Origin of the sequence: Streptomyces sp. CS113 (genome assembly GCF_002188365.1) — a bacterium.
In the GTDB taxonomy this organism is placed as follows: Bacteria; Actinomycetota; Actinomycetes; order Streptomycetales; family Streptomycetaceae; genus Streptomyces; species Streptomyces tendae.
Genome location: NZ_KZ195574.1, coordinates 2227732 through 2432485, shown reverse-complemented (window position 1 = coordinate 2432485; position 204754 = coordinate 2227732). Strand labels below are relative to the sequence as shown.

Genomic DNA, 204754 nt, shown 5'->3' with positions numbered 1-204754 from the left:
AAATATTAGAAAGGGCTGGTCCCGGAACTTCGGTTCCGCGACCAGCCCTTTTTTGCTTTCTGTTACTTCGAGTTCACGTTGCGCCCCGACCATCCCACTTATGGGTACTGCAGCAATGCTCAGGGCCGCCGGCGTGGGTGTCGGTGACGAGGTCGTCGTACCTGCCTTCGGGAACGTGGAAGTCGCCGAGGCCGTGGCCCTGGCGGGCGCGTCGCCGGTGTTCGCCGACATAGATCCGGCGACGTACTGCCTGGACGCCTCTTCGGTGGAGGCGGCGCTGACGTCCAGGACCGCGGCCATCGTCGTCGTGCACCGGTTCGGGCGGCCGGCGGACATGGGCTCCCTGCACCGGATCGGTGAGCGGCACGGACTGCTCGTGCTGGAGCGAGAGGAGTCCGAGGCGCCCTACGACGAGATAGCGCGACGCAGGCAGCGGGCGGCCTACCTCGACGGGAAGTTGAGGGGCGTGCGGACCCCCGACGGGGGTGACGGGCACACCTATCAGCAGTACGTGGTGCGGGTGCCGGGGAACGGGCGGCCGGACCGCGACGCGTTCGCGCGTGCCGTGCGGGGGAGGGGTGTCGAGTGCCGGGTGCCGGTGAAGACGCCCGTGCACCGGATGCCCGGCTTCCGGCGGTGTGTGTCGCTGCCGGAGACGGAGCGGGCCGTCGAGGAGACGCTCGCGCTTCCCGTCGAAGCCGCGTTGACCAAGCGGGACATGCAGCGGATCGTGTCCGCCTGCAACGCGCTCGGTGGGCTGTTGCAGCCCGCGTACTGAGTCTAAGTCCGTGGTTGGGAGCACCGGCTTGTTCGGGGTATGATCTATTCCGTTGCCGCGAGGGAAACCTCGAAAGCGACAGGCCCCTATAGCTCAGTCGGTAGAGCGTCTCCATGGTAAGGAGAAGGTCAACGGTTCGATTCCGTTTGGGGGCTCCAGCACAAAGGCCCCGCCCAATTGGGCGGGGCCTTTCGCATGCTCGCGCATGCCCTGGTCAGTCCGCGGTCAGTCCGCGTGGGGCTCCGGGACGCGCATCGCGAGGATCGCCATGTCGTCGGACGGGGCGTCGGACGCGAAGCGCTCCACCGCGCGCATGATGCGGGCGGCCACCGCGCCAGCCGTCAGACCCGTGCAGGTCGTCAGGACGTCGGCGAGGCCGTCGTCGCCCAGCATGCGTGTGCCCTCGCGGCGTTCGGTGACGCCGTCCGTGACGCAGAGCAGCACGTCGCCCGGGTCGAGGGTGACCGTCTGCTCGTACAGCTCCAGGTCCTCGATGACGCCGAGGAGGGGCTGCGGTTCGGCGGCCGGTTCCACCGTGCCGTCCTGGCGGAGGCGGAGCGGGAGCGGGTGGCCGGCGCAGACCACCTTCAGCTCCGCGCCGCCGTCCTCCTGCGGGCGCATCTCGCCGTACAGCAGGGTGAGGAAGCGGCTGCGGGCGCCCTCGTCGAGGATGGCGGAGTTCAGGCGCTGGAGGACCTCCGGGCCGCTGAGGCCCTCGCGGGCCAGCAGGCGCAGGGCGTGCCGGGCGAGGCCCGTGACGGCCGCCGCGTTGGGGCCCGTACCGCAGACGTCGCCGATGGCGAAGCCGTAGGCGTCGTCGCTGATGGGGAAGAGGTCGTAGAAGTCGCCGCCGACCTCGTTGCCCTCGCCCGCGGCGCGGTAGATGACGTCGACCTCCACGCCGTCCACGACGGGGAGTTCCGGGGGCAGGAGGCTGCGCTGGAGGGACTGGCTGATGGCCGTGCGCTCCGAGTACAGGCGGGCGTTGTCCAGGGCCAGGGCGGCCCTGCGGGACAGGTCCTCGGCGAGTTCGAGGATCTCCTGGCGGAAGTGGTCGTCGGTGGGCTTGCCGAGGGTGAGCATGCCGATGACGCGGTTGCGGGCGACCAGCGGCAGGACGACGGTCTCGCCGCCGACCGCGGAGGCCGTGGCGAGGGTCGGACCGATGCCGGTGCTCAGCGGCTGGGGTGCGCCGCCGCTGAGGCCGAGGTCGCGCATGGAGGTGCGCAGGGCCGCCTGGTGGGCCATCTCCGCCGGGGCCGTCCAGACGCGGGCGCCCGGGGTGGGCACCGGGTCGGGCGGGGCGATCTTCGACAGCAGGGACTTGATGCCGTCGATGAGCTCTTCGTCCTCGTGCAGGACGTACGAGAGGTAGGGGTCCGAGGCCTGGTCGGCGATCGTGTAGACGGCGCACCAGGTGGCCAGCGTGGGGACCGTCATCTGGGCCATCAGGGCCAGTGTCTGGTCGCGGTCGAGGGTGCCGGCGAGGAGGTCGGAGGCCTCGACGAGGAAGCTGAGCGAGCCGCGGCGCAGCCGCTCCAGCTCGCCGAGGCGCGCCGACTCGACGGCGAGCGCGATGCGGTCGGCGGCGAACTGGAGGCGCAGCGCCTCCTCGTTGGAGTACCGGCCGGCGGCCTCGGCGGCGACGCCGAGGGAGCCGGTGAGGCGGCCCTCGACCTTGAGCGGGACGGTGACGACCGAGCGCATGCCCGTGCTGTTGAGCAGCGGGATCGCGCCGGGGACGGACTCGAGGTCGTCGTGGACGGCGGGCATGCGCGCCGAGCCGTAGCGGCCGGGTCCGGCCTCGACGGGGACGCGGGCGAAACGCTGGCGGGCGGAGGGCAGGCCGGTGGAGGCGCGGACCTCCAACTCCGTTTCGTCGTCGGTCGCCAGAAGCAGGAAGGCGGCGTCGGCGTCGAGCATGTCGCGGGCGCGTTCGACCGTGCGCTGGAGCAGGCCGTCGAGGTCGTCCGGGGCGGGGGAGCCGATGAACACCTCGAAGGGGTCGGTGCTCTGGCCCTCGGAGGACGGGGAGTCGGAGGCCGGTACCCGCAACGGGGTCTGAAGCACCGCGCGTTCGTGGTCGCGCACGAGGAGGCAGACGGTGGAGGGCTCGCCGTCGGCGTCGCGGACGCGCAGGTGGGAGGCGTAGACCGGGGTGACGCGGCCGTTGGCGCCCCGCATGCCGTAGCTGCCCTCCCAGCGGGAGAGCCGGAGCGCCTCGGCGATGCCGGTGCTGGTGCCGGGGGTGTGCGGCCAGGCGGCGAGGTCGGTCAGCGGCTTTCCGGTGACCTGGTCGGCGGTGTAGCCGAAGAGCTCTTCCGCGTCCTCGTTCCACGACGTGACCGCGCCGGTGCGGTCGATCTGGACGACGGCGACGCGGACCCGGCCGTCGGCGAGCGGCAGCAGGGCCGCCGGGAGGGAGGGGCCGGCGGCGCGGGTGCCGACCGGACGCTCCGGCAGATGGAGGTGGAACCAGACGTTCTTCAGGGTGGGTGTGTACTCCACGCCCCAGCGGTCGGCCAGGGCCGCGCACAGCTGGAGGCCGCGGCCGCCCTCGCGGTCGAGGTTGCCCATGTCGGCGGGGGAGCCCTGGAGGGGGACCTCGCGCTCGGGGTAGTGGTCGGCCACCTCGATCCGTACGCCGTCGTCGCTGCGCAGGCACAGGACGTCGGCGGTGGTGCCGGCGTGGACCACGGCATTGGTCACCAGTTCGCTGGTGAGCACCACGGCGTCGTCGACGATGTCGGCATGGCCCCAGCCCTGGAGCGTGTCGCGCACGAAGGACCGGGCGCTCGCCACGGATCGTCCGACGGGCTCGAAGCTGGCGGCCGCGCGCGCGGTGATCACAGAACTCCTCGACCCTCTCTCCCCGGGCACGGCCTCATGGCCGACCGGCTCGCGCCGCTGCTGCGGCAGTCCACCCGTCGGCCCGGGATCCGGGGGCTGCTCCCCCGGGATCAGTCCGGTGGTCATTCCGGCCGCCCCTCCGATGCCCGCTCGTCTCCGTGCCACCGCCCAGACCGGACGGGACCGGTTCGGCTGGACAGCCGTATGCAAGGTTACTTACCTTCGCCGTCCATCCGGATGCCGGTCTGCAGTGTTTCCGCCCAGAGGGTGTGCGGACGATGTGCGAAGCTGCCGAACTGTTATGGCCTGGTTCGGCCGGGGTGAAACACTGGGCAAGCTGCTTATGAAGGTCCGGGCAGGTGAATGCGCGCCGAGTCGGGTGGGCAGCAGCCCCTGGAAGCGGTCCGGCGTGCCGGACCGGATCGCCCGGCAGTACGGGAATCAAGCGGCAGCAACCGGTCCGCCGTGCGTTGGAGGATCGGGCACAGCGGTATCGGTCGACCCCTGCGGGAGGGACACAGTGGAGTCTGGCGCAGCGACGCGGGCCACGAAGACGCGCGCGAAAGGCGGACAGTCCCTGAGTAACCAGGGCACATCGCGGGGTGGCGGCGCGCGGAGCGGCAGTACGACGGTGGACACGGCCGCGCTGAACCGGCTGCTCGCGGCGCTGGTGTCCATGCGCGAGGGGAATTTCCGCAGGCGGCTCACGGTGTCCGGCGACGGCGTGATGTCGGAGATCGCGGCGGTCTTCAACGAGGTGGCCGACCGCAATCTGCACCTCACGGGTGAGCTGGCGCGGGTGCGGCGCGTGGTCGGACGTGAGGGAAAACTCACGGAGCGGCTGGAGACCGGGGCCTGCGAGGGGTCCTGGGCGGCCGCGATCGACCACTCGAACGCGCTGGTGGACGATCTGGTGCGGCCGGTCTCCGAGGTCAGCCGGGTGCTGTCGGCGGTCGCGGACGGCGATCTGTCGCCGCGCATGGAGCTGCGCACGCAGAACGACGAGGGCACCGGGCAGCCGCTGCGCGGTGAGTTCCTGAAGGTCGGCCGGACCGTGAACAACCTGGTCGACCAGTTGTCGACGTTCACGGACGAGGTCACACGGGTGGCCAGCGAGGTCGGCACCGAGGGCAAGCTGGGCGGTCAGGCCCGGGTGCGGGGCATGTCCGGGTCGTGGAAGGACCTGACGGACTCCGTCAACACGATGGCGTACCGGCTCACCGCGCAGGTGCGGGACATCGCGCTGGTGACGACGGCGGTGGCCAAGGGCGACCTGTCCCGCAAGGTCACGGTGCACGTGGCCGGCGAGATGCTGGAGCTGAAGAACACCGTCAACACGATGGTGGACCAGCTCTCCGCGTTCTCGTCCGAGGTGACGCGCGTCGCCCGCGAGGTGGGCACCGAGGGCGCCCTGGGCGGGCAGGCGCAGGTGCCGGGGGTGGCCGGGGTGTGGAAGGAGCTGACGGACTCCGTCAACACCATGGCCGGGAACCTGACGGCCCAGGTGCGGGAGATCTCGCACGTGACGACGGCGGTCGCCAACGGCGACCTGTCGAAGAAGGTGACGGTGCCGGCCCGCGGCGAGGTCGCGCAGCTCGCCGAGACGATCAACCAGATGACCGAGACGCTGCGGATCTTCGCGGACGAGGTCACACGCGTGGCGAACGAGACCGGCGGGGAGGGGCAGCTCGGCGGCCAGGCGAACGTGCCGGGCGCGGCCGGTATCTGGAAGGACCTGACGGACTCCGTCAACACGGTCTTCCGGAACCTGACCACGCAGGTGCGGGACATCGCCGCGGTGACGACGGCCGTGGCCAGCGGTGACCTGTCGCAGAAGGTCACGGTGGACGTGGCCGGCGAGATGCTGGAGCTGAAGAACACCGTCAACACGATGGTGGACCAGCTCTCCAGCTTCGGTGCCGAGGTGACCCGGGTGGCCCGCGAGGTCGGGGTCGAGGGCGAGCTGGGCGGTCAGGCGCAGGTGCCGGGGGCGGCGGGCACGTGGAAGGACCTCACCGACTCCGTCAACACCGCGTTCCGCAACCTCACCGGTCAGGTGAGGAACATCGCCCAGGTGACGACGGCGGTGGCCAACGGCGACCTGTCGCAGAAGGTCACCGTGGACGTCTCCGGCGAGATGCTCCAGCTGAAGAACACCGTGAACACGATGGTGGACCAGCTCTCCAGCTTCGCCGACCAGGTGACGCGGATGGCTCGGGACGTGGGCACGGAGGGCCGCCTGGGCGGTCAGGCCCGGGTCGACGGCGTGTCGGGGACCTGGAAGGAGCTGACGGACTCCGTCAACTCCATGGCCGGCAATCTGACCTCCCAGGTGCGCAACATCGCGCAGGTGACGACGGCGGTGGCGCGCGGTGACCTGTCCCAGAAGATCGACGTGGACGCGCGCGGCGAGATCCTGGAGCTGAAGAACACCATCAACACGATGGTCGACCAGCTGTCGTCCTTCGCGGAGCAGGTCACGCGGGTGGCCCGGGAGGTGGGCACGGAGGGCCGTCTCGGCGGTCAGGCGCAGGTGCCCGGGGTCGCCGGTGTGTGGCGTGACCTGACGGACTCGGTGAACGGCATGGCCGGCAACCTCACCGCCCAGGTCCGCAACATCGCGCAGGTCGCCACGGCGGTCGCGCGCGGTGACCTGTCCCAGAAGATCACCGTGGACGCGCGCGGGGAGATCCTGGAGCTGAAGAACACCCTGAACACGATGGTGGACCAGCTGTCGTCGTTCGCCCAGGAGGTCACGCGCGTCGCGCGCGAGGTGGGCACCGAGGGCATCCTCGGCGGCCAGGCGGAGGTGCAGGGCGTCTCCGGTACCTGGAAGGACCTCACGCAGTCCGTGAACGGCATGGCCAACAACCTGACCATGCAGGTGCGCAACATCGCCGAGGTGACGACGGCGGTCGCCAAGGGCGACCTGTCGAAGAAGATCACCGTCGACGCCAAGGGCGAGATCCTCGAGCTGGTCACCACCGTCAACACGATGGTCGACCAGCTGTCGTCGTTCGCCGAGCAGGTCACGCGGGTGGCCCGCGAGGTGGGTACGGAGGGCATCCTCGGCGGCCAGGCGAGCGTGCCCGGCGTCGTGGGCATCTGGAAGGACCTCAACGACAACGTCAACCTGATGGCCAAGAACCTCACGGTCCAGGTGCGGAACATCTCCCAGGTGGCCGCGGCCGTCGCCAACGGCGACCTGACGCGGACGGTGACGATCGAGGCGCGCGGCGAGGTCGCGCAGCTCGCCGACACCTTCAACACCATGGTGCGGACGCTGCGGTCCTTCGCCGACCAGGTGACCAAGGTGGCCCGCGAGGTGGGCACCGACGGCATCCTGGGCGGCCAGGCACAGGTGCCGGGTGTGTCGGGGACCTGGAAGGACCTCACCGAGTCGGTGAACCAGATGGCGTCCAACCTGACCGGTCAGGTGCGCAACATCGCCATGGTCACCACGGCGATCGCGAAGGGCGACCTGACCAAGAAGATCGACATCGACGCGCGCGGCGAGATCCTGGAGCTGAAGACGACCATCAACACGATGGTCGACCAGCTCTCCTCCTTCGCCGAGGAGGTCACCCGCGTCGCTCGCGAGGTGGGCACGGAGGGGCAGCTCGGCGGTCAGGCACGGGTGCGGGACGTCGACGGCACCTGGCGCGACCTGACGGAGTCGGTGAACGAGATGGCCGGAAACCTCACCCGGCAGGTGCGGGCCATCGCGCGCGTGGCGACCGCGGTGACCCGCGGCGACCTGAACCTGAAGATCGACGTGGACGCCTCGGGCGAGATCTCGGAGCTTCAGGACTACATCAACAAGATGATCGCCAACCTGCGCGACACCACGATCGCCAACAAGGAGCAGGACTGGCTCAAGGGCAATCTGGCCCGGATCTCCGGCCTGATGCAGGGCCGCCGCGACCTCCAGGACGTGGCCTCGCTGATCATGAGCGAGCTGACGCCGGTGGTCTCCGCCCAGCACGGGGCGTTCTTCCTCGCGATGCCCCTGGTCGACGGGCAGGAGCAGGCGGGCGCCGAGGGCGACGCGTACGAGCTGCGCATGCTGGGGTCGTACGGCTACTCGATGGGGTCCATGCCCACCTCGTTCCGGCCGGGGGAGGCGCTGGTCGGCACCGCCGCCCAGGAGAAGCGCACGATCCTCGTGGAGAACGCGCCGAGCGGCTACCTGAAGATCTCCTCCGGGCTCGGCGAGGCCCCGCCCGCGCAGGTGATCGTGCTGCCGGTGCTGTTCGAGGGGCAGGTGCTCGGCGTCATCGAGCTGGCGTCGTTCACGCCGTTCACGCACATCCAGAAGGACTTCCTGAACCAGATCGCCGAGATGATCGCGACGAGCGTCAACACCATCTCCGTGAATACCAAGACGGAGGTCCTGCTGAGCCAGTCGCAGGAGCTGACCGAGCAACTGCGGGAGCGGTCGGAGGAGTTGGAGCAGCGGCAGAAGGCGCTCCAGTCGTCCAACGCCGAACTGGAGGAGAAGGCCGAGCTGCTGGCGCAGCAGAACCGCGACATCGAGGTGAAGAACACCGAGATCGAGGAGGCCCGGCAGGTCCTGGAGGAGCGTGCCGAGCAGCTCGCGGTCTCGATGCGCTACAAGAGCGAGTTCCTGGCCAACATGTCGCACGAGCTGCGTACGCCGCTCAACTCGCTGCTGATCCTGGCCAAGTTGCTCGCCGACAACGCCGACGCGAACCTGACCCCGAAGCAGGTCGAGTTCGCCGAGACGATCCACGGCGCCGGCTCCGACCTGCTCCAGCTCATCAACGACATCCTCGACCTGTCGAAGGTCGACGCGGGCAAGATGGACGTCTCGCCGACGCGCATCGCCCTCGTGCAGCTCGTGGACTACGTGGAGGCCACCTTCCGGCCGCTGAGCGCGGAGAAGGGCCTGGACCTGTCGGTGCGGGTGTCGCCGGGGCTGCCCGCCACCATGCACACCGACGAGCAGCGGCTGCTCCAGGTGCTGCGCAACCTGCTGTCCAACGCGGTGAAGTTCACCGACTCGGGCTCCGTGGAGCTGGTCATCCGCCCGGCCCGGGACGAGGTTCCGCAGGCCATCCGGGAGCAGTTGCTGGAGGCCGGTTCGGTGAACGACCCGGACGCCGAGCTGATCGCGTTCTCCGTGAGCGACACCGGCATCGGGATCGCGGCCAGCAAGATGCAGGTGATCTTCGAGGCGTTCAAGCAGGCCGACGGCACCACCAGCCGCAAGTACGGCGGTACGGGTCTCGGGCTGTCCATCTCGCGGGAGATCGCGCAGCTGCTCGGCGGTGAGATCCACGCGCAGAGCGAGCCGGGCCGCGGGTCGACGTTCACGCTCTACCTGCCGCTGCACCCGAGCGAGCTGCCCCCGCACGGCTACCAGCAGCCGATGCCCTCCGTGGAGGCCGGTCAGCTGCCGGCGTCCCCGGGCGGCGCCGACGAGCTGCCGGAGACGCCGTTCACGGCGCCGGGCGAGGTGATGTCGTACCAGGACGCGCCGAACGGTGCCGCGGCGCTCTTCCGGCGCCGGCGCAAGTCGGCCGCGGACACCGAGGACCGGCCCGAGCCGCAGGAGCGGCAGCAGGGCGCCGGGCAGGAGTCGGCATCGCCGGGGCACCGGGGGATCCGGTTCGGCGGGCAGAAGGTGCTGATCGTCGACGACGACATCCGCAACGTCTTCGCCCTCACCAGCGTCCTGGAGCAGCACGGCCTGTCCGTGCTGTACGCGGAGAACGGGCGCGAGGGCATCGAGGTGCTGGAGCAGCACGAGGACGTGGCCGTCGTCCTGATGGACATCATGATGCCGGAGATGGACGGGTACGCGACGACCACGGCGATCCGCCGGATGCCGCAGTTCGCCGGTCTGCCGATCATCGCGCTGACCGCCAAGGCGATGAAGGGCGACCGGGAGAAGGCGATCGAGTCGGGCGCGTCCGACTACGTGACGAAGCCGGTCGACCCCGACCACCTGCTGACGGTGATGCAGCAGTGGATGCGCGAGGAGTAGGCGCAGGGCGGACGGTGGCGGCGGCCCGCGGGGGAGCCGGTGGCGGCGGCCGGGGTCCGGGCGGGAAGTGATCGGTACGCTCGGACCCCGGGCCCGTAGTACGTTCGGGCACGGAGTCCTCGTACGTACGGGCACCTTCCGTGCGGTCCGCTCGGGCGGTGTGCGAACGTGGGGTGTGTGTCAACGGCGGGAACCTTCGGAGTCCGCGCGGAGTCGCTGACTCAGCGTGCCCGAAGCCGTGTAGGAGTACGGGATTCGGGGAACCTTCTGGTCTCCCGCCGCGTTTCTGCTACGAGCACAGTGACATCACGGTGACAGGGTGTGGCGACAGGCGGGGTGCGGCTACGATGACCGGCACAAGGACGGACGGCGCAAGGGAGCCGTCCCCAGGGGCGGCACCCGCCGGTGCCGTGCCAGGTCCTGTGGACAGGGGAGGCCCCACGCCGGGGCGAGGAGGGCGGGCCATGGTGCAGAAGGCCAAGATCCTCCTGGTCGATGACCGGCCGGAGAATCTGCTTGCGCTGGAGGCGATCCTCTCGGCGCTCGATCAGACGCTGGTGCGGGCATCGTCCGGGGAGGAAGCGCTCAAAGCACTGCTCACGGACGACTTCGCGGTCATTCTGCTGGACGTCCAGATGCCGGGCATGGACGGTTTCGAGACCGCCGCGCACATCAAGCGACGGGAGCGGACCCGGGACATCCCGATCATCTTCCTCACGGCGATCAACCACGGCCCGCACCACACCTTCCGCGGGTACGCGGCGGGCGCGGTGGACTACATCTCCAAGCCGTTCGACCCCTGGGTGCTGCGGGCCAAGGTCTCGGTCTTCGTCGAGCTGTACATGAAGAACTGCCAGCTGCGTGAGCAGGCGGCGCTGCTGCGGCTCCAGTTGGAGGGCAACGGCAAGGCCGAGGCCGGCGAGGCCAAGGAGCCGGCCGGGCTGCTCGCCGAGCTGTCGGCGCGGCTGGCGGCCGTGGAGGAGCAGGCGGAGGCGCTGTCCAAGCAGCTCGGCGACGAGTCGACGGACGCGGCCGCGGTGGCGACGGCCGCCCACCTGGAGCGCAAGCTCACCGGACTCCGGCGGGCGCTGGACGCCCTGGAGCCGGGCGCCTCCGGAGGCCAGGCCGCCGTCAACTGACGCCGCGCGTGCCCCTGGTGCCCGCGTGCCGTGCCCGCGTACCCCGCCGCGCCGGTCGGCGTGGACGTCCGTGACGCGGTGCGGTCGGACGGCCCGTGAGAGCTTGTCAGGAGCAGTAGCGGAAGCGTCAGTTCCGCCCCCGCGCAGGGGCGACACGAACGGGTGAAGCGGTAGGCACACGTGTCGACCGCCGTCTCCCCCGGTAACCTCACACCCATGGCCTCACGTCCCTCCGCAGCCAAGAAGCAGACCGCGAAGAAGGCGGCCGCTCCCGCGAAGGGTCCCGCCAAGAAGGCCGCGGCGAAGAAGGCACCCGCGAAAAAGGCGCCCGCCAAGAAGGCCGCGGCGAAGAAGCCCGCGCCCAAACCGGCTCCGAACCCCACCGGAGGCGTCTACCGGCTGGTGCGCGCGCTCTGGCTGGGCCTCGCGCACGGAGTGGGCGCCGTCTTCCGCGGCATAGGGCAGGGCGCCAAGAACCTCGACCCGGCCCACCGCAAGGACGGCGTCGCCCTGCTGCTGCTCGGCGTCGCGCTGATCGTCGCCGCGGGCACCTGGGCCGACCTCAAGGGCCCCGTCGGCGACCTCGTCGAGATCCTCGTGACCGGCGCCTTCGGCCGCCTCGACCTGCTCGTGCCGATCCTGCTCGGCGCCATCGCCGTACGCCTGATCCGGCACCCCGAGAAGCCCGAGGCCAACGGGCGGATCGTGATCGGCCTGTCCGCGCTCGTCGTCGGCGTGCTCGGCCAGGTGCACATCGCCTGCGGCTCGCCGGCCCGCAGCGAGGGCATGCAGGCCATAAGGGACGCCGGCGGCCTCATCGGCTGGGGCGCTGCGACCCCGCTGTCGTACACGATGACCGACGTGCTGGCCGTGCCGCTGCTCGTGCTGCTCACGGTCTTCGGGCTGCTCGTCGTCACGGCCACCCCGGTCAACGCGATCCCGCAGCGGCTGCGGCAGCTCGGGGTGCGGCTGGGCGTGGTGCACGACCCGGTGGCGGACGAGTTCTCCGAGGACGACGAGCGCTACGACGAGCAGTGGCGCGAGGCGCTGCCCGCCCGGCCCCGCAAGCGCGGCGCACCCGCCGCCGAGCCGTACGACCCCGACGCGGCCGAGCAGGAGGCCCTCGGCCGGCGCCGCGGCCGGCCCCGGCGGTCCGCCGTGCCGCAGCCCGAGATGAACCGTCCGATGGACGCCGTGGACGTCGCCGCGGCGGCCGCCGCCGCGCTCGACGGAGCCGTACTGCACGGGATGCCGCCCTCGCCGCTGGTCGCCGACCTCACCCAGGGCGTGAGCACGGGGGAGCGCGAGTCCACCACGCCGACGCCCACGCCCGTGCCGGCCGCGCGGCCGCAGCCGGGCAAGCTCAAGAAGGACCCCGCCAAGGCCCCAGGACCGGACGCGGCGGGCGGTGCGGTCCCCGACCTCACCAAGACGCCGCTGCCCAAGGAGCGGGACCTGCCGCCGCGCGCCGAGCAGCTCCAGCTCTCCGGCGACATCACGTACTCCCTGCCGTCCCTGGACTCCCTCACGCGCGGGGGGCCCGGCAAGGCGCGCAGCGCCGCCAACGACGCCATAGTGGACTCGCTGACCACCGTCTTCACCGAGTTCAAGGTCGACGCCCGGGTCACCGGCTTCACCCGCGGACCGACGGTCACGCGCTACGAGGTCGAGCTGGGCCCCGCCGTGAAGGTCGAGCGGATCACCGCGCTGACCAAGAACATCGCGTACGCCGTCGCCAGCCCCGACGTGCGGATCATCAGCCCGATCCCCGGCAAGTCCGCGGTCGGCATCGAGATCCCCAACACCGACCGGGAGATGGTCAACCTCGGCGACGTGCTGCGCCTCGCGGAGTCCGCCGAGGACGACGACCCGATGCTGGTCGCCTTCGGCAAGGACGTCGAGGGCGGCTACGTCATGCACTCGCTGGCGAAGATGCCGCACATGCTGGTGGCCGGCGCCACCGGCTCCGGCAAGTCGTCCTGCATCAACTGCCTGATCACCTCGATCATGATGCGGGCGACCCCGGAGGACGTCCGGATGATCCTGGTCGACCCCAAGCGGGTCGAGCTGACGGCCTACGAGGGCATCCCGCACCTGATCACGCCGATCATCACCAACCCGAAGCGGGCCGCCGAGGCGCTCCAGTGGGTCGTGCGCGAGATGGACCTGCGCTACGACGACCTCGCCGCCTACGGTTACCGGCACATCGACGACTTCAACCGCGCGGTGCGCGAGGGCAAGGTCAAGCCGCCCGAGGGCAGCGAGCGCGAACTCCAGCCGTATCCGTACCTGCTGGTGATCGTCGACGAGCTGGCCGACCTGATGATGGTCGCGCCGCGCGACGTCGAGGACGCGATCGTGCGGATCACCCAGCTCGCGCGCGCGGCCGGCATCCACCTGGTGCTGGCCACCCAGCGGCCGTCCGTCGACGTCGTCACCGGTCTGATCAAGGCCAACGTGCCCTCCCGGCTCGCCTTCGCCACCTCCTCGCTCGCCGACTCCCGGGTCATCCTCGACCAGCCCGGCGCCGAGAAGCTCATCGGCAAGGGCGACGGCCTCTTCCTGCCGATGGGCGCGAACAAGCCGACCCGTATGCAGGGCGCGTTCGTGACCGAGGAGGAGGTCGCGGTCGTCGTCCAGCACTGCAAGGACCAGATGGCGCCGGTCTTCCGGGACGACGTCACCGTCGGCACCAAGCAGAAGAAGGAGATCGACGAGGACATCGGCGACGACCTCGACCTGCTGTGCCAGGCGGCCGAGCTGGTCGTCTCCACGCAGTTCGGGTCCACCTCGATGCTCCAGCGCAAGCTGCGCGTCGGCTTCGCCAAGGCCGGGCGGCTGATGGACCTGATGGAGTCGCGGAGCATCGTCGGGCCGAGCGAAGGCTCAAAGGCTCGTGACGTTCTTGTGAAGCCTGACGAGCTGGACGGCGTGCTCGCGGTGATCCGGGGGGAGTCTGAAGGGTAGGCAACGGCGTGCGAGGGGTTCCGTCGACGGAGGGTCAGGACGGCCGGGCGGCCGATCGTGACTCACCCGTTAGGGATCATTGAGCAACCGTTTCCCCATGCCCTACGTCAAGTTGAGGGAAGTGACAAACAGGTAGTCCACCATCGGGGTGCCGGGCCATTCCGATGGCGTAAAGGTCGTACCGCCCGGTTGCCCCACCCGTTTGCACCCCCCCTAGACTGAACGCCCAGCACAGGCGGCCACACGCTCGAAAGGCGCCCCCGTGTCCAACGGAAACTCCCCCGAAGACGAGCGTCCGATCGAAGACGTGTCCCGAGACGTCCCTGCCGACGTCTCCGAGGATGCCCGCCCCTCCGTTGGCCGCGCCCTGAAGCAGGCCCGGATCGCCGCCGGGCTCACCGTCGACGACATCACCACCGCCACCCGGGTCCGCATCGCCATCGTGCACGCCATCGAGGCGGACGACTTCGCGCCCTGCGGCGGTGACGTCTACGCACGCGGTCACATCCGCACCCTCGCCAAGGCCGTCGGGCTCGACCCGGCCGAGCTGCTCGCGCGGTTCGACGCCGAGCACGGCGGGCGACCGGCGCCGACCCCCGCCGCGCCCCTGTTCGAGGCGGAACGCATCCGTCCCGAGCGGCGCGGACCCAACTGGACCGCCGCCATGGTCGCCGCGATCGTCGCGGTGATCGGTTTCGTGGGCTTCACCTTCGTCAAGGGCGGCGACGACGGCGGCAACGAGGCGAGCGTCGCCGAGGGCGCCCAGCCCTCGTCCGGCGAGTCCGCCTCGTCGAGCGCCAAGCCCGAGAAGCCCGCCGACCCCAAGCCGGAACCGAGCGACAGCGCCATCGCCGCCGCGCCCGCGGACAAGGTGACCGTCAAGGTCAGCGCCACCGAGGGTCGCAGCTGGATCTCCGCCCAGGACCACAACGGCCGGCTGCTCTTCGACGGACTGCTCAAGCAGGGCGACTCCAAGACCTTCCAGGACAACGAGAAGGTCAAGCTCGTCCTCGGCGACGCCGGAGCCATCCAGCTCTACGTCAACGGCAAGAAGATCGAGGACGACTTCCAGCCCGGCTCCGTCGAGCGCCTGACGTACACCAAGGGCGACCCGCAGGTCGGATAGCGAGCCCCGGGGGACGAGCCGGGACGGGGTCGGCCGGGATCAGCCGGGATCGGCCAACCCCGTCGACATGGGCCGTCGGCGGGACGAAGTAGTCTTGAGCCCATGCCTGAAAGCCGTACCGTCGCACTCGTCACCCTTGGCTGCGCCCGTAACGAGGTGGACTCGGAGGAGCTCGCAGGCCGTCTGGAGGCGGACGGCTGGAAGCTCGTCGACGACGCCGAGGAAGCGGACGTCGCCGTCGTGAACACGTGCGGCTTCGTCGAGGCCGCCAAGAAGGACTCCGTGGACGCCCTCCTGGAGGCCAACGACCTCAAGGGCCACGGAAGAACGCAGGCCGTCGTTGCGGTGGGCTGCATGGCCGAGCGGTACGGCAAGGAGCTGGCCGACGCCCTCCCGGAGGCCGACGGCGTCCTCGGCTTCGACGACTACGCCGACATCTCCGACCGCCTGCAGACCATCCTGAACGGCGGCATCCACGCCGCCCACACCCCGCGCGACCGGCGCAAGCTGCTGCCGATCAGCCCCGCCGAGCGGCAGGAGGCCGGCGCCTCGGTCGCCCTGCCCGGGCACGGCCCGACCGACCTCCCCGAGGGCGTCGCCCCCGCCTCCGGGCCCCGCGCGCCCCTGCGCCGCCGCCTGGACGGCTCCCCGGTCGCCTCGGTGAAGCTGGCCTCCGGCTGCGACCGGCGCTGCTCCTTCTGCGCCATCCCGTCCTTCCGCGGCTCCTTCATCTCGCGCCGCCCCAGCGACGTCCTGAACGAGACGCGGTGGCTGGCCGAGCAGGGCGTCAAGGAGATCATGCTGGTCTCCGAGAACAACACCTCCTACGGCAAGGACCTCGGCGACATCCGCCTGCTGGAGTCCCTGCTGCCGAACCTGGCCGAGGTCGACGGCATCGAGCGGGTGCGCGTCAGCTACCTCCAGCCGGCCGAGATGCGCCCCGGTCTGATCGACGTGCTGACCTCCACCGAGAAGGTCGTGCCCTACTTCGACCTCTCCTTCCAGCACTCCGCTCCCAATGTGCTGCGCGCGATGCGCCGCTTCGGCGACACCGACCGCTTCCTGGAGCTGCTCGACACCATCCGGAGCAAGGCGCCCGAGGCCGGTGTGCGCTCCAACTTCATCGTCGGCTTCCCCGGCGAGTCCGAGGCCGACCTCGCCGAGCTGGAGCGGTTCCTGAACCACGCCCGCCTCGACGCCATCGGCGTCTTCGGATACTCCGACGAGGAGGGCACCGAGGCGGCGACCTACGGCGACAAGCTGGACGAGGACGTCGTCGCCGCACGGCTGGCCCGCGTCTCCCGCCTGGCCGAGGAACTGGTCTCGCAGCGGGCCGACGAGCGCGTCGGCGCGACCGTGCGGGTGCTCGTCGAGTCCGTGGACCCGGCCGGCGAAGGGGACGGTGTCCGCGGCCGCGCGGAGCACCAGGCGCCGGAGACGGACGGCCAGGTGCTGCTCACGAGCGGCGAGGGCCTGAGTGTCGGTCGTATGGTCGACGCGAAGGTGGTCGGTACGGAGGGCGTCGACCTGGTGGCCGAACCGCTGCCGGGCGCGCCCGAGTGGAGTGAGGAGGCCGGCAGATGACCGGAGTCCCGGCGTCCGCGGCGGGCGGCTCCTCCAGTGCGCGCAGGACCGGCCCGCGCGGGACCTCGGGCGCGGCCCAGGAACCGGCCGAGCGTACGGGCCCGGGGAGCGCCGCCGACCGGGGCGCGGCGGAACGTGGGGTGACGGATCGGGGCACCACGGACCGAGGGACTACGGATCGGGGCGCGGCGGAACGGGGCCCGGCGGAACGGGGCTCGACCGAGGGCGGTGCGGCCGGGCGCGGTGGCAAGATCGCGGCCGCGGCCGTCAACCAGGCGAGCGTCTGGAACGTCGCCAATCTGCTGACGATGCTCCGGCTGCTCCTCGTGCCGGCCTTCGTCGCGCTGATGCTCGGCAACGGCGGGTACGACCCGGCCTGGCGCTCCTTCGCCTGGGCCGCCTTCGCCATCGCCATGATCACCGACCTCTTCGACGGACATCTTGCCCGCACGTACAACCTCGTCACCGACTTCGGGAAGATCGCCGACCCCATCGCCGACAAGGCGATCATGGGCGCGGCGCTCATCTGCCTGTCCGCGCTGGGTGACCTGCCGTGGTGGGTGACGGCCGTCATCCTCGGCCGGGAACTCGGGATCACCGTCCTGCGTTTCGTGGTCATCCGGTACGGCGTCATCCCCGCCAGCCGGGGCGGCAAGCTCAAGACGCTCACCCAGGGCATCGCCGTCGGCATGTACGTCTTGGCGCTGACGGGGCCCCTGGCCACCCTGAGGTTCTGGGTGATGGCCGCGGCGGTCGTCCTGACCGTGGCGACCGGACTGGACTATGTGAAGCAGGCCATTGTGCTGCGCCGCCGGGGAATCGCCGAACGCAGAGCGGCGTTGAAGGAGACGGAAGCTTGAGTTCCACGGCCGCCGACGTGGTGCGACTACTCACGGTCAGGGGCGAGACCCTCGCGGTCGCCGAGTCACTGACCGGCGGAATGGTCGCTGCCGCGCTCACGGCGGTCCCCGGAGCGTCCAAGGCCTTCCGGGGCTCCGTCACCGCGTACGCGACGGAACTGAAGCGGGAGCTGCTCGGCGTCGACGGCGAGCTGCTCGCGGCCCGCGGAGCGGTGGATCCGCAGGTCGCCGCCCGGATGGCGGCAGGCGTACGCACGGCGCTGGGCGCCGACTGGGGCATCGCGACGACGGGTGTCGCCGGTCCGGACCCGCAGGACGGGCAGCCCGTGGGCACCGTTTTCGTGGCCGTGGCAGGGCCTCACGGGGCCGGGCAGGGTTGCGCCGATGGCGGAAAAGTGGAGGCGCTGCGGTTGAACGGCGACCGCGCGGAAATTCGTATGGAGAGTGTACGGAGCGTACTCGCACTTCTTTTGAGGGAGCTTGCGAGCGAACAGACCGGGAATGAGCGGGCACAGGATACGGAACGGAACGGGGGGTTTTGATGTTTGCAGCCCTGAGTGAACACGACATCGCTCCCCGCACGGCCGCGGCGCGAGGCGGTACGGTGGGGCGTGAAGGATGCGGTTACACGGTCCGAGGAGGGAGCCACCGATGATTCTGCTCCGTCGCCTGCTGGGTGACGTGCTGCGTCGGCAGCGCCAGCGCCAGGGCCGTACTCTGCGCGAAGTCTCCTCGTCCGCCCGAGTCTCACTCGGCTATCTCTCCGAGGTGGAGCGGGGGCAGAAGGAGGCTTCTTCCGAGCTGCTCTCCGCCATCTGCGACGCGCTGGACGTACGGATGTCCGAGCTCATGCGGGAAGTGAGCGACGAACTCGCCCTCGCCGAGCTGGCCCGGTCCGCTGCGGCGACACCCAGCGAGACCGTACCGGCACCGGTGCGCCCGATGCTGGGTTCCGTCTCGGTGACCGGCGTGCCACCGGAACGGGTGACCATCAAGGCGCCCGCCGAGGCAGTGGACGTCGTCGCCGCCTGAGCGGTCGAGAACGTGTGCGTGTGAGGCCCCGGCCGGGGTCGCTCCGGGAGACCGGAGGGACGCGGTCGGGGCCTTCGCATGCCCAGGTGCGTTCCGTGCGTTCCGTGCGACCCGTGCGTCCCGTGCGCGCGGGCGTGAGCGCCGCCGGCGGTGCGGCCGCCCGGTTTGTGCCGGTCCGTTTGCCGGTCCGTGGGGGTGCGGTCATCGTGGAGGGAGATGGCCGGGGGGCGTACCGACGGAGGCGTGGATGTACGTCGTGAAGAGCCCGTTGTCCGACGCGGACCTGAAGACCGTCTCCGAGGCGTTGCAGGGCGCCCTCGTGGACCTGGTCGACCTGTCCCTGGTGGCGAAGCAGATCCACTGGAACGTGGTCGGCCCGCGCTTCCGCTCCGTCCATCTCCAGCTGGACGAACTCGTCGGCACCGCCCGCACGCACTCGGACACCGTGGCGGAACGTGCCTCGGCGCTCGGTGTCTCCCCGGACGGCCGGGCCGCGACGGTCGCCGTGGGCAGCGGCATCGACGTGACCCCCGAGGGCTGGGTCGACGACACCACCGCCGTACAGACCGTCGTGGACGCGCTCGGCGCGGTGATCGGGCGGATGCGCGAGCGGATCGCGGCGAGCGGTGACCCCGATCCGGTGAGCCAGGACATCTTCATCCAGATCACGGCCGATCTCGAGAAGCAGCACTGGATGTTCCAGGCCGAAAACGGCTGACGCGGGATGGTCTCGGCGCGGACGGCTCGCCGGGCGGCCGCGCTGGTCCTCGGCGCGCTGTGGTGGTGGGCCGTGCTGCGCCTGGCGCTGGAACCGGGCGCCGGGGTGCTCGAAGGGGCGGTCGCGGTCGGCGGCTGGGGGCTGAGCGTGCTGCCGGTGCACTGTGTGCCGAGGCGCCGGGCGGCGGGGGCGCTGGGAGCGGGGCGGTGGCGACGGGCCCTGCGCGGGGCGGAGCGGAGCCCGGCCCCGACCCGCCCGGAGGGGCCCTGACCCCAGTGGCGGAGGGAGTCCACGGCTCCGCGGCTCCACGGCTCCACGGCTTTACGGCGGAGGTCGGGGAGAGTAACGTACAACCAAATGGTTGTAGATGGACTGGCCGAAGAAACGGAAGCGGGCACGGACCGCCTCTTCCAGGCCCTGGCCGACCTGACCCGCCGCGACATCCTGCGCCGCTGCGCACGGGACGCGCTGTCGGTGTCGCGGCTGGCCGAGGCCTACCCGATGAGCTTCGCCGCGGTGCAGAAGCACGTCGCGGTACTGGAGCGGGCCGGCCTCGTGGTCAAGGAGCGCCGCGGACGGGAGCAGCTCGTGCGGACCGATCCCGACGCCCTGGGCCGGGCCCGCCGTGCCCTGGACGAACTCGAGGCCGCCTGGCGCGGGCGGGTGGAGCGGATGTCCGACCTGCTCGCCGAGGCGCCGGAAGCCGAATCCGAGACGCACCGACCGACGGAAGGACAGAGCCCATGAGTGTCACCAGCCTGGACAAGGACCTCGACAACCTGACCCTCACCCTGGTCGCCGACTTCGCCGCCCCCGTGGAGCGGGTGTGGCAGCTGTGGTCCGACCCCCGGCAGCTGGAGCGCTGGTGGGGACCGCCGACCTACCCGGCGACGGTGGAGGAGCACGACCTGACCCCCGGCGGGGACGTCACGTACTTCATGACCGGCCCGGAAGGCGAGAAGTTCCGCGGCTGGTGGCGGGTGGCCACGGTCGACGCCCCGAGGTCGCTGGAGTTCACCGACGGGTTCGCCGACGAGGACGGGGTGCCGAACGCCGCGATGCCGACCACCACGAACCGGGTCACGCTCACCGGGCGCGACGGCGGCACCCGCATGGAGATGCGGGCCGTCTTTGACACCAGGGAGCAGATGGAGCAGCTCATGACGATGGGCATGGAGGAAGGCCTGCGCGAGGCGGCCGGTCAGATGGACGCCCTGCTCACCACCGGCTGAGCCGCACCGCGGCATTCCCGGCGGCTTCCTCAGCGCCGCGTCCGGGCACCCGCCAGGCCGCCCGGACGCGGCGCGGGCCCGCTCTGGCAGGTCGGACACCAGTACGTGGGGCGCTCGCGGGAGCCGTCGCCCTGGTCGGCCACCCGGACCGACGTGCCGCAGCGCAGGCAGGGGCGGGGCGCCCGGCCGTACACGAACAGGTCCTGGCCGCGCAGGCCCGTGGTACGGCGGACGGGACGGTCGCGGTTGGCCTCCAGGAGCCTCTTCGCGAACGTGGGCAGCAGCTCGGCCCGGTCGGCCGGCAGCTCGCCGACCGGCAGCCACGGCGTGACGCCGAGCAGGAAGCACAGCTCGCTCTTGTAGACGTTGCCGATGCCGGCGAGATTGCGCTGGTCCAGCAGGGCCTCGCCGAGCGGGCGGGCCGGGTCCGCGCGCAGGTTGTCCAGCGCCCGCGCCGGGTCCCAGTCGGGACCGAGCAGGTCGGGACCCAGATGACCGACGGCGCGCTGCTCGTCACCGGTGCGCAGGATGTCCAGCACCGGGAGGCGGTAGCCGACGGCCGTGCGGTCGGCGGTGCCCAGGATCACCCTGATCTGGTGTGCGGGGCCGCCGCTCCAGCGCTGACCGGGGGCGAAGACCTTCCAGGAACCGTCCATCCGCAGGTGCGAGTGCACCGTCAGGCCGCCCTCGACCCGGGTGAGCAGGTGCTTGCCGCGCGGGGTGACGTCCAGGACGGTGCGGCCGGTGAGGTCGACCGTGGCGTACCGGGGGACACGGAAGTCGCTGCGGGTCAGCACCTTGCCCGCGAGGGCGTCGTGCAGCCGTCGCGCCGCCTGCCAGACCGTGTCTCCTTCGGGCATGGGTCAAGGGTGACAGGGTCAGGCCCTGATCCGCAGACCGCGCGGGGTGGCGATGAACCCCGCTCCCTCCAGGAGCGGGCCGAAGGGGGACGTCAGGGCCGCCGTGCCGTTGACGCGCTCCACCGTGACCGTGCCGAGGGAACCGGCGCGGGCCGCCTCCGCGAGCGCCTGCGCGGCGGCCCGCAGACGCGGGTCCTCGGTGGGCAGCCGGTCGGGGTCGGAGGGCCACAGCAGGAGCGTCTTGCCGCCGCGCTCCATGTAGAGCGCCGGTTCGCCCTCCACGAGCACCACCAGGGAGCCCGCCTTGCGGCCCGGCTTGTGGGTGGCACCGGCCGGTGGCTCGGGCCAGCCGAGGGCCGCACCGTACGCGTTCGCCGGGTCGGCGGCGGCCAGGACGACGGCCCGGGGTCCGCCGGCGGCGCGGTCGCGGCGGCCGGGCTGTCCGGCGCCGTACGGGTCGCGCGGGCCCTGGAAGCCCCCGCGCGCGCCACCGCCGGGCGCGCCGCCCCCGCGCGGGCCACCGCCGCGCGGGCCGCCCGCGCCCGGCTCGGCATAGTCGCGAGGTGAGATGTAGTCGCCCCGGGAGGGCGAACGGCCCAGGCCGTCGGGATCGGCGAAGACGTCGTCGGCGGGCCCCGGGCCCCCGGAGCCGCCACGGCTGTCGGAGGCGAAGTCGGCGAAGGGGTCCGGGGCGTCGCCGGAGGGATCCGGGAGGTCGAGCGGGCCGAGCGGGCCCGGTGGGCCGAAGGCGGAGTCGTCGGCCGGTCCGGGGGAGTCGTGCGGAGGCCCGGCGAGGCCGCCGGGTCCGGGCCGGGTCGCGGAGCCGCGGGCGAAGTCCTCCGGTCCGGGCGGGCCGTCGCCGCGCTCGCGGGCGTTCGCCACCGCGCGCAACCGGTCCACGGCGCCCTCCATGGCGAACTGCGCCGCCCCGAGCCCCTCCACCACGTACCCGCGCCGGGCCTGACCGCTCTCCTCGAACGCGGCCAGGATCCGGTACACCGCCGAGAAGCCGCCCTCGACGCCCTCCGCGGCGACGGCGCCGCGGGTCACCACGCCGTGCCGGTCGAGGAGGGTGCGGGCCAGCGCGTGGGCCCGCACCGTGCCGTCGGCCTCACGGGCCGGGAGCAGCGACCAGCGGCCCGCGACCGTCGGCGGGCCGGTGCGGGACGCCGGGCGGGCGGCGGCCGTCAGCGAGCCGTACCGTCCGCGCGGCACCGTGCGCTTGGCCCGGTGGGCCGTGGAGCCCGCGGTGCGCCCGGAGCCCAGCAGGGAACGCAGGGGCGCGAGCGTGTCGTTCGTCAGCCGTCCGGACCAGGCCAGGTCCCACAGGGCGTCGGCCAGCTGCGGATCGGTGGCCTCCGGGTGGGTGGTGGCGCGGACCTGGTCGGCGATCTGGCGGAAGAACAAGCCGTACCCACCCGCGAGCACGCTCAGGACGGACTCGTGCAGGGCGGTCGTCTCCAGGGGATGCGGGGGCGGCAGGAGCAGCGGGGCCGCGTCCGCCAGGTAGAGGGAGACCCAGCCGTCCTTGCCGGGCAGCGAACCCGCTCCGGCCCACACCACCTCGCCCGCGGCCGTCAGCTCGTCCAGCATCGCCGGGTTGTAGTGCGCCACGCGGGAGGGGAGGACCAGCTTCTCCAGGGCGGAGGCGGGCACCGAGGCGCCCTGCAACTGCTCGACGGCGCGGACCAGCCCGTCCACGCCGCGCAGCGTGTGCCCCTTGCCGATGTGCTGCCACTGGGGGAGGAACTGGCCGAGCGCGGCCGGTGCCACCGGCTCCAGCTCGTGCCGGAGCGCGGCCAGGGAACGGCGGCGCAGCCTGCGCAGCACGGTCGCGTCGCACCACTCCTGGCCGATGCCGGCCGGATGGAACTCGCCCTGCACGACCCGTCCCGACCCCGCGAGCCGCTGGAGGGCGCCCTCGGTGACCGCCACGCCCAGACCGAAGCGGGCCGCCGCGGTGACCGAGGTGAAGGGGCCGTGGGTGCGGGCATGGCGGGCCAGGAGGTCGCCGAGCGGGTCCTTGACCGGCTCCGTGAACGCCTCCGGCACCCCGACGGGCAGCGCCGTGCCCAGCGCGTCGCGCAGCCGGCCCGCGTCCTCGATCGCCGCCCAGTGGTCGGCGCCGGCGATCCGCACCCTGATCGCGCGGCGGGCCGCTGCCAGCTCGGGCGCCCACTGCGGCTCGGCGCCCCGCTCGGCCAGCTCCGCGTCCGTCAGCGGGCCGAGCATCCGGAGCAGGTCGGCGACGCCCTCGGAGTCCTTGATGCGGCGGTCCTCGGTGAGCCACTGAAGCTCGCGCTCCAGCTCGGTCAGCACCTCCGCGTCGAGCAGCTCGCGCAGCTCCGCCTGCCCGAGCAGCTCGGCCAGCAGCCGCGAGTCCAGGGACAGGGCGGCGGCCCGGCGCTCGGCGAGCGGCGAGTCGCCCTCGTACAGGAACTGGGCGACGTAGCCGAAGAGCAGGGAGCGGGCGAACGGGGACGGCTCCGGCGTGGTGACCTCGACCAGGCGGACCTTGCGGGACTCCACGTCGCCCATCAGCTCGACCAGGCCGGGGACGTCGAACACGTCCTGGAGGCACTCGCGGACCGCCTCCAGGACGATCGGGAACGAGCCGTACTCGCTCGCCACCTCCAGCAGCTGCGCGGCGCGCTGGCGCTGCTGCCACAGCGGGGTGCGCCTGCCCGGGCTGCGGCGCGGCAGCAGCAGCGCGCGGGCGGCGCACTCGCGGAACCGGGACGCGAACAGCGCCGAGCCGCCCACCTGGTCGGTGACGACCCGGTCGACCTCGCCCTTGTCGAAGACGACATCGGCCGCGCCCACCGGCGCCTGCTCGGCGTCGTACTCGAGGCCCGGCTTCGAAGGGTCCTGGTCGAGGAAGTCCAGGCCCATCAGGTCGGCGTCCGGCAGCCGCAGCACGATGCCGTCGTCGGCGTGCATCACCTGCGCGTCCATCCCGTACCGCTCGGACAGCCGGGCGCCCAGGGCGAGGGCCCAGGGGGCGTGGACCTGGGCGCCGAACGGGGAGTGCACCACCACCCGCCAGTCGCCCAGCTCGTCGCGGAACCGCTCGACGACGATGGTGCGGTCGTCGGGGACGTGGCCGCAGGCCTCGCGCTGCTCGTCGAGGTACGACAGCACATTGTCCGCGGCCCAGGCGTCCAGGCCCGCGGTGACCAGACGCAGCCGGGCGTCCTCCGTGGACAGCGAGCCGACCTCGCGCAGGAACGCGCCCAGCGCACGGCCCAGCTCCAGGGGGCGGCCCAGCTGGTCGCCCTTCCAGAACGGCAGCCTGCCCGGCACGCCCGGCGCCGGGGAGACCAGGACCCGGTCGCGGGTGATGTCCTCGATCCGCCAGGAACTGGTGCCGAGCGTGAAGACGTCGCCCACGCGGGACTCGTACACCATCTCCTCGTCCAGCTCGCCGACCCGGCCGCCGCCCTTCTTCGGGTCGGCACCGGCGAGGAACACCCCGAAGAGCCCGCGGTCGGGGATCGTGCCCCCGGACGTCACGGCGAGCCGCTGCGCCCCCGGGCGGCCGGTGACCGTGCCGGCGATGCGGTCCCACACCACGCGCGGGCGCAGCTCGGCGAAGGCGTCGGAGGGATAGCGGCCGGCGAGCATGTCCAGGACGGCCGTGAAGGCCGACTCCGGCAGCGAGGCGAAGGGCGCGGCGCGGCGGACGGTGGCGAGGAGGTCGTCGACCTGCCAGGTGTCCAGCGCGGTCATCGCCACCAGCTGCTGGGCCAGCACGTCCAGCGGGTTGGCGGGAACCCGCAGGGCCTCGATGGCGCCGCTGCGCATCCGCTCGGTGACCACGGCCGACTGGACCAGGTCGCCGCGGTACTTCGGGAAGACCACGCCCGTGGAGACCGCACCGACCTGGTGCCCCGCGCGGCCGACGCGCTGGAGGCCGGAGGCGACGGAGGGCGGTGACTCGACCTGGACGACCAGGTCGACGGCGCCCATGTCGATGCCCAGCTCCAGACTGGAGGTGGCGACCACGGCGGGCAGGCGGCCCGCCTTCAAGTCCTCCTCGACCAAGGCGCGCTGCTCCTTGGAGACCGAGCCGTGGTGCGCGCGGGCGATCACGGGCGGGGCGCCCTGGGCGGCGCCCGAGCCGCCCATCAGCTCGGCGGGCGAGTGGTGCTCGTCCAGGGGCTCGCCCGTGGCCCGCTCGTACGCGATCTCGTTGAGCCGGTTGCACAGGCGCTCGGCCAGCCGCCGGGAGTTGGCGAAGACGATCGTGGAGCGGTGCGACTGGACCAGGTCGGTGATCCGCTCCTCGACGTGCGGCCAGATGGACGGGCGCTCCGCCCCCTCGTTGCCGTCCGCGACCGGGGAGCCGCCCAGCTCGCCGAGGTCCTCGACGGGGACGACGACCGACAGGTCGAACTCCTTGCCCGACTCCGGCTGGACGATCTCGACCCGGCCGCGCGGGGCGAGGAACCGGGCCACCTCGTCCACCGGGCGGACCGTCGCCGACAGGCCGATGCGCCGGGCCGGCTTCGGCAGCAGCTCGTCCAGCCGCTCCAGGGTGAGCGCGAGATGGGCGCCCCGCTTGGTGCCCGCGACCGCGTGCACCTCGTCCAGGATCACCGTCTCGATGCCGGTCAGCGCCTCGCGCGTGGCCGACGTCAGCATCAGGAACAGGGACTCCGGGGTGGTGATCAGGATGTCCGGCGGCCGGGTGGACAGGGCGCGGCGCTCGGCGGCCGGGGTGTCGCCGGAGCGGATGCCGACCTTGACCTCGGGCTCGGGCAGGCCGAGGCGCACGGACTCCTGGCGGATGCCGGTCAGCGGGCTGCGGAGGTTGCGCTCGACGTCGACGGCCAGGGCCTTCAGCGGGGAGACGTACAGGACACGGCAGCGCTTCTTGGGATCGGCGGGCGGAGGCGTCGAGGTCAGCTGGTCCAGCGCGGCGAGGAAGGCGGCCAGCGTCTTGCCCGAACCGGTGGGGGCGACCACCAGCACGTCCGAGCCCTGCGAGATGGCCTGCCACGCGCCCGCCTGGGCGGAGGTGGGCGCGGAGAAGGCCCCCGTGAACCAGCCGCGGGTCGCGGGGGAGAAGCCGTCCAGGGCTCGGTGTGCGGAGCTGACCATGGCTCCATCGTGCACCCGGCCACTGACAACCGCCCCGATCCGGGCGTACGGCCCGTTCGCCGTCGGCCCGGTTCGGCCCGGCCCGGCTCGTCCGTCGGTCGTCGACGCCCTGCGGGCCGCCCGCCGGGGCCGGCCGCAGGTGACGGAGAATGGGGCCATGGCGGGATCGGGCGAGCGGGCGCGGCACTGGCGGTACGCGGAACTGCCCGACGTCGACCTGCTCCGCGCCCAGTACATACGGAAGACCTTCGTGCGCCACACGCACGAGCACTTCGTCATCGCCGCCATCGCCGACGGCGTGGAGGTCTTCCACCACGGCGGAAGCGATCAGTACGCCGGGGCCGGCTCGCTCGCCCTGGTCAACCCGGACACCCCGCACACGGGGCGGGCCGGGGTGCCGGAGGGATGGCGGTACGGGGCCGTCTACCCGGCGCCCGAGCTGGTGGCCGGGATCGCGGCGGAGACGACGACGCTGCGCGGGACGCCGGGATTCGTCCGGCCGGTGCTCGACGACCCGTACACCGTCGAGCTGGTGCACCGCGTGCTGCGGGCCGCCGACGACGGCAACGCGCTCGCCGCCGACACCCTGCTGCGCGTGGCCGTGACCAGGCTCCTGCGGTTGAACGGCGGTCCGCTGCCCCGGCGCCGGGTGCGTACGGCCGGGGCCAGGACGGCGGCACGCGCGCGTGCCGTGCTGGAGGAGCGGATGGCCGACCCGCCGAGCCTGGAACGGCTCGCCGGGGAGCTGGGGAGCAGCCCGTTCGCGCTGCTGCGGGCCTTCCGGGACGCCTACGGGATGCCGCCCCACACCTGGCTGACGGACGCCCGGGTGCGTCGGGCGCGGCGGCTCCTGGACACCGGGACCTCCCCGGCCGAGGCCGCCGTCGCCGTCGGGTTCACCGACCAGCCGCACCTGAACCGGCACTTCGCGCGGATCGTCGGCGTGCCGCCCGGTGCCTACCAGCGGGAGCGCAAGAACGTACAAGACGCGCCGCGAGCGCTGCTCCTACCGTTCGAGGCGTGACAGAACAGACAGCCCTTCCCGACGCCCCCGACACCGGAGGCGCCGGCGCCAAGCCGGACGCCGCCGTCGTACGGGACGCCCTCGGGGTCGGAGTCGCCGTCGGACTGTCCGGGTTCGCCTTCGGGGTGACCTCGGCCGGCAGCGGACTCACCCTGGCCCAGACCTGCGCCCTGAGCCTCCTGGTGTTCACCGGGGCGTCCCAGTTCGCGCTCGTCGGCGCCCTCGCGGCCGGCGGCAACCCGCTCACCGCGGCGGCGGGGGCGTTCTTCCTGGGCGTGCGCAACGCCTTCTACGGGCTGCGCCTGTCGCAGTTGCTCGCCCTCCCGCGCGCGGTGCGGCCGTTCGCCGCACAGTGGGTCATCGACGAGACGACGGCCGTGGCTCTCGCCCAGCCCACGCGGCGCGCCGTCCGGATCGGGTTCACCGTCACCGGACTCACCCTGTACGTCCTGTGGAACCTCACCACCCTGCTCGGCGCGCTGGGCGCGGAGGCCATCGGGGACACCGACGCCTGGGGGCTCGACGCGGCCGGTCCGGCGGTCTTCCTCGCGCTGCTCGCGCCGATGCTGAAGGACACCACCGAGCGCGCGGTCGCCGCCCTGGCCGTCCTGCTGGGGCTCGGTCTGCTGCCCGTGCTGCCCGCGGGCGTACCCGTCCTGGTGGCCGCGCTGGCGGCGCCGCTCGTCCTGTGGGCGCGCGGACGCCGCGCGGCCGGTGCCGAGGACGACGGTGCGGTCCGTGGGGCCGCCGAGGGGGAGGACGGGCGATGAGCGTGTGGATCGCGATCGGCGTGACCGCGGTGGGCTGCTACGCGGTCAAGCTCCTCGGGCTGCTGGTCCCCGCGGGCGCCCTGGAACGACCCCTGGTCCGGCGGCTCGCCGCGCTGCTGCCCGTCGCCCTCCTCGCGGCGCTCACCGCCCAGCAGACCTTCGCGGACGGCCAGGACCTCGTGCTGGACGCGCGGGCCGCCGGAGTCGCCGCGGCCGCCGTCGCACTGCTGCTGCGCGCGCCGTTCCTGCTCGTCGTCGCGGCGGCCGTGGTGGTCACCGCGGGCGTACGGGCCATGGGCGGCTGAACCGCCGCCGGGCGGGCACCGGCTGGCCCGGTCCACCGGCGGGCCGGTCGGCCCCCTGTCGCCCCCGGTCGACGGCCCGGTCAGCCGAGGGGACGGCCGTACGCCCTCAGGGTGCACAGGGCGTCGAGTGTCACCCGGCCCCGGGTCTCGAGCGCCGGGACGGGCGCCCACCGGTGGCGGCGCACCGGCCAGCCGCCGTCTCCCTCCTGACCGGCCGCGAGGAGGTCGAGGGAGCGGGCCATCTCGTCGTCCGTGAACCACGCGCGCGCGAGCGAACGCGGATCCCTCGCGTAGTCGTGCGGGAAGAGCGGATCCCTCCCGCAGTCGTGCGGGAGGGGGTGGCCGCTCGGGGCCTGGCCGGGAGGGACTGCACCCGCGTCGGGACCGTCCGGGTCCAGCACGGCCAGACCCTGTTCGCGCACCAGGCGCCCCAGCCGGTCGGCCGCGGCCTGCGCACGGGGACGGTCCGGAGCGGCGTCCAGGAAGGCCACCGCGGCCTCCACCTCGTACGGGTGCGGGGACACCAGCGACTCGGCCGCCTGCCAGCAGAAGTCCGTGGCCCGGAACAGCCAGGCGTGCCAGACCTCGTTGCGGTGCAGCAGGCCCACCACCGGCCCGGTGACCAGCAGCTCACCGGGAGGGTCGGCCACGACCGGCACGTAGGGCGCGGCCGGATACCCGCTCCGGCTCGCACGGGTCACCGGCAGGGCACCGTCGGGCGTGGACACGGAGGTCAGGTAGCGGCAGACGCGCTCGGCCCGCTGCCCGCCGCACCGGCCGACGGCGTCCAGGACGCGCAGGGCACACGCGGTGTGCAGCGGCTGGCTGACCGGCCCGCGCAGATCGGGCTCCAACGCGTGCCCGTACCCGCCGTCCTCGTTGCGGTAGGCCTCCAGCGCGGTCTCCACCGGGTCGGGGTCCCCACCGCGGAAGTGGTGGGCGAACAGCCGCTGCTCCAGTACGCGCGCGGTGAGCCAGACGAAGTGCTCCGCGCGCGCGAGCGGTGAACGCGAGTCCGGGGTGCCGGGGGTGCCCGGGGTGCCGGGGCTGCCCGGAGTGCCCGGGTTGCCCGGGTTGCCCGGGGTGCGGACGGTCGCGGGCGGGGGGATCGCGGGGAGTGGGGACGCTCCGGTTTCGGCCATGGGACAGACCGTAGGCCGAGAAGCGGTTCCGGCAGGTGGTCCCGGCTCAGGGCCCACTCTCAGGGGCGGGATACTGGGGGCATGCGGTTGACGGTCTTCTGGGAGCGGATGACGGATCACTTCGGTCCGGGGTACGCCGACACCTTCGCGCGCGATCACGTGATGGCGGAGCTGGGCGGGCGTACGGTGCACGAGGCGCTGGACGCCGGCTGGGACGCCAAGGACGTGTGGCGGGTGGTGTGCACCGTCATGAACGTTCCGCGGGAACAGCGGTGACGGTCCACGAAGATCGCCGGACGGGGTTCCTGAGCCGGTGGCGTGGGCGAGACTTGCTCCGTGGCCTCCACTGACGAGACCGGGCAGACCACCCGGCACACTTCCCCGGCCGGCACCACGCCGCCCACCGGCCCACCGGCCGACGGCGCTGTCGCCGGGCCGGGCGCCCGCATGCCGCGCTGGCTGCCGCGCGCCATGGTGCTGGCCCTCGCGCTCATCGCCGCCTTCCAGCTGGGCAGCTGGGCCTTCCACCAGCTCACCGGGCTGCTGATCAACGTCCTCATCGCGTTCTTCCTGGCCCTGGCCATCGAACCCGCGGTGAGCTGGATGGCCGGGCGCGGCATGCGCCGGGGGTTCGCCACCTTCCTCGTCTTCCTCGCCGTGCTGATCGCCGCCGCCGGGTTCGTCACGCTGCTCGGCTCCATGCTCGCCGGGCAGATCGTCAAGATGGTCGAGGACTTCCCGGAGTACCTCGACTCCGTCATCAACTGGGTCAACGGCCACTTCCACACCGAACTGCGGCGGGTCGACATCCAGGAGGGCCTGCTCCGCTCCGACTGGCTGCGCAACTACGTGCAGAACAGCGCGACGGGCGTCCTGGACGTGTCGGCCCAGGTCCTGGGCGGCCTGTTCCAGCTGCTGACGATCCTGCTGTTCTCGTTCTACTTCGCGGCCGACGGCCCCCGGCTGCGGCGCGGACTCTGCTCCGTCCTGCCGCCCGCCCGCCAGGCCGAGGTCCTGCGCGCGTGGGAGATCGCCGTGGACAAGACCGGCGGCTACCTGTACTCACGCGGACTGATGGCGCTGATCTCCGGCGTGGCGCACTACATCCTGCTGGAGATCCTCGAGGTCCCCTACGCGCCCGCGCTCGCCGTGTGGGTGGGCCTGGTGTCGCAGTTCATCCCGACCATCGGCACCTACCTCGCGGGCGCCCTGCCCATGCTGATCGCGTTCACGGTGAACCCCTGGTACGCGCTGTGGGTGCTGATCTTCGTGGTGATCTACCAGCAGTTCGAGAACTACGTGTTGCAGCCCAAGCTGACGTCCAAGACCGTGGACATCCACCCCGCGGTCGCCTTCGGCTCCGTCATCGCGGGCACCGCCCTGCTCGGCGCCGTCGGCGCGCTGATCGCCATTCCGGCGGTCGCCACGCTGCAAGCGTTCCTCGGGGCGTACGTCAAGCGCTACGACGTCACGGACGACCCGCGCGTCCACGGGCGCCGGTACCGCCGGGCGGTGTCCGGAACGTCCACGCGTCTGCGCAAACTGTGGATGCGGCGCCCGGAGCAGGAACGCCCGGAGCAGGAACGCCCGGAGCAGGAAGGTCCGGAGCAGGAAGGCCCGAAGCAGGGACGCCCGGGGCCGGAGGGCACAGGGGGCGCCGGGGACACCGGGGGCGGCGGCTCCTCCTGAGGGACCGCCGAGGTGCGGGGTCAGCCCTGCGGCTCCTGCGGCCTCGCGTCGGTCTCCCGCAGGCTGCGGTCCTTGAACTCGGTGCGGGTCTCCGTGCGGTGTCCGCGGGCGATGTAGTCCCGCACCACCGCCTCGACGGCGTCCTGGGGCGAGCCGACACCGGCCAGCACCATCACTTCCACCACCAGTTCGGCGTCGAGACTGATGTTGACCTTGGCCACGGTGTCCCCTCTCGTCCCCGCTCCCGGCGTCGCCCCCGCATCCAACCACCTGGCTCGCCGGCCCGGGGACGTACGCTCGGAAGTGCCGCGTGGTGCGCTTGACACGAAAATCGAACATCCATTCTTATGGAAGCTCCGGCGGGGCTCGTGGCGGGTGATTCGAGTGGGTTCGGGTGGAGATGCACCCGAGTTATCCACAGGCCGGACCCGCATCGGGGCCCATTGTCAGTGGCAGGCATTAGCGTCTTTGACGTGAAGCGATCGAATCAAGCAAACCGGGTGGAACCCATGGCAGGAACCGACCGCGAGAAGGCCCTGGACGCCGCGCTCGCACAGATTGAACGGCAGTTCGGCAAGGGCGCGGTCATGCGCATGGGCGAGCGGCCGAACGAGCCCATCGAGGTCATCCCGACCGGGTCGACCGCGCTCGACGTGGCCCTCGGCGTCGGCGGCCTCCCGCGCGGCCGTGTCGTGGAGGTCTACGGCCCCGAGTCCTCCGGCAAGACGACCCTGACCCTGCACGCCGTGGCGAACGCCCAGAAGGCCGGCGGCCAGGTCGCGTTCGTGGACGCCGAGCACGCCCTCGACCCCGAGTACGCCAAGAAGCTCGGCGTCGACATCGACAACCTGATCCTCTCCCAGCCGGACAACGGCGAGCAGGCCCTGGAGATCGTGGACATGCTGGTCCGCTCCGGCGCCCTCGACCTCATCGTCATCGACTCCGTCGCCGCGCTCGTCCCGCGCGCGGAGATCGAGGGCGAGATGGGCGACAGCCACGTCGGTCTTCAGGCCCGGCTGATGAGCCAGGCCCTGCGGAAGATCACCAGCGCGCTCAACCAGTCCAAGACCACCGCGATCTTCATCAACCAGCTCCGCGAGAAGATCGGCGTGATGTTCGGCTCCCCGGAGACCACGACCGGTGGCCGGGCGCTGAAGTTCTACGCCTCCGTGCGCATCGACATCCGCCGCATCGAGACGCTGAAGGACGGCACCGACGCGGTCGGCAACCGCACCCGCGTCAAGGTGGTCAAGAACAAGGTCGCGCCGCCCTTCAAGCAGGCCGAGTTCGACATCCTCTACGGCCAGGGCATCAGCCGCGAGGGCGGCCTGATCGACATGGGCGTGGAGCACGGCTTCGTCCGCAAGGCCGGCGCCTGGTACACGTACGAGGGCGACCAGCTCGGCCAGGGCAAGGAGAACGCGCGCAACTTCCTGAAGGACAACCCCGACCTGGCCAACGAGATCGAGAAGAAGATCAAGGAGAAGCTGGGCGTCGGCGTGCGCCCCGAGGAGCCGGCCACCGAGCCCGGCGCGGACGCCGCCTCCGCCGCCACGGCCGACGCCGCACCGGCGGTGCCCGCACCCACGACCGCCAAGGCCACCAAGTCCAAGGCCGCGGCAGCCAAGAGCTGACCCGTGACCCGACGAACCGACTGGGCCGAGTACACGAGCGGCTCCGCCGGACCGGGCGACGACGCGTACGGGGCGGCTGCGGCCCCGTACGAGACGGACCCCTCCGCCGTGGGGCCCCCCGAGGACGGCGCGGCGCGCCACGGTGACGGCGGGGCGCGCCACGGCGGCGGACGGGGCCGCGGAGCGGGCGGCGGGCGCGGGCGCCGGAGGCGCGACCGTGCGGAGGCGTCCGCGGAGGACGGAGGTGCCACTTCCTCGTCGAGGGCCGAGAAGGGGGAGCCTCCGCGGGACCCGGTCGAGCAGGCACGGGCGATCTGCCTGCGCCTGCTCACCGGGACCCCGCGCACCCGCAGGCAGCTGGCCGACGCGCTGCGCAAGCGGGAGATCCCGGACGAGGCCGCGGAAGAGGTGCTGTCCAGGTTCGAGGAGGTCGGCCTGATCAACGACGGCGCCTTCGCCCAGGCCTGGGTGGAGTCCCGGCACCACGGCCGCGGGCTGGCCCGGCGCGCCCTCGCGAGAGAGCTGCGCACCAAGGGGGTCGACGCCACGGTCATCGACACGGCGGTGTCCCAACTGGACACCGAGCAGGAGGAGGAGACCGCGCGCGACCTGGTCGCCCGCAAGCTGCGCGCCACCCGGGGCCTCGACCGCGACAAGAGGCTGCGCCGCCTCGCGGGCATGCTGGCCCGCAAGGGCTACCCCGAGGGCATGGCCCTGCGGGTGGTCCGCCAGGCGCTGGAGGAGGAGGGCGAGGACACGGAACACCTCGGCGACGAGGGGTTCTGAGCCGGTGTCCGGCTGGGGCTGCCCGGGGGCGGTGGGCAGGCACGGGCCCACTCCGATCCGAACGCGGACCCGGGCCCGGCACCCGTACCGCCCCGCCGACTACCGAGACCGGGCGGTGGCCACCGGCAGGCCCGCCGCGCGCCAGGCCTGGAAGCCGCCGACCAGATCGGTGGCCCGGTGCAGGCCCAGCCGGTGCAGGGACTCCGCCGCCAGACTCGATGCGTAGCCCTCGTCGCACACCACGACCACCCGCACGTCGTGATCCGTCGCCTCCGGGAGGCGGTGGCTGCCCTGCGGATCCAGTCGCCACTCCAACTCGTTGCGCTCGACCACCAGGGCGCCCGGAATCACACCGTCCCGCTCACGCAGCGCGGCGTACCGGATGTCGACCAGCAACGCCGTGCCCGCCTCGGCGGCGTCGTAGGCCTCCTGCGGCGCGATCCGCCGGTAACCGGCGCGTACCCGCTCCAGCAGGGCGTCGATGCCGGTCGGCCGGGGCCCGCTCACTGCCAGTCCTGCGGGCGCTCGACCTGCTCCAGGCGCAGGGTCTGTCCGCTGCGGCTGTAGCGGCGGATCTGCGGCAGGGGCGGGTAGTAGGCGTGCACGGACACCGCGTGGCGGTCGGCCGACTCGTTGAGGACCTCGTGCACGTGGTGCCGGCCGAAGGCGCGTCCCCTGCCGACGGTCAGCCGGCGTTCCCGGTCCACACCGTCGTCGAGTTCGAGGGTCTTCCAGCCGTCGGTGGGCAGGCGGGCGGCGAGCGCGTTCTCCCTGAGCTCGCCCGCGGCCGTGACGAAGGCGCCCACGGAGTCGGCGTGGTCGTGCCAGCCGGTGCCCGTGCCGGGCGGCCAGCCGATCAGCCAGGCCTCGCTGTCGCCCGGCCCGGCCAGCCGCACCCAGGTACGGCCCTCGGGATCGAGGGGCAGGGAGGCGATCAGTGCGGCGTCGGCCGCGGCACGTCGTACGAAGTCGAGGAGTTCGGCCTGCGTCGGGGCGGCCGCGGAAGCAGCTGCGGCAGCGGAGGCGGAGGCCAAGGCAGGAGAAGGGGTGGGGAGGGACACGGGTACCGTCCTGGGAGTTCGCGAGGGAGCGCGCGACGGCACGTCCGGGCGGCGGCGCGCGCGAAGAAGGGGGAAGGCGAATTCAGCAGGACGGACGACACACGCAGCCCGCATAGCGGACGAGGTCCATATGGACCCTCCGCCACAGGCGCACACAGGTGTCGGTCACGATCCGGAGTAGACCACGCGGGTGCGGACCGGTCAACTCAGCGTCACCATACGGACAGTGCCCGCACGCCCTCGTCGCGACCCGCACCCTCAACTCGCGACCTGCACCCTCCACGCGACCGCTCGCCCTCGACGCGACGGCCGCCCTCCGTGCGACCCGCTCTCCCTCAACGCGACCCGGCCGTCGCCCCCGCCCCCTCCTCGGCCCCGGTTGCCGACTCGGTCGTCGCCCCGCCCAGCGCGCTCTCCGCGGCCGCGTAGAGGTCGGCGGGTCGCACCCCGTTCAGCGCCGTGACCAGGTGGCCGTCGGGCCGCACCAGCAGCACCGTGTGCGCCGCGGCACCGGGATAGCTCTCGGTGACCAGCAACTCGGCGCGGTGCGGCAGCGCCGTCACCGCCGCCGCCAGCCGGGGCATGATCCCGGCCGTCACCCAGTGCTTGCGGTCCCACACCCCGGTACCCGGCGCGATCAGCACCACCAGCAGCGCCCCGCGCCCCAGCCGGTCGCGCAGCCGTACGAAGGTGCCGTCCTCCGCCGTGACCCGCACATCGGTGACGGGCGTCCCGGGCGGTGTGCCCACGGACACCTCGCCGGCCAGGTTCTCGGGCGCGAGGGGCGAGTCGGCGTACGTCCCCGGCGCGCCCAGGGTCCCGCGCCCGAGGTGACCGTCCGTCAGCAGCGCGTCGTTGCCGCGGGCGGCGCCGGGGACGTAGGAGCGCAGTCCGCCGCCGCCGCGCAGCAGGGGCAGCACCTGGTCGGCGGCGCGCAGCCGGGCGGAGATCGCCGCCCGCCGCTCCTCCTGGTAGCTGTCGAGCAGTGCCTCGCGCGGCCCGTGGTGCCAGGCCAGGGCCAGTTTCCAGGCGAGGTTGTCGGCGTCGAGCAGCCCCTCCTCCAGGCCCTGCGTGCCCAGCGCGCCCAGCAGGTGCGCCGCGTCCCCGGCCAGCAGCACGCGGCCCACCCGCCAGCGGCGGGCGAGGCGGTGGTGGACGGTGTGGACGCCGGTGTCGAGCAGTTCGTACGCCGGTGTCGGACCGTCGGCCCATCCCGCGAGGGTCTCGCGGATCCGGTTCACCAGGAGTTCGGGCGTGACCAGGTCCTTGCCGGGCGGCAGCAGCCAGTCCAGGCGCCACACGCCGTCCGGCAGCGGGCGGCCGACCACCTCACCGGCCGACGGCCCGGTCGTCCGCCACGGCGGCAGGCGGTGCAGCAGCGCCTCGTCGGTCCAGGGCAGTTCGGTGCGCAGCGCGGCGACGGCGTATCGTTCCACCGCCGTACGGCCGGGGAAGCGGATGTCCTGGAGCTTGCGGACGGTGGAGCGGGGGCCGTCGCAGCCGACCAGGTAACTGCCCCGCCACCAGGTGCCGGCCGGGCCGCGGGTGTGGGCGGTGACGCCGGACCTCTCCTGCTCGATGCCGTCCAGCCGGCTGTCCACGGCGATCCTGACGAGCCGCTCGCGGTGGAGCGCCGTGCGCAGGACCCCGGTCAGCTCGTGCTGGGCGATGTGCAGGGGCGCCGGTTCCGCGTCGCCGAACACGACTTCGCGTGTCACCTGCTTGCGCCGCATCGACCGCCATCCGGCCCAACGCGAACCCAGCCCCGTCAGCGGTGTGCCGGTCAGCCGCTCGACGAGCGCGACGGCCTCCTCGCGCAGGACGACGGTGCGCGCGGGGCGGGGCTCGTCCTTGCCCGGCCCCTCGTCGAGGACGACACAGGGCACCTCCTGCCGCGCCAGCGCCAGGGCGAGCGTGAGCCCGACGGGCCCCGCTCCGGTGACGATCACCGGGTCCACGGTGCGGCGCCCCCTGCCCGTGGCGGTGTCCCGGGGGACGTGGGTGAACAGGACATTGGAGCAGGGTGCACGGTCACAGAACGTATGCAACCTATTGCCGCTGCTTGCGTCAAGCGACGGAGGCCGTGGCGATCATGCCACGGCCTCCGTCGATGGTCATACGAGATGACCGAGGGTCAGAAGTGCTAGATCTTGCCGACCGTTCCGGCGTCGGCGGTCTCCACGTCGTCCGCACTCAGTACCGCACCGGTCGACTTCTTCGCCCGCCGCAGCCGGCGCTCCAGCCAGCTCGCGAAGCTGGTGAGGGCGAAGTTGAGCGCGATGTAGATCACGGCCACCACGGTGTAGCTGGCGATCACGTTGGCGCCGTAGTAGCCGCTCATGGTGTTGGCCGAGGCGAGCAGCTCGGGGAACGTGAGGATCGCGCCGCCGAGCGCGGTGTCCTTGAGGATCACGACGAGCTGGCTGACGATGGCCGGCAGCATCGCCGTGACCGCCTGCGGGAGCAGGATCAGGCGCATGACCTGACCCTTGCGCAGCCCGATCGCCATCGCGCCCTCGGCCTGGCCCTTGGGCAGGGCGAGGATGCCGGACCGGACGATCTCGGCGAGGACCGAGGCGTTGTAGAGCACCAGGCCGGTGACGACGGCGTACAGCGGGCGGTCGTCCGAGCTGACGTTCGTGTACTCCGCGAACAGCGCGAGACCGAAGATCATCAGGACCAGCACGGGGATGGACCGGAAGAACTCGACCACGATTGCGGCCGGTACCCGGACCCACTTGTGGTCGGAGAGCCGGGCGATGCCCAGTACCGCGCCGAGCGGCAGGGCGATGACCACCGCGAGCACCGCGGCCTTCAGGGTGTTCTGCAGACCCGGCCAGATGTACGTCGACCACGCCTCGGTGCCGGTGAAGAACGGCTTCCACAGGGCCCACTCCAGCTGGCCCTTGTCGTTGAGGGTGCCGAACACCCACCACAGCAGGGCGGCGAAGGCGACCAGGAAGACGACCGTCAAGAGGACGTTGCGACGCTTGGCCCGGGGGCCCTGGGCGTCGTAGAGGACCGAGCTCATCGCTTCACCGCCACCTTCTTGCCCACCCAGCCGAGGATCAGGCCGGTCGGCAGCGTCAACACCACGAACATGAGCGCGATGACCGCGGAGATGAGCAGCAGCTGGGCCTCGTTCTCGATCATCTCCTTCATCAGGAGCGCCGTCTCCGCCACACCGATGGCGGCGGCGACCGTGGTGTTCTTGATCAGCGCGATCAGCACGTTCGCCAGCGGGACGACGGACGAGCGGAACGCCTGCGGCAGCACCACCAGCCGGAGCACCTGGCCGAAGCTCAGACCGAGCGCCCGGGCCGCCTCCGCCTGGCCGACGGGCACCGTGTTGATGCCGGAGCGCAGCGCCTCGCACACGAACGACGACGTGTAGAGGATCAGGCCCAGGACGGCGAGCCGGAAGTTGATCGTCTCGAAGTCATTCCCTCCGCCGAGGGTGACCCCCAGCGTCTGGCTCAGTCCCAGCGACGCGAACAGGATGATCACCGTCAGCGGGATGTTCCGGACGATGTTCACGTACGCGGTTCCGAAACCGCGCATCAACGGCACCGGGCCGACCCGCATGGCGGCCAGTATGGTGCCCCAGATCAGGGAGCCGACGGCCGAGAGCACAGCGAGCTGCACCGTCGTCCAGAAGGCTCCCAACAGGTCGTACTTGTCGAGAAAGTCGAACACGATCTCCCGCGCTTCCGCGTGTAGGGACGCCCGGCCCGGTGCGCCGCCCCTGCCGTAGGGCGGCGCACCGGGTCGGGCCCGGCCTCAGCTCTTGATGTCGCCGATCTTCGGCGCCGGCTCGTTCTTGTAGTTGGCCGGGCCGAAGTTGTCCTTGACGGCCTTGTCCCAGGCACCGTCGGCGACCATGGCCTCGAGCGCGTCGTTGATCTTGTTCTTGAGGTCGCTGCCCTTCTTGACACCGATCCCGTAGTTCTCGTTCGTCAGCTTGAAGCCGCCGAGCTTGAACTTGCCCTTGAACTGCGCCTGGGAGGCGTAACCGGCGAGGATCGAGTCGTCCGTGGTCAGCGCGTCGACGGCGCCGTTCTGCAGACCCGGCAGGCAAGCCGAGTACGTCGGGTACGGCTGGAGCTGGGCCTTGGGGGCCAGCTTCTTCTTGATGTTCTGGGCCGAGGTCGAACCGGTGACGGAGCAGAGCTTCGCGTTGTTCAGGTCCTCCGGCGACTTGATCTTGTCGTCGTCGGCGCGGAGCAGCACGTCCTGGTGGGCCAGCAGGTAGGGGCCGGCGAAGTCGACCTTCTCCGAACGCTCGGGGGTGATCGAGTACGTGGCGGCGATGAAGTCGACGTCACCGCGCTGAAGCATGGTCTCGCGGTCGGCGCTCTTCGACTCCTTCCACTCGATCTGGTCCTCGGTGTAGCCGAGCTTCTTGGCGACGTACGTGGCGACGTCCACGTCGAAGCCCGCGTAGCCGTCCGGGGTCTTCTGGCCGAGGCCGGGCTGGTCGAACTTGATACCGATGGTGATCTTCTTGCCGTCACCACCGCCGGAGGAGCCGCTGTCCTTGTCGTCGCCGCCGCACGCGGTGGCGGTCAGGGCGAGGGCGAGCACGGCGGCCGAGGCGGCGGAGACCTTGCGAAGCTTCATGGTGGACATCCTTTGGCTGTGATCGAGCTGCGATCGGACGATCAGAGGATCAGGCGATCAGGTGCGGCCGTCGGGAGCGGGCCGCCGGTGCGGTCGGCGTGGGGCGCCGGAGCCGCTCCGAAGTCTCAGTGGTGCAGGATCTTCGACAGGAAGTCCTTGGCACGGTCGCTGCGCGGATTGCTGAAGAACTGGTCCGGCGTGGCCTCTTCGACGATGCGGCCGTCCGCCATGAACACGACCCGGTTGGCCGCCGAGCGGGCGAAGCCCATCTCGTGCGTGACCACGATCATGGTCATCCCGTCCTCGGCGAGCTGCTTCATGACCTCGAGGACCTCGTTGATCATCTCTGGGTCGAGGGCCGACGTCGGCTCGTCGAAGAGCATGACCTTGGGGTCCATGGCCAGCGCCCGCGCGATGGCGACGCGCTGCTGCTGACCACCGGAGAGCTGTGCGGGGTACTTGTCCGCCTGGGCCCCGACGCCGACCCGGTCGAGCAGGGCGCGGGCCTTCTCCTCGGCCTTCTTGGCCTCGACCTTGCGGACCTTGACCTGGCCCAGCGTCACGTTCTCCAGCACCGTCTTGTGCGCGAAGAGGTTGAACGACTGGAAGACCATGCCGACGTCGGCCCGCAGCCTGGCCAGCTCCTTGCCCTCGGCGGGCAGCGGCTTGCCGTCGATGGTGATCGAACCGTCGTCGATGGTCTCCAGACGGTTGATGGTGCGGCACAGGGTGGACTTGCCGGACCCGGAGGGTCCGATGACCACGACGACCTCGCCGCGCTCAATCGTCAGGTCGATGTCCTGGAGCACGTGCAACGCGCCGAAGTGCTTGTTGACACTCTTCAGGACGACCAGTTCGCCGGTCGCAGCCTTGTCTTCCTTGGCCACCGATACTTCGGTCATCGCTCTCGGGCTCCGTCCTCCTGGGTTTCGCAGGACAGTAGTGACCCGGGCCACGTCACGTCTCTACATCTGAGCGAGATCTGAGCATCACGATCCGATAGCAATCGGACACGAGTCGTAGCACTTGTGAGCTGGGCGCATATCGGCCGGATAACTTCGAGCAGCCGCGACCGGAGACCTCTTGACGCCGTCCCCCTCCATCGGCGTCACTGCACAGGACGCACGCGCGCGTGCCCGTCCGTCAGCACGCCCCGATTTCTACCCGCCCCGAGCGTACGGCCGATGAACCGAAGGGAGCCCGGATGAGACTGCTGCTCGTCGAGGACGACAACCACGTGGCCGCCGCCCTGTCCGCGATCCTGGCACGGCACGGCTTCGACGTCACCCACGCGCGCAGCGGCGAGGAGGCACTCCAGGCACTGGTCCCCGAGGTCGACGGCTTCGGCGTCGTCCTGCTCGACCTGGGCCTGCCCGACCAGGACGGCTACGAGGTCTGCGGCAAGATCCGCAAGCGCACCAGCACCCCGGTCATCATGGTCACCGCGCGCTCCGACGTGCGCTCCCGCATCCACGGCCTCAACCTCGGCGCCGACGACTACGTGGTCAAGCCGTACGACACCGGGGAGCTCCTCGCCCGGATCCACGCCGTCAGTCGGCGCACCGTGCACGAGGAGGCCACCGGGAGCACCGAGACCGTGGTCCGTCTCGGGGCGGTCCGTATCGAGCTGCCGACACGCCAGGTGAGCGTGGACGGTTCGGTTGTCCAACTCACGCGCAAGGAGTTCGATCTGCTCGCCCTGCTCGCCCAGCGGCCCGGAGTGGTCTTCCGCCGCGAGCAGATCATCAGCGAGGTCTGGCGCACCAGCTGGGAGGGGACCGGGCGCACGCTGGAGGTGCACGTCGCCTCCCTGCGCTCCAAGCTGCACATGCCCGCGCTGATCGAGACCGTCCGCGGCGTCGGCTACCGCCTCGTCGCGCCCACCGCCTAGCGGGGCCGGGTGAGCACACGCCTGCTCCCGCTGCTCATCGTCCTGATGGCGGCCGTACTGCTCGCGCTCGGCGTGCCCCTCGGCGTCAGCGTCGCCCGCGCGGAGCAGCAGAAGGTCGTCATCGACCGCATAGACGACACGGCGCGCTTCGCCGCACTCGCCCAGTTCGTCACCGAGGACGGGACGGCCGGCTCGCGCCGAACCGACACGGACGAGCGCCTGGACACCCTGCAAACCGAGCTGATCAGCTACTACGAGGTCTACGGCATCAAGGCGGGAGTCTTCTACCGCAACCACATCCCGATGGCCAACGCGCCCACCACCTGGTTCCTGCCGCAGACCGGCGAGGTCCGCGACTCCTTCGACGAGGCGCTGCTCAGCCGCCGCAGCCACGACCCCGAGCAGGTCTGGCCGTGGCAGGACGGCAGGCTCGTGGTGGCCTCCCCGGTCATCCGGGACGGCGACGTGGTCGCGGTCGTGGTCACCGAGTCGCCGACCGACTCGATGCGGTCGAGCACCCTGCGCGGCTGGCTGGTCATCGGCGCCGGGGAGTTCGCCGCGATGCTGCTCGCCGTCGGGGCGGCACTGCGGCTGACCGGCTGGGTGCTCAAGCCGGTGCGGGTGCTCGACGCCACCACCCACGACATCGCCACCGGGCGGCTCAAGTCCCGGGTCGCGCCGTCCGGGGGACCGCCGGAACTCAGACGCCTGGCCGGGTCGTTCAACGAGATGGCCGACCACGTGGAGGACGTGCTGGAACAGCAGCGCGCCTTCGTCGCCGACGCCTCGCACCAGCTGCGCAACCCGCTCGCCGCGCTCCTGCTGCGCATCGAGCTGCTCGCCCTGGAACTGCCCGAGGGCAACGAGGAGATCGCCTCCGTCCAGACCGAGGGCAAACGCCTGGCCCGGGTCCTGGACGACCTCCTCGACCTGGCACTCGCCGAGCACAGCCAGGCCGACCTCAAGGTCACCGACATCGGCGCGCTGACCGCCGAGCGGGTGGCCGCCTGGGCGCCGACGGCCGAGGCCAAGGGCGTACGGCTGATCGGCGACTGCCCGCCGACGACGGGCTGGGCCGACCCGGTGACGCTGTCCAGCGCCCTGGACGCGGTCATCGACAACGCGGTGAAGTTCACGCCGCGCGAGGAGACCGTACGGGTCGCGGTGGCCTCCACCGGGGACGCCGCCACCGTCGTCGTCACCGACAACGGTCCCGGACTCACCGACGAGGAGCTCACGCGCGTGGGCGACCGTTTCTGGCGCAGTGGCCGCCACCAGAACATCAACGGCTCCGGCCTCGGCCTGTCGATCTGCCGGGCCCTGCTCGCGGCGGGCGACGGCACGATCTCCTTCGGCCCCCACGATCCGCACGGGCTGGAGGTCACGGTCACGGTGCCCAGGACCGGCACGGCACCCACCGAGCCCGGCAGCCGCGTCCCTAGGGCTTGACCGACCGGTAGTAGCGCCGGGCGCCCTCGTGCAGCTCCAGCGGGTCGGTGTAGATCGCGGTGCGCAGGTCCACCAGCTGCGCGGAGTGCACGTGCGCCCCGATGCCGTCGCGGCTGTCGAGCACGGTCCGGGTCAGCCACTCGGTGAGCCGCGGATCGACGTCCGCGCGGGTCACCAGCAGGTTGGACACCGCCATCGTCGGCACCACCGCGCCGTTCTGGACCGTGGGGTAGGCCGACTCCGGCATGTTGGTGGTGCGGTAGTAGCGGGTCGCGCCGCCCGACGCGTGCAGTCTGGTGACCAGGTCGGCGCCGATCGGCACGAACCGGAACGCGGAGCTCTCCGCTATCTCCTTGAGGCCGTCCGTCGGCACCCCGCCCGACCAGAAGAACGCGTCCAGCTCGTCGCCGAGGCGGCCGGGGCCGGTGTCGATCCCGTCCGCCCGGGGTGTGATGTCCGTCTCGGGGTCGATGCCCACGGCCTTGAGCAGCCGGGTGGCGATCAGCCTGACCCCCGAGTTCGGCAGCCCGATGGCCACCCGCTTGCCCCGCAGGTCGGTCACCGACTGGATGTCCGAGTCGCTCGGCACGACGAGCTGCACGTAGTCGTCGTAGAGCCGGGTGACCCCGCGCAGCTCCTCGGCACCGCGGTTGCCGGCCAGTTTGTACGTCTCGACCGCGTCGGCCGCGGCGATGGTGAAGTCGGCCTCCCCGGACGCCACCCGCTCGACGTTCTCCTGCGAGCCGGCGCTGGTCATCAGGCGCACGTCCAGGTCCGGCATGTCCTTGCGCAGCTCGGTGCGCAGCAGCTCGCCGTACTTCTGGTAGACGCCAGCGCGGGTGCCCGTACTGAACGTGATCGTCCCGCTCGGCGGCTTCTCGCCCAGCGGCAGCAGCCACCACAGCAGCAGCCCGAGCACGACGGCACCGGCGACCGCGCCCTGGGCGGCCCGGCGCCTGCCGATACGGGAGAGCAGCGTGGACATGGGGGCGATCCTGCCAGCAGGCACCCGCACTGACCAGGGCCGGGCTCACACGGGGGCACCACGGCACCGGGTACCGGGCACCACACGGCACCGGGCACCGGGCACCACACCGCCGCGGCCGGGACCGGGATCAGTCCCCGACCGACGCCTCCGCCCCCGCCGCCCGGGGCGCCGCCTCGGCGGGGCCGGCGGGACGGTCGGGGTTGCCGCCGCGCCGGAAGAGACGCATCGCCAGCGGTTCGGTGAAGCGCGCGGTGAGCGGGCCGAGGACGACCAGGATGAGGACGTAGGCCGTGGCCAGCGGACCCAGGGACGGCTCGATGCCCGCCGACACCGCGAGGCCCGCGATGACGATGGAGAACTCGCCGCGCGCCACCAGCGCGCCGCCCGTCCGCCAGCGGCCCTTGACGGAGATCCCGGCCCGCCGCGCCGCCCAGTACCCGGTGGCGATCTTCGTCACGGCGGTCAGCAGCGCCAGCGCCAGCGCGGGCAGCAGGACCGGCGGAATGCTGGCCGGGTCGGTGTGCAGCCCGAAGAAGACGAAGAAGACCGCCGCGAACAGGTCCCGCAGCGGGCTCAGCAGCGTGTGCGCGCCCTCCGCGACCTCCCCGGAAAGCGCGATGCCCACCAGGAAGGCGCCCACCGCGGCCGAGACCTGGAGTTGCTGCGCGACACCGGCGACGAGGATCGTCAGGCCGAGCACCACCAAGAGCAGCTTCTCCGGGTCGTCGCTGGAGACGAAACGGGAGATGAGGCGGCCGTAGCGCACCGCCACGAACAGCACCAGACCCGCCGCGGCCAGCGCGACCGCCAGAGTGATGCTCCCGGTCATCAGACCGGCACCGGCGACCAGGGCCGTGACGATCGGCAGGTACACCGCCATCGCCAGGTCCTCCAGGACCAGCACGCTCAGGATCACCGGCGTCTCGCGGTTGCCGACCCGGCCCAGGTCGCCGAGGACCTTCGCGATCACACCGGACGACGAGATCCACGTCACGCCGGCCAGGACCACGGCGGCCACCGGTCCCCAGCCCATCAGCAGCGCGGCCACCGCGCCCGGCACGGCGTTGAGCGCGCAGTCGACGAGACCGGCCGGATAGTGGGACTTGAGGTTGGTGACCAGGTCGCTGGCCGTGTACTCCAGGCCCAGCATGAGCAGCAGGAGGATGACACCGATCTCGGCGCCGGTCGCGACGAACTCCTCGCTCGCGCCGAGCGGGAGCAGACCGCCCTCGCCGAAGGCCAGACCGGCCAGCAGGTACAGCGGGATGGGGGAGAGGCGGTACCGGCCGGCGAACCGGCCGAGCAGCCCGAGCCCCAGGATGATGGAACCGAACTCGATCAGCAGAACCGCGGAGTGCACCGGCTCACTCCTGCCCGAGTATCGCCGCGGCGGCGTCGACGCCCTCACGGGTGCCGATGACGATCAAGGTGTCACCACCCACGAGCCGGAAGTCCGGCGCCGGCGAGGGAATCGCCTCGGCCCGCCGGAGCACCGCCACGATCGAGGCACCCGTGTCCGTCCGCATCCGGGTGTCGCCCAGCAGCCGTCCGTTCCAGCGCGAGGTGGCGGCCACCTCGACCCGCTCGGCGACCAGCCCCAGATCGGTGGTGTAGAGCAGGCTCGCGCTGTGGTGGGAGGGCTTCAGCGCGTCGATCAGCGCGCCCGCCTCGGGCCCCGTCATCCGCAGCGAGTGGGCGCAGGAATCGGGGTCGTCGGACCGGTACACGTTCACCGTGCGGGCACCGTCGCGGTGGGCCACCACCGACAGGTGGCGGTGCTCGCGGGTCACCAGGTCGTACTGGACCCCGATACCCGGGAGCGGCGTCGCCCTCAGGCGTGGAGCTGACACGTGCTTTCCCCTCATTCGTCCTGCGTGGCCTGCCGCGGCTCTTGCTGCGCTTTCCGCACGTGGATGACGTGCTCGCGACCTCGCCATGCTGCCATCCGCACGTACGGTGGCGATATGGGTGTCGTGACGGATATACGCAACCGGTCGCGGTCGGCGAAGCTGCGTGCGGGGGCGTCGTGCGAGCAGGCCGGGAGGAGCGGGAAGAGGAACGTGTCGCTGTTCTGGCGGATCTTCTCGCTCAACGCCGCCGGCCTGGTCGTCGCCACCGCACTGCTGCTGGGACCGGTCACCGTGTCGACCCCCGTGCTGGCCGGGGAGGCCCTCGTCCTGCTGGTGGGCCTCGCGGCGCTGCTGGCCGGCAACGCGGTCGTCCTGCGCATCGGGCTCACCCCGCTGCACCGGCTGGGGCGGGCCATGTCCACCGCCGACCTGCTGGTGCCCGGGACCCGGCCCGAGGTCTCCGGACCGGCCGAGGCGGCGCAGCTGATCGCGACGTACAACACGATGCTGGACCGGCTCCAGGCCGAACGTGCCGCCGGCGCGGGCCGGGCGCTACAGGCCCAGGAACGCGAACGCCACCGCATCGCGCGCGAACTCCACGACGAGGTGGGCCAGACCCTCACCGCCGTCCTCCTCCAGCTCAAGCGCGTCGCGGACCGGGTCCCCGGGGAACTGCGCGAGGAGGTCACCCTGGCGCAGGAGGCCACCCGGGCCGGGCTCGACGAGATCCGGCGCATCGCCCGCCGGCTGCGCCCCGGCGTCCTGGAGGAACTCGGCCTGGCCAGCGCCCTGCGCTCGCTCGCCGCCGAGTTCACGCACCACGGACTGAGCGTCCAGCACCAGATCCCCGGCGATCTGCCCCCGCTCGCCCCGGAGGCCGAACTCGTCCTCTACCGGGTCGCCCAGGAGGGGCTGACCAACACCGCCCGCCACTCCGCCGCGGACCGCGCGGCACTCACCCTGCGCCCGCTGCCGCCGTCCGAGGGCGGCGGTGTCGAACTGCTCGTCCGCGACAACGGCACCGGCCTCGGCACGGCCGCCGAGGGCGCCGGCATCCGCGGGATGCGGGAGCGGGCCCTGCTGATAGGAGCCGACATCCACTTCCAGCCCGCCCCCGACGGGGGCACCGACGTACGCCTGCGCGTCCCCGCGCCGCCGGGGGACCGTCTCGCAGACCGAACCGGAGACAGCCCCTGATGTCCGCACGGCCCCCGATCCGCGTCCTGCTCGCCGACGACCACACCCTCGTACGCCGCGGGGTCCGCCTCATCCTGGACGGCGAACCCGACCTGACGGTGGTCGCCGAGGCCGGTGACGGTGCCGAAGCGGTCGCGGCCGCGCGGGCCACCGAGGTCGACCTGGCCGTCCTGGACGTCGCCATGCCCCGCATGACCGGCCTCCAGGCGGCCCGCGAACTCTCCCGCCGCCTGCCCGAGCTGCGCATCCTGATCCTGACCATGTACGACAACGAGCAGTACTTCTTCGAGGCCCTCAAGGCGGGCGCCTGCGGATACGTCCTCAAGTCCGTCGCCGACCGCGACCTGGTCGAGGCGTGCCGGGCCGCCGTGCGCGACGAGCCCTTCATCTACCCGGGCGCCGAGCGGGCCCTCGTCCGCTCCTACCTGGACCGCGTGCAGGGCGGTGGCGGTCTGCCCGAGCGGCCGATCACCGAGCGCGAGGAGGAGATCCTCAAGCTCGTCGCCGAGGGCCACACCTCCAAGGAGATCGGCGAGCTGCTCTTCATCAGCGCCAAGACCGTCGAACGCCACCGCGCGAACCTGCTCCAGAAGCTGGGCGTGCGCGACCGCCTGGAACTCACCCGGTACGCGATCCGGGCCGGGCTCATCGAGCCCTGACCGGCCCCGGCCCGCCGGGCCCCCGGTTGTCCACAGGCGGCTCCGGCCACTCTCGCGGACCGCCTACCCTTAGTGCCATGAGCAGCATCGACCGGAGCCAGTCAGCGGGCGGCACGCGCACCTACGAAGTACGCACCTACGGGTGCCAGATGAACGTCCACGACTCCGAGCGATTGTCCGGTCTGCTGGAGGACGCGGGCTACGTCCGCGCCCCCGAGAGCGCCGACGGCGACGCCGACGTCGTCGTCTTCAACACCTGCGCCGTGCGGGAGAACGCCGACAACAAGCTGTACGGCAACCTCGGCCACCTCGCCCCGAAGAAGGCGAGCCGCCCCGGCATGCAGATCGCGGTCGGCGGCTGCCTGGCGCAGAAGGACCGCGACACCATCGTGAAGCGGGCCCCCTGGGTGGACGTCGTCTTCGGCACCCACAACATCGGCAAGCTCCCCGTGCTGCTGGAGCGCGCCCGCGTGCAGGAGGAGGCGCAGGTCGAGATCGCCGAGTCCCTGGAGGCGTTCCCGTCCACGCTGCCCACCCGGCGCGAGAGCGCGTACGCGGCCTGGGTCTCCATCTCCGTCGGCTGCAACAACACCTGCACCTTCTGCATCGTCCCGGCGCTGCGCGGCAAGGAGAAGGACCGCCGGCCCGGCGACATCCTCGCCGAGGTCGAGGCCCTGGTCGCCGAGGGCGTCAGCGAGATCACTCTCCTCGGGCAGAACGTCAACGCCTACGGCTCGGACATGGGCGACCGCGAGGCGTTCAGCAAGCTGCTGCGCGCCTGCGGGCAGATCGAGGGCCTGGAGCGCGTCCGCTTCACCTCGCCGCACCCGCGCGACTTCACCGACGACGTCATCGCCGCCATGGCCGAGACGCCGAACGTGATGCCGCAGCTGCACATGCCGCTCCAGTCCGGCTCCGACCCGGTGCTGAAGGCGATGCGCCGCTCCTACCGGCAGGAGCGCTACCTCGGCATCATCGAGAAGGTGCGGGCCGCCATCCCGCACGCGGCGATCACCACCGACATCATCGTGGGCTTCCCCGGCGAGACCGAGGAGGACTTCCAGCAGACCCTGCACGTGGTGCGCGAGGCCCGCTTCGCGCAGGCCTTCACCTTCCAGTACTCCAAGCGGCCCGGGACCCCGGCCGCCGAGATGGACGGCCAGATCCCCAAGGCGGTCGTCCAGGAGCGCTACGAGCGCCTGGTCGCCCTCCAGGAGGAGATCTCCTGGGAGGAGAACAAGAAGCAGGTCGGCCGCACCCTGGAGCTCATGGTCGCCGAGGGCGAGGGCCGCAAGGACGGCACCACCCACCGCCTCTCCGGTCGCGCCCCCGACAACCGCCTGGTCCACTTCACCAAGCCCGACCAGGAGGTCCGCCCCGGCGACGTGGTGACCGTGGAGATCACCTACGCCGCCCCGCACCACCTCCTCGCCGAGGGCGCGGTGCTCGACGTGCGCCGCACGCGCGCGGGCGACGCCTGGGAGAAGCGCAACACGGCCGAGCAGGCCAAGCCGGCCGGTGTGCTGCTGGGCCTGCCGAAGATCGGCGTCCCCGAGCCCCAGCCGGCCGTGGTGAGCGGCTGCGGCTGCGACTGACCGCCGGGGGTGCCGCGGCCGGCGACGGCACGGCGATACCCTGCCGATCATGCTTGTCGCCGCCGCCGTCTGCCCCTGCCCGCCGCTCCTCGTCCCGGAGGTCGCCGCGGGCGCCGCACCCGAGCTGGACGCCGCACGCGCCGCGTGCACGGACGCGCTGGGGGTGCTCGCCGCCTCCCGGCCCGACCGGCTCGTGCTGGTCGGGCCCGCGGACTCCGCCGGACCCGAGGTCTACCCGCGGGGCGCGCGGGGCTCCTTCCGGGGCTTCGGCGTGGACCTGGACGTGTACCTGGGCGCGGGCAGCGGTGAGGCGGACGGGACCCAGCTGCCCTACGGGCCGGCCGTGGGCGCCTGGCTGCTCGGGCGCACCGACGGCTGGACCGACGTCCCCGTCGACGGCGTCGGTGTGGGGGACGCGCTGTCCGCCGAGCGCTGCGCCGCCCTCGGCCGGGACATCGCCGCGCGGGCCGGACGGACGGCTCTGCTGGTGCTGGGCGACGCCAGCGCGTGCCGCACGCTGAAGGCCCCCGGCTACCTCGACGAGCGGGCGGCGCCCTTCGACGCGGAGGTGGGACGCGCCCTGGGCGCGGCGGACCATGCCGCGCTCGCCGCGCTGGACGTCGTACTGGCCCGTGAGCTGAAGGTGTCCGGACGAGCGCCCTGGCAGGTCCTCGCGGGTGCGGCCGAGGGTGCGGACCTCGCGGGCGCGCTGCTGTACGAGGACGCGCCGTACGGGGTCGGGTACGTCGTGGCCGCCTGGTCGTAACGGCCAGGCGGCCACGAGACGTACGCGGGTCGGGATCAGGACGCCGGGGGCGGTCCGGGCGGAGGGGTGCCGCCGGGTGTTCCACCGGGTGCGTCGCCGCCTTGGCCGGTGCCCTGGTCGTCCTTGTGCGCGAGACGGTCCATGGCGCCCTTGGCCTTGCCCGTGCCCGTCTGGATGCGGTCGCTGTACTTGCCCTTGGTCCGCTCGTCGACGGTCCGCGCCATCTTGTCGAGACCGCGGTCGATCTTGTCGCCGTGCTGCTGCGCGAGGTCGGAGACCTTGCCCTTCGCCGGTTCGAGTCTGGCCTTCAAGTTGTCCAGGAGACCCATGGTTCGCCTTCCCTCACGGGGCAGTCAGGTGCGGGCGCCCTTGTCGGCCTCGTTGTCGACGGCCTCCCCGGCGGACTGCTGCTTGGGGATGCCGACGCCGTCCGAGTCACCGGCCTCGGTGGCGGCCCCGCCGGCTTCGTCGGCCTCCGCCGTGTTCCGGGAACCGGCGTCCGCCGTGTTCCGGGGACCGGCGTCCGCCGACTCCGCGGCCTCGGCCTCCGCCGCGCGCCCGGTGTCCGGGGTTTCGGTCCGCGTCTCCGCGCCCGACGCCTCCTCGGTGTTCTTCGACCTCCGAAAAAGCCGTGCAAAAACGCCCATATCAACTCCATACGTTACTCGTGCGGGCGAAATCCCGCGGCATCCGGTGCGTCCGTTTGCGTGGCCGGGGCCATGACCCGGTGGTCCGGGGAGCGGGAACCTCGCAACGGGCAACGACGCCGGACGCGGACCGTCACGTAACTCGTTCGAGGGCGAGGTGAGAGGTTTGCGAGACTGGTGCGGTGAGCAGCGCACCCCCCGCCCCCCGCGTCATCGCCGTAGTCGGACCCACCGCGGCCGGAAAGTCCGATCTGGGCGTCTTCCTGGCCGAACGACTCGGCGGCGAGGTCGTCAACGCCGACTCCATGCAGCTCTACCGTGGGATGGACATCGGCACCGCCAAGCTGACGCCCGAGGAACGCGGTGGCGTCCCACACCATCTGCTGGACATCTGGGACGTCACGGTCACCGCGTCCGTCGCCGAGTACCAGCGCCTCGCGCGGGAGCGGATCGACGCGCTCCTCGGCGAAGGGCGCTGGCCGGTCCTGGTCGGCGGTTCCGGCCTCTACGTCCGCGGGGCCGTCGACAACCTGGAGTTCCCCGGCACCGACCCCGACGTCCGGGCCCGCCTGGAGGAGGAGCTCGAACTGAGCGGCTCGGGAGCGCTGCACGCCCGCCTGGCCGCCGCCGACCCGGAGGCGGCGCGGGCCATCCTGCCCAGCAACGGGCGCCGGATCGTGCGTGCCCTCGAGGTGATCGAGATCACCGGCAGGCCCTTCACCGCCAACCTCCCCGGTCACGACTCCGTCTACGACACCGTGCAGATCGGCGTCGACGTCGCGCGCCCCGAACTGCACGAGCGCATCGCCCTGCGCGTCGACCGGATGTGGGAGGCCGGTCTGGTCGACGAGGTCCGGGCGCTGGAGGCGCACGGGCTGCGCGAGGGGCGTACGGCGTCGCGCGCGCTCGGCTACCAGCAGGTCCTCGCGGCGCTCGCCGGCGAGTGCACGCTCGACGAGGCGCGCGCCGAGACCGTCCGTGCCACCAAGCGCTTCGCGCGCCGTCAGGATGCGTGGTTCAGGCGCGACCCGCGGGTGCATTGGCTCAGTGGGGGTGTGGCGGATCGCACGGAACTTCCGCGGCTCGCGCTGTCGTTGGTCGAACGACCGGTTACAGCCTGATCACGTGATGGCATCGGGACGCCCCGGCCGTCATCCGGGCCTTCGGCGGCGTGCCATCATCGAGCTTCGATCGACCGAGTGAGTCCTAGTTGGGAGGGCGCGTGGCGATGGAGGCCGGCCCTCGCGACACCGCACCGAGCACCGAGCACGGCACCGCCGCCCCCGGCGGACCGGAGCCCGACGGCGGCGCCCTGAGCCCCGACGGCCCCGACGAGACGCCGCAGGGCGTCGCAGCCGACGGCCCCGAGCCCGACGAGATGTACGGGGACGAGGTCGAGGTCGAGCTGCGTCCCCAGCGCCGGCTGCGGATCTGGCAGCTCGCCCCCATCGTGTGCCTGGCCGCGCTCGGCTCCCTGATGTTCGCCTTCCCGCTCGCCTTCGACTTCGGCGACAGCGGCGCGGTGATCGCGATGCTGGGCCTGCTGATCTGCTCCTGCGCGGCCGGCTGGGGCATGATGGCCGCCCGTCGGGTCGGATACACCTGGCCGGGGCTGCCCCAGCGCGGGTCCGGACGCCGTGCGGACTGGCGGACCATCCTCCTGTACGCCCTGGCGGTCGCCGCGGTCGTCGTCCTGGCCGTGTGGCGGGTCGCCCGCCTGCGGAGCTGACGGCGCCCTGCGCCCGGGGGTGTCCTCCGCCCCTCGTCGTCGTGCCGCACCCACCCCGTACGATCGAGGAATGAGCACGCGGATCGCCTTCCTCAAGGGTCACGGCACCGAGAACGACTTCGTGATCGTTCCCGACCCGGAGAACGCCGTCGACCTGCCTCCCGCCGCCGTCGCCGCCCTGTGCGACCGCCGCGCGGGCCTCGGCGGGGACGGGCTGCTGCACGTGGTGCGGTCCGCGGCGCACCCCGAGGCCCGGGACATGGCCGCCGAGGCGGAGTGGTTCATGGACTACCGCAACGGCGACGGCTCGGTCGCCGAGATGTGTGGCAACGGCGTGCGGGTCTTCGCGCGCTACCTCCAGCGCGCCGGGCACGCCACCGAGGGCGACCTCGCCATCGCGACGCGCGGGGGAGTCAAGCGCGTGCACCTCGCCAAGGCGGCCTCCGACGGCGGCCCGGCCGCGGGCGACATCACCGTCGGCATGGGCCGCGCGCTGCTGCCCGAGGGAGACGTCGAGGTGAGCGTCGGCGGGCGCAGCTGGCCCGCGCGGAACGTGAACATGGGCAACCCGCACGCGGTCGCCTTCGTCGCCGACCTCGACCACGCCGGCGACCTGTACGCCCCGCCGTCCCACGCGCCGGCCGGCGCCTATCCGGACGGGGTCAACGTCGAGTTCGTGGTCGACCGGGGCCCCGGCCACGTCGCGATGCGCGTCCACGAGCGCGGCTCCGGCGAGACCCGCTCCTGCGGCACCGGCGCCTGCGCCGTCGCCGTCGCCGCCGCCCGCCGGGACGGCGCCGACCCGGCGGTCACCGGCACCCCGGCGACGTACACCGTCGACGTACCCGGCGGCACCCTGGTGATCACCGAGCGGCCGGACGGCGAGATCGAGATGACCGGGCCCGCCGTGATCGTCGCGGAGGGCGAGTTCGACTCCGCCTGGCTGGAGGGGGTACGCGCCTGAACGAGGACCCGGTGACCATGGCCGAGGTGAACCACAGCCCGGTTCATGACACTCAGTGCGAAAACGTAAACCCTCGGACCATCGCTCGAATGGGTGATCCGTTTCACGCTCGGCGAGAGGCGGTCGGCCGCACGTGATGGGCTCGATAGCATCAAGCACCGGCCCGGACGGGGGACCGACAACATCCCCTGAGCCGTGTCCGCCCTGGGATCACCCGTCCGCCGGTCCGCGCAGCCGGAGGTGCCCATGAACGCGGAGGCCGTGAATCCAGCGAGCCCGGGCCCCGTGCCGCCCGCGGCCACCGGCGCCGTCACGCCGGCCCCCCGCAGGAAGGCCCGCCCCCGGATCGACCTGCGCCGCCTCGGCCGCGCCGCGCTGCTCGGCTCCGCCACCCGCAGCCGGGGCCTGCCCGACGCCATCGGCCACGTCGTCGAGGCGCACCGCGCCCACCACCCCGACGCCGACCTCGACCCACTGCGCCGCGCCTACGTCCTGGCCGAGTCCTCGCACCGCGGCCAGATGCGCAAGAGCGGCGAGCCGTACATCACCCACCCCCTCGCCGTGACCCTGATCCTCGCCGAACTCGGCGCCGAGACCACCACCCTGACCGCCTCCCTCCTCCACGACACCGTCGAGGACACCGAGGTGACGCTCGACCAGGTGGGCGAGGAGTTCGGCGCCGAGGTCCGCTACCTCGTCGACGGCGTCACCAAGCTGGAGAAGGTCGACTACGGCGCCGCCGCCGAACCCGAGACCTTCCGCAAGATGCTCCTCGCCACCGGCAACGACGTCCGCGTGATGTCGATCAAACTCGCCGACCGGCTGCACAACATGCGCACCCTCGGCGTCATGCGCCGCGAGAAGCAGGAACGCATCGCCAAGGTCACCCGCGACGTCCTCATCCCGCTCGCCGAACGGCTCGGCGTCCAGGCCCTCAAGTCCGAGCTGGAGGACCTCGTCTTCGCGGTCATGCACCCCGAGGAGTACGCCCACACGCGCGAGCTGGTCCAGGAGAACGCCGCCCGCGCGGACGACCCGCTCGCCGCGGTCGCCGACGAGGTGCGAGGGGTGCTGCGCGAGGCCGACATCCAGGCCGAAGTCCTCATCCGCCCGCGCCACTTCGTCTCCGTGCACCGCGTCTCCCGCAAACGCGGCACGCTCCGCGGCGCGGACTTCGGCCGCCTCCTGGTGCTCGTCCAGGAGGACGCCGACTGCTACGCCGTCCTCGGTGAACTGCACACCTGTATGACGCCCGTCGTCTCGGAGTTCAAGGACTTCATCGCCGTCCCCAAGTTCAACCTCTACCAGTCGCTGCACACGGCGGTCGCCCGCGCGGAGGACGGCCAGGTCGTCGAGGTCCTCATCCGCACCCACCAGATGCACAAGGTCGCCGAGGCCGGTGTGGTCGCGCTCGGCAACCCGTACGCGCCGCCGTCGGAGGAGCAGAGCGCGGGCGACGGCGAGCGCGCCGACCCCACCCGGCCCGGCTGGCTGTCCCGGCTGCTCGACTGGCAGCGCGGCGCCCCCGACCCCGACACCTTCTGGTCCACCCTCCGCGAGGACCTCGCCCAGGACCGCGAGATCACCGTCTTCCGCCCCGACGGCGGCACCCTCGGCCTCCCCGAGGGCGCCACCTGCGTCGACGCCGCCTACGCCCAGTACGGCGAGGACGCGCACGCGACCATCGGCGCCCGGGTCAACGGCCGGCTGGCGACCATGAGCACGGTGCTGCGGGACGGCGACACCGTGCAGCTCCTGATGGGGCAGGACCCCGCCTCCGAGCCGTCCAGGGACTGGCTGGAGCACGCGCACACCCCCGCCGCGCGGATCGCCATCCAGCGCAGGCTCGCGGCCCACCCGGAGCCGGCGCCCGAGACCGAGGAGCCGGCCCGCGACCCCGCCGCGCCCGACACCCACGCCCACCCCGGCGCCCCGCGTCCGGCCGCGGGCGCCGCACCCGTCCGCCCCGCCTCCGCCGACGTCCTCGTCGACCCGCCGGGCGCCACCGTGCGGCTGGCGGGCTGCTGCACCCCCGTACCGCCGGACGAGATCACCGGCTTCGCCGTGCGCGGGGGAGTGGTGACCGTGCACCGCGCCCAGTGCGCGGTGGTGGCGCGCATGAAGGACGCCGGGCGGCCCGAGGTCGGGGTGCGCTGGGGCGAGAGCACCGGCTGCCGGGTGACCCTGCTCGCCGAATCGTTCGGCCGCCCGCACCTCCTGGCCGACCTCACCGAGGCCATGGCCCTCGAAGGCGCCGAAATCGTCTCCGCGACCGTCGAGCCGCCCGACCGCCAGCGGGTCCGGCACAGCTACACCGTGGTGCTCCCGGACGCCGCCCGGCTGCCCGCCCTCATGCGGGCCATGCGCGACGTGGCCGGCGTGTACGACGTCAGCCGGGCCCAGCCGCAGCCGACCGGCGCCTGACCGGCAGGCCGCGCGGAAGCGTTCGGCTGCCCCGGGCGCGCCGCTGCCGCACGGCCCGCGGCGCGCCGGTACGGAAGCCGGTCGGGCGCTCCGGTCCGGTGGGCCGGTCGGGCGCTCCGGTCGGGCGCGTCACCGCACCTGCCCCGCACCGTCCGCACGGAACCGGGCGCCGTCACCGCACGGCGTGCGCGCCCGCGGGACCCGTTCGGGTGTTCCGGGCGCGCGCCGTCGCCGCGGGGCAGGCGCGCGCTGATAGCCGTGAGGGATGCTGCACACCCCTCACCCCCCGACTCCGCGACCCAGCGCACGCGCCCGGCGCCGGCTCAGGGCCGCGGCGCTGCTCGCCTCCGCCGTCTCCGTCTGCCTGGTCGCCGCGAGCGCCCCGCCCACCCCGCTGGGCGTCGGCGACCGCCTCTTCCCGCAGCTGGGCAACCCCGGTTACGACGTGACGGCGTACGACCTCTCGTTCACCTACTCCGGCAGCAACAGCGAACCGCTGCGGGCCGTCACCGTCATCGACGCCCGGACCACCGCCGACCTGGACCGGCTCAACCTCGACTTCGCCCACGGGAAGGTCGACTCCGTCGAGGTCGACGGCGAGCCCGCCGCCTTCGCCACCGCCGGTGAGGACCTCGTCGTGACGCCCGAGGACGCGCTCGACGAGGGCGACCGGACGCGGATCACCGTCCGGCACAGCAGCGATCCCGTGTATCCCGAGGACCGCCAGGGCGGCTGGGTGCGCACCGCCGACGGCCTCGCCATGGCCAACCAGGCGGACGTCGCCCACCTGGTGTTCCCCTGCAACGACCACCCCTCGGACAAGGCGCGGTTCACGTTCCACATCACCGCGCCCGACGGGCTCACGGCCGTGGCCAACGGCCTGCCGGCCCGCGTGGACCGGGCCGGGGGGTCGACCACCTGGACCTACCGGACCGGACACCCCATGGCCACCGAGCTGGCCCAGGTGTCGATCGGCCGCTCCACCGTGCTGCACCGCACCGGCCCGCACGGGCTGCCCGTCCGGGACGTCGTGCCGACGAAGCACCGCGCGGCGCTCGAACCGTGGCTGGAGAAGACCCCCGGCCAGATCGCGTGGATGGAGGAGAAGGTCGGGCGCTACCCCTTCGAGACCTACGGCCTGCTCATGGCCGACGCCACCACCGGCTTCGAACTCGAGACCCAGACGCTCTCCCTCTTCGAGCGGGAGCTGTTCACCGAGCCCGGCTACCCCAAGTGGTACGTCGAGTCGATCATGGTCCACGAGCTGGCCCACCAGTGGTTCGGCAACAGCGTCAGCCCCGCCACCTGGTCCGACCTGTGGCTGAACGAGGGACACGCCACCTGGTACGAGGCGCTGTACGCGGAGGAGACCGCGGACAAGCCCATGGCGGCGCGCATGAAGGCCGCCTACGGGGCCTCCGACCGCTGGCGCACCGCGGGAGGGCCGCCCGCGGCCCCCAAGCCGCCCAAGAACGGCAGCAAGACCGGGATCTTCCGCTCCAACGTGTACGACGGCGCCGCGCTCGTGCTCTACGCCCTGCGCCAGGAGGTCGGCGGCGCCGTCTTCGACCGCGTCGAGCGCGCGTGGGTCGCCCGGAACCAGGACGGCACGGCGACGACCGCCGACTTCGTCCGGCTCGCCTCCGAGACCGCAGGCCGCGACCTGGGCGACTTCTTCCAGGCCTGGCTGTACGGCGAGAAGACCCCGCCGATGCCCGGCCACCCGGACTGGAAGCAGACCCCCGCCGCGAAGGCCCCCGCCAAGGCGGCACACCGGGCACACGGCGAATAAGCCGGTGACGAGACGGCCCGTGCCGTGCGACCATCTTCGGGACGGCGCGGTACGGGCCCCGGGAATCTCCCCGGCGGCTCGCACGTTGTACAGAATGTCGCGGAGCATGTGCCGCGCCCACCGATTCCCAGCTACGTAAGGATCCAATGACCTCCTCTTCTTCCCCCTCCCAGGACACCAAGCGTCTCGCGCAGACCTATCCCGAGGGCCTCCGGGCCGATGCCCTGATGGAAGAGGACGTCGCCTGGAACCGCGCAAACGACTCGCAGTGGGACGGCGAGCAGTTCGACCGCTCCGACCGCGCGGCCCTGCGCCGGGTGGCGGGCCTGTCCACCGAGCTCGAGGACGTCACCGAGGTCGAGTACCGCCAGCTCCGGCTGGAGCGGGTCGTCCTCGTCGGCGTCTGGACCTCGGGCACCGTGCAGGACGCGGAGAACTCGCTGGCCGAGCTGGCCGCCCTCGCGGAGACGGCGGGCGCGCTCGTGCTCGACGGCGTGATCCAGCGCCGCGACAAGCCCGACGCCGCCACCTACATCGGCTCCGGCAAGGCCGAGGAGCTGCGGGACGTCGTCCTCGACACGGGCGCGGACACCGTCATCTGCGACGGTGAGCTGAGCCCGGGCCAGCTGATCCACCTCGAGGACGTCGTCAAGGTCAAGGTCATCGACCGCACCGCCCTGATCCTGGACATCTTCGCCCAGCACGCCAAGTCCCGGGAGGGCAAGGCACAGGTCGCGCTCGCGCAGATGCAGTACATGCTGCCGAGGCTGCGCGGCTGGGGCCAGTCGCTGTCCCGGCAGATGGGCGGCGGCAAGGGCGGCGGCCTCGCCACCCGCGGCCCCGGTGAGACCAAGATCGAGACGGACCGGCGCCGGATCCGCGAGAAGATGGCGAAGATGCGCCGGGAGATCGCGGAGATGAAGACCGGCCGCGAGATCAAGCGCCAGGAGCGCAAGCGCCACAAGGTGCCCTCCGTCGCCATCGCGGGCTACACCAACGCCGGCAAGTCCTCGCTGCTCAACCGCCTCACGGGCGCGGGCGTCCTGGTCGAGAACGCCCTGTTCGCGACCCTCGACCCGACCGTGCGCCGGGCCGAGACCCCCAGCGGGCGGCTGTACACGCTGGCCGACACCGTCGGCTTCGTCCGGCACCTGCCGCACCACCTGGTCGAGGCGTTCCGCTCCACGATGGAGGAGGTCGGCGACTCCGACCTGATCCTGCACGTGGTCGACGGTTCGCACCCCGTCCCGGAGGAGCAGCTGGCCGCCGTGCGCGAGGTGATCAGGGACGTCGGCGCCACCGACGTACCGGAGATCGTCGTGGTCAACAAGGCCGACATGGCCGACCCGGTGGTGCTCCAGCGGCTGCTGCGGGTCGAGAAGCGGGCCATCGCCGTCTCGGCGCGCACCGGCCAGAACATCGACCAGCTGCTCGCCCTGATCGACAACGAGCTGCCGCGTCCCTCGGTCGAGATCGAGGCGCTCGTGCCGTACACCCACGGCAAGCTGGTGGCCCGCGCCCACGACGAGGGCGAGGTGATCTCCGAGGAGCACACCCCGGAGGGCACCCTGCTCAAGGTCCGGGTGCACGAGGAGCTGGCGGCGGAGTTCACGCCGTACGTTCCCGCGCCGCTCGCCTGAGACCCGTACGGCCCGGCAGCGGGCCGGACGACCGAGGGCCCGTCCCCTGCCTCGGCAGGGGACGGGCCCTCGGTCGTGGACGGCTTCCCGTGCCGGTCACCGGCCGCCGTACGTCTTGCTCATGTTCTGGTACAGGGCCTCGGCCGCCCGGCCCAGCTGCGGGCCCGCCAGCCAGGTGTTCTCCAGCGGGCCGATCGAGGTGTTGGAGACCAGCTTGGTCTCCCCGTCCACCACCCGGAACCAGCCGCCGCCCGACGAACCGCCGGTCATGGTGCAGCCGATGCGGTACATCGTCGGCAGCGACGGGCTCAGCGACAGCCGGCCCGGCCGGTCGACGCACTTGAACATCTCCAGGCCGTTGTACGGCGCCGCCGCCGGGTAGCCCCAGGCGCCCATGCTGGACACCTCCGTCGCCGACGGGGCGGAGAAGTCCACCTCGAGAGCGGCGCCGACGGTCTCCTCCAGCGACTTGCCGCCCTGCTCCGGCTTCACGTGCAGCACCGAGTAGTCGTACGCGGCCCCGTCACCGCCGCTCTCCGAACCGCCCTGGATCCACTGGTCGGAGGTCGCCGCCCAGTCCGCCCACCAGGTGCCGTACGGCGCCATCTCGGTGGCCGTCGCGTTCGCCAGCTCGGCCTCGGACTTGCCGTAGTCGTTGTACGACGGGACGAAGGCGATGTTGCGGTACCAGCCGCCGCTGCCGCCCGCGTGCACGCAGTGGCCCGCCGTCCACACCAGGTTGGACTTGCCCGGGTGGTTCACGTCCTTGATCACCGTGCCGGAGCAGACCATCGACCCCTCGGGGGAGTCGAAGAAGACCTTGCCGACCGGGGCCGCGTTCTCGTGGTACGGCTTCTTCTCGGCCACGGCCTCCACGGGCGCGGGTTCCGGGTCGGTGGCACCCTGGTCGGCGGCCGCGTCCTTGGTCGTGACGGTCTTGTCGGCCTCCTTCGCGGACTTCATCCGGTCCGGCTGCCACAGGCCCTCGATCACCGGGTTGACGAAGTCCTTGGCTTCACTGAGCCACTTGTCCTCGTCCCAGTTCTTCCAGCCGCCGTCCTTCCACTTGTCGACGTCGATGCCGTGCTCCTCGAGCCGGTCCGCGAGACCGGCCGCCAGACCGCCCCCGCCGCCGGCGGCGTCGCCCGCGTCGGCGGCCTGGGAGGTGCCGCCGCCGGGCTTGGCCTCGGCCTCGTCCTGCTCCGATCCGCCACAGGCGGTCGCGGTGAGCGTGAGCGCGGCGACCAGTCCGGCCGCGGCGAGTGCGGTGCGCCGTCCGCGCCGCGGCGCGGCGGACACAGGTGTGGAACGCATGGTGCGACGACCCCCGTTGAAACGTGTGAATGCGTGCATGTCTGTCAAGGAACGCGCGGCGGGGCGCCGGGCTCGGGCCCGGCGCACCCCACCGTCCTCACTGGCCGGCGAACTTGCCGCTCACCGCGTCGAACACGCCCTTGGCCTCCTCGCCCAGGCGCGGACCGGCCAGCCAGCCGGCCGTCACCGGGCCGATGGAGGTGTTGGAGACCAGCGCGGGCTTGCCGTCGGAACCGGCGGCGACCCAGCCGCCGCCGGACGAACCGCCGGTCATGGTGCAGCCGATGCGGTACATCGTCGGGTCGGAGGCGTTGAGCGACAGCCGTCCGGGCTTGTCCTGGCACGCGTACAGCTTCTGGCCGTCGTACGGCGGCGCGGCCGGGTAGCCGATCGCCTTCATGCTCTCGATCTCCGGCACGGCCGGCGCGTCGAAGTCCACCGGCAGCGCGGCGCCGACCGTCTCCTCCAGCGACTTGCCGCCGCTGCCCTTCTCCGGCGTCACATGGATCACGGCGAAGTCGTACGAGGCGCCGTCACCGCCGGTCGCACCGCCCTGCTCGATCCACTGGTCCGAGGTCTGCGCCCAGTCGCCCCACCAGACACCGTAGGGAGCGATCTCCTCCTTGGTGGCCTTCTGCAGTTCCTCGGCCGACATGTCCGCGTCGTTGTACGACGGGACGAAGGCGATGTTGCGGTACCAGCCGCCGCTCTTGCCGGCGTGCACGCAGTGACCGGCCGTCCACACCATGTTGGACTTGCCGGGGTTGGCCGGGTCCTTCACGACCGTCGCCGAGCACACCATCGAACCCTTGGGGGAGTCGAAGAGGAGCTTGCCGGCCGTGGCGGCGTTGTCGTGGTACTTGGCCGGCACGGCCGCCGCCTCCACGGGGGCGGGCTCCGGGTCGGTGACGCCCTGGTCCCCGGAGATGTCGTTCTCGTCGACCTCCTGGTCCGGCTCCTCGGCGTCCCGCATCCGGTCGGGGTCCCACAGGCCCTCGATGATCGGGTTGACGAAGTCCTGCGCCTCGCGCAGCCAGTCGTCCTTGTTCCAGTTCTTCCAGGCGCCGTTCTTCCAGTCGTCGACGTCGATCCCGTGTTCCTTGAGCTTGTCCTTGATGTGGTCCGGGATGCGGATGCCGCCCTTGCCGTCGTCGACGGCGGAGGCGGAGGCCGAGGCGTCGCCGCCCGCCTCGGGGTCGCCGTCCTCGCACGCCGTGGCGGTGAGCGCGAGCGCCGAGACGAGCGCCACGGCGGCGGCCGCGGAGGAGGTTCCGCGCCGTCCGCGCCTGCCTGTGCGCGTGCTGAACGACGGCCGTATGGATCGCATGGTGTTGACTCCCCCTGCTGTGAACGAACATGGTGCTGCGGCCGAGCCGATCCGCGGACCCGGCCCGGTCTCCCGGGGCCCGGTTCCGCGGATCGACTGCGACCTGGAACGGCACCACACACTATGCGCCCGCCGTGGGGGACTTCCGACGGAACGGCAACGGTTCGGACACAGCCGCCGTGACCGGCGCTACTCGGCGGCGATCCCCGCGTGGTCGGCCAGCTGTACAGAGCCGCTGTTGGCGATGGGCACCGCGTCCAGATACTCGGCGGGCAGATCGAAGGCGTCGACCAGCGACGTCATGTGCGGGGCGAGGCTGCCGGTCACCGAGTCGAGCACGGCGGGCAGCGCGCGTACCTGCTCGTTGCTCATGCAGCCGTGCGCCAGCAGGTCGCCGGTGCGCCGCTCCACCTGGTGCAGCAGGAACAGCAGGCAGAGCCGTTCGAGCAGGTCCCGGGCCTGCGGCTGGTCCGCCGATCGCACCGCGTCCAGGAAGGCGTCGGCCGCGTTCAGCGAGGCGTGGTCCGAGACCATCTCCAGGGCCGCCGAGGACGTGGTGTTCCAGCGGGCCACCGGATCCTTCGCGGGTCCCTGACGCAGCGCCGCGCGCGCCCGGGCCTGCCAGAGGGCCTCGGAACGAGCGAGCAGGTGCCGCAGGTAACGGGGGTCGCCGAGCTCCTCGGCGCCGGTGGGCGGCGCCACCGGTCCGGCCTGCTCCGCCTCCTGGTGGAAGACCAGTTCGGCGGCCGCCTTGGACCAGATCAGGAGGTTGTCGCCCTCGGCGGTCACCGTTCCCTCGATGTACTCGGGGAACCCGGACAGGCCGTTGACCGCGAACAGCCCCTGGGCGCCGCACCGTTCGCGGCACTCGACCGTGATGCCGCGGGCCTGCCAGGTGATCCAGCCCTTGGCGACGGCCACCAGACGCCCGACGTCCTCCTGCTCCGCCTCGGTGCGGCCCTCCCAGCGGGAGACCACCGAGCGGTGCAGGAAGGTCATGGCGTACGCCGTGGACAGTGCCTGGAGAAGCCGGCTGTGGTGTGTGCGGTAGGCGTCGACCGGGATGCGCTCGCCGGCCCTGGGCCCGCTGACGTGGCGGTGGCGGCCGTACCGGACGGCGATGGCGAGGGCGGCGCGGGAGGCCCCGATCGCGGCGCCGCTCATGCACAGCTTCCCTTCGGTGACCCGCCTGATGGAGCGCAGGAAACGCTTGCGACGGTTGCCGAGGGTGCTGTTGAGCGTGCCGTCACCGCCGAGTCGGCCGTGCTCCGCCTCCAGCAGTGCCTCCCGGGGCAGCCGCACCCGGTCGAAGGCGGTGAGGCAGTGGTCGACGGGTGCTCCGGGGCGGAACGGCAGTCGGCGCACGCGGACGCCCGGCAGGTGTCCGGCCTCGTCGCTGAGCGGGGTGAGGAACAGGAAGACGCCCTGGTCCCGGCCCTCGACCAGAAGGCGGGCGGCGACCACGGCGGTCTTGGGGCCGCCGGTCGTGCTGGTGTTGGGCATGAACTTCTGGGCGCCCGGGCTCGGCGTGTGCAGGATGAAGCCGCCGGTGGCCGGGTCGAGTTCGGCGGTGGTCTCCAGCGCGAAGCTGTCGTTGCCGTGATCCAACTCGGTGCACAGGAAGGTGCCGACGCGCCGCATGGACGTGAACGCGGACAGGTCGCGCCGGGTGCCGCCCTCGTGGTCCAGGAGGCTGCCCAGGAAGAGGTTGTAGTGGATGCTCGCCACCGTGCACAGGCCCCCGCCGCCGTCCACGATCGCCGCCCACTCGTGCAGGCCGGCCAGCCGGCCCGCGTCCTGGGCGAGGCTCTCGGGCCGGGACACGCTCGCGTTGAGCATGCGGAGCCACTCGTAGGACCGGGCGGCCTGCTCCACGGGTGACAGGCCCGGGCGGTGCCGGAAGGCCTCGTCGGCTATGAGTCGCTGCCACGGTCGGTGGACGCGGTCCCGCTCGCCCTCACGGTCGAAGAGCAGACGGGTGAGTTCGCTGGTGCTCGCCGTGCTCGCCGTGCTCGTAGTGCTCGCCGTGCTCGTAGTGCTCGCCGTGCTCGTCGTGCCTGTGGCGTCTGTGGTGCCTGTGGTGCTCGTGGTGCTGGTAACGCCGGTGGCGTCGGTGTCCTTGGTGCCGCGTCGGCCGGAGTGGCCGAACGTCAGGCTCTCGATCGCGCGCAGATCGTCCGTCAGGGACTGATCCGGAGTGGTGATCGCGTCGCTCGCTGTGCTGGGGCGTTGCTCGTTCCTCGACGTCAGAAGGGCCATGGCCCTCTCCCCCCGCTAGTGCAGATCCGGATGGTTGGACGTGCAGTGAGCCAGAAGATACGGACCTACCGGTTTTCTTATCAAGTCAAGAATTGGCAAAGCAGAGCCTGATGGGAACCCTTCGCACAGCTCGGCCCCGGTGTGCCGATCTAGTGGAATCACCGCTTCAACTTGGGGTTTCAGGCATATGCCCACGCATGAGATGCCGTGGCGCCGCTCCTGGAAAACCGGCGCGCGAGTCTGTTAGTGTGCTCCCGGGTGCAGGGAATACGAACCTGTCGGTTTTCTTTACTGGGCCTCATAAGTGGGGCGGCGCGGAGGTGTGGGGCGTGGCACTTCAGGAGCGGGCGATCAGGACGCGCCATTCCATTCTGGTCGCGGCCGCGTCGGTCTTCGCCGACGTCGGCTACGAGGCGGCGACGATCTCGGAGATCCTCCACCGGGCCAGCGTGACCAAGGGCGCGCTGTACTTCCACTTCTCCTCCAAGGAGGAGCTGGCGCAGGCGGTGCTGTCCGACCAGGTGGGCGCGGTGCCCGAGCCGGCTCCGCAGGAGCTGGTCCTCCAGGAGGGCCTGGACTCGACCTTCCTCCTCGCTTACCTGCTGAGCACCGGGGACGCGATGGTCCGCGGCAGTATCAGGCTCACCGTGGAGCAGGGGGTCACGCAGGACGGGCTGAACCGGCAGACGCCGATGGCCGGCTGGATCGAGCACAACGCCTCGGTCCTGGCCCGCGCCAAGGCGAACGGGGAACTGCTGCCCCAGGTCGATGTCGAGGACGCCGCGCGGATGTTCGTCGCGGCCTTCACCGGGGCCCAGATCCTGTCGAAGATCATGACCGGGTACGGCGACCTCATGGAGCGGGTGGCCGACATCGAACGGCACCTGATGTCGAGTGTCGCGGTCCCCGCCGTGCTCGTCCGGCTGGACATGAGCGCCGACCGCGGGGCCCGCGTCCACGAACAGGCGATGGAGCTGCGCCGGCAGTCCGCGGCGGCGGTCGGCTGACCGCCGTGGTGCTGTGACCGGGGCGCGAGGACGCGTGCGCCGCGGAGGGGGCGTTCCGCACGGCAAGTGACGCATGTGTTGGGCAAGACCAACTGGGGGAGTGTCAATGGGAACGACAGTCTGTCCTTACGCGCTGGACGTGACGGGGCAAGACCTGGTCGGGGAGGCCGCGCGGCTGCGGGCCCGGGGCCCCGCCGTCCAGGTGGAGCTGCCGGGAGGCGTGATCGCCTGGGCGGTCGTCCGGCAGGAGTACGTCGAGAGGTTGCTGACGGACCCTCGTGTGTCCAGGGACGCCCGCCGGCACTGGCCCGCCTTCGCCGCCGGAGAGATCACCGAGGAATGGCCCCTGTATCCGTGGGTGGCCAACGAGAACATGCTCTTCGCCTACGGGAGCGACCACGCCCGGCTGCGCAGGCTGATCGCCGGCGCCTTCACCGCGCGCCGGTCCGAGTCCCAGCGGCCCAAGGTGGAGCGGATCGCGCGGGACCTCCTCGACGAGCTGGGCAAGTCCCCGGCGGGGACGCCGGTCGACCTGAAGACCGCCTACGCCGACCTGCTGCCCCTGCGCGTCATCTGCGAGCTGTACGGCGTGCCCCCGGGCGACGCGACGGACCAGCTCAGTGCCGCGCTGCACACCGTCTTTTGCAGCACCGTCAGCGGTGCGGAGATGGACGCCGCGCGTGTGCGCGCCTACGGCCTGCTCGCCGAACTGGTGCGCGACAAGCGGGAGCGGCCCGGTAACGACCTGACCACGTCACTGATCCAGGCGCGCGACCAGGAGGACCGGCTGAGCGAGGACGAACTCCTCGGCACCCTCTTCATGATGATCGCTGCGGGCCAGGACACCACCGCCATGCTGATCACCAACGCGGTCGCCGCACTCCTCACCCACCCGGACCAGCTGGACCACGTGCGCGCCGGTCGCGCCGACTGGAGCGACGTGGTCGCCGAGACCCTGCGCGTGCACACGCCGCCCGCGTTCGCCCCGATGCGGTTCGCCGTCGAGGACGTCGACCTCGACGGGGTGCTCATCAAGCAGGGGGATCCGATCATCGTCGCGTTCCACGCGGCCGGCCTGGAGGAGGGGCGCCACGGGCCGACCGCCGACCGGTTCGACCTGCTGCGGGAGAAGCGCGACCATCTCGGCTTCGGGCACGGTACGCACCGGTGCATGGGGGCCCCGCTCGCGGAGATCGAGGCGGGGGTCGCCTTCGCGCAGCTCTTCGAGCGGTACCCGAAGCTGGAGCTCGCCTGTGCACCGGACGAACTCGGGCCCATACCCACCTTCATGCTCCACGGGTACGGTGCGCTCCCCGTGCTGCTCGGCCCGGCGTCGGCCTGACGCTCGGCTCCGCCGCCGGAACCGCGCCGCCGGAACCGCGCCGCCGGAACCGCGCCGCCGGAACCGCGCCGCCGGAACCGCGCCGCCGGAACCGCGCCACCGGAACCCCGCCGCCCCGGCCCGACGGGCGGTGGGGCTCCGGCGGCCCGCGGACGTCTCTTCACCGCGGTGCTCCGAAAGGTCAAAAATACCACGCATGCGGTTTGCTAGACTCGTCGCGCTGGGCGCGAGGAGGCGTGATGGTCAAGCAGGCGCGGGCAATGCGTACACGCGAATCCCTGATCAGGGCGGCCGCGGAGGTTTTCGCCGCGGACGGGTACGCGATGGCCTCGCTGCCCGGGATCAGCAAGCGGGCCGGAGTGAGCGCCGGCGCCCTGCACTTCCACTTCGCGAGCAAGGAAGAGCTGGCCGAGCGGGTCGAGAGAGCGGCGGAGGACGCCGTGGCCGAACTGGTCGAGCGCTGCCGTGTCTCGTCGGGTGGTCCGCTCCAGGCGCTGGCCGAGGTGACGGGAGGCCTGCTGCGGGTCGCCGCCGCGGACTCCGTGGTCCGGGCGGGTTTCAGACTGAGCGCGGACCCGTCCCGCAAGAACGCCCAGGGGCTGCCGCACCGGCTGCACAAGGGCCTGCGCGGCCTCGTCCTCGAGGCGCGCGACGCGGGGCAGATCGCCGGGGAGGTGCCGGTGGACGCCGTGACGACCGCGATCGTGGCTGCCACGGTCGGGTTCGAGGTGCTCGGCGCGGGTGACCACACCCTCCCCCCGGCCGAACGTCTCGCGCAGTGGTGGACGTTCCTCCTCCCCAGGCTGACCGGGGCGCCGGACGGGACGCCCCGTGCGGCGGCGCCGAGTGTGCCGTGCGAGCCCTGACGGACTCGACGGCCGGTGGTGCCCGGCGAGGGACACTCAGCGGAAGTCGGTCGGTTCGGCGGACCGCTGCCGTATGAGTACGGGGGCCGGATCGCCGATCAGGGCGTCCGTCCCCGCGGGCCGCAGCGTCGCGTGCGCCGCGGTCAGGGCGGGCAGGAGCAATTGCCAGTAGCGCGTGAGTGAGCGGCGTGAGAGCCACTCGTCGTTCTCGCGGCTCAGCACCTCGAATCCGGTGGTCGCCGCGACCAGGGACATCACGAGATCCCGCTGGGGGAGCCCGCCGCGGAGCGAACCGTCGGCGGCCGCCCGCGCCAGCAACTGCTGCACGCAGCCCTGCCATTCCTGGCGCAGGCTGGACCCGGTGCGCACCGGGTCGTCGCAGTTCAGCCGGAAACCCGCGCGCACCACCACGTCCTGACGCAGCAGGTGCGCCAGGACGTGCGAGACGTCGACGAGGATCTGGATCGGGTGCGGCTGGTTCTCGTACGCCTTGCGTGCGGCCCGGCGGAGAGTGCGGCCGGCGTCGTGCTCGACGGCGTCGGCGATGGCGGTCTTGTTGGGGAAGTGGAAGTGGAGTGCCCCGGAACTCACCCCGGCGCCGGAACTGATCTCCGACAGCCGCGCCTGGGTGTATCCGCGTTGCTCGAACAACTCGGCCGCGGAACGGATCAGGGCGTGACGGGTGCGGATGGCCCGGTCCTGTTTCTTCACCGAATGGCTCCGTTGCGGAGTGTGCCTGGTGTGGCGGGGACGACAGGGGGAGTGACACCCGGCGCGACATGATCGACGACGCGAGGGTGACGCATGCACGTCAGTATAAAACCAACCTTGCGGTTTTGTAAGCGGGGGATCTCGTCCTGATTTCCCCGACGCGGACGCCCTGGCGCGCTCCGTGTGGGTGCAGGTAGCGACTGTATGGGGGATTTGCGCTGTCTTGGTCGGTACGGTTCAGCGCGGACGTGGTGGCGGCGGCTGGTCCTCGGTCCAGATGTTGCAGCCGATTGACAAACCGGGCTCGCGGTTTTTAAAGTTCGGCTGAACGGTCTACTTGTAACGCGCCTATCGCGCGGACGTGGGGAGTTACAGATGAACCGCCAGAGCACAGACGTTCTGGAGCCCCGTACGGCACGACGTCACGGATCCCTCCATCAGACCCCGTCCATATCCGGCTCCTCGCTGGCCGAGGCGCTCGCGCCCCCGCGGCAGGGAGCCCTGCGGCTGCTCGTCGTGGAGAACGAGGCACGCGCCGCCGACCTCCTGGTGCAGGGCCTGCGGCGGCACGGGTACGCGGCGGAGAGCGTGTCCACCGGTGCCGAAGCCCTGCGGACGTACCAGGGTTCGGATCTCGTCCTGCTCGACGTCGATCTGCCGGACCTGGACGGACTGGAGGTGTGCCGCAGTCTGCGGGCCACGAGTGAGATGCCGATCATCGCCGTCACCGCACGCGACAGCGAACTGGACCGGGTCCTCGGGCTCCAGGCGGGCGCGGACGACTACATGTCCAAGCCGTACGGCTTCCGTGAACTACTCGCCCGCATCGAGGCGGTCATGCGACGGGTGCGCCCGCAGCAGCCGGCCGAGCAGGTCCTGACGCACGGCCCGTTGCGCATCGACGCGCGGCTCCGGGAGATCTGGCTGGACGGGCGGAGTGTGGGGGTGACCCGAAAGGAGTTCGACCTGCTGTACCTGCTCGCCGCCCAGCCGGGGAAGGTCGTCTCCCGCAGGCAGCTGATGACGCAGGTCTGGGAGGACAGTTGGTCGCGTCCGGGCCGTACGATCGACACTCACGTCAGCAGCCTGCGCAGCAAGCTGGGGTCGAGCACCTGGATCATCACCGTCCGGGGGGTGGGCTTCCGCCTCGGGCATCCGTAGCGCACCGGCCGGGTGCGGCCCCGTCCGTTCGCCCCCACCGGGCCGCGGCCCGGTGGGGGCGAACGCGCGTCCGGGGGTACTCGGTACCTGCTCCTGATGACTCCTCACCAAGGTTTGTCCTGATCCGGGTTGAGCTGTGAAGTGGAGTCCGGCGAGCCTGGCGGGACTATCCGAACGCTCAGGAAGGTGAGCCGTCGTGCGCAAGGTGCTCATCGCCAATCGTGGCGAAATCGCTGTCCGCGTGGCCCGGGCCTGCCGGGACGCCGGGATCGCGAGCGTGGCCGTCTATGCGGACCCGGACCGGGACGCTTTGCATGTCCGCGCCGCTGATGAGGCGTTCGCCCTGGGTGGTGACACCCCCGCGACCAGCTATCTGGACATCGCCAAGGTCCTCAAAGCCGCGCGTGAGTCGGGCGCGGACGCCGTTCACCCCGGGTACGGGTTCCTCTCCGAGAACGCGGAGTTCGCGCAGGCGGTCCTGGACGCGGGCCTGATCTGGATCGGTCCGCCCCCGCACGCCATCCGCGACCTGGGCGACAAGGTCGCCGCCCGGCACATCGCCCAGCGGGCCGGCGCCCCCCTGGTCGCCGGCACCCCCGACCCGGTCTCGGGTGCGGACGAGGTGGTGGCCTTCGCGAAGGAGCACGGCCTGCCGATCGCGATCAAGGCCGCGTTCGGCGGCGGCGGCCGCGGCCTCAAGGTCGCCCGCACCCTCGAAGAGGTGCCGGAGCTGTACGACTCGGCGGTGCGTGAGGCGGTGGCGGCGTTCGGCCGGGGTGAGTGCTTCGTGGAGCGCTACCTCGACAAGCCCCGCCACGTGGAGACCCAGTGCCTGGCCGACACCCACGGCAACGTGGTCGTGGTCTCCACCCGTGACTGCTCGCTCCAGCGCCGCCACCAGAAGCTGGTCGAGGAGGCCCCCGCGCCCTTCCTGTCCCAGGCGCAGCTGGAGGAGCTGTACGCGTCGTCCAAGGCGATCCTGAAGGAGGCCGGCTACGTCGGCGCCGGGACGGTGGAGTTCCTGGTCGGCATGGACGGCACGATCTCCTTCCTGGAGGTCAACACCCGCCTTCAGGTCGAGCACCCGGTCACCGAGGAAGTCGCCGGTATCGACCTGGTCCGGGAGATGTTCCGTATCGCCGACGGTGAGGAACTGGGCTACGACGACCCGCCGCTGCGCGGGCACTCCTTCGAGTTCCGGATCAACGGCGAGGACCCCGGCCGTGGTTTCCTGCCCGCTCCCGGCACCGTCACCCGTTTCGAGGGCCCGACGGGGCCCGGGGTGCGGCTGGACGCGGGGGTCGAGTCCGGGTCGGTGATCGGCCCGGCCTGGGACTCCCTGCTGGCGAAGCTGATCGTGACCGGCCGCACCCGCCGGGAAGCCCTCCAGCGCGCGGCCCGCGCCCTGGACGAGTTCCAGGTCGAGGGCATGGCCACCGCGATCCCCTTCCACCGCACCGTCGTCCGCGACCCGGCCTTCGCCCCGGAACTGACCGGCTCCAGCGGCCCGTTCACGGTCCACACGCGCTGGATCGAGACGGAGTTCGTCAACGAGATCAAGCCCTTCACCGCGCCCGCGGACGGTGAGGCGGACGAGGACAGCGGGCGGGAGACCGTCGTCGTCGAGGTCGGCGGCAAGCGCCTGGAGGTGTCCCTGCCCTCGAGTCTGGGGATGTCGCTGGCCCGCACCGGCCTGGCGGCCGGGGCCCGTCCCAAGCGCCGCGCGGCGAAGAAGTCCGGCCCCGCGGTCTCCGGTGACACCCTCGCCTCCCCGATGCAGGGCACGATCGTGAAGATCGCCGTCGAAGAAGGCCAGGACGTCGCCGAGGGCGACCTGATCGTCGTCCTTGAGGCGATGAAGATGGAACAGCCGATCAACGCCCACAAGTCCGGCACCGTCAAGGGCCTGGGCGCCGAGGTCGGCGCGTCCATCACCTCCGGCGCCGCGATCTGCGAGATCAAGGACTGAGCACCACCCGCACCACACGACAGGGGCGCCCGGCGGACCACCTCACACGGTCCGCCGGACGCCCCTCGCCGATGCCGGGCGTCCGGGTGGGCTCAGCGGCCGGCCGCCGCCGCGGTCACCCCGTCGAGCGTCTCGTAGACGTCGATCCCGTGGTAGTACGTCCGGCCCGAAGCGCTGCGGCGCCGCCACTTACGCGTACTCGCGTGCCGGTAGACGCTGCCCGTCGGGATGCCCCAGAGGCTGGAGATGTCCGCCGCGGTCACCCAGCGCACCTCCTGCTCGCCGTCCGCCGGAACGGGCTGCCGGGTCTCCGGCGGTGCCACCGAGGCCTGCTGGGCCGTTCCCGACCCGGAGGACGACGGCGCCGGCCGTGCCCCCGAGGCGCCGATGCGGCGGCTCAGCTGGAGCCACTCGTGCCCGAACCAGGAGTGGGAGGTCTGCGCGTCACACGTGATCTCGGCAGGCACCTGCGGCCGCTCCGGCCGCACGAACGCCGTGAGGGCGCCGGAGCACCCCGGCTCCACGCAGTCGCCGATGTGCACGCGGCGGCCGGGCACCGGGTCGATCACCCCACGCGCGCGGCGCACGAGCCGCGCCACCTCCGCGGACACCTCGCCCGCCGCGCCGTGCGCCGCGAGCCAGTCGCCGTGCCGGGCGAGGAACTGGGCCAGCGGGCCGACGGACCGCCGGGGTCCGGCCAGGCCGCGCTCCTCCACCACCAGGGTCGCCCAGGAGGCGAGCACCCCCAGGATCGAGGTGCGTGCGTCGGCCGCCCGGGCGTTGAAGGGCATCCCGGGCAGCGGGCCGCCGGAGGTCTTCTCCCGGCACGGGCCGCTTTCGCCGCCCAGCCGCAGTCCGCACTCCTCGTACAGCCCCGGCAGCCGCATCAGCTCGTGCAGCAGCCGCCGGTGGCAGGACGCGCACAACCGCGAACCCGCCACGGCGGGGCGCCCGGCCCGGCCCGCGGCCTCGTCCCGCGTGCAGCCGACGCCGACGCAGACCGACGTCCCGGTATTTCCGCGGACGGTTTCCTCGATCACTGTGACTCCCCCTGGTTTTCCGTCAATGGCGCGGCAACGCTATTCGCGGAAATGCCGGGCGGACAAGACCCGCACGTTCCTTCTGTGCAATCCATGACAGGGTCTGGGGCAATGCGCATTGTTCTGACGGGTCCGTGACGTGAATTCACGTCGATCTGGAGAAGGCTGGTCCGTCCGGATGAAATGACGCAGTCGTCACCCGGATTGACCGGAATCTGACACGAAGCGCATTGACCGGCCCGGACGGCAGCGAAGAAGCTTTGATGCAGAGTCCCCAGCAGTGCGCCAACCGAAGGACGAGATGTCTTCCTTCCTCGCCGGTGCGTTCCAGTCCCTGACCATTCGCAATTTCCGGCTGTTCGCGGCGGGACAGCTCGTTTCCGTCGCCGGCACCTGGATGATGGTGGTCGCCCAGGACTGGCTCGTCCTCGACCTCACCGGTGACTCGGGCACCGCCCTCGGCGTGGTGACCGCCCTCCAGTTCGCGCCCCTGCTGCTGTTCACCCTCCACGCGGGCGGCCTCGCCGACCGGCACGACAAGCGCCGGCTGCTGATCGGGGCGAACATCGCCTCCGGCGTCCTGGCGCTGCTCCTCGGCGTGCTGGCACTGACCGGCGAGGCCAGGCTCTGGCACGTCTACCTCTTCGCCCTCGGGCTCGGCACCGTCAACGCCGTCGAGACCCCCGCCCGCATGTCCTTCGTCACCGAACTCGTCGGTCCCGACCTGCTGCCCAACGCCTCGGCACTCAGCGCCGCGTACTTCAACTGCGCCCGGGTGGCGGGTCCGGCGCTGGCGGGGCTGCTGATCAGCTGGTTCGGCACGGCGACCGTGATGCTCCTCAACGCGGTGAGCTACCTCGCCACCGTCGTCGCCGTGCGGCGGATGCGCGCCGACGAGCTGCACCGCCCCGAGCGGCGCCCCCGCCGGGCCGCGGTACTGGACGGCGTACGGCACATGCTGGGGCGGCGCGATCTGCTGCTGCCGATGATCCTGGTCGCCGTCGTCGGCATGCTGGGCTTCAACTTCCAGCTGACCCTGCCGCTGCTGGCCAAGACGGTCTTCCACACGGACGCCGCCGCGTTCGGGCTGCTGACCACCGCGTTCGCGGCGGGATCCCTGCTCGCCGCGTTCACCACCACCCTGCGCCGCGGCCGGCCCGCGCTCGGTCTGGTGATCGCGGCGGCGGCCGGGTTCGGTCTCCTGGAGACGCTGGCCGGACTGGCACCGACGTACCCGCTGGCGGCCCTGCTGCTCCTGGGCACCGGCTTCGGCTCGATCTACTTCGCACAGGCCGCGAACCACCGCATCCAACTGGGCACCGACCCCGCCTACCGGGGGCGGGTCATGGCCCTCTACACCCTGGTCTTCCAGGGCACCACACCGCTGGGCGCGCTGCTGGTCGGCGTCCTCAGCGAGCGTCTCGGGGCGCGTTCCGGCCTCCTGGTGGGCGGCGCGGCATCGGCCCTCGCGGCCGGCGCCGTGCTCCTGGTCCACCTGCGCGGCGACAGGCCCGCGCTCCCGCGGACGGACGCCACGACCGGTGACGCCACCCATGACGCGGTCACCCCACACATCAGACACCAACGGGAGGAACACCCATGACCACGCAGGCAACCACGGCGCACGTCCAGGCCGGGCCCGCGGAGCAGCGCCAGGCGATCGTCCGGGCGGCCCGCACCGTCTTCGCACGCGAGGGCTGGACGCACACCGGCGTCAAGGACGTCGCCGCGCAGAGCGGTCTCGAAGAGGGCACGGTCGTCCACTACTTCCGGGACAAGGAGCAGCTGCTGCTCTCCGTCCTCCTGGAGGGCGCGGCCGCGGTGTCCGCCGCGCTGACCGTGATCGCCGAGGACCACCTCGCCGAGATCACCGACCTGGAGACGGACCTGGCCGCCCTGGGCCGGGCCTGGCTGACACCCCTGTCGACCTTCCCGGAGCACTTCGCCATCGTCCGCCACCTCGGTGCCGAGATCGCCACCCGGCCGGCCGGGGTGCTGGAGATGTGGCAGACCGCGGGGCCCCAGCAGGCCAACCGCGAACTGGCCCGGCGTCTGCGGAAGGTCGCCGACCAGGGGCTGCTCGCCTTCACCGACGCCGAGCACGCCGCCGAGCGCTTCATCCAGCTGGTCGCGGGCGGTGTCGTCCAGCGCTCGTTCCACGGCGCGCTGCCGCTGGCCGAGTTCGAGACCGAGGCACTGGTCACCGCCGGCGTCGCGGACTTCGTCCGCCTCTACCGGCCCGCCGCCGACCGCTGACCGGAGCAGTCCAACGACCACGGAGGGTGGGGAACACCATGGCCACGGCGCACGAGTCGATCCATGCCCGGATCGACGAGCTGACCGAGATCAAGGAGACCGCGCGGCTCGGCCCCGATCCGGCGGCCACCGAACGCCAGCACGGCAAGGGCAAGCTGACCGCTCAGGAGCGCATCGCCCTGCTCCTGGACAAGGGCTCGTTCAACGAGGTGGAGACCCTGCGCCGGCACCGGGCCACCGGGTTCGGCCTCGAGGACAGGAAGCCGTACACCGACGGCGTGGTGACCGGCTGGGGCACCGTGCACGGCCGTACCGTCTTCGTCTACGCGCACGACTTCCGGATCTTCGGCGGTGCGCTCGGCGAGGCGCACGCCCAGAAGATCCACAAGATCATGGACCTGGCCGAGGCGGCCGGCGCGCCGCTGGTCTCGCTCAACGACGGGGCCGGCGCCCGGATCCAGGAGGGCGTCACCGCGCTGGCCGGCTACGGCGGGATCTTCCAGCGCAACACGCGCTCCTCGGGTGTCATCCCGCAGATCTCCGTGATGCTCGGCCCGTGCGCGGGCGGCGCCGCCTACTCGCCCGCCCTGACCGACTTCGTCTTCATGGTGCGCGACACCAGCCAGATGTTCATCACCGGCCCGGACGTCGTGCGGACCGTCACCGGTGAGGAGATCACCCAGAACGGCCTGGGCGGCGCCGACGTGCACGCCGCCACCTCGGGCGTCTCGCACTTCGCCTACGACGACGAGGCGGAGTGCATCGAGGACGTCCGCTACCTGCTCTCGCTGCTGCCGGCCAACAACCGCGAGCTCTCGCCCGTCGAGCGCTCCGGCGACCCCGTCGACCGGCTCAACGACGCGCTGCTCGACCTGGTTCCGGCCGGTGCCGGGCAGGCGTACGACATCCGCAAGGTGATCGAGGAGGTCGTCGACGACGGCGAGTTCTTCGAGGTGCATCCGCTGTGGGCGACCAACATCGTGTGCGCCCTGACCCGGCTCGACGGGCACGTCGTGGGCGTCGTCGCCAACCAGCCCGCGTCCATGGCCGGAGTGCTGGACATCGACGCCTCCGAGAAGGGCGCCCGCTTCGTCCAGTTCTGCGACGCCTTCAACATCCCCCTGGTCACCCTGGTCGACGTGCCGGGCTTCCTGCCCGGGGTGGACCAGGAGCACAACGGCATCATCCGGCGCGGCGCCAAGCTGCTGTACGCCTACTGCAACGCCACCGTGCCGCGGATCTCGCTCGTGCTGCGCAAGGCGTACGGCGGCGCCTACATCGTGATGGACTCCCGCTCCATCGGCGCCGACCTCGCGCTGGCCTGGCCCACCAACGAGATCGCCGTGATGGGGGCCGAGGGCGCGGCGAACGTCATCTTCCGCCGGGAGATCAACGCCGCCGACGACCCCGACGAGGTCCGCGAGCGGCGGATCGCGGAGTACAAGAACGAGCTGATGCACCCCTATTACGCGGCCGAGCGCGGACTGATCGACGACGTGATCGACCCGCGGGAGACCCGGTCGGTGCTGATCCGCTCCCTCGACATGCTGCGCGCCAAGCACGCCGACCTGCCCGCGCGCAAACACGGCAACCCGCCGCAGTGACCGCTCCCGCGCACCGGTGCACGCCCTTTTGTAGTACACCGGTGATTCGTCTGTGGAACCGGACTTGGATTTGCGCCGACAGCCCTTGATAACGGGGCCCGTTCCGAAGAACATTGATGTCAGAGTCCGGCGCTTTGTCGCTGCGCCCCGAAAGCGGTCGACCGCTCGGGTGCCCACTCTTCCTTTCCGGCTCGGTCCGGTTCCGGCCCGGCGTTCTTCGCCCGGCTTCGCATTCCCCTCCTCGGGAGGCCGTGAGTTCTCGGCGCCCTCGGCTCCGCACCAACGACTGGACAACTTGGAGAAGAATCGCATGCACAGCAACCTGATCGTGGCCAGGATGGATCTCGAGTCGGGCGGCCAAGTGGCCGATCTCTTCCGGGAATTCGACGCCACCGAGATGCCGCACCGGATGGGCACGCGCCGGCGCCAGCTCTTCGGCTACCGCGGGCTCTACTTCCACTTGCAGGACTTCGACGGCGAGAACGGCTCGGAGAACATCGAGCAGGCCAAGACGGACCCGCGCTTCATCCGGATCAGCGACGACCTCAAGCCGTTCATCGAGGCGTACGACCCCGCCACCTGGCGCTCGCCGGCCGACGCCATGGCGACCCGCTTCTACCACTGGGAGGCGAAGGCGTGAGCGGGCGGCGCGTAGTCATCACGGGCCTGGAGGTGCTCGCCCCCGGCGGGGTGGGCACCGACGCGTTCTGGTCCCTGCTCAGCGAGGGCCGCACGGCGACCCGCGGCATCACGTTCTTCGACCCCTCGCCGTTCCGCTCCCGGGTGGCGGCCGAGATCGACTTCGACCCGGAGGCCCACGGGCTCGGCCCGCAGGAGATCCGGCGGATGGACCGGGCCGGCCAGTTCGCCGTGGTCGCCGCCCGCGGCGCCCTCGCCGACAGCGGCCTCGACCTGGCCGGCACCCCCGCCCACCGCACCGGCGTCACCGTCGGAACGGCCGTCGGCGCCACCATGGGCCTCGACCAGGAGTACCGGGTCGTCAGCGACGGCGGCCGGCTGAACCTGGTCGACCACACCTACGCGGTGCCGCATCTGTACAACTACCTCGTGCCCAGCTCCTTCGCCGCCGAAGTGGCCTGGGCGGTGGGCGCCGAGGGTGCCAACGCGGTGGTCTCCACCGGCTGCACCTCGGGCATCGACGCCATCGGCTACGCCATCGAGCTGATCCGCGAGGGCTCGGTGGACACCATGATCGCGGGCGCCACCGACGCGCCGATCTCACCGATCACGATGGCGTGCTTCGACGCGATCCGGGCCACCACCCCGCGCCACGACGAGCCGGAGCGGGCCTCGCGTCCCTTCGACAGCACGCGCAACGGCTTCGTCCTCGGCGAGGGATCGGCCTTCTTCGTCCTGGAGGAGCTGGAGAACGCGCGCCGCCGCGGCGCCCGCATCTACGCGGAGATCGCCGGCTACGCGACGCGCAGCAACGCGTACCACATGACGGGTCTGCGTCCCGACGGCGCGGAGATGGCCGAGGCCATCCGGGTCGCCCTGGACGAGGCGCGGATGAACCCCGAGCAGATCGACTACATCAACGCACACGGCTCGGGCACCAAGCAGAACGACCGGCACGAAACCGCCGCGTTCAAGAAGAGCCTGGGCGAGCACGCGTACGCCACCCCCGTCAGCTCCATCAAGTCGATGGTCGGCCACTCCCTCGGTGCCATCGGTGCCATCGAGATCGCGGCCTCGACCCTCGCCATGACCCACCACGTCGTGCCGCCCACGGCCAACCTGCACGAGCCCGACCCCGAATGCGACCTCGACTACGTGCCGGTCACCGCGCGCGAGCACACGACGGACGCCGTCCTGACCGTGGGCAGCGGCTTCGGCGGCTTCCAGAGCGCGATGGTGCTGGCCCGGCCGGAAAGGACCGCCGCATGAGTGCCTCAGTAGTGGTGACCGGGCTGGGGGTCGTGGCGCCCAACGGCCTGGGAGCGCAGGGCTACTGGTCGGCGACCCGGGTCGGCAAGAGCGGCATCGGACGGTTGTCCCGCTTCGACCCCGCCCAGTACCCGAGCAAGCTGGCCGGCGAGATCCACGGCTTCACCGCCGAGGACCACCTGCCGAACCGGCTGATGCCGCAGACCGACCGCATGACCCGGCTGGCACTCGTCGCCGCCGACTGGGCCCTCGAGGACGCCGGCGTGCGCCCCGCGGAACGGCCCGCGTTCGAGATGGGCGTCGTCACCTCCAGCGCGTCCGGCGGGTTCGAGTTCGGCCAGCGCGAACTGGAGCGGCTGTGGGGGCAGGGCAGCGAGTACGTCAGCGCCTACCAGTCCTTCGCCTGGTTCTACGCCGTCAACAGCGGCCAGATCTCCATCCGCCACGGTATGAAGGGCCCCAGCGGCGTCGTCGTCAGCGACCAGGCGGGCGGCCTCGACTCCGTGGCCCAGGCTCGCCGCCAGGTCCGCAAGGGCACGCCGCTGATCGTGACCGGCGCCGTGGACGCCTCCCTGTGCCCCTGGGGCTGGGTGGCGCAGCAGACCAGCGGCCGGCTGAGCACCGGCGAGGACCCGGAGACCGCCTACCTGCCGTTCGACCGGCGGGCCGCCGGCCACGTACCGGGGGAGGGCGGCGCGCTGCTCGTCCTGGAGGGCGAGGACGCCGCCCGCGCCCGCGGGGCCAAGGTCTACGGGGAGATCGCGGGCTACGGTGCCACGTTCGACCCGAAGCCCGGCAGCGGGCGTCCTCCCGCCCTGCGCAAGGCCATCGAACTCGCCCTCGCCGACGCCGGAGTGGACGCCCGGGACGTGGACGCGGTCTTCGCCGACGGCGCGGCCGTCCCCGAGCTGGACCGGATCGAGGCCGAGGCCGTCAACGACGTCTTCGGCCCGGGCCGGGTGCCGGTCACCGTGCCCAAGACGATGACCGGCTCCCTGTACTCCGGGGCGGGTGCCCTCGACCTGGCGACCGCCCTCCTCGCGATGCAGGAGGGGCTGATCCCGCCCACGACGAACACGGAGCCCGACCAGGACTACGGCCTCGACCTCGTCGTCGGCCAGCTGCGCACCACCGAGGTCCGCACCGCGCTGGTGCTGGCGCGCGGCCACCGGGGCTTCAACTCCGCCCTGGTCGTCCGCAGCGCCGACCGACTCCGCTGAACGAAAGGAAACGCCATGGCTGATCAGGAATTCACCCTCGACGACCTCCGCCGCATCCTGGTGGAGGCCGCCGGTGCCGACGAGTCCGTCAACCTCGACGGGGACATCCTCGACACCGACTTCGAGTCACTGAACTACGAGTCCCTCGCTCTGCTGGAGACCGGCAGCCGGATCGAGCGCGAGTACGGCATCTCGCTCGACGAGGACGTGCTCAGCATCGCGCACACCCCGCGCTCGCTCATCGAGACGATCAACTCCCGTCTCCGCGTCGCCGCCTGACCCGCTCCTCCCCGGCGGGACGCCGATCACCGCCCGTACCGCACCGCGCCGCCCCCTCCAGCCCGAGGGGGCGGCGGCGCGTGCGGCGTCCCGCGCACCGCACCACTCACCGAGCCACATCGGACCACTGGAGACGACAGACAATGCCAGACCAGGAGAAGCGGGTCGCTCTCGTCACCGGAGCCACCAGCGGAATCGGCCTCGCGGCCGCCCGGCTCCTCGCCCAGCAGGGCCACCGCGTGTTCCTCGGCGCCCGTGACGCCGACAACGTCGCAGCGACCGTGAAGGAACTCCAGGGCGAGGGCCTGGACGTCGGCGGCACCAGCGTCGACGTCCGCTCGGCCGACGCCGTCCGGGGCTTCGTGCAGGCGGCCGTCGACGCCTTCGGCACCATCGACGTGCTGGTCAACAACGCCGGCCGCAGCGGCGGCGGAGTCACCGCCGACCTACCGGACGAGCTGTGGGCGGACGTCATCGAGACCAACCTCAACAGCGTCTTCCGGGTGACCCGCGAGGTCCTCAACACCGGCGGCATGCGGCACAAGGACCGCGGGCGGATCATCAACATCGCCTCGACGGCGGGCAAGCAGGGCGTCGTCCTCGGCGCCCCGTACTCCGCCTCCAAGCACGGAGTCGTCGGCTTCACCAAGGCGCTCGGCAACGAGCTGGCGCCCACCGGCATCACCGTCAACGCGGTCTGCCCGGGCTATGTGGAGACCCCCATGGCCCAGCGCGTGCGCCAGGGCTACGCCGCCGCCTACGACACCGACGAGGCCGCCATCCTGGAGAAGTTCCAGGCCAAGATCCCGCTCGGCCGGTACTCCACGCCCGAAGAGGTGGCCGGCCTCGTCGGCTACCTGGCCTCCGACACGGCGGCCTCCATCACCGCGCAGGCGCTCAACGTCTGCGGCGGACTCGGCAACTTCTGACGTCCCGAGGAGGGCTGACCATGACCATCCGTGAGGTCGAGCACGAGATCACCGCGGCCGCACCGGCCGAGACGGTGTACCGGCTGATCGCCGAGGTGGCGAACTGGCCGCGGATCTTCCCGCCGACCATCCACGTCGAGCACGCGGAACTCGAGCCCGGAAAGGAGCGCATCCAGATCTGGGCGACCGCCAACGGGGAGGCCAAGAACTGGACCTCGCGCCGCGTCCTGGACCCCGCGAACCTGCGGATCGACTTCCGTCAGGAGGTGTCCACCCCGCCGGTCGCGGCCATGGGCGGCGCCTGGATCATCGAACCGGTCTCCGCGGCACAGTGCCGCATCCGGCTGCTGCACGACTACCGGGCCGTGGACGACGACCCCGCGCACCTGGAGTGGATCGACGAGGCCGTCGACCGCAACTCGCGCTCGGAGCTCGCGGCCCTGCGGACCAACGTCGAGCGCGCCCACGCCGAGGACGCGCTCACCTTCTCCTTCGAGGACTCCGTGACCGTGGACGGCGCCGCCAAGGACGTCTACGACTTCATCAACGAGGCGGACCTGTGGGAGCAGCGGCTGCCCCACGTCGCCACCGTGCGCCTGACCGAGGACACCCCCGGCCTCCAGACCCTGGAGATGGACACCCGCGCCCGGGACGGCTCCGTGCACACCACCAAGTCGTACCGGGTGACGTTCCCGCACCACCGGATCGCCTACAAGCAGGTGACCCTCCCGGCGCTGATGACGCTGCACACCGGCTACTGGACCTTCACCGAGACCGACACCGGCGTCACCGCCTCCTCGCAGCACACCGTCGTACTCAACACCGCCAACATCGCCCGCGTCCTCGGCGAGGACGCCACCGTCGCCGACGCCCGCGCGTACGTGCACCAGGCGCTGAGCACGAACAGCAGAGCCACCCTCGGCCACGCCAAGGCGTACGCCGAGGGCCGGCGCTGAGGCCGGTGGCGGACGACGGCCCACGGAGCACCCGCGGTGATGCCGACGATCCCCCTGCCGCGCGACCCGCCCCGGCTCTCGCTGTGGCTGGTGCGCCCCCCGCCGCCGGACAGCCCCGCGGCGTCCCGGCTGGCGGCACGTGAACTCGACGCCGCGGAAGTACGCCGCGCGGAACTGTACCTGCGTCCCCAGGACCGGGTGCAGTACCTCGCGGCGCACATCGCGCTGCGCCGGATCCTCGCCGCCGCCACCGGCTACCCGCCCGAGCGGCTGCGGCTGGGCCGCGCACCCGGCCCGGCGTCCGCGCGCGGCACAGGCCGGCCCGTGCTGTGGGACCCGCCCGTGCCGCTGCACTTCTCCCTGTCGCACAGCCACGGACTGATCCTCATCGGGACGGCCGCAGTGGTCGTCGGCGTGGACGTGCAGCGCACGCCGACGATCGACACGGTGAGGCTGTGCGGGCCCACGCTCCACCCGGCGGAATGGCGCGAACTGGCGCGCCTGCCCGAGCGGTCGCGGCCGGCGGCCTTCGCGCAGCTGTGGACACGCAAGGAGGCCTATCTGAAGGGACTGGGCACGGGCCTGCGCCGCAGGCCGGCCCTCGACTATCTGGGCGACGGAACCGACGCCGGCGCCCCCGCCCGCCCGTCCGGCTGGATCGTGCGCGACGTACGGGTGGGGCCGCGGCACGCGGCGGCCGCCGTCCTGGCCACGGGCGCGGAGCCGCTCATCACACTGAGCTCGCTGCCGGTGGCCTGCCTGTACGACGGCCCGGCGGGAGCACCGCTGTCGGCGGCGCGACCGCTGGCTTGACGAAGGAGAGGTTCATGGACGCTTCGGTGGTCATTGTTGGAGCGGGACCCGCCGGGCTGATGCTCGCCGGGGAACTGCGGCTCGCGGGGACCGACGTCATCGTGCTGGAACGGCACCCCCACCGCACCGGGGAGTCCCGGGGCATCGGGCTGACCATCGGCACCATGGAGGTGTTCGACCAGCGCGGACTCCTCGGCCGGCTCGGTGCGTACGAGACCAGCGGCATGGGCCACTTCGGCGGCCTGCCGCTGGACATGGGCATCCTCGAAGCGGCGCACGAGGCGGCCCGCACCGTGCCGCAGTCGGTGACGGAACAGGCCCTGGAGGCCTGGGCGGTCGATCTCGGCGCCGACATACGGCGCGGGCACGAGTGCCTGGCCATCGAGGACACCGGCGACGGGGTCACCGTGACGGTGCGCCACGGGGACGTCGAGGAGACGATCGAGGCCCGCTACCTCGTCGGCTGCGACGGTGGACGCAGCACGGTGCGCAAGGCGGCCGGCTTCGACTTCCCCGGCACCGCCGCCACGACCGAGATGCTCCTCGCCGACCTGCGCGGCGTCGAGCTGGCACCCCGGATGACCGGACAGCAGGTCGGCGGCGGCTTCGTGATGGTCGCCAAGCTGGCCGGCGGAATCCACCGCGTCATCGTCGGCGAGCGGGGCATCGCCCCCCGCCGCCGCACCGCCGCCCCCGAGTTCGCCGAGGTCGCCGACCTCTGGAAGCGCCTCACCGGCATCGACATCTCGCACGCCGAGCCGGTCTGGGTCAGCGCCTTCGGCGACGCCACCCGCCAGGTCACCGAGTACCGGCGGGGCCGCGTCCTGCTGGCCGGCGACTCCGCCCACGTGCATCTGCCCGCCGGCGGCCAGGGCATGAACACCAGCATCCAGGACTCCTACAACCTGGGCTGGAAGCTGGCCTCCGTGCTGCGCGGCGACGCGCCCGAGGAACTCCTCGACACCTACCACTCCGAGCGCCACGAGGTCGGCCGGAACCTGCTCGCCAACACCCGGGCGCAGAGCCTGCTGGTCCTGGGCGGCGAGGAGGCCGAGCCGCTGCGCGGCGTCCTCGCCGAACTGATCCGCCACCCCGACGCCGCCCGCCACCTGGCGGCCAAGGTCAGCGGCCTGGACATCCGCTACGACGTCGGTGGCGGCACCAGCGCGCTGCTCGGCCGCCGGCTCCCGCACCTCCAGCTCGCCACGGCCGCCAGCCCGACGAGCAGCACCGCGCTGCTGCGGGCCGGGCGCGGGGTCCTGCTCGACCTCGACGACAACGCCGTACTGCGCCGCCGGGCCCAGGCCTGGCGGGACCGCGTCGACGTCGTGACCGCGACCGCCGACGCCGTTCGGGAGAACAGCCCGGCGGCCGGCACCACGGCCGTTCTGCTGCGGCCCGACGGCTATGTCGCCTGGGCCGCCCCCGGCAGCCACCAGCAGCTGAACTCCGCCCTCACCCGCTGGTTCGGGCCCGCCGCGGACCGACGCCGATGAGCCGGCACGACGCGGCCGCCGGCCACGCCGACGTGATCCTGGCCGGAGCCGGGCCCGTCGGACTGTTCCTCGCGGCCGAGTTGCGGGCCGGCGGCGCGGACGTCCTCGTCCTGGAGCGGCTGACCGAGCCGACGGGGGAGTCCCGGGCGTCCGTCCTGCACGCGCGGACCATGGAGATCTTCGCCGACCGCGGCCTGCTGCCAAAGCTCGGCGACCTTCCGGCCGTGGGACCCGGCCACTTCGGCGGCCTGCGGCTCGACCTCGCCGAGGCCGACCCGGACCATCCGTACGCCGGGCAGTGGGAGTGCCTCCAGTACCACCTGGAGACCGAACTGGAGCGCCACGCCCTCGACCTGGGTGCCCGGATCCGGCGCGGGCACACCGTGACCGGTCTGCGGCAGACCGCCGACCGGGTCCACGTCGACGTACGCGGGCCCGGCGGCCGCGGCCACCGGCTCACCGCCGCCTACCTGGTCGGCTGCGACGGCGAGGACAGCACCGTGCGCGGCCTCGGCGGGTTCGAGTTCGCCGGACGCGAGGCCGACCGGGTGATGCTGCGCGCGGACGTCGCCGGCCTCGACATCGACGACCGGCGGCTCAAGCGCTATCCCGCCGGGATCGCCACCGCCTACCGCCGGCCCGACGGCACCACCCGGCTCATGGTCCACCGGCACGGCGAACAGCCCACCGGCGACGTGACCTTCTCCCAGGTCGCGGCCGCCTGGTCCGCGGTGACCGGGGAGGACATCGGGCACGGGCGCGCACTCTGGCTCAACCGCTTCGGCAACGCCTCCCGCCAGGCCACCGAGTACCGGCGCGGCCGGGTGCTGCTCGCCGGTGACGCCGCGCACCGCCAGATGCCGGTGGGCGGCCAGGCGGTGAACCTCGGTCTCCAGGACGCGGCCGACCTCGGCCCCAAGCTCGCCCGGGTGGTCACCGGGCAGGCGGCGCCCCGGCTGCTCGACACCTACCACGCCGAGCGGCACCCGGCCGGGGCGCACACGCTGGCCAACATCCGGGCCCAGGCCCACCTGCTGTTCGGCCCGGACGAGGTGACCGCACTGCGCGAAGTCTTCGGCGAACTGCTGGAGTTCGCCACCGTCCGGCGCCACCTCGCCCGCACGATCAGCGGCCTCGACGCCGCCGCACCGCCCCCGCGGCCCGCACCGGACACCCGGCCGCACTCCTCGCACACCCACCTACCCGGAAGGTCAACCGTGGACAGGCTCACCGACAAGACGGCCCTCGTCACCGGCTCCAGTCGCGGCATCGGCAGGGCGACGGCGATCCGTCTCGCCCGTGAGGGCGCGCTGGTCGCCGTGCACTACGCGGCCAACGACGAGGCCGCCGACGACACCGTCCGGCTCATCGAGAAGGAGGGCGGCAGCGCCTTCAAGGTCCGGGCGGAACTCGGCGTCCCCGGCGACGTGCACGAACTCTTCCTCGGGCTGGAACGCGGCCTCAAGGAGCGCATCGGGGAGACCCGCCTCGACATCCTCGTCAACAACGCCGCCGTCACCTCCACCGGATCGGCGCCCGAGGACCTCACCCCCGAGGAGTTCGACCGGTACTTCGCGGTCAACGCCAAGGCGCCGTACTTCATCGTCCAGCGGGCCCTGGAGCAGATGCCGGCCGGCGGCCGGATCGTCAACATCACCACGGGTGTCACCCGCACCTCCGTGCCCGACCAGGTCGCCTACGCCATGACCAAGGGCGCCGTCGAGCAGCTCACCTTCCAGCTGGCCCGGACGCTCGCGCCGCGCGGCATCACGATCAACAGCGTGGCCCCGGGCATCACCGACAACGGCGGCGCCGTCTTCGACAACCCGCAGGCCGTCGAGGCGATGGCCCGGTTCTCGGCCTTCAACCGGGTCGGCGAGGCCGGCGACGTGGCCGACGTCATCACCTTCCTGACCACCGACGAGGCCCGCTGGATCACCGGCGCCTTCGTCGACGCCACCGGCGGCACCCTGCTCGGCTGACCCGCCGGCACCCGAACCGACCCAGTGTGAGAGGGAGACCATGTCCGCTCAGAGCGCGCGCATCGCCGTCGTCACCGGAGCCAACAAGGGGATCGGCCGCGAAATCGCCCGGCAGCTCGCCGAGCGCGGCCACGTCGTCTACCTGGGAGCCCGCGACGCGGAGCGCGGCCGGACCACCGAGCGCGAACTGCGCGCCGACGGCCTCGACGTACGCTTCCTGCACCTCGACGTGACGGACGAGAAGTCCGCCGAACTCGCCGCCCGGCGGCTGACGGAGGAAGCGGGTCTCCTGCACGTCCTGGTCAACAACGCCGGCGTCGGCGGCCCCATGCTGCCGCCGAGCCGGACGCCGGCCGACCAGGTGCGCACCGTCTACGAGACCAACGTCTTCGGTGTCGTCACGGTGACCAACGCCCTGCTGCCCCTGCTGCGCGAGGCACCGTCCGCCCGCATCGTCAACGTCAGCAGCGCCATCGGTTCGCTCTCGGCGGCCGCCGCCAACCTCGACCCGACCGGGGTGCACCCGCCCGGCGAGTTCCCCGTCATGCTCTCGTACGCCACCTCCAAGGCCGCCCTCAACGCCGTCACCCTGACGTACGCCAACGAACTGCGAGGCACCGGCATCCTGGTGAACGCCGCCTCCCCGGGATTCGTGGCCACGGACATCAACGGCCACCACGGCACCCTCACCACCGAGCAGGGAGCGCACATCCCGGTGCTCCTGGCCACCCTCGGCGACGACGGGCCCACCGCGACCTTCCTCGGCGAGGACGGCACCCCCCAGGGACAGGCCCTGCGGTGGTGACCGGCACCGCGGCGGGCCCGCGCACGGCGCGGCCGCACTGGGACGCCCGGCAGTGGACCCAGCTCCTCGTGCTCTCGGGCAACATGCTGCTCGACGCCATCGAGGTGTCCGTGGTGCTCATCGCGCTGCCGACGATCGCCGACGGCTTCGGGCTGACACCGTGGGGTGCCCAGTGGCTGATGAGCGGCTTCGCCCTCGGGTTCGCCGCACTGCTGCTGCTCGGCCCGTCCCTGTACGCCGGAGCGGGACGGCGGCGCGGCTACCTGGGGGCGATGCTGCTGTTCGCACTGGCCTCCGTGGCGGGCGCCTTCGCCGACGGCCTGGCCCTCCTGGTCGCGGTCCGCGTCGTCAAGGGCGGCTGCGCGGCCCTGACCGCACCGACCGGCCTGGCCATCATCAACGACCTGTTCCCCGAGGGGGCCGCCCGGCGCAGGGCCCTGTCCGTCTACTCGCTCTTCGGCGCGGCCGGATTCACCGCGGGACTGCTCCTGGGCGGGCTGTTGCTGGAGGCGAGCTGGCGGTGGGTCTTCGTCTTCCCCGCACCGATCGCCCTGGCGCTGCTGGTGGCCGGACTGTACGTCCTGCCGCGGGAACGGGGCACCCGGCGGCCTGCGCGGTCCCGGCCGGCCCCGCCCTCCCGCCGGACCCTGCTGAAGGAGCCCGCGCTGCTGCGCTCCGCGCTGGGCGCCGCGTCGCTCAACGGCACCTATCAGTGCCTTCTGGTGCTGATGGTGTTCCAGGCGCAGGACGACTTCGGCTGGCCCCCGTGGCAGACCGCGCTCGCCCTCCTGCCGGCCTGCGTCCCCCTCGCGCTGACCGTGCCCGTCGCCGGCGGGCTCATCGCCCGGTACGGAACCCGCCGGCTGGTGACCCTCGGCGCGTTCTTCCCCGTCCTCGGGTACGCCCTGTACCTGGCCCGGCCCGAGGGCAGCCCGTACGTCCTCGGCATGCTGCCGTCCCTGCTGCTCGTCGAGGCGGGCTTCTGCTGCGCCTTCGTCGCCCTGAACACCCAGGCCGCGGCGGCGTTCGAGGCGGCGGCCCGGGGCGCGGCCGTCTCGCTCTACCAGACCTGCGTGCAGCTCGGCGCCGGGGTGCTGCTGCCGCCCGCCGCGCTGCTCCTGACCCACGGCGACGGCCCGCGTCCGGCGCTGGCCCTCGTCACCGCGGCCGGGGCCCTCGGCCTCGTCGCCGCGCTCGCCGGACGCCGGGCCCGGACCCGTCCGTGACCCCCGTACGCACCACCCGTTCACCACACCAAGGAGGCCCATCCGTCATGGCCGTCGAATCGCCCGAGCACGCCGCAGTGAACCCCGGCCCGATCATGGGTCTCGTCCTCGGTTCCTGGCAGGCGCACATGCTGCTGGCCGCCGTCGAGCACAACGTCTTCACCGAGCTGTCGAAGCAGGCGGCGACCTCCCACGAGCTCGCCGAGCGCATCGGGCTGGTCCAGCTCGGCACCCACGACCTGCTCTCCGGCCTCAGCCACCTCGGCCTGCTCCAGACCCGGGACGGCAAATTCACCAACTCCGCCGTGGCCGAGCAGTTCCTGGTCCGCGGCCGCCCCGAATACCTCGGCGGCTACCTGCACTTCTGCCGGCAGGAGCTGAACCCCGCCTGGGGCGGCCTCGCCGAGTCGCTGCGCACCGGCAAGCCCCAGAACCAGGCCGCGGTGGCCGGCAACCCGTACGACAGCCTGTACGCGGACGCCGAGGCCACCGACGGCTTCCTGGACAGCATGGACCTGCTCAACACGCCCATCTCCGTCGCCCTGAGCCGCTTCGACTGGAGCGGCTACACGTCCTTCGTCGACGTCGGCGGAGCCCGCGGCAACTTCGCCCACCAGGTGGTCACGCACAACCCGCACCTGAAGGGCGCCGTCTTCGACCTGCCCCCGCTGGAGCCGGCCTTCGAGCGGCACATGGACCGGCTCGGCGGCACCCCCTCGCCGGTCACCTTCCACGGAGGCGACTTCTTCAAGGACGACCTGCCCACGGCCGACGTCCTCGTCTTCGGCCACGTCCTGCACAACTGGGGCGTCGAGGACCGCATCACGCTGCTGAAGCGGGCCTACGACGCCCTGGAGCCCGGCGGCTCCGTCTTCGTCTACGACCCGATGGCCGGCGGCGAACAGCCCGCCATGCACGGCGCGCTGGCCGGGCTCACCATGCTGGTCTGGTCCCGCGGCGGCCACGAGTACACCGCCGACGACCTGCACGGCTGGCTGCGCGAGGCCGGCTTCTGGCCGGAGACGGTGAAGGTGGCCGACCTGAACGACGACGTCCTGGTCATCGGGCGCAAGCCGTGACCGCCCCCGGTCCCGAGGAGACGACGATGCCCGGCACCTCGGACGTCCGGCCGGACATCGGCCGCCAGGACGTCACCATCGCCCTGGTCGACGAGGCCGTGGGCGGCAGCCCCGAGCGCCTGGAGTCCGCCGCGGCCGCGGTCGTCGCCCGCTGGCGCTCCACCCCGTGGCCCGAAGGCCTGGTCGCCCTGTCCCTGTTCACCGGCACCGACGGCACGTCCCTGCTGACCTACGCCCAGTGGGACACGGACGGCACGTCGCAGGAGGCCCTGCGGGAAGCGGCACGGGACCTCCGGCCCGACTGGCACGCGCTCGGCCTGAGCGCCGGCGAGCCCCGCGCCTTCGAGCTGTACCGGGTGGTGCGGCCCACCGACCTGCCCGAGCCGCTGCCGGTCGTCCAGTGCTACCCGGCCGCGTTCTTCGCCATGAACGACGGCCGGACCGCGCGCGCGTGGGTCGACGGGCTGCTCGGCAAGGAGGAGAAGACCGAGGGCGAGGACCGCGCCTACCCGGGCGCCCTCGCCGCCAACTTCCACGTCTCCGCCGACGACGACGGGATCTTCCTGCTGTCCGAGTGGGCCTCGGAGGCCGAGGCCGTGGTCCACATCAAGGAGGTGATCGAACCGCTCCTGGAGTACATGGGGCAGGCGGAGGCCGGAGCGGGCCGCCGCTACGCCTTCCGCACGACCGTCCCGGCGGCCGGCTGAGCCCCGGCCGGGCGGCAGACCCGGCGGCGCGCCCCGGCGGGTCCGCCGCACCCCTCGCACGACCTGACACGAAAGGCACGACATTGTCTGCACGGGAAGTCGTCTTCGGCTTCGGTGCGCACAGCACCATCGGCGACGCGCCGGAACTGCTCGACATGGCCCGGCTCGCCGACCGGGAGGGACTCGACCTGTTCTCCCTGTCGGACCACCCCTACGTCGGCCAGCGCCTGGACGCCTATGCCGCCCTGGGCTTCGTCATCGGACGTACGCAGCGCCTCGCGGGGTTCGCGAACGTCAGCAACCTGCCCACCCGGCCCCCCGCCATGCTGGCCCGGACCGTGACGTCGCTGGCCGCCCTGTCCGGCGGCCGGGTCGTGCTCGGCATGGGCGCCGGCGGACTGTGGGAGCGGATCGCCGACATGGGGGTGGCACGGCTCTCGCCGTCCGACGCCGTGGACGCCTTCGAGGAGGCGATCGTCCTCGTCAAGAAGTTGTCGGGCGGAGGGCCGCCGGTCACCTTCGAGGGCCGTCACTACCGGGTGAACCAGATCGAACCGGCCCCGGTGGCGCCGCCCCCGGTGTGGACCGGCTCGGTCGGCCGCAAGTCCCTGGCCGCCACAGGCCGGGTGGCGGACGGGTGGATCCCCGGTCACGCGGCGGACTGGGCCAGCGAGCGCTACCGGGCGTCGCGCCCGGTCATCGACGAGGCGGCCGCCGCCGCGGGCCGCGACCCGCGCGAGATCCGCACGGTCTTCAACTTCCCGGGCCACATCACCGACCGGCCGCTGGCCGCCACACGGGACCGCGACGGCCGGTGGGTCGGCGGATCCACCGGCCAGTGGATCGAGGAGCTGACCGCCGCCGTGCTCCAGCACGGTGCCTCCGGCTTCATGCTCTTCTCGCCCCGCGGCGGCACACCGGACCTGCCCTCGCTCGCCCGCTGGGCCGGGGAGATCGCGCCGGCGGTGCGCGAGGCCGTCGCCAAGGACGCGCCGTAGGCCGGCCTTTCACGCTCCCGGGCCTCGGCGGTCCTCAGCGGTCCGTGCGGTCCTCAGCGGTTGTCGGCAGTTGTCGGCGGTTCTCTCAGCCAGTCCTCAGTCAGTCCCAGTCCCAGTCCCAGTCCTCAGCTCCGAAGGGTTATCCATGAGCAGGCTCCAGAACAAGACAGCGCTGGTCACCGGCGCCAGTCGCGGCATCGGGCGCGGCATCGCGCTCCGGCTCGCGCAGGACGGCGCGGTCGTCGCGGTGAACTACTCGGACAACGAGGGCGCGGCGAAGGAGACCGTGGCCCTCGTCGAGGAGGCGGGCGGCCGTGCCTTCACCGTGCAGGCCCGGCTGGGCACGCCCGGTGCGGTGGAGCAGCTGCTGGAGGGGGTGGCGGCCGGACTGGTCGAGCGCACCGGCTCCAGCCGGCTGGACATCCTGGTGAACAACGCCGCCGCCACCGGGTTCACCGGTGCGGGACCGAGCGCGGTCACCGAGGACATCATCGACAACTGCTACACCGTCAACGCCAAGGCGCCGTTCTTCCTCATCCAGAAGGCGCTGGAGCTGATCCCGGACGGCGGCCGCATCGTCAACGTCTCCTCCGGCGTCACCCACTCCGCGTTCCCCATCCAGATCGCCTACGCGATGAGCAAGGGCGCCCTGGAGCAGATCACGCTGCACATGGCGCCGGTGCTCGCGCCCCGCAACATCACCATCAACACGGTGGCCCCCGGCATCACCGACAACGGCGACCCGGTCTTCCAGGACCCGGAGGCGCTCGAGCAGATGTCCGCCCTGTCGGTGTTCAACCGGGTCGGCGAGGTCTCGGAGGTGGCGGACATCGTCGCGTTCGCCGCGTCCGACGACGCCCGCTGGGTCACCGGCTCGTTCATCGACGCCACCGGCGGCACGCTACTCGGCTGAGGAGCCCTCATGCAGAACGACATACAGTCGGCCGTGGGCTTCGCCCACGCCAAACCGGAGCGGGCGGCGGAACTGGCCGCCCTGCTCGTCTCCTTCGCGGAACGCTCGCGCGGCGAGGAGGGCTGCCTGGGCAGCTGGATCAACCGGGACGCGGACGACGCGGACCTCTTCGTCTTCTACGAGACGTGGGCGACGAAGAAGGACCTGGCCCGGCACCTGGCCCAGCCGTACATGAAGGAGTTCCTGGCCGGCCGCATGGAGTACCTGGCCAAGGACCTGGAGGTGCGCCAGTTGCACCCCGTGGGCGGCACCGGACCGCACCCGGACGGGGCCGCGGGCGAGCCGGCCGGCCCGGAGGAGATGAACCAGCGGTACCTGGACGCCTACGCCGCCCGGGACATCGACGCGATCATGGCGGTGTACGCACCGGGTGCCGCGGCGGTCTGGGAGCCCGGCAAGGCGGTCAGCGGCCCCGGACACCGGGAGGCCGTCGCCGAGTTCCTGAAGCGGGAGCCGAAGCTGTCGGCCGAGGTGAGCGAGAGCTACGTCGTCGGCGACACCGCCGCGCTGGTCGTCGACTGGAGCATCGAGGTGCCCGGCGCGCCGGAGATGACCGGGACCGGCCGCGGGCTCGACGTGCTGCGCAGGAACGCCGCCGGGGAATGGCGCTACCTCATCACCAATCCGTTCGGGAGTGCGTGACATGCGGATCGAAGGCAGTGTCGCGGTGGTCACCGGTGCCGCGAGCGGCATCGGCAAGGCCCTCGCGGAGCAGCTCGCCCTGGCCGGCGCCCGCGCGGTCGTCGTCTCCGACATCGACGCGGAGGGCGCCGAGCGGGTGGCCTCCGCGATCGACGGCGACACGCTCGCCGTACGGACGGACGTGGCCGACGAGACCTCCGTGCGGGAACTCGTCGCCCGCACCCGGGAACGCTTCGGCGACGTCGACCTGTTCGTCTCCAACGCGGGACTCACCGTGACCGGCAGCTTCGACGCGTCGGACGACGACTGGAAGCGCGCCCTCGACGTCAACATGATGTCGCACGTGTACGCCGCGCGGGCGGTGCTTCCGGCCATGCTGGAGGCGGGCCGCGGCCACCTCCTCCAGACGATCGCCGCCTGCGGCGTCCTCACCGCCTTCGGCGCGGCGCCGTACTCGGTCGCCAAACAGGGGGCCGTGGCGTTCGCCGAGTACCTCGCGGTCGAGTACGGCGGCCGGGGCATCGGCGTCTCCTGTCTGCTGCCGCAGGCGGTCGACACGCCGATGCTGGCGGCCAGCGTCGCCGACAACGAGCAGCTCGCCCTGTTGAAGGAGCACTCCGAGGTACTGACGCCGCGGCAGGTCGCGCTGGCCGCGCTCGCCGGTGTGGAGGAGAACCGGATGCACATCTTCACGCACCGCGGCTCGGCCGACTCCTTCCGCCTGCGCGCCGACGACGCCGACAAGTGGGTGGCCGAGATGCGCGCCATCCGCAGCGGGCGGCCCTGACCGGCCCACGGGCCGCCGGACACGGGCGGGTGCGGTGCGTTCGGCGCGCACCGCACCCGCCGCCGTGGCACCGCCGCCGTGGCACCTCTTTCACGTTTCACGCCGAGTCCGTCCCCTTCGCCGTGCCGGGCCCCCGGGCCCCGGGCCGACAGGAAGGAAAACCATGTCCGAGCACATACTGCGGCTGGCCGTGATCATCGGTTCGTCCCGCGAGGGCCGCACCGGTCCTGCCGTTGCCCGCTGGTTCGTCGAGGAGGCCGAATCCTCGGCGATGTTCGACGTCGACGTCCTGGACCTGGCCGGCGTCGAACTGCCGCTGTCGCTGACGCACGGCGCCGGGTCGGAGTCGGCCGAGGCACTGGGCGCGGTCGGTGACCGCCTCGACTCGGCGGACGCCTTCGTGGTGATCACGCCCGAGTACAACCACAGCTTCACCGCACCGATGAAGAACCTGATCGACTGGCACCGCACGCAGTGGCAGGCCAAGCCGGTGTCGTTCGTCTCCTACGGCGGCCTCTCGGGAGGCCTGCGCGCGGTGGAGCAGCTCCGCCAGGTCTTCGCGGAACTGCACGCGGCCACCATTCGGGACACCGTCAGCTTCCACGGTGTCTGGCAGTACGTCGGCGACGACGGGGCCCTGCGCGCGCCCGACGCCACCGTGCCCGCCAAGGTCATGCTCGAAAAACTCCAGTGGTGGGCGGCCGCGCTCAAGGACGCCCGCACCCTGCGCCCGTACGCCGCCTGACGCGCCCGGACACCGTCCGAGGCGCTCGGCGCGACAGCCGGGCGACGCCCGCGATTCACGAGGGAGACGACATGAGTTCCATCCGGGTGGAGGACGGCTACTTCACGCTGTTCAACATCTTTCACACCCAAGGGCCGGAGGGCCAGCGGCGGTTGATGGACCAGTGGCGCGGCCTGCCGCCCGCGCACACCCAGCCGGGTCTGATCTCGGGCAACTTCCACCCGAGCCTCGACGGCAAGTCGGTGATCAACTACGCGCAGTGGGAGAGCAAGGAGGCCTACGACGCCTTCCGCGCGGAGTCCGGCACCCGCCGCCGCTTCGGCGAGGCACTCGCCTACTCGCGCATGGACAGCGTGCCGTGCGAGGTGATCCACACCTGGGAGCCGGTGGTCGAACTGTCCGCGGACAAGCCCCTCTTCACCGTCGCCGTGGTCGTCACGGCACCCGCGGAGCGCCAGGCCGAGGTGGTGCGCGAGATGACCGACGACGACCCGGACCTGGGCGAGACGCCCGGATACGTGAACCATGCCGTGCACCGGGGCCTGTCCGGCGAACACGTGGTCAAGTACGCGCAGTGGCGGGACGAGGAGAGCTTCAAGGCCTTCCTGAGCCGTCCGCGGCGGCCCTCTCCGCTGGATGGTTTCGCCTCGGCGGACCTGTATCTCTGCCGGCTCGAGTACGTCCGGGGCCTGGCATGAGCGGGCGAGGCGGCACCTGGCCCGGGACGGGCACGCTGCGCGCCGCGGCCGGCGCGGCGGGGCGGGGCGCGCAGGAGGCGGACGCGGCGGGGCGGCTCGCCGCGGACACCGTGGAGGCGCTGGCGGCCGCCGGTTTCGCCGCGGCCTTCGGCCCGCCGGGCGCGGAGGGCGCCGGGGCGAGCTTCGGCCAGGTGACCGAGGCCGTGGCCGCGATCGGCGAGGGGTGCACGTCCGCCGCCTGGATCGCCTCGCTGTGGGCGTACAACGGGCGCTTCAGCGCCTACCTGCCGACGGAGGGCCGGCAGGAGGTGTGGGCCAAGGGCCCGGACACCCGCCTGGTCAGCTCCATGGTCGCGGCCGGGGTGGAGGCGGAGCCGACGGACGGCGGCTGGACGCTGTCCGGAACCTGGCTCTACGTCAGCGGTGTCGAGTTCGCCGACTGGGCGCTGCTGAGCTCGGCCCTGCCGCGCGAGGGCGACCGCTCGGTCCGGGTGTTCGCCGTGCCGAAGGACTCCTTCACCCACCGCGAGACCTGGTCGACCCTCGGTATGCGGGCCACCGGCAGCCACACCCTGGCCGTGGACGGGGCGTTCGTGCCGGCCCACCGCTCCTTCCTCTGGGACGACATGCGGCAGGGCGACCTGCCCGGTCCCGCGTCCGCCGTCCACACCGCGCCGCTGTTCGCGGTGAACGGACTGACCTTCGCCGCGCCGGTCCTCGGTGCGGCCAGGGGCGCCCTCGCGCTGGTCGGGCAGCACCTGGGCCGGCCCCCGAGCGGACCCCGTGCCGCCGCCCACGAGACGAGCCGGATCGCCTACGCACGTGCGGCCGGGGAGATCGACGCGGCGGCCCTGCTGCTGTCCCGGGTCGCCGAGACCGCCGACCGGGGGCTGCTGAGCGAGGAGGGAGCGGCCCAACGCTGCCATCGCGACAGCACGCTCGCCGTGGAGATGCTCGTCGGAGCGGTGGACCGGCTCTTCCACGTGACCGGCACACGGGGCCAGGCGACGTCGCACGGGATGCAGCGCATCTGGCGTGACGCCCACGCCGCGGGCTCGCACGCGGCGCTCCAGTTCGAGCCGGCGGCGCTCGGCTACACGCGCGGCCTGCTGCCCGCCTGAGCGTCACGCGAGGGCTGCTGCCCGCCTGAGCGGACGGGGCGCGGCGGCCCGTCGGCACGGGCACGGGAACGGGAGCCCGGCGGTCGTCGCGGGCTCAGTCGCGGGTCCGGGCCGGGGCCGGGGGATCCGGTTCCACGAAGATCACGGGGACCTTGTTGTCGACCAGGATGCGGCCGAGCAGCGCGGCGAGCGCCTCGCGCTCGCCGTCGTCGAGGCCGTCGCCCAGCTCCGCGATCCGCTCGCAGGCGTCGGTGTAGAAGCGGTCGACCAGCCGTGAGCCCTGCGGGGTGAGCGCCACCCGCACCCCGCGGCTGTCCCGCGGGTCGGCCTCACGCCGCACCAGGCCGTTGTTCTCGGTGCGGTCCACCAGTCCGGACAGGCTCGACTTGGCCAGTCCCAGCATCGTGCTCAGCTCACCCATGCCGTAGGGCTGGGCCATGAGCACGCACAGCAGTTGACCCTGCTGCGGTGTCAGGCCGTGCTCCCGGCTCGCCTGGGCGTACACAGCGTTCACCAGGAATGAGGACCGCACCAGCGCGGTCACAATCCCCATCTGGCCCTCATCATGCTTACCCACGGGCCGAGACTATCACGTGATGGTGAAAAGTTCGCAAGCCGAACTGACGTCCTTCTGTCCATCACCGGTCTTCCGTGCCTCGCCCCGGGTGCGGGTATGTGCTGGTGGGGCGCCGGACGGACGGCTGAATTGCGTAACGAATTCCTGTACCTATTTAACCTTCCTCTGTACTTTTCGAGGTTGTGGTTCGGACTGCGAACCACTACTGTTCGTAGTCCGAACTCCGGGCAATTTCTCTTTGGAGCGTGAATCACATGAGTCGTACGGTCGCGGTCATCGGCGGTGGCTACGGAGGCGCCGCGGTCGCCAAGGCGCTGGAGGCCGAGGCTGACGTCGTCCTCGTCGACCCCCGGGACGCGTTCGTCAACGCGGCCGGTTCACTGCGCGCACTGACCCGGCCCGAGTGGTCGGGCAACATGTTCTTCCCCTTCAAGACCCTGCTCACGAAGGGCACGGTCGTCCGCGACCGCGCGGTCTCCGTGGACGCCACCGGCGTCACCCTGGCCTCCGGCGAGCACGTCGCGGCGGACTACGTGGTCCTGGCCACCGGTTCCGGCTACGCGTACCCGGCCAAGCCCGTCTCGGACTCCGTCGCCGAGGCGCGCGACGACCTCCGCCGTACGCACGGTGAACTGCTCAAGTCCGAGAAGGTGCTGATCCTCGGCGCCGGCCCGGTCGGCCTCGAACTGGCCGGCGAGATCAAGGAGGTCTGGCCGGACAAGCAGGTGACCATCGTGGACCCGGCCGACGAGCTGCTGCCCGGCTTCAAGCCGGAGGTCGTCGAGGATCTGCGCGGCCAGCTCGACGCACTGGGTGTCGAGGTGCGCCTGGGCACCTCCCTCGCGAAGCCGCCGAGCACGGAGGCCGGGCACGCGGGCGCCATCACCGTCGCCACCACCGGCGGCGACGAGATCACGGCCGACATCTGGTTCCGCGCGTTCGGCACGAGCACCAACAGCGACTACCTCGCCGACGGCAAGCTCACCACCCGCAACGCCCAGGGCCAGGTCCCGGTCACGGAGCACCTCAACGTCGAGGGGCACGAGAACGTCTACGCGGTCGGCGACATCACCGACGTCGCGGAGGCCAAGATGGCCGGCTACGCGATGCAGCACGCCGAGGTCGTGGCCAAGAACATCATCGCGCAGCTGAAGGGTGAGCAGCCCTCGGCCACCTACCAGCCCCTGCCGTTCCCCATGATCCTGCTCCCGCTCGGCCCCAAGGGCGGCGTGGGGCAGCTGCCCTCGCCCGACGGCCCGTTCGTGGCCCCGGCCGCGATGGTCTCCGAGTACAAGGGCGCGGATCTGTTCACCGGCCGCTTCACCGGGCAGTTCGGCCCGACCGCGGACTGATCCGCCGCACCGCGCAACCACCGCCCGAGCCCGCCGCGCGAGCCCGCCGGTCCTTTGAGAATTCCCCCGCCATTGGACCGGCGAGCTCGCGCGGCGTTCGTGTTTCCCGACTCCGAACTCCCGACTTCCCGACTTCCCGACTTCCCGACTTCGTGTTTCCCGACCCGGAACCGCGCCACTTCCCACACCACGGAGACGAGGCCATGCCACCACCACCCTTCATGGACAGTGCGGGCACCCCGGGCGACGGCCCACCCGCAACGGACACCGGTCGCGCCGCCGAACCCTTCCTGCGCGTCGAGAAGGGCAACCCCGACGAGGCCGAACTCGCCGCCCTGACCGCGGTGCTGCTGGCCCGCACCGGCGCCCTGCCCGGACCGGACGGGCAGGACCCCGACCCGGAGCCGGAGCGCCGCACGGCCTGCTGGCGCCGCCTGGAACGCCGGTCCCGCCCCGGCACTCCGCGCAGCTGGCGCGACACCGTGCCCCGGCGATGACGCTGCCGGGCACGAACGACCGCCCCATGACACCACTGCCCGAAACCGGCGGCCCCGTGGTGCGGGAGATCCTCCTCCCCGCAGGCGGGGTCCCGCTGTCGGGGCTGCTCGCCGAGGCGCGCCCGGGGCCGCCGAGGGCCGTCGTGGTCGCGGTGCACGGCGGTGGCATGCGGGCGGGCTACTTCGACAGCCGCGCCCGCCCGGGGCTCTCGCTGCTCACCCTCGGCGCCGCCCTCGGCTACACCGTCCTGGCCGTCGACCGGCCCGGCTACGGCGCCTCGGCCGCACACCTGCCCCGCGGACAGTCACTGGCCGACCAGGCCGCAACCCTGCACGACGGACTCGACGCCTTCACGGCCGCCCACGACACCGGCGCGGGGCTGTTCGTCGTAGCCCACTCCAACGGCGGCAAACTCGCCCTGGCGGCGGCCGCGGAAGCGCGCGGTGGCGCCCTGCTGGGGCTGGACATCTCCGGCCTCGGCACCCGCCTGGCGGTGAGCGCCCACCAACTGCCCGGACTCGACGGACACGGTGACTGGCGCAGGCACTGGGGCTCACTGCGGCTCTATCCGCCGGACGCCTTCCGGCAGGGGCGGCACCTGGTCTCCCCGGTGCCCGCCCTGGAGGCCCTGGAGGGACCCGAGTGGCCCGCCCTGTACCCGGGCATCGCCCGCCGGGTGCGGACACCGGTCCGCTTCACCTTCGCCGAGCAGGAGCAGTGGTGGCTCTCGGACGACGAGTCCCTGGCCGCCCTGCGCCGGCCGCTCGCCGCGCCACGGGTGCTGTTCGCCCACCAGCCGGACGCCGGACACAACCTCAGTCTGGGCTGGGCCGCCCGCACCTACCACCTCAAGGCCCTCGGCTTCCTGGAGGAATGCCTGCTCGCCCAGGACGCGGCGCCCGCCCAGCGGCGCGCCCGCGCCGCCATCCCCCTAGGAGCACCCACGTAACCGGAAAGACAGGCAGAGATGACCATCGACGTTCTGGAGCACCGCCCGGAGCCCCTGTACCAGTTCCTCGGCATCGTCGACCACCCCGGCGAGTGCCTCGCCCTCCTGGCGAGACCAGCCCTGCTGGCGGGCGAGGAGCGCGACGAGCCGGACCCGTGCATCTTCCGCGGGACCGACTAGCCACCACGCGCCGCGGCGCCGCCCGCACCGCACACCGACCCCTGCCACCCTTCACCTTCCTGGAGAGACATGTCCCGCCGCCTGTTCACCTCGGAGTCCGTGACCGAGGGCCATCCCGACAAGATCGCCGACCAGATCAGCGACACCGTCCTCGACGCACTGCTGCGCGAGGACCCGGCCTCCCGCGTCGCCGTCGAGACGCTGATCACCACCGGGCTCGTGCACGTGGCGGGCGAAGTCACGACGAAGGCGTACGCGCCGATCGCCCCGCTCGTGCGCGACAAGATCCTCGAGATCGGCTACGACTCCTCCCAGAAGGGCTTCGACGGCGCCTCCTGCGGCGTCTCGGTCTCGATCGGCGCGCAGTCGCCGGACATCGCCCAGGGCGTCGACGTGGCGTACGAGAGCCGGGTCGAGGGGGCCGGCACCGGCGGCGGCACCGACGACCTGGACCGGCAGGGCGCCGGCGACCAGGGCCTGATGTTCGGCTACGCCTGCGACGAGACCCCGGAGCTGATGCCGCTCCCGATCCACCTGGCGCACCGGCTGTCCCGCCGGCTGTCGGAAGTCCGCCGCGACGGAACCATGCCCTACCTGCGGCCCGACGGGAAGACGCAGGTCACCATCGAGTACCAGGGCAGCAAGCCGGTACGCCTGGACACCGTCGTCGTGTCCTCCCAGCACGCCGCCGGCATCGACCTGGACGAGCTGCTGACTCCGGACATCCGCCACCACGTCGTCGAGCACGTCCTGGCGCAGCTCGCGGACGACGGCATCAAGCTGGAGACGGACGACCACCGGCTGCTCGTCAACCCGACGGGCCGCTTCGAGATCGGCGGCCCCATGGGCGACGCCGGCCTGACCGGCCGCAAGATCATCATCGACACCTACGGCGGCTACGCCCGGCACGGCGGTGGCGCGTTCTCGGGCAAGGACCCCTCCAAGGTGGACCGCTCGGCGGCCTACGCGATGCGCTGGGTCGCGAAGAACGTCGTCGCCGCGGGCCTGGCGACGCGCTGCGAGGTGCAGGTGGCCTACGCCATCGGCAAGGCCGAGCCGGTCGGCCTGTTCGTCGAGACCTTCGGCACCGCCAGGGTCGCCCAGGCCAGGATCGAGCAGGCCATCACCGAGGTCTTCGACCTCCGGCCGGCCGCGATCATCCGGGACCTGGACCTGCTGCGGCCCATCTACGCGCAGACCGCCGCCTACGGGCACTTCGGGCGCGAACTGCCCGACTTCACCTGGGAGCGCACCGACCGCGCCCAGGCGCTCAAGGACGCCGCCGGGGTCTGACCGGACACCGGTCCGCAGGAAGCCGCCCGCCCGACAGAAGTTCAGGAGTTCATGTGCGTATCGCGGTGACAGGATCCATCGCCACAGACCACCTGATGGTCTTCCCCGGCCGGTTCGGGGACCAGTTGATCCCCGACCAGCTCGCCCATGTCTCGCTCTCCTTCCTGGTCGACGCGCTCGAGGTGCGCCGGGGCGGAGTGGCGGCCAACATCGCCTTCGGCCTCGGCAGTCTCGGTCTCGGCCCGCTCCTTGTCGGGGCCGTGGGCAGCGACTTCGCGGAGTACGAGGTGTGGCTCAAGGAGCACGGCGTCGACACCGGCGCCGTCCGCGTCTCGGCGGAGCGGGGCACCGCACGCTTCATGGGCATCACCGACCAGGACGCCAACCAGATCGCGTCCTTCTACGCGGGTGCCATGCAGGAGGCCCGCGACATCGACCTCGCACAGGTCGTCGCCGGACGGGACCGCCCGGACCTGGTCCTGGTCGGCCCGAACGACCCGGCGGCGATGCTCCGCCACACCCGGGAGTGCCGGGAACTCGGCCTGCCCTTCGCCGCCGACCCCTCCCAGCAACTGGCCCGCCTCGACGGCGCGGAGGTACGCGATCTGGTGGAGGGCGCCCGCTGGCTGTTCACCAACGAGTACGAGGCCGCCCTGCTCCTGGAGCGCACCGGCTGGGAACGCGAGGACGTCCTCTCCGTGGTCGGCACGTGGATCACCACCCTCGGCGGCGCCGGCGTGCGCATCGACCGCCGGGGCGTCCCGCCGCGGACGGTGCCGGCCGTCCCCGACGTCCAGGTCACCGACCCGACCGGAGTCGGCGACGCCTTCCGGGCCGGGTTCCTCGCCGCCGTCGGCCGCGAACTCCCGCTGCCGGCCGCCGCCCGCCTGGGGTGCGTACTCGCCTCGGCGGCTCTCTCGACGGTCGGCTCACAGTCCTATGTCGTCGACAGGGAGCGACTCCTGTCCACGGCCGCCCGCGCCTACGGCACCGATGCGGCCGGGGAACTCGCCCCCGCACTGGAAGGCACCCCATGACCCCGTCCCGAATCGCGGCTCTCCGAGAGGCCCTGGCCACCCGTGTGGTGGTCGCCGATGGCGCGATGGGCACCATGTTGCAGGCCCAGAACCCCACGCTGGACGATTTCCAGCAGCTGGAGGGGTGCAACGAGGTCCTGAACCTGACCCGGCCCGACATCGTGCGTTCGGTGCACGAGGAGTACTTCGCGGCCGGTGTGGACTGCGTGGAGACGAACACCTTCGGCGCCAACCACTCCGCTCTGGGCGAGTACGACATCCCCGAGCGGGTGCACGAGTTGTCCGAGGCGGGTGCGCGGGTGGCCCGTGAGGTCGCCGACGAGTTCGGTGCGCGTGACGGGCGGCAGCGCTGGGTGCTGGGCTCCATGGGCCCGGGCACCAAGCTCCCCACCCTGGGCCACGCCCCCTACACGGTTCTGCGGGACGCCTATCAGCGCAACGCCGAGGGTCTGGTCGCCGGCGGCGCCGACGCGCTGCTGGTGGAGACCACGCAGGACCTGCTCCAGACCAAGGCCTCCGTCCTCGGCGCCCGGCGCGCCCTGGAGGCCCTCGGCCTCGACCTGCCGCTCATCGTGTCCGTCACCGTCGAGACCACCGGCACCATGCTGCTCGGCTCGGAGATCGGCGCGGCGCTGACCGCGCTGGAACCGCTCGGCATCGACATGATCGGCCTGAACTGCGCGACCGGTCCGGCGGAGATGAGCGAGCACCTGCGCTACCTCGCCCGGCACTCGCGTATCCCGCTGACCTGCATGCCCAACGCCGGTCTGCCCGTCCTCGGCAAGGACGGCGCACACTACCCGCTGACCGCACCTGAGCTGGCCGACGCACACGAGACGTTCGTGCGCGAGTACGGGCTGTCCCTGATCGGCGGTTGCTGCGGCACCACGCCCGAGCACCTGCGCCAGGTGGTCGAGCGGGTCCGGGACACCATCCCCACCGTCCGCGAGCCGCGCCCCGAGCCCGGTGCCGCCTCGCTCTACCAGACCGTGCCCTTCCGCCAGGACACCTCCTACCTGGCGATCGGTGAGCGCACCAACGCCAACGGGTCCAAGAAGTTCCGCGAGGCCATGCTGGACGGCCGCTGGGACGACTGTGTGGAGATGGCCCGCGATCAGATCCGCGAGGGCGCGCACATGCTCGACCTGTGCGTGGACTACGTCGGCCGGGACGGCGTCGCCGACATGGAGGAACTGGCCGGCCGGTTCGCCACGGCCTCCACGCTGCCGGTCGTCCTCGACTCGACCGAGGTCGACGTGATCCGGGCCGGCCTGGAGAAGCTGGGCGGCCGCGCGGTGATCAACTCGGTGAACTACGAGGACGGCGCCGGCCCCAAGTCCCGGTTCGCCCGCGTCACGAAGCTGGCCCGGGAGCACGGGGCGGCGTTGATCGCGCTGACCATCGACGAGGAGGGACAGGCCCGCACCGCGGAGAAGAAGGTCGAGATCGCCGAGCGGCTGATCGAGGATCTGACCGGCAACTGGGGCATTCACGAGTCGGACATCCTCGTCGACTGCCTGACCTTCACCATCTGTACCGGTCAGGAGGAGTCCCGGGGTGACGGTGTGGCCACCATCGAGGGCATCCGGGAGCTGAAGCGGCGCCACCCGGATGTGCAGACCACGCTGGGCCTGTCGAACATCTCCTTCGGCCTGAACCCGGCCGCCCGGATCCTGCTCAACTCGGTCTTCCTGGATGAGTGTGTGAAGGCGGGCCTGGATTCGGCGATCGTGCACGCGTCGAAGATTCTGCCGATCGCGCGGTTCGACGAGGAGCAGGTCACCACGGCCCTGGACCTGATCTACGACCGGCGCCGTGAGGGCTACGACCCGTTGCAGAAGCTGATGGCGCTCTTCGAGGGGGCCACGGCCAAGTCGCTGAGGGCGTCCAAGGCGGAGGAGCTGGCCGCGCTCCCGCTGGAGGAGCGCCTCAAGCGGCGCATCATCGACGGTGAGAAGAACGGCCTGGAGCAGGACCTGGACGAGGCGCTCCAGGAGCGTCCGGCCCTGGACATCGTCAACGAGACGCTGCTGGATGGCATGAAGGTGGTCGGTGAGCTGTTCGGTTCCGGCCAGATGCAGTTGCCGTTCGTGCTCCAGTCCGCCGAGGTCATGAAGACCGCGGTGGCTCATCTGGAGCCGCACATGGAGAAGACCGACGACGATGGCAAGGGCACGATCGTGCTGGCCACCGTCCGCGGTGATGTCCACGACATCGGCAAGAATCTCGTCGACATCATCCTGTCGAACAACGGCTACAACGTCGTCAACCTCGGGATCAAGCAGCCCGTCTCGGCGATCCTGGAGGCGGCCGACGAGCACCGGGCCGACGTCATCGGCATGTCCGGCCTCCTCGTCAAGTCCACCGTGATCATGAAGGAGAACCTGGAAGAACTGAACTCCCGGGGACTCGCGAGGGGTTACCCGGTGATCCTCGGCGGCGCCGCGCTGACCCGCGCCTACGTCGAGCAGGACCTGTACGAGATCTACGACGGCGAGGTCCGCTACGCCCGTGACGCGTTCGAGGGCCTGCGCCTGATGGACGCGCTGATCGGGATCAAGCGCGGTGTGCCCGGTGCCAGGCTGCCGGAGCTGAAGCAGCGCCGGGTGCGGGCCGCCACCGTCGAGATCGACGAGCGCCCCGAGGAAGGCCACGTCCGCTCCGACGTCGCCACCGACAACCCGGTGCCCGCCCCGCCCTTCCGCGGCACCCGCGTCGTCAAGGGCATCCAGCTCAAGGAGTACGCCTCCTGGCTGGACGAGGGCGCCCTCTTCAAGGGCCAGTGGGGGCTCAAGCAGGCCCGCACCGGTGAGGGGCCCTCCTACGAGGAGCTGGTCGAGTCCGAGGGCCGGCCGCGGCTGCGGGGCCTGCTGGACCGGCTCCAGACGGACAACCTTTTGGAGGCGGCCGTGGTCTACGGCTACTTCCCCTGCGTCTCCAAGGACGACGACCTGATCGTCCTCGACGACGACGGCAACGAACGCACCCGCTTCACCTTCCCGCGCCAGCGCCGCGGCCGGCGCCTGTGCCTGGCCGACTTCTTCCGCCCGGAGGAGTCCGGCGAGACCGACGTGGTCGGCTTCCAGGTCGTCACCGTCGGCTCCCGCATCGGCGAGGAGACCGCCCGCATGTTCGAGGCCAACGCCTACCGCGACTACCTCGAACTCCACGGCCTGTCCGTCCAACTCGCCGAAGCCCTCGCCGAATACTGGCACGCCCGGGTCCGTTCCGAACTCGGCATCGCGGCGGGCGACCCGCACTCCATGGACGGCATGTTCCGCACCGAGTACCAGGGCTGCCGCTACTCCCTCGGTTACCCGGCCTGTCCGGACCTGGAGGACCGCGCCAAGATCGCCGCCCTGCTGGAGCCGGAGCGCATCGGCGTCCACCTGTCCGAGGAGTTCCAGCTCCACCCCGAGCAGTCCACCGACGCCATCGTCACCCACCACCCCGAGGCGGGCTACTTCAATGCCGGAGGAGGCCGGACCCCGTGACCACCCTTCGTGATCTTCTCGCCGCCGGCCGGCCCTCGTTCTCGTTCGAGTTCTTCCCGCCGAAGACCGAGGCCGGCGTTCGCACCCTGTGGGCCTCGATCCGCCGGATCGAGGCCTTGGCACCCGCCTTCGTGTCCGTCACGTACGGCGCGGGCGGCTCCTCGAGGGACCGCACCGTGGAGGTGACCAAGCGGATCGCGGCGGAGACGACCCTGCGCCCCGTGGCCCACCTCACCGCCGTCGGCCACTCGGTCGCCGAACTGCGGCACATCGTCGGCCAGTACGCGGACGCGGGCGTGCGCGACGTCCTCGCCCTGCGCGGTGACCCGCCCGGCGACCCCAACGGGCCCTGGACGGCGCATCCGCAGGGCTTCACACACGCCCACGAGTTGGTGAGCCTGGTCCGGGAGCTGGGTGACTTCAGCGTAGGCGTGGCGGCCTTTCCGGAGCGGCACCCGCGCTCTCCCGACTGGGAGTCCGACATCCGGCACTTCGTCGCCAAGTGCAGGGCGGGCGCCGACTATGCCATCACCCAGATGTTCTTCCGTGCCGAGGACTACCTGAGGCTGCGCGACCGGCTCGTCGCGGCGGGCTGTGACACCCCGGTCATCCCGGAGATCATGCCCGCCACCGACGTACGGCAGATCCGGCGCTTCGCCGAACTCAGCGGTGCGGCCTTCCCCGAGGACCTGGCGCACCGGCTGGAAGCCGCTCGGGACGACCCCGCCACCGGTCACCGCATAGGCGTCGACCACGCCACGGCCATGGCCGACCGGCTCCTCGCCGAGGGTGCCCCCGGCCTGCACTACATCACCCTGAACCGTTCCACGGCGACGCTCGAAATCCACGCCGACATCCACGCATCCAGGAGTTCACGTGCCCTCGCAAGCCACCACTGACGCCCCGCCTTCCACAGACTTCAAGGTCGCCGACCTCTCCCGGGCCGCGTTCGGCCGCAAGGAGATCACCCTCGCCGAGCACGAGATGCCGGGCCTGATGGCGATCCGCGAGGAGTACGCCGCGGCCCGGCCGCTCGCCGGCGCCCGCGTCACCGGCTCCCTGCACATGACCGTGCAGACCGCCGTGCTCATCGAGACCCTGGTCGCCCTGGGCGCCGAGGTCCGCTGGGCCTCCTGCAACATCTATTCCACCCAGGACCACGCCGCGGCCGCCATCGCCGCCGGCCCGAACGGCACCCCGGACAACCCGCAGGGCGTCCCGGTCTTCGCCTGGAAGGGCGAGACCCTGGAGGAGTACTGGTGGTGCACGGAGCAGGCGCTGACCTGGCCGGGGGCCGACGGGCCCAACATGATCCTGGACGACGGCGGTGACGCCACCCTCCTCGTCCACAAGGGCGTCGAGTACCGCAAGACGGGAGCACTCCCCGCCGCCGACAACGACGAACTCGCCGCGGTGCGTGCCCTGCTGGAGCGCAGCCCCCTCGACTGGACGGCGATGGCGTCCGAGATCCGCGGTGTGACCGAGGAGACCACGACCGGTGTCCACCGCCTGTACGAGATGCACCGGGACGGCACCCTGCTGTTCCCGGCGATCAACGTCAACGACGCGGTGACGAAGTCGAAGTTCGACAACAAGTACGGCTGCCGGCACTCCCTGATCGACGGCATCAACCGTGCCACCGACGTGCTGATCGGCGGCAAGACCGCCGTCGTCTGCGGCTACGGCGATGTCGGCAAGGGCTGCGCGGAGTCGCTGCGCGGGCAGGGCGCCCGGGTGATCATCACGGAGATCGACCCGATCTGCGCCCTTCAGGCGGCGATGGACGGCTTCCAGGTCACCACGCTGGACGAGGTCGTCGACAAGGCCGACATCTTCGTCACCACGACCGGCAACAAGGACATCATCATGGCCGCGGACATGGCCAGGATGAAGCACCAGGCGATCATCGGCAACATCGGCCACTTCGACAACGAGATCGACATGGCCGGCCTCGCCAAGACCCCCGGTATCGTCAAGGACGAGGTCAAGCCGCAGGTGCACACCTGGACCTACCCCGACGGCAAGGTCCTCATCGTCCTGTCCGAGGGCCGCCTGCTGAACCTGGGCAACGCCACCGGTCACCCGTCGTTCGTGATGTCGAACTCGTTCGCGGACCAGACCCTGGCCCAGATCGAGCTGTTCACCAAGCCCGATGAGTACCCGACCGACGTCTACGTGCTGCCCAAGCACCTGGACGAGAAGGTCGCCCGGCTCCACCTGGACTCCCTCGGCGTCAAGCTGACCACGCTCCGCCCGGAGCAGGCCGACTACATCGGCGTGAAGGTCGAGGGTCCCTACAAGGCGGACCACTACCGCTACTGACGGAGCGTCAGGTGGCGCGCTCCCGGTCAGTGTCCGGGGGCGCGCGGCCGGTCATGGCCCGTCATGGCCCGTCGTGGCCGGTCATGACCGGGCACGTCCGGTCCGTCGGTTTTCGGCCGCAGCCGGGCTCTTCGCTCACTTGCTTCGGGCGTGTCCGGAGGCGTTGGCTGATCACCATGGAATACACGCAGCTCGGACGCACTGGACTCAAAGTCAGCCGACTGGTGCTCGGCACCATGAACTTCGGACCGCAGACCGAGGAGGCCGACAGCCACGCCATCATGGACGCCGCGCTGGAGGCCGGCGTCAACTTCGTGGACACCGCCGACGTCTACGGCCAGAGCGCGGGCAAGGGGCGCACCGAGGAGATCCTCGGCGCCTGGTTCGCACAGGGCGGCGGACGCCGCGAGAAGACCGTGCTCGCCACCAAGGTGTACGGCGACATGCTGCCCGACGGAGCCCCCGAGTGGCCGAACTACGGCCGGCTCTCGGCCCTCAACATCCGCCGGGCGGTGGACGCCTCGTTGCGGCGGCTGCGGACGGACCACATCGACATCTACCAGTTCCACCACGTCGACCGGCTCACGCCGTTCGACGAGATCTGGCAGGCCGTCGACGTCCTCGTCCAGCAGGGCAAGATCCTTTACGCCGGTTCCTCCAACTTCCCCGGCTACAAGATCGCGCAGGCCAACGAGACCGCGGCGCGACGCGGTTCGACGTTCGGTCTCGTCAGCGAGCAGTGCCTGTACAACCTCGCCGAACGACGCGCCGAGATGGACGTCATCCCGGCCGCGCAGGAGTACGGCGTCGGCGTCATCGCCTGGTCGCCGTTGTACGGCGGCATGCTCGGGGGCGTACTCAAGAAGGAGCACAAGGGAGGGCGCAGGACCGGGGGACACGGGGCGCGCCTGCTCAACGACCCGGCCGTGCGGGGACGGGTGCAGGCCTACGAGGACCTGCTCGACAAGCACGGTATCGAGCCGGGCGAGGCGGCGCTGGCCTGGCTGCTGACCCGGCCCGGCATCACCGGCCCGATCGTCGGCCCGCGCACCCGCGAGCAGCTCGACTCCGCGCTGCGGGCCATCGACCTCGATCTGCCGGAGGAGGTGCGGGAGGGCCTCGACGAGATCTTCCCGGGCCCGGGCCCGTCGCCGGAGGCGTTCGCCTGGTGAGTCCGGCCGGCCGGCCCCCGCGAGCGTCCGGTGGGGGAGCGGCGGCCGGGCGGGCACGGCAAGGATCTTCGGGCAACCCGTAACCCGCCGCACGCGCCGCGGTTGCTAGCGGTGGGGGGTCCGCTGTCGCGCGACGCGGTCCTCCGTGCCGAGGACGGGCCCGGCACGACGCGTCGTGTCCGGACAGCGGGAGGTCGAGAAGAGCCGTGGCGGAAACCGCGTACGAGGGGTTGGCGGGCGCCCGGTCCGAGGACGGCGGGTTTGAGGACAGCGGGTTTGAGGACGGCCGGTCCGAGGACGGCGCCCGTGTCCCGGCCGGGGCGGGAGGCGCACCGAGGCGTCAGCCGGCGCGGGAGGCCGCGGCGCGTACCTACGCGCGCGCCCTCCCGGTCGTGCCCGTCCGCGCCCGGGGGCTGACCATCGAGGACGCCGCCGGCCGCCGCTACCTGGACTGCGCCTCCGGGGCGGGGACCCTCGCCCTGGGACACCATCACCCGGTCGTCCTGGAGGCGATGCGCAGGGTTCTCGACTCGGAGACCCCGTTGCAGGTCATGGGCCTCACCACCCCGGTCGAGGACGCATTCGTCACCGAACTCCTGCGCACGCTCCCGCCCCGGCTCGCCGACCACGCGCGCGTGCGCTTCTGTAGACCCGGCGGCAGCGACCCGGTCGACACCGCGGTCGCCCTGGTCCGCGCCGCCTCCGGCCGGGCCCCGATCGTCACGCCCACCGGCGCCCACTTCGGCGCGGCGGCCGAGGCCTGCTGTCCGTCCGGCGGCGGGGAACCGCCCGCCGGCGTGGTCCTGGAACCGGTGCGCAGCGCGGACGGCGTCCTGCCCGTCCCCGACGCGTGGCTGCGCGACCTGCGGCGCGTCACGGCCGAACGGTCCGTGCCGCTCATCGCCGACGAGACCGAGACCGGGGTGGGCCGGACCGGTGCCTTGTGGGCGGTCGATCACAGCGGGGTCACCCCCGACGTGCTGATCCTCTCCAAGGCGATCGGCGGCAGCCTGCCGCTGGCCGCGGTGGTCCACCACGAGGACCTCGACGGCCGTCGCACCGGCTCCGATCGGCACACCGTCGGAGCGCCCGGCGCCGGTACGTTCCGTGGCAACCAACTCGCCCTGGCCGCGGGCGCGGCCACCCTCGCCCACGTGCGCGAGCAACGTCTCGCCGAGCACGCCGCCGCCCTCGGTGGCCGGATGCTGTCCCGACTGCGCGGTCTGGCCGCGGAGTTCGCGTGTGTCGGGAACGTGCGCGGACGCGGCCTGATGATCGGCGTGGAGTTGGTGTCACCGGACGGTGCACCCGACGGCGCTCCCTCTGGCGGCCCCCGCTCCGACGGCATTCCCTCCGACGGCATTCCCTCCGACAGCACTCCCTCCGACGGCAGTCCCTCGGGCGGCATTCCCTCCGTAGGCGGCCCGCCCGGCACCGGGAGCGAACTCGCCGTCGCCGTCCAACGGGAGTGTCTGCGGCGCGGCCTGATCGTGGCTCTCACGGGCCCGGACCGGAACGTCGTGCGACTGCTGCCGCCCCTGATCATCACCGAGGAGCAGGCGTCCACGATCCTGGATCGTTTCGCCGACGCGGTGCGGACGGTGGACCGGCGCCGCGGCGGTCACGCTCCGCCCCACCGGGCGCACGCCGCGCGATGAGACCGCCGCCCCGCCCCGCTCCGCACGTCACGAGGACCGCGTTGCACATCACCCCCACACCCGAGCTAGCGCCCGCCGAGCCGCCCGGAACCCGACCGGCCGCCGCCGCATCCTCCTGCTCCTCCCCGGACCGTCCCGACCCCCACCACGCGCAGGAACCCCGCGAACCCCGAGAACCCCGAGAACCCCAAGGCGCACAACGCAGCCCGCAAGACCTTCGCACCCACGCGGAGGCGCATGCCGCGGCACAGGCCGCTGCCGTCGAGAACCTGCTCCGCTGCTGGGTCCGAGAGACCGGCGTGGGCGCGCCCGGCGACGGTGTCCTGCACCTGCGGCTCCCGGCCTGCGGCACGGCCCTGGCCGTTCCCGTGGCCTACTGGTCCCCGACCGGACGGCACCGCTTCGGCCTCCCGCGACTGATCGACGCCCCCGCCTCGGCGCCGCCCGTCGACGCCCTCACCCTCGCCGCGTTGCTCGGGCGGGAGGCCCCCGGCATCCCGGGCTCCGCCGGTACCGACCTCGTGGCGCGCGTGGCCGACTCCGTCCGCCGTACCGCCGTAATCCTGCGCGACCGCGGGGAACGCCCCGACGGCGGCACCGGTCGCCCGGCGCCGGCACCCCCCGACCTGTTCCTCGCCGCCGAACAGGCGCTCCTCCTCGGGCATCCGCTGCACCCCACCCCCAAGAGCCGTGAGGGCCTCACCGAGGCGGAGGCGCGGCGGTACTCTCCGGAACTGCGCGGCTCCTTCCCTCTGCACTGGGTGGCCGTGGCCCCGTCCGTACTCGCCACCGACTCGGCCTGGACCGAGCGCGGCCGCCCGGTCGCCGCGCCCCGGCTCACCGCCCGCCTCGCCGCGGACGATCCGGTCCCGCCGGACGGATACGCGCTCCTTCCGCTGCACCCCTGGCAGTTCCGCGCGGTCGCACACCGGCCCGGGGTCGCCGCGCTGCTGGACGCCGGACTGCTCAGGGACCTCGGACCCCGCGGCGCTCCCTGGCATCCCACCTCCTCCCTCCGCACCGTGCACCGCACCGGCGCCCCCGCCATGCTCAAGCTGTCGCTGGCGCTGCACATCACCAACTCCCGGCGCGAGAACCTCCGCAAGGAGCTCCACCGCGGCGTCGAGGTCCACCGTCTGCTGCGCCGCGGGCTCTCCCGGCAGTGGCGGGCCGCCCACCCCGCGTTCGACATCGTCCGTGATCCGGCCTGGCTGGCCGTCGACGGACCGGACGGCAGCCCCGTACGCGGGCTGGACGTCGTCGTCCGCCACAATCCCTTTCACCCCTCGGACGACGTCTCCTGCGTGGCCGGCCTCACCGCGCCGTGGCCGCACACCCGGGCGGACCGCCCCGACGCGGGCACCACCGCCGCCGTCCCCGACCCGCGCTCCCGGCTGGCCGCGGTCGTCACCCGGCTCGCCCGCCGGACCGGCCGCCCGGCCGGAGCCGTCGCCGCCGAGTGGTTCCTGCGCTACCTCCACCACGTCGTACGTCCCGTCCTGTGGCTGGACGCCCGTGCGGGCATCGCCCTCGAAGCGCACCAGCAGAACACCCTCGTGCTGCTGGACGCCGACGGCTGGCCCGCGGGCGGCCGCTACCGGGACAACCAGGGCTACTACTTCCGGGAGTCGAGGCGCACGGAACTGGACGCCCTGCTGCCCGGAATCGGAGCGCACAGCGACACCTTCGTGCCCGACGCGGTCACCGACGAGCGCTTCGCGTACTACCTCGCCGTCAACAACGTGTTCGGCCTCATCGGCGCCTTCGGCTCGCAGGGTCTCGCCGACGAACACGTGCTGCTCGCCGCCTTCCGCCGCTTCCTCGGCGAGCTCGTCTGCGGCCCGGACCCACTGGGTGGCCCCCTTCCGGCGCATCTCCTCGACTCACCCGTCCTGCGCTGCAAGGCCAACCTGCTGACCCGCCTGCACGGCCTCGACGAACTCGTCGGGCCGGTGGACACCCAGTCCGTCTACGTCACCATCGCCAACCCGCTGCGCGCCTGACCGGTCCGCCGCCCCTGCCCCCGGCCCCTTAGGCACCTCCCTCACTCCCTCCCCTCCCGAAAACCTCACTCCCGCCCCTCCCGAAAGAGCGATCCCTTGGCTTCCACCGACGCGAGCGCCGACGACACCCTGGACCTGCACCTGCCCGGGGAGTTCGTCGCGCTCTTCCGGAGCGCGGGGGACGACCGCGCCGGGACGAGGACGGCACGGGCGCGTGCGGACCTCCTCGACGGCCTCGCCGACTGGGGGCCGAGCCATACCTCCGCCGGCGTGTTCCACCTGGTGCCCGTCGACGTCGAGCGGGACGCCGCGACCGTCGCGCGCTGGATGAACGACCCCGCCGTCGCCGCCTACTGGGAGCTGACCGGACCGCAGAGCGTGACCTCCGACCACCTCCGGGCCCAGCTCGCCGGGGACGGACGCAGCGTCCCGTGCGTCGGGCTGCTGGACGGGGTGCCGGTGAGCTACTGGGAGATCTACCGGGCCGACCTCGACCCGCTGGCCCGGTACTGTCCCGTCCGGCCGCACGACACCGGCATCCACCTGCTGATCGGCGACGACGCCGACCGCGGGCGGGGCCTCGGTACCGAGCTGATCAGGACCGTCGCCGACCTCGTCCTCGCGGAGCGCCCCGCCTGCACACGCGTGCTCGCCGAACCCGACGTCCGCAACCGGTCGTCCGTCGCGGCGTTCCTCGGCGCCGGGTTCCGGCTGGCGGCCGAGGTGGAGCTGCCCGCCAAGCGCGCCGCCCTCATGATCCGCGAACGGGCGGCGCGGGAGTCGCCGTGACGCCCGGCGCCGCTGCGGCCCATCCGATCGCCCGTCCCGTTCGTCGGTCACTGCCCCAGGAGCCCGCCTTGCCGCGCCCGTCGCCGCAGTCAGCGTCACACGCGCCCCTCGTACCCGCCTTGCGGACCCGTTTGTCAGACCCGGGCCGTAGGGTGGTCGAGCTATGACGAAGCCCTCACTCCCCGAACTCCTGCACGCCGCCGTCACCGCCGTCGGCGGCACGGAGCGTCCCGGCCAGGTGGCCATGGCCGAAGCCGTCGAGGAAGCCATCGACGGCGGCTCCCACCTGCTGGTCCAGGCCGGCACCGGCACCGGAAAGTCGCTGGGGTACCTGGTGCCCGCGCTGGCGCACGGGGAGCGGGTGGTCGTCGCCACCGCGACCCTGGCCCTCCAGCGCCAGCTGGTCGAGCGGGACCTGCCCCGCACGGTCGACGCGCTCCACCCGCAGCTGCGCCGCCGCCCGGAGTTCGCGATGCTCAAGGGCCGGTCGAACTACCTGTGCCTGCACCGGCTGCACGAGGGCGTGCCGCAGGACGAGGAGGACGGCCTCTTCGACCAGTTCGAGGCCGCCGCCCCCACCAGCAAGCTGGGCCAGGACCTGCTGCGGATGCGCGACTGGGCGGACGAGACCGAGACCGGCGACCGCGACGACCTGACGCCCGGCGTCTCCGACCGTGCCTGGGCACAGGTGTCGGTGTCCTCCAGGGAATGCCTGGGCGCCACGAAGTGTGCCTACGGCGCCGAATGCTTCGCCGAGGCGGCCCGCGAGCGCGCCAAGCTCTCCGAGGTCGTCGTCACCAACCACGCGCTCCTCGCGATCGACGCCATCGAGGGCGCGCCGGTCCTGCCGCAGCACGAGGTGCTGATCGTCGACGAGGCGCACGAGCTGGTCTCCCGGGTCACCGGGGTGGCCACCGGCGAGCTGACCCCCGGCCAGGTCAACCGTGCGGTGCGGCGCGCCGCGAAGCTGGTCAACGAGAAGGCCGCCGACCAGCTCCAGACCGCCGCCGAGGGCTTCGAGCGGCTGATGGAGCTGGCGCTGCCGGGCCGCCTCGAAGAGATCCCGGAGGACCTGGGCTACGCCCTGATGGCGCTGCGGGACGCCTGCCGTACGGTCATCTCGGCCATCGGCACCACCCGCGACAAGTCCGTGCAGGACGAGGACGCGGTCCGCAAGCAGGCGCTGGCCTCCGTGGAGTCCGTGCACGACGTGGCCGAGCGGATCACGAACGGCTCGGAGTGGGACGTCGTCTGGTACGAGCGCCACGACCGGTTCGGTGCCTCGCTGCGAGTCGCTCCGATGTCCGTCTCCGGCCTGTTGCGGGAGAAGCTCTTCACCGACCGCTCGGTCGTCCTGACCTCCGCCACCCTGAAGCTGGGGGGCGACTTCAACGGGGTCGGAGCGTCCCTCGGCCTCGCCCCCGAGGGCACCGAGGGCGACGACGTGCCCCAGTGGAAGGGTGTCGACGTCGGCTCGCCCTTCGACTACCGCAAGCAGGGCATCCTCTACGTCGCCAAGCACCTGGCCCGCCCCGCCAGGGACGGCGACCGCGGCGACATGCTGGACGAGCTGACCGAGCTGATCCAGGCGGCGGGCGGCCGCACCCTGGGCCTGTTCTCCTCGATGCGCGCGGCCCAGCTGGCCGCCGAGGAGCTGCGCTCGCGAATTCCGGAGTACCCGATCCTCCTCCAGGGCGAGGAGACCCTCGGTGAGCTGATCAAGAACTTCGCGGCCGACCCGGGGACCTGCCTCTTCGGCACCCTGTCCCTGTGGCAGGGCGTCGACGTCCCCGGGCCGAGCTGCCAGCTGGTCGTCATGGACAAGATCCCGTTCCCGCGTCCGGACGACCCCCTGATGAGCGCCCGGCAGAAGGCGGTGGAGGAGGCCGGGGGCAACGGCTTCATGGCGGTCGCCGCCACCCACGCCGCGCTGCTGATGGCCCAGGGCGCCGGCAGGCTGGTCCGTGCGTCGGGCGACCGCGGGGTGGTCGCCGTACTCGACCAGCGGCTGGCGACGGCCCGGTACGGCAGCTATCTGAAGGCGTCCCTGCCCGACTTCTGGTTCACCACGGACCGCAACCAGGTCCGCAAGTCGCTCGCCGCGATCGACGCGAAGGCACGGCAGACCGAGGCCGCGGGGCAGACGGAGAGCGTCTGACAGCGCTGGGCCCCGGAACCGGCGCAGAGGTTCCGGGGCCCGGTCGGGTCGGCGGGGCGCTGTCGCGCGTACCCGCCCGCCGTGGCGCTCAGACGCGACGCAGTACGGCCACCACCTTGCCGAGGATGGTCGCGTCGTCACCGGGGATCGGCTCGTACGCCGAGTTGTGCGGGAGGAGCCAGACGTGGCCGTCCTCGCGCTTGAAGCGCTTGACGGTGGCCTCGCCGTCCAGCATGGCCGCCACGATGTCGCCGTTCTCCGCGACCGGCTGGCGGCGGACCGTGACCCAGTCGCCGTCGCAGATCGCCGCCTCGATCATCGAGTCGCCGACGACCTTCAGGACGAACAGCTCGCCGTCGCCGACCAGCTGCCGGGGGAGCGGGAAGACGTCCTCGACGGACTCCTCGGCCAGGATCGGACCACCGGCGGCGATCCGGCCGACCAGCGGGACGTACGAGGCGGCCGGCTTCCCGGCGGTGTCCGTGGGCTGCACCGAGGCGGCCTGGTCGGAGCCGCGCACCTCGTACGCGCGCGGGCGGTGCGGGTCCCGGCGCAGGAAGCCCTTGCGCTCCAGCGCCATCAGCTGGTGCGCCACCGACGACGTGCTGGAGAGGCCGACGGCCTGGCCGATCTCCCGCATCGACGGCGGGTAACCGCGTCGCTGCACGGAGTCGCGGATGACTTCGATCACCCGGCGCTGGCGGTCGGTCAGTCCCGAGCTGTCCGCCCGGATGCCGGGAGGTCGCCCCGGCAGGGAGCGCTTGTGCCCCTCGGGATTCGCGGCGTCGCTCATCGCGTGCACCGGCTCAGGACGGCCCTGGGGGCGCTCCTGGGCAGTGATGGTGGCACTGTCGGCGGTGGTGGTCACGTCGGCCCCTCTCGATGGTCTCCCTGCTGCACAACGGTAGTAGCTTTCGAAAGGTTGCGCCAAACACACGTTCGAGTGAAAAACCGCGAATCGCTCGCCCGTATTGCATGTCTGGGTGTATGGCTAACCGTGGTGCCTGGCGGACAAAAGGGCCTATTGCTGTACTCTTCACCGCCGTGGCGGCAACCCCGGGGATGTCGCCCCAGTCTGCCATCCGGCATTCCGTTCGACGGGGCGGGTCTCCCATCCGTTGCGGTAGCCCCACGTCCCCTCCCCGCGGTGCCCACCGTATCTCCGCACACCCCCGGGCGATACGGCCGCGACACGGCCCCGTGTGTCCGGTGGGACCCGGGCGGCCGCGCACGCACAGGCGCGACACGCGTGCAGGGCGTGTTTGTATGGGCCAATCCCCACATCTAGTGGTTGGATTGCATCAGCAGCCCACAAGTTGTGGTCCCCCGGGTCTTCGAGCCCGCCGCGATCGCCTATGCTGGGGGCTGCTTCGAGGGGCCTGAAGGGCCTTTCGAGGCTATTGAGTCTGCTGTGAGGAGGGTTCGGAGACCATGCACTGCCCCTTCTGCAGGCACCCCGACAGCCGTGTCGTCGACAGTCGTACGACCGACGACGGCACGTCGATCCGCAGGCGCCGCCAGTGCCCTGACTGCTCCCGTCGGTTCACGACCGTGGAGACGTGCTCGCTCATGGTGGTGAAGCGGTCCGGGGTCACCGAGCCGTTCAGCCGCACCAAGGTGATCAACGGTGTGCGCAAGGCCTGTCAGGGCCGGCCCGTCACCGAGGACGCGCTCGCGCAGCTCGGCCAGCGGGTCGAGGAGGCGGTGCGGGCCACCGGAAGCGCCGAGCTGACCACCCACGACGTGGGGCTGGCCATTCTCGGACCGTTGCAGGAGCTCGACCTCGTCGCCTATCTGCGATTCGCCTCCGTCTACCGGGCTTTCGGCTCGCTCGAGGACTTCGAGGCCGCGATCGCGGAACTGAGGGAGACGACGGGGCACCCCGGCGAGGACGACGGCCGCGCGGGGAGCCAGGAGAACGACCGCGGGCCCACGGGGGCAGGACAGGTCCCCGAGCCCGCAGGCGCCGCCGACTGATCGGCGGGCCGGATCCGGACTTCGGCGCCCGGGCCCGGCCGGACGGCGGCGAGTGACAAAGACCTGTTGCGGGCGGAGCGAGCGATGCCCGCAACACCAGACAGAACACCGTGCCCACGGGAACAATCGGGGCACTTCAGGGCGTTTTCGCCCGTACAGGGAGGCGGCATGACAGAGACGGCGAGCGGTCCGGCACGGAGTTCCCGCGCCAAGGGCACCAAGGCGGGCAAGGGACTCCGCGTCGAGCGCGTCCACACCACTCCCGGCGTCCACCCCTACGACGAGGTGGCCTGGGAGCGTCGTGACGTCGTCATGACCAACTGGCGCGACGGCTCGGTCAACTTCGAGCAGCGTGGCGTCGAGTTCCCCGAGTTCTGGTCGGTGAACGCGGTCAACATCGTCACCAGCAAGTACTTCCGGGGCGCCGTGGGCACCCCGCAGCGCGAGGTGAGCCTCAAGCAGCTCATCGACCGCATCGTGAAGACGTACCGGAAGGCCGGCGAGGACAACAAGTACTTCGCCTCGCCCGCCGACGCCGAGATCTTCGAGCACGAGCTGGCGTACGCCCTCCTGCACCAGATCTTCAGCTTCAACAGCCCGGTGTGGTTCAACGTCGGCACGCCCCAGCCGCAGCAGGTCTCCGCCTGCTTCATCCTGTCCGTCGACGACTCCATGGAGTCGATCCTCGACTGGTACAAGGAAGAGGGCATGATCTTCAAGGGCGGCTCCGGCGCCGGCCTGAACCTCTCCCGGATCCGCTCCTCCAAGGAACTGCTCTCCTCCGGCGGCAACGCCTCGGGACCGGTCTCCTTCATGCGCGGCGCCGACGCCTCCGCCGGCACCATCAAGTCCGGCGGTGCCACCCGCCGCGCGGCCAAGATGGTCATCCTCGACGTCGACCACCCCGACATCGAGGACTTCATCCAGACCAAGGTCAAGGAAGAGGAGAAGATCCGCGCCCTGCGCGACGCGGGCTTCGACATGGACCTGGGCGGCGACGACATCACGTCCGTCCAGTACCAGAACGCCAACAACTCGGTCCGCGTGAACGACACGTTCATGAAGGCCGTGCAGGACGGCGGCAAGTTCGGCCTGACGTCCCGCATGACCGGCGAGGTCATCGAGGAGGTCGACGCCAAGGCGCTCTTCCGCAAGATGGCCGAGGCCGCCTGGGCCTGCGCCGACCCGGGCATCCAGTACGACGACACCATCAACGCCTGGCACACCTGCCCGGAGTCCGGCCGTATCAACGGCTCGAACCCGTGCAGCGAGTACATGCACCTGGACAACACGTCCTGCAACCTCGCCTCGCTGAACCTGATGAAGTTCCTGAAGGACGACGGCAAGGGCAACCAGTCCTTCGACGCCGAGCGCTTCTCCAAGGTCGTCGAGCTGGTCATCACCGCGATGGACATCTCCATCTGCTTCGCGGACTTCCCGACCCAGAAGATCGGCGAGAACACCCGCGCCTTCCGCCAGCTCGGCATCGGCTACGCCAACCTCGGCGCCCTGCTGATGGCGACCGGCCACGCCTACGACTCCGACGGCGGCCGCGCCCTGGCCGGCGCCATCACCTCCCTGATGACCGGCACGTCGTACCGGCGCTCCGCCGAGCTCGCCGCGATCGTCGGCCCGTACGACGGCTACGCCCGCAACGCGCAGCCGCACCTGCGGGTCATGAAGCAGCACTCCGACGAGAACGCCAAGGCCGTCCGCATGGACGACCTCGACACGCCGATCTGGGCCGCCGCCACCGAGGCCTGGCAGGACGTGCTGCGCCTCGGCGAGAAGAACGGCTTCCGCAACTCCCAGGCGTCCGTCATCGCCCCGACCGGCACCATCGGTCTCGCGATGTCCTGCGACACCACCGGCCTCGAGCCCGACCTCGCCCTGGTCAAGTTCAAGAAGCTGGTCGGCGGCGGCTCGATGCAGATCGTCAACGGCACCGTCCCGCAGGCCCTGCGCCGCCTGGGCTACCAGGAGGAGCAGATCGAGGCGATCGTCGCCCACATCGCCGAGCACGGCAACGTGATCGACGCGCCCGGTCTCAAGCACGAGCACTACGAGGTGTTCGACTGCGCGATGGGCGAGCGCTCCATCTCCGCGATGGGCCACGTCCGCATGATGGCCGCCATCCAGCCCTGGATCTCCGGCGCCCTGTCCAAGACGGTCAACCTGCCGGAGTCGGCGACCGTCGAGGACGTCGAGGAGGTCTACTTCGAGGCGTGGAAGATGGGCGTCAAGGCGCTCGCCATCTACCGCGACAACTGCAAGGTCGGCCAGCCCCTCTCCGCCAAGACCAAGTCGGTCAAGGACGAGAAGGCGGAGATCACCGAGAAGACCGAGGCGGCCATCCGCGAGACGGTCGAGAAGGTCGTCGAGTACCGCCCGGTCCGCAAGCGCCTCCCGAAGGGACGTCCCGGCATCACCACGTCCTTCACCGTCGGCGGCGCCGAGGGCTACATGACCGCCAACTCCTACCCGGACGACGGTCTCGGCGAGGTCTTCCTCAAGATGTCCAAGCAGGGTTCGACCCTCGCGGGCATGATGGACGCCTTCTCGATCGCGGTCTCCGTCGGCCTCCAGTACGGCGTGCCGCTGGAGACGTACGTCTCGAAGTTCACCAACATGCGCTTCGAGCCGGCCGGCATGACGGACGACCCGGACGTGCGGATGGCGCAGTCGATCGTCGACTACATCTTCCGCCGCCTGGCGCTGGACTTCCTGCCCTTCGAGACGCGCTCCGCACTCGGCATCCACTCCGCCGAGGAGCGCCAGCGCCACCTGGAGACCGGTTCGTACGAGCCGTCCGACGACGAGCTGGACGTCGAGGGCCTGGCCCAGTCGGCGCCGCGCGCCCAGGAGCTGAAGGCCGTCGCCACGCCGAAGGCCGAGGCCGAGGCCGCCAAGCCCGTCCCGCAGCAGGCGCACACCAGCGCCGAGCTGGTGGAGATGCAGCTGGGCATCCAGGCCGACGCCCCGCTGTGCTTCTCCTGCGGCACGAAGATGCAGCGCGCCGGGTCCTGCTACATCTGCGAGGGCTGCGGCTCGACCAGCGGTTGCAGCTGACCCGAAGGTCGACCCGCGGGTGACGTGCGCGTGACCCGCGGGTTCGGAAGGGGACCGGCCACCGGCCGGTCCCCTTCCGTGTGTGCCGGCGGCCTGCCCCCCCACGCCCACCTCCGGCACACGGCGGACGCGCGAGCGATGACTTCGGGCGCCGGATCGGGTCTGCCCTGCGACACACCCGACCTACTACGGCTGCCGAGGCTGCGATGACAACAGTCAGCGTCCATGAGATCGCTTTGGGTATCGAGTCGTTCGGTGCCGACGACGCGCCACTCGTCCTGCTCGTGGGCGGGACGACGATGCTCTCGTGGCCCGACGCGCTCTGCGAGCGCCTGGCCGCGGGCGGGCGCCGCGTCGTGCGCTACGACCTGCGCGACAGCGGGGCGTCGACCACGGCGGACCCGCAGGCGCCCACCTACACCCTGCGTGACCTCGCCGCCGACGCGGCGGCCCTACCCGGCGTGCTCGGTGCCGGGCCCGCACACCTCGCCGGGATCGGCGTCGGAGGCATGGTCGCCCAGGTGGCCGCGCTCGACCATCCGGGCGCGTTCTCGGCGCTCACGCTCGTCGGCACCCGCGCGGTCGCGCCCGGCCCGCCCGACGACGACCTGCCCGACCACGACCGGGCGACTATGGGCCGGCTGTTCGCGCGGCCGATGCCCGACTGGACCGACCGTGAGGCGGTGGCCGAGTTCGCCGCCACCGGCGCGGAGCTCCTCGGCGACGACCCCGTCGCCGCGCGCGCGAAGGCCGCCCGCATCTGGGACCGCACGCCCGGCACCGCCGCCCCGGTCCAGATGGCCAACCAGATGGGCATGGTGTTCTCCCGGCTGGACTGCGCACCCCGCTGGCGTGAGCGGCTGCCCGGCATCGCGATCCCCACGCTCGTCGTCCACGGCCGCCGCGACCCGTTTTTCCCCGTCGGCAACGGTGAGGCGATCGCCCGCGCGATTCCCCGGGCGCGGCTGCTCGTCCTCGAGGAGGCCGCCACCGCGATCCCCGACGCGGCGGTCGGCGAGGTCGCCGAGGCGATGCTCACGCTCGGGCGCGGGACGGCCGGGGCGGCCGTCAGGGGCGGCGCGTCGCGCCCATCACACGGGTGAAGGACGCGGGGTCCCCCTCGAAGCCGTGCACGCCCGCCCGGAACTCCCACGCCCCCGTCTCGTCACGGACGAACTCCGCGACCGTGGCCGCCGTGGCGCCCGGGACGCCGCCGAAGTCGTCCGCGGCGAGGTCCGTGTAGCCCTCGCGGATGCGCAGACCCGGGTTGGTCACGTCGCCGAAGGTCCGGTCGTCGGTGTGCTGCTGTATGGCGACGCCCACCACCACGCGCGCGTACCGGGCGTCCAGCCGCTCCAGCTCCAGCGTCATGACCTCGTCGAAACCGAAGCCCTTGCCGTCCTTGCTGTCCCGGTTGAGGTAGATCGTGCCGTCCGGTGAGCGGCTGTCGAAGTGCACCACGTAGGCCGGGGTGCCGTACGGATCGTCGGCGCGATAGGTCCCGGCGACCAGGTCCAGGTCGACGGGTGGCTGTCCCGCCGGGCCCGGATCCCACCGCAGCGCGACCTCGACCTTGCCCACGCCCTTGCTGAGGCCGTTCACAGACTTCCCCTTCCCAGGTCCCCCGCCCTGCCCGGCCCTCGGAACTGCCGGGCGGTGACGGCCGGTTGTCCATCCTGCCACGCACCGGCACGCAGAGGTGGGCAAGCTGTCCGCCGGAGAACGGCCGGCGCCGTGTTCCTGGCCTTACCATGGCGCGGTGCTGGTCAAGTGGATTCGCTGCACCGTGGTGGACCGCCGCGGTTTCGAGCGGGGGCAGCGGAAGTGGGCGGGGCTCCCGGGGGAGCCGGGTTTTCGGGGGCAGGGGGGTGGCTGGAGCCGGGGGCGGCCGGACGTGGCGCACGTCTTCGCCTTCTGGGAGAGCCGTGCCTTCTACGACTCCTTCATGGCCCGCTCCCACGACCGGCTGGCCTCGGCGCAGGTGGGCACCTTCAAGGACGCCCAGGTCAGGCTCTTCGACTACCGGTTCGACGTGAAGACCGGCTTCGAGCCGCGCTTCACCGACGCCGACCTGCTGCGGGTGGCGCTGTGCCGGGTCCACGAGGAACGGGCCGAGCACTACGTCCTCATGCAGGAGAAGGTCTGGAACCCGGCGATGGCCGGCTCGCCCGGCATGATCCGCGGCCTGTTCGGCGAGTCCCCGGGCGACGGGTACAACGAGTACCTCGTGCTGTCCATGTGGCTGTCGGCCGCCGAACACGGAAAGTACCGCACCGAGCGGGTGGAACGGCTCGCCCTGCGCGCCCAGACGGAGGCCGACATCGCGGCGCTGACGGGCGACATCGTGCAGCTGGAACCCTCCTGGACCGTTTGAGATCCGGACCCACCTCGGCTCGCCCGGGTGTGGAGACCGTGTGACGTACGCCGTACGGGGCCCCTACGAGTGCCTGATTCCGCCCGGCTCGATCTAGGGTTCTGGCATGGCACGACCACGGCGCATCGTTCTTGTCCGGCACGGCGAGTCGACCGGCAACGTCGATGACACCGTGTACGAGCGCGAACCCGACCACGCCCTCGCCCTGACCGACCGGGGCCGGGCGCAGGCCGAGGAGACCGGTAAGGGCCTGCGCGAGGTGTTCGGCCGCGAGCGGATCAGCGTGTACGTCTCCCCGTACCGCCGTACCCACGAGACCCTGCGCTCCTTCCACCTCGACCCGGACCTCATACGGATACGCGAGGAGCCGCGGCTGCGCGAGCAGGACTGGGGCAACTGGCAGGACCGCGACGACGTGCGCCTGCAAAAGGCCTACCGCGACGCCTACGGCCACTTCTTCTACCGCTTCGCCCAGGGCGAGTCCGGCGCCGACGTGTACGACCGGGTCGGCGGCTTCCTGGAGAGCCTCTTCCGCAGCTTCGAGGACCCCGACCATCCGCCGAACGTGCTGCTGGTGACGCACGGGCTCGCCATGCGGCTGTTCTGCATGAGGTGGTTCCACTGGACGGTCGCGGAGTTCGAGTCGCTGTCCAACCCCGGGAACGCCGAGATGCGGATGCTCGTTCTCGGTGAGGACGGCAGGTACACCCTTGACCGGCCCTTCGAACGCTGGCGAGATCCGGAACCGTACGGGATCACCGGATAGAGTGGCAGGGCGATGACCGCTCATTCTTCTCCTGACGGGCGCCTGGACCGGGCCCTGTCCAGCCTGCGCGGACTGTCGGTGGGGGACGCGCTGGGCTCACAGTTCTTCGTTCCTGCGAACTATCCGCTGCTGGGGCGCCGCGAGCTGCCGCCCGGCACCTGGCAGTGGACGGACGACACGGAAATGGCGTGTTCCGTGGTCTGCGTCCTGGCCGCCCACCACCGCATCGACCAGGACGCGCTGGCCCTCTCCTTCGCCCACCACCACGACTTCGACCGGGGGTACGGCCCCGCGGTCAACCGGCTGCTGCGCCTGGTCAGGGAAGGCGGCGACTGGCGCGAGCTGGCCGCGGCCCTGTTCAACGGGCAGGGCTCCTGGGGCAACGGCGCCGCCATGCGCATCGCGCCGCTCGGTGCCTGGTACGCGGACGACCCGGAGCAGGCGACCCACCAGGCCGAGATCTCGGCCTACCCGACGCACCAGCACCGTGAGGCGGTGGTCGGCGCCATGGCCGTCGCGGCCGCCGCGGCGCTGGCCGCCGATCCGGCCGGCCCGCCCTCCGCGCACGCGCTCCTCGACGGCGTGATCGCGCTGGTACCGAAGAGCGCGGTGGGCGCCGGACTGCGCCGCGCCCGGGACATGCTCGACTACGGCGACGCGGCCACCGTGGCGGCGGTCCTGGGCTGTGGTCGCCGTACGACCGCGCACGACACCGTCCCCTTCGCGCTCTGGTCCGCGGCCCGCGCCCTCGGGGCGTACGAGACCGCGTTCTGGACGACCGCGCAGGTCGGTGGGGACGTGGACACGACCTGCGCCATCGTGGGCGGCGTCGTCGCGGCCGGCCAGGCGGGCGCGCCACCGGCCGAGTGGGCGGGGCGGGTGGAGGCGCTGCCCGACTGGATGACCGTTTCCGCCTGACCGGAGCCCCTGGTCAGCCCATACCCGGTCCCGCCGTGCCGGACAGTGCGTCCAGGTCGCTCTTGCGTACCCGGATCACCAGCCAGGCCGTGGCCAGAGCCAGTACGGCCATGGCGGCGGCCGGGATGAAGGCGGCCGAGATGCCCTGCGCCAGGACGTCGTGCGACCAGGGCGCGGGCAGCTGGTGGGTCTGGGCGAACTCCGCCTTCTGCTCCGGCGTACCGTTGGCGAGGAAGTCCCGCACCTGCTTCTCCCCCTCGTTCTTGCTCGCCGTGCCGAAGACCGTCGTCAGGATGGCGAGGCCGATCGAGCCCCCCACCTGCTGCATCGCGTTGAGCAGGCCCGACGCCGCGCCCGCCTCGTGCTGGGCGACCCCGGAGACCGCGGTCAGCGTCAGCGTCACGAAGTTCAGCCCCATGCCGAAGCCGAAGATCAGCATCGGTCCCAGGATCCCGCCGACATACGAGCTGTCGGAGCTGATGAGGGCCTGCCAGCCGAGTCCGAGCGCGGCGAGCGCCGAACCCACGATCATGAACGGCTTGGGGCCGAAGACGGGCAGGAAGCGCTGCGACAGTCCCGCACCGGCCGCGATCACGACCGTGACCGGCAGGAAGGCCAGACCGGCCTCGATGGGGCTGTAGCCGAGCACGTTCTGCACGAACAGCACGATGTAGAAGAACATGCCGAACATCGCCGCGGCCAGGCTCAGCATGATCACGTACGTGCCGGAGCGGTTGCGGTCGGCGAACATCTTCAGCGGCGTGATCGGCTCCCTGGCCCGCCGCTCGATGCGGACGAAGGCCAGCAGCAGGACCACGGCGGCGGCGAAGGACCCGATGGTCAGGTTGTCCCGCCAGCCCTCGTCGGCGGCCCGGATGAAGCCGTAGACGAGCAGGGCCATGCCCGCCGTCGAGGTCACCGCCCCGGCGATGTCGAAGCGGCCGGAGTGCCGTTCGGACTCGCTGATGTAGAGCGGCGCCAGCACGGCTATCAGCACACCGATCGGCACGTTGACGAAGAGCACCCAGCGCCAGTCGAGCCACTCGGTGAGCATGCCGCCCGCCAGAAGACCGATGGCGCCGCCACCGGCGGAGACGGCGGCGAAGACGCCGAAGGCCCGGTTGCGCTCCGGTCCCTCGGGGAAGGTGGTGGCGATGAGGGCCAGCGACGTGGGCGAGGCGATCGCGCCGCCCATGCCTTGCAGGACGCGCGCCGCCAGGAGCTGCCAGGGTTCCTGGGCGAAGCCGCCGAGCAGCGAGGCGAAGGTGAAGAGCAGGATGCCGGTCATGAAGACCCGGCGCCTGCCGAGGATGTCACCGGCTCGGCCGCCGAGCAGGAGCAGGCCGCCGAAGGTGAGCGTGTAGGCGCTGACGACCCAGGTGAGGTCGGTGGTGCTGAAGTCGAGCGCGTTCTGGATGTGCGGAAGCGCGATGTTCACAATCGTGGCATCGAGTACGACCATGAGTTGGCAGGCCGCGATGACGGCGAGTGCGATGCCGGGATGCCCCTCCCGGCGGGCCGCTCCCGGCTTCTGGTCTTTGATCAGAGAAGAGGTTGGCACTATGTGTCCCCCACGAGTGACTTAGTGAACGCTCACGTTCACTGTTGCTTCAACGTTAGTGACCCGGAGACAGTGAACGCAACCGTTCACTTCTCGTGTCGTTGCGCGTCCGGTCCCCGTTGCGGCCGCGCAATGTGCGCTTCATCCCCGAATACCCGTTTTCACTGCTTTCTGGAGACCTCCGACATGGTTCCTTCGCACTGGGCGGCCGCCTCCGCCCAGACGCCCTCCCGTCGGCGTGGCGCGGTCCTGGAGCGCGCGATCCTCGAGGCCGCGCTGGATCAGCTCGGCACGGTCGGCTGGAACGGCCTGACGATGGAGGGAGTGGCCGCGGGCGCGCAGACCGGCAAGGCGGCCGTCTACCGCCGCTGGCCGTCCAAGGAAGACCTCGTCGCGGACGCGCTGCGGTCCGGACTGCCGGACTTCGACACGGCTCCCGACCTCGGAAGCGTGCGCGAGGATCTGCTGGAACTCTGCCGCCGGGCGCGCGACGCGATGTACAGCCGCCCCGGATTCGCTCTGCGTTCCGTGATTCACGAATGCGACACCATGCAGGCCGAGCGCTTCCATGCGGTGATCATCAAGGGGGTGGTCGAGCCGACCCTCGAGATGCTGCGTGAGGTCATCAACCGCGGAATGGAGCGGGGAGAGGTCCGGCACGACGCGGCCAACGGATACGTCTTCGACGCCATCCCGGCGATGATGATGTACCGCTCGAAGATTTGTGCAAGTGAATGGACGGACCGCGAGCTGGAGGAAATGATCGACCAGTTGATGGTCCCGCTGCTCCGGCCCGACAGCCCCTGATCCCGGCCGGCGCGGAGGCCGGTGCCGTTAGGGCAACCGGGGTGTCGCCGGGGGATCGCAGCGGCGTACGCTAGGGGCGCCATGCCGTACGAACCACCCACTCACACCGTCGAGCGCTCCCTTCGCGCCACGACCGGAGCGAAGGTCATTGCCGGTGTCGACGAGGTGGGGCGCGGCGCGTGGGCCGGCCCGGTCACCGTCTGTGCCGCGATCACCGGACTGCGCCGACCCCCGGTCGGCCTGACCGACTCCAAGCTGCTCACCCTCAAGCGACGCACCGAACTCGAGGCGGAGTTGCGGACCTGGGTCACGTCCTACGCCCTGGGGCACGCCTCTCCGGAGGAGATCGACGCGCTGGGCATGACCGCCGCGCTGCGCCTGGCGGCGGTGCGTGCCCTGGAGACCCTGCCGGTCCGCCCCGAGGCGGTCATCCTCGACGGCAAGCACGACTACCTCGGCACTCCTTGGCGGGTCCGTACGGTGATCAAGGGCGATCAGTCCTGCGTCGCCGTCGCGGCGGCCTCGGTGCTCGCCAAGGTCCAGCGCGACAAAATGATGGCCGAACTGGGTGTCGACCATGCAGACTTCGGTTTTGCGGACAACGCCGGGTATCCGTCGCCCGTGCACAAGGCCGCACTGGAGGAGCGGGGCCCCACCCCGCACCACCGGTTGTCGTGGGCGTATCTTGATGCGCTGCCCCAGTGGCGGCACCTCAAGAAGGTCCGCAGTTGGGTGGACGGAAGCGTTCCGGAAATCGAGGGTCAGCTCGGATTCGATTTCTGACGGTTCCGCTCGCAGGCATGTGCCACCCGCCGACGCGAGCCGCACCAACGTTTGATAAATATCAGCTCATGCCTCTCATTCCCGAGGAGCCTCAGATTCACGAGAAGGCCCAGGGTCCCCGCGCCACTCCGGCCAGCGGCCGCACCGCGCCGACCCCCCGCCCCGTACCCGGCCCCCGTCCCGCGGCTCCGCCGCGCCCCGGCCCGGTGCGGCCGGCACCGCCGGCGCAACGCGCGTCGCGCGACACGGCCGCGGCCACACCCGGACCCGCGGGTCCGGCCACCCCGGCAGCCACCTCGGCCGCCCCGCAGATCCAGTTGATCCCGGCCACGCCCGACGGTGCGCTCGACGCCGCCGAAGAGGCCGTGGACCTGCTGCTGGACTCGGGTCGTACCCCTGGTGACGTGCTGGTGATCACCACCGGCGACGCCCACCCGTGGGCGGCCCACGAACTGTCCTTCGGCGATGCCGCCTACTGGGCGCAGCACGACGCGGGCGACGACGTCTTCTACGCGGACGCCGCCGTCGCGGACCGTGCCGGCTCGCGGGCCGTGGTCGTGGTCGCGCTCAACGGCGGCCCCGAGGCCGCCGCTGTCACCGCCCTGACCGTGGCCCACTCGCGGGCCGGCGCCCTGCTGATCGTCTGCGGCGACCCGCAGCGGATCAACTCGGTGCTGGGCGCGGGGGTCTGAGCCCGGTCCGCCGAGCGCGGCGGACGCCGGGGGTGACCTCCGGGGGCGCCGGTGCGGAGCCCCCGCACGGAGACGGTTCCGGCGTGCGCCCGGGCACACCGACGGCGCCCGGCGCGGTAGCGGACCGGGCCCGCCGGGCCGCACGCCGGTCGGGGCTCGGGCCGGTGCTGTCGTCGGCCGGGTCACGGGCGCGTGCTGTCGTCGGTCGGGCTACGGGAACGTACCGCGATCGGTCAGGTCACGGGCGCGTGCTGTCGTTGGTCGGGCTACGGCTACGGCTACGGCTACGGCTACGGGAACGTGCCGTCATCGGTCGGGTCGCGGGCCTGTCGTACCACCGCCGGGGCCACGGGCCGGTCGGCTCACCCCTCGGGGAGGCCGACGCGGCCGCCGGACCCGGCCTGCCGCGGTGCTCAGCGGGCCGCGGCCCGGCGCAGCACGTCCGAGGCGACTCCGCCGGTGCGCGGCGGCGGGGGTGGTGCCTCCGCCGTGGCGAAGGGCTCCGGCGCCGACGCCGCGTTGGGCCGACGCCCGCCGCGGACCTCGCCGAGGACCTGCCAGCCGTCCCGGGTCAGCGTGATGTACGCGCCGCAGCGCAATCCGTGCAGCGTGCAGGCGTCCCGCAGCCCCCACATCCACGCACCGTCCTCCTGCGTCCACCGCGCGTCGCCGTCACGGCAGTAGAGCAGCACGGCGGTACGCACCGGAGTGCGGCGCCGCAGATCGTGCGGGATGACGCGGCGCAGCTGGGAGAGCAGCGCGTTGCGGAACACCCAGCCGTCGGCGGGCGCGCGGCGGCTGGTGAACGAGGCGCTGGCGCGCAGCCGTTCGTCCGGGTCGAGTACCGCCACGACCGCCGTCGCGGGTTCGGGGCGGTGCCGCGCGTGCAGTCCGGTGACGACCTCGCGGGGATTGCGCAGCAGCGGGATCCCGGCGGCGGCCCACTCCGCCGGTTCGAGCATGCGGGTGGCGGAAGCGGCGGACGACGAAAACGAGGCCGCCGATGACGGAGCGAATCCGAAGGTCACGTTCCTCCCTTCGGCTACGCGCCCACACTGCGGGCAGGGTCGGATTCGGGGAGCGCGCACCGCAGCGAAGCCCTGCCGGGTCACGGAGGGGCCGTGCGGGGAGCGGACTTCAATTCTTCCTGTCGAACTTGGATGCGGCAACGAGCAATTGAGACCGAGGACCCATATCGGCCGATGTGCGTTCTATATCCCTACCCCGAGGGTCACCGGGCGACGCATGGGGCCCGGCACGCGCCGCGGTCCGTTCCGGATTCGCCGATTGTCAGTGCCATCGGGTTGCATGGGGGTATGGACCACGTGGAACTCCGTACCGAAGCCGACGCCGTCCTCGCCGAGCTCGTCGGCGACCGCAAGGGCTCGGCGCGGCTGCGGGAGGATCAGTGGCAGGCGGTGGCGGCCCTGGTGGAGGAGCACCGGCGGGCTCTGGTGGTGCAGCGCACCGGCTGGGGCAAATCGGCCGTGTACTTCGTCGCCACCGCCCTGCTCCGGCGGCGTGGCGCGGGGCCCACGGTGATCATCTCGCCGCTGCTGGCGCTGATGCGCAACCAGGTCGAGGCGGCCGCGCGGGCGGGGATCCGCGCCCGCACGATCAACTCGGCGAACCCGGAGGACTGGGAGACGGTCTACGGGGAGGTCGAGCGGGGTGAGACCGACGTCCTGCTGGTGAGCCCGGAGCGTCTCAACTCCGTGGACTTCCGCGATCAGGTACTGCCGAAGCTCGCGGCCACCACCGGCCTGCTCGTGGTGGACGAGGCGCACTGCATCTCCGACTGGGGCCACGACTTCCGCCCCGACTACCGCCGGCTGCGCACCATGCTGGCCGAGCTGCCGGCGGGGGTGCCGGTGCTGGCCACCACCGCGACCGCCAACGCGCGCGTCACGGCCGACGTGGCGGAGCAGTTGGGCACGGGCGGCGGGGACGCCCTGGTGCTGCGGGGGCCGCTCGACCGGGAGAGCCTGCGCCTGGGGGTGCTCGAGCTGCCCGACGCGGCGCACCGGCTGGCGTGGCTGGGGGAGCGGCTGGGTGATCTGCCCGGGTCCGGAATCATCTACACGCTGACGGTGGCGGCGGCGGAAGAGGTCGCCGCCTTCCTGCGGCAGCGCGGTCATCCGGTGGCCTCCTACACGGGCAAGACGGAGAACGCCGACCGGTTGCAGGCGGAGGAGGACCTGCTGGCGAACCGGGTGAAGGCGCTCGTGGCGACGTCGGCGCTGGGCATGGGCTTCGACAAGCCCGACCTGGGCTTCGTCGTGCACCTGGGGTCGCCCTCGTCCCCCATCGCCTACTACCAGCAGGTGGGGCGTGCCGGGCGCGGTGTGGACCACGCGGACGTCCTGCTGCTGCCGGGCCGGGAGGACGAGGCGATCTGGGCCTACTTCGCCTCGGTGGGCTTCCCGCCGGAGGAGCAGGTCCGGCGCACGCTTGCGGTGCTGGAGGAGGCCGGGCGGCCCCTGTCGCTCCCGGCGCTGGAGCCGCTGGTCGACCTCCGCCGTTCGCGGCTGGAGACGATGCTCAAGGTCCTGGACGTGGACGGCGCGGTCAAGCGCGTCAAGGGCGGCTGGACCGCCACGGGACGGCCCTGGGCCTACGACGCGGAGCGGTACGCGTGGGTGGCCCGGCAGCGCCAGGCGGAGCAGCAGGCCATGCGGGACTACGTGGCGACCACGGGGTGCCGCATGGAGTTCTTGCAGCGGCAGCTCGACGACGAGAAGGCGGCCCCCTGCGGTCGCTGCGACACCTGCGCCGGGCCCTGGCTCGACCCGGCCGTCTCCTCCGCGGCCCTGGCGGCGGCGACGGGCGAGCTGGACCGGCCGGGCGTGGAGGTCGAGCCGCGCAAGATGTGGCCGACCGGGCTCGCCGCGGTGGGGATGGACCTCAAGGGCCGCATCCCCGCTGGCCAGCAGGCCCTGACCGGGCGGGCGCTGGGGAGGCTGTCGGACATCGGCTGGGGCAACCGCCTGCGGCCGCTCCTGTCGGCGCAGGCGGCGGACGCCCCGGTCCCGGACGACGTGCTGGCCGCCGTCGTCACGGTGCTGGCCGACTGGGCGCGCTCACCGGGCGGCTGGGCCTCCGGCTCGCCCGACGCGGTGGCGCGGCCCGTGGGCGTCGTCGCCATGCCCTCCCGTACCCGCCCCCACCTGGTCGGCTCACTGGCCGAGGGAGTGGCGCGGATCGGCAGGCTCCCGCTGCTGGGCAGCCTCGCCCTCACCCCGCACGCCGACGCGTACGCCGCCCACCGCAGCAACTCCGCCCAGCGGCTGCGCGCGCTGGCCGAGTCGTTCACCGTGCCCGGCGACCTCGCCACGGCCCTGGCCGGTACTGCCGGCCCGGTTCTGCTCGTCGACGACTACAGCGACTCCGGCTGGACCCTGGCCGTGGGCGCCCGCCTCCTGCGCCAGGCCGGTGCCGGCGAGGTTCTCCCGCTCGTCCTGGCCCTGGCCGGATAGGGCTTCCGGAGAGGGTGATGCCGGGGGCGGGGAGGCGGGGAGGGCCCGCAGTGAAGTGACAGTGACGTGTCCCTGGCGGTAGTTATCCACAGGGCAAAGCGGAACTTCCCGATCCGCGAGATCGTCGAGCCATGACGAACCACAGCGAAACGCCTGGATCCTCCGAGAACGGCGACATCTCGCAGGCCGCACGGCCGGACCGGGCGCACGGAACCCCGCACGAGAGCCCCGGAGACGAACACCAGGTCACCCTGCGCACCCCGGCCGAGCTCGCCGACGCCCTGCCGTACCTGCTCGGATACCGCCCCGAGGACAGCATCGTCCTGGCCGCCCTGCGCGACAGGGAGGGGCGGGGCCGGTTCGGCGGCCGCGCCCGGCTCGGTATTCCGGCGAGCCCGGACGACTGGGCGGGCGCGGCCGGGCAGCTGGTCCACGGCCTGGTGACCGGAAGCGAGCGCCGAGGGGTGCGGCCCGAGCAGATGGTCGCCTACCTCTGCCAGGAGGCGGGCCCGGGCGAGACCGGCCGGGACGTGATGGAGCGACTGCGACCGTTGGCCCAGAGGCTGCGGGTCGAGTGCGGCGCCCTCGACATTCCGGTCGTCGAAGCACTGTGCATCTCGGACGGGCGCTTCTGGTCGTACTGCTGCGACGTGGAGGCCTGCTGCCCGGCCGAGGGCCTCCCCATGGGTCCGCCGGGCACGTCGGTGCTGGCCGCGGCGGCCACCTACGCCGGTATCCGGGTGCGCGGCTCGCTCAGTGAGCTGCGGGTCAGGATGCTCCCCAGGGAGGACGCGGTGGCGGTCGAGCAGGCGGCGGCCCTGGACGCGACCGCCGCGACGCTGGTCCCCCGGATCCTCGACGCCGACGGCCGCGCGCAGGTGGCCGAGGAGACCCTGGAGTCGGCCGAGCGGATCATGCGACGCCTGGCCGGTGCCCCGTCCGTGTCCGGTGTGCCGGCCGAGGACCTGCGTGACGACGGGCTGCTGGGGCACGACGAGGCGGCGGCGCTGATCCTCGGACTCCAGGACCGGACGACACGCGACCGCGCGGCCGCGTGGATGGAGGGCGACGAGGCGGCCCCCGCGCTGCGCCTCTGGCGGGCCCTGGCCCGCCGTTGCGTCGGGCCGTACGGCGAACACGCGGCCGCGCCCCTCACCCTCGCCGGTTGGGTCGCCTGGTCCGCCGGTGACGAACTGGAGGCGCGGGAGGCACTGGCCATGGCCCTCGGCGCCGATCCCGACTACCTCTTCGCCCGGCTCCTGCACCAGGCGTGCAACGAGGGCCTCGACCCCGAGTCGATCCGCCGCTGCCTGCGCGAGGGCAGGGAAGGAGGGGAAGCCGACACGGACACCCCCGAGGACGACGCACCCGGCGGCCCGGCCGCGGGGCCGGAACCCGTCCCGCCCTCGACTGCCTCGGCCTCCGGCGGCCGGCGCCGCACGCGGTCTCCCGCCACGCCCCGTGCCGTCCGCCGCGGCGTGCGGGCGCGGGGCCGTGAGCCCGGCACCGAGACCGGTCGTCCCCACACGCCCTCCGGGGCCGGGCGCCCCGGGACCGCACGGACGGACCGGCCCCGCCCGCAGTCCTCGGGGGCGCCGGTCACGGGCCGGAAGGGGGCCGGCCCGGAGGGGGTGGATCCGGCCGGGCACGGGAGCCAAGGGGGCGACGAGTGCGCCTGAGACGGGTGGCCGCGGCCCGGGAGCGGCGCGCCGGCCCCACGCGTCGGCCAGCTCGCCGACATCGCGCACCTGACCTGGTGCGACGCGCCCCCGCACCGGGTGCGGGGCGGGGGTGAGACGCAGGCTGCGAGGAAGCGGATCAGTACCCCCGGCGGTTGGCGAAGGGAGTGTTTATCGTCAGGCAGACGACTATGATCGCCGCATGCCCTACGACCCGTCAGCCTTTCCGCCCTTCGCCGTCACTGTGGACCTGGTCGTGCTGACCGTGCGTCGCCACTCCCTGTGCGCGCTGGCGGTGCGCAGGGGCGAGCCTCCGTTCCAGGGCCGGTGGGCCCTGCCGGGCGGGTTCGTACGGGCCGGTGAGGACCTGGCGCAGGCGGCGGCGCGGGAGCTGGCCGAGGAGACGGGGCTGTGCGTCCACGACCCCGCCGCGCCCAGCCAGGACAACGGCGCTCACCTGGAGCAGCTCGCGACCTACGGTGACCCCGAGCGCGACCCCCGGATGCGGGTGGTCAGCGTCGCCCACCTCGCGCTCGCGCCGGACCTGCCCGCACCGCGAGCGGGCGGCGACGCCAGCAACGCCCGCTGGGCCCCGGTCGAGGAACTGCTGGAACAGAGCGGCTACGGCAGGGCCGGCGAGGCGGTGGCGCCGCTCGCCTTCGACCACGCCCGGATTCTGGCGGACGGGGTGGAGCGAGCCCGCTCCAAGATCGAGTACTCGTCCCTGGCCACCGCCTTCTGCCCGCCCGAATTCACCGTGGGCGAGCTGCGCCGTGTCTACGAGGCGGTGTGGAGCGTGGCGCTCGACCCCCGCAACTTCCACCGCAAGGTGACGGGCACTCCGGGCTTCCTCGTCCCCACCGGCGGGACGACCACCCGTCAGGGCGGCCGTCCCGCCCAGCTCTTCCGTGCGGGCGGCGCGACCCTCCTGAACCCCCCGATGCTCCGTCCCGAGGTGTGACGCCGGGCCCGTGCGATGCCCGAAAAACCGGATATCGCACGCTATTCTGCTACAGGTGATCCAGGCCTTCGGACTGACCAGCAACCCCCGCAAGGAGCTTCCGCCCGCCGTCGACGACGTCTCGTTCGAGGCGCGCGCGGGCCGCGTCACCGCGCTGCTCGGAGCATCGGGCGCCGGCAAGACGACGGCACTCAGACTCATGCTCGGGCTCCAACGGGGCCGTGGTCTCACCTACTTCAGAGGCCGCCCCCTGCACCGCATCGCCCACCCCGCACGCGAGGTGGGCGTGCTACTGGGAGACGTCCCCGGCCACCCCGCCCGTACGGTGCGCGGCCATCTCCGCATGCTGTGCGCGGCCGCCGGCGTCCCCGTCCGCCGGGCGGACGAGGTCCTGGAGTCGGCCGGTATCGCGCACCTGCGCGACGAACGCCTCGGCACCCTCTCCCGCGGCATGGACCGACGCCTCGGGCTGGCCTGCGCACTGGTGCCCGACCCGCACACCCTGGTCTTCGACGATCCCGCAGGCGCACTCGCCCCCCAGGACGCCCGGCTGCTGCACGGCGCCCTGCGCGCGCACGCCGCCCAGGGCGGCACGGTCCTGTTCAGCACGGCCGACCCCAAGGAGGCCGCGCGCAGCGCCGACCACGTCGTCACGCTGGAGCGGGGCCGGGTCGTCGCCGACCAGGAGGCGGCGGAGTTCTCCCGTACCCGGCTGCGGCCCCGCGTCGCCGTACGCAGCCCGCACGCCGTCCGGCTCGCCGCCCTGGTGACGAAGGAGGCACGCACGGCACGCCGTTCCGTCGAGGTGGTCCGCGAGGGAGGCAACCGGCTCGCCGTCTACGGCAGTACGTGCGCCGACATCGGCGAGACGGCCTTCCGGCACGGCATCCTCGTCCACCAACTGGCCGACGAGGTCGGTGACATGGGACCCGGTGCCGGCGAGATCCCGGCAGCCCGGCAGCAGGAGCGACCGGATGCGGACGGCGGTCGCGCGCGGGACGCCGAGAGGGCCGGCATCGAGAGGGCCGGCCTGGCGTGCCCGGCTCCCGACGCGGCGACGGACGCGCTCGCGGACACCGCCGGTGCCGCGGACCGGCCCGCGCCCGGGACCGTCCTGCGCAGAACTCCCGGCCCCCGCCGGGCCCTCCTCACCGGCCACTACCCCCGAGACGCCGGACCCTCCGCACCCGAGGCCATCCCGCACCGCACCCCGCGCCCGGCCGGCAGCCTCGTCCCCGGCAGTCCGACGGCCCGGGAAGCGGCCGCCACGCTTCCGCCCCCCATCGCCGTCCGCTCCGCCCCCGGCCCCCTGCGTCCGCTGCGCTACGAACTCCGTCGCGTCACGGGTGTCCGTACCGGATTCGTCATCGGCGCGGTCGTACTCCTGGTGTCCGCCGTCACCGCCGTGGTCCTGGCCCGGATCGGACACACCCCGCAGCCGCGGCTCCTGGCCGCGTGGCCGCGTGAGCTCCCGCTGCCCCCCGCCGCGCTCGGCGCGGGACTGCTCGGCGCCCTCGCCTTCGGCGACGAGTTCCGCCACCCCGCCCTGGCGGCGGACCGCGGCACCGTGCCCCGCCGCCTGGGGCTGCTGACCGCCAAACTCCTCGTCTCCGCGGCGGCGGCACTACTGCTGGCCGTCCTGACGGTGGGGTGCGACGCCGAGCTGCTCCGGCTCCTCTACGGTCCGGAGCTCGCGCGGGTCCCCGCCGACTGGCCCGCACTGAGCGCGGGTTGGCTCGGACTCGTCGTCGGATGCGCCTGGTCCGGGGTGCTCGCCGCCGGCGTCTTCCGGTCCACCACCGCCGGGCTGGCGGCGGTGGTCGCCGTCCCGGTCGTCGTCGTACCGCTCGTACAGAAGGTCTGGACGGGCCCGTCCGTGCGGACGGCCGCCGGGTTCCCGATGCGGGTGCGCGAGGTCCTCCTGACCCAGTGGCCGTTCGGCGGCGAGCGCTTTGTGGCCGAGGCGCTGCGCCTGATCGTCCAACCGGTGGGCGGTGCACTGACGTTGTCGCTGACCGCCCTGCTCTGCGCCTATCTGCTCACGACCCTGCGGAGCAGGGTTTGAGACGGCGGTCTCGCCCTTCCGTTCCGACCGTGCGCGCAACTCCCCGGGGAAAGCCCATTTCTTTCCGATAAGGCGTCAATTGCGACGGGGTGAGCGATCACCCTTTCGTGTGCTTTTCACCAAAGACCTCAAGGGAGTTGGGACCGGCGCCGACAAAGGATGCGTGAGTACCCTTGCGCACACCATGATGACCGCCGCCCGTTCCGCCGACTCCGGCCTCGCGAACCCGGGCGAACTCGACCGCTACCCGTACGCGGAGACGCCCGCCGTCGACCGCGTCGGGGCGCCCGCCTGGGAAGGGGTGGAGCCCGAGCTGGGCCGCGTGGGCCGGCGCACCGCGGGCAACCGTGGCCGCGGACTGCACGGGCAACTCGTCCAGCAGCTTGGCCAGATGATCGTTTCGGGCGACCTGGGTGCCGACCGCCCGCTGGTGCCCGAGGAGATCGGGCAGCGTTTCGAGGTCTCCCGCACCGTGGTGCGTGAGTCCCTTCGCGTGCTGGAGGCCAAGGGGCTGGTCAGCGCCCGCCCCAACGTAGGCACCCGGGTGCGCCCCGTCAGTGACTGGAACCTGCTGGATCCGGACATCATCGAATGGCGTGCCTTCGGACCGCAGCGCGACGACCAGCGCCGCGAGCTGAGCGAGCTGCGCTGGACGATCGAGCCGCTCGCCGCGCGCCTGGCCGCCGGGCACGGACGCGAGGACGTCCAGCAGCGGCTCTCCGACATGGTCGGGATCATGGGCCACGCCATGGGGCAGGGCGACGCGCTCACCTTCTCGCGTGCCGATGCCGAGTTCCACTCCCTGCTCATCCAGGTCGCGGGCAACCGGATGCTGGATCACCTCTCCGGGATCGTCTCCGCCGCCCTCCATGTCTCCGGGGGCCCGGTCACCGGCTGTGACCGGCCGAACGACGTGTCGCTCGCGCAGCACGGCAGGATCGTCGACGCCCTCGCCACCGGCGACGGAGCGGCGGCCGAGGCGGCCATGCGTCAACTTCTGACCGTCCACCCCGAGGTGGAACGCGTGGTGCCCGCTCCTCGCGAGCACTGACCGCTTCCGCCGGAACGGCGCGGTCCGGTCATGCCAAACCCCTCCTGTGGCAGTGGCCGGCCGCCGCCGTCGCCGTCGGACCCCGCGGAACCGCTCATGGTTCCGCGGGGTCCGACGGTCTGATGAGAGGCCGAGTCTTCCCGGTGCGGCCGGGCCGCATGAGTTGGTGACCTTGTTCGTCCACATCTGACCGGTTTTGATCGCTTACGGGGTGTGACTCGGGCCACGCGGATTGGGCGTAACGCTCTTGGGAACAACACGATGACCTAAGAGGTGACAGCCGCGGAGGGAATACGGACGCCGTTCACGGCGCTGTGCATCTCCCCGGCCCGCCCGCACCGTCGGCCCATTCCCAAGCCGGTGGTCGGCCCCTGTCCGCCGTGGACGGGGCCGGAAGCCGTTTTTCAACGTTCCGAGAGGTTGTTCGTGTCGGCCAGCACATCCCGTACGCTCCCGCCGGAGATCGCCGAGTCCGTCTCTGTCATGGCGCTCATTGAGCGGGGAAAGGCTGAGGGGCAGATCGCCGGCGATGACGTGCGTCGGGCCTTCGAAGCTGACCAGATTCCGGCCACTCAGTGGAAGAACGTACTGCGCAGCCTCAACCAGATCCTCGAGGAAGAGGGTGTGACGCTGATGGTCAGTGCCGCAGAGCCCAAGCGCACCCGAAAGAGCGTCGCAGCGAAGAGTCCCGCCAAGCGCACCGCCACCAAGACGGTCGCGGCCAAGACGGTGACCAGCAGGAAGGCGACCGCTCCCGCCGCCCCGGCAGCGCCCGCCACCGAGCCCGCCGTCGAGGAAGAGGCACCCGTCAAGAAGGCGGCGGCCAAGAAGACGACCGCCAAGAAGGCGACGGCGAAGAAGACGACCGCCAAGAAGACGGCGGCCAAGAAGACCACGGCCAAGAAGGAAGACGGCGAGCTTCTCGAGGACGAGGCGACCGAGGAGCCGAAGTCCGCGACGGAGGAGCCCGAGGGCACCGAGAACGCGGGCTTCGTGCTGTCCGACGAGGACGAGGACGACGCTCCGGCCCAGCAGGTCGCCGCGGCCGGCGCCACGGCCGACCCGGTCAAGGACTACCTCAAGCAGATCGGCAAGGTCCCCCTGCTCAACGCCGAGCAGGAGGTCGAACTCGCCAAGCGCATCGAGGCCGGTCTGTTCGCCGAGGACAAACTGGCGAACTCCGACAAGCTCGCGCCCAAGCTCAAGCGCGAGCTGGAGATCATCGCCGAGGACGGCCGCCGCGCCAAGAACCACCTGCTGGAGGCCAACCTCCGCCTGGTGGTCTCCCTGGCCAAGCGCTACACGGGCCGCGGCATGCTCTTCCTGGACCTCATCCAGGAGGGCAACCTCGGTCTGATCCGCGCGGTGGAGAAGTTCGACTACACCAAGGGCTACAAGTTCTCCACGTACGCCACCTGGTGGATCCGTCAGGCGATCACCCGCGCGATGGCCGACCAGGCCCGCACCATCCGTATCCCGGTGCACATGGTCGAGGTCATCAACAAGCTCGCGCGCGTGCAGCGCCAGATGCTCCAGGACCTGGGCCGCGAGCCCACCCCGGAGGAGCTGGCCAAGGAGCTCGACATGACCCCGGAGAAGGTCATCGAGGTCCAGAAGTACGGCCGCGAGCCCATCTCGCTGCACACCCCGCTGGGCGAGGACGGCGACAGCGAGTTCGGTGACCTCATCGAGGACTCCGAGGCGGTCGTCCCGGCCGACGCGGTCAGCTTCACCCTGCTCCAGGAGCAGCTGCACTCCGTGCTCGACACCCTGTCCGAGCGCGAGGCGGGCGTCGTCTCCATGCGCTTCGGTCTCACCGACGGTCAGCCGAAGACCCTCGACGAGATCGGCAAGGTGTACGGCGTCACGCGTGAGCGCATCCGCCAGATCGAGTCGAAGACCATGTCGAAGCTGCGTCACCCGTCGCGCTCCCAGGTGCTGCGCGACTATCTCGACTAGGTCGCGGTAGGCAGTACGAGCGACACACGAGCGACGAGGCCCGGTCCCGCCACCTGCGGAACCGGGTCTTCGCGCTGGGCAGCGGGTGCGCGACACGGCGTACTGGATCACTCTGGGTGTCTCATGACCACCTAGGAGTGAGGAGCCCGCATGCGTCGTCTCTTTGCCCGGACACTGGCCCGGCCGCTGGTGCTGGCGGCCGCGGCGACCGCGATACCGCTGGGGTCCGCCGCCCCCGCGGCCGCCGACAGCATCGTCGTCGGAGGATTTCCGGTCGAAGTGTCCGACAGTCCGTGGACCGTCGCCCTGTCCAGCCGTGACCGGTTCGGGGGTACGCGGGCGGGGCAGTTCTGCGGGGGCGTGGCCGTCGGCCGGACCACCGTGCTCACCGCCGCCCACTGCCTGGGGGAGGAGGTGCTCGGGTCGCCGCCCGAGCAGGTGGGCGACCTGAAGGTCATCGCCGGCCGGACCGATCTGCTCTCGGACCAGGGGCAGGAGATCCCCGTCCGCTCCGTGTGGGTGAATCCGGGGCACGACGACGGCAGCAACGCCGGCGACTTCGCGGTGCTCACGCTCTCCGAAGCCCTTCCCGCCGGCTCCGTCATAGGGATGGCGGCGGAGGGCGACCCCGCGTACACGCCGGACACGGGGGCCCTCGTCTACGGCTGGGGGGACACCTCGGGCGCTGGCGACTACGCGAACGGCCTGCACGCGGCGCGGGTCCGCGTGCTTCCCGACGCGTCCTGCGAGCGGGCGTATCCGGGGAGCGACGACGGGCGGTACCTCCCGAGCACCATGCTCTGTGCCGGGGAGGACGCCGGTGGCCGCGACGCCTGTCAGGGCGACAGCGGAGGACCGCTCGTCGGCCAGGGACGGCTCATCGGCCTGGTGTCGTGGGGGAGTGGCTGCGGGCGCCCGGGCAGTCCCGGGGTGTATACACGGGTCTCCTCGATACTGCGGACACTGGGCTGGGACCGCACGGCCGACGGCCGGCGCGGGGGCCTCTGAGGGCCGCTGAGAGCCTTTCGGGCACGAGCACGGGCGGCCGCCTCCGGAATCCGGAGGCGGCCGCCCGTTCATCGGCCTGTGCCGATTCGGCTCGTCGTCGGGCGCGTCGAGTCAGCGCTCTTCCTCGGCGGAAGATGCCGGAACGGCCGTCAGCCGCTCCGTCTCGTCCTGTATCTCAGCGGCGATCTTCTTGAGTTCCGGCTCGAACTTGCGCCCGTGGTGGGCGCAGAAGAGCAGTTCTCCGCCGCTCAGCAGGACGACGCGCAGATATGCCTGGGCGCCGCAGCGGTCGCAGCGATCGGCGGCCGTCAGCGGGCTTGCGGAAGTCAGAACAGTAGTCACGTCGCCTCTTCTCTAGCTCGACGAGCTGTCGTACCAGGGTCAACATCCAACCAGCCCCAAAACGTTCCCGCTCGTGGCTTTTCCTCGAAAAAAATTTCCGAGGGGCCGGCTGTTGCCGATTGGCGGCGAATGTGCCGTATTGCGTGTCTCTGTGTCGTACGGGTTCGCGCAGTCGGTCAGGGTCGGTCCCGCCGGCTGGGTTGCCGGTTTGTTCATGAGGACGTGCCCGGAGCCTAAATGGTTCATGCCTCGAAGGGAACGTGATGTGTACTTCACCCCATCGAGGGATCGAACAGGCATGCGACCCTGGACTAGGGTGAGTGCGCGACGAGGGTGGCGTTACAACGGCTCTACCAGGCCTCGGTACCCTCTGACCGGTGAACCGAGCCACGCCCTTACCCAGCGGGGCCCCATCTGAAATTCAGCGAGGAGCGAACCGCGTGACCGCCGAGACATCCGTGCCGTCCACTGCGCTGCTGGCAGGAGCAGACCGGGACGGATCCAACTACACCGCGCGGCACCTGCTCGTCCTCGAAGGGCTCGAGGCCGTGCGCAAGCGTCCGGGCATGTACATCGGATCCACTGACAGCCGCGGCCTGATGCACTGCCTGTGGGAGATCATCGACAACTCCGTCGACGAGGCCCTAGGTGGTTACTGCGACCACATCGAGGTGATCCTCCACGACGACGCCTCGGTGGAGGTCCGGGACAACGGCCGGGGCATCCCGGTCGACGTCGAGCCCAAGACCGGCCTGTCCGGCGTCGAGGTCGTCATGACCAAGCTGCACGCCGGCGGCAAGTTCGGCGGTGGCGCCTACGCCGCTTCCGGTGGTCTGCACGGCGTGGGCGCCTCCGTGGTGAACGCCCTGTCCGCCCGCCTGGACATCGAGGTCGACCTCGGTGGGCACACCCACGCCATCAGTTTCCGCCGCGGGGTGCCGGGCGCGTTCGCGGGAGCGGGCCCGGACGCCAAGTTCGACGCCGGGAACGGGCTGCGCAAGACCAAGAAGGTCCCCAAGAGCCGCCGCGGCACTCGGGTGCGGTACTGGGCGGACCGGCAGATCTTCCTCAGGGACGCGAAGCTCTCCCTGGACACACTGCACCAGCGGGCCCGCCAGACCGCGTTCCTGGTGCCCGGGCTGACCATCGTCGTGCGGGACGAGCTCGGTCTCGGTGACGGCGGCAGCAAGGGTGAGGAGTCGTTCCGCTTCGACGGCGGCATCAGTGAGTTCTGCGAGTACCTGGCCAGTGACCGGCCCGTCTGCGACACCCTCCGCTTCAGCGGGCAGGGCAGCTTCAAGGAGACGGTCCCGGTGCTGGACGACGAAGGGCAGATGACACCGACGGAGGTCACCCGTGACCTCGGCGTCGACGTCGCGATGCGCTGGGGCACCGGATACGACTCCACGATCAGGTCGTTCGTCAACATCATCGCCACGCCCAAGGGCGGCACCCACGTCGCCGGCTTCGAGCAGGCCGTGGCGAAGACGATGAACGAGGTGCTGCGCACCAAGAAGATGCTGCGCGTCGCCGAGGACGACATCGTCAAGGACGACGCCCTGGAGGGCCTGACGGCGGTGGTCACCGTCCGGCTCGCCGAGCCGCAGTTCGAGGGCCAGACCAAGGAGGTCCTCGGCACCTCGGCGGCCCGCCGGATCGTGAACAACGTGATCACCAAGGAACTGAAGGCGTTCCTGACCTCCACCAAGCGCGACGCCGCCCAGCAGGCGCGGGTGGTCATGGAGAAGGCCGTCGCCGCGGCCCGTACCCGGATCGCCGCGCGTCAGCACAAGGACGCCCAGCGCCGCAAGACGGCCCTGGAGTCGTCGTCGCTGCCCGCGAAGCTCGCGGACTGCCGCAGCGACGACGTCGACCGCAGCGAGCTGTTCATCGTCGAGGGCGACTCCGCGCTGGGCACGGCCAAGCTCGCCCGGAACTCCGAGTTCCAGGCGCTGCTGCCGATCCGGGGCAAGATCCTCAACGTCCAGAAGTCGTCCGTCACGGACATGCTGAAGAACGCCGAGTGCGGGGCGATCATCCAGGTCATAGGGGCGGGTTCGGGCCGTACCTTCGACATCGACGCGGCCCGCTACGGCAAGATCATCATGATGACCGACGCCGATGTGGACGGCTCCCACATCCGCACTCTGCTGCTGACCCTCTTCCACCGCTACATGCGGCCCATGGTCGAGGCCGGCCGGGTGTTCGCCGCGGTGCCGCCGCTGCACCGCATCGAGCTGGTCCAGCCGAAGAAGGGCCAGGACAAGTACGTCTACACGTACTCGGACCGGGAGCTGCGCGACAAGCTCATGGAGTTCCAGAGCAAGAACATCCGGTACAAGGACTCCATCCAGCGCTACAAGGGCCTCGGCGAGATGGACGCCGACCAGCTGGCGGAGACCACCATGGACCCGCGCCGCCGCACCCTGCGCCGGATCAACCTGACCGACCTGGACTCCGCCGAGCAGGTCTTCGACCTGCTGATGGGCAACGACGTCGCACCCCGCAAGGAGTTCATCTCCAGCTCGGCGGCGACGCTGGACCGGTCGCGCATCGACGCGTGACCACGCCGGGTCGTCGGACCACGGCCGGGCTCGGGAGTGAGAACCGGGCCCGGTCCGTCGTGCGCTCCCGCGCCTCACGCCGCCGTCCCGGCCCCGCTCCCTCCACCCCGGGGTGGAGAGCGGTACCGGACGCGGCTCCACCCATGATCCACCCGGGCTCCGATCCCCTGACGTCGCACTTTCCGTAACGTCGAAGGCGTCGGCGGGACCGCCGCCGGCATCACCTTCTTCCGCTCACGGAGGCATGATGTCCGGGCTCCTCGACGCATTGGCCGTCGCGGCCGTGGCCGGCCTGGTGATCGCCCGGCAGCTGCGCGCCAGCCGGATCGACACCGACCGGCGCTGGTGGGTGCTCCCCGTGGTGCTGGGCGTCGTCGCGCTCCGTGAACCGGGTCTGATCGACGCCCACCACCAGACGGCCGCCGTGCTGCTGCTCACCGCCGAGCTGATTGTCGGCCTGGTGACCGGTGCCGGCTGGGCCTGGACCACCCGGATATGGGCCGAGGCCGACGGCGCCGTGTGGAGCAGGGGCACCCGGGCGAGCGCCGCGGTGTGGGCTGTGGGCATCGCGCTGCGCGCCGGTCTCTACGGGGTCGGTGCGGTCCTGGGGGTGCGGCAGGACAGCTCCGCCCTGCTGCTCGCCCTCGCGGCGACCCTGCTGGTCCGGTCCGGCGTCCTGGCCTGGCGCGTTCAGACCCGGCGACCGGCCGGGGCGCCCGGCGCCGCGTACCGTGACGCGGTGGCCCGGCCCGCCCGGAAGGAGCCCGCGTGACGGAGAACGTGTGGACGAGGTGGCCGTCCAGGGAGGCGCTCCTGCCCGAGAGCGTCTCCCGGCCCCGCAGGCTCATGTCCTGGGCGGTGCGGCTGACGGTGTTCGGGATGCTGCTGTGGGGCGCGTTCACCAGCAGTCGGCTGCACGGGTGGGGCTCGGCGGCGGCGGCCGTCGGCCTGGTGGCCGCCGTGTGGGTGGCGTGGGCCTTCTTCCGGACCACGCTCGCGCACCGGTTGTGGCCGTCGCTGGCGCTTGTCGCCGTGCTGCTCGCGATCGCGGTCGCGGCCCGGTCCGTCGGCTTCGAGGTCCCCGCACTGATCGTCTGGTGCGGTTGCGCCGTCGTGGCCCTGGAGCGGCTGCCCCTCGCGTTCGCGCTGCCCGTGACCTCGGTGGCGCTGGTCTCCTATGCCGTGGTGAGCGACGACGCATGGCTGACCACGGTGGCGACGGCGGGTGGACTGGCACTCGCCGGATACGTCCTGCGACTCGACGCCGAGGCCCGGGGGAGCGCACAGCGACTGCTGGCCCAGGAGCGGGCCGCCCTGGCGGCCGAGGCGGAGTCCGCGGCGCTCGCGGAGCGGGCCCGTATCGCCCGGGAGATCCACGACGTCCTGGCGCACAGCCTCTCGGCGCAGATGGTGCACCTGGAGGCGGCCAGGTTGCTGATCGAGCGGGACGCGGACCGGCAGCAGATCCTGGACCGGGTGGTGGCGGCGCGGGGCATGGCCCGCGACGGCCTCGCCGAGACCCGGCAGGCGCTGTCCGCGCTGCGGGGCGACCTGACGCCGCTGGAGGACTTCCTGGCCCAGCTCGTCGAGACGGCGGAGAGCGCGGCGGAGGTCACCATTACGGGGGAACGCAGAGCGCTGCCGGCCGAGGCGTCACAGGCCGTGCGCAGAGTGGCCCAGGAGGCGCTGACGAACGCCCGCAGGCACGCTCCCGGAGCCGGCGTGCGGGTGCGGCTGGACTACGGCGCCCACGAAGCGACGCTGGACGTGCGGGACTCCGGAGGCCCGCCGGGCGAAGTCACCGGCAGCGGAGGTGGGTACGGTCTGCTGGGTATGCGGGAGCGTGCCGAGTTGCTGGGCGGCTCGCTGTGGGCAGGTCCGGGCGAGGAGGGGTTCGTGGTGACGTTGAAGGTGCCGGTATGACGCAGGAGCCCGGAGGGACGCCCGCCCGGGTGGTGGTCGCGGACGATCAGACCGTGGTGCGGGAGGGGATCGTGATGCTGCTCGGTCTCCTGCCCGGCGTCGAGGTCGTGGGCGCGGCCGGTGACGGCGAGGAGGCGGTCCGGCTCGTCGCCGAACTCGCACCGGACGTGGTCCTGATGGACCTGCGCATGCCCAGGTGCGACGGGGTGGAGGCCACCCGCCGGATCCGGTCCGAACACCCCGGGACCCAGGTCGTCGTGCTCACCACGTACGCGGACGACGCGTCGGTGTTCCCCGCGCTGCGGGCGGGGGCACGCGGCTACCTCACCAAGGACGCGGGCGGGGACGAGATCGTTCGGGCGGTGCACGGCGTCCTGTCCGGGGACGCGGGGCTGGCGCCGAGCATCCAGCGGCGGCTCCTGGAGCGTCTGTCCGAGTCCGAGTCCGGGTCCGCGTCCCAGCCGCGGCACGCGGGACCGCCCGAGCCGCCGGACGGGCTCACCGCCCGGGAGACCGAGGTGCTGGTCCTCATCGCCGAAGGGCTCAACAACACGCAGATCGCGAGCCGGCTACAGGTCTCCACGGCGACGGTGAAGACCCACATCAACAACCTGTTCGCCAAGACGGGGGTCAAAGACCGTGCGCAGGCGGTGCGTTACGCCTATGGGAAGGGGCTGGTGCGGCCACCGGGGGGATGAGTCACCTGATGGGGTGAAGTGCCTGGGGAAGAAGAGTCGGGGATCTTCCCGTTCTGTCCATCCTTGGGCATGCAGTCAAGCAACGATCGGTTCCGCGGTGGCGGGAGCGGTCCCGAAAGCGCGGCCGCCCGCCATGCGGAGCCGGGCAGGGCGTACGTCGAGACGGTTCCGGGCGCGCCGTACGACGGCCCGCGGTACGACGACCCGTGGTACGACGCCCTGGCCTCCGGCTGGGGCGAGTCGGCCGCCCCCGGAGCCGCCGAGCCGGCGGTGCCGCCGATGCGTCGGGACGTCCCGGGGGAGCCGCCCCGGGCCGCGGCCGATGTGTACCTGGAGGTCCAGCGCAGTGCTGCCTTCCAGGAGGTGCGCAGCCGCTACCGGAGGTTCGTGGTGCCGGCCGTCGCCGCCTTCTTCCTCTGGTACGTCGCCTACGTCGTCACCGCCACGACGGCGCCCGCCCTGATGGCCCGGCCGGTGGCCGGCGCGGTGAACGTGGCGATGGTCGCCGGGCTCGGGCAGTTCCTCACCACGTTCCTGCTGACCTGGGCCTACGCCCGCCACGCCCGGCTGCGCAGGGACCGGGCCGCGCTCGAACTGCGCTGGGACACCCAGGAGCTGACGCGCGGGGTACGGGGCGGCGCGTCATGACGGGCGATCACCAGACCCTGGCCCTGCTGCTGTTCAGCACCTTCGTCGCCGTCACGCTCGGGATCACCACCTGGGTGGGCCGCCACCGGCAGGGATCCGCGGAGGAGTTCTACGCCGGCGGCCGACTCTTCTCACCGATGGAGAATGGTTTTGCCATCTCCGGCGACTACATGTCGGCCGCCTCCTTCCTCGGCATCTCGGGGCTCATCGCGCTCTACGGCTACGACGGCATGCTCTACTCGGTGGGCTTCCTGGTGGCCTGGCTCGTCGTCCTGTTCCTCGTCGCGGAACTGGTCCGCAACTGCGGTCGGTTCACCCTCGCCGACGTCGTGGCCGCCCGGATGAGGGAGCGCCCGGTGCGCATCGCGGCCGGGACCTCCTCGGTCACCGTGTCCGTCCTGTACCTGGTGGCGCAGATGGTGGGCGCGGGCAGCCTGGTCGCGCTGCTGCTGGGCGGGACCGGCGAGGCGGCGCGGACGTGGACCGTCATCGGTGTCGGCGCCCTGATGGTGATCTACGTGTCGCTCGGCGGGATGCGGGCCACCACCTGGATCCAGATCGTGAAGGCGGTCCTGCTGCTCGGTGGCACCGTGGCGCTGACCACGCTCGTCCTGGTGCGCTTCCACGGCGACGTCGACCGGCTGCTGCGCACGGCGGCCGAGCGCAGCGGCCACGGCGAGGCGTTCCTCGCGCCCGGCCTGGCGTACGGCGGGGACTGGGTCTCCCGCTTCGACTTCATCAGCCTGGGGCTCGCCCTGGTGCTGGGCACGGCCGGGCTGCCGCACATCCTGTCCCGCTTCTACACCGTGCCCACCGCCCGGGCGGCGAGGCGGTCCGTGGTCTGGTCGATCGGTCTCATCGGCGGGTTCTACCTGATGACGATCGTGCTCGGGTTCGGTGCCGCCGCCCTGGTCGGGCCGGACGCCGTACGCGCCTCCAACGCCGCCGGGAACACGGCGGTGCCGCTGCTCGCCCTCGACCTGGGCGGCGGCGCGCAGTCCACCGGCGGGACGGTTCTGTTCGCGGTCGTCGCCGCCGTCGCGTTCGCCACCATCCTCGCGGTGGTCGCCGGCATCACCCTGGCGTCCTCGGCGTCCGTGGCCCACGACCTGTACGCGTCCTTGCGGCGCCGCCACTCCAAGCCGCGCAGCGAGGTCGCCGTGGCGCGGGTCGCCGCCGTCGGCATCGGCGCCGTCGCGATCGGGCTCGGTCTGCTCGCCCGCGACCTCAACGTCGCCTTCCTGGTGGGCCTCGCCTTCGCCGTGGCCGCCTCCGCCAACCTGCCGGTGCTGCTCTACTCGCTGTTCTGGCGCGGCTTCACCACGCGCGGCGCGGTGTGGGCGGTCTACGGCGGTCTGGTGCCGTCCGTGGTGCTCGTGCTGTTGTCCCCGGTGGTCTCGGGCAGTCCGCAGTCGCTCTTCCCGGGCCTCGACTTCCAGTACTTCCCGTTGCAGAACCCGGGGCTCGTCTCGATCCCGCTGGGCTTCGCCGCCGGCTGGCTGGGCACGGCCACCTCGCCGGAGGTCCCGGACGAGGCCAGGCACGCCGAGACCGAGGTGCGGTCGCTGACCGGGGCGGGGGCCGTGTAGAGAGCGGCGCCCCGGGCCCCGACGCACCCCGGCGCACAGCAGGAGTCTCAGGCGCGGGTCGCCCACGCGTAACGGTGCTCGGGGCGGCCCGCCTCGCCGTACTTGAGCGTCAGGACGGCCCGCCCGGTGCGTTCCAGCAGCTTCAGGTAGCGCTGCGCGGTCTGGCGGCTCACACCGGTCCGCTCCGCGATCTCCTGGGCGGAGAGCGGCCCGTCGGCCGTCAGCAGGCACTGGCGCACCGACTCCGCGGTGGCGGGGGAATGGCCCTTGGGGAGCCCGGGATCGGAAGGCGCCGACAGGGCGCCGAAGATCCGGTCGACCTCGGCCTGTTCCGCCTCGCCGCCCCCGTCGAGGGTGCGGCGCAGAGCGGCGTACGCCTCCAGTTTGGCGCGCAGACCGGCGAAGGCGAACGGTTTCACCAGGTACTGAAGTGCCCCCTGGCGCATCGCCGCCTGCACGGTCGACACGTCCCGGGCGGCCGTCACCATGATCACGTCGGTCTGCACACCGCGTCGCCGCATCTCCCGGACGACCTCGAGACCGGTCCGGTCGGGCAGGTAGTGGTCCAGCAGGATCAGGTCCAGCCGGGGCAGCCTCTCCACCGCGGCCAGTGCCTCCACCGCGCTGTGCGCCTCGGCGGCGACGTGGAAGCCGGGGACCTTCTCGACGTACGCGGCGTTGACGCGCGCGACCCGCGTGTCGTCGTCCACGACCAGGACCTCGATCATCGGGACTCCTCCTCGGCGGCGGTGGTCACAGGGGCGGTGAGGGCGGGTTCCGGGGCTGCTTCGGTCAGTGCCTCCGGGAGGACGACGACGAACTCCGCGCCGCCGCCGTACGCCTCCCCGACGGTCGCGCTGCCGCCCTGCCGTTCGGCGAGGCGGCGCACCAGCGGCAGTCCGAGGCCGCGCTCGCGGTGGGCCGGCGGTTCCTTGGTGGACCAGCCCTCGGTGAACACCAGCTCCCGGTGGTCCGCCGGGACCCCTGGCCCCGTGTCGCGCACCGTGAGCGTGGCGGCGCGCCCCCGGGCACGCAGTTCGACCTCCACGCGCGCGTGGGCCGTCCCCGCGGCGGCGTCGAGGGCGTTGTCGACCAGGTTGCCGACGACCGTGACGAGTCCCCGGGGATCGACCAGGCGGTCCGGCAGCCGCGTGCGGTCCGAGACCCACAGGGCGACCCCCCGTTCGGCCGCGACGGTGGCCTTGCCGACCAGCAGCGCGGCGAGCAGGGGGTCCTGGATCCGCTCGGTGATCTGTTCCGCGGTGACCCGGTGGTCCCCGACCACCTCGCCGACGAACTCCACGGCGTCGTCGTACATCTCCAGTTCGAGCAGCCCCAGCAGGGTGTGCATGCGGTTGGCGTGCTCGTGGTCCTGCGCGCGCAGCGCGTCGATCAGTCCGCGTGTGGAGTCCAGTTCCCGGCCGAGCTGCTCCAGTTCGGTGCGGTCGCGCAGCGTGGCGACGGCACCGCCGTCGCCGGTGGGCATCCGGTTGGCGACCAGGACCCGCCGGCCGCGCACGGTCAGCAGGTCGGTGCCGGTCACCCGGCCGGCCAGCACGTCGGCCGTGCGCCCCGCCCCGAGGGCGTCGTCGGGGGAACGGCCGACGGCTTCGCCGCCGATGTCCAGCAGGCGCTGCGCCTCGTCGTTGAGCAGGCGTACCCGGCCGCCGCGGTCGAGCGCGACGACGCCCTCCCGGATGCCGTGCAGCATGGCCTCGCGCTCCGCCAGCAGCCCCGCGATGTCCGAGAAGGCCAGGTCGCGGGTCTGCCGCTGCACCCGGCGCGAGATGATCCAGGACGCCAGGGCGCCGACGGCCAGCGCGCCCCCGGCGTACGCGAACAGACCGGGGATGGCGTGGATCAGCCGCGCCCGGACGCTGTCGTACGCGATGCCGACCGAGACCGCCCCGACGATCTCGCCGTCGCCGTCGCGCAGCGGCACCTTCCCGCGGGCGGAACGGCCCAGGGTGCCGTCGTCGATCTCCATGACCTCGCGGCCGGACAGCGCCTGGCCGGGGTCGGTCGAGACGACCTCGCCGATGCGCTCCGGGTCCGTGTGCGACCAGCGCACGCCCTGCCGGTCCATCACGACCACGTACTCGGCCTTGGTGGCCTCCCGCACCCGCTCCGCCTCCCGCTGCACCGGCCCGTTCGCCGTCGGCCGGGTGGTCCTCAGGTCCCGTACGACCTGTGGCTGCTGCGCGGTGGTCTGGGCGATCGCCAGTGCCCGGCGCATCGCCTGGTCGTCCAGCTGGTCGCCGAGCGGCGCCAGGAACAGCCCGGTCGCGAGCACGGCGACGCCCGCGGCGATCGCCAGCTGCATCAGCAGCACCTGGGAGAACACCCGCCGCGGCAGGCCCAGGCGCAGTCGGCGTACGGGGGGAGTGGAGCTCATGGCCACGACGGTACGTGGGGCCGGTGGGATGCCGTAGTGGGGTGTGGCGCGTATCTCCCGTGAGGGCGTGCCTCGCCCGTGGAGGCGTGCCTCTCCCGTGGGGTCAGCTCGCCAGTGCCGCCGTCAGCGGCAGGGCGCGCACCGCGGTGACCTCCATCCGTGCAGGCGAGCCCAGCACCGACGCCCCGCAGCTCTCGGGGCGCGGTGGCACCGACGCCCCCTGTACGACGGTGACCCGCCAGTGCCGGCCGTCGCGGTGGGCCAGGGTCACCTCCCAGCGCGGTGCGGCGCCGTCCGTCCGTACGACGGTCAGGGCCTCGGCCGTGTCCTCGCCGACGGCCGACCGCAGGGCCAGCTCGGCCGCCTGGCCGGGGCGCTCCCACGCGGAGTTCCCGCGGCAGCCCCCGACCACGATCCGGCCCTCTCCCGCGCTGTGCAGGATCTCCTTGACGGCGTGGGCCTGCACCCGGCCGTAGACGTATCCGTGGGGCAGCACGAGGACGGTCGGTGAGAAGCGGTGACCGCCCAGATGGGTGACCTCCCAGACGCCGCCGGTTCCGGAGGCGGCGAGTTCGGCCGCGAGGGGCCTGCCCAGCAGGGCGCAGCACCGGTCGCGCTTGCCGTTGGTGCAGACGAGGGCGAGCGGATCGCCCGCGTGCGGGCGGCCGCCCAGCACCGAGTCGAAGGTGTGGTGGTCGCCCCGGCCGAGTGCCGCGAAATCGAGGCCGAGCAGCCGGCTGGGGTCCTCGATCGTGGTGCCGTGCAGCCACACGTTTCCCGGCACGGTGTGGGCCGCGTACACGGTGCGTCGGGCAGGCGCGCCCTGGTCCGCGTGGCGGCCTGGGCGGCGCACGAGCGCGATGCGTACGCCGGTCCCCTTCACCGCCGTGTCGAGGGCGCGCCCCAGCGCGGTGTCCAGGTGGCTCGAAGTGAGCGCCTTGGCGCCCCACGGGCCGGGCTGTTCGAGCAGCAACCAGGTCCTCGCGACGGGTGCGGTGCCCGAAACGGGCTCGTCGAGGTCCCAGGAGACGGTTGAGCACGTACTCACAGAGGTGAGCCTAACCTGACTTGGCCCGCGGCGGCGTCCCGTCGCGCCCGGGCACTAGCCCGGCAGGGGGCGCGGCGGCTTCGGTCCCGAGTACAGCCCGCTCGGCCGCATCCGCAGCGGGCGCTCCCCGTACTCCTCCAGGGCATGCGCGATCCAGCCCGCCGTCCGGGCCACGGCGAAGATCGTCTCGGCCGCGGCGGGGGCCATGCCGGAGGACACGGTGAGCACGGCGAGCGCCAGGTCGACGTTGGCGTGCAGCGGGGTGTGGCGGGCGGCGGTGGCCTGGACGTCCCGGGCCGCCGCCAGCGCGGGCGCCGCCCGGGGGATGTCCTCCAGGAGCGCGAACAGGGCACGCGCGCGCGGGTCCTCGCCGGGGTAGAGCCGGTGGCCGAGCCCCGGGACGCGCCGGCCGGCCCGCAGCTCCTCCGCGACCACCGGCGCCGCGCTGCCCAGCTCGAGGACCTCCAGCAGCATCCGGTGCGCGAGTCCGCCGGCGGCGCCGTGCAGCGGTCCCTCGATGACCCCGAGCCCGGCGGACACGGCGGCATAGGCGTGCGCGCGGGCCGACGCGGCGACGCGCACGGCGAGCGTGGAAGCCGCCAGGTCGTGGTCGGCGAGGAGGCTGAGCGCCGTGTCGAGGGCGCGCAGGCCGGGTTCGTCGGCGTCCCGCCCGCTGAGCCGGGTCCACAGCCGGTGGGCGATCGGGTCCCGGTCGTCTCCGTCGCGCAGGACCGGGGGCAGCGCGGCGACGAGGGTGGGGACGAGGGTGCGCGCCGTGCCCAGCACCGCGTCCTCGGCCAGGTCGAAGCGGAGCGGGTCCGCGACCGCCGCGGCGATCGCGGCGACGCGGAGCCGGTCGGCGGGGCCCGCGTGCTCGGGCAGGGCGTCGACGGCGCGGCGGGCGACGGACACGGAGGCTTCGGGGGCCCGGAAGACGGTGCCGGGACGCAGTTGCCCGGTCCAGAGCCACTCGGCCACCTCCTCGTAGGAGTGTCGAGCGGCGAGTTCGACCGCGTCGACGCCCCGGTAGTACAGGCGGTCGGTCTCGATGAGCGTGAGGTGGGTGCGCACGGTCAGCTCCTGACCCGCGGCCGCCGCCCCGGTCGTGCCGCCTTCGCGGCGGTTGCGCCGGGCGAGGGCACGCACCTCGTCGGCGTCGAAGGTGCTGCCCCGGGAGCCGGGCGTGCGCCGGCTGTCGAGCTGGCCGCGGCTGACGTACGCGTACACGGTCTCGGGCTTCACCCCGAGCAGTTCGGCGGCCTCCCTGGTGGTCAGGCGCCGTTCGCGGTCTGCGGGGTGGTCGGGCTCGTGATCGCGCATGTGGTCACCGTATCGATCGGAGCCGGTCCGTGTTGAGTCGTCGTATCCGAATGCATTGATTCAATCAATATTGACAGATCCATAGTCAAGTATGGACAGTTGAGTCAAGTTCGAGGAGGTAATCATGTCCGTCAACAGAACCGCAGCCGCCGCAACGCCCGTCGAGGTGCCGCGCGGGCTCGCGGGTGTCGTGGTGGCCGAGACCGAGGTCGGCGACGTGCGAGGGCTTGAGGGCTTCTACCACTACCGCCAGTACTCGGCCGTCGAACTCGCACAGAGCCGCGGCTTCGAGGACGTCTGGCATCTCCTGGTCCACGGGGAACTCCCCGACGCGCGGCGGGGCGCGGCCTTCGCCGCCGAGACCGCCGCGCTGCGGCGACTGCCCGACGCGGTGCGCGCCGCCCTGCCCGCCATCGCCGAGGCGGGGGGACGCTCGGGGCCGCTCTCCGGGATGCGCACGGGCCTGTCCCTGCTGGGCGCGGCCATGGGCTTCCGGCCGGTGTACGACCTCTCGGACGGCCGGCGCCGGCAGGACACCCTGGTGGCCGCCGCGGCCGTGCCGACGCTGCTGACCGCACTGCACCGGCTGGGACGGGGACTGGAGCCGGTGGAGCCGCGCGAGGACCTGTCGTACGCCGCGAACTACCTCTACATGCTGACCGGTGACGAGCCGGACGAGGCGCGCACCCGGGCGATCGAGCAGTACCTGATCTCCACCGTCGACCACGGGTTCAACGCGTCCACCTTCACCGCGCGGGTCATCGCGTCGACGGGTGCGGACGTCGCGGCCTGCCTGGCCGGTGCGGTGTCGGCGTTGTCCGGCCCGCTGCACGGCGGCGCGCCCAGCAGGGCGCTGGACACCCTGGACGCGATCGGCACCCCCGACCGCATCGACGCCTGGATCCGGGAGCGGGTGCTCGCCGGCGACCGCATCATGGGTTTCGGCCACGCGGTCTACCGCACGGAGGACCCGCGTTCACGGATGCTGCGCGAGGTGGCGCGGCGGTTCGGCGGTCCGCGGGTGGAGTTCGCCGTCGAGGTGGAGCGGCAGGTGGAGGCGATCCTCGCGGAGCTGAAGCCGGGGCGTGAGCTGCACACCAACGTCGAGTTCTACGCGGGCGTGGTCATGGAACTGTGCGGTCTGCCCCGCGAGATGTTCACGCCCACGTTCGCGGCGGCGCGGGTGGTGGGCTGGAGCGCGAACATCCTGGAACAGGCGCGCGACTCGAAGATCATCCGTCCGGTGGCACGGTATGTGGGGCCCGGGGCGCCGGTGGGCGTCCCTGCCGTGGCCTGAGGAACACGAGCGGCCTGGTGCCGTTCGGGCGCCAGGCCTGGTCGGGGAGCGTCGAGCAAGGACGGGGTGCCGGGTTGCTCGCCGGTGGTGGGTCCGTGCGCCGCCGTCGGTGGATACGGCCGGAGACACGGTGGACGTCAGGCGTCCGGGATGTCCGCCTTGGCCCGGATGAGGGTCTCCCGGCTGACGACCACGATGCGCTCGTAGTCCGCACGGGAGGCATCGGCGGGCAGTTCGCGCTCCAGCGCCTCGGTGGCCTCGGTGCCGATGACGGCGAAGTTGCCGTCACTCAGTTCGAACAGGTCGGGGCAGTTGGCTCCTGAGGCACTGCCACGGGCGCTCGGCGGCACACCGATACGGCGCACGATCTTCAAGGTAGTACCGGTCCTTACATGCTGTCTGGGATTTCAGAGGCAGCACACTAGTGGGTGCTGTGCAGCCGGTCGGCCGCACGGGCGAGACTACTCAAATGTCCAGCTCCAACAGTGTCGACGCGACGTCAGAGCCCCGCGGTTGGCGCCCTGTTGGCCTCCGTCGTGCCGATGCGCAAGTGGCCCCTGCGTGCCGTGCCCGGCCTGCGGGGACGCCTGGACGGTGGTCCGCCCTCCGGCCGGCGTACGGGCCCTCTCGCGTACGACTGGAGCGGGCCCCTGACGGGCGAGCGCGTCGAATATCGCGTTGACAGCTTCGGAAGGCACCCTGCTAGCCTTCAAACAGTCGTTCTGATTCGTTCTGATTCGTTCTGGGCTCTGTGCCCTGGAAAAGGGTGTTTGATGTCCCGGCCCGCGCCGAGTGCGCCTCGCCGTACCGCGTAACCGTCCGCAACATTGCGCCGCCTGTTCTCCCGGGTGGCTGCCGGGCGCGTTCTCCGGTGCTCTGACCTGCCCGTCCGCCGTTGTGCGGCGTCATCGGGCTGCCTTCTGACGAGGCCACTCGGCCTGCTCTTGCTGTCTTGACCCACTTCCAGCAAGGAGCACCCGGTGTCCAGCCACACCGCCGACAACAGCACTCCCGACCTCAGCACCTTCGCCTGCGCGTGGTGCGGTCGGACCGTGTCCGCGTACGCCGCCGATGGCGCGCCGCGCAACCACTGCCCGTCCTGCCTGCACTCCCGGCACGTCCTCGACCACGTCGAGGGCGGCCCGGGCGACTGCGAGGGCCGGATGACCGCGATCGCCATCGCCGTGCTCCGCACCGGTGACTGGATGGTGATTCACCGCTGCGTGCGCTGCGACGAACTCACCTCCAACCCGGTCCGCACGGACGACAACCAGCTCGTCCTGATGCGCATGGCCGTCCGCCCGCTGGCCCAACCACCCTTTCCGCTCGATGCGTTCGGAATCTCCTGACCGCCCGCACAGGAAAGGAACGACCGTCATGTCACGCAACAACAACCGCGGACGACGCCGTCCGCAGCGGCGCAAGAACGTGCCGCACACCCCCGGCGGCCGCCGGACCGACGACTTCCGGTGCGTCTCCTGTCGTCTGGACGTCTCTCGGGACGCACCCGGCACCGCCCACCGCAATCACTGCCCGAACTGCCTGGCCAGTCTGCACGTCGACCGGAAGATCCCGGGAGACCGCGCCGCGGACTGCCGGGGCCGGATGGAGGCACTGGGCATGTCCGTCCGTACCGACGGCGAGTGGATGATCATTCACCAGTGCGCCTCCTGCGGCGAGCTCAGCGCCAACCGCATCGCGGGCGACGACAACCCGCTCGTGCTGATCCGCCTGGCCCTCAGACCCCTGGCCGACCCCAAGGCCGCCGGCCGCGCCCTGCTCACCCTGTGACCCGGGCCCGGCGGCCCGGGGCGGCCCGCGCTCGCAGCCGCGCCCCACCTCGCGGCCTCACTCCGAACCATGTGACGCCCGGCGCGCCGGTGCCACGCCTGCGAGGCGCAAGGTACCGGCGAGAGCCGGCCGATCCGGTGTGCGCCAGGCAGCCTGCCGGCCAAGATCTCCAAGCACTGGGCCCGCGACGCGACCCGAGCCGGAACGATCAGTAGGAGGCCGGTGGTGTGCCGACGACCCACCACTCGTCCGTGTCGGCTTCGTCCAGGTCATGGATGAGGCCGTCGACCAAGTGACCGATCCGCGCTTCGTCGGACGACTGCTTGAGCGTGGCGCGCTGACCCCTCGACGCTTCCCAGTACTCCCTCATCAATGGGTTCTGGAAGAGTTCGCGGGCGTGCCCGTGCAACTCCTCCTGGTCCAGCAGCCCCGCGCGGTACAGGTGGTACAAGTTGATGTACCAGGCATTGGCGTAGAAGTACTGGCGCCGCCGCTCCGCCGGGATGTCGGGTGCGTACGTGTCGATGACCGAGGCCAGCGACGGGTCGTCGATGGCCCTGGCCAGCAGTTCCCAATGCATGCGTTGCTGGTGTGCCAACGCGCTGCGGCGTGAGACGGTCTCCTCGAGTTCGAGCCGCCGCATCCGCAGCCGTTCCGTCTCCAGCGCGCGCCGGCGCACTGCCAGTGTCAGCCCCGCCGTGGCGAACAGCATGCCGGCCGCGGCGGAGCCGAACCTCCCCGTGATGTCCTTGCGTGTGACCATGTCAACCCCCGAATCAGGCGACCGCCCGCCGGTCGTCGAGTGCGGGTCGGCTGACGGGGACCGGCGAGCGATGGGCGGCGCTTGCCGCCTCCAGAGTGCCGAGCGGCGCTGATCGACGGGGAGGCGGAGAGGAGGCGCACGGAGGGAAGCGAGGGTCGCACGGTCCGGCGCCTTGGAAAACGTCTGCCCCGCGCACGCTGCTAACAATCGTTCACTTCGTGCCGACCGCGGCGGACCGTATCCTGAGCAGGCGATTCCGTAGGCGTGGGTGAGAGAGAGGTCGCACGGTGGGGCAGCGCCCGACTCCGCAGCAGATCCCGGTCGTCGTACTCGCCGGGTTCCTCGGCTCCGGGAAGACCACCCTGCTCAACCACCTCCTGCACCGCAGCGGAGGCAGCCGTATCGGCGCCGTCGTCAACGACTTCGGGTCGATCGAGATCGACGCGATGGCCGTAGCGGGCGCCCTCGGCGACTCCACCGTGTCCCTCGGCAACGGATGCCTGTGCTGTGCCGTGGACGCGAGTGAGCTCGACGGGTACCTGGAGCGGCTGGCCCGCCCCGAGGCCGGCATCGACGTGATCGTCATTGAGGCCAGCGGCCTGGCCGAACCGCAGGAACTGGTGCGCATGCTGCTCGCCAGCGAGCAACCCCGGGTCGTCTACGGCGGGCTCGTCGAGGTCGTCGACGCCGCCGAGTTCGACGACACCCGCGCCAAGCACCCCGAGATCGACCGGCACCTGGCCCTCGCCGACCTGGTCGTGGTCAACAAGACCGACCGGGCCCGGGACGCCGAGCGTGTCCTCGCCCTCGTGCACACGCTCGCCGACGGCGCCGCCGTCGTGCCCGCGACCTACGGCCGTATCGACCCCGAGTTCCTCTACGACTGCCGGCCCAGCGAGGAACGGGTGGGGCAGCTGTCCTTCGACGACCTGCACGACCACGCAGAGCGCGGCGAGGGCGCCGAGGGCGGCGCACACGCCGGGCACCCGCACGCCGCCTACGACACCCTGTCGTTCGACTCCGGCCTCCCGCTCGACCCGCGCCGGCTCATGCGCTTCCTCGACAGCCGCCCCGAGGGCCTCTACCGCATCAAGGGGTACGTCGACTTCGGCCCCTACGACACGCTGAACCGGTACGCCGTCCACGCCGTCGGACGCTTCCTGCGCTTCTACCCGGAGCCCTGGACGTCCGCCGACGAGACCGCCAGTCACGAGACCGCCGACCACGACACCGCCGACCACGAGACCGCCGGCACCCGCCGCACCCAGCTCGTCCTCATCGGCACCGGCATCGACACGGCGGCCCTCGGCGCGGAACTCGACGCGTGCCGCCGGGACACCGACGCCCCGCCCGCCGACGAGCACGGCATGTGGGGCGTCCTGCGCTACGTGCCCGACGGCGAGGAGCCGCCGGACACCCTCTAGACCTCCCTACGCCGGACCCGCCACCACCGACACCGTCTTCGGCAGCGACACGCCCGAGCCGTCGCGACGCGGGTCGACCTCCGGGAGCTGGGCCGGCGTGCCGTTCTTCTGCGCGGCGAGGGCCGGGGTCGGGCCCGCCCAGGCGAAGGCCAGGCAGTCCTCGCCCTTCAGGAACCGCTGGCAGCGCACCCCGCCCGTGGCGCGGCCCTTGCGCGGATACTGGTCGAACGGCGTCAGCTTGGCCGTGGTCTGCACGGAGTCGTCCAGCGTGCCGCGCGATCCGGCCACCGTGAAGACCACCGCGTCCGCCGCCGGGTCCACCGCCGTGAAGGAGATGACCTTCGCGCCGTCGGCCAGCTTGACGCCCGCCACACCGCCCGCCGGACGGCCCTGCGGGCGGACCTGCGAGGCCTGGTAGCGCAGCAGCTGGGCGTCGTCCGTGATGAAGACCAGGTCCTCGTCCCCGGTGCGCAACTCGACCCCGCCGACGATGCGGTCACCGTCCTTGAGGGTGATGACCTCCAACTCGTCCTTGTTGGAGGGGTAGTCGGGCACCACCCGCTTGACGACGCCCTGTTCCGTGCCCAGCGCCAGGCCCGGCGAGGACTCGTCCAGCGTGGTCAGGCAGACGACGTCCTCGTCGTCCTCCAGGGACACGAACTCGGCCAGCGGCGCGCCGCCCGCGAGGTTCGGCGTCGGCATGGCCTCCGGGAGCTGGGGCAGGTCCACCACGTTCACCCGGAGCAGCCGCCCGCCCGACGTCACCACGCCCACCTCGCCGCGCGCCGTGGCCGGCACCGCCGAGACGATCAGATCGTGTTTGACGCGCTTGGCCCCGGCCTCCGTGACGAGGGGCTCGTCGTTCGCGGTGCGGGCCAGCAGGCCCGTCGACGACAGCAGCACCCGGCACGGGTCGTCCGCCACCTGGAGCGGCACGGCGGCGACCGGAGCGCCGCTCGACTCCAGCAGCGTCGTACGCCGGTCGGTGCCGAACTTCTTCGCCACCGCCGCCAGTTCGGCCGAGACCAGCTTGCGCAGCTCCGCGTCCGAGTCGAGGATCCGGGTCAGCTCCTCGATCTCGGCGTTCAGCCGGTCCTTCTCGGACTCCAGCTCGATGCGGTCGTACTTGGTGAGCCGGCGCAGCGGCGTGTCCAGGATGTACTGCGTCTGGACGTCGCTCAGCGAGAAGCGCTCCATCAGGCGCTGCTTGGCCTGCGCCGAGTTCTCGCTGGAGCGGATGAGGCGGATGACCTCGTCGATGTCGACCAGGGCGGTGAGCAGGCCCTCCACCAGGTGCAGCCGGTCGCGCCGCTTGCTCCGGCGGAACTCGCTGCGGCGCCTGACGACGGTGAAGCGGTGGTCGAGATAGACCTCCAGCAGCTCCTTGAGGCCCAGGGTGAGGGGCTGGCCGTCGACCAGGGCGACGTTGTTGATGCCGAAGGACTCCTCCATGGCCGTCAGCTTGTAGAGCTGCTCCAGGACCGCCTCCGGCACGAAACCGTTCTTGATCTCGATGACCAGGCGCAGTCCGTGGGCGCGGTCGGTGAGGTCCTTGACGTCCGCGATGCCCTGGATCTTCTTCGCGCCGACCAGGTCCTTGATCTTCGAGATGACCTTCTCCGGGCCGACCGCGAAGGGCAGCTCGGTGACGACGAGGCCCTTGCGGCGGGCCGTCACCGTCTCCACGGACACCGTCGCGCGGATCTTGAAGGTGCCGCGGCCCGTCTCGTACGCGTCCCGGATGCCGGGCAGGCCGACGATCCGGCCGCCGGTGGGCAGGTCGGGGCCCGGCACGTGCTTCATCAGCGCGTCCAGGTCGGCGTTCGGGTACCGGATCAGGTGCCGGGCCGCCGCGATCACCTCGCGCAGGTTGTGCGGCGGCATGTTCGTGGCCATGCCGACCGCGATGCCCGAGGCGCCGTTGACCAGCAGGTTAGGGAAGGCGGCGGGCAGCGCCACCGGCTCCTGCTCCTGGCCGTCGTAGTTGGGGGCGAAGTCGACGGTGTCCTCGTCGATGGACTCCGTCATCAGTCCGGCGGCCTCGGCCATCCGGCACTCCGTGTACCGCATCGCGGCCGGCGGGTCGTCGTTGCCCAGCGAGCCGAAGTTGCCGTGACCGTCCACCAGGGGCACGCGCATCGAGAACGGCTGGGCCATGCGGACCAGCGCGTCGTAGATCGACGCGTCGCCGTGCGGGTGCAGCTTGCCCATGACCTCGCCGACGACACGGGCGCACTTCACATAGCCGCGCTCGGGCCGCAGGCCCATCTCGTTCATCTGGTAGACGATGCGGCGGTGCACCGGCTTGAGGCCGTCGCGGGCGTCCGGCAACGCACGGGAGTAGATGACCGAGTACGCGTACTCGAGGAAGGAGCCCTGCATCTCGTCGACGACGTCGATGTCGAGGATCTTCTCCTCGTACGAGTCGTCGGGCGGCGGGGTCTTCGTACTACGGCGGGCCATCGCTGCCGGCTCCTTGCTGAAGCGTGAACGGTGATCTGACGCCGTCCATTGTGGACTGCGGCACTGACAGCGACCGACCAGGACCCGTCACGGGCTGCCCGGCCCGGCGCTGCCCGCAGGGTACGCCCTCGTCCCGCACCCGCGTCCCCGGCGGCCCGCCAACCGGCGTTCCGGCCCTCCGCCAACCGCGTTCCCGCCTCCCGTCGACCGCGTCCCCGCCCTCGGTCAACCGCGTTCTCGCTCTCGGCGTACCGGGTCCGGGAACTCCACCGGTGGCCCGCACGCTTGCATACAGTGGCAGGACCGGCGGGATTCCGCAGTTCCGCCCAGTGATTCCACCCGGTGGTCCACCCAGTGGTCCCACCGAGAATTTCGCGATCGAAGGGACGTACATGCCCATGGGTCACACGGCCACAGCCCAGGCAGGCTCCGGCGGCCTGACAGCGACCGAGCACCGCCTGGCCAACGGCCTGCGCGTGGTGCTCTCCGAGGACCACCTGACCCCGGTCGCGGCGGTGTGCCTCTGGTACGACGTCGGCTCGCGCCACGAGGTCAAGGGGCGCACCGGCCTGGCTCACCTTTTCGAGCACCTCATGTTCCAGGGCTCCGCCCAGGTCAAGGGCAACGGTCACTTCGAGCTGGTGCAGGGCGCCGGCGGCTCGCTCAACGGCACCACCAGCTTCGAGCGGACCAACTACTTCGAGACCATGCCCGCCCACCAGCTGGAGCTCGCCCTCTGGCTGGAGGCCGACCGCATGGGCTCCCTGCTGGCCGCCCTGGACGAGGAGTCGATGGAAAACCAGCGCGACGTCGTCAAGAACGAACGCCGCCAGCGCTACGACAACGTCCCCTACGGCACGGCGTTCGAGAAGCTGACCGCCCTCGCCTACCCGGAGGGCCACCCCTACCACCACACGCCGATCGGTTCGATGGCGGACCTGGACGCGGCGACCCTGGAGGACGCGCGCGCGTTCTTCCGCACCTACTACGCGCCGAACAACGCGGTGCTGTCGGTCGTCGGCGACATCGACCCGGAGCAGACCCTGGCCTGGGTCGAGAAGTACTTCGGCTCCATCGCCTCGCACGACGGCAAGCAGCCTCCCCGGGACGGTTCGCTGCCCGACGTGATGGGCGGGCAGCTGCGCGAGATCGTCGAGGAGGAGGTCCCGGCCCGCGCCCTGATGGCCGCCTACCGCCTGCCGGAGGACGGCACGCGCGCGTGCGACGCGGCCGACCTGGCCCTGACCGTCCTGGGCGGCGGCGAGTCGTCCCGCCTGTACAACCGCCTCGTACGCCGCGACCGCACGGCCGTCGCCGCCGGGTTCGGCCTGCTGCGGCTGGCCGGGGCGCCCTCCCTGGGGTGGCTGGACGTGAAGACGTCCGGCGACGTCGAGGTGCCGGTCATCGAGACGGCCATCGACGAGGAGCTGGCCCGCTTCGCCGAGGAGGGCCCCACGGCAGAGGAGATGGAGCGCGCCCAGGCCCAGCTCGAGCGCGAGTGGCTGGACCGCCTGGGCACGGTCGCGGGCCGCGCGGACGAACTGTGCCGGTACGCCGTCCTGTTCGGCGACCCGCAGCTCGCCCTCACCGCCGTGCAGCGGGTGCTCGAAGTGACCGCGGCGGAGGTCCAGGAGGTCGCCAAGGCCCGCCTGCGCCCCGACAACCGCGCGGTGCTCGTCTACGAGCCCACCGCCCCCGCCGACGAGAACGACGCCGACGAGACCACCGTCACCGACTCCGTGACCGACGCCACCGACGAGAACGAGGAGGCGGCCAAGTGACCGAGCTCGCCACCATGGAATTCCACGCCCGGCCGCAGGCCGGCGAGCCCAAGCCGTGGGCGTTCCCCGCCCCCGAGCGCGGCAGCCTCGGCAACGGCCTGACCGTGCTGCGCTGCCACCGCCCCGGCCAGCAGGTCGTCGCCGTCGAGGTGCTCCTCGACGCTCCCCTGGACGCCGAGCCGGCCGGCCTCGACGGCGTGGCCACGATCATGGCGCGCGCCTTCTCCGAGGGCACCGACAAGCACTCCGCCGAGGAGTTCGCCGCCGAGCTGGAGCGCTGCGGCGCCACCCTGGACGCGCACGCGGACCACCCCGGTGTCCGGCTGAGCCTGGAGGTGCCCGCCTCCCGCCTCGCCAAGGCCCTCGGCCTGCTCGCCGACGCCCTCAGGGCGCCCGCGTTCGCGGACGGCGAGGTGGAACGGCTGGTGCGCAACCGGCTCGACGAGATCCCGCACGAGCTGGCCAACCCCTCCCGGCGCGCCGCCAAGGAACTCTCCAAGGAGCTGTTCCCGGCCGACGCGCGCATGTCGCGCCCCCGCCAGGGCACCGAGGAGACGGTCGCGACCATCGACTCGGCGGCCGTACGCGCCTTCTACGAGCGCCATGTCCGCCCCGCCACGGCCACCGCGGTGGTCGTCGGCGACCTCACCGGCGTCGACCTGGACGCGCTGCTCGGCGACACCCTGGGTGCCTGGACCGGCTCGGCCGCCGAGCCGCGCCCCGTCCCCGCGGTGACCGCCGACGACCGCGGCCGGGTCGTCATCGTGGACCGTCCCGGCGCCGTCCAGACGCAGTTGCTGATCGGCCGCACCGGCGCCGACCGGCACGACCGCGTGTGGCCCGCGCAGGTGCTCGGCACGTACTGCCTCGGCGGCACCCTCACCTCGCGCCTGGACCGCGTCCTGCGCGAGGAGAAGGGCTACACCTACGGCGTCCGGGCGTTCGGCCAGGTCCTGCGTTCCGCCCCGGACGGCACGGGCGCCGCGATGCTCGCCATCAGCGGGTCCGTCGACACCCCCAACACCGGTCCCGCCCTTGAGGACCTGTGGACGGTGCTGCGCAAGCTCGCCGCGGAGGGGCTCACCGACGCCGAGCGCGACGTGGCCGTGCAGAACCTGGTGGGCGTGGCGCCGCTGAAGTACGAGACGGCGGCGGCCGTGGCGAGCACGCTGGCCGACCAGGTCGAGCAGCACCTGTCCGACGACTTCCAGGCCACGCTCTACCGCCAACTGGCCGCCACGGGCACCGTGGAGGCCACCGCGGCGGTCGTGAACGCCTTCCCGGTGGACCGCCTCGTGACGGTCCTCGTCGGCGACGCGGAGAAGATCAAGGCGCCCGTCGAGGCCCTCGGCATCGGCGAAGTCACCGTGGTGACGGCCGAGTAGCGGCACCCGCGCGGGGCGGCCCTGGTGACCGGAGTGTCACCAGGGCCGCCGTTTGTCCGGATTGGGGGAGTGATCACCTGTCTGCCCTGTGGCGTGCGCTACAAAAAGCCTGTTGCGTTTGAGGATTGAACGCAGCCGCGTTTAGCGTCTTCCGGGCTGTTCGTCACGCAGTGCGCCGCACCCGCGGCACCGGACAGTCATCGCCGAGTCCCCGTACGGCGCGAGCCAGGGGAGCCGGGGACCCACGCAGTCCCTGGGGTGAATCGGACGCCCGCGCGCACCGCGAGGGGGTCCGTAGGAGACCTTCCACCTCCGAACCCGTCAGCTAACCCGGTAGGCGAGAGGGAAGGAAAGGACAAGCCTCTACATGGCGTTCACGCGCGCCACCGGGAAGCACCGCCGTACCGGCCGGGTGCACCGCACCACCGCCCGCGCGGCGGGAGTCGCGGCCCTCGCCACCACCGGCGTCGTCGGCACCCTCGCCGCTCCGGCGCTCGCCGCCGAGCCGGAGGTGGAGCAGAGCGGACTCACCCCGGTCGTCACCATCGGCGACTCCATAGCCGACGAGATCGACGCCCAGGCCGTCGCCCAGAAGCAGGCGGCCGCGGACGCCGCCGCCCGCCAGGCGGCCAGGGAAGCGGCCCGCGAGCGGGCGGCCGAGGCGGCCAAGGAGGCGCGCGAGGCCAAGGAGCGCGCCGCGCGGGAGGCGGAGCGCAAGCGCCTCAACACCTTCGTCGCGCCGATCACCGCCTCCTACGTCTCCACCGCGTACCAGGCGGGCAGCTCCCTGTGGTCCTCCGGCAGCCACACCGGCATCGACTTCCACGCCTCCAGCGGCACCACCGTGCACGCCGTGGGCGTCGGCACCGTCGTCGAGACCGGCTGGGGCGGGGCGTACGGCAACCAGGTCGTGATCAAGATGCACGACGGCACGTACACGCAGTACGGGCACCTGTCGTCCATCGGCGTCTCGGTCGGCCAGTCGGTCGAGCCCGGCCAGCAGATCGGCCTCTCCGGCGCTACCGGCAACGTCACCGGACCGCACCTGCACTTCGAGGCCCGTACGAGCCCCGAGTACGGCTCCGACATGGACCCCGTCGCCTACCTCCGCTCCCACGGCGTGAACGTCTGACGCAGGCGTTCGAAAGCCCCGGCTTCCCGAGCCGGGGCTTTTTCGCATTTAATGTCGCATGATTGGCCCGAGGTCGCTCGGCACGCGTCAATCATCGACGTTCCACGGGAATTGAGGCGGAGGTCGTTCATGCGTATTCCGGCGCATTCGGTGTGCACGGCGATCAGGGACGACATCGTCGCCGGCGTCCACGGCCGCGGGAGCCGGCTCACCGAGGAACTCCTCGCCCGCCGCTACGGCGTCTCCCGGGTCCCCGTCCGCGAGGCCCTGCGCACGCTGGAGGCCGAGGGCTTCGTGGTGACCCGGCGGCACGCGGGCGCGTGCGTGGCGGAGCCGACCGAGCGGGAGGCCGCCGACCTGCTGGAGACGCGTACGCTCCTGGAGCCGCTCGGTGCCTCCCGGGCCGCCGGACGGCGCACCGAGGCCCACCTCAAGGTGTTGCGCGGCCTGGTCAGGCTGGGGCAGGAGCGGGCGAGGCAGGGCAACGGCGCGGAACTGCGCTCCCTGGGCGGCTGGTTCCACGACACCCTCGCCCGGGCGGCGGACAGCCCCTCCCTGACGGCGCTGCTGACCCAGCTCCGCCACAAGATCGCCTGGATGTACGTGGTGGAGGCCCCGGTCGGCCCGGTGGAGTACTGGGCGGAGCACGGCGCGATCACCGACGCGGTGGCCCGGGGCGACGGCGCACGCGCGCGGGCGCTCATGACCCTGCACATCGAGCGGTCGGCATCGGCGCACCGGCTGCGCTTCGCCTCCGGCGGCGGGCGGGCGGAGCGTGTGAGGAATGCGCAACATTCCGTAAACACAGTGGGCCCGCAGCGGTAACGCGACTGCCGTATACAAAGGGCGGGAATTGCATGCGATGCTTTCTGCCGTCCGAAAACAGAATGCATGGGCGGGAGAGCCGGAGCGGAAATGGTGAAAGGCCCGCACGGTGGTACCGGCGGGCCTTTCGGTGCTGCTGTCCGTCGGGCTCAGACGGTCTCGGGGAGCTCCTCGAGCCCCTCGGCGACCAGCTTCGCCAGCCGGTCCAGGGCGGCCTCCGCGCCCTCGGCGTCGGAGGCGAGGACGATCTCCTCGCCACCCTGGGCGCCGAGGCCGAGGACGGCCAGCATGGAGGCCGCGTTGACGGGGGACCCGTCGGCCTTGGCGATCGTCACCGGGACGCCTGTGGCCGTGGCGGCTCGGACGAAGATGGAGGCGGGGCGGGCGTGGAGACCCTCGGCCCAGCCGACGTTGACGCGGCGCTCAGCCATGTGATGCTGCCCTTCAGGTGTTCAGAGGCGTTGAAGTTGTCTAGACCAGTCTTGTCTAGACCAGTTTCCCACATCGTGAAGCAAGCCGGGACGACCGCGTGCGCCGTCCCGTGCGGTGCTCGGACCGCGGCCTCGGTCCGAGCCGGTGTTCCCCCACAGACTGCCCCGCGCCGTTGTCGTACGCGAGCCGTACTCTGGGGCCCATGCAGACCTCGTCGGACCGGCACGAGTACCCCGCCCACTGGGAAGCCGACGTGGTGCTGCGCGACGGCGGCACCGCGCGCGTCCGCCCCATCACCGTCGATGACGCCGAGCGCCTGGTCAGCTTCTACGAGCAGGTGTCCGACGAGTCGAAGTACTACCGCTTCTTCGCGCCGTACCCGCGCCTGTCCGCCAAGGACGTCCACCGCTTCACGCACCACGACTTTGTGGACCGGGTGGGACTCGCGGCCACCATCGGCGGCGAGTTCATCGCCACCGTACGCTACGACCGGATCGGGGCCGGCGGAACACCCGCCACCTCCCCGGCCGACGAGGCCGAGGTCGCCTTCCTCGTCCAGGACGCCCACCAGGGCCGCGGCGTCGCCTCCGCGCTCCTGGAGCACATCGCCGCCGTCGCGCGCGAGCGGGGCATCCGCCGCTTCGCCGCCGAGGTGCTGCCCGCCAACAACAAGATGATCAAAGTCTTCATGGACGCCGGGTACACCCAGAAGCGCAGCTTCGAGGACGGCGTGGTCCGCCTGGAGTTCGATCTCGAACCCACCGACCGCTCGCTCGCCGTGCAGTACGCGCGCGAGCACCGCGCGGAGGCGCGCTCCGTCCAGCGCCTGCTCCAGCCCGGCTCGGTCGCGGTCGTCGGCACCGGCCGCACCCCGGGCGGCGTCGGCCGCAGCATCCTCGACAACATCCGGGACGCGGGGTACACGGGCCGCCTGTACGCCGTGAACAGGGCCTTCCCCGAGGACCAGAAGGAACTCGACGGGGTCACGGCGTGCCGCTCCGTGCGCGACATCGACGGGCCCGTCGACCTCGCCGTCGTCACCGTGCCCGCCGAACACGTCCCCGACGTCGTCACCGAGTGCGGCGAGCACGGGGTGCAGGGGCTGGTCGTGATCACCGCCGGTTACGCCGACAGCGGCCCCGAGGGACGCGAACGCCAGCGCGCCCTCGTGCGGCACGCGCGCACGTACGGCATGCGCATCATCGGGCCCAACGCCTTCGGGATCATCAACACCTCCCCGGACGTACGGCTCAACGCCTCCCTCGCGCCCGAGATGCCGCGCCCCGGCCGGATCGGCCTGTTCGCCCAGTCCGGCGCCATCGGCATCGCCCTGCTCTCCCGGCTGCACCGGCGCGGCGGCGGGGTCACCGGCGTCACCGGCGTGTCCACCTTCGTCTCCTCCGGCAACCGCGCCGACGTCTCGGGCAACGACGTCCTCCAGTACTGGTACGACGACCCGCGGACCGACGTCGCGCTGATGTACCTGGAGTCCATCGGCAACCCGCGCAAGTTCACCCGCCTGGCCCGGCGCACCGCCGCCGCCAAGCCCCTGGTCGTGGTGCAGGGAGCCAGGCACGGCGGCGTGGCGCCCCAGGGTCACGCCGTCCGGGCGACCCGGCTGCCGCACGCGACGGTCTCCGCGCTGCTGCGGCAGGCCGGCGTGATCCGGGTCGAGACCATCACCGACCTGGTCGACGCGGGGCTGCTCCTCGCCCGCCAGCCGCTGCCCGCCGGACCCAGGGTGGCCATCCTGGGCAACTCGGAGTCCCTGGGCCTGCTCACCTACGACGCCTGCCTCTCCGAGGGCCTGCGCCCGCAGCCCCCGCTGGACCTGACGACCGCCGCCTCGGCCGACGACTTCCACGCGGCCCTGGCCAGGGCCCTGGCCGACGACACGTGCGACGCGGTGGTGGTGACCGCCATCCCGACGGTGGGGGAGGGAGCGGCCGGGGACGCCGCGCTGGCGGAGGCGCTGCGCTCGGCGGCGGCCGCGGTCCCCACCAAGCCGGTACTCGTGGTCCACGTGGAGCTGGGCGGCCTGGCCGAGGCCCTGTCCGCCGCGACGAGCACCGCCCCCCACGCCGCTGCCGGACCCGCAGGCGAGCCCCCGGTCGCCCCGGTACCGCCGCCGTCCGCCGCCCCGGCCCCGGACGGGGCTCACCTCATCCCCGCCTACCCCGCCGCCGAGCGTGCCGTGCGCGCTCTCGGGGAGGCCGTCGCCTACGCGCAGTGGCGGCGCGACGCCGCCGACCCCGGCAAGGTGCCGGAGTACGAGGACATCGACGAGAAGGGCGCCGCCGAGCAGATAGCGGGGCACCTCGCGCGCGGGCAGGGGCTCACCCTCGGCAGCCGGGAGACCTGCGACCTGCTCGGCAGGTACGGCGTCCACGTCCACCGAGCCCTGCCCGCCCCCACCCCCGACGACGCCGCGGCCGCCGCACGGACCATCGGCTACCCCGTGGCGCTCAAGGCCACCGCCCCGCACCTGCGGCACCGCGCGGACCTGGGCGGCGTACGTCTCGACCTCGCGGACGAGGAGCAACTGCGGCGGGCCTACGCCGAACTGACCGAGCTGTTCGGGACGCCCGCGGAGCTGCGCCCGGTGGTGCAGGGGATGGCCCCGCGCGGTGTCGACACCGTCGTACGGGCGGTCATCGACCCGGCGGCCGGCGCGGTGCTCTCCTTCGGCCTCGCCGGTGCCGCCACCCAGCTGCTCGGCGACATGGCGCACCGGCTGATTCCGGTCACCGACCGGGACGCGACCTCGCTCATCCGCTCCATCCGCACGGCGCCCCTCCTCTTCGGCTGGCGCGGCTCCGCCCCCGTCGACGCCGCCGCTCTGGAGGAGCTGCTGCTGCGGGTCTCCCGGCTGGTCGACGACCACCCGGAGGTCGTCGCGGTCACCCTGGAACCGGTCGTGGTCGCCCCGCACGGCCTGAGCGTCCTCGGCGCGTCCGTCCGCCTGGCACCCCCTCCCGTCCGCGACGACCTGGGCCCACGGACCCTGCCGGCCTACTGACCCACCCACGTCCCCCGACGGGTGCCGCAGGAGCGTCCCTCGCAGTCAGCGGGTCCCCGTAGGATGGACGGCATGGCCAAGACCAGTACGACGACCCAGGGGCTGCGAGCGGCGATCGAGCGCAGCGGCTACTACCCGGCCCTCGTGGCCGAGGCGGTGGAAGCCGCCGTGGGCGGCGAGCCCGTGCGGTCGTACCTGGTCCATCAGGAGACGACGTTCGACCAGAACGAGGTGCGCCGGCACGTGACCGTGCTGGTCCTCACCGGCAACCGCTTCATCGTCAGCCACACCGACGAGCAGGCCGCCGACGACACCTCCCCGACGCCGTACGCCACGACGTCCACGGAGTCCGTCAAGCTCGGCCGGATCTCGTCCATCGTCGTCAGCCGCGTCGTCGCCAACCCGGAGCAGTACAAGCCGGGCACCCTGCCCCGCGAGATCGTGCTGACCATCGGCTGGGGCGCCGTCTCCCGCCTCGACCTGGAGCCCGCCGCGTGCGGCGACCCCAACTGCGAGGCCGACCACGGCTACACGGGCAGCTCGACGGCCGACGACCTCAGCCTGCGCGTCAGCGAGGCCGGGGACGGGCCCGAGACGGTGCGCCAGGCGCTCACCTTCGCCCAGGCCCTCTCCGAGGCGACCGCGGACTCCACCCGCTGATGGTGCAGCACACCGCCTGGGACACCCACCCGGAGCCGCTCCCCGTCGACTCCGCTCCCGTACCCGAGTACGGCAGCGGATCCCTCGCCGACCTGCTGCCCACCCTGGCCGCCGGCCTCGGCGTCCCCGGCATGACCGCGGGGATCACCGAGCTGACCCCCGCCGACCGCAACTGCGTCTTCCTGATCGACGGCCTCGGCTGGGAGCAGCTGCGCGCGCACCCCGACGACGCGCCCTTCCTGAGTTCCCTCCTGGACAGCTCGCGCGGCGGCACCGGACGCCCGATCACCGCCGGCTACCCGGCGACCACGGCCACCTCCCTCGCCTCCGTCGGCACCGGACTGCCGCCGGGCGCCCACGGTCTGCCGGGCTACACGGTGCGCGACCCCGCGACCGGTGCCCTGATGAACCAGCTGCGCTGGCAGCCGTGGACCGCGCCCGGCCCCTGGCAGCCGTATCCGACCGTCTTCGGCCTCGCCCACGAGGCCGGGGTGCACGCCGCCCAGGTCTCCTCGCCCACCTTCGCCAACACCCCGCTGACCAAGGTCGCGCTCAGCGGCGGCGAGTTCCACGGACGGCTGTCCGGCGAGGACCGGATGGACTGCGCCGCCCAGCAACTGGCCCGCGCCGACCGCGCCCTCGTCTACACCTACTACGCCGAGGTCGACGGCGCGGGCCACCGCTTCGGCGTCGACTCCGACACCTGGCGCGGCCAGCTCGCGCACGTCGACCGGCTCGTCCAGCGCCTCGCCGAGCAGCTGCCCCCGCGCAGCGCCCTGTACGTCACCGCCGACCACGGCATGGTCGACGTGGCGTTCGACGAGGACCACCGCATCGACTTCGACGAGGACTGGGAGCTGAAGGCGGGCGTCGCCCTCCTCGGCGGCGAGGGCCGCGCCCGCCACGTCTACGCCGTCCCCGGCGCCCAGAGCGACGTGCTGACCTGCTGGCGCGAGGTGCTCGGCGAGCAGTTCTGGGTGGCCTCCCGGGACCAGGCGATCGAGGCGGGCTGGTTCGGTCCCCGCATCGACGACCGGGTGTACGGCCGTATCGGCGATGTGGTCGCCGCGGCGCGCGACGACGTCCTGCTCATCGCCTCCGAGCGGGAGCCCAAGGAGTCGGCGATGGTCGGCAACCACGGTTCCATGACCCCCGCCGAGCAGCTCGTCCCGCTGCTCGAAGTACGCTCCTGACCCGCTCACGTCCGCTCACGTCTGCCCGATGCCGAAAGGTGCCCCACCCCTCATGCCCGAGCTGGTGTTCTTCTCCGGAACGATGGACTGCGGGAAGTCGACACTGGCTCTCCAGATCGAGCACAACCGCTCGGCGCGCGGACTGGCCGGCATGATCTTCACCCGCGACGACCGCGCGGGCGAGGGCAAGCTCTCCTCCCGCCTCGGCCTCGTCACCGACGCGGTGGAGGTCGCGGACGGCCAGGACCTGTACGCCCACGTCGTCGACCACCTCTCGCAGGGCGGCCGCGTGGACTACGTGATCGCGGACGAGGCGCAGTTCCTCGCCCCGGACCAGATCGACCAGCTCGCGCGCGTGGTGGACGACCTCGACGTCGACGTCTACGCCTTCGGCATCACCACCGACTTCCGCTCCAAGCTCTTCCCCGGCTCCCAGCGCCTGGTGGAACTCGCCGACCGCGTCGAGGTGCTCCAGGTCGAGGCCCTGTGCTGGTGCGGCGCCCGCGCCACGCACAACGCCCGCACGGTCGGCGGCGTCATGGTCGTCGAGGGCGCCCAGGTGGTCGTCGGCGACGTCGCCCAGTCCGCCGACGAGATCGGCTACGAGGTGCTGTGCCGCCGCCACCACCGCAGGCGGATGACGAGTGCCACGGCGCGGGCGGCGGCGCTGTCGCCGGACGTGCTGCCGGTCACCGCCACGTGAGTGCCGGGACCGGCGCGCGCGAGCCCTGATCAGCCGATGGGCTCGGCCACGACGAGCTGGAACCGCTCGAAGGCCAGCTGCACGGTGTTGTGCCGGGCGTCGACGGTACCGAGAGAAGTGCCGCTGAACGGGTCGGTCAGGCGGTACCTGCCGCGGCCCAGACCCCGCAACTCGACGGCGCCGTCCCACCGCTGGGCGTAGAAGGCGTAGTGCAGCGCCGCTCCCTTGGCCACCGCATGGGCCTCGGGCTTGTCGAAGCCGATGTCGTACAGCTCGCCCCGGTACTCGCCGGTGGTCAGCATGTTCTGCTCGTACAGGTCCAGCCACCGGCGCCAGAGAGTTTCTCGCTCCGGCGTGAGCACGATCGCGTCGTCGGGGCCCGCGGGGTAGGTGAACTTCGTCGACAGGACGGCTCCCACACCGTAGCTGGAGGCGAAGTCGTCGCCACCGTCGCTCAGTTCGACGTGGTCGCCCGAGTAGCTGCTGCCCCGGCCCATCAGCGCCTTCATCGTCTTGCCCTTCGTCCGGACCTGGTACGACGAGAGCGGGTCCGAGCTCGGGTACTGGTCGACGTAGGGCAGGTTGTGGAAGGCGAAGGCGGTGCCGCAGGGGCACAGCTCGACCACGGCGTCGCGGTTGGCCTCGTGAGCGGCCTCGTACACCGCCTTCCAGAACCGCGCGAGTCCCTCCGTCGACTCCTCGGGGCGGGCATGCCCGTGCGCCGGGTTGTAGCAGGGGGTGACGGCGTTGAGGTGCTGGCCGTCGATCTTGAGCCCTTCGTACCCCCAGTCGCCGATGAACCGCTTCACCTGCCCGACGAAGTAGTCCACCGTCGGCCGGTACGCCGGGCACAGCGTCCAGGCGTCCCACCAGCTCACTCGCTGCTTGTTGCCCTCGCGGTCCAGCAGCAGCATGTCGGAGTGGTTCTCGTACAGGTCGCTCCCGGGGTCCGCCGCCAGCGGAGCCCACCACAGGCGCGGTCGCAGCCCGGCGTCCCGGATCTGCCGCGTGAAGGCCCGCATGTCCGCAGCGCCCCGCGGGAACTTCCGCGGGTCCAGCTCCCAGTCGCCCTCGTTGGTCTGCCAGCCGTCGTCGAGCACCGCCCACTTGAGACCGACCTCCCGCACCTTGGGGAGCGTTCCGACCACCTGCTCGACGGTGAAGTCGCGCTCGTACCCCCAGGCGCACCACATGGGTTCCAGGGCCGGCCCGGGCGTCTCGGGGGCCTGCTGGCCGACGTCGCCCATGTAGTCGCGGTAGCGCTGGAGCGGCACGAAGTGGTCGCCCGGCAGGGCGGTCAGGAACGTGGTGTCGGTGGTCAGGCGCCGGCCCGGCCCCAGGGTGACGGGGGTGTCGCCCTCGACGGCGAGGCTCGCTCCGCCGGCCGTCCTGCGGACCGGCAGGCGCAGCATCCTGGCCACCGGTTCGACATGCCCGACGGAGAGACCGGCGCCCGGCCGCCACACGGACGCCACGGGGGTGCCGCCGCCGTAGTCGGAGGCGTCCATGCCCAGCGAGTTCCGCTGGACGAATTCGTCCGTCATCGGCTGCACCCAGTCGCGGCGGTCCTCGTACGTAGTGCCCGAGAAGGTGTAGAAGCCGGCCGGGCTTTCGAGGAGTTCGTGGGCTCCGCTGCGCCACCCCGTGACCGCCAGCGGGCTCCCGGTCCCGTTGGTGTAGGTCACCTTCATCACGATCATTCCGGTCAGGCGCCGGAAGGAGGTCAGCTCCACCGTCTTGCGCACGCCGGTCGCGGACTCGCCCCAGAGGGTCACCCTGACGCCCGCGCCGTGCCGGTGGTGCCTGGTCCTGCGGGTCCGGTGCCCGCCGTAGGCGAACTCGTCGATCGCCCCGTCGCCCACGAGCAGGGCCTCACCGGCGTCGAAGCGCGTGATGTCGACGCCCTCCAACGCCACCCGGCTGCGCAGCCGGTCGTCGAACTCCAGGGTGATGGAGGTGTCGCCGACCCCGACGAGGTCGGGCCCGCGGTGCGGTGCGGCGGCCGCGGGTGCGGCGCCCTGTGCCACGGTGGGGAGGGCGGCCAGGCCGGCACCCCCCAGCGCCACCTTCAGCACGCTGCGCCGGTTCACATCCGTCATGTCGTTCTCTCTCTCGGAGCAGGGTCTGGTCTGCAACCGGCTCCTCGAACGGAGTCGGGACACCCGTGAGGGTGACGAGGCACCATCGGGCTCTGGGTGGCCTGCATCGAGAACGTAAGTGGTATGCAATTGGCATGTCAATGGTTCAACGGTCTGTCACGGACCGGGAGTTCACCACGCGCCCCCGGGGAGTGAGAGCTCCGGGTGCCTGCGCGGGCGGTCGAACCGGTACGCTTCTGGTATGACCGAAGCGAGTACGCCGATGCCCAGGGGCCTCTTCGCCGACGACGCCCTCCCGCTGTACGAGCGCACGGCCGCGCGGCTCCTCGACGACCTGCGTACCGCCGCCGCCCGCCCCGGCGACCGGCTGCCCTCCGAGCGGGCCATGGTCGCCAGGTACGCCGTGTCGCGCGTGACCCTGCGGGCCGCCCTCGCCCAGCTGGAGGCGCGCGGCATCGTGCGGCCGTCGTCGTCACGCGGGTGGTTCGTCGCCGAGCCAGGTCTCTTCCCGGATGCGGCGTCGGCGCCCGCCTCGACCGTCCCCCAGGTCCAGGGATTCGCCGACTACGCCGAGGCCAACGGCCTGACGACGGCCAGCAAGGTGCTCTCGGCCACCGTTCGCCCGGCCACGGTGGCGGAGGCGGAGCAGCTGCGGATCGCCCCGGGCGCCGACCTCTTCGACCTCCACCGGCTGCGCTTCCTGGACGGCCTGCTGGTCGTGCTGGAGCACAACCGGCTGCCCCTGTCGGCCTGCCCGGCCCTGGCCGACACCGACTTCAGCACCGCCTCGCTGTACGCCACCCTGCGCGCCGCCGATCCGCCGCAGCTTCCCCGGGTCGCCGACTACTCGGTCGAAGCCCGCCACCCGACGGCACGGGAGATGGAGCTGCTCGAGATCGGCGCCACCATGCCGATGCTGGTCGCGACCCAGCTGACCTCCAACCAGGACGCCCGCCCGATCGAACTGACCGTCCAGGTCTACCGGGGGGACCGCTACCGGTTCCGGGCCTCCATCACCAACCAGACCTGAACGAGCCGGCACCGGCCGGATGTGACCGGACGCGACCGGACACGAACGAGTCCGAACGGTGCCGTACAACCCAGCCGTACAACCCTGCCCGAGCCGGGCGTCGCAGTGGCCGACGCCCGGCTCGTCGCCGTTGCGCCCACTGGTCCCGCCGGGTCCCGCTGGTGCCACCGTCCTTGGCCCTACTGGCCCTACTGGCCCTACTGGCCCTACTGGACATGATGAGATACCAGAAGCAGACCAATGGAGCCTATTGACGGCCAAAACTAAGACCAGTAACGTTCCGCTTGAGCTTCGGGCCATCGCGGCAAACAGGCTCAAACTGCACTTCAGTAAGGGGTTGGCCATGCAGAGTCCGTTGGACGAGGTCGTCCGGAACCAGAAGGCCGGACGGCCACAGGGCATCACCTCCGTGTGTTCCGCCCATCCGCTGGTCATCGAAGCCGCTGTGGTGCAGGCACGCGAGACCGGTGGTCCGGTACTGGTGGAGGCGACCTCGAACCAGGTCGACCAGTACGGCGGATACACGGGTATGCGGCCCGGCGACTTCCGCGACCTCGTGCACGGCATCGCGACGGCGTGTGGTCTGCCACTGGACCGCGTGATCCTCGGCGGCGACCACCTCGGACCGAACCGGTGGCAGTCCCTGCCGCCCGACGAGGCGATGGAGCAGGCCGAAGCCCTGGTGGCGGCCTACGCGGCGGCCGGCTTCACCAAGATCCACCTGGATTGCAGCTTCGCCTGCGCCGGCGACCCCGTACCGCTGACCGACGACGTGGTCGCCGAACGCGCCGCGCGCCTGATCCGGGTGGCCGAGGACACGGTGGGTCCCGGGCGGGCGGCGCGGATCCGGTATGTGATCGGCACCGAGGTGCCCACCCCCGGCGGCGCGCACGAGACGCTCGGCGCTCTCGTGCCCACCACGCCCGAGGCGGCGCGCACGACGTTGGAGCAGCACCGCAAGGCGTTCGCCCGGCACGGCATCGACGGTGTCTGGCCACGCGTCATGGGCCTGGTGGTGCAGCCGGCCGTGGAGTTCGACCACCTGCGGGTCGTCGACTACCGGCGGGAGCCGACCGAGGAGCTGCGCAAGGTCCTCGACGACGAGCCCACCATGGTCTTCGAGGCCCACTCGACCGACTACCAGACCGCCGAGGCACTCACCGAGCTGGTCGAGGACCACTGGGCGGTTCTCAAGGTGGGCCCCGGGTTGACCTTCGCCCTGCGCGAGGCGCTGTTCGCCCTCGCCGCGATCGAGGACGAGCTGGTGCCGGCCGGCGAGCGGTCACGGCTCGCCGAGGTCGTCGAGCGCCGGATGCTCGCCGAGCCCGCCCAGTGGGAGGGCTACTACCCGGGCACCGACGCCGAGCAGCGCCTCGCCCGCCGCTACAGCTACAGCGACCGGATGCGCTACTACTGGCCGGACCCCGAGATCGAAGCGGCCCAGGCCCGGCTGCTGGCCAACCTCTCGGCCGCGGTCGTCCCGCTGCCGCTCCTCAGCGCCCACCTCCCGCTCCAGTACGCCCGCGTCCGCCGCGGTGAGCTGGCCGCCCGCCCGCGCGAGCTGGCCGTGGACCACGTCCGCGACGTCCTGCGCGACTACGACCACGCCACCGGCACGAACCGCGACCAGAACCCCCGGCAGAACCAGAACCAGAAGCAGAACCAGAAGGAGTACGTGTGACCACGCCCTCCGGCACGCTGCCCGTCGACGACAGCGCTGTCCACACCGTCCGCGAGATCGCCCAGCAGCCCGCCCTGTGGCGGGAGGTCGACCGGATCGTCGCCGCCTCCCGGGAAGCGCTGGACGCGTTCCTGCACCCGCTCACGGCGCGCGGTGACCTGCGCGTGGTCCTCACCGGGGCCGGCACCTCCGCGTTCGCCGGCCAGGTGCTCGCGCCGGCCCTGTCCCGGCGCCTGGGACGGCGCGTCGACGCGGTTTCCACCACGGACCTCGTGGCCGACCCCCGCGGTTGCCTCGCCGAGGACCTGCCCACGCTGCTGGTCTCGTTCGCGAGGTCGGGTGACAGCCCGGAGTCCGTGGCCGCCACCGCCCTGGCGGACCAGGTCCTCTCCGAGGTGCACCACCTCGTGATCACCTGCAACGAGCAGGGCCGCCTGGCACGCGAACACGCCGCGCGGCCGCAGTCCCACGTGCTGCTGATGCCCGCCGCGTCCAACGACCGCGGTTTCGCCATGACGTCGAGCTTCACGTGCATGACGCTCGCGGCCCTGCTCGCGCTGGGCGGGGACGCCTACGACGGGATCGCCGGACGCCTGGCCCGGGCGGCGGAGTCGATCATCGAGGAGGGCGCCGCCGACCGCACCGCCGGTGCCCTGGTGGACCGTGCGCCCGAACGCATCGTCTTCCTCGGCAGCGGCCCGCTGAAGGGCCTCGCCGCGGAGTCGGCGCTGAAGGTGCTGGAGCTGACCGGCGGGACGCTCATGGCCGTACCGGAATCCTCGCTGGGTTTCCGGCACGGTCCCAAGGCGGTGCTCAACGAACGCTCGGTGGCGGTGGTGTACGTGTCGAACGACCCCTACACCCGCCAGTACGACCACGACATCCTCGCGGAGCTGCGCGGCAACCTTCCCGCCGGCAGCGTCGTCGCGGTCTCCGCGGAGACCGGCGCCGCGGCGGAGGGCGCCGACGCCTGGCCGCTGCCGGGCCTCGACGACGTCGAGGACGCCGCCCTGGCCCTGCCCGCCGTGGTGTACGCCCAGCTCATCGCCCTCCGTGCTTCCCGGGCCCGGGGCCTGCGACCCGACAACCCCTTCCCCTCGGGTGAGGTCAACCGCGTGGTGCAGGGCGTGATCCTGCACTCACTGAACAACTGATCGAAGGCGGCGACGGCGCGGATCGAGGGCGCCGGACGGAGGTACGACGATGTTCCTGGGTGTCGACGGCGGCGGTACGAAAACCGCATTCTGTCTGGTCGACCGGTCCGGACAAGTGGTGGCGCGCGCCCAGGCGGCGAGTTCGTACTACTTCTCCCACGGTATCGAGCTGGTCGAACGTGTTCTGAAGGAAGGTGTCGACGCTGTCTGCGCCGCGGCTGAACTGGCCCCGGCCGACATCGAGTACGCCTTCTTCGGCCTGCCCGGCTACGGGGAGGCGGCCCACGACGTGCCCGTCCTCGACGCGACACCGCGAGCGGTGCTCGGGCACGACCGCTACGGCTGCGACAACGACATGGTCTGCGGCTGGGCGGGTTCGCTCGGCGCGGTCGACGGCATCAACGTCATCAGCGGCACCGGCTCGATGACGTACGGCGAGCGGCTCGGCCGGGGCGTACGCATCGGCGGCTGGAGCGAGACGTTCGGCGACGAGGGATCGGCGTACTGGATCGCGGTCCGCGGCCTCAACGCCTTCTCCCGGATGAGCGACGGACGGCTCCCCGAGGGCCCCCTGGCCGACGTGTTCCGCACCGGACTCGGTCTGGAGTCGGACCTCGACGTCATCGACGTGGTCCACAACCGGTGGCAGGGAGACCGGGGCCGGATCGCCGCGCTCAGCCGCTCGGTGGCCGAGGCGGCCGCACTGGGCGACGAGACCGCCGCGTCGATCCTCGCCGAGGCGGGCCGCGAACTCGCCCTCCTCGTGGACGTCACCCGCGAACGCCTGGGCTTCGGCCCGGACGAGACCGTGCCCGTCTCCTACTCGGGCGGCACCTTCGGCGCCGCCCCGGTCCTGGAGACGTTCACCGCCGGGCTGCGCGGCCGCTTCACCGGCTACGCGTTGCGGCACCCCCTGTACGAGCCCGTCGTGGGCGCCGCCCTGTACGCGGCGAAACTCGCCGGCACCCCGCTCGACCGGCCGGCGCTCGACGCGCTGCGCCGGACCTCCGGGGCCCCTGCCTCAGGAGAGGACGAAGAATGAAGAACGGCACAAGAAGCTGGATCCTGTACGCGTCGCTGCTGGTCCTGTTCTGGGGTGTGTGGGGCGCCTTCTCCAGCGAGCCGAACAGCAGGTACGGCTACCCCAACGAGATGATCTACATCATCTGGGCCTTCACGATGCTCATCCCCGCGTTCTTCGCGATGCGCGGCAACACGTTCGACCGCAGGCCGGTCGCCGCGATGTACGGGCTGATCGCTGGACTGACCGGGGCCGGCGGCCAACTGCTGCTCTTCCAGGCGCTCTCCGACGGTCCGGCGTACCTGATCTTCCCCCTGGTGTCGCTCTCCCCGGTGATCACCGTGCTCATGGCGACGGTGCTGCTGCGGGAGCGGATCACCCGGCTCGCCGTCGTGGGCGTGGTCGCGGCGCTGGTGGCGATCGTCCTGCTCAGCATCCCCAGCGGCGGCGACGACTCGGACTCGCACGGGCCGTGGCTGCTGATCGCCATCCTGGTGTGCGTCGCCTGGGGCGTGCAGGCGTTCTGCATGCGCAAGGCCGCGCTCGTCGGCGTCAACGACGCGACGACCTTCGGGTGGATGACCATCAGCGGACTCCTCCTGGTTCCGGTGGCGTTCGCACTCATGGGCGGTCTCCCGTCCGGGGCCCCCTGGCAGGCACCGGCGCTCACCGCGGTCACCCAGGTCCTCAACGCCGTCGGCGCGCTGTTCCTGGTCATGGCGTTCAGCCGGGGCAAGGCCACCGTCGTCGCCCCCGTCACCAACGCCCTCGCCCCGGTACTGACCATCGTGCTGTCCCTGGCGGTCTACCAGACGCTGCCCAGCGTGTGGGGCACCCTGGGCATCGTGCTGGCCCTCGCGGGCTCCACCCTGATGGTCTACAGCGACGAGAAGAGCGGCGAGAGTCCCGTGGCACCGGGAGCCGCGGACAACGACGTGAGTCCCGTCGGCCGGTAGTCCCGCAGGCCCCTTCATCCCGGCCGGCCGGTGCGGACGGCCATCGCCCCGCACCGGCCGGCCCGACCGCCCGTCGAAGCAACACGAAAGCGAGGGGGAAGACCCCATGCCCCTGGTCCCCACGCGCGAACTCGTCTCGGCGGCCGCGGCCGCCGGCCGGGCCGTCGCGGCGTTCAACGTCATCACGCTGGAACACGCCGAGGCGATCACCACCGGTGCCGCCGCCGCGGGCGCCCCGGTGATCCTGCAAATCAGCGAGAACGCCGTACGGTTCCACGGCGGCCGGGTCGAGCCGATCGCGCGGGCCGCGGCCGAGGTCGCCAAGGCCGAAGACGTCGACGTCGCACTGCACCTGGACCATGTGACGGACATGGGACTGCTGCGGACGGCGGCCGACGCGGGCTTCTCCTCCGCGATGTTCGACGCCGGGGCGCAGCCCTACGCCGAGAACCTGGCCGCCACCCGCGCCGCCGCGCAGTGGGCCCACGGCGCGGGCCTGTGGCTGGAGGCCGAACTCGGGTACGTGGGTGGCAAACCGGACGCGCCCGCGAGCGCCCACGCCGCCGGGGTGCGCACCGATCCGGCGGAGGCGGCACGCTATGTGGCGGACACCGGCGTGGACGCGCTGGCCGTCGCCGTGGGCAGCAGCCACGCGATGACCGAACGCTCCGCGTCCCTGGACCACGCGCTGATCGGACGACTGCGGGAGGCCGTGCCCGTTCCCCTGGTCCTGCACGGTTCGTCGGGCGTCGGGGACGACGAACTGCGGCGAGCGGTCCGGGCGGGCATCGTGAAGATCAACGTCGGTACCGCCCTCAACATCGCCTTCACGGGCGCGGTCCGCGAGACGCTGGCGGCGCGCCCCGACCTGACCGACCCCCGCCCCTACGTCGCCCGGGGCCGGGAGACGATGGCGGAGACGGTACGTGTCCTGCTCGGGGTGGTCGGCGGCTGAGCGGCGCCGACGCGACCGCCGCACGCACCGGCTGCCCCGAGTGCCGCGTCACCGCTCCGCGTGCAGCAAGGTGAACCGCGCGCCCTCGGGGTCCGCCACCGTCGCCGCCCGGCCGTGGGGCGTGTCCCGGGCCGGGTCGAGGACGTGCCCGCCCAGGTCGACGAGGCGCGCCACGGACTCGTCCGTGTCGGCCACCTCGAAGTACGTCATCCAGTGCGGACCCCGGTCGCGCGGCAGTGCGTCGCCGAGGCCCTGGACACCGGCGACGGGGCGGCCGTCGAGGCGCAGGGTGACGTGGTCGCGGCCGGTGGAGGTCTCCGGACCCGGCTCGAAGCCGAAGACCGTCTCGTAGAACTTGGCGACGTTCGCCGTCTCGTAGGTCAGCAGTTCGTTCCAGGCCGGCGTGCCGGGCAGACCGGTGACGGCCGTGCCCAGGTGTGCGGCCGCCTGCCAGATGCCGAAGACGGCGCCGGCGGGGTCGGAGCCGAGGGCCATGCGGCCCGCCTCGCCCGCGTCCAGTGGACCGACGCCGACCGTGCCACCGCACAGGCGCACCGTCTCGGCCGTCCGGTTGACGTCGTCCGAGGCGAAGTACGGCGTCCAGGCGGTGGGCAGTTGCCGGTCCGGGGGCAGCTGCCCGATACCGGCCACCTCGCGCCCGTCGAGCAGGGCCCGCGCGTACGGGCCCAGTTGCTGGGGGCCTGGCCGGAACTCCCAGCCGAACAGGGCGCCGTAGAAGTCGTGGGTGGCGGCAGGCCCGTGCACCATGAGACTCACCCAGCAGGGTGTGCCGGGCGCGCGCCGGGCGTTCGTTTCGCCGATCCGGCTGTCCGATCCCCGTGCGTCGGTCATCGTCACCCTCTTCTCGGCCCTCCGCGGGCCGTGCGTCCGCTTCCGCTCCCACGGGCCTCGGCACCGACACCGGCACCGGGTTCCGGTGCGTGGTTCGGGCGAGCTCGCGCTCGTGGGGCAGCCCGCCTGCCCGGGCAGTACAGCATGTGCCCGAACCCGTACGCCTCGTGATCGGTACTGTCCGGCGGGCAGAGTAGCCCGACATCGACGCCTCGGCCACTCGGTACGTCAGGATGGGGCCATGAACGCCATCATCTCCGCACCCGGGCTCGTCGACGAACTGGCGGGCGCCACCCCGCCCGTCCTGCTGGACGTCCGCTGGCAACTGAGCACGGCGAGGGCGGCCGGAGCCCCGCCGTTCGACGGCCGCGCCGAGTACGCCGCCGGGCATCTTCCCGGTGCCGTCTACGTCGACCTGGACAGGGAGCTGGCCTCGGCGCCCGGTGCGAACGGCCGGCACCCGCTGCCCGACGTCGGGGAGTTCGGTGCGGCGATGCGCCGGGCGGGCGTGTCGCAGGCGCGGCCGGTCGTCGTCTACGACGGCGGACAGGGGTGGGCGGCGGCCCGCGCCTGGTGGCTGCTGCGCTGGACGGGTCACCCGAACGTGCGGGTCCTCGACGGCGGGTTGCCGTCCTGGGAGGCGCCGCTGTCGACGGACGTTCCGACGCCCGAGGAGGGCGACTTCGCACCGGTGCCGGGTGCGCCGGGGCTGCTGGACGCGGACGGGGCCGCCGCGCTGGCCCGGTCCGGAGTGCTGCTCGACGCCCGCGCGGGGGAGCGCTACCGGGGCGAGGTCGAACCGATCGATCCGGTCGGCGGCCACATCCCGGGCGCGCTCTCCGCGCCGACGACCGACAACGTCGCCCCGGACGGGCGCTTCCGGCCCGCGGAGGAACTCCGCGCACGCTTCGAGTCCCTGGGTGCCACGGAGGACGGCGCGGTCGGCGTGTACTGCGGCTCGGGCGTGTCGGGTGCCCACGAGGTGCTCGCGCTGGCGGTCGCGGGTATCCCGGCGGCGCTGTACGTGGGTTCGTGGTCCGAGTGGTCGTCGGACCCGGCCCGACCCGTCGCGGTGGGGCCGGACCCGCAGTAGGGCAGAGGTCGGAGCCGGCCGGAGGACATGGGGCGGCGCGGGCAGGAGGACGGCGGTCGGGGCCGGCCGGAGGACAGCGGTCGGGGCCGCACCCGCGCGGGTGCGGCCCCGACCTCGTGCACGTCGTCCGGTCGTCCGACCAGGACTCGCTAGTCCTGCTTCTTGCGCCGTGTTCCGAACACGATCTCGTCCCAGCTGGGCACCGCCGCGCGGCGGCCCGGCCGGACGCCGTCGGCCTCGGCCTGGCGGTCGGTGGAGCCGGTGAGACGGTCGCGGTGGCTGGCCACCGAGCGCGGCATGAGCACGTCGGCGTAGGCGGAACCGGCCGACGCCGCGGGGGCGGGCGGCTCCTCGACCTCGGGTTCCTCGACGGGCTCGTCCACCGGCTCCGGAGCACGCTCGGGCACCACCAGGTCGCCGCGGAAGCTCGGCACGGCCTCCAGCAGACTGGTGAGCGAGTCGCGTTCCCGCTCGGCCGAGGCGGTGGCCGCGGTGTCCTCGGCCGGCTCGGCCGGCGGCGGGGGCAGGCTCGGCCGCTCCCGCTGCTCCCGGTCGAGGGTGCGGTCCAGCGGCCGGTCGCGGGGCAGCCGGGCGATGCGCGGCACGAACGGGAAGCTGGGCTCGGGCGCGGCGAGGTCGTCGGACTCGCCGATCAGCGCGCGTGCCTCCGCGTCGACGGCCTGGACGAGCCGCCGGGGCGGGTCGTACGTCCAGCTCGCCGAGTGCGGTTCGCCCGCGACCAGGTAGACCAGCAGTACTTCCCAGGTGCCGTCGTCGCGGCGCCAGGAGTCCCACTGGACGGTGTCCTTGTCGGCGCCGCGCAGCAGCAGCCGCTCCTGGACGGCCTCGCCGAGGGGCGGCCCGGAGTTCTCGCCGGGGCGGCGGACGGGGGTCTTGCGGGCCCGCTCCGCCATGAAGGCGCGCTCGGCCAGCACGGGGCCCTCGAAGCGCCGTACGCGGTCGACGGGGATGCCGGCCATCTGGGCGACCTCTTCCGCGGTCGCGCCGGCTCGTATACGTGCCTGGATGTCGCGGGGGCGGAGATGGCTCTCCACCTCGATCTCGATCTGGCCGAGACGCGGACGGTCGCCGCGCACGGCGGCCCGGAGCCGCTCGTCGATCGGAAGCGTGTACTCCGTGCTGTCCGCAGCCTTCAGCACCAGCCGTGTGCCGTCATTCGAGACGGCCACGACACGCAGTTCGGGCATGGGGACCTCCCGGGTGGTGCCTGCCGACGTCACGTGCGTCGCTGCTTCCGCTCTGTCGAGTGTGGCCTGCCCGGGTGCAGCCTGCCACAACCTTGCCGAGTTGCCCGGCGTGTCGGGCGCGGGCCCTGGATCGCCGTTATGGCACGGTTACCTATTCGCAACGCTAAGTGACCAACTCCGTCACCCTGTGCAACTAGCCCCCTCCCGGCGGTCCTTCAAGGTGCCGGACCCCCAGTCGGGAGACCGGCTCCAGGGCTCGCAACAGTACTCCATTCGGGCCACGTGCGTGGATTGGCACGCCGCCCAACTTCTGGCAAGAGGTGGCGCCAGGCCGTCCCTGGCGCGATTTCCGCGATCTTGGACGTGGCGTACTTCACGCAATCACCAGAAACGGAACTAATGGTTTCGGCCGCACGTCCCTTTCTCGTGCAGTTGATCGATCCCGTACGGGAAAGGCAGGCAAGGTCCGACCATGCACGAAAGGTCCGATGACGCAGGTGAGGCGGACGTGCGTTCCAAGGGGGAGTCCAGGCGCATCGACCTGAGCGTGCCCCAGGTCGCGGGCAGCGCCCTGGCCGCGGTGGTGGCCGCCAAACTCGCCTCCTCCTTCGGTGTCTACGGCACGATCGCCGGCGCCGGTCTGATCAGTGTCGTCGCCACCTGCGGGGGCTCGGTGCTCCAGCACTTCTTCAAGCGGACCGGGGAGCAGATCCGGGTGAAGCGCACGGTCGCCGGGGTGCGGACCGGCGGGCGGACCGCGTCGGTTCCGGCGGCCGTAACGCCCCCGGCCTCGGGCGACTTCACCGAGGGCACCGTCTACCGCGCCCGGAGCAGGGGCTGGCGCCGCCCACTGGTCGCGGCGGCCCTGGTCTTCGGCGTCACCATGGCCGGGATCACGGTGTACGAGGTCGCCTCCGGTCAGAACCTGAGCGGCGGCCGCAGCACCACCGTCGGCAGCGCCTTCACCGGCCACGGCAAGTCGTCGGGCGGTTCGGGGGAGTCGGGCGATTCCGGCGATTCCGGCGGCTCGCAGGACGCGCCGGACGGCCGGGACCCGGGCGGCTCCGGTGACTCGGGCGGCGCCCAGGACTCCGGCACGGGGGACGACGCCCCGGCCTCCACCCCCTCCGGGAGCCCGGACGGCGCCGGTGAGAGCCCGTCGGAGGGCGGCGGTTCCACGGCGGACGGCGGTACGGCGTCCAGTCCGGCGCCCGCCCCGGACGCCACCGGCGACGAGGGCACGGGCGCCACCGACGCGCCCGGCCCGGACGCCTCGGCTACGGCCCCAGAACCCGGCGCAAGTAGTCGTTCTGGAACCGGCGCTCCGGGTCAAGACGGTCCCGCAGCGCCGTGAACTCGCCGAAGCGCGGATACACCCCGGAGAGGTAATCGGCGTCCCGGGTGTGCACCTTGCCCCAGTGCGGCCGGCCCTCGTGCGCCGTGAAGATGCGCTCGGCGGCGGTGAAGTACGCCTGGTAGGGCGTGCCCCGGAACATGTGCACGGCGACGTACGCGCTGTCGCGGCCCGACGCGGTGGACAGCGTGATGTCGTCGGCCGGGGCCGTGCGCACCTCGACCGGGAAGCTGATCCGCAGCCGTGACCGGTCGACCATCGCCCTCAGTTCGCGCAGCACCTCGACGACGGCCTCGCGCGGAACGGCGTACTCCATCTCCACGAACCGCACCCGGCGCGGGGAAGTGAAGACCTTGTAGGGAGTGTCCGTGTACGTCCGCGCGGAGAGCGCCCTGCTGGAGATCCGGGCGATCGACGGAATGGTGGCGGGTGCCGCGCGGCCGACCCAGTTGACCGCCTGGAAGAGGCCGTTGGAGAGGAACTCGTCGTCCAGCCAGCCCTTGAACCGGCCCACCGGCCGCTCCGGACCGGCACTGCGGTTGTTGCGCTTGGTGTTGGTGCTGTTGGTGTGCGGGAACCAGTAGAACTCGAAGTGCTCGTTCTCGGACCACAGGGCGTCGAAGTCGGCCAGGACCCGGTCGAACGGCATCGGTTCCTCGCGGGCGGTCAGCAGGAAGACCGGCTCCACGGCGAAGGTGATCGCGGTGACGACGCCCAGCGTTCCGAGGCCGATCCGGGCGGCGGCGAACACCTCGGGGTTCTCGTCCGCGGAGCAGGTCAGCACCGAACCGTCCGCCGTGACCAGTTCCAGGCCCCGGATCTGGGCGGCGATCGAGGCCGAGTCGCGGCCCGTTCCGTGGGTGCCGGTGCTGGTGGCCCCGGAGACGGTCTGCTCCATGATGTCGCCCATGTTGGTCAGCGACAGGCCCTCACGCGCGAGCGCCATGTTGAGCCTCTTGAGCGGGGTGCCCGCCTCGACGGTGACCGTCATGGCGTCGCGATCGATGCGGCGGATACCCGTCAACAGTTGAGGGCGGATCAACACACCGTCCGTCGCGGCTATCGAGGTGAACGAGTGCCCGGTGCCGACCGCCTTGATTCGCAGGCCGTCCTCGGCCGCCCGGCGGACGGCGTCGGCCAGTTCGTCCACGGAGGCGGGAGCGACCTCCCGCGCGGGGCGCGCCGAGACGTTGCCGCCCCAGTTACGCCATGTGCCGTTCCGGCCGCTCGTCCTGCCGCTCGCCGTGCGTGTGCTGCTCAACGGTCCCTCCCCGACGCGGTTCCGGCCGCTTGAGCCGGCGGTACCCGAGGAAACCGACCGCGACCGCGACGGCCCCGGCCACCGCCGGAACCCCGTACCCCGCGCGCGCCCCGGAGGTGTCGACCACCCAGCCGCCCGCGGAGGAGCCGAGCGCGACCCCGACCGCGAGTCCGGTACTCACCCAGGTCATGCCCTCGGTGAGCTGCGTGCGTGGTACGTGCTCTTCGATGAGGGACATCGTCGTGATCATCGTGGGAGCGATGGACAGACCCGCAACGAACAGCGCCGCGGCCAGAAACGGCAAGTTTCCGACCAGTAGGAGGGGGATCATACTCACGGCCATCGCACACACGCCCAGAAGCCAGCGGCGTTCCGGCGGCCCGGCGAAGCGCAGCAGCCCGAAGATCATGGCCGCCGTGCACGAGCCCGCCGCGTAGAGGGCGAGGACGAGGCTGGCGGCGGCCTTGTGCCCCTCCTCCTCGGCGAACGCCACGGTGACGACGTCGATGGCCCCGAAGATCGTCCCCGTGGCCGCGAACGTGCCGACCAGGACCTGGAGCCCCCGGGAGCGCAGCGCCGTGCCGCCGCCCTGGTGCTCGCGTGGGTGCGGCTCCGGCTCGGTGGCGCGCTGCGAGGTCAGCCAGAAGACGCCGGTCGCCAGGAAGCAGGCGGCGAGCAGCGGGCCGGCCTCCGGGAACCAGGCCGTGGACAGGCCGATGGAGATGATCGGGCCGAAGATGAAACAGATCTCGTCCACCACGGACTCGAAGGAGTACGCGGTGTGCAGTTGCGGCGTGCCCCGGTACAGGGCCGCCCAGCGGGCCCGGACCATCGCCCCGAGGCTCGGCACGCAGCCGATGCCGACACAGGCCACGAACAGCACCCAGTCCGGCCATCCGTAGTGCGCCGCGGGCAGCAGGACCGCCGCCGCGGTCAGCGACACCAGCGTCGCCGGGCGCAGCACCCGGCGCTGCCCGTACCGGTCGACCAGACGTGAGACCTGCGGGCCGGCCACGGCGGCGGCGAGTGCGATGGTGGCGGACAGCGCACCGGCCAGTCCGTACCGCCCGGTGAGCTGGGAGATCATCGTCACCACGCCGATGCCCATCATCGACAGCGGCATCCGGCCGAGGAAACCCGCGGCGGAGAAGCCCTTGGTGCCGGGGAGGGCGAACAGGGCGCGGTAGGGGCTGGCCAACGAGGTCTCCGGAAGCGGCTCGGTCACGAGTTAGTAAGGTGCGAATGCAGTCGATACAGCTTACTCGCCCCTTCGTTCGGAAACACCCCCTCGGACCTGGTGAAACGCACGGTCGGTACCCCGCCGTTTCCCCGCTGTCAGTGCCGGGTGGCAGGATCGGGGCATGCCAGACGTGCTCGATGCCAGCCCCTACGACGCCCTGCTCCTGCTCTCGTTCGGCGGCCCCGAGGGCCCGGACGACGTGGTCCCGTTCCTGGAGAACGTGACCCGCGGGCGCGGCATCCCCAAGGAACGCCTCAAGGAAGTCGGACAGCACTACTTCCTCTTCGGCGGCGTCAGCCCCATCAACGACCAGAATCGCGCCCTGCTCGACGCCCTGCGCAAGGACTTCGCCGAGCACGGCCTGGACCTGCCCGTCTACTGGGGCAACCGCAACTGGGCGCCGTACCTGACGGACACCCTGCGCGAGATGGCCGGCGACGGCCGCCGCCGCATCCTGGTCCTCGCCACCAGCGCCTACGCCTCCTACTCGGGCTGCCGCCAGTACCGCGAGAACCTGGCGGACGCCCTCGCCGCCCTGGAGTCCGAGGGAATCGAGCTGCCGAAGATCGACAAGCTCCGGCACTACTTCAACCACCCCGGCTTCGTCGAGCCGATGGTCGACGGGGTCGTGCGGTCCCTGGCCGAGCTGCCCGAGGAGGTGCGGGACGGGGCGCACATCGCGTTCTGCACCCACTCGATCCCCACCTCCGCCGCCGACACGTCCGGCCCGGTCGAGGAGCACGGCGACGGCGGGGCGTACGTGCGCCAGCACCTGGACGTGGCGCAGGTGATCGCCGACGCCGTCCGCGAGCGCACCGGCGTCGACCACCCCTGGCAGCTCGTCTACCAGTCGCGCTCCGGCGCCCCGCACATCCCGTGGCTGGAGCCCGACATCTGCGACCACCTGGAGGAGCGGCAGGCGGCCGGCGCCCCCGCGGTCGTGATGGCCCCCATCGGGTTCGTCTCCGACCACATGGAGGTCCTGTACGACCTCGACACGGAGGCGACCGCCAAGGCGGAGGAGCTGGGGCTGCCGGTGCGCCGCTCGGCCACCGTGGGCGCCGACCCGCGCTTCGCCGCGGCCGTCCGCGACCTGGTCCTGGAGCGGGCGGGCGACGAGCGCGGGCAGGAGGTCGCGCCCTGCGCCCTCGGCGCCCTCGGCGCGAGCCACAACCTGTGCCCGGTCGGCTGCTGCCCCGCCCGTGCCCCCCGGCCCGCCGCCGCGGGCGCCGACAGCCCCTACGCGTGAGGACCCCCGTGACCGACGTGACGCCCGATCCGCTCCGTGCCGACCTGCTGAAGATCGCCCAGGAGGCCGCCCACCGCGCGGGCGAGCTGCTGCGGGACGGCCGCCCGGCCGACCTGGCGGTCGCCGCCACCAAGTCCAGCCCCATCGACGTGGTCACCGAGATGGACATCGCCGCGGAGAAGCTGATCACCGGGCTGATCGCCGACCGCCGCCCCGAGGACGGCTTCCTCGGCGAGGAGGGCGCCGCCACGGAGGGCACCAGCGGCATCCGCTGGGTCATCGACCCGCTGGACGGCACGGTGAACTACCTCTACGGGCTGCCCACCTGGGCGGTCTCCATCGCCGCCGAGCAGGACGGCGAGCGGGTGGCCGGTGTGGTCGTGGCGCCGATGCGGGGCGAGTCCTACCACGCGGTGCTGGGCGGCGGCGCCTGGGCGACCGGCGCCTGGGAGGGCGAACGGAAGCTCGCCTGCCGGTCCGCCGCACCGCTGGACCAGGCGCTGGTCTCCACCGGCTTCAACTACGTCGCCGACGTCCGCGCGGAGCAGGCCGAGATCGCGCGGCGGCTGATCCCGCTGGTGCGGGACATCCGGCGCGGCGGCTCGGCCGCGATCGACCTGTGCGACGTGGCCGCGGGGCGGCTCGACGGCTACTACGAGCGCGGGCTGCACCCCTGGGACCTCGCGGCGGGGGACCTGATCGCCCGTGAGGCGGGCGCGGTGACCGGTGGACGCCCCGGTGAGCGCCCCACCGGCGCCCTGACCATCGCCGCCACCCCGGCCGTCTTCGAACCCCTCCAGCGGCTCCTGACGGACTTCGGGGCGTAGGCCTCCGGCGGTTGTGCGGAGGGCGGCATCGGTCTCCGCCGGGGGAGTGCCGTCGCCCGGCGCCGTGCCCGCGCGCCCCGCGGGGCGTGCCGGGTGCCCGAGCGGAAAGGCTGCGCCGACGCGTGCGGGGCCGCGTCACGCCGCCCCGCCGGGTGGTGCGGGGCGTCACGCCGCCCCGCCCGAGCGGGCCGCCGCAGGCATGCTCGCGCGGTCGGCTCGGCGCTCGGCTCCGCGGTCGGTTCCGCGTCCGGTCACATCGCGTCGTGGGCCCACGAGCGGGCCGGCGGAGGTGGTTGCGGTCGGGCTCCTCGGCCCCTCGGCCCCTCGGCCGCACGGTCAGGCACGTGGATCTGGACCGCCTCTCCGTGCCCCCGCCGCCCGCTTGCCGGGCGAGGTTCGGCGGCCCCCGGCTCACGTGGTTCCGGAGACCGCTCAGGCGTGTCCCCCGCCGGGCCGGATCGGGCAGCCACTCCGCCCGGCCGCGCCGCCCGGCCTGCCCCGGCCGCCCCACCCGTGCTGCCCGTACTCCGTGGTCGCCGGGGCACACCGCGAACCGCGACACGGGGCCGGGCATGACGAGGCCCCGGTGCTGGATCCCACCGGGGCCTCGTTCTTCGCGGGCCGATCAGGCGCTGGTCGCGCTGACCTCCACACCGTGCTCGGCAGCGAGACGGCGCAGATCGTCGAGCTCGCCCAGCTCCACCTCGACAAGGAACTCGTCGCCCTCGTCGCGGGCCCGGGACAGGTCGGACTCGGTCGTCTTTATGCGCTGCAGAAGTCCTGCGGTGAAAGCGTCCATGCTGCGCCCCCTCGTCCTGGGTCGTGGGTCGTTGGCACGGGGGTGTGCCGATCGGAAGGGGCGATCACGCCTCCGGTGGAGTGCCCAGCGCTGCCCTGCCGGGCGGCGACCGTGCCGGACACCCACGCCCGCTCTGCGGAAGCGGACCGCGGCGTACCGCGCGGTAACGCGGTACAGGCAGAGCGTGATCGCGGGGTGTAAAGCCGTCCTCCCCCAGCTCCCCTTCGCGGAAACCTTAACCGCGCGAGAAAATCTCGCATTCCCGCTGCGGCGGCCCTTCTTCGCCGATCTTCGTCACCGGCCCCTCACCCGGCTTACAGCCGACTTATGGCCGAAAAGGGCAGGATGGAGGCAACACACCCACCAGCCCCCTGCCCACGTGCGTCCGAGAAGCGCTACGCGGGTGGACACAGGAAGGACAAGCGACGTGCGCGTACTCGTCGTCGAGGACGAGCAGCTGCTCGCCGATGCGGTGGCCACCGGACTGCGCCGGGAGGCCATGGCCGTCGACGTCGTGTACGACGGTGCGGCCGCCCTGGAACGCATCGGCGTCAACGACTACGACGTGGTCGTCCTCGACCGCGACCTTCCCCTCGTGCACGGCGACGACGTCTGCCGCAAGATCGTCGAGCTGGGCATGCCCACGCGCGTGCTCATGCTCACGGCCTCGGGCGACGTCAGCGACCGGGTCGAGGGCCTGGAGATCGGCGCCGACGACTACCTGCCCAAGCCCTTCGCGTTCAGCGAGCTGATCGCCCGCGTGCGCGCCCTGGGCCGGCGCACCAGCGTGCCGCTGCCGCCCGTCCTGGAGCGCGCCGGGATCAAGCTGGACCCGAATCGCCGCGAGGTCTTCCGCGACGGCAAGGAGGTGCAGCTCGCGCCCAAGGAGTTCGCCGTCCTCGAGGTCCTCATGCGCAGCGAGGGCGCCGTGGTCTCCGCGGAGCAGCTCCTGGAGAAGGCCTGGGACGAGAACACCGACCCGTTCACCAACGTCGTGCGCGTGACCGTCATGACCTTGCGCCGCAAGCTGGGCGAGCCGCCCGTCATCGTCACCGTCCCCGGCTCCGGCTACCGGATCTGAGCGGCCGTGGCGACGACACCCGCGCCCCCCGGGGCGCCCCCCAAGCCCACGTGGGACCCGCGCTCGGCCACGCCCCTGCCGTGGCTGCGCCCCACCATCCGGATACGGCTCACGCTCCTGTACGGCGGCATGTTCCTGATCGCCGGCATCCTGCTGCTGTCGATCATCTACCTGCTGGCCGCTCAGGCGGTGCGCACCGGCAACGAACCGCTGTACAAGATCGTCGACTTCGCCGACCTCAAGGTCTCCAGCAGCACCTGTCCCGTGGTCGACAACGGCAACCTGTCGCTGTCCGACTTCAACGCGGCGATCAGCGACTGCATGGACCACCAGCGCAAGGTCGCCCTGGACAACCTGCTCAGCCGCTCGCTGCTGGCGCTCCTCGGCCTCGCCGTGATCGCCTTCGCCTTCGGCTACGCCATGGCCGGACGCGTCCTGTCGCCGCTGGGCCGGATCACCCGCACCGCGCGCGCGGTGGCCGGCTCCGACCTCTCCCGCCGCATCGAGCTGGACGGCCCGGACGACGAGCTGAAGGAGCTGGCCGACACCTTCGACGACATGCTGGAGCGGCTGCAACGGGCCTTCACCGCCCAGCAGCGCTTCGTCGGCAACGCCTCCCACGAGCTGCGCACGCCGCTGGCGATCAACCGCACCCTCCTGGAAGTGCACCTGTCCGATCCGAACGCGCCGGTGGAGCTCCAGCAGCTCGGCAAGACGCTGCTGGCGACCAACGAACGCAGCGAGCAGCTGGTCGAGGGCCTGCTGCTGCTGGCCCGCAGCGACAACCAGATCGTCGAGCGCAAACCGGTGGACCTCGCCGAGGTGGCCGGCCAGGCCATCGACCAGGTGCACGGCGAGGCCGAGAGCAAGGGCGTGGAGATCCGCGGCAGCCGCGAGGCCGCGGTGGTCCAGGGCAACGGAGTCCTGCTGGAGCGGATCGCCCTGAACCTGGTCCAGAACGCCGTGCGCTACAACGTGGCGGAACAGGGCTGGGTGGAGGTCACCACGGCCGTGGAGAACGGCCAGGCGGTCCTGGTGGTCACCAACACGGGCCCGGTCGTCCCGGCGTACGAGGTGGACAACCTCTTCGAGCCGTTCCGGCGGCTGCGCACCGAGCGGACGGGCAGCGACAAGGGCGTCGGGCTCGGGCTGTCCATCGCGCGGTCCGTGGCCCGGGCGCACGGCGGGCACATCTACGCCCAGCCGCGCGAGGGCGGGGGGCTCGTGATGCGGGTGACGCTGCCCGTCTGAGATCATGACCCCGACATCGCACCGAGACCCGAGGATGTTCGCTTTGAGCGGAATTTCCAGGCCACCGGCCTTGGAGTCGCGTGTGTGATCGATCACAGCGGAGGCTTTCGCGCCCTCTACTCTCCGTGATCATGCACCCTGTCGGAAAGCCGGGAAAATCCCGGTTTTCAGGGGCCCTGATCACGGGAAGTACACGGTGAGACGCCTTTGAAGTGCGGCATTCGGACCGTGTACGGTCCCCATCGCCATCCAAGCCGATCACTCGTGAGGAGTCCGGTTGGGTGTCGATTGAGTAACAGACCTTGATGTGAGGCAAAATCTCCGCCTCAGGTCGGGCACAAGTCCGGCCTCTCACGCGTTACGTGCGCTGAAGACACCGCAGACACCCAGAGGGGGAGAGCGACCATGGCAACCGATTACGACACTCCACGCAAGACCGACGACGACGTCGACTCGGACAGCCTCGAAGAGCTGAAGGCCCGGCGGAACGACAAGTCCGCCTCGGCCGTCGACGTCGACGAGTTCGAGGCCGCGGAAGGCCTCGAGCTTCCCGGCGCCGACCTCTCGAACGAGGAACTGGCCGTCCGTGTACTGCCGAAGCAGCAGGACGAGTTCACCTGCATGAGCTGCTTCCTGGTCCACCACCGCAGCCAGCTGGCCCGGGAGAAGAACGGCCAGCCGATCTGCCGCGACTGCGACTGAGGCGGGGTCGGCCGTGACTGGCTCGACCCCTCCCTGGAAGCGCCGTTTCTCCCGACGAGGAGCGGACCAAGGGCCGTCCTACGGTCCGTACAGCGCGCGTGACGACGAGCGGGGCCCGACCGATACGGGGAAGGCCCCGCTCGAACCAGTGGCCGACCGGAGTGACCTCCCGGCGACCACCAGGCCGCCGGCACCCGCTGCCCGGCGCCGGGCAGCGGCGTTCCGGGAGAAGGCGGGACAGGGGGTCCGCAACGGCGGCGCCCGCGCCAGGGCTGCCCTGGGGCACCTCGCCGACCGGATCATCGACCTGGCCCCGCGCGTGCCCGTACGGGACCTGGCGGCGCTGCGCAGGCAGTTCCCGGGCCTCGGCCCCGAAGAGCTCGCCGACCGGCTCGTGGCCGGCGCGGCCAAGGGCACGGCGACCGTGGGAGCGGGCGTCGGAGCGGCGGCGATGCTGCCCGTACCCCCCGCGATGCCCACCGAACTGGCTGCCGAGATCACCGGCGTCGCGGCGATCGAGCTCAAGATGATCGCCGAACTCCACGAGGTCTACGGCCTGCGCCCGCCCGGCAGTCTCGCCCAGCGCAGCACCGCGTACCTGAACTCGTGGTCGGACGAACGCGGCGTAGACGTGTCCAAGCCGTCGACCCTCGGCTCGGCGATGAACAGCCACATGAAACGCCAGCTGCGCCAGCAGATCATGAAGCGGATGGTGCGCGACCTGCCCAACCTGATGCCGTTCATGGTGGGCGCGGCCGTGGGCGCCGTCATGAACCGCCGCGACACCAGAAAGCTGGCCGCCAGAATCCGTGCCGACCTGCGCAAGAAGCAGGTCGCCTGGAGCGCCCTGGACGACCTCCCGGCCCTGGAACGCCCGCAGGACGCCCTGGACATGGGCGAGATCACCAAGGGGAGCGGGCCCGGCTCCGTCGGCCCCGGGGAAAACTTCGGCAAAGACGAGCGCTGACCCGCGGCAGGCGCTTTCGTGCTACGCGGCCGCCGCCTTCGCCGCCGTCAGCGCCTCGATCAGCCGCTCCGGCTCGCGCGTCGACAGGTACAGGTAGGGCGTCGGGTCCTGCGGGTCCGTGACCAGCACGCGCACGGCCCTCGGGATGTAGGCGCGCAGCAGCAGGAACGCCCGGGTGTCGGCCTTGTACGTGCGCCAGGCGCGCGCCTCCTCCGGGTCGAGGATCTCCGCCTCGCCCAGCGCCGCCAGCGGCACCTTCGCCTCGCCCGCGACCAGCGAGTCGCCCACGATCCGGATGCGGACCGCGCCGTACGAACTGGCCGCCACCGCCGCCACCGCCGTGCCGCCCGCCAGGCCGCCCAGCATCGGCAGCGTCCCGAAGGGCAGCAGGATCAGCGCGAACGCCAGCCCCACCAGGAAGGAGACCAGCCACCAGGAGCGGGGCGCGGTGAGTCGTTCTTCGTACGGGGCCGTGGAGAGCTGCATGAAGCAAGCTTGGCACGGTATCGGTGTTCGGCCGACGCGCGGGTAAGGTCTGCGCCTGTGAGTGGTACTTCCCCAGGTCTTCAGCCCCCCGCCGACGCCGTGAAACCCGTACGGCACCCCGACGCGCCCGCTCCCGGCGAGCTGCTCGGCGCCCACTACGGGCAGTGCTTCGGCTGCGGCGGCGACCAGCCCCACGGACTGCACCTCCAGGCGCGGGCGGGTGAAGGCGTGTCGATCACCGCCGAGTTCACCGTCCGCCCCGCCCACCAGGGCGCCCCCGGCCTGGCGCACGGCGGCGTGCTGGCCACCGCCCTGGACGAGACGCTGGGCTCCCTCAACTGGCTGCTGCGCACCATCGCCGTGACCGGACGGTTGGAGACCGACTTCCGGCGGCCGGTGCCCGTGGACACGACGCTGTACCTCGAGGCCGAGGTCACCGCGGTCGCCGGCCGGAAGATCTACTCCACCGCCACCGGCCGGATCGGCGGCCCCAACGGCCCGGTGGCCGTCCGCGCCGACGCCCTCTTCATCGAGGTCAAGGTCGAGCACTTCGTCCAGAACGGCCGCGAGGAGGAGATCCGCGCCGCCATGGACGACCCCGACCAGCTCCGCCGCGCCCGCGCCTTCGAGGTGAACCCGTGAGCCGGGCCGACCTCGAGGTGCTGATCCGCCGCGTCGACCCCGACGTACCGCTCCCGGCGTACGCGCAGCCCGGCGACGCGGGCGCCGACCTGCGCACCACCGTCGACTGCGAGCTGGCGCCCGGCGAGCGTGCCGTCCTGCCCACCGGCGTGTCTGTCGCACTCCCCGAGGGGTACGCGGCCTTCGTGCACCCACGTTCCGGACTGGCCGCACGCTGCGGCGTCGCCCTGGTGAATGCCCCGGGGACGATTGATGCCGGGTACCGTGGGGAGATCAAGGTGATCGTGGTGAATCTCGACCCGCGCGAGAGCGTGCGGTTCGAGCGCTTCGACCGGATTGCCCAACTGGTCGTCCAGCAGGTCGAGAGGGTCCGCTTCCGTCAGGTCGCGGAACTTCCCGACTCGGCGCGGGCCGAGGGGGGCTTCGGGTCCACCGGCGGCCACGCCGGGCTGGACCCCGCAAGCGGCACAAGCGGTCAGGTCGCCGAAGGCGGCCCGACGGGTGGGAATCGATACGCTTCGGTCGTATCCGACCGGGAAGGACAGTGACGTGTTCGGACGTCGCAAGAAGAATGACGCCGCCGAGGACGCGGCCGGCGAGACCGAGCAGGTCGTCGACAGCGTCGACACCGAGGCGGACGAAGAGCGCGAACGCGTGCGGCTCGAGCCCGAGCCGCGCCCCGACGGGCCCTGGGACAGCACCGAGGTCCGCGACCCGGGCGAGGGCCGGGTCGACCTGGGCGGTCTGTTCATCCCCGGGGTCGACGGCATGGAACTGCGGGTGGAGGTCGCGGGCGACGCGATCGTCGCCGCGACCGTCGTGCTGCGCGACAGCGCCATCCAGCTCCAGGGCTTCGCCGCGCCCAAGCGCGAGGGCATCTGGGGCGAGGTGCGCGAGGAGATCGGCTCCGGCATCACCCAGCAGGGCGGCATCATCGACGAGGTCGAGGGTCCGCTGGGCTGGGAGCTGCGGGCCCAGGTCCCGGTGCAGCTGCCGGACGGCACGGCCGGCTTCCAGGTCGTGCGGTTCGTCGGCGTGGACGGGCCCCGCTGGTTCCTGCGCGGGGTGATCTCGGGCCAGGGCGCGGTGCAGCCGCAGGCCGCCGGTCTGCTGGAGCAGATCTTCCGGGACACCGTCGTCGTCCGCGGCGAGGGCCCGATGGCCCCCAGGGACCCCATCGTCCTGAAGCTGCCGAACGACGCGCAGATGGTCCCCGAAGGTGTCCAGCAGGAGGAGGGCTCCCGCTTCGCCGGCGGCATGGGCCAGCTCCAGCGCGGACCGGAGATCACCGAGGTCCGTTAGGCGAGGGCCCCGGCAGGGCGCTCTTCGCCGTACGCGTGCCACGAGGGCCGCGTCCCCAGGGGGACGCGGCCCTCTCGCCGTACGGACGGGACGAGCCGCGGGCGAAGCAGCGGCCGCGGCCGGAAGCAACTGCCGCGGCCGTTGTATCCGCCCGCCCCCGTTGGTGATACTGGCGCGGTTCACCGGGCGCGACGGGGGAGGGCACCACATGAGCCAGGTGGTCACGGAGACCATGGTGCGCGTCCAGGACGTGCGGAAGTCGTACGGCCACGACGGCGCCGCCGTGCACGCCCTGCGCGGCGTCTCCCTCGACGTGCCGCGCGGGGAGCTGGTCGCCCTCAAGGGGCGGTCGGGGTCCGGGAAGACCACCCTGCTCAACATCGTGGGCGGCCTCGACACCCCGGACGCCGGGCGGGTGGAGGTCGACGGCCGGAACCTCGCGGAGCTGGACGAGGACGGGCTGCTCGCCCTGCGCCGGGACCGGGTCGGCTTCGTCTTCCAGTCCTTCGGGCTCATCCCGATCCTCACCGCCGCCGAGAACGTCGGCGTACCGATGCGGCTGCGCCGGGCCGCCCCGCGCGAACGCGAGGAGCGCGTCGCGCTGCTGCTCTCCCTCGTCGGCCTCGCCGCCCACGCTGCCCAGCGCCCCGGCGAGCTGTCCGGCGGCCAGCAGCAGCGGGTCGCCATCGCCCGCGCCCTCGCCAACAACCCCGCGCTGCTGATCGCCGACGAACCCACCGGCCAGCTGGACGCGGAGACCGGGCACTCCGTGATGGAGCTGCTGCGGGCCGTCGTACGCAGCGAGCAGGTCACCGCACTGGTCGCCACCCACGACGCCACTCTGCTCGACCTCGCCGACCGGGTGCTGGAGCTGCGCGACGGGGAGATCGTCGAGCAGTGACGCCACCGGGAGCGGGCGGCCGTCAGGGTTCCGTCAAGGACGACCGGCATCCACACCCCCGCCCCTTTTGCCGCGATTGCGGGTCGTAGGGTCGACGCTGCGCACTCGGCGCAGACCGGAAGACAATGAGGCCATGGGACGCGGCAAGCTTCGGATCTACCTCGGTGCGGCACCGGGCGTCGGCAAGACGTACGCCATGCTCTCCGAGGCGCACCGGCGCGTCGAACGGGGCACCGACTGCGTGGTGGCCTTCGTCGAGCACCACGGCAGGGCACGCACCGAGGTGATGCTGCGCGGCCTGGAACAGGTGCCGCGCCGGGAGATCGAGTACCGGGGCGCCGCCTTCACCGAGCTGGACCTGGACGCGGTGCTGGCCCGCCGCCCCCGGGTGGCGCTGGTGGACGAGCTGGCCCACACCAACGTCCCCGGCGTGCGCAACGCCAAGCGCTGGCAGGACGTCGAGGAACTCCTCGCCGCCGGCATCGACGTCGTCTCCACCGTCAACATCCAGCACCTGGAGTCACTCGGCGACGTCGTGGAGTCCATCACCGGCGTACGGCAGCGCGAGACGGTGCCGGACGAGGTGGTGCGGCGCGCGGACCAGATCGAACTGGTCGACATGTCGCCCCAGGCGCTGCGCCGCCGCATGGCCCACGGCAACATCTACCAGTCGGACAAGGTCGACGCGGCCCTGTCCAACTACTTCCGCCCCGGCAACCTCACCGCCCTGCGCGAGCTGGCGCTGCTGTGGGTCGCGGACCGGGCCGACGAGTACCTCCAGCAGTACCGCAGCGAGCACCGGGTCTCGAAGATCTGGGGCTCGCGCGAACGCATCGTCGTGGGCCTGACCGGCGGCCCCGAGGGACGGACGCTGATACGGCGGGCCGCGCGCCTCGCGGAGAAGGGCGCCGGCGGCGAGGTGCTGGCCGTGTACATAGCCCGCAGCGACGGACTGACCTCCGCGTCCCCGAAGGAGCTCGCGGTGCAGCGCACCCTGGTGGAGGACCTGGGCGGCACCTTCCACCACGTGCTCGGCGAGGACATACCGGCCGCGCTGCTCGACTTCGCGCGCGGCGTCAACGCCACCCAGATCGTCCTCGGCTCCTCGCGCCGCAAGACCTGGCAGTACGTCTTCGGACCCGGTGTCGGCGCCACCGTCGCCCGCGAGTCCGGCTCCGACCTCGACGTCCACATCGTCACCCACGAGGAGGTCGCCAAGGGGCGCGGGCTGCCGGTGGCCAGGGGAGCGCGGCTCGGCCGGTCCCGGATCGTCTGGGGCTGGCTGGCGGGCCTGGGCGGTCCCGTGCTGCTGACGCTGCTGCTCAGCACCGTCCACCTCGGGCTCGCCAACGACGTGCTGCTCTACCTGGCGCTGACCGTCGCGGCCGCCCTGCTCGGCGGGCTGTACCCGGCGCTCGCCTCGGCCACGGTCGGGACCGTGCTGCTGAACTGGTTCTTCACGCCTCCGGTCAACCGGATCACCATCGCCGACCCCAAGAACATCCTTGCGCTCGCCATATTCGTGGGCGTCGCGCTCTCCGTCGCCTCGGTCGTCGACGTCGCGGCCCGCCGCACCCACCAGGCCGCCCGGCTGCGCGCCGAGTCGGAGATCCTGTCCTTCCTGGCCGGGGACGTGCTGCGCGGCGAGACCAGCCTGGAGACGCTCCTGGAGCGGGTGCGCGAGACCTTCGGCATGGAGTCGGCCGCCCTCCTGGAGCGGGAGGGCGACGTGGCGCCCTGGACCTGCGCGGGGCGCGCCGGGTCGGGACCGCCGGTCGACCGCCCGGAGGACGCGGACGTGGACATGCCCGTCGGCGACCACATGGCCCTCGCGCTGACCGGCCGGGTCCTGCCCGCCGAGGACCGCCGGGTGCTGGCCGCCTTCGCCGTGCAGGCCGCCGTGGTCCTGGACCGGCGCCGGCTGCGCGAGGAGGCCGACCGGGCCCGCGCGCTGGCCGAGGGCAACCGCATCCGCACGGCGCTGCTGGCCGCCGTCAGCCACGACCTGCGCACCCCGCTCGCCGGGATCAAGGCCGCGGTGACCAGCCTCAGGTCCGACGACGTGGCCTGGTCCGAGGAGGACCGGGCGGAGCTGCTCGAAGGCATCGAGGAGGGCGCCGACCGCCTCGACCACCTGGTGGGCAACCTGCTCGACATGTCCCGCCTCCAGACCGGCACCGTCACCCCGCTGATCCGCGAGATCGACGTCGACGAGGTGGCGCCGATGGCGCTCGGCGGCGTCCCCGAGGGCAGCGCGGAGCTGGACATCCCCGAGACGCTGCCCATGGTCGCCGTGGACGCCGGGCTCCTGGAGCGGGCGCTGGCCAACCTGGTGGAGAACGCCGTCAAGTACAGTCCGGACGACCGGACCGTCCTGGTCGCCGCCAGCGCCCTCGCCGACCGCGTCGAGGTGCGGGTGGTGGACCGGGGGCCGGGAGTGCCGGACGAGGCCAAGGACCGCATCTTCGAGCCCTTTCAGCGCTACGGCGACGCCCCGCGCGGGGCCGGGGTGGGGCTCGGCCTGGCCGTGGCCCGCGGTTTCGCCGAGGCGATGGGCGGCACCCTGAACGCCGAGGACACCCCCGGCGGCGGCCTCACCATGGTCCTCACCCTCCGCGCGGTGGGCTCGTCCGCGCCGACCTCCCGTCCCGCGACAGCAGAAAGGCAGGCCGCCCGATGACCCGGGTGCTCGTGATCGACGACGAACCGCAGATCGTGCGGGCCCTCGTGATCAACCTCAAGGCACGGCACTACGAGGTCGACGCCGCCCACGACGGCGCCACCGCCCTCCAGCTCGCCGCCGCCCGGCAGCCCGACGTGGTGGTCCTCGACCTGGGGCTGCCCGACATGGACGGCGTCGAGGTGATCAGGGGGCTGCGCGGCTGGACCCGGGTGCCGATCCTGGTGCTGTCCGCCCGGCACTCCTCCGACGAGAAGGTCGAGGCGCTCGACGCGGGCGCCGACGACTACGTCACCAAGCCCTTCGGCATGGACGAGCTGCTGGCCCGGCTGCGGGCCGCCGTCCGCCGCGCCGAGCCCGTCCCCGGCGGCGAGGACGAGGTGGTCGTGGACACCGCGGAGTTCACCGTCGACCTGGCCGCGAAGAAGGTCCACCGGGGCGGCAGGGACGTACGCCTGACGCCCACCGAGTGGCACCTGCTGGAGGTGCTGGTGCGCAACACGGGGCGCCTGGTCAGCCAGAAACAGCTGTTGCAGGAGGTGTGGGGGCCGTCGTACGGGACGGAGACGAACTACCTGCGGGTCTACATGGCCCAGCTGCGCCGCAAGCTCGAAGCGGACCCCGCGCACCCGCGGCACTTCATCACCGAGCCGGGCATGGGATACCGCTTCGAGAAGTGAGAGGCCGTGCACGCCAGGTGAGGGGGAAGTGAGCCTCGCCATCCCGTCCCGGCAGGGGTGCATGGCTGTCGGCGGGCCCCGGTACGCTTCAGATATGAGTGCTGCTCCGCGTTCCGACAAGCCGGTGGGCCGGTTCCGGCGCATGTTCGACCGGCTCTCCTCGTCACAGGAGGACCTGGAGTCGGAGGAACTGCGCGAGGACGCCGACACCGCCGGCTGTACGCGCATCGGAGACTGCCAGGACCGTCAGGTCGTGTCGGTTACTGGTACCTTGCGCACGGTCACCCTGCGACCGCGCGCGGGCGTTCCGGCCCTGGAGGCCGAGCTGTTCGACGGTTCCGCCGCCCTGGACGTGGTGTGGCTGGGCAGACGCTCCATCGTGGGCATAGAGCCGGGGCGCAAGCTCATCGCATCGGGCCGGATCTCCATGAGCCACGGCCGCCGGGTGCTCTTCAACCCGAAATACGAACTGAGACCCCTCGGACGGGAGTAGCCGGTGACGTCGCTCGACAAGCCGACCGAAGAGACGACAGAGGCCGACGACGCCCGGGCGGTGACGGAGGCCGCGCTGTTCGAGGCGTTCGGCGGCGTGCGGGGCATGATCGAGACGGTGCTGCCGGGCCTGCTCTTCGTCACCATCTTCACCCTCAACAACGACCTGCACATGTCGGCGATCGCGGCGCTGGCCGTGTCGGTGGTGCTGGTCGTCGTCCGGCTGGTGATGAAGGACACCGTCAAGCACGCGTTCAGCGGGGTCTTCGGTGTCGCCTTCGGCGTGGTCTTCGCGATGATGACCGACAACGCCAAGAACTTCTATCTGCCGGGCATGCTCTACACCCTGGGCCTGGCGCTGGCGTACATCGTCACCTCGCTGGCCGGGGTGCCGCTGATCGGCCTGATCCTCGGCCCGGTCTTCAAGGAGAACCTCTCCTGGCGCACCCGAAACCCGGGCCGCAAGAAGGCGTACACCAAGGCGAGCTACGCCTGGGGCTTCATCCTGCTCGCCAAGTCCGCGATCCTCTTCCCGCTGTACTGGTGGGCGGACACCGAGCAGCTCGGCTGGGTCCTGGTCACCCTGAAGATCCCGCCCTTCCTGCTCGCCGTCTGGCTGACCTGGGTCTTCCTGGCCAAGGCACCGGCGCCCATCGACGTGTTCGCGGAGATGGAGGCGGCGGAGGAGGCCGAGAAGGCGGCGAAGGCCGAGCGGGAAGGCCGCGAGCAGGCGACGGCCGACCAGACCCTGCCCGGGCCTTCGGAGGCCGACGGCGAGGCCGCGGACCTGCGCGGCGGCAAGCACCGCAAGACCTGACGGACCGGACGCGACGGTACGGCGGTGGGGCGCCCGGAATCCCGGGCGCCCCACCGCCGTACCGGCACGTCGGCCGCGTCGGCTGTACCGTCACGTCGGCCGCGTCGCGTCGGTCAGACCGCGCCGTCGGGCCGCCGTCGGGCCGACAGCAGGTCCTCCAGCTGCTCCTCGCGGGCCTGCGCGGCGACGAAGAGCAGCTCGTCGCCCGCCTCCAGGGAATCCTCCCGGGACGGCGTCAGCACCCGGGTGCCGCGGATGATCGTCACCAGCGAGGTGTCCTCGGGCCACTGGACGTCGCCGACCTGGGTGCCGGCCAGGGCCGACTCCTCCGGCAGCGTCAGCTCGACGAGGTTGGCGTCGCCGTGGCTGAAGCGCAGCAGCCGGACCAGGTCGCCGACGCTCACCGCCTCCTCCACCAGGGCCGACATCAGCCGCGGGGTGGAGACGGCGACGTCCACGCCCCAGGACTCGTTGAAGAGCCACTCGTTCTTCGGGTTGTTCACCCGGGCGACGACGCGCGGAACGCCGTACTCCGTCTTGGCCAGCAGGGAGACGACCAGGTTGACCTTGTCGTCGCCCGTCGCGGCGATGACGACGTTGCAGCGCTGGAGCGCCGCCTCGTCCAGGGAGGTGATCTCGCAGGCGTCGGCGAGCAGCCACTCCGCCATCGGGACGCGCTCGACCGAGATGGCCGTCGGCGCCTTGTCGATGAGCAGGACCTCGTGGCCGTTCTCCAGCAGCTCGCCCGCGATCGAACGGCCGACCGCGCCGGCTCCGGCAATGGCGACCCTCATCAGTGACCGCCCTCCTCTTCGGGACCCTTGGCGAACGCCGCCTCGACCTTGTCGACCTCGTCGGTGCGCATCATCACGTGCACGAGGTCGCCCTCCTGAAGGACGGTCTGCGAGGACGGCAGGATCGCCTCCCCGAGCCGGGTGACGAACGCCACCCGCACGCCCGTCTCCTCCTGGAGCCGGCTGATCTTGTGACCGACCCAGGCCGAGGAGGTGTGCACCTCGGCGAGCTGGACGCCGCCGGTGGGGTCGCGCCACAGCGGCTCGGCACCCGCGGGCAGCAGCCGGCGCAGCATCTGGTCGGCCGTCCAGCGGACGGTGGCCACGGTGGGGATGCCCAGGCGCTGGTAGACCTCGGCGCGGCGCGGGTCGTAGATGCGGGCGGCGACGTTCTCCACGCCGAACATCTCGCGCGCCACGCGGGCGGCGATGATGTTCGAGTTGTCGCCGCTGGAGACGGCGGCGAAGGCGCCGGCATCCTCGATCCCCGCCTCGCGCAGGGTGTCCTGGTCGAAACCGATGCCGGTGACCCGGCGGCCGCCGAACGAGGAACCGAGGCGTCGGAAGGAGGTGGGGTCCCGGTCGATCACGGCGACCGTGTGCCCCTGCTGCTCCAGGGTCTGGGCGAGCGCTGAGCCCACGCGCCCGCAACCCATGATGACAATGTGCACGGCTTACACCACTCTTCTTCTCTGCCCTCTGACCGCGGTGAACATCCCGTTCATCTTCCTCTTTCGGCTCGACGGGCAAACATCTGCGGCCCCCCACCGAAGGCCGCAGCCACCATCATGCCGGTCCGTCGCCGCCGCACCCCGGCGGGGTGGTTCGTTCGCGTCGTTCAGCCGCGTTGAACCGGAGCGCGGTCGCGCCTCAACACTTTGACGGTGGCGGCGGGCCGCGCCGGTCCTGTGTTGAGTCCGGAATCCGATCGTTCGGTGGATGACGGGTGGGGCGGTGCTTGCCACGATGGACCCCGGTTCGAAAACTGGTTGGGAGCCAGCCAAAAACCGGGCGGCGGCCCCTCGGGGCCGGTCCGGACGGCCGCGACCCGGCACCCCGTCCGCTCACGGGAGTGCGGGGAGGGCGAGCGAGCACGCCCGCGACCCGGCACCCCCGTCCGCTCACGGGAGTGCGGGGAGTGCGCGCGAGGACGGCCCGGCGGACCGGGCGTGCGGCCGCGCGCGGCCGACCGCTACGACCACGGACACAGCATGTACGACTTCGGGGGATGTGTGGAAATCAACATATTGGGACCCGTATCGATCAACACGCCGGACAGCGGTGGCGGGATCCGGGCCGGCAAGGTCCGCACGCTGGTGGCGACGCTCGCCATCGACGCCGGCCGCGCCGTGTCGCTCGCGGACCTGGTGGATGAACTCTGGGGCGCGACCCCGCCCGACAACGTCCTCAACGCGCTCCAGGCGCATGCCGCGCGGGCCCGGAAAGTGATCAACGAACGAGCCTGCCCCGAGCGGGCCGACTGCGTCCTGCGCTCCGTGCTCGGCGGATACCTGCTGGAGATCGACCCGCAGCGCGTGGACGGCAACCGATTCCTGCGACTCGTCTCGCAGGGCGCCTCCCTGCTCCCCGCCGACCCCTCGCGCGCCGTCGAACTGCTGGAGAGCGGCCTGCGGCTGTGGCGCGGCCCCGCCCTCATCGACGCGGGAGAGGGCAGGCGCTGCCGGGGTGCCGCGGCCCTGTTCGAGGAGCGTCGGCTCACCGCCCTGGAGGACCTGGTGAGCGCGATGTTCCTGCTCGGGGGCGAGGCCCAGGCGATCGCCATGCTCCAGCAGCTGGTGGCGCAGTACCCGCTGCGCGAGCGGTTCTGCGAACTGCTGATGGTCGGCCTCTACCGGGTGGGGCGTCAGGGCGACGCCCTGGAGTCCTACCACCTGGCCAGGAAGCGGCTGGACGAGGAGCTGGGGGTTCAGCCGGGCGCGCTGCTGCGCCGGCGGCACGCCGAGATCCTGGCCCAGGATCCGGTCCTCAAGGTGCCTTCCGCGCTGCGGCGCGAGCCGTACGCGCCGGTCGACACCAGCCTGCTCACCGCCTGACG

Annotated in this window: 177 protein-coding genes, 1 tRNA gene and 1 riboswitch; of the genes, 132 read left to right on the top strand and 46 right to left on the bottom strand. The window is 72.2% G+C overall.

Annotation, left to right across the window (positions count from 1 at the left end; all coding sequences use genetic code 11):
• The first annotated feature begins 115 nt into the window (after positions 1–115).
• Together B9W62_RS10455 and B9W62_RS10450 are read left to right on the top strand one after the other, a co-directional pair.
• Positions 116–778 (top strand): DegT/DnrJ/EryC1/StrS family aminotransferase, encoded by a 663-nt coding sequence (locus B9W62_RS10455; protein WP_179235981.1) that lies wholly within the window; start codon positions 116–118, stop codon positions 776–778.
• An 82-nt stretch (positions 779–860) separates the two neighbouring features.
• Positions 861–936: transfer RNA gene (locus B9W62_RS10450), tRNA-Thr, on the top strand.
• A 67-nt stretch (positions 937–1003) separates the two neighbouring features.
• Here the strand turns inward: B9W62_RS10450 and B9W62_RS10445 are convergent.
• The gene (locus tag B9W62_RS10445; protein ID WP_087806925.1) at positions 1004–3754 is read right to left on the bottom strand and encodes a SpoIIE family protein phosphatase; all 2751 of its coding nucleotides are present in this window, start codon (positions 3752–3754) and stop codon (positions 1004–1006) included.
• A gap of 394 nt (positions 3755–4148) precedes the next feature.
• On the opposite strand from B9W62_RS10445, the gene B9W62_RS10435 reads away from it, so the two are divergent.
• The 12 genes from B9W62_RS10435 (at position 4149) to B9W62_RS10380 (ending at position 20296) form a co-directional block, all read left to right on the top strand.
• Positions 4149–9638, top strand: a complete 5490-nt coding sequence (locus B9W62_RS10435; RefSeq protein ID WP_087806924.1) for a HAMP domain-containing protein — start codon at positions 4149–4151, stop codon at positions 9636–9638.
• 464 nt (positions 9639–10102) lie between these two features.
• Entirely contained in the window at positions 10103–10777 is a 675-nt protein-coding gene (locus B9W62_RS10430) for a response regulator (RefSeq protein WP_087806923.1), read from the top strand.
• A 216-nt stretch (positions 10778–10993) separates the two neighbouring features.
• A complete protein-coding gene (locus tag B9W62_RS10425; protein WP_179235421.1) occupies positions 10994–13744 on the top strand; it encodes a DNA translocase FtsK in 2751 nt (916 codons plus the stop codon).
• A gap of 262 nt (positions 13745–14006) precedes the next feature.
• On the top strand, positions 14007–14870 hold the full coding sequence (locus B9W62_RS10420; RefSeq protein WP_087806921.1) for a helix-turn-helix domain-containing protein: 864 nt from the start codon (positions 14007–14009) through the stop codon (positions 14868–14870).
• A gap of 102 nt (positions 14871–14972) precedes the next feature.
• Positions 14973–16454 (top strand): 30S ribosomal protein S12 methylthiotransferase RimO, encoded by a 1482-nt coding sequence (gene rimO / locus B9W62_RS10415; RefSeq protein ID WP_087806920.1) that lies wholly within the window; start codon positions 14973–14975, stop codon positions 16452–16454.
• On the top strand, positions 16451–17314 hold the full coding sequence (gene pgsA / locus B9W62_RS10410; RefSeq protein ID WP_087806919.1) for a CDP-diacylglycerol--glycerol-3-phosphate 3-phosphatidyltransferase: 864 nt from the start codon (positions 16451–16453) through the stop codon (positions 17312–17314). Before rimO ends, pgsA begins: the two co-directional genes overlap by 4 nt.
• The gene (locus tag B9W62_RS10405; protein ID WP_087806918.1) at positions 17311–17856 is read left to right on the top strand and encodes a CinA family protein; all 546 of its coding nucleotides are present in this window, start codon (positions 17311–17313) and stop codon (positions 17854–17856) included. Before pgsA ends, B9W62_RS10405 begins: the two co-directional genes overlap by 4 nt.
• 109 nt (positions 17857–17965) lie before the next feature.
• Positions 17966–18346 carry a helix-turn-helix domain-containing protein gene (locus tag B9W62_RS10400; RefSeq protein ID WP_003973269.1) on the top strand — a complete coding sequence of 127 codons (381 nt, stop codon included), beginning with the start codon at positions 17966–17968 and terminating at the stop codon, positions 18344–18346.
• A gap of 247 nt (positions 18347–18593) precedes the next feature.
• Positions 18594–19064, top strand: coding sequence for a Dps family protein (locus B9W62_RS10395; RefSeq protein WP_087806917.1), 471 nt, complete (start codon positions 18594–18596; stop codon positions 19062–19064).
• Between the two features lie 6 nt (positions 19065–19070).
• Positions 19071–19334, top strand: coding sequence for a hypothetical protein (locus B9W62_RS10390; RefSeq protein WP_087806916.1), 264 nt, complete (start codon positions 19071–19073; stop codon positions 19332–19334).
• 87 nt (positions 19335–19421) lie between these two features.
• Positions 19422–19811, top strand: a complete 390-nt coding sequence (locus B9W62_RS10385; RefSeq protein WP_179235420.1) for an ArsR/SmtB family transcription factor — start codon at positions 19422–19424, stop codon at positions 19809–19811.
• Positions 19808–20296, top strand: a complete 489-nt coding sequence (locus B9W62_RS10380) for an SRPBCC family protein (RefSeq protein WP_087806915.1) — start codon at positions 19808–19810, stop codon at positions 20294–20296. Before B9W62_RS10385 ends, B9W62_RS10380 begins: the two co-directional genes overlap by 4 nt.
• A gap of 29 nt (positions 20297–20325) precedes the next feature.
• Here B9W62_RS10380 and B9W62_RS10375 read toward each other — a convergent pair whose 3' ends face one another.
• Together B9W62_RS10375 and B9W62_RS10370 are read right to left on the bottom strand one after the other, a co-directional pair.
• Entirely contained in the window at positions 20326–21156 is an 831-nt protein-coding gene (locus B9W62_RS10375; protein ID WP_087806914.1) for an Fpg/Nei family DNA glycosylase, read from the bottom strand.
• Between the two features lie 18 nt (positions 21157–21174).
• Positions 21175–26259 (bottom strand): ATP-dependent helicase, encoded by a 5085-nt coding sequence (locus B9W62_RS10370; RefSeq protein WP_087806913.1) that lies wholly within the window; start codon positions 26257–26259, stop codon positions 21175–21177.
• 157 nt (positions 26260–26416) lie between these two features.
• Between B9W62_RS10370 and B9W62_RS10365 the strand changes: the two genes are divergently transcribed.
• Genes B9W62_RS10365 through B9W62_RS10355 form a run of 3 tightly spaced genes read left to right on the top strand, consistent with a single transcriptional unit; the run spans position 26417 to position 28358 of the window.
• Positions 26417–27283 (top strand): AraC family transcriptional regulator, encoded by an 867-nt coding sequence (locus B9W62_RS10365; protein WP_087806912.1) that lies wholly within the window; start codon positions 26417–26419, stop codon positions 27281–27283.
• Complete coding sequence (locus B9W62_RS10360; RefSeq protein ID WP_087806911.1) at positions 27280–28053, top strand: AzlC family ABC transporter permease; 774 nt, start codon at positions 27280–27282, stop codon at positions 28051–28053. Before B9W62_RS10365 ends, B9W62_RS10360 begins: the two co-directional genes overlap by 4 nt.
• Positions 28050–28358 carry an AzlD domain-containing protein gene (locus B9W62_RS10355; protein WP_087806910.1) on the top strand — a complete coding sequence of 103 codons (309 nt, stop codon included), beginning with the start codon at positions 28050–28052 and terminating at the stop codon, positions 28356–28358. Before B9W62_RS10360 ends, B9W62_RS10355 begins: the two co-directional genes overlap by 4 nt.
• 80 nt (positions 28359–28438) lie before the next feature.
• On the opposite strand, the gene B9W62_RS10350 is transcribed toward B9W62_RS10355, so the two are convergent.
• Entirely contained in the window at positions 28439–29500 is a 1062-nt protein-coding gene (locus B9W62_RS10350) for a hypothetical protein (protein WP_179235419.1), read from the bottom strand.
• A gap of 81 nt (positions 29501–29581) precedes the next feature.
• Between B9W62_RS10350 and B9W62_RS10345 the strand changes: the two genes are divergently transcribed.
• Both B9W62_RS10345 and B9W62_RS10340 read left to right on the top strand, forming a co-directional pair.
• Positions 29582–29776 carry a DUF3046 domain-containing protein gene (locus tag B9W62_RS10345; RefSeq protein ID WP_007445009.1) on the top strand — a complete coding sequence of 65 codons (195 nt, stop codon included), beginning with the start codon at positions 29582–29584 and terminating at the stop codon, positions 29774–29776.
• Between the two features lie 171 nt (positions 29777–29947).
• Positions 29948–31189, top strand: coding sequence for an AI-2E family transporter (locus B9W62_RS10340; protein ID WP_087811844.1), 1242 nt, complete (start codon positions 29948–29950; stop codon positions 31187–31189).
• Positions 31190–31209: 20 nt separating this feature from the next.
• On the opposite strand, the gene B9W62_RS10335 is transcribed toward B9W62_RS10340, so the two are convergent.
• Entirely contained in the window at positions 31210–31410 is a 201-nt protein-coding gene (locus B9W62_RS10335; protein WP_087806908.1) for a type II toxin-antitoxin system VapB family antitoxin, read from the bottom strand.
• Positions 31411–31698: 288 nt separating this feature from the next.
• Here B9W62_RS10335 and recA point away from each other — a divergent pair, with 288 nt between their 5' ends.
• On the top strand, positions 31699–32823 hold the full coding sequence (gene recA, locus B9W62_RS10330) for a recombinase RecA (protein WP_087806907.1): 1125 nt from the start codon (positions 31699–31701) through the stop codon (positions 32821–32823).
• Between the two features lie 3 nt (positions 32824–32826).
• Positions 32827–33609 (top strand): recombination regulator RecX, encoded by a 783-nt coding sequence (gene recX / locus B9W62_RS10325; protein WP_179235417.1) that lies wholly within the window; start codon positions 32827–32829, stop codon positions 33607–33609.
• Positions 33610–33708: 99 nt separating this feature from the next.
• Here recX and B9W62_RS10320 read toward each other — a convergent pair whose 3' ends face one another.
• From B9W62_RS10320 to B9W62_RS10285, 8 genes are all read right to left on the bottom strand, one after another.
• Positions 33709–34116 (bottom strand): rhodanese-like domain-containing protein, encoded by a 408-nt coding sequence (locus B9W62_RS10320; protein WP_087806906.1) that lies wholly within the window; start codon positions 34114–34116, stop codon positions 33709–33711.
• Positions 34113–34670 carry a cupin domain-containing protein gene (locus tag B9W62_RS10315; protein WP_087806905.1) on the bottom strand — a complete coding sequence of 186 codons (558 nt, stop codon included), beginning with the start codon at positions 34668–34670 and terminating at the stop codon, positions 34113–34115. Before B9W62_RS10315 ends, B9W62_RS10320 begins: the two co-directional genes overlap by 4 nt.
• Before the next feature lie 82 nt (positions 34671–34752).
• Positions 34753–34824, bottom strand: coding sequence for a putative leader peptide (locus B9W62_RS41205; RefSeq protein ID WP_309544753.1), 72 nt, complete (start codon positions 34822–34824; stop codon positions 34753–34755).
• 181 nt (positions 34825–35005) lie between these two features.
• Positions 35006–36628 (bottom strand): FAD-dependent monooxygenase, encoded by a 1623-nt coding sequence (locus B9W62_RS10305; RefSeq protein ID WP_087806903.1) that lies wholly within the window; start codon positions 36626–36628, stop codon positions 35006–35008.
• Positions 36629–36813: 185 nt separating this feature from the next.
• The gene (locus B9W62_RS10300) at positions 36814–37701 is read right to left on the bottom strand and encodes an amino acid ABC transporter permease (protein ID WP_087806902.1); all 888 of its coding nucleotides are present in this window, start codon (positions 37699–37701) and stop codon (positions 36814–36816) included.
• A complete protein-coding gene (locus B9W62_RS10295) occupies positions 37698–38366 on the bottom strand; it encodes an amino acid ABC transporter permease (RefSeq protein WP_087806901.1) in 669 nt (222 codons plus the stop codon). Before B9W62_RS10295 ends, B9W62_RS10300 begins: the two co-directional genes overlap by 4 nt.
• 84 nt (positions 38367–38450) lie before the next feature.
• Positions 38451–39290, bottom strand: a complete 840-nt coding sequence (locus tag B9W62_RS10290; protein ID WP_087806900.1) for a glutamate ABC transporter substrate-binding protein — start codon at positions 39288–39290, stop codon at positions 38451–38453.
• Between the two features lie 125 nt (positions 39291–39415).
• Positions 39416–40192 (bottom strand): amino acid ABC transporter ATP-binding protein, encoded by a 777-nt coding sequence (locus B9W62_RS10285; protein WP_087806899.1) that lies wholly within the window; start codon positions 40190–40192, stop codon positions 39416–39418.
• A gap of 302 nt (positions 40193–40494) precedes the next feature.
• On the opposite strand from B9W62_RS10285, the gene B9W62_RS10280 reads away from it, so the two are divergent.
• Together B9W62_RS10280 and B9W62_RS10275 are read left to right on the top strand one after the other, a co-directional pair.
• Entirely contained in the window at positions 40495–41181 is a 687-nt protein-coding gene (locus tag B9W62_RS10280; protein ID WP_052840170.1) for a response regulator transcription factor, read from the top strand.
• A 9-nt stretch (positions 41182–41190) separates the two neighbouring features.
• Complete coding sequence (locus tag B9W62_RS10275) at positions 41191–42630, top strand: HAMP domain-containing sensor histidine kinase (RefSeq protein WP_087806898.1); 1440 nt, start codon at positions 41191–41193, stop codon at positions 42628–42630.
• Here B9W62_RS10275 and B9W62_RS10270 read toward each other — a convergent pair.
• From B9W62_RS10270 to B9W62_RS10260, 3 genes are all read right to left on the bottom strand, one after another.
• A complete protein-coding gene (locus tag B9W62_RS10270) occupies positions 42620–43615 on the bottom strand; it encodes a TAXI family TRAP transporter solute-binding subunit (RefSeq protein WP_087806897.1) in 996 nt (331 codons plus the stop codon). The genes B9W62_RS10275 and B9W62_RS10270 overlap by 11 nt on opposite strands.
• Before the next feature lie 130 nt (positions 43616–43745).
• Complete coding sequence (locus tag B9W62_RS10265) at positions 43746–44978, bottom strand: cation:proton antiporter (protein ID WP_087806896.1); 1233 nt, start codon at positions 44976–44978, stop codon at positions 43746–43748.
• A 4-nt stretch (positions 44979–44982) separates the two neighbouring features.
• A complete protein-coding gene (locus B9W62_RS10260; RefSeq protein WP_087806895.1) occupies positions 44983–45468 on the bottom strand; it encodes a cation:proton antiporter regulatory subunit in 486 nt (161 codons plus the stop codon).
• 114 nt (positions 45469–45582) lie between these two features.
• Between B9W62_RS10260 and B9W62_RS10255 the strand changes: the two genes are divergently transcribed.
• From B9W62_RS10255 to B9W62_RS10240, 4 genes are all read left to right on the top strand, one after another.
• Complete coding sequence (locus tag B9W62_RS10255; protein ID WP_087806894.1) at positions 45583–46665, top strand: HAMP domain-containing sensor histidine kinase; 1083 nt, start codon at positions 45583–45585, stop codon at positions 46663–46665.
• Entirely contained in the window at positions 46665–47324 is a 660-nt protein-coding gene (locus B9W62_RS10250) for a response regulator (RefSeq protein WP_059297894.1), read from the top strand. Before B9W62_RS10255 ends, B9W62_RS10250 begins: the two co-directional genes overlap by 1 nt.
• A gap of 77 nt (positions 47325–47401) precedes the next feature.
• The gene (miaB, locus tag B9W62_RS10245; RefSeq protein WP_087806893.1) at positions 47402–48919 is read left to right on the top strand and encodes a tRNA (N6-isopentenyl adenosine(37)-C2)-methylthiotransferase MiaB; all 1518 of its coding nucleotides are present in this window, start codon (positions 47402–47404) and stop codon (positions 48917–48919) included.
• A 49-nt stretch (positions 48920–48968) separates the two neighbouring features.
• Positions 48969–49685 carry a class III extradiol dioxygenase subunit B-like domain-containing protein gene (locus tag B9W62_RS10240; RefSeq protein WP_087806892.1) on the top strand — a complete coding sequence of 239 codons (717 nt, stop codon included), beginning with the start codon at positions 48969–48971 and terminating at the stop codon, positions 49683–49685.
• Between the two features lie 35 nt (positions 49686–49720).
• Here B9W62_RS10240 and B9W62_RS10235 read toward each other — a convergent pair whose 3' ends face one another.
• Together B9W62_RS10235 and B9W62_RS10230 are read right to left on the bottom strand one after the other, a co-directional pair.
• Positions 49721–50014, bottom strand: a complete 294-nt coding sequence (locus B9W62_RS10235; protein ID WP_087806891.1) for an antitoxin — start codon at positions 50012–50014, stop codon at positions 49721–49723.
• A gap of 24 nt (positions 50015–50038) precedes the next feature.
• A complete protein-coding gene (locus B9W62_RS10230; protein WP_087806890.1) occupies positions 50039–50332 on the bottom strand; it encodes a hypothetical protein in 294 nt (97 codons plus the stop codon).
• A gap of 182 nt (positions 50333–50514) precedes the next feature.
• Between B9W62_RS10230 and miaA the strand changes: the two genes are divergently transcribed.
• From miaA to hflX, 6 genes are all read left to right on the top strand, one after another.
• On the top strand, positions 50515–51453 hold the full coding sequence (gene miaA, locus B9W62_RS10225) for a tRNA (adenosine(37)-N6)-dimethylallyltransferase MiaA (protein ID WP_087806889.1): 939 nt from the start codon (positions 50515–50517) through the stop codon (positions 51451–51453).
• Between the two features lie 107 nt (positions 51454–51560).
• Positions 51561–52061 (top strand): hypothetical protein, encoded by a 501-nt coding sequence (locus B9W62_RS10220; RefSeq protein WP_179235979.1) that lies wholly within the window; start codon positions 51561–51563, stop codon positions 52059–52061.
• Positions 52062–52131: 70 nt separating this feature from the next.
• Positions 52132–53025: a diaminopimelate epimerase gene (dapF, locus tag B9W62_RS10215; protein ID WP_087806887.1), complete on the top strand. Its 894-nt coding sequence runs from the start codon at positions 52132–52134 to the stop codon at positions 53023–53025.
• 246 nt (positions 53026–53271) lie between these two features.
• A complete protein-coding gene (locus B9W62_RS10210; RefSeq protein WP_087806886.1) occupies positions 53272–55449 on the top strand; it encodes a RelA/SpoT family protein in 2178 nt (725 codons plus the stop codon).
• Between the two features lie 265 nt (positions 55450–55714).
• A complete protein-coding gene (locus tag B9W62_RS10205) occupies positions 55715–57241 on the top strand; it encodes a M1 family metallopeptidase (protein WP_087806885.1) in 1527 nt (508 codons plus the stop codon).
• A gap of 146 nt (positions 57242–57387) precedes the next feature.
• A complete protein-coding gene (gene hflX, locus B9W62_RS10200; RefSeq protein ID WP_087806884.1) occupies positions 57388–58881 on the top strand; it encodes a GTPase HflX in 1494 nt (497 codons plus the stop codon).
• Positions 58882–58977: 96 nt separating this feature from the next.
• On the opposite strand, the gene B9W62_RS10195 is transcribed toward hflX, so the two are convergent.
• From B9W62_RS10195 to B9W62_RS10185, 3 genes are all read right to left on the bottom strand, one after another.
• Positions 58978–60195 (bottom strand): trypsin-like serine peptidase, encoded by a 1218-nt coding sequence (locus tag B9W62_RS10195; protein ID WP_087806883.1) that lies wholly within the window; start codon positions 60193–60195, stop codon positions 58978–58980.
• Positions 60196–60292: 97 nt separating this feature from the next.
• Positions 60293–61522 carry a trypsin-like serine peptidase gene (locus tag B9W62_RS10190; protein WP_087806882.1) on the bottom strand — a complete coding sequence of 410 codons (1230 nt, stop codon included), beginning with the start codon at positions 61520–61522 and terminating at the stop codon, positions 60293–60295.
• A 189-nt stretch (positions 61523–61711) separates the two neighbouring features.
• On the bottom strand, positions 61712–63781 hold the full coding sequence (locus tag B9W62_RS10185; protein WP_087806881.1) for an acyl-CoA dehydrogenase family protein: 2070 nt from the start codon (positions 63779–63781) through the stop codon (positions 61712–61714).
• A gap of 329 nt (positions 63782–64110) precedes the next feature.
• Here B9W62_RS10185 and B9W62_RS10180 point away from each other — a divergent pair, with 329 nt between their 5' ends.
• The 3 genes from B9W62_RS10180 (at position 64111) to B9W62_RS10170 (ending at position 66996) form a co-directional block, all read left to right on the top strand.
• Positions 64111–64788 carry a ScbR family autoregulator-binding transcription factor gene (locus B9W62_RS10180; RefSeq protein ID WP_087806880.1) on the top strand — a complete coding sequence of 226 codons (678 nt, stop codon included), beginning with the start codon at positions 64111–64113 and terminating at the stop codon, positions 64786–64788.
• A 106-nt stretch (positions 64789–64894) separates the two neighbouring features.
• Positions 64895–66130 carry a cytochrome P450 family protein gene (locus tag B9W62_RS10175; protein WP_087806879.1) on the top strand — a complete coding sequence of 412 codons (1236 nt, stop codon included), beginning with the start codon at positions 64895–64897 and terminating at the stop codon, positions 66128–66130.
• Between the two features lie 260 nt (positions 66131–66390).
• Positions 66391–66996 (top strand): ScbR family autoregulator-binding transcription factor, encoded by a 606-nt coding sequence (locus B9W62_RS10170; RefSeq protein ID WP_256976264.1) that lies wholly within the window; start codon positions 66391–66393, stop codon positions 66994–66996.
• Positions 66997–67032: 36 nt separating this feature from the next.
• On the opposite strand, the gene B9W62_RS10165 is transcribed toward B9W62_RS10170, so the two are convergent.
• A complete protein-coding gene (locus B9W62_RS10165; protein ID WP_087806877.1) occupies positions 67033–67707 on the bottom strand; it encodes a ScbR family autoregulator-binding transcription factor in 675 nt (224 codons plus the stop codon).
• 375 nt (positions 67708–68082) lie between these two features.
• Between B9W62_RS10165 and B9W62_RS10160 the strand changes: the two genes are divergently transcribed.
• Positions 68083–68868, top strand: coding sequence for a response regulator transcription factor (locus B9W62_RS10160; protein WP_087806876.1), 786 nt, complete (start codon positions 68083–68085; stop codon positions 68866–68868).
• Positions 68869–69064: 196 nt separating this feature from the next.
• Complete coding sequence (locus B9W62_RS10155; protein ID WP_087806875.1) at positions 69065–70837, top strand: acetyl/propionyl/methylcrotonyl-CoA carboxylase subunit alpha; 1773 nt, start codon at positions 69065–69067, stop codon at positions 70835–70837.
• Between the two features lie 92 nt (positions 70838–70929).
• Here the strand turns inward: B9W62_RS10155 and B9W62_RS40665 are convergent, their stop codons facing one another.
• A complete protein-coding gene (locus B9W62_RS40665; RefSeq protein WP_256976263.1) occupies positions 70930–71877 on the bottom strand; it encodes a hypothetical protein in 948 nt (315 codons plus the stop codon).
• Positions 71878–72178: 301 nt separating this feature from the next.
• Here B9W62_RS40665 and B9W62_RS10145 point away from each other — a divergent pair, with 301 nt between their 5' ends.
• The 23 genes from B9W62_RS10145 (at position 72179) to B9W62_RS10035 (ending at position 95101) form a co-directional block, all read left to right on the top strand.
• Positions 72179–73480, top strand: a complete 1302-nt coding sequence (locus B9W62_RS10145; RefSeq protein ID WP_087806874.1) for an MFS transporter — start codon at positions 72179–72181, stop codon at positions 73478–73480.
• Positions 73477–74133, top strand: coding sequence for a TetR/AcrR family transcriptional regulator (locus B9W62_RS10140; RefSeq protein WP_256976260.1), 657 nt, complete (start codon positions 73477–73479; stop codon positions 74131–74133). The genes B9W62_RS10145 and B9W62_RS10140 overlap by 4 nt, the downstream gene beginning before the upstream one ends.
• Before the next feature lie 38 nt (positions 74134–74171).
• Entirely contained in the window at positions 74172–75737 is a 1566-nt protein-coding gene (locus B9W62_RS10135) for an acyl-CoA carboxylase subunit beta (RefSeq protein ID WP_087806873.1), read from the top strand.
• A gap of 310 nt (positions 75738–76047) precedes the next feature.
• Positions 76048–76377 (top strand): TcmI family type II polyketide cyclase, encoded by a 330-nt coding sequence (locus B9W62_RS10130; RefSeq protein ID WP_087806872.1) that lies wholly within the window; start codon positions 76048–76050, stop codon positions 76375–76377.
• A complete protein-coding gene (locus B9W62_RS10125) occupies positions 76374–77645 on the top strand; it encodes a beta-ketoacyl-[acyl-carrier-protein] synthase family protein (protein ID WP_087806871.1) in 1272 nt (423 codons plus the stop codon). The genes B9W62_RS10130 and B9W62_RS10125 overlap by 4 nt, the downstream gene beginning before the upstream one ends.
• Positions 77642–78865, top strand: coding sequence for a ketosynthase chain-length factor (locus B9W62_RS10120; RefSeq protein ID WP_087806870.1), 1224 nt, complete (start codon positions 77642–77644; stop codon positions 78863–78865). The genes B9W62_RS10125 and B9W62_RS10120 overlap by 4 nt, the downstream gene beginning before the upstream one ends.
• Positions 78866–78880: 15 nt before the next feature.
• Positions 78881–79144: an acyl carrier protein gene (locus tag B9W62_RS10115; RefSeq protein ID WP_087806869.1), complete on the top strand. Its 264-nt coding sequence runs from the start codon at positions 78881–78883 to the stop codon at positions 79142–79144.
• A gap of 143 nt (positions 79145–79287) precedes the next feature.
• On the top strand, positions 79288–80073 hold the full coding sequence (fabG, locus tag B9W62_RS10110) for a 3-oxoacyl-ACP reductase FabG (RefSeq protein WP_087806868.1): 786 nt from the start codon (positions 79288–79290) through the stop codon (positions 80071–80073).
• 20 nt (positions 80074–80093) lie between these two features.
• The gene (locus tag B9W62_RS10105) at positions 80094–81029 is read left to right on the top strand and encodes an aromatase/cyclase (RefSeq protein WP_087806867.1); all 936 of its coding nucleotides are present in this window, start codon (positions 80094–80096) and stop codon (positions 81027–81029) included.
• A gap of 39 nt (positions 81030–81068) precedes the next feature.
• On the top strand, positions 81069–81842 hold the full coding sequence (locus B9W62_RS10100; protein WP_087806866.1) for a 4'-phosphopantetheinyl transferase family protein: 774 nt from the start codon (positions 81069–81071) through the stop codon (positions 81840–81842).
• A gap of 14 nt (positions 81843–81856) precedes the next feature.
• The gene (locus tag B9W62_RS10095) at positions 81857–83338 is read left to right on the top strand and encodes an FAD-dependent monooxygenase (protein WP_087806865.1); all 1482 of its coding nucleotides are present in this window, start codon (positions 81857–81859) and stop codon (positions 83336–83338) included.
• Positions 83335–85320 (top strand): SDR family oxidoreductase, encoded by a 1986-nt coding sequence (locus tag B9W62_RS10090; protein WP_087806864.1) that lies wholly within the window; start codon positions 83335–83337, stop codon positions 85318–85320. The genes B9W62_RS10095 and B9W62_RS10090 overlap by 4 nt, the downstream gene beginning before the upstream one ends.
• 40 nt (positions 85321–85360) lie before the next feature.
• Positions 85361–86125 (top strand): SDR family oxidoreductase, encoded by a 765-nt coding sequence (locus B9W62_RS10085; RefSeq protein ID WP_087806863.1) that lies wholly within the window; start codon positions 85361–85363, stop codon positions 86123–86125.
• Entirely contained in the window at positions 86119–87351 is a 1233-nt protein-coding gene (locus B9W62_RS10080) for an MFS transporter (RefSeq protein WP_256976259.1), read from the top strand. The genes B9W62_RS10085 and B9W62_RS10080 overlap by 7 nt, the downstream gene beginning before the upstream one ends.
• 47 nt (positions 87352–87398) lie before the next feature.
• Positions 87399–88430 (top strand): methyltransferase, encoded by a 1032-nt coding sequence (locus tag B9W62_RS10075; RefSeq protein ID WP_087806862.1) that lies wholly within the window; start codon positions 87399–87401, stop codon positions 88428–88430.
• Between the two features lie 26 nt (positions 88431–88456).
• Positions 88457–89137, top strand: a complete 681-nt coding sequence (locus B9W62_RS10070; protein WP_087806861.1) for a hypothetical protein — start codon at positions 88457–88459, stop codon at positions 89135–89137.
• A gap of 83 nt (positions 89138–89220) precedes the next feature.
• Positions 89221–90135 (top strand): LLM class flavin-dependent oxidoreductase, encoded by a 915-nt coding sequence (locus B9W62_RS10065; protein ID WP_087806860.1) that lies wholly within the window; start codon positions 89221–89223, stop codon positions 90133–90135.
• Positions 90136–90280: 145 nt separating this feature from the next.
• Complete coding sequence (locus tag B9W62_RS10060; protein WP_087806859.1) at positions 90281–91048, top strand: SDR family NAD(P)-dependent oxidoreductase; 768 nt, start codon at positions 90281–90283, stop codon at positions 91046–91048.
• Between the two features lie 9 nt (positions 91049–91057).
• Positions 91058–91750: an antibiotic biosynthesis monooxygenase gene (locus B9W62_RS41110; RefSeq protein ID WP_087806858.1), complete on the top strand. Its 693-nt coding sequence runs from the start codon at positions 91058–91060 to the stop codon at positions 91748–91750.
• Between the two features lies 1 nt (position 91751).
• A complete protein-coding gene (locus tag B9W62_RS10050) occupies positions 91752–92537 on the top strand; it encodes an SDR family oxidoreductase (protein WP_087806857.1) in 786 nt (261 codons plus the stop codon).
• Positions 92538–92700: 163 nt separating this feature from the next.
• A complete protein-coding gene (locus tag B9W62_RS10045) occupies positions 92701–93282 on the top strand; it encodes an NADPH-dependent FMN reductase (protein WP_087806856.1) in 582 nt (193 codons plus the stop codon).
• 71 nt (positions 93283–93353) lie between these two features.
• Positions 93354–93980, top strand: coding sequence for an antibiotic biosynthesis monooxygenase family protein (locus B9W62_RS10040; protein WP_087806855.1), 627 nt, complete (start codon positions 93354–93356; stop codon positions 93978–93980).
• Positions 93977–95101, top strand: coding sequence for an acyl-CoA dehydrogenase family protein (locus B9W62_RS10035; protein ID WP_087806854.1), 1125 nt, complete (start codon positions 93977–93979; stop codon positions 95099–95101). Before B9W62_RS10040 ends, B9W62_RS10035 begins: the two co-directional genes overlap by 4 nt.
• 94 nt (positions 95102–95195) lie before the next feature.
• Here the strand turns inward: B9W62_RS10035 and B9W62_RS10030 are convergent, their stop codons facing one another.
• Entirely contained in the window at positions 95196–95654 is a 459-nt protein-coding gene (locus B9W62_RS10030) for a MarR family winged helix-turn-helix transcriptional regulator (protein WP_087806853.1), read from the bottom strand.
• A gap of 278 nt (positions 95655–95932) precedes the next feature.
• Between B9W62_RS10030 and B9W62_RS10025 the strand changes: the two genes are divergently transcribed.
• The 14 genes from B9W62_RS10025 to B9W62_RS09965 all read left to right on the top strand — a co-directional run bounded on the left by B9W62_RS10025 (position 95933) and on the right by B9W62_RS09965 (position 114583).
• Complete coding sequence (locus B9W62_RS10025; protein WP_087806852.1) at positions 95933–97030, top strand: NAD(P)/FAD-dependent oxidoreductase; 1098 nt, start codon at positions 95933–95935, stop codon at positions 97028–97030.
• A gap of 203 nt (positions 97031–97233) precedes the next feature.
• Complete coding sequence (locus B9W62_RS10020) at positions 97234–97527, top strand: acyl-CoA carboxylase epsilon subunit (RefSeq protein ID WP_256976258.1); 294 nt, start codon at positions 97234–97236, stop codon at positions 97525–97527.
• A gap of 26 nt (positions 97528–97553) precedes the next feature.
• Complete coding sequence (locus B9W62_RS10015) at positions 97554–98477, top strand: alpha/beta hydrolase (protein ID WP_087811839.1); 924 nt, start codon at positions 97554–97556, stop codon at positions 98475–98477.
• 18 nt (positions 98478–98495) lie between these two features.
• Positions 98496–98657 (top strand): hypothetical protein, encoded by a 162-nt coding sequence (locus B9W62_RS40145; RefSeq protein ID WP_179235416.1) that lies wholly within the window; start codon positions 98496–98498, stop codon positions 98655–98657.
• A gap of 69 nt (positions 98658–98726) precedes the next feature.
• Positions 98727–99950 (top strand): methionine adenosyltransferase, encoded by a 1224-nt coding sequence (metK, locus tag B9W62_RS10010; protein ID WP_087806850.1) that lies wholly within the window; start codon positions 98727–98729, stop codon positions 99948–99950.
• Between the two features lie 53 nt (positions 99951–100003).
• Positions 100004–100987, top strand: a complete 984-nt coding sequence (locus B9W62_RS10005) for a carbohydrate kinase family protein (RefSeq protein WP_087806849.1) — start codon at positions 100004–100006, stop codon at positions 100985–100987.
• Positions 100984–104481, top strand: a complete 3498-nt coding sequence (gene metH, locus B9W62_RS10000) for a methionine synthase (RefSeq protein WP_087806848.1) — start codon at positions 100984–100986, stop codon at positions 104479–104481. Before B9W62_RS10005 ends, metH begins: the two co-directional genes overlap by 4 nt.
• A complete protein-coding gene (gene metF / locus B9W62_RS09995) occupies positions 104478–105380 on the top strand; it encodes a methylenetetrahydrofolate reductase [NAD(P)H] (RefSeq protein ID WP_087806847.1) in 903 nt (300 codons plus the stop codon). The genes metH and metF overlap by 4 nt, the downstream gene beginning before the upstream one ends.
• Positions 105358–106803 carry an adenosylhomocysteinase gene (gene ahcY, locus B9W62_RS09990; protein WP_087806846.1) on the top strand — a complete coding sequence of 482 codons (1446 nt, stop codon included), beginning with the start codon at positions 105358–105360 and terminating at the stop codon, positions 106801–106803. The genes metF and ahcY overlap by 23 nt, the downstream gene beginning before the upstream one ends.
• Before the next feature lie 176 nt (positions 106804–106979).
• Positions 106980–107975, top strand: coding sequence for an aldo/keto reductase (locus B9W62_RS09985; RefSeq protein ID WP_087806845.1), 996 nt, complete (start codon positions 106980–106982; stop codon positions 107973–107975).
• 206 nt (positions 107976–108181) lie between these two features.
• Positions 108182–109633, top strand: a complete 1452-nt coding sequence (locus tag B9W62_RS09980) for an aminotransferase class III-fold pyridoxal phosphate-dependent enzyme (protein ID WP_087806844.1) — start codon at positions 108182–108184, stop codon at positions 109631–109633.
• On the top strand, positions 109630–111636 hold the full coding sequence (locus B9W62_RS09975) for an IucA/IucC family protein (protein ID WP_087806843.1): 2007 nt from the start codon (positions 109630–109632) through the stop codon (positions 111634–111636). The genes B9W62_RS09980 and B9W62_RS09975 overlap by 4 nt, the downstream gene beginning before the upstream one ends.
• Positions 111637–111732: 96 nt before the next feature.
• The gene (locus B9W62_RS09970; protein ID WP_087806842.1) at positions 111733–112425 is read left to right on the top strand and encodes a GNAT family N-acetyltransferase; all 693 of its coding nucleotides are present in this window, start codon (positions 111733–111735) and stop codon (positions 112423–112425) included.
• Positions 112426–112588: 163 nt separating this feature from the next.
• Positions 112589–114583 (top strand): ATP-dependent DNA helicase, encoded by a 1995-nt coding sequence (locus B9W62_RS09965; RefSeq protein WP_087806841.1) that lies wholly within the window; start codon positions 112589–112591, stop codon positions 114581–114583.
• 88 nt (positions 114584–114671) lie between these two features.
• Here B9W62_RS09965 and lexA read toward each other — a convergent pair whose 3' ends face one another.
• A complete protein-coding gene (gene lexA / locus B9W62_RS09960) occupies positions 114672–115451 on the bottom strand; it encodes a transcriptional repressor LexA (protein ID WP_003973219.1) in 780 nt (259 codons plus the stop codon).
• Between the two features lie 563 nt (positions 115452–116014).
• Between lexA and nrdR the strand changes: the two genes are divergently transcribed.
• The 3 genes from nrdR (at position 116015) to B9W62_RS09945 (ending at position 120732) form a co-directional block, all read left to right on the top strand.
• Positions 116015–116560: a transcriptional regulator NrdR gene (gene nrdR / locus B9W62_RS09955; protein ID WP_087806840.1), complete on the top strand. Its 546-nt coding sequence runs from the start codon at positions 116015–116017 to the stop codon at positions 116558–116560.
• 168 nt (positions 116561–116728) lie between these two features.
• Positions 116729–119629 carry a vitamin B12-dependent ribonucleotide reductase gene (locus B9W62_RS09950; protein ID WP_087806839.1) on the top strand — a complete coding sequence of 967 codons (2901 nt, stop codon included), beginning with the start codon at positions 116729–116731 and terminating at the stop codon, positions 119627–119629.
• Positions 119630–119835: 206 nt separating this feature from the next.
• Entirely contained in the window at positions 119836–120732 is an 897-nt protein-coding gene (locus B9W62_RS09945) for an alpha/beta fold hydrolase (protein ID WP_087806838.1), read from the top strand.
• On the opposite strand, the gene B9W62_RS09940 is transcribed toward B9W62_RS09945, so the two are convergent.
• A complete protein-coding gene (locus B9W62_RS09940) occupies positions 120698–121231 on the bottom strand; it encodes a TerD family protein (protein WP_087806837.1) in 534 nt (177 codons plus the stop codon). The genes B9W62_RS09945 and B9W62_RS09940 overlap by 35 nt on opposite strands.
• A gap of 157 nt (positions 121232–121388) precedes the next feature.
• On the opposite strand from B9W62_RS09940, the gene B9W62_RS09935 reads away from it, so the two are divergent.
• The 3 genes from B9W62_RS09935 to B9W62_RS09925 all read left to right on the top strand — a co-directional run bounded on the left by B9W62_RS09935 (position 121389) and on the right by B9W62_RS09925 (position 123687).
• Complete coding sequence (locus tag B9W62_RS09935; protein WP_087806836.1) at positions 121389–122003, top strand: YdbC family protein; 615 nt, start codon at positions 121389–121391, stop codon at positions 122001–122003.
• 106 nt (positions 122004–122109) lie between these two features.
• On the top strand, positions 122110–122769 hold the full coding sequence (locus B9W62_RS09930) for a histidine phosphatase family protein (RefSeq protein ID WP_087806835.1): 660 nt from the start codon (positions 122110–122112) through the stop codon (positions 122767–122769).
• A gap of 12 nt (positions 122770–122781) precedes the next feature.
• Positions 122782–123687: an ADP-ribosylglycohydrolase family protein gene (locus B9W62_RS09925; protein ID WP_087806834.1), complete on the top strand. Its 906-nt coding sequence runs from the start codon at positions 122782–122784 to the stop codon at positions 123685–123687.
• Between the two features lie 13 nt (positions 123688–123700).
• On the opposite strand, the gene B9W62_RS09920 is transcribed toward B9W62_RS09925, so the two are convergent.
• A complete protein-coding gene (locus tag B9W62_RS09920; RefSeq protein WP_087806833.1) occupies positions 123701–125248 on the bottom strand; it encodes an MFS transporter in 1548 nt (515 codons plus the stop codon).
• 186 nt (positions 125249–125434) lie between these two features.
• Here B9W62_RS09920 and B9W62_RS09915 point away from each other — a divergent pair, with 186 nt between their 5' ends.
• The 3 genes from B9W62_RS09915 to B9W62_RS09905 all read left to right on the top strand — a co-directional run bounded on the left by B9W62_RS09915 (position 125435) and on the right by B9W62_RS09905 (position 127530).
• Positions 125435–126055 carry a TetR/AcrR family transcriptional regulator gene (locus tag B9W62_RS09915; RefSeq protein ID WP_087806832.1) on the top strand — a complete coding sequence of 207 codons (621 nt, stop codon included), beginning with the start codon at positions 125435–125437 and terminating at the stop codon, positions 126053–126055.
• An 81-nt stretch (positions 126056–126136) separates the two neighbouring features.
• Complete coding sequence (locus tag B9W62_RS09910) at positions 126137–126838, top strand: ribonuclease HII (RefSeq protein WP_087806831.1); 702 nt, start codon at positions 126137–126139, stop codon at positions 126836–126838.
• A gap of 68 nt (positions 126839–126906) precedes the next feature.
• A complete protein-coding gene (locus tag B9W62_RS09905) occupies positions 126907–127530 on the top strand; it encodes a hypothetical protein (RefSeq protein WP_087806830.1) in 624 nt (207 codons plus the stop codon).
• A 413-nt stretch (positions 127531–127943) separates the two neighbouring features.
• Here the strand turns inward: B9W62_RS09905 and B9W62_RS09900 are convergent, their stop codons facing one another.
• Positions 127944–128558: a hypothetical protein gene (locus tag B9W62_RS09900; RefSeq protein WP_087806829.1), complete on the bottom strand. Its 615-nt coding sequence runs from the start codon at positions 128556–128558 to the stop codon at positions 127944–127946.
• 288 nt (positions 128559–128846) lie between these two features.
• Here B9W62_RS09900 and B9W62_RS09895 point away from each other — a divergent pair, with 288 nt between their 5' ends.
• The 7 genes from B9W62_RS09895 (at position 128847) to B9W62_RS09865 (ending at position 139729) form a co-directional block, all read left to right on the top strand.
• Positions 128847–131006, top strand: coding sequence for a RecQ family ATP-dependent DNA helicase (locus B9W62_RS09895; RefSeq protein ID WP_087806828.1), 2160 nt, complete (start codon positions 128847–128849; stop codon positions 131004–131006).
• A gap of 131 nt (positions 131007–131137) precedes the next feature.
• On the top strand, positions 131138–132685 hold the full coding sequence (locus B9W62_RS09890; RefSeq protein WP_087806827.1) for a DUF4192 domain-containing protein: 1548 nt from the start codon (positions 131138–131140) through the stop codon (positions 132683–132685).
• 202 nt (positions 132686–132887) lie between these two features.
• Entirely contained in the window at positions 132888–133646 is a 759-nt protein-coding gene (locus B9W62_RS09885) for an NUDIX hydrolase (protein WP_087806826.1), read from the top strand.
• Between the two features lie 55 nt (positions 133647–133701).
• Positions 133702–135711, top strand: a complete 2010-nt coding sequence (locus B9W62_RS09880) for an ABC transporter ATP-binding protein (RefSeq protein WP_087806825.1) — start codon at positions 133702–133704, stop codon at positions 135709–135711.
• Between the two features lie 163 nt (positions 135712–135874).
• Positions 135875–136762 carry a sporulation transcriptional regulator WhiH gene (whiH, locus tag B9W62_RS09875; protein ID WP_087806824.1) on the top strand — a complete coding sequence of 296 codons (888 nt, stop codon included), beginning with the start codon at positions 135875–135877 and terminating at the stop codon, positions 136760–136762.
• Positions 136763–137188: 426 nt separating this feature from the next.
• Positions 137189–138721, top strand: a complete 1533-nt coding sequence (locus B9W62_RS09870; protein ID WP_087811838.1) for an RNA polymerase sigma factor — start codon at positions 137189–137191, stop codon at positions 138719–138721.
• Positions 138722–138871: 150 nt separating this feature from the next.
• Positions 138872–139729, top strand: coding sequence for a S1 family peptidase (locus B9W62_RS09865; RefSeq protein ID WP_087806823.1), 858 nt, complete (start codon positions 138872–138874; stop codon positions 139727–139729).
• 111 nt (positions 139730–139840) lie between these two features.
• On the opposite strand, the gene B9W62_RS09860 is transcribed toward B9W62_RS09865, so the two are convergent.
• A complete protein-coding gene (locus B9W62_RS09860; protein ID WP_007445070.1) occupies positions 139841–140071 on the bottom strand; it encodes a DUF7455 domain-containing protein in 231 nt (76 codons plus the stop codon).
• Between the two features lie 440 nt (positions 140072–140511).
• On the opposite strand from B9W62_RS09860, the gene B9W62_RS09855 reads away from it, so the two are divergent.
• The 6 genes from B9W62_RS09855 to B9W62_RS09830 all read left to right on the top strand — a co-directional run bounded on the left by B9W62_RS09855 (position 140512) and on the right by B9W62_RS09830 (position 147493).
• Entirely contained in the window at positions 140512–142635 is a 2124-nt protein-coding gene (locus B9W62_RS09855) for a DNA gyrase/topoisomerase IV subunit B (RefSeq protein ID WP_087806822.1), read from the top strand.
• 247 nt (positions 142636–142882) lie between these two features.
• A complete protein-coding gene (locus B9W62_RS09850) occupies positions 142883–143407 on the top strand; it encodes a DUF1453 domain-containing protein (RefSeq protein WP_087806821.1) in 525 nt (174 codons plus the stop codon).
• Positions 143404–144558, top strand: a complete 1155-nt coding sequence (locus B9W62_RS09845) for a sensor histidine kinase (protein ID WP_087806820.1) — start codon at positions 143404–143406, stop codon at positions 144556–144558. Before B9W62_RS09850 ends, B9W62_RS09845 begins: the two co-directional genes overlap by 4 nt.
• A complete protein-coding gene (locus B9W62_RS09840; RefSeq protein ID WP_087806819.1) occupies positions 144555–145256 on the top strand; it encodes a response regulator transcription factor in 702 nt (233 codons plus the stop codon). Before B9W62_RS09845 ends, B9W62_RS09840 begins: the two co-directional genes overlap by 4 nt.
• 69 nt (positions 145257–145325) lie before the next feature.
• Positions 145326–145904, top strand: a complete 579-nt coding sequence (locus B9W62_RS09835; RefSeq protein WP_087806818.1) for a DUF485 domain-containing protein — start codon at positions 145326–145328, stop codon at positions 145902–145904.
• Positions 145901–147493 (top strand): solute symporter family protein, encoded by a 1593-nt coding sequence (locus B9W62_RS09830; RefSeq protein ID WP_087806817.1) that lies wholly within the window; start codon positions 145901–145903, stop codon positions 147491–147493. Before B9W62_RS09835 ends, B9W62_RS09830 begins: the two co-directional genes overlap by 4 nt.
• A gap of 47 nt (positions 147494–147540) precedes the next feature.
• Here B9W62_RS09830 and B9W62_RS09825 read toward each other — a convergent pair whose 3' ends face one another.
• The 4 genes from B9W62_RS09825 to B9W62_RS09810 form a co-directional block, all read right to left on the bottom strand.
• A complete protein-coding gene (locus B9W62_RS09825) occupies positions 147541–148221 on the bottom strand; it encodes a response regulator (RefSeq protein WP_087806816.1) in 681 nt (226 codons plus the stop codon).
• Positions 148218–149888, bottom strand: coding sequence for an ATP-binding protein (locus tag B9W62_RS09820; protein ID WP_179235414.1), 1671 nt, complete (start codon positions 149886–149888; stop codon positions 148218–148220). Before B9W62_RS09820 ends, B9W62_RS09825 begins: the two co-directional genes overlap by 4 nt.
• Before the next feature lie 103 nt (positions 149889–149991).
• Positions 149992–150936 carry a sucrase ferredoxin gene (locus tag B9W62_RS09815; RefSeq protein WP_087806814.1) on the bottom strand — a complete coding sequence of 315 codons (945 nt, stop codon included), beginning with the start codon at positions 150934–150936 and terminating at the stop codon, positions 149992–149994.
• 54 nt (positions 150937–150990) lie between these two features.
• Positions 150991–152256 carry a citrate synthase gene (locus B9W62_RS09810; protein ID WP_087806813.1) on the bottom strand — a complete coding sequence of 422 codons (1266 nt, stop codon included), beginning with the start codon at positions 152254–152256 and terminating at the stop codon, positions 150991–150993.
• 124 nt (positions 152257–152380) lie between these two features.
• Here B9W62_RS09810 and B9W62_RS09805 point away from each other — a divergent pair, with 124 nt between their 5' ends.
• Positions 152381–153553: a citrate synthase/methylcitrate synthase gene (locus B9W62_RS09805; RefSeq protein ID WP_087806812.1), complete on the top strand. Its 1173-nt coding sequence runs from the start codon at positions 152381–152383 to the stop codon at positions 153551–153553.
• 137 nt (positions 153554–153690) lie between these two features.
• On the opposite strand, the gene B9W62_RS09800 is transcribed toward B9W62_RS09805, so the two are convergent.
• Positions 153691–153927 carry a hypothetical protein gene (locus B9W62_RS09800; protein WP_087806811.1) on the bottom strand — a complete coding sequence of 79 codons (237 nt, stop codon included), beginning with the start codon at positions 153925–153927 and terminating at the stop codon, positions 153691–153693.
• 606 nt (positions 153928–154533) lie between these two features.
• Here B9W62_RS09800 and B9W62_RS09795 point away from each other — a divergent pair.
• Positions 154534–154902 carry an RNHCP domain-containing protein gene (locus B9W62_RS09795; RefSeq protein ID WP_087806810.1) on the top strand — a complete coding sequence of 123 codons (369 nt, stop codon included), beginning with the start codon at positions 154534–154536 and terminating at the stop codon, positions 154900–154902.
• Positions 154903–154930: 28 nt separating this feature from the next.
• Complete coding sequence (locus tag B9W62_RS09790) at positions 154931–155344, top strand: RNHCP domain-containing protein (protein ID WP_087806809.1); 414 nt, start codon at positions 154931–154933, stop codon at positions 155342–155344.
• Positions 155345–155552: 208 nt separating this feature from the next.
• Here B9W62_RS09790 and B9W62_RS09785 read toward each other — a convergent pair whose 3' ends face one another.
• Entirely contained in the window at positions 155553–156107 is a 555-nt protein-coding gene (locus B9W62_RS09785; RefSeq protein WP_087806808.1) for a DUF6082 family protein, read from the bottom strand.
• Between the two features lie 287 nt (positions 156108–156394).
• Between B9W62_RS09785 and B9W62_RS09780 the strand changes: the two genes are divergently transcribed.
• The gene (locus B9W62_RS09780) at positions 156395–157531 is read left to right on the top strand and encodes a CobW family GTP-binding protein (protein WP_087806807.1); all 1137 of its coding nucleotides are present in this window, start codon (positions 156395–156397) and stop codon (positions 157529–157531) included.
• A gap of 6 nt (positions 157532–157537) precedes the next feature.
• Here the strand turns inward: B9W62_RS09780 and B9W62_RS09775 are convergent, their stop codons facing one another.
• Complete coding sequence (locus B9W62_RS09775) at positions 157538–159994, bottom strand: DNA gyrase/topoisomerase IV subunit A (RefSeq protein ID WP_087806806.1); 2457 nt, start codon at positions 159992–159994, stop codon at positions 157538–157540.
• Positions 159995–160386: 392 nt separating this feature from the next.
• Here B9W62_RS09775 and B9W62_RS09770 point away from each other — a divergent pair, with 392 nt between their 5' ends.
• The 4 genes from B9W62_RS09770 (at position 160387) to B9W62_RS09755 (ending at position 165117) form a co-directional block, all read left to right on the top strand.
• Positions 160387–161775: a M16 family metallopeptidase gene (locus tag B9W62_RS09770; protein ID WP_087806805.1), complete on the top strand. Its 1389-nt coding sequence runs from the start codon at positions 160387–160389 to the stop codon at positions 161773–161775.
• Positions 161772–163160 carry a M16 family metallopeptidase gene (locus B9W62_RS09765; RefSeq protein WP_087806804.1) on the top strand — a complete coding sequence of 463 codons (1389 nt, stop codon included), beginning with the start codon at positions 161772–161774 and terminating at the stop codon, positions 163158–163160. Before B9W62_RS09770 ends, B9W62_RS09765 begins: the two co-directional genes overlap by 4 nt.
• Positions 163161–163351: 191 nt before the next feature.
• Positions 163352–163515: riboswitch (cyclic di-AMP (ydaO/yuaA leader) on the top strand.
• Positions 163516–163527: 12 nt separating this feature from the next.
• Positions 163528–164292, top strand: a complete 765-nt coding sequence (locus B9W62_RS09760; protein ID WP_087806803.1) for a M23 family metallopeptidase — start codon at positions 163528–163530, stop codon at positions 164290–164292.
• Positions 164293–164421: 129 nt separating this feature from the next.
• On the top strand, positions 164422–165117 hold the full coding sequence (locus tag B9W62_RS09755; RefSeq protein ID WP_087806802.1) for a GntR family transcriptional regulator: 696 nt from the start codon (positions 164422–164424) through the stop codon (positions 165115–165117).
• Between the two features lie 149 nt (positions 165118–165266).
• On the opposite strand, the gene B9W62_RS09750 is transcribed toward B9W62_RS09755, so the two are convergent.
• Positions 165267–165548 (bottom strand): HPr family phosphocarrier protein, encoded by a 282-nt coding sequence (locus B9W62_RS09750; RefSeq protein WP_007445064.1) that lies wholly within the window; start codon positions 165546–165548, stop codon positions 165267–165269.
• Positions 165549–165751: 203 nt separating this feature from the next.
• On the opposite strand from B9W62_RS09750, the gene B9W62_RS09740 reads away from it, so the two are divergent.
• From B9W62_RS09740 to B9W62_RS09725, 4 genes are all read left to right on the top strand, one after another.
• Positions 165752–168568: a bifunctional acetate--CoA ligase family protein/GNAT family N-acetyltransferase gene (locus B9W62_RS09740; RefSeq protein ID WP_087806801.1), complete on the top strand. Its 2817-nt coding sequence runs from the start codon at positions 165752–165754 to the stop codon at positions 168566–168568.
• Between the two features lie 63 nt (positions 168569–168631).
• Entirely contained in the window at positions 168632–169228 is a 597-nt protein-coding gene (locus B9W62_RS09735; RefSeq protein WP_161378460.1) for a DUF5998 family protein, read from the top strand.
• A complete protein-coding gene (locus tag B9W62_RS09730) occupies positions 169228–170421 on the top strand; it encodes an alkaline phosphatase family protein (protein ID WP_087806800.1) in 1194 nt (397 codons plus the stop codon). Before B9W62_RS09735 ends, B9W62_RS09730 begins: the two co-directional genes overlap by 1 nt.
• 52 nt (positions 170422–170473) lie before the next feature.
• The gene (locus B9W62_RS09725; RefSeq protein ID WP_087806799.1) at positions 170474–171124 is read left to right on the top strand and encodes a thymidine kinase; all 651 of its coding nucleotides are present in this window, start codon (positions 170474–170476) and stop codon (positions 171122–171124) included.
• A gap of 29 nt (positions 171125–171153) precedes the next feature.
• Here the strand turns inward: B9W62_RS09725 and B9W62_RS09720 are convergent, their stop codons facing one another.
• Complete coding sequence (locus B9W62_RS09720; protein ID WP_087806798.1) at positions 171154–173223, bottom strand: glycoside hydrolase family 36 protein; 2070 nt, start codon at positions 173221–173223, stop codon at positions 171154–171156.
• Positions 173224–173464: 241 nt separating this feature from the next.
• On the opposite strand from B9W62_RS09720, the gene B9W62_RS09715 reads away from it, so the two are divergent.
• From B9W62_RS09715 to B9W62_RS09690, 6 genes are all read left to right on the top strand, one after another.
• Positions 173465–174253 (top strand): GntR family transcriptional regulator, encoded by a 789-nt coding sequence (locus B9W62_RS09715; protein WP_200838329.1) that lies wholly within the window; start codon positions 173465–173467, stop codon positions 174251–174253.
• A 343-nt stretch (positions 174254–174596) separates the two neighbouring features.
• Positions 174597–175934 (top strand): D-tagatose-bisphosphate aldolase, class II, non-catalytic subunit, encoded by a 1338-nt coding sequence (locus B9W62_RS09710; protein ID WP_256976257.1) that lies wholly within the window; start codon positions 174597–174599, stop codon positions 175932–175934.
• The gene (locus B9W62_RS09705; protein WP_087806796.1) at positions 175931–177088 is read left to right on the top strand and encodes an SIS domain-containing protein; all 1158 of its coding nucleotides are present in this window, start codon (positions 175931–175933) and stop codon (positions 177086–177088) included. The genes B9W62_RS09710 and B9W62_RS09705 overlap by 4 nt, the downstream gene beginning before the upstream one ends.
• 49 nt (positions 177089–177137) lie before the next feature.
• Positions 177138–178130 (top strand): N-acetylglucosamine kinase, encoded by a 993-nt coding sequence (locus B9W62_RS09700; RefSeq protein ID WP_087806795.1) that lies wholly within the window; start codon positions 177138–177140, stop codon positions 178128–178130.
• Positions 178127–179065, top strand: a complete 939-nt coding sequence (locus B9W62_RS09695; RefSeq protein WP_087806794.1) for a DMT family transporter — start codon at positions 178127–178129, stop codon at positions 179063–179065. Before B9W62_RS09700 ends, B9W62_RS09695 begins: the two co-directional genes overlap by 4 nt.
• 106 nt (positions 179066–179171) lie before the next feature.
• Entirely contained in the window at positions 179172–180020 is an 849-nt protein-coding gene (locus tag B9W62_RS09690) for a class II fructose-bisphosphate aldolase (protein ID WP_087806793.1), read from the top strand.
• A gap of 48 nt (positions 180021–180068) precedes the next feature.
• Here the strand turns inward: B9W62_RS09690 and B9W62_RS09685 are convergent, their stop codons facing one another.
• On the bottom strand, positions 180069–180872 hold the full coding sequence (locus B9W62_RS09685) for a VOC family protein (RefSeq protein WP_087806792.1): 804 nt from the start codon (positions 180870–180872) through the stop codon (positions 180069–180071).
• Positions 180873–181113: 241 nt separating this feature from the next.
• Between B9W62_RS09685 and B9W62_RS09680 the strand changes: the two genes are divergently transcribed.
• A complete protein-coding gene (locus tag B9W62_RS09680) occupies positions 181114–181965 on the top strand; it encodes a sulfurtransferase (protein WP_087806791.1) in 852 nt (283 codons plus the stop codon).
• 149 nt (positions 181966–182114) lie between these two features.
• Here the strand turns inward: B9W62_RS09680 and sepH are convergent, their stop codons facing one another.
• Positions 182115–183173 carry a septation protein SepH gene (sepH, locus tag B9W62_RS09675; RefSeq protein ID WP_087806790.1) on the bottom strand — a complete coding sequence of 353 codons (1059 nt, stop codon included), beginning with the start codon at positions 183171–183173 and terminating at the stop codon, positions 182115–182117.
• Between the two features lie 472 nt (positions 183174–183645).
• On the opposite strand from sepH, the gene B9W62_RS09670 reads away from it, so the two are divergent.
• A complete protein-coding gene (locus B9W62_RS09670; protein ID WP_087806789.1) occupies positions 183646–184527 on the top strand; it encodes a hypothetical protein in 882 nt (293 codons plus the stop codon).
• Here the strand turns inward: B9W62_RS09670 and B9W62_RS09665 are convergent.
• Both B9W62_RS09665 and B9W62_RS09660 read right to left on the bottom strand, forming a co-directional pair.
• The gene (locus B9W62_RS09665) at positions 184451–185788 is read right to left on the bottom strand and encodes a D-arabinono-1,4-lactone oxidase (protein ID WP_087806788.1); all 1338 of its coding nucleotides are present in this window, start codon (positions 185786–185788) and stop codon (positions 184451–184453) included. The two genes, B9W62_RS09670 and B9W62_RS09665, sit on opposite strands and share 77 nt — an antisense overlap.
• Positions 185730–186986: an MFS transporter gene (locus B9W62_RS09660; RefSeq protein ID WP_087811836.1), complete on the bottom strand. Its 1257-nt coding sequence runs from the start codon at positions 186984–186986 to the stop codon at positions 185730–185732. Before B9W62_RS09660 ends, B9W62_RS09665 begins: the two co-directional genes overlap by 59 nt.
• A gap of 163 nt (positions 186987–187149) precedes the next feature.
• On the opposite strand from B9W62_RS09660, the gene B9W62_RS09655 reads away from it, so the two are divergent.
• Positions 187150–188277, top strand: a complete 1128-nt coding sequence (locus tag B9W62_RS09655; protein ID WP_087806787.1) for a ferrochelatase — start codon at positions 187150–187152, stop codon at positions 188275–188277.
• A gap of 8 nt (positions 188278–188285) precedes the next feature.
• Positions 188286–189104, top strand: a complete 819-nt coding sequence (locus B9W62_RS09650) for an inositol monophosphatase family protein (RefSeq protein WP_087806786.1) — start codon at positions 188286–188288, stop codon at positions 189102–189104.
• 625 nt (positions 189105–189729) lie between these two features.
• Here the strand turns inward: B9W62_RS09650 and B9W62_RS40140 are convergent.
• A complete protein-coding gene (locus tag B9W62_RS40140) occupies positions 189730–189903 on the bottom strand; it encodes a hypothetical protein (RefSeq protein ID WP_179235413.1) in 174 nt (57 codons plus the stop codon).
• A 427-nt stretch (positions 189904–190330) separates the two neighbouring features.
• Between B9W62_RS40140 and B9W62_RS09640 the strand changes: the two genes are divergently transcribed.
• The 4 genes from B9W62_RS09640 (at position 190331) to B9W62_RS09625 (ending at position 193904) form a co-directional block, all read left to right on the top strand.
• Positions 190331–190984, top strand: coding sequence for a response regulator transcription factor (locus tag B9W62_RS09640; protein ID WP_003993508.1), 654 nt, complete (start codon positions 190331–190333; stop codon positions 190982–190984).
• A gap of 6 nt (positions 190985–190990) precedes the next feature.
• Positions 190991–192235, top strand: coding sequence for a sensor histidine kinase (locus tag B9W62_RS09635; protein WP_087806785.1), 1245 nt, complete (start codon positions 190991–190993; stop codon positions 192233–192235).
• Between the two features lie 405 nt (positions 192236–192640).
• Positions 192641–192937, top strand: coding sequence for a DUF4193 domain-containing protein (locus B9W62_RS09630; protein ID WP_003993510.1), 297 nt, complete (start codon positions 192641–192643; stop codon positions 192935–192937).
• A 13-nt stretch (positions 192938–192950) separates the two neighbouring features.
• Entirely contained in the window at positions 192951–193904 is a 954-nt protein-coding gene (locus B9W62_RS09625; RefSeq protein WP_087806784.1) for a hypothetical protein, read from the top strand.
• A gap of 21 nt (positions 193905–193925) precedes the next feature.
• Here B9W62_RS09625 and B9W62_RS09620 read toward each other — a convergent pair whose 3' ends face one another.
• Entirely contained in the window at positions 193926–194390 is a 465-nt protein-coding gene (locus tag B9W62_RS09620; protein WP_087806783.1) for a DUF3093 domain-containing protein, read from the bottom strand.
• A gap of 57 nt (positions 194391–194447) precedes the next feature.
• Here B9W62_RS09620 and B9W62_RS09615 point away from each other — a divergent pair, with 57 nt between their 5' ends.
• The 8 genes from B9W62_RS09615 (at position 194448) to B9W62_RS09580 (ending at position 201904) form a co-directional block, all read left to right on the top strand.
• A complete protein-coding gene (locus B9W62_RS09615; protein ID WP_087806782.1) occupies positions 194448–195032 on the top strand; it encodes a PaaI family thioesterase in 585 nt (194 codons plus the stop codon).
• Positions 195029–195580 (top strand): dUTP diphosphatase, encoded by a 552-nt coding sequence (dut, locus tag B9W62_RS09610; protein WP_087806781.1) that lies wholly within the window; start codon positions 195029–195031, stop codon positions 195578–195580. The genes B9W62_RS09615 and dut overlap by 4 nt, the downstream gene beginning before the upstream one ends.
• Before the next feature lies 1 nt (position 195581).
• Positions 195582–196334 (top strand): DUF3710 domain-containing protein, encoded by a 753-nt coding sequence (locus B9W62_RS09605; protein ID WP_087806780.1) that lies wholly within the window; start codon positions 195582–195584, stop codon positions 196332–196334.
• Between the two features lie 208 nt (positions 196335–196542).
• A complete protein-coding gene (locus B9W62_RS09600) occupies positions 196543–197235 on the top strand; it encodes an ABC transporter ATP-binding protein (RefSeq protein WP_087806779.1) in 693 nt (230 codons plus the stop codon).
• Positions 197236–197368: 133 nt separating this feature from the next.
• The gene (locus B9W62_RS09595) at positions 197369–199915 is read left to right on the top strand and encodes a sensor histidine kinase (RefSeq protein ID WP_087806778.1); all 2547 of its coding nucleotides are present in this window, start codon (positions 197369–197371) and stop codon (positions 199913–199915) included.
• Positions 199912–200595, top strand: coding sequence for a response regulator (locus B9W62_RS09590; RefSeq protein ID WP_087806777.1), 684 nt, complete (start codon positions 199912–199914; stop codon positions 200593–200595). The genes B9W62_RS09595 and B9W62_RS09590 overlap by 4 nt, the downstream gene beginning before the upstream one ends.
• A gap of 94 nt (positions 200596–200689) precedes the next feature.
• Positions 200690–201088 carry an OB-fold nucleic acid binding domain-containing protein gene (locus tag B9W62_RS09585; RefSeq protein WP_076976707.1) on the top strand — a complete coding sequence of 133 codons (399 nt, stop codon included), beginning with the start codon at positions 200690–200692 and terminating at the stop codon, positions 201086–201088.
• A 3-nt stretch (positions 201089–201091) separates the two neighbouring features.
• Positions 201092–201904: a DUF3159 domain-containing protein gene (locus B9W62_RS09580; RefSeq protein WP_087806776.1), complete on the top strand. Its 813-nt coding sequence runs from the start codon at positions 201092–201094 to the stop codon at positions 201902–201904.
• A gap of 113 nt (positions 201905–202017) precedes the next feature.
• Here the strand turns inward: B9W62_RS09580 and B9W62_RS09575 are convergent, their stop codons facing one another.
• The gene (locus B9W62_RS09575; RefSeq protein ID WP_087806775.1) at positions 202018–202698 is read right to left on the bottom strand and encodes a potassium channel family protein; all 681 of its coding nucleotides are present in this window, start codon (positions 202696–202698) and stop codon (positions 202018–202020) included.
• On the bottom strand, positions 202698–203369 hold the full coding sequence (locus B9W62_RS09570; protein ID WP_087806774.1) for a potassium channel family protein: 672 nt from the start codon (positions 203367–203369) through the stop codon (positions 202698–202700). Before B9W62_RS09570 ends, B9W62_RS09575 begins: the two co-directional genes overlap by 1 nt.
• Positions 203370–203945: 576 nt before the next feature.
• On the opposite strand from B9W62_RS09570, the gene B9W62_RS09565 reads away from it, so the two are divergent.
• Complete coding sequence (locus tag B9W62_RS09565; RefSeq protein ID WP_179235412.1) at positions 203946–204752, top strand: AfsR/SARP family transcriptional regulator; 807 nt, start codon at positions 203946–203948, stop codon at positions 204750–204752.
• Positions 204753–204754 lie beyond the last annotated feature (2 nt).

Bases quoted from the DNA above. Each gene is read 5' to 3' on its own strand.
- B9W62_RS10455 (WP_179235981.1), top strand. From the start codon at position 116: ATGCTCAGGGCCGCCGGCGTGGGTGTCGGTGACGAGGTCGTCGTACCT.
- B9W62_RS10445 (WP_087806925.1), bottom strand. From the start codon at position 3,754: ATGACCACCGGACTGATCCCGGGGGAGCAGCCCCCGGATCCCGGGCCG.
- B9W62_RS10430 (WP_087806923.1), top strand. From the start codon at position 10,103: ATGGTGCAGAAGGCCAAGATCCTCCTGGTCGATGACCGGCCGGAGAAT.
- B9W62_RS10425 (WP_179235421.1), top strand. From the start codon at position 10,994: ATGGCCTCACGTCCCTCCGCAGCCAAGAAGCAGACCGCGAAGAAGGCG.
- rimO (WP_087806920.1), top strand. From the start codon at position 14,973: ATGCCTGAAAGCCGTACCGTCGCACTCGTCACCCTTGGCTGCGCCCGT.
- pgsA (WP_087806919.1), top strand. From the start codon at position 16,451: ATGACCGGAGTCCCGGCGTCCGCGGCGGGCGGCTCCTCCAGTGCGCGC.
- B9W62_RS10400 (WP_003973269.1), top strand. From the start codon at position 17,966: ATGATTCTGCTCCGTCGCCTGCTGGGTGACGTGCTGCGTCGGCAGCGC.
- B9W62_RS10395 (WP_087806917.1), top strand. From the start codon at position 18,594: ATGTACGTCGTGAAGAGCCCGTTGTCCGACGCGGACCTGAAGACCGTC.
- B9W62_RS10390 (WP_087806916.1), top strand. From the start codon at position 19,071: ATGGTCTCGGCGCGGACGGCTCGCCGGGCGGCCGCGCTGGTCCTCGGC.
- B9W62_RS10385 (WP_179235420.1), top strand. From the start codon at position 19,422: ATGGTTGTAGATGGACTGGCCGAAGAAACGGAAGCGGGCACGGACCGC.
- B9W62_RS10380 (WP_087806915.1), top strand. From the start codon at position 19,808: ATGAGTGTCACCAGCCTGGACAAGGACCTCGACAACCTGACCCTCACC.
- B9W62_RS10375 (WP_087806914.1), bottom strand. From the start codon at position 21,156: ATGCCCGAAGGAGACACGGTCTGGCAGGCGGCGCGACGGCTGCACGAC.
- B9W62_RS10370 (WP_087806913.1), bottom strand. From the start codon at position 26,259: ATGGTCAGCTCCGCACACCGAGCCCTGGACGGCTTCTCCCCCGCGACC.
- B9W62_RS10365 (WP_087806912.1), top strand. From the start codon at position 26,417: ATGGCGGGATCGGGCGAGCGGGCGCGGCACTGGCGGTACGCGGAACTG.
- B9W62_RS10355 (WP_087806910.1), top strand. From the start codon at position 28,050: ATGAGCGTGTGGATCGCGATCGGCGTGACCGCGGTGGGCTGCTACGCG.
- B9W62_RS10350 (WP_179235419.1), bottom strand. From the start codon at position 29,500: ATGGCCGAAACCGGAGCGTCCCCACTCCCCGCGATCCCCCCGCCCGCG.
- B9W62_RS10345 (WP_007445009.1), top strand. From the start codon at position 29,582: ATGCGGTTGACGGTCTTCTGGGAGCGGATGACGGATCACTTCGGTCCG.
- B9W62_RS10340 (WP_087811844.1), top strand. From the start codon at position 29,948: ATGCCGCGCTGGCTGCCGCGCGCCATGGTGCTGGCCCTCGCGCTCATC.
- recA (WP_087806907.1), top strand. From the start codon at position 31,699: ATGGCAGGAACCGACCGCGAGAAGGCCCTGGACGCCGCGCTCGCACAG.
- B9W62_RS10300 (WP_087806902.1), bottom strand. From the start codon at position 37,701: ATGAGCTCGGTCCTCTACGACGCCCAGGGCCCCCGGGCCAAGCGTCGC.
- B9W62_RS10290 (WP_087806900.1), bottom strand. From the start codon at position 39,290: ATGAAGCTTCGCAAGGTCTCCGCCGCCTCGGCCGCCGTGCTCGCCCTC.
- B9W62_RS10285 (WP_087806899.1), bottom strand. From the start codon at position 40,192: ATGACCGAAGTATCGGTGGCCAAGGAAGACAAGGCTGCGACCGGCGAA.
- B9W62_RS10280 (WP_052840170.1), top strand. From the start codon at position 40,495: ATGAGACTGCTGCTCGTCGAGGACGACAACCACGTGGCCGCCGCCCTG.
- B9W62_RS10270 (WP_087806897.1), bottom strand. From the start codon at position 43,615: ATGTCCACGCTGCTCTCCCGTATCGGCAGGCGCCGGGCCGCCCAGGGC.
- B9W62_RS10255 (WP_087806894.1), top strand. From the start codon at position 45,583: ATGGGTGTCGTGACGGATATACGCAACCGGTCGCGGTCGGCGAAGCTG.
- B9W62_RS10250 (WP_059297894.1), top strand. From the start codon at position 46,665: ATGTCCGCACGGCCCCCGATCCGCGTCCTGCTCGCCGACGACCACACC.
- miaB (WP_087806893.1), top strand. From the start codon at position 47,402: ATGAGCAGCATCGACCGGAGCCAGTCAGCGGGCGGCACGCGCACCTAC.
- B9W62_RS10240 (WP_087806892.1), top strand. From the start codon at position 48,969: ATGCTTGTCGCCGCCGCCGTCTGCCCCTGCCCGCCGCTCCTCGTCCCG.
- B9W62_RS10235 (WP_087806891.1), bottom strand. From the start codon at position 50,014: ATGGGTCTCCTGGACAACTTGAAGGCCAGACTCGAACCGGCGAAGGGC.
- B9W62_RS10230 (WP_087806890.1), bottom strand. From the start codon at position 50,332: ATGGGCGTTTTTGCACGGCTTTTTCGGAGGTCGAAGAACACCGAGGAG.
- B9W62_RS10220 (WP_179235979.1), top strand. From the start codon at position 51,561: ATGGAGGCCGGCCCTCGCGACACCGCACCGAGCACCGAGCACGGCACC.
- dapF (WP_087806887.1), top strand. From the start codon at position 52,132: ATGAGCACGCGGATCGCCTTCCTCAAGGGTCACGGCACCGAGAACGAC.
- B9W62_RS10210 (WP_087806886.1), top strand. From the start codon at position 53,272: ATGAACGCGGAGGCCGTGAATCCAGCGAGCCCGGGCCCCGTGCCGCCC.
- B9W62_RS10205 (WP_087806885.1), top strand. From the start codon at position 55,715: ATGCTGCACACCCCTCACCCCCCGACTCCGCGACCCAGCGCACGCGCC.
- hflX (WP_087806884.1), top strand. From the start codon at position 57,388: ATGACCTCCTCTTCTTCCCCCTCCCAGGACACCAAGCGTCTCGCGCAG.
- B9W62_RS10195 (WP_087806883.1), bottom strand. From the start codon at position 60,195: ATGCGTTCCACACCTGTGTCCGCCGCGCCGCGGCGCGGACGGCGCACC.
- B9W62_RS10190 (WP_087806882.1), bottom strand. From the start codon at position 61,522: ATGCGATCCATACGGCCGTCGTTCAGCACGCGCACAGGCAGGCGCGGA.
- B9W62_RS10185 (WP_087806881.1), bottom strand. From the start codon at position 63,781: ATGGCCCTTCTGACGTCGAGGAACGAGCAACGCCCCAGCACAGCGAGC.
- B9W62_RS10175 (WP_087806879.1), top strand. From the start codon at position 64,895: ATGGGAACGACAGTCTGTCCTTACGCGCTGGACGTGACGGGGCAAGAC.
- B9W62_RS10170 (WP_256976264.1), top strand. From the start codon at position 66,391: ATGCGTACACGCGAATCCCTGATCAGGGCGGCCGCGGAGGTTTTCGCC.
- B9W62_RS10160 (WP_087806876.1), top strand. From the start codon at position 68,083: ATGAACCGCCAGAGCACAGACGTTCTGGAGCCCCGTACGGCACGACGT.
- B9W62_RS10145 (WP_087806874.1), top strand. From the start codon at position 72,179: ATGTCTTCCTTCCTCGCCGGTGCGTTCCAGTCCCTGACCATTCGCAAT.
- B9W62_RS10140 (WP_256976260.1), top strand. From the start codon at position 73,477: ATGACCACGCAGGCAACCACGGCGCACGTCCAGGCCGGGCCCGCGGAG.
- B9W62_RS10135 (WP_087806873.1), top strand. From the start codon at position 74,172: ATGGCCACGGCGCACGAGTCGATCCATGCCCGGATCGACGAGCTGACC.
- B9W62_RS10130 (WP_087806872.1), top strand. From the start codon at position 76,048: ATGCACAGCAACCTGATCGTGGCCAGGATGGATCTCGAGTCGGGCGGC.
- B9W62_RS10120 (WP_087806870.1), top strand. From the start codon at position 77,642: ATGAGTGCCTCAGTAGTGGTGACCGGGCTGGGGGTCGTGGCGCCCAAC.
- B9W62_RS10115 (WP_087806869.1), top strand. From the start codon at position 78,881: ATGGCTGATCAGGAATTCACCCTCGACGACCTCCGCCGCATCCTGGTG.
- fabG (WP_087806868.1), top strand. From the start codon at position 79,288: ATGCCAGACCAGGAGAAGCGGGTCGCTCTCGTCACCGGAGCCACCAGC.
- B9W62_RS10105 (WP_087806867.1), top strand. From the start codon at position 80,094: ATGACCATCCGTGAGGTCGAGCACGAGATCACCGCGGCCGCACCGGCC.
- B9W62_RS10100 (WP_087806866.1), top strand. From the start codon at position 81,069: ATGCCGACGATCCCCCTGCCGCGCGACCCGCCCCGGCTCTCGCTGTGG.
- B9W62_RS10095 (WP_087806865.1), top strand. From the start codon at position 81,857: ATGGACGCTTCGGTGGTCATTGTTGGAGCGGGACCCGCCGGGCTGATG.
- B9W62_RS10090 (WP_087806864.1), top strand. From the start codon at position 83,335: ATGAGCCGGCACGACGCGGCCGCCGGCCACGCCGACGTGATCCTGGCC.
- B9W62_RS10085 (WP_087806863.1), top strand. From the start codon at position 85,361: ATGTCCGCTCAGAGCGCGCGCATCGCCGTCGTCACCGGAGCCAACAAG.
- B9W62_RS10075 (WP_087806862.1), top strand. From the start codon at position 87,399: ATGGCCGTCGAATCGCCCGAGCACGCCGCAGTGAACCCCGGCCCGATC.
- B9W62_RS10070 (WP_087806861.1), top strand. From the start codon at position 88,457: ATGCCCGGCACCTCGGACGTCCGGCCGGACATCGGCCGCCAGGACGTC.
- B9W62_RS10060 (WP_087806859.1), top strand. From the start codon at position 90,281: ATGAGCAGGCTCCAGAACAAGACAGCGCTGGTCACCGGCGCCAGTCGC.
- B9W62_RS41110 (WP_087806858.1), top strand. From the start codon at position 91,058: ATGCAGAACGACATACAGTCGGCCGTGGGCTTCGCCCACGCCAAACCG.
- B9W62_RS10050 (WP_087806857.1), top strand. From the start codon at position 91,752: ATGCGGATCGAAGGCAGTGTCGCGGTGGTCACCGGTGCCGCGAGCGGC.
- B9W62_RS10045 (WP_087806856.1), top strand. From the start codon at position 92,701: ATGTCCGAGCACATACTGCGGCTGGCCGTGATCATCGGTTCGTCCCGC.
- B9W62_RS10040 (WP_087806855.1), top strand. From the start codon at position 93,354: ATGAGTTCCATCCGGGTGGAGGACGGCTACTTCACGCTGTTCAACATC.
- B9W62_RS10035 (WP_087806854.1), top strand. From the start codon at position 93,977: ATGAGCGGGCGAGGCGGCACCTGGCCCGGGACGGGCACGCTGCGCGCC.
- B9W62_RS10030 (WP_087806853.1), bottom strand. From the start codon at position 95,654: ATGGGGATTGTGACCGCGCTGGTGCGGTCCTCATTCCTGGTGAACGCT.
- B9W62_RS10025 (WP_087806852.1), top strand. From the start codon at position 95,933: ATGAGTCGTACGGTCGCGGTCATCGGCGGTGGCTACGGAGGCGCCGCG.
- B9W62_RS10020 (WP_256976258.1), top strand. From the start codon at position 97,234: ATGCCACCACCACCCTTCATGGACAGTGCGGGCACCCCGGGCGACGGC.
- B9W62_RS10015 (WP_087811839.1), top strand. From the start codon at position 97,554: ATGACACCACTGCCCGAAACCGGCGGCCCCGTGGTGCGGGAGATCCTC.
- B9W62_RS40145 (WP_179235416.1), top strand. From the start codon at position 98,496: ATGACCATCGACGTTCTGGAGCACCGCCCGGAGCCCCTGTACCAGTTC.
- metK (WP_087806850.1), top strand. From the start codon at position 98,727: ATGTCCCGCCGCCTGTTCACCTCGGAGTCCGTGACCGAGGGCCATCCC.
- metH (WP_087806848.1), top strand. From the start codon at position 100,984: ATGACCCCGTCCCGAATCGCGGCTCTCCGAGAGGCCCTGGCCACCCGT.
- B9W62_RS09985 (WP_087806845.1), top strand. From the start codon at position 106,980: ATGGAATACACGCAGCTCGGACGCACTGGACTCAAAGTCAGCCGACTG.
- B9W62_RS09975 (WP_087806843.1), top strand. From the start codon at position 109,630: ATGAGACCGCCGCCCCGCCCCGCTCCGCACGTCACGAGGACCGCGTTG.
- B9W62_RS09965 (WP_087806841.1), top strand. From the start codon at position 112,589: ATGACGAAGCCCTCACTCCCCGAACTCCTGCACGCCGCCGTCACCGCC.
- nrdR (WP_087806840.1), top strand. From the start codon at position 116,015: ATGCACTGCCCCTTCTGCAGGCACCCCGACAGCCGTGTCGTCGACAGT.
- B9W62_RS09950 (WP_087806839.1), top strand. From the start codon at position 116,729: ATGACAGAGACGGCGAGCGGTCCGGCACGGAGTTCCCGCGCCAAGGGC.
- B9W62_RS09945 (WP_087806838.1), top strand. From the start codon at position 119,836: ATGACAACAGTCAGCGTCCATGAGATCGCTTTGGGTATCGAGTCGTTC.
- B9W62_RS09930 (WP_087806835.1), top strand. From the start codon at position 122,110: ATGGCACGACCACGGCGCATCGTTCTTGTCCGGCACGGCGAGTCGACC.
- B9W62_RS09925 (WP_087806834.1), top strand. From the start codon at position 122,782: ATGACCGCTCATTCTTCTCCTGACGGGCGCCTGGACCGGGCCCTGTCC.
- B9W62_RS09915 (WP_087806832.1), top strand. From the start codon at position 125,435: ATGGTTCCTTCGCACTGGGCGGCCGCCTCCGCCCAGACGCCCTCCCGT.
- B9W62_RS09910 (WP_087806831.1), top strand. From the start codon at position 126,137: ATGCCGTACGAACCACCCACTCACACCGTCGAGCGCTCCCTTCGCGCC.
- B9W62_RS09905 (WP_087806830.1), top strand. From the start codon at position 126,907: ATGCCTCTCATTCCCGAGGAGCCTCAGATTCACGAGAAGGCCCAGGGT.
- B9W62_RS09895 (WP_087806828.1), top strand. From the start codon at position 128,847: ATGGACCACGTGGAACTCCGTACCGAAGCCGACGCCGTCCTCGCCGAG.
- B9W62_RS09890 (WP_087806827.1), top strand. From the start codon at position 131,138: ATGACGAACCACAGCGAAACGCCTGGATCCTCCGAGAACGGCGACATC.
- B9W62_RS09885 (WP_087806826.1), top strand. From the start codon at position 132,888: ATGCCCTACGACCCGTCAGCCTTTCCGCCCTTCGCCGTCACTGTGGAC.
- B9W62_RS09865 (WP_087806823.1), top strand. From the start codon at position 138,872: ATGCGTCGTCTCTTTGCCCGGACACTGGCCCGGCCGCTGGTGCTGGCG.
- B9W62_RS09850 (WP_087806821.1), top strand. From the start codon at position 142,883: ATGTCCGGGCTCCTCGACGCATTGGCCGTCGCGGCCGTGGCCGGCCTG.
- B9W62_RS09840 (WP_087806819.1), top strand. From the start codon at position 144,555: ATGACGCAGGAGCCCGGAGGGACGCCCGCCCGGGTGGTGGTCGCGGAC.
- B9W62_RS09835 (WP_087806818.1), top strand. From the start codon at position 145,326: ATGCAGTCAAGCAACGATCGGTTCCGCGGTGGCGGGAGCGGTCCCGAA.
- B9W62_RS09830 (WP_087806817.1), top strand. From the start codon at position 145,901: ATGACGGGCGATCACCAGACCCTGGCCCTGCTGCTGTTCAGCACCTTC.
- B9W62_RS09825 (WP_087806816.1), bottom strand. From the start codon at position 148,221: ATGATCGAGGTCCTGGTCGTGGACGACGACACGCGGGTCGCGCGCGTC.
- B9W62_RS09820 (WP_179235414.1), bottom strand. From the start codon at position 149,888: ATGAGCTCCACTCCCCCCGTACGCCGACTGCGCCTGGGCCTGCCGCGG.
- B9W62_RS09810 (WP_087806813.1), bottom strand. From the start codon at position 152,256: ATGCGCGATCACGAGCCCGACCACCCCGCAGACCGCGAACGGCGCCTG.
- B9W62_RS09805 (WP_087806812.1), top strand. From the start codon at position 152,381: ATGTCCGTCAACAGAACCGCAGCCGCCGCAACGCCCGTCGAGGTGCCG.
- B9W62_RS09790 (WP_087806809.1), top strand. From the start codon at position 154,931: ATGTCACGCAACAACAACCGCGGACGACGCCGTCCGCAGCGGCGCAAG.
- B9W62_RS09785 (WP_087806808.1), bottom strand. From the start codon at position 156,107: ATGGTCACACGCAAGGACATCACGGGGAGGTTCGGCTCCGCCGCGGCC.
- B9W62_RS09775 (WP_087806806.1), bottom strand. From the start codon at position 159,994: ATGGCCCGCCGTAGTACGAAGACCCCGCCGCCCGACGACTCGTACGAG.
- B9W62_RS09770 (WP_087806805.1), top strand. From the start codon at position 160,387: ATGCCCATGGGTCACACGGCCACAGCCCAGGCAGGCTCCGGCGGCCTG.
- B9W62_RS09760 (WP_087806803.1), top strand. From the start codon at position 163,528: ATGGCGTTCACGCGCGCCACCGGGAAGCACCGCCGTACCGGCCGGGTG.
- B9W62_RS09755 (WP_087806802.1), top strand. From the start codon at position 164,422: ATGCGTATTCCGGCGCATTCGGTGTGCACGGCGATCAGGGACGACATC.
- B9W62_RS09750 (WP_007445064.1), bottom strand. From the start codon at position 165,548: ATGGCTGAGCGCCGCGTCAACGTCGGCTGGGCCGAGGGTCTCCACGCC.
- B9W62_RS09740 (WP_087806801.1), top strand. From the start codon at position 165,752: ATGCAGACCTCGTCGGACCGGCACGAGTACCCCGCCCACTGGGAAGCC.
- B9W62_RS09735 (WP_161378460.1), top strand. From the start codon at position 168,632: ATGGACGGCATGGCCAAGACCAGTACGACGACCCAGGGGCTGCGAGCG.
- B9W62_RS09730 (WP_087806800.1), top strand. From the start codon at position 169,228: ATGGTGCAGCACACCGCCTGGGACACCCACCCGGAGCCGCTCCCCGTC.
- B9W62_RS09725 (WP_087806799.1), top strand. From the start codon at position 170,474: ATGCCCGAGCTGGTGTTCTTCTCCGGAACGATGGACTGCGGGAAGTCG.
- B9W62_RS09720 (WP_087806798.1), bottom strand. From the start codon at position 173,223: ATGACGGATGTGAACCGGCGCAGCGTGCTGAAGGTGGCGCTGGGGGGT.
- B9W62_RS09715 (WP_200838329.1), top strand. From the start codon at position 173,465: ATGACCGAAGCGAGTACGCCGATGCCCAGGGGCCTCTTCGCCGACGAC.
- B9W62_RS09710 (WP_256976257.1), top strand. From the start codon at position 174,597: ATGCAGAGTCCGTTGGACGAGGTCGTCCGGAACCAGAAGGCCGGACGG.
- B9W62_RS09700 (WP_087806795.1), top strand. From the start codon at position 177,138: ATGTTCCTGGGTGTCGACGGCGGCGGTACGAAAACCGCATTCTGTCTG.
- B9W62_RS09695 (WP_087806794.1), top strand. From the start codon at position 178,127: ATGAAGAACGGCACAAGAAGCTGGATCCTGTACGCGTCGCTGCTGGTC.
- B9W62_RS09690 (WP_087806793.1), top strand. From the start codon at position 179,172: ATGCCCCTGGTCCCCACGCGCGAACTCGTCTCGGCGGCCGCGGCCGCC.
- B9W62_RS09685 (WP_087806792.1), bottom strand. From the start codon at position 180,872: ATGACCGACGCACGGGGATCGGACAGCCGGATCGGCGAAACGAACGCC.
- B9W62_RS09680 (WP_087806791.1), top strand. From the start codon at position 181,114: ATGAACGCCATCATCTCCGCACCCGGGCTCGTCGACGAACTGGCGGGC.
- sepH (WP_087806790.1), bottom strand. From the start codon at position 183,173: ATGCCCGAACTGCGTGTCGTGGCCGTCTCGAATGACGGCACACGGCTG.
- B9W62_RS09670 (WP_087806789.1), top strand. From the start codon at position 183,646: ATGCACGAAAGGTCCGATGACGCAGGTGAGGCGGACGTGCGTTCCAAG.
- B9W62_RS09655 (WP_087806787.1), top strand. From the start codon at position 187,150: ATGCCAGACGTGCTCGATGCCAGCCCCTACGACGCCCTGCTCCTGCTC.
- B9W62_RS40140 (WP_179235413.1), bottom strand. From the start codon at position 189,903: ATGGACGCTTTCACCGCAGGACTTCTGCAGCGCATAAAGACGACCGAG.
- B9W62_RS09630 (WP_003993510.1), top strand. From the start codon at position 192,641: ATGGCAACCGATTACGACACTCCACGCAAGACCGACGACGACGTCGAC.
- B9W62_RS09620 (WP_087806783.1), bottom strand. From the start codon at position 194,390: ATGCAGCTCTCCACGGCCCCGTACGAAGAACGACTCACCGCGCCCCGC.
- B9W62_RS09600 (WP_087806779.1), top strand. From the start codon at position 196,543: ATGAGCCAGGTGGTCACGGAGACCATGGTGCGCGTCCAGGACGTGCGG.
- B9W62_RS09595 (WP_087806778.1), top strand. From the start codon at position 197,369: ATGGGACGCGGCAAGCTTCGGATCTACCTCGGTGCGGCACCGGGCGTC.
- B9W62_RS09590 (WP_087806777.1), top strand. From the start codon at position 199,912: ATGACCCGGGTGCTCGTGATCGACGACGAACCGCAGATCGTGCGGGCC.
- B9W62_RS09585 (WP_076976707.1), top strand. From the start codon at position 200,690: ATGAGTGCTGCTCCGCGTTCCGACAAGCCGGTGGGCCGGTTCCGGCGC.
- B9W62_RS09575 (WP_087806775.1), bottom strand. From the start codon at position 202,698: ATGAGGGTCGCCATTGCCGGAGCCGGCGCGGTCGGCCGTTCGATCGCG.